The 230,686-nt window shown below is 34.3% G+C and carries 204 protein-coding genes, 1 tRNA gene and 1 pseudogene (1 of these 206 cut by a window edge); 91 read left to right on the top strand and 115 right to left on the bottom strand.

What is annotated here, in order from left to right:
• The 7 genes from LCI24_RS05975 to LCI24_RS05945 all read right to left on the bottom strand — a co-directional run.
• Positions 1–1,975, bottom strand: partial view of a BspA family leucine-rich repeat surface protein gene (locus tag LCI24_RS05975; RefSeq protein ID WP_274639562.1) — the 5' end (the start) only. 5,144 nt of this gene lie to the left of the window's left edge; the window shows 1,975 of its 7,119 coding nt (coding positions 1–1,975); the start codon lies at positions 1,973–1,975; the stop codon falls past the left edge of the window.
• Positions 1,976–2,153: 178 nt separating this feature from the next.
• Positions 2,154–3,704 carry an AraC family transcriptional regulator gene (locus LCI24_RS05970; protein ID WP_274639561.1) on the bottom strand — a complete coding sequence of 517 codons (1,551 nt, stop codon included), beginning with the start codon at positions 3,702–3,704 and terminating at the stop codon, positions 2,154–2,156.
• 151 nt (positions 3,705–3,855) lie between these two features.
• On the bottom strand, positions 3,856–4,425 hold the full coding sequence (locus LCI24_RS05965; RefSeq protein WP_274639560.1) for a TetR/AcrR family transcriptional regulator: 570 nt from the start codon (positions 4,423–4,425) through the stop codon (positions 3,856–3,858).
• Between the two features lie 10 nt (positions 4,426–4,435).
• The gene (locus tag LCI24_RS05960) at positions 4,436–5,836 is read right to left on the bottom strand and encodes an efflux transporter outer membrane subunit (RefSeq protein WP_274639559.1); all 1,401 of its coding nucleotides are present in this window, start codon (positions 5,834–5,836) and stop codon (positions 4,436–4,438) included.
• A 2-nt stretch (positions 5,837–5,838) separates the two neighbouring features.
• A complete protein-coding gene (locus LCI24_RS05955; RefSeq protein WP_274639558.1) occupies positions 5,839–8,976 on the bottom strand; it encodes an efflux RND transporter permease subunit in 3,138 nt (1,045 codons plus the stop codon).
• Positions 8,977–8,987: 11 nt separating this feature from the next.
• On the bottom strand, positions 8,988–10,112 hold the full coding sequence (locus tag LCI24_RS05950; protein ID WP_274639557.1) for an efflux RND transporter periplasmic adaptor subunit: 1,125 nt from the start codon (positions 10,110–10,112) through the stop codon (positions 8,988–8,990).
• A gap of 30 nt (positions 10,113–10,142) precedes the next feature.
• Entirely contained in the window at positions 10,143–10,619 is a 477-nt protein-coding gene (locus LCI24_RS05945; RefSeq protein ID WP_274639556.1) for a GbsR/MarR family transcriptional regulator, read from the bottom strand.
• 770 nt (positions 10,620–11,389) lie between these two features.
• On the opposite strand from LCI24_RS05945, the gene LCI24_RS05940 reads away from it, so the two are divergent.
• From LCI24_RS05940 to LCI24_RS05930, 3 genes are read left to right on the top strand one after another with little or no spacing between them, the layout of a single operon-like run.
• Positions 11,390–17,956 (top strand): DUF7507 domain-containing protein, encoded by a 6,567-nt coding sequence (locus LCI24_RS05940; RefSeq protein WP_274639555.1) that lies wholly within the window; start codon positions 11,390–11,392, stop codon positions 17,954–17,956.
• A 15-nt stretch (positions 17,957–17,971) separates the two neighbouring features.
• The gene (locus tag LCI24_RS05935; RefSeq protein ID WP_274639554.1) at positions 17,972–18,907 is read left to right on the top strand and encodes a PorP/SprF family type IX secretion system membrane protein; all 936 of its coding nucleotides are present in this window, start codon (positions 17,972–17,974) and stop codon (positions 18,905–18,907) included.
• Positions 18,908–18,919: 12 nt separating this feature from the next.
• A complete protein-coding gene (locus tag LCI24_RS05930; protein ID WP_274639553.1) occupies positions 18,920–20,869 on the top strand; it encodes an OmpA family protein in 1,950 nt (649 codons plus the stop codon).
• Positions 20,870–20,958: 89 nt separating this feature from the next.
• On the opposite strand, the gene cls is transcribed toward LCI24_RS05930, so the two are convergent.
• Positions 20,959–22,401 carry a cardiolipin synthase gene (gene cls, locus LCI24_RS05925; protein ID WP_274639552.1) on the bottom strand — a complete coding sequence of 481 codons (1,443 nt, stop codon included), beginning with the start codon at positions 22,399–22,401 and terminating at the stop codon, positions 20,959–20,961.
• 167 nt (positions 22,402–22,568) lie between these two features.
• On the opposite strand from cls, the gene LCI24_RS05920 reads away from it, so the two are divergent.
• Both LCI24_RS05920 and LCI24_RS05915 read left to right on the top strand, forming a co-directional pair.
• The gene (locus LCI24_RS05920; protein WP_274639551.1) at positions 22,569–23,930 is read left to right on the top strand and encodes a TlpA family protein disulfide reductase; all 1,362 of its coding nucleotides are present in this window, start codon (positions 22,569–22,571) and stop codon (positions 23,928–23,930) included.
• Between the two features lie 375 nt (positions 23,931–24,305).
• Positions 24,306–25,520 carry a site-specific integrase gene (locus LCI24_RS05915; protein WP_274639550.1) on the top strand — a complete coding sequence of 405 codons (1,215 nt, stop codon included), beginning with the start codon at positions 24,306–24,308 and terminating at the stop codon, positions 25,518–25,520.
• Between the two features lie 69 nt (positions 25,521–25,589).
• Here the strand turns inward: LCI24_RS05915 and LCI24_RS05910 are convergent, their stop codons facing one another.
• The 38 genes from LCI24_RS05910 to LCI24_RS05730 all read right to left on the bottom strand — a co-directional run bounded on the left by LCI24_RS05910 (position 25,590) and on the right by LCI24_RS05730 (position 65,118).
• On the bottom strand, positions 25,590–27,548 hold the full coding sequence (locus LCI24_RS05910; RefSeq protein ID WP_274639549.1) for a heavy metal translocating P-type ATPase: 1,959 nt from the start codon (positions 27,546–27,548) through the stop codon (positions 25,590–25,592).
• 51 nt (positions 27,549–27,599) lie between these two features.
• Positions 27,600–28,490: a cation diffusion facilitator family transporter gene (locus tag LCI24_RS05905; protein ID WP_274639548.1), complete on the bottom strand. Its 891-nt coding sequence runs from the start codon at positions 28,488–28,490 to the stop codon at positions 27,600–27,602.
• Positions 28,491–28,504: 14 nt separating this feature from the next.
• The gene (locus tag LCI24_RS05900; protein ID WP_274639547.1) at positions 28,505–28,756 is read right to left on the bottom strand and encodes a hypothetical protein; all 252 of its coding nucleotides are present in this window, start codon (positions 28,754–28,756) and stop codon (positions 28,505–28,507) included.
• A gap of 24 nt (positions 28,757–28,780) precedes the next feature.
• Positions 28,781–29,140 carry a SpoIIAA family protein gene (locus tag LCI24_RS05895; RefSeq protein ID WP_045079533.1) on the bottom strand — a complete coding sequence of 120 codons (360 nt, stop codon included), beginning with the start codon at positions 29,138–29,140 and terminating at the stop codon, positions 28,781–28,783.
• Between the two features lie 23 nt (positions 29,141–29,163).
• Positions 29,164–29,340 carry a hypothetical protein gene (locus tag LCI24_RS05890; RefSeq protein ID WP_165586669.1) on the bottom strand — a complete coding sequence of 59 codons (177 nt, stop codon included), beginning with the start codon at positions 29,338–29,340 and terminating at the stop codon, positions 29,164–29,166.
• Positions 29,341–29,350: 10 nt separating this feature from the next.
• The gene (locus LCI24_RS05885) at positions 29,351–30,667 is read right to left on the bottom strand and encodes an APC family permease (protein ID WP_153267952.1); all 1,317 of its coding nucleotides are present in this window, start codon (positions 30,665–30,667) and stop codon (positions 29,351–29,353) included.
• An 81-nt stretch (positions 30,668–30,748) separates the two neighbouring features.
• Positions 30,749–31,186 carry a Fur family transcriptional regulator gene (locus LCI24_RS05880; RefSeq protein ID WP_045079535.1) on the bottom strand — a complete coding sequence of 146 codons (438 nt, stop codon included), beginning with the start codon at positions 31,184–31,186 and terminating at the stop codon, positions 30,749–30,751.
• A gap of 50 nt (positions 31,187–31,236) precedes the next feature.
• Positions 31,237–33,765 carry a heavy metal translocating P-type ATPase gene (locus LCI24_RS05875; protein WP_274639546.1) on the bottom strand — a complete coding sequence of 843 codons (2,529 nt, stop codon included), beginning with the start codon at positions 33,763–33,765 and terminating at the stop codon, positions 31,237–31,239.
• Positions 33,762–34,124 (bottom strand): SpoIIAA family protein, encoded by a 363-nt coding sequence (locus LCI24_RS05870; RefSeq protein ID WP_274639545.1) that lies wholly within the window; start codon positions 34,122–34,124, stop codon positions 33,762–33,764. The genes LCI24_RS05875 and LCI24_RS05870 overlap by 4 nt, the downstream gene beginning before the upstream one ends.
• Before the next feature lie 44 nt (positions 34,125–34,168).
• Positions 34,169–34,591: a Fur family transcriptional regulator gene (locus tag LCI24_RS05865; RefSeq protein ID WP_073217630.1), complete on the bottom strand. Its 423-nt coding sequence runs from the start codon at positions 34,589–34,591 to the stop codon at positions 34,169–34,171.
• A 15-nt stretch (positions 34,592–34,606) separates the two neighbouring features.
• Positions 34,607–34,945 (bottom strand): P-II family nitrogen regulator, encoded by a 339-nt coding sequence (locus LCI24_RS05860; RefSeq protein WP_237602571.1) that lies wholly within the window; start codon positions 34,943–34,945, stop codon positions 34,607–34,609.
• Positions 34,946–35,060: 115 nt separating this feature from the next.
• Positions 35,061–36,314 carry an efflux RND transporter periplasmic adaptor subunit gene (locus tag LCI24_RS05855; RefSeq protein ID WP_110473894.1) on the bottom strand — a complete coding sequence of 418 codons (1,254 nt, stop codon included), beginning with the start codon at positions 36,312–36,314 and terminating at the stop codon, positions 35,061–35,063.
• 17 nt (positions 36,315–36,331) lie between these two features.
• Positions 36,332–40,747 (bottom strand): CusA/CzcA family heavy metal efflux RND transporter, encoded by a 4,416-nt coding sequence (locus LCI24_RS05850; protein WP_274639544.1) that lies wholly within the window; start codon positions 40,745–40,747, stop codon positions 36,332–36,334.
• Between the two features lie 117 nt (positions 40,748–40,864).
• Entirely contained in the window at positions 40,865–41,260 is a 396-nt protein-coding gene (locus LCI24_RS05845; RefSeq protein WP_226789943.1) for a hypothetical protein, read from the bottom strand.
• Positions 41,261–41,335: 75 nt separating this feature from the next.
• Positions 41,336–41,677: a DUF6660 family protein gene (locus LCI24_RS17000; protein ID WP_313813179.1), complete on the bottom strand. Its 342-nt coding sequence runs from the start codon at positions 41,675–41,677 to the stop codon at positions 41,336–41,338.
• Positions 41,678–41,726: 49 nt separating this feature from the next.
• The gene (locus LCI24_RS05840; RefSeq protein WP_274639543.1) at positions 41,727–42,524 is read right to left on the bottom strand and encodes a M90 family metallopeptidase; all 798 of its coding nucleotides are present in this window, start codon (positions 42,522–42,524) and stop codon (positions 41,727–41,729) included.
• A gap of 14 nt (positions 42,525–42,538) precedes the next feature.
• Positions 42,539–42,751: a heavy-metal-associated domain-containing protein gene (locus LCI24_RS05835; RefSeq protein WP_274639542.1), complete on the bottom strand. Its 213-nt coding sequence runs from the start codon at positions 42,749–42,751 to the stop codon at positions 42,539–42,541.
• A 23-nt stretch (positions 42,752–42,774) separates the two neighbouring features.
• Positions 42,775–45,033: a heavy metal translocating P-type ATPase gene (locus LCI24_RS05830; RefSeq protein ID WP_274639541.1), complete on the bottom strand. Its 2,259-nt coding sequence runs from the start codon at positions 45,031–45,033 to the stop codon at positions 42,775–42,777.
• Between the two features lie 158 nt (positions 45,034–45,191).
• Positions 45,192–45,791 carry a mercuric transport protein MerTP gene (gene merTP, locus LCI24_RS05825; protein ID WP_274639540.1) on the bottom strand — a complete coding sequence of 200 codons (600 nt, stop codon included), beginning with the start codon at positions 45,789–45,791 and terminating at the stop codon, positions 45,192–45,194.
• A gap of 17 nt (positions 45,792–45,808) precedes the next feature.
• Positions 45,809–46,078, bottom strand: coding sequence for a thioredoxin family protein (locus LCI24_RS05820; RefSeq protein ID WP_127137393.1), 270 nt, complete (start codon positions 46,076–46,078; stop codon positions 45,809–45,811).
• A 69-nt stretch (positions 46,079–46,147) separates the two neighbouring features.
• Positions 46,148–46,534, bottom strand: a complete 387-nt coding sequence (locus LCI24_RS05815; protein ID WP_127137394.1) for a metal-sensing transcriptional repressor — start codon at positions 46,532–46,534, stop codon at positions 46,148–46,150.
• Positions 46,535–46,543: 9 nt separating this feature from the next.
• Positions 46,544–48,220 carry a mercury(II) reductase gene (gene merA, locus LCI24_RS05810; protein WP_127137430.1) on the bottom strand — a complete coding sequence of 559 codons (1,677 nt, stop codon included), beginning with the start codon at positions 48,218–48,220 and terminating at the stop codon, positions 46,544–46,546.
• 59 nt (positions 48,221–48,279) lie between these two features.
• Entirely contained in the window at positions 48,280–48,621 is a 342-nt protein-coding gene (locus LCI24_RS05805) for a heavy-metal-associated domain-containing protein (RefSeq protein ID WP_099543538.1), read from the bottom strand.
• Positions 48,622–48,638: 17 nt separating this feature from the next.
• Positions 48,639–49,253, bottom strand: a complete 615-nt coding sequence (merTP, locus tag LCI24_RS05800; RefSeq protein WP_127137395.1) for a mercuric transport protein MerTP — start codon at positions 49,251–49,253, stop codon at positions 48,639–48,641.
• On the bottom strand, positions 49,250–49,624 hold the full coding sequence (locus tag LCI24_RS05795) for an ArsR/SmtB family transcription factor (protein ID WP_274639539.1): 375 nt from the start codon (positions 49,622–49,624) through the stop codon (positions 49,250–49,252). Before LCI24_RS05795 ends, merTP (LCI24_RS05800) begins: the two co-directional genes overlap by 4 nt.
• 139 nt (positions 49,625–49,763) lie before the next feature.
• On the bottom strand, positions 49,764–50,378 hold the full coding sequence (locus tag LCI24_RS05790) for a class I SAM-dependent methyltransferase (RefSeq protein WP_274639538.1): 615 nt from the start codon (positions 50,376–50,378) through the stop codon (positions 49,764–49,766).
• Between the two features lie 83 nt (positions 50,379–50,461).
• Positions 50,462–51,028: a helix-turn-helix domain-containing protein gene (locus LCI24_RS05785; RefSeq protein ID WP_274639537.1), complete on the bottom strand. Its 567-nt coding sequence runs from the start codon at positions 51,026–51,028 to the stop codon at positions 50,462–50,464.
• A 244-nt stretch (positions 51,029–51,272) separates the two neighbouring features.
• The gene (locus LCI24_RS05780) at positions 51,273–53,075 is read right to left on the bottom strand and encodes an efflux RND transporter periplasmic adaptor subunit (RefSeq protein ID WP_274639536.1); all 1,803 of its coding nucleotides are present in this window, start codon (positions 53,073–53,075) and stop codon (positions 51,273–51,275) included.
• 4 nt (positions 53,076–53,079) lie between these two features.
• Positions 53,080–53,790, bottom strand: a complete 711-nt coding sequence (locus tag LCI24_RS05775; RefSeq protein ID WP_110473899.1) for a PepSY domain-containing protein — start codon at positions 53,788–53,790, stop codon at positions 53,080–53,082.
• A complete protein-coding gene (locus LCI24_RS05770) occupies positions 53,790–54,347 on the bottom strand; it encodes a DUF2911 domain-containing protein (protein WP_274639535.1) in 558 nt (185 codons plus the stop codon). The genes LCI24_RS05775 and LCI24_RS05770 overlap by 1 nt, the downstream gene beginning before the upstream one ends.
• 36 nt (positions 54,348–54,383) lie before the next feature.
• On the bottom strand, positions 54,384–54,809 hold the full coding sequence (locus LCI24_RS05765) for a nuclear transport factor 2 family protein (protein WP_420802984.1): 426 nt from the start codon (positions 54,807–54,809) through the stop codon (positions 54,384–54,386).
• 659 nt (positions 54,810–55,468) lie between these two features.
• Positions 55,469–56,029, bottom strand: a complete 561-nt coding sequence (locus tag LCI24_RS05760; protein ID WP_110473902.1) for a DUF3347 domain-containing protein — start codon at positions 56,027–56,029, stop codon at positions 55,469–55,471.
• Positions 56,030–56,053: 24 nt separating this feature from the next.
• Positions 56,054–56,506, bottom strand: a complete 453-nt coding sequence (locus tag LCI24_RS05755) for a heme-binding domain-containing protein (RefSeq protein ID WP_110473903.1) — start codon at positions 56,504–56,506, stop codon at positions 56,054–56,056.
• A complete protein-coding gene (locus LCI24_RS05750; protein WP_274639534.1) occupies positions 56,507–57,136 on the bottom strand; it encodes a DUF3347 domain-containing protein in 630 nt (209 codons plus the stop codon).
• Between the two features lie 43 nt (positions 57,137–57,179).
• A complete protein-coding gene (locus LCI24_RS05745) occupies positions 57,180–59,609 on the bottom strand; it encodes a multicopper oxidase domain-containing protein (RefSeq protein WP_274639533.1) in 2,430 nt (809 codons plus the stop codon).
• A 3-nt stretch (positions 59,610–59,612) separates the two neighbouring features.
• Entirely contained in the window at positions 59,613–60,830 is a 1,218-nt protein-coding gene (locus LCI24_RS05740) for a TolC family protein (protein WP_013072792.1), read from the bottom strand.
• Entirely contained in the window at positions 60,827–64,567 is a 3,741-nt protein-coding gene (locus LCI24_RS05735; protein ID WP_274639532.1) for an efflux RND transporter permease subunit, read from the bottom strand. Before LCI24_RS05735 ends, LCI24_RS05740 begins: the two co-directional genes overlap by 4 nt.
• Positions 64,568–64,701: 134 nt before the next feature.
• A complete protein-coding gene (locus LCI24_RS05730) occupies positions 64,702–65,118 on the bottom strand; it encodes an HYC_CC_PP family protein (RefSeq protein WP_274639531.1) in 417 nt (138 codons plus the stop codon).
• A 292-nt stretch (positions 65,119–65,410) separates the two neighbouring features.
• Between LCI24_RS05730 and LCI24_RS05725 the strand changes: the two genes are divergently transcribed.
• From LCI24_RS05725 to LCI24_RS05565, 34 genes and pseudogenes are all read left to right on the top strand, one after another.
• A complete protein-coding gene (locus LCI24_RS05725) occupies positions 65,411–65,833 on the top strand; it encodes an HYC_CC_PP family protein (protein ID WP_420802983.1) in 423 nt (140 codons plus the stop codon).
• A 169-nt stretch (positions 65,834–66,002) separates the two neighbouring features.
• Positions 66,003–66,584 (top strand): helix-turn-helix domain-containing protein, encoded by a 582-nt coding sequence (locus LCI24_RS05720; protein WP_274639529.1) that lies wholly within the window; start codon positions 66,003–66,005, stop codon positions 66,582–66,584.
• Positions 66,585–66,655: 71 nt separating this feature from the next.
• Positions 66,656–67,258 (top strand): WG repeat-containing protein, encoded by a 603-nt coding sequence (locus tag LCI24_RS05715; protein ID WP_129759410.1) that lies wholly within the window; start codon positions 66,656–66,658, stop codon positions 67,256–67,258.
• Positions 67,259–67,309: 51 nt separating this feature from the next.
• Positions 67,310–67,579 (top strand): hypothetical protein, encoded by a 270-nt coding sequence (locus tag LCI24_RS05710; protein ID WP_009778901.1) that lies wholly within the window; start codon positions 67,310–67,312, stop codon positions 67,577–67,579.
• Positions 67,580–67,590: 11 nt separating this feature from the next.
• Positions 67,591–67,806 carry a heavy-metal-associated domain-containing protein gene (locus LCI24_RS05705; protein ID WP_274639528.1) on the top strand — a complete coding sequence of 72 codons (216 nt, stop codon included), beginning with the start codon at positions 67,591–67,593 and terminating at the stop codon, positions 67,804–67,806.
• Positions 67,807–67,828: 22 nt separating this feature from the next.
• Positions 67,829–68,047 (top strand): SHOCT domain-containing protein, encoded by a 219-nt coding sequence (locus LCI24_RS05700; protein WP_274639527.1) that lies wholly within the window; start codon positions 67,829–67,831, stop codon positions 68,045–68,047.
• A 17-nt stretch (positions 68,048–68,064) separates the two neighbouring features.
• Complete coding sequence (locus LCI24_RS05695; protein ID WP_008616426.1) at positions 68,065–68,343, top strand: DUF5676 family membrane protein; 279 nt, start codon at positions 68,065–68,067, stop codon at positions 68,341–68,343.
• Between the two features lie 114 nt (positions 68,344–68,457).
• Positions 68,458–69,072, top strand: coding sequence for a lycopene cyclase domain-containing protein (locus LCI24_RS05690; RefSeq protein WP_274639526.1), 615 nt, complete (start codon positions 68,458–68,460; stop codon positions 69,070–69,072).
• A 12-nt stretch (positions 69,073–69,084) separates the two neighbouring features.
• Positions 69,085–69,357, top strand: a pseudogene (locus LCI24_RS17045) (universal stress protein); the annotation flags it as partial.
• A 34-nt stretch (positions 69,358–69,391) separates the two neighbouring features.
• On the top strand, positions 69,392–69,547 hold the full coding sequence (locus LCI24_RS17040) for a universal stress protein (RefSeq protein ID WP_375600743.1): 156 nt from the start codon (positions 69,392–69,394) through the stop codon (positions 69,545–69,547).
• On the top strand, positions 69,544–69,825 hold the full coding sequence (locus tag LCI24_RS05680) for a hypothetical protein (protein ID WP_274639525.1): 282 nt from the start codon (positions 69,544–69,546) through the stop codon (positions 69,823–69,825). Before LCI24_RS17040 ends, LCI24_RS05680 begins: the two co-directional genes overlap by 4 nt.
• A gap of 19 nt (positions 69,826–69,844) precedes the next feature.
• Entirely contained in the window at positions 69,845–70,858 is a 1,014-nt protein-coding gene (locus LCI24_RS05675; RefSeq protein ID WP_274639524.1) for a type II glyceraldehyde-3-phosphate dehydrogenase, read from the top strand.
• Between the two features lie 11 nt (positions 70,859–70,869).
• Positions 70,870–71,931, top strand: coding sequence for a class I fructose-bisphosphate aldolase (locus LCI24_RS05670; RefSeq protein WP_274639523.1), 1,062 nt, complete (start codon positions 70,870–70,872; stop codon positions 71,929–71,931).
• Between the two features lie 8 nt (positions 71,932–71,939).
• Positions 71,940–73,283, top strand: a complete 1,344-nt coding sequence (locus LCI24_RS05665) for a dicarboxylate/amino acid:cation symporter (protein WP_274639522.1) — start codon at positions 71,940–71,942, stop codon at positions 73,281–73,283.
• Complete coding sequence (locus LCI24_RS05660; protein ID WP_274639521.1) at positions 73,280–74,197, top strand: alpha/beta fold hydrolase; 918 nt, start codon at positions 73,280–73,282, stop codon at positions 74,195–74,197. The genes LCI24_RS05665 and LCI24_RS05660 overlap by 4 nt, the downstream gene beginning before the upstream one ends.
• Positions 74,187–75,161, top strand: coding sequence for an ATP-dependent 6-phosphofructokinase (locus tag LCI24_RS05655; protein ID WP_274639520.1), 975 nt, complete (start codon positions 74,187–74,189; stop codon positions 75,159–75,161). Before LCI24_RS05660 ends, LCI24_RS05655 begins: the two co-directional genes overlap by 11 nt.
• Before the next feature lie 3 nt (positions 75,162–75,164).
• Complete coding sequence (locus LCI24_RS05650) at positions 75,165–76,154, top strand: 2-hydroxyacid dehydrogenase (RefSeq protein WP_274639519.1); 990 nt, start codon at positions 75,165–75,167, stop codon at positions 76,152–76,154.
• 42 nt (positions 76,155–76,196) lie between these two features.
• On the top strand, positions 76,197–76,970 hold the full coding sequence (locus tag LCI24_RS05645; RefSeq protein WP_026813297.1) for an SDR family oxidoreductase: 774 nt from the start codon (positions 76,197–76,199) through the stop codon (positions 76,968–76,970).
• Between the two features lie 22 nt (positions 76,971–76,992).
• The gene (locus tag LCI24_RS05640) at positions 76,993–77,823 is read left to right on the top strand and encodes a universal stress protein (protein ID WP_072316402.1); all 831 of its coding nucleotides are present in this window, start codon (positions 76,993–76,995) and stop codon (positions 77,821–77,823) included.
• A gap of 2 nt (positions 77,824–77,825) precedes the next feature.
• Positions 77,826–78,668: an ATP cone domain-containing protein gene (locus LCI24_RS05635; RefSeq protein ID WP_274639518.1), complete on the top strand. Its 843-nt coding sequence runs from the start codon at positions 77,826–77,828 to the stop codon at positions 78,666–78,668.
• 41 nt (positions 78,669–78,709) lie between these two features.
• Positions 78,710–78,964: a hypothetical protein gene (locus LCI24_RS05630; protein WP_237602577.1), complete on the top strand. Its 255-nt coding sequence runs from the start codon at positions 78,710–78,712 to the stop codon at positions 78,962–78,964.
• Between the two features lie 14 nt (positions 78,965–78,978).
• Entirely contained in the window at positions 78,979–80,355 is a 1,377-nt protein-coding gene (locus tag LCI24_RS05625) for an MBL fold metallo-hydrolase (RefSeq protein ID WP_274639517.1), read from the top strand.
• Between the two features lie 22 nt (positions 80,356–80,377).
• Positions 80,378–81,880, top strand: a complete 1,503-nt coding sequence (locus LCI24_RS05620; protein WP_274639516.1) for a thymidine phosphorylase family protein — start codon at positions 80,378–80,380, stop codon at positions 81,878–81,880.
• Between the two features lie 8 nt (positions 81,881–81,888).
• The gene (locus tag LCI24_RS05615) at positions 81,889–82,782 is read left to right on the top strand and encodes a ribose-phosphate pyrophosphokinase (protein WP_034886808.1); all 894 of its coding nucleotides are present in this window, start codon (positions 81,889–81,891) and stop codon (positions 82,780–82,782) included.
• Positions 82,779–83,423 (top strand): hypothetical protein, encoded by a 645-nt coding sequence (locus tag LCI24_RS05610; RefSeq protein ID WP_008616394.1) that lies wholly within the window; start codon positions 82,779–82,781, stop codon positions 83,421–83,423. The genes LCI24_RS05615 and LCI24_RS05610 overlap by 4 nt, the downstream gene beginning before the upstream one ends.
• Positions 83,424–83,429: 6 nt before the next feature.
• The gene (locus LCI24_RS05605) at positions 83,430–83,723 is read left to right on the top strand and encodes a phosphoribosylpyrophosphate synthetase (protein WP_083645387.1); all 294 of its coding nucleotides are present in this window, start codon (positions 83,430–83,432) and stop codon (positions 83,721–83,723) included.
• 18 nt (positions 83,724–83,741) lie between these two features.
• The gene (locus LCI24_RS05600; RefSeq protein ID WP_274639515.1) at positions 83,742–85,844 is read left to right on the top strand and encodes a copper-translocating P-type ATPase; all 2,103 of its coding nucleotides are present in this window, start codon (positions 83,742–83,744) and stop codon (positions 85,842–85,844) included.
• Positions 85,845–87,059, top strand: a complete 1,215-nt coding sequence (locus tag LCI24_RS05595; protein ID WP_121666319.1) for an MFS transporter — start codon at positions 85,845–85,847, stop codon at positions 87,057–87,059.
• 188 nt (positions 87,060–87,247) lie between these two features.
• On the top strand, positions 87,248–87,970 hold the full coding sequence (locus LCI24_RS05590; protein ID WP_274639514.1) for an RteC domain-containing protein: 723 nt from the start codon (positions 87,248–87,250) through the stop codon (positions 87,968–87,970).
• Between the two features lie 348 nt (positions 87,971–88,318).
• On the top strand, positions 88,319–88,603 hold the full coding sequence (locus LCI24_RS05585) for a helix-turn-helix domain-containing protein (RefSeq protein ID WP_026813287.1): 285 nt from the start codon (positions 88,319–88,321) through the stop codon (positions 88,601–88,603).
• Between the two features lie 3 nt (positions 88,604–88,606).
• Positions 88,607–89,359 (top strand): hypothetical protein, encoded by a 753-nt coding sequence (locus LCI24_RS05580; protein WP_274639717.1) that lies wholly within the window; start codon positions 88,607–88,609, stop codon positions 89,357–89,359.
• Positions 89,343–90,005: a P-loop NTPase family protein gene (locus tag LCI24_RS05575; RefSeq protein ID WP_085767712.1), complete on the top strand. Its 663-nt coding sequence runs from the start codon at positions 89,343–89,345 to the stop codon at positions 90,003–90,005. The genes LCI24_RS05580 and LCI24_RS05575 overlap by 17 nt, the downstream gene beginning before the upstream one ends.
• Positions 89,974–90,804: a DUF6577 family protein gene (locus tag LCI24_RS05570; protein ID WP_274639513.1), complete on the top strand. Its 831-nt coding sequence runs from the start codon at positions 89,974–89,976 to the stop codon at positions 90,802–90,804. The genes LCI24_RS05575 and LCI24_RS05570 overlap by 32 nt, the downstream gene beginning before the upstream one ends.
• A gap of 24 nt (positions 90,805–90,828) precedes the next feature.
• On the top strand, positions 90,829–91,878 hold the full coding sequence (locus LCI24_RS05565) for a nucleotidyl transferase AbiEii/AbiGii toxin family protein (RefSeq protein ID WP_274639512.1): 1,050 nt from the start codon (positions 90,829–90,831) through the stop codon (positions 91,876–91,878).
• A gap of 43 nt (positions 91,879–91,921) precedes the next feature.
• Here the strand turns inward: LCI24_RS05565 and LCI24_RS05560 are convergent, their stop codons facing one another.
• From LCI24_RS05560 to LCI24_RS05550, 3 genes are read right to left on the bottom strand one after another with little or no spacing between them, the layout of a single operon-like run.
• On the bottom strand, positions 91,922–92,710 hold the full coding sequence (locus tag LCI24_RS05560; protein ID WP_255505957.1) for an ImmA/IrrE family metallo-endopeptidase: 789 nt from the start codon (positions 92,708–92,710) through the stop codon (positions 91,922–91,924).
• Positions 92,697–93,041 carry a hypothetical protein gene (locus LCI24_RS05555; protein WP_147865220.1) on the bottom strand — a complete coding sequence of 115 codons (345 nt, stop codon included), beginning with the start codon at positions 93,039–93,041 and terminating at the stop codon, positions 92,697–92,699. The genes LCI24_RS05560 and LCI24_RS05555 overlap by 14 nt, the downstream gene beginning before the upstream one ends.
• Complete coding sequence (locus LCI24_RS05550; protein ID WP_147865221.1) at positions 93,028–93,717, bottom strand: RNA polymerase sigma factor; 690 nt, start codon at positions 93,715–93,717, stop codon at positions 93,028–93,030. The genes LCI24_RS05555 and LCI24_RS05550 overlap by 14 nt, the downstream gene beginning before the upstream one ends.
• A gap of 146 nt (positions 93,718–93,863) precedes the next feature.
• On the opposite strand from LCI24_RS05550, the gene LCI24_RS05545 reads away from it, so the two are divergent.
• From LCI24_RS05545 to LCI24_RS05530, 4 genes are all read left to right on the top strand, one after another.
• On the top strand, positions 93,864–93,989 hold the full coding sequence (locus tag LCI24_RS05545) for a hypothetical protein (RefSeq protein ID WP_255505958.1): 126 nt from the start codon (positions 93,864–93,866) through the stop codon (positions 93,987–93,989).
• 327 nt (positions 93,990–94,316) lie between these two features.
• Positions 94,317–95,555, top strand: coding sequence for a nucleotidyltransferase domain-containing protein (locus LCI24_RS05540; RefSeq protein WP_147865222.1), 1,239 nt, complete (start codon positions 94,317–94,319; stop codon positions 95,553–95,555).
• On the top strand, positions 95,552–96,040 hold the full coding sequence (locus LCI24_RS05535; protein WP_274639511.1) for a type II CBASS E2 protein: 489 nt from the start codon (positions 95,552–95,554) through the stop codon (positions 96,038–96,040). Before LCI24_RS05540 ends, LCI24_RS05535 begins: the two co-directional genes overlap by 4 nt.
• Entirely contained in the window at positions 96,021–97,046 is a 1,026-nt protein-coding gene (locus tag LCI24_RS05530) for a CBASS cGAMP-activated phospholipase (protein WP_274639510.1), read from the top strand. Before LCI24_RS05535 ends, LCI24_RS05530 begins: the two co-directional genes overlap by 20 nt.
• A gap of 97 nt (positions 97,047–97,143) precedes the next feature.
• Here LCI24_RS05530 and LCI24_RS05525 read toward each other — a convergent pair whose 3' ends face one another.
• On the bottom strand, positions 97,144–97,791 hold the full coding sequence (locus LCI24_RS05525; protein WP_153267916.1) for an N-acetylmuramoyl-L-alanine amidase family protein: 648 nt from the start codon (positions 97,789–97,791) through the stop codon (positions 97,144–97,146).
• A gap of 189 nt (positions 97,792–97,980) precedes the next feature.
• Here LCI24_RS05525 and LCI24_RS05520 point away from each other — a divergent pair, with 189 nt between their 5' ends.
• From LCI24_RS05520 to LCI24_RS05480, 8 genes are all read left to right on the top strand, one after another.
• Positions 97,981–98,268 (top strand): hypothetical protein, encoded by a 288-nt coding sequence (locus LCI24_RS05520; protein WP_153267915.1) that lies wholly within the window; start codon positions 97,981–97,983, stop codon positions 98,266–98,268.
• 270 nt (positions 98,269–98,538) lie between these two features.
• Complete coding sequence (locus LCI24_RS05510) at positions 98,539–100,935, top strand: TraG family conjugative transposon ATPase (RefSeq protein ID WP_274639509.1); 2,397 nt, start codon at positions 98,539–98,541, stop codon at positions 100,933–100,935.
• Positions 100,936–100,945: 10 nt separating this feature from the next.
• Positions 100,946–101,527, top strand: coding sequence for a conjugal transfer protein (locus LCI24_RS05505; protein WP_085767703.1), 582 nt, complete (start codon positions 100,946–100,948; stop codon positions 101,525–101,527).
• Between the two features lie 2 nt (positions 101,528–101,529).
• Positions 101,530–102,372 carry a hypothetical protein gene (locus tag LCI24_RS05500; protein ID WP_092205816.1) on the top strand — a complete coding sequence of 281 codons (843 nt, stop codon included), beginning with the start codon at positions 101,530–101,532 and terminating at the stop codon, positions 102,370–102,372.
• An 11-nt stretch (positions 102,373–102,383) separates the two neighbouring features.
• Positions 102,384–102,998: a conjugal transfer protein TraK gene (locus LCI24_RS05495; RefSeq protein ID WP_092205817.1), complete on the top strand. Its 615-nt coding sequence runs from the start codon at positions 102,384–102,386 to the stop codon at positions 102,996–102,998.
• Positions 102,999–103,050: 52 nt separating this feature from the next.
• Positions 103,051–103,980, top strand: coding sequence for a conjugative transposon protein TraM (traM, locus tag LCI24_RS05490; protein ID WP_274639508.1), 930 nt, complete (start codon positions 103,051–103,053; stop codon positions 103,978–103,980).
• Positions 103,977–104,807 carry a DUF4138 domain-containing protein gene (locus LCI24_RS05485; RefSeq protein WP_274639507.1) on the top strand — a complete coding sequence of 277 codons (831 nt, stop codon included), beginning with the start codon at positions 103,977–103,979 and terminating at the stop codon, positions 104,805–104,807. The genes traM and LCI24_RS05485 overlap by 4 nt, the downstream gene beginning before the upstream one ends.
• A 7-nt stretch (positions 104,808–104,814) precedes the next feature.
• Positions 104,815–105,186: a hypothetical protein gene (locus LCI24_RS05480; protein WP_034260987.1), complete on the top strand. Its 372-nt coding sequence runs from the start codon at positions 104,815–104,817 to the stop codon at positions 105,184–105,186.
• Between the two features lie 8 nt (positions 105,187–105,194).
• Here the strand turns inward: LCI24_RS05480 and LCI24_RS05475 are convergent, their stop codons facing one another.
• The 16 genes from LCI24_RS05475 to LCI24_RS05400 form a co-directional block, all read right to left on the bottom strand.
• Positions 105,195–105,434, bottom strand: coding sequence for a LexA family protein (locus LCI24_RS05475; RefSeq protein ID WP_274639506.1), 240 nt, complete (start codon positions 105,432–105,434; stop codon positions 105,195–105,197).
• 75 nt (positions 105,435–105,509) lie between these two features.
• On the bottom strand, positions 105,510–107,594 hold the full coding sequence (locus LCI24_RS05470; protein ID WP_121666344.1) for an ATP-binding protein: 2,085 nt from the start codon (positions 107,592–107,594) through the stop codon (positions 105,510–105,512).
• The gene (locus LCI24_RS05465) at positions 107,594–108,865 is read right to left on the bottom strand and encodes an SIR2 family protein (protein ID WP_121666345.1); all 1,272 of its coding nucleotides are present in this window, start codon (positions 108,863–108,865) and stop codon (positions 107,594–107,596) included. The genes LCI24_RS05470 and LCI24_RS05465 overlap by 1 nt, the downstream gene beginning before the upstream one ends.
• A gap of 57 nt (positions 108,866–108,922) precedes the next feature.
• Positions 108,923–110,533, bottom strand: a complete 1,611-nt coding sequence (locus tag LCI24_RS05460) for a class I SAM-dependent methyltransferase (protein WP_274639505.1) — start codon at positions 110,531–110,533, stop codon at positions 108,923–108,925.
• A complete protein-coding gene (locus tag LCI24_RS05455; RefSeq protein WP_274639504.1) occupies positions 110,520–113,498 on the bottom strand; it encodes an Eco57I restriction-modification methylase domain-containing protein in 2,979 nt (992 codons plus the stop codon). The genes LCI24_RS05460 and LCI24_RS05455 overlap by 14 nt, the downstream gene beginning before the upstream one ends.
• A gap of 2 nt (positions 113,499–113,500) precedes the next feature.
• Positions 113,501–113,836, bottom strand: coding sequence for a helix-turn-helix domain-containing protein (locus LCI24_RS05450; protein ID WP_121666347.1), 336 nt, complete (start codon positions 113,834–113,836; stop codon positions 113,501–113,503).
• Between the two features lie 280 nt (positions 113,837–114,116).
• Complete coding sequence (locus tag LCI24_RS05445; protein WP_121666348.1) at positions 114,117–115,697, bottom strand: type IV secretory system conjugative DNA transfer family protein; 1,581 nt, start codon at positions 115,695–115,697, stop codon at positions 114,117–114,119.
• Between the two features lie 2 nt (positions 115,698–115,699).
• The gene (gene mobB, locus LCI24_RS05440) at positions 115,700–116,731 is read right to left on the bottom strand and encodes a MobB family relaxase (RefSeq protein ID WP_274639503.1); all 1,032 of its coding nucleotides are present in this window, start codon (positions 116,729–116,731) and stop codon (positions 115,700–115,702) included.
• Between the two features lie 11 nt (positions 116,732–116,742).
• Positions 116,743–117,123: a BfmA/BtgA family mobilization protein gene (locus LCI24_RS05435; RefSeq protein ID WP_121666512.1), complete on the bottom strand. Its 381-nt coding sequence runs from the start codon at positions 117,121–117,123 to the stop codon at positions 116,743–116,745.
• A 432-nt stretch (positions 117,124–117,555) separates the two neighbouring features.
• Entirely contained in the window at positions 117,556–117,753 is a 198-nt protein-coding gene (locus LCI24_RS05430; protein ID WP_121666350.1) for a hypothetical protein, read from the bottom strand.
• Between the two features lie 12 nt (positions 117,754–117,765).
• On the bottom strand, positions 117,766–118,146 hold the full coding sequence (locus LCI24_RS05425) for a DUF6876 family protein (RefSeq protein ID WP_121666351.1): 381 nt from the start codon (positions 118,144–118,146) through the stop codon (positions 117,766–117,768).
• Positions 118,147–118,222: 76 nt separating this feature from the next.
• The gene (locus tag LCI24_RS05420) at positions 118,223–118,567 is read right to left on the bottom strand and encodes a single-stranded DNA-binding protein (RefSeq protein WP_121666352.1); all 345 of its coding nucleotides are present in this window, start codon (positions 118,565–118,567) and stop codon (positions 118,223–118,225) included.
• Between the two features lie 973 nt (positions 118,568–119,540).
• Positions 119,541–120,377, bottom strand: a complete 837-nt coding sequence (locus LCI24_RS05415) for a DUF932 domain-containing protein (RefSeq protein WP_274639502.1) — start codon at positions 120,375–120,377, stop codon at positions 119,541–119,543.
• Positions 120,378–120,393: 16 nt separating this feature from the next.
• Positions 120,394–120,555, bottom strand: a complete 162-nt coding sequence (locus LCI24_RS05410) for a hypothetical protein (RefSeq protein WP_153267898.1) — start codon at positions 120,553–120,555, stop codon at positions 120,394–120,396.
• A gap of 261 nt (positions 120,556–120,816) precedes the next feature.
• A complete protein-coding gene (locus tag LCI24_RS05405) occupies positions 120,817–122,604 on the bottom strand; it encodes a ParB/RepB/Spo0J family partition protein (RefSeq protein ID WP_274639501.1) in 1,788 nt (595 codons plus the stop codon).
• Between the two features lie 501 nt (positions 122,605–123,105).
• Positions 123,106–123,187: transfer RNA gene (locus LCI24_RS05400), tRNA-Leu, on the bottom strand.
• Positions 123,188–123,361: 174 nt separating this feature from the next.
• Here LCI24_RS05400 and LCI24_RS05395 point away from each other — a divergent pair.
• From LCI24_RS05395 to LCI24_RS05380, 4 genes are all read left to right on the top strand, one after another.
• On the top strand, positions 123,362–124,750 hold the full coding sequence (locus tag LCI24_RS05395) for a dipeptidase (RefSeq protein ID WP_274639500.1): 1,389 nt from the start codon (positions 123,362–123,364) through the stop codon (positions 124,748–124,750).
• A gap of 134 nt (positions 124,751–124,884) precedes the next feature.
• Positions 124,885–125,253 carry a BlaI/MecI/CopY family transcriptional regulator gene (locus LCI24_RS05390; protein ID WP_274639499.1) on the top strand — a complete coding sequence of 123 codons (369 nt, stop codon included), beginning with the start codon at positions 124,885–124,887 and terminating at the stop codon, positions 125,251–125,253.
• Entirely contained in the window at positions 125,253–127,220 is a 1,968-nt protein-coding gene (locus LCI24_RS05385; protein ID WP_274639498.1) for a M56 family metallopeptidase, read from the top strand. The genes LCI24_RS05390 and LCI24_RS05385 overlap by 1 nt, the downstream gene beginning before the upstream one ends.
• Before the next feature lie 83 nt (positions 127,221–127,303).
• Positions 127,304–128,404, top strand: a complete 1,101-nt coding sequence (locus LCI24_RS05380) for a DUF4407 domain-containing protein (protein WP_274639497.1) — start codon at positions 127,304–127,306, stop codon at positions 128,402–128,404.
• On the opposite strand, the gene LCI24_RS05375 is transcribed toward LCI24_RS05380, so the two are convergent.
• Positions 128,399–128,857 carry an Lrp/AsnC family transcriptional regulator gene (locus tag LCI24_RS05375; RefSeq protein ID WP_274639496.1) on the bottom strand — a complete coding sequence of 153 codons (459 nt, stop codon included), beginning with the start codon at positions 128,855–128,857 and terminating at the stop codon, positions 128,399–128,401. The two genes, LCI24_RS05380 and LCI24_RS05375, sit on opposite strands and share 6 nt — an antisense overlap.
• A 165-nt stretch (positions 128,858–129,022) precedes the next feature.
• On the opposite strand from LCI24_RS05375, the gene LCI24_RS05370 reads away from it, so the two are divergent.
• From LCI24_RS05370 to LCI24_RS05360, 3 genes are all read left to right on the top strand, one after another.
• Complete coding sequence (locus tag LCI24_RS05370; RefSeq protein WP_274639495.1) at positions 129,023–130,222, top strand: aminotransferase class I/II-fold pyridoxal phosphate-dependent enzyme; 1,200 nt, start codon at positions 129,023–129,025, stop codon at positions 130,220–130,222.
• A 194-nt stretch (positions 130,223–130,416) separates the two neighbouring features.
• Positions 130,417–131,901, top strand: coding sequence for a Na+/H+ antiporter NhaC (gene nhaC / locus LCI24_RS05365; RefSeq protein WP_420802981.1), 1,485 nt, complete (start codon positions 130,417–130,419; stop codon positions 131,899–131,901).
• A 41-nt stretch (positions 131,902–131,942) separates the two neighbouring features.
• Positions 131,943–132,401: a GNAT family N-acetyltransferase gene (locus LCI24_RS05360; protein ID WP_274639494.1), complete on the top strand. Its 459-nt coding sequence runs from the start codon at positions 131,943–131,945 to the stop codon at positions 132,399–132,401.
• Here LCI24_RS05360 and LCI24_RS05355 read toward each other — a convergent pair.
• A complete protein-coding gene (locus LCI24_RS05355; protein ID WP_274639493.1) occupies positions 132,378–132,614 on the bottom strand; it encodes a hypothetical protein in 237 nt (78 codons plus the stop codon). The two genes, LCI24_RS05360 and LCI24_RS05355, sit on opposite strands and share 24 nt — an antisense overlap.
• Before the next feature lies 1 nt (position 132,615).
• Positions 132,616–134,574, bottom strand: a complete 1,959-nt coding sequence (locus tag LCI24_RS05350; protein WP_274639492.1) for a putative porin — start codon at positions 134,572–134,574, stop codon at positions 132,616–132,618.
• Between the two features lie 70 nt (positions 134,575–134,644).
• Here LCI24_RS05350 and LCI24_RS05345 point away from each other — a divergent pair, with 70 nt between their 5' ends.
• Together LCI24_RS05345 and LCI24_RS05340 are read left to right on the top strand one after the other, a co-directional pair.
• Positions 134,645–135,244 carry a ribonuclease HII gene (locus LCI24_RS05345; RefSeq protein ID WP_274639491.1) on the top strand — a complete coding sequence of 200 codons (600 nt, stop codon included), beginning with the start codon at positions 134,645–134,647 and terminating at the stop codon, positions 135,242–135,244.
• 33 nt (positions 135,245–135,277) lie between these two features.
• Complete coding sequence (locus tag LCI24_RS05340) at positions 135,278–136,333, top strand: nucleoid-associated protein (RefSeq protein ID WP_274639490.1); 1,056 nt, start codon at positions 135,278–135,280, stop codon at positions 136,331–136,333.
• Between the two features lie 3 nt (positions 136,334–136,336).
• Here the strand turns inward: LCI24_RS05340 and LCI24_RS05335 are convergent, their stop codons facing one another.
• Together LCI24_RS05335 and LCI24_RS05330 are read right to left on the bottom strand one after the other, a co-directional pair.
• On the bottom strand, positions 136,337–136,690 hold the full coding sequence (locus tag LCI24_RS05335) for a hypothetical protein (protein WP_274639489.1): 354 nt from the start codon (positions 136,688–136,690) through the stop codon (positions 136,337–136,339).
• Positions 136,691–136,705: 15 nt separating this feature from the next.
• Entirely contained in the window at positions 136,706–137,296 is a 591-nt protein-coding gene (locus LCI24_RS05330; RefSeq protein ID WP_099215603.1) for a PhnA domain-containing protein, read from the bottom strand.
• 51 nt (positions 137,297–137,347) lie between these two features.
• On the opposite strand from LCI24_RS05330, the gene LCI24_RS05325 reads away from it, so the two are divergent.
• Positions 137,348–137,851 (top strand): GNAT family N-acetyltransferase, encoded by a 504-nt coding sequence (locus tag LCI24_RS05325; RefSeq protein WP_274639488.1) that lies wholly within the window; start codon positions 137,348–137,350, stop codon positions 137,849–137,851.
• Here LCI24_RS05325 and rimM read toward each other — a convergent pair.
• The 3 genes from rimM to LCI24_RS05310 all read right to left on the bottom strand — a co-directional run bounded on the left by rimM (position 137,848) and on the right by LCI24_RS05310 (position 139,258).
• Positions 137,848–138,375 (bottom strand): ribosome maturation factor RimM, encoded by a 528-nt coding sequence (gene rimM / locus LCI24_RS05320; RefSeq protein ID WP_274639715.1) that lies wholly within the window; start codon positions 138,373–138,375, stop codon positions 137,848–137,850. The genes LCI24_RS05325 and rimM overlap by 4 nt on opposite strands.
• Before the next feature lie 16 nt (positions 138,376–138,391).
• Positions 138,392–138,895: a 30S ribosomal protein S16 gene (locus tag LCI24_RS05315; protein ID WP_274639487.1), complete on the bottom strand. Its 504-nt coding sequence runs from the start codon at positions 138,893–138,895 to the stop codon at positions 138,392–138,394.
• A 171-nt stretch (positions 138,896–139,066) separates the two neighbouring features.
• Positions 139,067–139,258 carry a cold-shock protein gene (locus tag LCI24_RS05310; RefSeq protein ID WP_028891302.1) on the bottom strand — a complete coding sequence of 64 codons (192 nt, stop codon included), beginning with the start codon at positions 139,256–139,258 and terminating at the stop codon, positions 139,067–139,069.
• A gap of 241 nt (positions 139,259–139,499) precedes the next feature.
• Between LCI24_RS05310 and dnaE the strand changes: the two genes are divergently transcribed.
• Together dnaE and LCI24_RS05300 are read left to right on the top strand one after the other, a co-directional pair.
• Positions 139,500–143,873 carry a DNA polymerase III subunit alpha gene (dnaE, locus tag LCI24_RS05305; RefSeq protein ID WP_274639486.1) on the top strand — a complete coding sequence of 1,458 codons (4,374 nt, stop codon included), beginning with the start codon at positions 139,500–139,502 and terminating at the stop codon, positions 143,871–143,873.
• 1 nt (position 143,874) lies between these two features.
• Positions 143,875–144,231 (top strand): hypothetical protein, encoded by a 357-nt coding sequence (locus LCI24_RS05300; RefSeq protein WP_274639485.1) that lies wholly within the window; start codon positions 143,875–143,877, stop codon positions 144,229–144,231.
• A gap of 5 nt (positions 144,232–144,236) precedes the next feature.
• On the opposite strand, the gene LCI24_RS05295 is transcribed toward LCI24_RS05300, so the two are convergent.
• The 29 genes from LCI24_RS05295 to LCI24_RS05155 form a co-directional block, all read right to left on the bottom strand.
• Entirely contained in the window at positions 144,237–145,058 is an 822-nt protein-coding gene (locus LCI24_RS05295) for a hypothetical protein (RefSeq protein WP_274639484.1), read from the bottom strand.
• Positions 145,059–145,069: 11 nt separating this feature from the next.
• Positions 145,070–146,422 (bottom strand): ATP-binding protein, encoded by a 1,353-nt coding sequence (locus tag LCI24_RS05290; protein WP_274639483.1) that lies wholly within the window; start codon positions 146,420–146,422, stop codon positions 145,070–145,072.
• Between the two features lie 26 nt (positions 146,423–146,448).
• Positions 146,449–147,675, bottom strand: a complete 1,227-nt coding sequence (locus LCI24_RS05285; protein ID WP_274639482.1) for a hypothetical protein — start codon at positions 147,673–147,675, stop codon at positions 146,449–146,451.
• Positions 147,676–147,732: 57 nt separating this feature from the next.
• Positions 147,733–152,136, bottom strand: coding sequence for an eCIS core domain-containing protein (locus tag LCI24_RS05280; protein ID WP_274639481.1), 4,404 nt, complete (start codon positions 152,134–152,136; stop codon positions 147,733–147,735).
• A 50-nt stretch (positions 152,137–152,186) separates the two neighbouring features.
• Positions 152,187–153,293, bottom strand: coding sequence for an eCIS core domain-containing protein (locus tag LCI24_RS05275; RefSeq protein ID WP_274639480.1), 1,107 nt, complete (start codon positions 153,291–153,293; stop codon positions 152,187–152,189).
• A 24-nt stretch (positions 153,294–153,317) separates the two neighbouring features.
• On the bottom strand, positions 153,318–155,096 hold the full coding sequence (locus LCI24_RS05270) for a contractile injection system tape measure protein (RefSeq protein ID WP_274639479.1): 1,779 nt from the start codon (positions 155,094–155,096) through the stop codon (positions 153,318–153,320).
• Positions 155,096–160,198 (bottom strand): hypothetical protein, encoded by a 5,103-nt coding sequence (locus tag LCI24_RS05265; protein ID WP_274639478.1) that lies wholly within the window; start codon positions 160,196–160,198, stop codon positions 155,096–155,098. The genes LCI24_RS05270 and LCI24_RS05265 overlap by 1 nt, the downstream gene beginning before the upstream one ends.
• 78 nt (positions 160,199–160,276) lie before the next feature.
• Complete coding sequence (locus tag LCI24_RS05260) at positions 160,277–163,444, bottom strand: YegP family protein (RefSeq protein WP_274639477.1); 3,168 nt, start codon at positions 163,442–163,444, stop codon at positions 160,277–160,279.
• On the bottom strand, positions 163,432–166,608 hold the full coding sequence (locus LCI24_RS05255; protein WP_274639476.1) for a baseplate J/gp47 family protein: 3,177 nt from the start codon (positions 166,606–166,608) through the stop codon (positions 163,432–163,434). The genes LCI24_RS05260 and LCI24_RS05255 overlap by 13 nt, the downstream gene beginning before the upstream one ends.
• A gap of 8 nt (positions 166,609–166,616) precedes the next feature.
• Positions 166,617–167,030 (bottom strand): GPW/gp25 family protein, encoded by a 414-nt coding sequence (locus LCI24_RS05250; RefSeq protein ID WP_099215616.1) that lies wholly within the window; start codon positions 167,028–167,030, stop codon positions 166,617–166,619.
• A 2-nt stretch (positions 167,031–167,032) separates the two neighbouring features.
• Complete coding sequence (locus LCI24_RS05245) at positions 167,033–167,323, bottom strand: PAAR domain-containing protein (protein WP_099215617.1); 291 nt, start codon at positions 167,321–167,323, stop codon at positions 167,033–167,035.
• Positions 167,324–167,327: 4 nt separating this feature from the next.
• Positions 167,328–169,073: a type VI secretion system tip protein VgrG gene (gene vgrG / locus LCI24_RS05240; RefSeq protein WP_274639475.1), complete on the bottom strand. Its 1,746-nt coding sequence runs from the start codon at positions 169,071–169,073 to the stop codon at positions 167,328–167,330.
• Complete coding sequence (locus LCI24_RS05235) at positions 169,074–169,760, bottom strand: CIS tube protein (RefSeq protein WP_099215619.1); 687 nt, start codon at positions 169,758–169,760, stop codon at positions 169,074–169,076.
• The gene (locus LCI24_RS05230) at positions 169,760–169,921 is read right to left on the bottom strand and encodes a DUF5908 family protein (RefSeq protein ID WP_274639474.1); all 162 of its coding nucleotides are present in this window, start codon (positions 169,919–169,921) and stop codon (positions 169,760–169,762) included. The genes LCI24_RS05235 and LCI24_RS05230 overlap by 1 nt, the downstream gene beginning before the upstream one ends.
• Before the next feature lies 1 nt (position 169,922).
• Entirely contained in the window at positions 169,923–170,360 is a 438-nt protein-coding gene (locus LCI24_RS05225; protein WP_274639473.1) for a phage tail protein, read from the bottom strand.
• The gene (locus LCI24_RS05220) at positions 170,360–170,806 is read right to left on the bottom strand and encodes a phage tail protein (protein ID WP_047790305.1); all 447 of its coding nucleotides are present in this window, start codon (positions 170,804–170,806) and stop codon (positions 170,360–170,362) included. Before LCI24_RS05220 ends, LCI24_RS05225 begins: the two co-directional genes overlap by 1 nt.
• A 44-nt stretch (positions 170,807–170,850) precedes the next feature.
• Positions 170,851–172,779, bottom strand: a complete 1,929-nt coding sequence (locus tag LCI24_RS05215; protein WP_274639472.1) for a phage tail sheath family protein — start codon at positions 172,777–172,779, stop codon at positions 170,851–170,853.
• A gap of 29 nt (positions 172,780–172,808) precedes the next feature.
• Positions 172,809–173,879: a hypothetical protein gene (locus LCI24_RS05210; RefSeq protein ID WP_274639471.1), complete on the bottom strand. Its 1,071-nt coding sequence runs from the start codon at positions 173,877–173,879 to the stop codon at positions 172,809–172,811.
• Between the two features lie 6 nt (positions 173,880–173,885).
• Positions 173,886–174,461 (bottom strand): Pvc16 family protein, encoded by a 576-nt coding sequence (locus tag LCI24_RS05205; RefSeq protein WP_274639470.1) that lies wholly within the window; start codon positions 174,459–174,461, stop codon positions 173,886–173,888.
• Between the two features lie 275 nt (positions 174,462–174,736).
• The gene (gldA, locus tag LCI24_RS05200) at positions 174,737–175,630 is read right to left on the bottom strand and encodes a gliding motility-associated ABC transporter ATP-binding subunit GldA (RefSeq protein WP_274639469.1); all 894 of its coding nucleotides are present in this window, start codon (positions 175,628–175,630) and stop codon (positions 174,737–174,739) included.
• 7 nt (positions 175,631–175,637) lie between these two features.
• Positions 175,638–176,099, bottom strand: coding sequence for a GNAT family N-acetyltransferase (locus tag LCI24_RS05195; protein ID WP_274639468.1), 462 nt, complete (start codon positions 176,097–176,099; stop codon positions 175,638–175,640).
• Positions 176,099–176,584, bottom strand: coding sequence for a dihydrofolate reductase (locus LCI24_RS05190; protein WP_274639467.1), 486 nt, complete (start codon positions 176,582–176,584; stop codon positions 176,099–176,101). Before LCI24_RS05190 ends, LCI24_RS05195 begins: the two co-directional genes overlap by 1 nt.
• Positions 176,585–176,602: 18 nt before the next feature.
• Positions 176,603–176,788, bottom strand: coding sequence for a hypothetical protein (locus LCI24_RS05185; protein WP_047790311.1), 186 nt, complete (start codon positions 176,786–176,788; stop codon positions 176,603–176,605).
• A 64-nt stretch (positions 176,789–176,852) separates the two neighbouring features.
• Entirely contained in the window at positions 176,853–177,677 is an 825-nt protein-coding gene (locus tag LCI24_RS05180) for a thymidylate synthase (RefSeq protein ID WP_274639466.1), read from the bottom strand.
• 114 nt (positions 177,678–177,791) lie between these two features.
• The gene (locus LCI24_RS05175) at positions 177,792–177,974 is read right to left on the bottom strand and encodes a hypothetical protein (protein ID WP_274639465.1); all 183 of its coding nucleotides are present in this window, start codon (positions 177,972–177,974) and stop codon (positions 177,792–177,794) included.
• A gap of 117 nt (positions 177,975–178,091) precedes the next feature.
• Complete coding sequence (locus LCI24_RS05170; protein ID WP_274639464.1) at positions 178,092–179,837, bottom strand: NupC/NupG family nucleoside CNT transporter; 1,746 nt, start codon at positions 179,835–179,837, stop codon at positions 178,092–178,094.
• Positions 179,838–179,852: 15 nt separating this feature from the next.
• On the bottom strand, positions 179,853–180,467 hold the full coding sequence (locus LCI24_RS05165) for a bifunctional nuclease family protein (RefSeq protein ID WP_274639463.1): 615 nt from the start codon (positions 180,465–180,467) through the stop codon (positions 179,853–179,855).
• Positions 180,468–180,615: 148 nt separating this feature from the next.
• Entirely contained in the window at positions 180,616–181,569 is a 954-nt protein-coding gene (locus LCI24_RS05160; RefSeq protein WP_274639462.1) for an electron transfer flavoprotein subunit alpha/FixB family protein, read from the bottom strand.
• Between the two features lie 103 nt (positions 181,570–181,672).
• The gene (locus LCI24_RS05155) at positions 181,673–182,413 is read right to left on the bottom strand and encodes an electron transfer flavoprotein subunit beta/FixA family protein (RefSeq protein ID WP_274639461.1); all 741 of its coding nucleotides are present in this window, start codon (positions 182,411–182,413) and stop codon (positions 181,673–181,675) included.
• A 215-nt stretch (positions 182,414–182,628) separates the two neighbouring features.
• Between LCI24_RS05155 and LCI24_RS05150 the strand changes: the two genes are divergently transcribed.
• The 20 genes from LCI24_RS05150 to LCI24_RS05055 all read left to right on the top strand — a co-directional run bounded on the left by LCI24_RS05150 (position 182,629) and on the right by LCI24_RS05055 (position 205,078).
• Positions 182,629–183,609: a pyruvate dehydrogenase complex E1 component subunit beta gene (locus tag LCI24_RS05150; RefSeq protein WP_099215632.1), complete on the top strand. Its 981-nt coding sequence runs from the start codon at positions 182,629–182,631 to the stop codon at positions 183,607–183,609.
• Positions 183,610–183,683: 74 nt separating this feature from the next.
• Positions 183,684–186,215 carry a DUF5686 and carboxypeptidase-like regulatory domain-containing protein gene (locus LCI24_RS05145; RefSeq protein ID WP_274639460.1) on the top strand — a complete coding sequence of 844 codons (2,532 nt, stop codon included), beginning with the start codon at positions 183,684–183,686 and terminating at the stop codon, positions 186,213–186,215.
• 103 nt (positions 186,216–186,318) lie between these two features.
• Positions 186,319–186,846 (top strand): inorganic diphosphatase, encoded by a 528-nt coding sequence (locus LCI24_RS05140; RefSeq protein WP_099215634.1) that lies wholly within the window; start codon positions 186,319–186,321, stop codon positions 186,844–186,846.
• Between the two features lie 120 nt (positions 186,847–186,966).
• Positions 186,967–189,405: a sodium-translocating pyrophosphatase gene (locus LCI24_RS05135; RefSeq protein WP_274639459.1), complete on the top strand. Its 2,439-nt coding sequence runs from the start codon at positions 186,967–186,969 to the stop codon at positions 189,403–189,405.
• Positions 189,406–190,092: 687 nt separating this feature from the next.
• Positions 190,093–190,281, top strand: a complete 189-nt coding sequence (locus LCI24_RS05130) for a hypothetical protein (RefSeq protein WP_274639458.1) — start codon at positions 190,093–190,095, stop codon at positions 190,279–190,281.
• A 19-nt stretch (positions 190,282–190,300) separates the two neighbouring features.
• Positions 190,301–190,498, top strand: coding sequence for a hypothetical protein (locus LCI24_RS05125; RefSeq protein WP_274639457.1), 198 nt, complete (start codon positions 190,301–190,303; stop codon positions 190,496–190,498).
• Between the two features lie 241 nt (positions 190,499–190,739).
• Entirely contained in the window at positions 190,740–191,369 is a 630-nt protein-coding gene (locus LCI24_RS05120) for a hypothetical protein (protein WP_274639456.1), read from the top strand.
• 63 nt (positions 191,370–191,432) lie between these two features.
• Positions 191,433–191,945, top strand: coding sequence for a TlpA family protein disulfide reductase (locus LCI24_RS05115; RefSeq protein ID WP_274639455.1), 513 nt, complete (start codon positions 191,433–191,435; stop codon positions 191,943–191,945).
• Between the two features lie 115 nt (positions 191,946–192,060).
• The gene (locus tag LCI24_RS05110) at positions 192,061–194,220 is read left to right on the top strand and encodes a peptidase domain-containing ABC transporter (protein ID WP_274639454.1); all 2,160 of its coding nucleotides are present in this window, start codon (positions 192,061–192,063) and stop codon (positions 194,218–194,220) included.
• A gap of 76 nt (positions 194,221–194,296) precedes the next feature.
• The gene (gene pabB / locus LCI24_RS05105) at positions 194,297–195,613 is read left to right on the top strand and encodes an aminodeoxychorismate synthase component I (RefSeq protein WP_274639453.1); all 1,317 of its coding nucleotides are present in this window, start codon (positions 194,297–194,299) and stop codon (positions 195,611–195,613) included.
• A 65-nt stretch (positions 195,614–195,678) separates the two neighbouring features.
• Positions 195,679–196,191 (top strand): hypothetical protein, encoded by a 513-nt coding sequence (locus LCI24_RS05100; RefSeq protein ID WP_274639452.1) that lies wholly within the window; start codon positions 195,679–195,681, stop codon positions 196,189–196,191.
• Positions 196,192–197,016, top strand: coding sequence for an alpha/beta hydrolase (locus LCI24_RS05095; RefSeq protein WP_274639451.1), 825 nt, complete (start codon positions 196,192–196,194; stop codon positions 197,014–197,016).
• Between the two features lie 12 nt (positions 197,017–197,028).
• Positions 197,029–198,342: a tRNA lysidine(34) synthetase TilS gene (tilS, locus tag LCI24_RS05090; protein WP_274639450.1), complete on the top strand. Its 1,314-nt coding sequence runs from the start codon at positions 197,029–197,031 to the stop codon at positions 198,340–198,342.
• A gap of 24 nt (positions 198,343–198,366) precedes the next feature.
• Positions 198,367–200,328 (top strand): protein-disulfide reductase DsbD family protein, encoded by a 1,962-nt coding sequence (locus LCI24_RS05085; protein WP_274639449.1) that lies wholly within the window; start codon positions 198,367–198,369, stop codon positions 200,326–200,328.
• A 78-nt stretch (positions 200,329–200,406) separates the two neighbouring features.
• Positions 200,407–200,979: a DUF4126 domain-containing protein gene (locus LCI24_RS05080; RefSeq protein ID WP_274639448.1), complete on the top strand. Its 573-nt coding sequence runs from the start codon at positions 200,407–200,409 to the stop codon at positions 200,977–200,979.
• Positions 200,980–201,013: 34 nt separating this feature from the next.
• Positions 201,014–201,376, top strand: a complete 363-nt coding sequence (locus tag LCI24_RS05075) for a hypothetical protein (protein ID WP_274639447.1) — start codon at positions 201,014–201,016, stop codon at positions 201,374–201,376.
• A 40-nt stretch (positions 201,377–201,416) separates the two neighbouring features.
• Positions 201,417–202,952 carry a YifB family Mg chelatase-like AAA ATPase gene (locus LCI24_RS05070; RefSeq protein ID WP_274639446.1) on the top strand — a complete coding sequence of 512 codons (1,536 nt, stop codon included), beginning with the start codon at positions 201,417–201,419 and terminating at the stop codon, positions 202,950–202,952.
• A gap of 133 nt (positions 202,953–203,085) precedes the next feature.
• Positions 203,086–204,093, top strand: coding sequence for a TlpA family protein disulfide reductase (locus LCI24_RS05065; protein ID WP_274639445.1), 1,008 nt, complete (start codon positions 203,086–203,088; stop codon positions 204,091–204,093).
• A 102-nt stretch (positions 204,094–204,195) separates the two neighbouring features.
• A complete protein-coding gene (locus tag LCI24_RS05060) occupies positions 204,196–204,489 on the top strand; it encodes a hypothetical protein (RefSeq protein WP_120185672.1) in 294 nt (97 codons plus the stop codon).
• A gap of 82 nt (positions 204,490–204,571) precedes the next feature.
• Positions 204,572–205,078, top strand: coding sequence for a ferritin (locus LCI24_RS05055; RefSeq protein ID WP_274639444.1), 507 nt, complete (start codon positions 204,572–204,574; stop codon positions 205,076–205,078).
• Between the two features lie 71 nt (positions 205,079–205,149).
• Here LCI24_RS05055 and ahcY read toward each other — a convergent pair whose 3' ends face one another.
• Positions 205,150–206,466, bottom strand: coding sequence for an adenosylhomocysteinase (gene ahcY, locus LCI24_RS05050; protein WP_274639443.1), 1,317 nt, complete (start codon positions 206,464–206,466; stop codon positions 205,150–205,152).
• 62 nt (positions 206,467–206,528) lie between these two features.
• Here ahcY and LCI24_RS05045 point away from each other — a divergent pair, with 62 nt between their 5' ends.
• From LCI24_RS05045 to arfB, 5 genes are all read left to right on the top strand, one after another.
• Positions 206,529–207,155: a 4'-phosphopantetheinyl transferase family protein gene (locus LCI24_RS05045; RefSeq protein ID WP_167712452.1), complete on the top strand. Its 627-nt coding sequence runs from the start codon at positions 206,529–206,531 to the stop codon at positions 207,153–207,155.
• Between the two features lie 287 nt (positions 207,156–207,442).
• Positions 207,443–207,703, top strand: a complete 261-nt coding sequence (locus tag LCI24_RS05040) for a YkoF family thiamine-binding protein (protein WP_121147975.1) — start codon at positions 207,443–207,445, stop codon at positions 207,701–207,703.
• Positions 207,687–208,319, top strand: a complete 633-nt coding sequence (pnuC, locus tag LCI24_RS05035; protein ID WP_274639442.1) for a nicotinamide riboside transporter PnuC — start codon at positions 207,687–207,689, stop codon at positions 208,317–208,319. The genes LCI24_RS05040 and pnuC overlap by 17 nt, the downstream gene beginning before the upstream one ends.
• Entirely contained in the window at positions 208,280–208,933 is a 654-nt protein-coding gene (locus LCI24_RS05030) for an ATP-binding protein (RefSeq protein WP_274639441.1), read from the top strand. The genes pnuC and LCI24_RS05030 overlap by 40 nt, the downstream gene beginning before the upstream one ends.
• 1,007 nt (positions 208,934–209,940) lie before the next feature.
• Positions 209,941–210,342 carry an alternative ribosome rescue aminoacyl-tRNA hydrolase ArfB gene (arfB, locus tag LCI24_RS05025; RefSeq protein WP_274639440.1) on the top strand — a complete coding sequence of 134 codons (402 nt, stop codon included), beginning with the start codon at positions 209,941–209,943 and terminating at the stop codon, positions 210,340–210,342.
• 90 nt (positions 210,343–210,432) lie between these two features.
• Here arfB and LCI24_RS05020 read toward each other — a convergent pair whose 3' ends face one another.
• Positions 210,433–211,458, bottom strand: a complete 1,026-nt coding sequence (locus LCI24_RS05020; protein WP_274639439.1) for an MBL fold metallo-hydrolase — start codon at positions 211,456–211,458, stop codon at positions 210,433–210,435.
• 7 nt (positions 211,459–211,465) lie between these two features.
• Positions 211,466–212,158, bottom strand: coding sequence for a hypothetical protein (locus tag LCI24_RS05015; RefSeq protein ID WP_274639438.1), 693 nt, complete (start codon positions 212,156–212,158; stop codon positions 211,466–211,468).
• 1,653 nt (positions 212,159–213,811) lie between these two features.
• On the opposite strand from LCI24_RS05015, the gene LCI24_RS05010 reads away from it, so the two are divergent.
• Positions 213,812–214,783, top strand: coding sequence for a hypothetical protein (locus LCI24_RS05010; RefSeq protein WP_274639437.1), 972 nt, complete (start codon positions 213,812–213,814; stop codon positions 214,781–214,783).
• Positions 214,784–215,101: 318 nt separating this feature from the next.
• Here LCI24_RS05010 and LCI24_RS05005 read toward each other — a convergent pair whose 3' ends face one another.
• The 4 genes from LCI24_RS05005 to LCI24_RS04990 all read right to left on the bottom strand — a co-directional run bounded on the left by LCI24_RS05005 (position 215,102) and on the right by LCI24_RS04990 (position 220,906).
• Positions 215,102–217,018 (bottom strand): hypothetical protein, encoded by a 1,917-nt coding sequence (locus tag LCI24_RS05005; RefSeq protein ID WP_274639436.1) that lies wholly within the window; start codon positions 217,016–217,018, stop codon positions 215,102–215,104.
• 290 nt (positions 217,019–217,308) lie between these two features.
• Positions 217,309–218,850: an acyl-CoA carboxylase subunit beta gene (locus LCI24_RS05000; protein ID WP_274639435.1), complete on the bottom strand. Its 1,542-nt coding sequence runs from the start codon at positions 218,848–218,850 to the stop codon at positions 217,309–217,311.
• A 132-nt stretch (positions 218,851–218,982) separates the two neighbouring features.
• Entirely contained in the window at positions 218,983–220,419 is a 1,437-nt protein-coding gene (gene accC / locus LCI24_RS04995) for an acetyl-CoA carboxylase biotin carboxylase subunit (protein ID WP_274639434.1), read from the bottom strand.
• A gap of 1 nt (position 220,420) precedes the next feature.
• Positions 220,421–220,906 carry a biotin/lipoyl-containing protein gene (locus tag LCI24_RS04990; RefSeq protein ID WP_274639433.1) on the bottom strand — a complete coding sequence of 162 codons (486 nt, stop codon included), beginning with the start codon at positions 220,904–220,906 and terminating at the stop codon, positions 220,421–220,423.
• Between the two features lie 492 nt (positions 220,907–221,398).
• Between LCI24_RS04990 and LCI24_RS04985 the strand changes: the two genes are divergently transcribed.
• Together LCI24_RS04985 and LCI24_RS04980 are read left to right on the top strand one after the other, a co-directional pair.
• Complete coding sequence (locus LCI24_RS04985) at positions 221,399–223,768, top strand: TonB-dependent receptor (protein WP_274639432.1); 2,370 nt, start codon at positions 221,399–221,401, stop codon at positions 223,766–223,768.
• A 197-nt stretch (positions 223,769–223,965) separates the two neighbouring features.
• A complete protein-coding gene (locus tag LCI24_RS04980; RefSeq protein ID WP_274639431.1) occupies positions 223,966–224,493 on the top strand; it encodes a hypothetical protein in 528 nt (175 codons plus the stop codon).
• A gap of 121 nt (positions 224,494–224,614) precedes the next feature.
• Here LCI24_RS04980 and LCI24_RS04975 read toward each other — a convergent pair whose 3' ends face one another.
• From LCI24_RS04975 to ruvB, 5 genes are read right to left on the bottom strand one after another with little or no spacing between them, the layout of a single operon-like run.
• Complete coding sequence (locus LCI24_RS04975; protein ID WP_274639430.1) at positions 224,615–224,998, bottom strand: rhodanese-like domain-containing protein; 384 nt, start codon at positions 224,996–224,998, stop codon at positions 224,615–224,617.
• A gap of 5 nt (positions 224,999–225,003) precedes the next feature.
• On the bottom strand, positions 225,004–226,413 hold the full coding sequence (locus tag LCI24_RS04970; protein WP_121148008.1) for an MBL fold metallo-hydrolase: 1,410 nt from the start codon (positions 226,411–226,413) through the stop codon (positions 225,004–225,006).
• Between the two features lie 11 nt (positions 226,414–226,424).
• A complete protein-coding gene (locus LCI24_RS04965; RefSeq protein ID WP_274639429.1) occupies positions 226,425–228,155 on the bottom strand; it encodes a SulP family inorganic anion transporter in 1,731 nt (576 codons plus the stop codon).
• A gap of 20 nt (positions 228,156–228,175) precedes the next feature.
• Complete coding sequence (locus tag LCI24_RS04960; RefSeq protein WP_274639428.1) at positions 228,176–229,474, bottom strand: hypothetical protein; 1,299 nt, start codon at positions 229,472–229,474, stop codon at positions 228,176–228,178.
• Between the two features lie 15 nt (positions 229,475–229,489).
• On the bottom strand, positions 229,490–230,512 hold the full coding sequence (ruvB, locus tag LCI24_RS04955) for a Holliday junction branch migration DNA helicase RuvB (protein WP_274639427.1): 1,023 nt from the start codon (positions 230,510–230,512) through the stop codon (positions 229,490–229,492).
• Between the last annotated feature and the right edge of the window lie 174 nt (positions 230,513–230,686).

Below are 230,686 nucleotides of genomic sequence, written 5' to 3'. Positions count from 1 at the left end.
CTATAAATTCATTGGTAAAGTCTACTCCTACTACATTTCCTACATCTTCATTATTATATATAACCTGTGAAGTCGCTCCGTTTTCTCTTCTTACACTAATTCTATACCCTGTAGCATTAGGTGCTGGATTCCAACGAATATCACTGTTTGCAGGTACTTGTGTGTCACCTGCTTGCGGCATTGTTATTTGAGTACATAATACATAAGAACAGTTTACAATATCTCCTGATATAGTCCAACCATTATTATCAATTAGACTTTGTCTTTGGTTTAATGCATCACAGTAATTAAGGTTCGTCGCTCCTAAGTTAATGTTGTTTTGAACTGTTTGAGCACTCCAGGCTATAAGAATATTATCATAATTTTCTTGAGAAATACCACTACTTGACAACATATTTGTCATGTTTGTAACACTAAATATGTTCCAGACTCCTATATTTTGATTAAATGAAGTAGCCTGATTGAACATATAAGACATGTTTCTAACATTTCCGGTTTCCCAACCGGTTATATCTTGATTAAAGGATATAGCTCTATCAAACATATATTGAAAGCTCGTAATATTACTTACATCCCAGCTATTCAAAGGTTGATTAAAAGCTTCTGCTTGTTGAAACATGTTACGCATATTAGTAATATTGCTTACGTCCCAACTATTCAATGGCTGATTGAAAGCTTCTGTTCTTTCAAACATACTTTCTACATCGGTAACCTTACTAATATTCCACAAGCTTATATCCCGATTAAAAGCAATAGCTCCTTCAAACATTCCACTCATAGTAATTACATTACTCACATCCCAATTACCTATGAGCTGATTAAAACCAGAGTTATCTCGAAACATGTAACTCATATCAGTAACATTACTAACATCCCAGTTACCTATAGATTGATTAAAAACTGCTCCCCAAGCCCATCCATCAAACATACCTGACATATTTGTAACATTACTTACATTCCAACTGTTTAAAGGTTGATTAAAGGTTCTGTTTCTAAAAAATAGCTTGGACATATTAATAACATTACTAACATTCCAACTATTTAAGGGTTGATTGAATTTAGATTGACTAAACATTCCCGCCATTGTTGTAACGCTACTTACATCCCAGTTATCTATTGGATTATTAAAGCTAGAACCTTTAAATGTGTTATTCGTATTGGTAACATTACCAACATTCCAATTATTCATTGGTTGATTATATGCACTTGTATCGTAAAAAGCTCCTTCCATATTAACAACATTAGCTACATTCCAGCTATTAATATTTTGATTGAATTTACGAGCCCTATATAAAAAGTTTTCTAAAGTAGTTACTGCTGATGTATTCCAATTATCTAATGGTTCATTGAAATTGCTTGCATCGTAAAAAGTGTAAGACATATCTGTTACATTAGATGTATCCCACTGATCTAAAGGTCTATTGAAAATTTCACAATCCATAAATAATCCTGATATATTAGTTATGGTGCTCATATTCCAATTATTCATAATACCATTAAATAATGAACAATCTCTAAAAGCATTTTGTAAACTAGTAACTTGACTTAAATCTGGTGGAGCAATGGCATCAAAATTCAGGTTTGAACATCCGTAGAACGCATTTTCCATACTTTGCCATTGAATTGTACCCCAAGACAATATTTCAATAATCTTGTCAACGTCTCCAGCATTGTTAAAATAGATTGCAGGAAACGTACCATCTATCTTAATTGTGTAAGTTCCTTGTGTAGCATAGGTATGTGTAATATCTCCCGTTACATTTGAGTCTATATTTCCGTCACCCCAGTCAACGGTATAAGAATAAGTATAAGCTGAATTGGTTGGTATGGTTATTTCATTATCTGCTGAAGAATCAGTACTAACATTTGTAGTATTCCATAAAGATGTAAATGACTGTGAAAACAATTGACTGCTTACAATAAAAAAAAGTACTGTAAAACTATTCTTTAAAAACTTACTAATAAATTTCCTCATTCTTTTTAATCTAATTTTAAACTTCTTCTTAACTAACCATTTTAATTTTACAACATAACACATGATGTAAAACCACCTAAATAATCATAGATGTTTTTTGTTTGATTGTACTATTAAATAATAAGGCGCAAGATATAACCGCTGGTTGTTATAGAAGTATCATTCTATAGAGTGGAACCTATTTTATTAGTTTTTTTCGGTACTCTGTAGGTGTATAACCTGTTTGTTCTTTAAACACACGGTTGAATGTTGTTTTACTTTTAAAACCAGCATCGTAGGCTACAGCAATTATTTTGTAATCTTTATTAGTAGGTTGTTCTAATATTTTTTTAGCTTCTTTTATTCGATATGAATTGATAAGTTGGTAGAAGTTTTTATCAAATTCAAACGAAAATACTTCAGATAAATGATGACTACTTAACGATAGTTTTTTTGCAAAGTTTGCTTGAGTTAAATCGTGATTTAAGTATATCTTTTCTTCTTCTATTGCTTTTAATATTTTTTGCTGGTAAGAAACTCTATCTTCTTTTGACAATGAGGAATTTTTATACTTTTCAGAAGCTTCTTTTATCTTTTCTGTTATTTTATTTGTTTCTTTTATATCACTTTTCTCTTCATTCTTTTTTATGTAAATCCAAAACACACCTCCTAAACCAATTACACAAAACACACCAAACCACAACAAACTTTTTTGTTGTTCTGAAAGTAGCGCTTTTGTGTTTTCTTGTGCTAAAACTGTTTTTTCTCTTGCTCCAATTTCTGCTTTTAGCTCCTCTGTAATAGCTTTCTTTTGATTCTTTAGAAAACTTATTCGGCTTTTGTTATGTTTCTTTTCTGCATTTAAATAAGCTGTTGTTTTGTTTAGCTTTTGATATATTATAGCTAGATTTTTATAACATATCATTTCTATTTCTTCTATATTCCTTTCAGAAGCTATGCTTAATGCTTGTTTTAAATTTTCTTCCGCTTTATTGTAATGTTCTAACTTTAAATTTGCGACTCCTAAATTGACAAAAATCCATGCTTTTACTCTAGTATTTTTTTCAAAAGCCTTATACTTTCTAGCTCTATTAGCTATTTCAACTGATTTTTCATATTCTCCTAACTTATAATACGAACTACTGATATGGTTTAATGATGTTAAAACAATACTTTCATTTCCTGTTTCTTCTCCTATTTTTTTTACTTGCTGCGCATAAAACAGTGATTTTTCCTCATTATTTAAAGCTGAGTAGCTTGTTGATAAACCATTCAACGCAGCCATTTTTATTAAGTTAGGTTTCTTCATATAGGTAGTTTGCTTTAAAACCTTCTTCATGGTTTCTATACTTTTTTCATAAAGCTCAACATTATTATATGTGTTTCCTAAATTAACCAGCACTACAGTTTCAGCTTGTTTACTTTCTTGTATTGTTTTTGCTACGACTAATGCTTCTTTATATAATGCTATACCTTCTACATACTTTGTTTGCATGTTCAAGCTTATTGCTTGATTAACCATTGCTTTTACTTGTAGATCTTTTAGGTTATTCTCTTTAGAAATATTATAAAGAGAATCACTATAAATCTTATGAAGTTTGTAGTTTCCTTCCTTATAGTTTTCTTGTAGTTTTTCTAAATAACTCTCTGCTTTTTTCTGAACTTCAGCAAACTGTGAATCTACTTTATTCTGACTATACAACTGGGTTACAAGACTAAGTAATAGATATATGGTTATTTTTTTTAGCAAATTTTATTTATTTCCCACAAAAATACATCAAAATACTTTCCCTTAATCCTTTTTAATAACTACCTGATCTTCAAACACAAAAAAAGTGTCTTGCAGATATGATAACATACTACATGACACTTCTTATCAAAAACCACAAAAACTTGTGTACTTATTTAGCGGGTTTTAGAGAGTTTAAGTTATTAATAATCATATACTCTAATAGTACTTCTTTTGAGTAATCGTCAAACAAATTATCTGCATCAAACAAACGACTCTCAAGCCCGCTTAAATATAACTTACTAAATAACTCAAGATCTACATCAGATCTTATTTCTCCCTGTGTTTTGGCTTCTTCTAGTAAATTCATTATATCTGTTGAAACAACATCTGTAGTAATCTCTTTATAAGCATCGTAAGCATTAGGGTAGTATTTTTTTAACCCAAAAATAAATGAAGGTTTAAACTTTTCTACGTACTTAAAAATTACTTTATATATCTCTATTACTTTACTTAATGCTGTTTTATCAGATTTTAAAATAGGCTCAGTATCAATTTTGAATTCATTTATTAATTCTTTAATACTTTCAATTATCAATTCCTCTTTTGAAGAAAAGCAAGCATAAATAGTTTTTTTTGAAATTCCGAGTAGCTCAGCTATTTCATCCATTGTGGTATGCTTACTGCCAAATGCTATAAACTTTTCTTTGGCTACCTTAATAAGTTTTGACCTATTACCCATTATAACCTATTTACTTCCAACCGCCTCCAAGTGCTTCATATAAATTAACAACACTTAACAACTGATTTAACTTGTTATTGATAACATTTAACTCAGCATTTAAAGCTCTTTCTCTTGCTGTTAATAAATCTAAATAATTAGCATATCCATTTTTTAACAACTCTTCAGAGTTTACTTCTGCTCTTCGTAAAGCTTCAACTTCATTTTTTCTGTAATCAAACTTTTCGGTTTCTGCTTTATAATCAAAAAGTGCATTTGAAACCTCATTTCCAGCAGTTAACAAAGTCTTTTTAAAAGTTAACAATGCTTGTTCTTGTTGTGCTTTAGCTACCTCATGTTGTGTTTTAATCTTTCTTTGATTAAAAATAGGCTGTGTTAAACCTCCTATAATATTTGCAAACAAAGAGTTTGTGCTTAATAATTCATCTAACTCTAAACTTTGAAATCCTCCACTTGCCGTTACTGTTAACGATGGGTAAAAATTACTTTTGGCAACATTAGTCATTTCAAAAGCGTTTATTAAACCATATTCAGCTGCCATAACATCTGGTCTATTTCTTAATAAAGTTGCTGGAACGCCTACTTTAATAGCGGCATTTAGTTGTTGTTCTGAAAGTTTACTTCTTTCAATAACTACAGATGTTCTTCCTAATAATAGATTTAGTGTATTCTCAATTTTAAAGATAGATGCTTCTAAATCTACTTTTAGTGCTTTTGCATTGTTATACTGTGCAATATTTTGATCTACTGCTACCTGATTTACCTGACCTGCATCTTTAAGAGCTTTGATAGTATTTACACTACTCTCTCTCGTTTCAATAGTTTGTTCAGTAATTTCTAACTGAGCATCTAAAGCTACTAACTGATAATAGGTAGTTGCTATTGCTGAAACTAATTGTGTTTTTACTGCTTGATGAGCTGCTACACTTTGTAAATAACCTGCTTTTCCTGCTCGTTTATTGCTTCGTATTTTACCCCAAATATCGGCTTCCCATGAAAGATTTCCTGTTATATCATACTGGTCGATACTACCGTTAAAAAAAGATCCAAACTGGCTGTTTTTTGCTAATTCTTGGTGAGTAGCTTTTGTTCCTACACTTAAAGTAGGAAAATATCCTGCCTTGCCTTGTTTCATATAAGCCTCAGCAGCTGCCATTTGTTGTATTGCTACACGGATATCTAAGTTATTTTGAAGCCCTTCATCAACATATTGCTTCAAGTGGGCATCAGTAAACATATCTTTCCATGATACATCTGCCATTGAGATACTATCTTTTGGTAAATTATCTGTTCTATACAAATGTTCTGTTTCTTTTAACTCAGGACGTGCATAATCCTTAGCAACAAAACAACTTTGTAAGGTTGTAGCCATTACGGCTACAACCAAGGTTTTATTTAGTATACGTTTCATAATTAATCTTCTTTAGTTTCAATAACAACTGGTTTGCTTGATACTTTTTCTTGCAACCATTGAAATACCACAAATAATACAGGAATAACGAATACCCCTATTAAAGTACCTATTAACAATCCTCCTGCAGCACCAGTTCCGATAGAGTTATTTCCTTCAGCCCCTACTCCTTTTGCTAATACTAACGGCATTAACCCTAGGATAAATGCAAACGAGGTCATTAAAATAGGTCTTAAACGTACTTTTGCTCCTTCAATAGCCGCATCGTATAAGCTTTTTCCTTGTTTACGACGTTGTATTGCAAATTCTACAATAAGAATCGCATTTTTAGCTAACAGACCTAATAACATAATTAAGGCTATTTGGAAATAGATGTTATTTTCTAACCCAGCTAAATATGTTGTGTAATATGCTCCTGCTACACCAATTGGTAATGAGAAAATTACTGATAGTGGTAATAGGTAACTCTCGTATTGTGCTGCTAATAAGAAATAAACAAACAAAATACTAATCATAAAAATAATGGTAGATTGTCCTGATGATGCTATTTCTTCTCTAGTAATTCCTGAATAAGCAACACTATATCCTTCTGGTAAATTATTTTCTGCTAATGTGTTTATTTTAGTAATTGCATCTCCTGTACTAAATCCTGGTGTTACACCTCCGTTTACTGTTACAGAGTTAAACAAGTTGAAACGATTTACCGTTTGAGGACCATATACACGTTTTAAGCTTACAAATTGAGATATTGGTGTCATTTCTCCACTTGGAGTTTTTATAAACATACTATTTAAGCTTTCTTCATTTACTCTGTCTTCAGGTAATGATTGTACAAAAACTCTAAACTGTTTTCCAAATCTACTAAAGTCAGCTGCATAATTACCTCCAATATATCCTTGTAAAGCTGAAAGGATAGCACTTGTTGACACTCCTGCCTCTTTAGCTCTTTCTACATTGATATCTAATTCCAACTGAGGGAAACCAGTATCAAAAGAGTTAGAAGCAAATGCTATTTCTGGTTGTTGATTTAAAAGACCTACAAATTCTTTTGCTGTTGCATCCATTTCTGTTAATGGCTTAGCTGAACGGTCTAATAACCTCATTTCAAAACCATCTGCACTACCAAAACCTGGCACACTTGGTGGGGTAAAGAAAATAATATTCGCATCTGGTATCATCGCTGCTTTACCAAACAATTGACCTACTATGCTTTGAACTGATTCCGCATCACTTTCTCTTTCACTCCAATCTTCTAAAATAATAAAGCCCATAGCATACGAACTTCCTTCTCCAGAGAAAAAGTTTCTTCCACTAATAAATGATGCTCCTTTTATTCCTTCAATTCCTTTAATACTTTCATATAGCTTTTCTGTTACTTTATATGATCTATCTAATGAGGAACCTGCTGGTAATTCAGCATTCATAAATACCACCCCTCTATCTTCTGATGGTACGAAACCTGTAGGTATTGTATTACTTGCCCATACAATAGCTAAAACACTTACCCCTAAAATACCTGCTGTTACCCATTTATGCTTTACTAAAAAGCCTAAAGACTTGGTATATTTATTTGTTACCGCGTTGAACCCTGCGTTAAAAGCATCATAAAATCGCTGTAACAATCCTTTTTTCTTATGATCGTCGTTATGCGGTTTTAATAACAACGCACTTAAGGCAGGTGTTAATGTTAATGCATTTACTGCTGAAATTAAGATGGCAACCATTAATGTTACACCAAATTGCTCATAAAATACTCCTGATGGTCCTTGTATAAAAGTAATTGGCACAAATACTGCCATCATTACTAAAGTAATAGACACAATAGCTCCACTAATTTCACTCATGGCAGAAATTGATGCTTTTTTCGCACTCTCTGCTCCATCTTCCAGTTTAGCATGTACTGCTTCTACTACCACAATGGCATCATCTACCACAATTCCAATTGCTAAGATTAAAGCGAATAATGTTAGCAGGTTGATCGAATATCCAAACAGGTTTAAGAAAAAGAACGTACCAATAATTGATACTGGAACTGCTATGGCTGGTATTAAGGTAGATTTAAAATCTTGCAAGAAAATGAACACTACAATAAATACTAATAAAAAGGCTTCAATCAAGGTACTTTTTACTTTGTCTACAGACGCTGTTAAGAATTTGTTTGTGTCGTAGTTAATGATATAATCTAATCCTTCTGGGAAATCTTTCTTTAAATCTTCCAGCTTTACATAAATATTCTCAATAATTTCCTGTGCATTAGATCCTGGTGTTTGAAAAACTCCAAAGTTAAGTGCTGGATTTCCATTTGTACGTGAAAGTGATGAATAAGAAAATGCATCTAACTCTACTTTTGCTACGTCTTTAACACGTAAAAACTGTCCATTCCCCAAAGCTTTTACAACAACATTTTCATATTCTTTTGCCGTTTTATATCGTCCTTTATATTTGATTACATATTCAAAAGATTCTCCTGTGTTTTGCCCTAAAGATCCAGCTGCTGCTTCTAAACTTTGTTCATTAATTGCAGCTATTACTTCTCTAGGTTCTAACTTATATGATGCCATTTTTGCTGGATCTAACCATACACGCATCGAATAATCTTTTGCTCCAAATACATTTACAGCCCCTACTCCAGAAACACGTTGCAATTCTGGTTTCACATTTATATTCAGATAATTCTGAATAAAAACATCATCATATTCAGGGTTTGTTGAAAATATAGCGGCATACAAAAGTGCCGAGTTTTGTTGTTTTGCTGTAATAACTCCTGCTCTTGTAACCTCAGATGGTAATAAAGCATTAGCTCTAGCAACTCTGTTCTGTACGTTCACCGCAGCAATATCAGGGTCGTAACCTTGTTCAAAGAAAACTTGAATACTTGCTGTACCTGTATTACTTGCTGTAGAAGTCATGTAAGTCATTCCTTCTACCCCGTTTATTTGTTCTTCTATAGGAACAATAACACTTTCTAAAATTGTTTCGGCACTAGCTCCTGGATATGAAGCTGTAACCTGCACCGTTGGTGGTGCTATATCAGGATATTGCGTTACCGGTAATTGTGTTAATGACAGTACTCCTAATATTACTATGATAATAGAAATTACTGTAGAGAGTACCGGACGCTCTATAAATTTTTGTAACATGATTTTCTTTATTATTTAAATACCGTATCGAATGAGTTAACTATACTGTCTAAAGGTGTTGGAACTGGTTTAATTTTTGCTCCAGAACGAACTTTATTTAAGCCTTTAGCTAAAATGGTTTGTTCTATTGTTAATCCTGACTTTACCACATAAAGCTTTCCTACTTGTGCTTCTACTTCAATAGTTTTTTCAGCCAAAGAGTCATTATTTACTGTATAAACATATACCTTACCTTGACGTTCAAATGTAGATTCTGAAGGTATAATTAATGCATCGTTATGTACTTTAGGTATTAAGATTGTACCACTACTTCCGTTACGTAACAAGCCTGCTTTATTATCAAACTTTGCTCTAAAGCTAATAGTTCCTGTTTGCTGGTTAATATCTCCTGCAATGGTTTCAATAATTCCAGTTTGTTCATACTCTTTTCCATTAGCTAACAATAACTTTACTGGTGGTAATTTTTTAATTTTTTCATCCATTGTATCACCCTCTGCTGAAGCAATGAAGTTTAAAAACTCTTTTTCATTCATAGAAAAGTATGCATATACATTTTTTATAGAAGCTACTTTTGTTAGAGGCATTGCACTTTGTGCACTTACTAAAGCTCCTTTTCTATAATTAATTGAACCTACAAATCCGTTCACAGGACTTTTTATATTAGCGTAATTAATATTAGCTACAATACTGTTATAACTACTTTTAGCTTGTGCTAAACTTGCTTTTGCTGTTTCTAATTGAACTGGACTAATAATGTTCTTTTCTACTAATGGTTTTAATTTATTAACTTCAACCTGCGCTGTATTTACAGCTGCTTTTGCTGCCTCAGCATCTTGACTTAATGATTGGGTTTCTAACTTAAACAATAGTTGCCCTTGTTTAACTTTCTGTCCTTCTTTTACCAAAACGTTCTTTACGTATCCAGAAACTTTTGGTCTTATTTCACTATTTACTTCTCCTTCAATAGTTACAGGATAACTTTGGTAATTTGTTATTGTTTTTTTTGCTACTTTAACTACTGGAAAAGGCAGCGCTGTTGGCTTCTGTTGGTTTTGTTGTTGTTGTTTTCCACAGCTTGTAAAAAATAATGCAACAATGCTAAGAATAGCAATACCGTATATATGTTGATATTTCATTTTATGTATATAATAATTAGTGTTTGTGGTTTATAATTTTTCTTTCAGTTTAGTAATAGATTCTATAGCTCCATTTAAAAACTCAATAAAACTATCATGAAAATCAAGATCAAACTTATCTTCTTCTTTCAATGTTTTATTAATACCTTCTTTATATTCTTTAACTTCTATATGTAGCTCCTTTTCTCCTTCCCACTCTTCTACCATATTGCTTATTCCTTGTAGCATAGTATCACTATTTAGGATAAAGTATTTTTTCCTGTCACCTGTTTTTGTAAAATAACTTACCTTCTTTAATCCTTGTAGGTGATTAAGATGTGTTGAAATCGTACTCTTACTAGCACACAGACCAGACACCAAGTCTTCAAAAGTTGTTCCTTGCTTTCCTGTTAAAATAATGTGTGAAAATATCCTTGCCGCCACTGGAGCTAACTGTTCTTTTTTTTCCAAAAAAATACCTAGCTTCTCAACTAATTCACATTTTCTCTTTTCTGCTTGATTCATCATCATTAAAAATTTACACTGCAAAAATAAGTTTAGTTCGGAACAAACCGAACTAAACGAAGTTAAAAAATTGTTAATACATTCTTAACAAACGATATTAAATAACTATCCTTTAACCCCTCAACTCAAATTATAATCTAAAATCAACCCTAACTAAAAGCACCAATCAACACAGACAAAAACACAATAAAAATCAAATTCCATCAATTAATATGTTTTGTTTTAGAATTTTTTTTATTATATTCACAAAGAATTAATGATTTAAATATTGATTTTATCACAATCAATCAATGTTTTTTTTAAAAAAAAGTACCCTTAAAGTTAAAATACTATTTACTGTCAATATTTATTGACTGTTGGAAACTAAGTAATTCCTTATTTGGTTTTACTGGAACACATTTTAAGTTTTTTTAATTTAAGATCTATCATTATGATTACTTATCTCTTACCTTACCAAAAAGGTTAGCTGTAATTAACTATTATTTCTCACGAAAATTTTAAATCGGCCTACTGCTACTTCAACAACAATGCTGTTGCTTTTTAAACTCCCATTTTTTTTTGGAAGTTTTATAACTTATATCTAATACTCAGTAACTAATTATACCCCCGTAAAATGAACTCTGAATTATTGCTTTGTTAAAAAATTAGCTATTACATCTTACTATTTAGAAGCTATTTTCAACATTATTAAACTAATGTAATGACTGTCTGTGTCCGTAAACCACTATCTAGGACTTGACGGGTTCTTTACAATGTCTAACCAATCAACTATTATGAAAAGAATTACCCAAACGTACTTAACGTTGCAAAAAACTTGCATACAGTTCAAATTCACTTCATTATTTTTCTTGTTCTTGATTCTTACATCTTTTTCTGAAAAAAGAAATTTAAATGACAATATTAATTTCTCTCCGCCAATAACTGTGCCCTGTAACACCGATTCTCCTGTTGCTATTATTTCATCTAACTTTACTGATTTAACTGTAAATGAAGATACTGACGGTCTTTGTTTGTTAGGGTGTGGAATTTCTAATCTCAACAATTTAACAGATTCTGACCTTACAAACTATGCTACTGTATCCACATTATTAGGATTGGGAGTAACCCATACAATCACAGTAACCGATGAAACAACCGATGAATATTTTGAAGCTGGAAGTTACGCTGGTTTTTTAATAGAAAACGGTTCTGTAGCTCAAATAGATTTACTAGGCTCAATCACCATAAGAACTTATCTAAATGGTACCGAACAAGAAACAAATTCTGGAAATTCATTAATAACATTAGACAGCTCTCTACTGAATAATGATCAGTTTTATGTGGGGTTTTATACGACTTTAGATTATGATAGTATTGAAATTTCCGCTACTAGTTTAGCTGGTATTGCATCAAGCACTAATATTTATTATCCTGTTACTAACAGTTTTTGCGTTGGTCCTACTTTAGAGTCCAATACTCCTACTATACTAAACAAACCTGATTTTCCTGCTCGTATTGTTGATGAACGTACTGGAATGGGAGGTCTTTTAAATGTTGGTACTGTTACAAACACCAATTCAGCAATTGATTCAAACAGTAACACATACGCTAGTATTGATTTTACCCTAGGAGTTATAGCTACTGGTAGTATTTCAATAAAAGATGAATTAACAAATTATCCTGCACAAACTTATGTAGGTTTTGATATTGAAAATGCATCTGTTTTAAATCTAGAACTACTTGATGGGATTACCATAACAACTTATTTAGATGGTGTTCAACAAGAAGTTAAAACAGGAAGCTCTGAACTACTATCCGTAGACAGCGGTTTGTTATTTACAGGAACCGAACGCTCTCAAGTAGGTTTTGTTACTTCATTACCTTTTGATGAAGTTCAATTATCCATTCAACAGACTCTTTCTTTAGATTTAGGAAGCACTAGAGTTTATGGTCTCATATTAGAAGCTTTTAGTGAGGGTGATTTAAACTGTGACACAGCTACGTTATTAAACAATCCTTCTCAACCTGTAATAATTAATAACACAAACACTGGTGTAAATGGAGTAGCTTGTGTAGCTTGTGAAGTAGATAACGCAACAAATGTTATTAGCGAAAGTGAATCTGACTTTGCTATGATAAATGTAACTGCTGGTGTTGCAAGTACAGCTTCTATTTCAGTTGAAAATGTTCTAAGTAATTTTCCTTCTGGAAGCTCTGCTGGTTTTGTTATTAGGGATACAAATGATCTTTTACAATTAGATTTATTAAATTCTCTAACTATAACAACGTATTTAGATGGTTCAATACAAGAAACACAATCTGGAAATAATTTACTAGCTCTTGAAGCTTTAGGTCTAATAAATATAACTCCATCTACAACTAATGGTTTTTATTTAGTAGGGTTTTCTACTTCACTTCAATGCGATGAAATTCAGCTTACAGTCAGCTCACTCGCTGCTACTATTAATAGTATTGAGGTTTATGGTAGCTACGTAGACAATTCGATTGAAATATCTGGAAGTACAATAAAAGAAACCTCTATAGGAGCTTCAGATGGAAGCATTTCTTTATCTGTATCTGGAGGAGCACCTCCCTACACCTATCTATGGAATCCTGGAGGCCAAACATCTTCTTCTATTTCTGGTTTAACTCAAGGAAGCTACAACGTAACAGTAACAGATGCTAACGGATGTCAATCTACAGCAGAATATATTATTTTTACTGATGGTGTACAATATCCTATTCCTTGTAATACAGAAAATCCTGTAGCTATAACAAATGATAATTTTACAGACTTAACAGTAGCTGAAAATACTTCTGGACTCTGTGTAGTAGGCTGTGGAATTTCAGACGCTAATAATATTATAGATACCGACCCTTCTAGCTTTGCTTCTGTATCAACGCTTGTTGGTCTTGGAGTAACACATACTTTAACAGTAACCGACAATACAGCTGATGAATTTCTTGAGTCAGGTGGTTACGCAGGTTTTTTAATAGAAAATACTTCTGTAATTCAAGCTGACCTTTTAGGTGCAATTACCATAACAACTTACCTTGATGGAGTACAACAGGAAACCAATACAAGTACTTCATTACTAGCTTTAGACAGCCCTATTTTAGGAGATGATCAATTTTATGTTGGCTTTTATACTTCTATGAATTATGATGCTGTTGAAATCTCTATTTCAAGTTTAGCAGGAGTTGCTTCAACAACTAATATTTATGCTGCTGTAACTAATAGATTTTGTGAAGGACCTGAGTTAGCATGTAATACAGCCACCCAACTTACCAAACCAAACTTTCCTGTAAGAGCTGTAGAGGAACACACAGGAAATGGAGGTCTTTTAACACTGGGAAGCGTTAACAACATTAACAATGCTATCGATTCTGACACTTCAAATTATGCTTCTATAAACTTATTAGTAGGTGTAGCAGGCACAGCATCTATAGCCTACAAAAATGAAATTACCGATTATACCGCTAATACTTTTGCTGGTTTTGATATTGAAAACACTACTCTTTTAAACACTCAATTATTTGATGCCATTACCATTACCACATATTTAGACGGAGTACTTGTTGAGTCAAAAACAGGCACAACTGAGTTACTTCCTGTATATTCTGGTTTATTATTAACAGGAAGTGAATCTGTACGATTAGGGTTCATAACCACAGCACCTTTTGACGAAGTACAACTTTCTATAACACAAACTCTTTCTTTAGATTTAGGTAGTACCCGAATTTACGGAATGGTACTTCAATCTTTCTGCCCAGGAATAATTAATTGTGATGAACCTTACGTAATATCAAATCCTAGTAGTTCGGTTATTATTAACAACGAAAATACAGGAACCGACGGTGTTGCTTGTATCGCTTGCGAAGTTGACAATGCCGTAAATGTTATATCTGAGGACAATTCTGATTATGCTCTTATAAACATTGTAGCTGGTGTAGCAGGAAGTGCTTCAATTTCAGTTCAAGACGTACTTGTTGATTACCCTGCTGGTACACAAGCTGGTTTTGTTATTAGAGATACAAATGATTTACTTCAAGCAGACTTATTAAATACACTCACCATCACAACTTATCTTGATGGCGTTCAACAAGAGCAACAAACAGCAAACAACCTACTCGCTCTTGAAGCTCTAGGGTTAGTAAATATTACTCCAACTAGCACAGATAGTTTTTATGTTATAGCTTTTGATACTAGTACTAGTTTTGATGAAATTCAATTAACTGTAAACTCTTTAGTTGCAGCAGTAAACTCAATTGAAGTTTATGGTGGATATATAGATGCTACTAACTCAACTTTTTGTCAACAAGCTGGTATTGCTTTATTAAAAGAAGGTATTTTTAATGACATAGACAGTGATGGATGTGCAAATCCAGGCGAAACAATTACATATACTTATACCGTGACCAATACAGGGAATGTTAGTATTACAAACGTTGAATTAACAGACCCTATTTCTCCTTCTCCTTTAACATTAGACTCTGGTGATACTGATGGTGATAATGAACTAGATGTTGACGAAACATGGATATATTCGCTAGACTATATTATTACTCAAGACGATATTGACAATGGTTCTGTTACTGGTCAAGCTACTGTTACAGGATTGAGTACAGGAGGAACCAATGTGAGTGATTTATCTGATGACAACAGCACACTAGAAGACGATCCAACTGTAGTTAGTTTATGTCAAACCGAAGATATAGCACTGATTAAACAAGGAACAATTAATGATGAAAATGGTGATGGCTGTAGCGATGATGGAGAAACTATAACTTTCATTCTTTCTGTAATAAACACAGGAAACACAACACTAAATTCAGTAGTCGTAATCGATCCTTTAATATCAGTTTCTTACAGCTCGGGAGACACTGACTCAGATAATGAATTAGATGTTGGTGAAGTATGGATATACACAGGATCTTACATTATTACCCCACCTGATATAGCAAATACATCTGTCGAAAACCAAGCTACCGTACAAGCAAGTACTGTTTCAGGAGGTACAGTAACTGATGTATCAGACGATAATAGTGTTCTAGAGGATGACATAACATCTATTGATTTATGTCAAGCACCGGACATCGCAATTGTTAAGACAGCTACTTTTAACGATGAAAATTTAGATGGATGTAGTAATGTTGGCGAAACTATAACATATACAATGACAGTTACCAACCAAGGTAATACCGGTTTAGTAAATGTAACTGTAAATGACCCTCTACTAGGCGGAGCTATTGCTCTAGATTCAGGAGATTTAAACACCAACAATACACTTGATGTAGGTGAAATTTGGATTTATACTGCTGATTACACCTTAACACAAGTAAATATTGATACTGGGTCAATTACTAATCAAGCTACAGCTAGAGGAGAATCATCACTAGGTGTAATTGTTACAGATTTATCTGATGACAATAGTGTACTTGAAGACGACCAAACACAAACCACTCTATGCCAATCCGATAGTATTGCACTTATTAAAACTGCTACTTTTAATGACGAAAATACAGATGGTTGTAGTAACATAGGAGAAACAATAACTTACAATTTTACGCTTACAAACACTGGTAATACCACTATTACGAATGTCGTTCTTACTGACCCAATGCTTGGTGGTACAATTGCTCTTGTATCTGGTGACACTGACAATGACAATCAACTTGACATTAATGAAACTTGGAATTATTCTGCTAGTTATACTATTACACAATCTAACATTGATAATGGTTCTGTAAACAACCAAGCAACTGTTACAGGTACAAGTATTAGCGGGAATAATGTAAGTGACTTATCTGACGACAACAGTATTCTTGAAGACGATCAAACACAAACTACATTGTGTCAATCCGATAATATTGCGCTTATTAAAACTGCTACTTTCAATGATGAAGATACTGATGGTTGTAGTGATGCAGGAGAAACAATAACTTACAGTTTTACGCTTACAAACACTGGTAATACCACTATTACGAATGTCGTTCTTACTGACCCAATGCTTGGTGGTACAATTACTCTTGCATCTGGTGACACTGACAATGACAATCAACTTGATATTAATGAAACTTGGAATTATTCTGCTAGTTACACCATTACTCAATCTAATATTGATAATGGTTCTGTAAACAACCAAGCAACTGCTACAGGTACAAGTATCAGTGGTAATAATGTAAGTGACTTATCTGATAATGATAGTATACTTGAAGACGATCAAACACAAACTACATTGTGCCAATCAGATGGTATTGCTCTTATTAAAACTGCTACTTTCAATGATGAAGATACCGATGGTTGTAGCGACGTAGGAGAAACAATAACTTACAATTTTACGCTTACAAACACTGGTAATACCACTATTACCAATGTTGTTCTTACTGATCCAATGCTAGGTGGTACAATTGTTCTTGCATCTGGTGACACTAACAATGACAATCAACTTGATATTAATGAAACTTGGAATTATTCTGCTAGTTACACCATTACTCAAGCTAACATTGATAACGGTTCTGTAAACAACCAAGCTAGTGCTACAGGTACAAGTGTTGGTGGTAACAATGTAAGTGATTTATCTGACGACAACAGTATTCTTGAAGATGATCAAACCCAAACTACATTGTGTCAACCTAATAATAGTATTTCTCTTGAAAAAGTAAGCACTTTTAATGATGCTAATGGAAATGGATATGCTGATGTTGGAGAAACCATAACATATAGTTTTATCATATACAATACCGGAGATTCAGTTTTATATAATATTACTTTACAAGATAACTTACCTGGAATTACAATTAACGGTAGCACCATCTCTCAACTATTGCCTGGTGAAGTAAATAACACAACCTTTACTGCCATTTATGTTATAACTGAACAAGACTTAACAAACGAATCCGTTACTAATCAAGCGTTGGTTACAGCAGAAGATTCTTCAGGAGGCTCTGTAACTGATACTTCTGACGACCCAAATAATTTAGATGATATTGATATTGACAATGATGGTGATCCTGACGACCCTACAATAACGGATTTACCTGTTGAAGAAATTGCTTTTGAAATTTTTAATGCTGTTTCTCCTGATGATGACGGAGCCAATGATTTCTTCCGTATTAATGGTATTGAAAATTACCCTAACAACAACCTGAAGGTTTTTAATAGATGGGGAGTTTTAGTTTATCAAACTGATGCTTATGGAATTAACGGAAACTTATTTAGAGGAATTTCTGAAGGGCGTGCAACAGTTAGTAAAGACCAAAAACTACCTACAGGTACTTATTTCTATATACTAACACGATGGAACTCTGACCAAGAAGCTATGACTAACAAAGGATATTTATATCTAAAAAGAAACTAAAAACCACTAAACCTAATGAAACATTATTCTATATTACTATTAATAATTATTAGTGTAAATGTGTGTTTTTCTCAGCAAGACCCACAGTACACACAATACATGTATAACACTCAAGTTGTAAACCCAGGTTATATTGGTTCAAAAAATGCTCTTGGTTTAGGTTTACTATACAGAACACAATGGGCTGGATTTGAAGGTGCTCCAAATACAGGGACTTTTACTTTTAATATGCCTTTAGGTACCTTAAAACGAAACGCAATAGGACTTTCTATTATTAATGATGAAATAGGTCCTTCTAACGAAACAGGTATTACAATAGATTATGCCTACTCCTTAATTTTATCAGGCCGCTCAAGAATATCTTTCGGGGTTAAGGGAGGACTAAGCATACTTGATGTAGACTACTCTAAACTAAACATATATGATGATAACGATTGGCAATTTGCAGAAAATATTGATAAAAAAGTGCAACCTCAAATAGGCGCAGGTATTTACTATAATAATAACAGGCTCTACCTAGGATTATCAGTACCTAACTTTTTCAATTCCAAACATTATAATTCAGACAGTGCTAATAACAGTAATGAAGATGCTATAGCTATAGAGCGTTTACACTACTTCTTAATAGCTGGTTATGTTTTTGATATTAGTGAAAACCTAAAACTTAAACCTGCAACTATGTTTAAATGGGTTAATGGATCCCCTTTACAAGCTGATTTATCTGCAAATTTTCTATTCAATAATAAATTTACCCTTGGAGCCTCTTATCGATGGGACGCTGCAATTAGCGCCATGGCAGGATTTCAAATAACTAATCAGTTATTCTTAGGAATGGGTTATGACTTTCAAACTACCGATATTGAAGATCACAGTAATGGTTCATACGAATTCTTCTTAACGTTTGATATTTTCAATAATCCTGAACGCATACTAACACCAAGATTCTTCTAAAATTTTAATATCATGAAAAAGCATTATTTAATTTTTTACTTTTTATTTGCCTTTATAAGCTCTGCTACTTTTGCTCAAATAGCACTGGTTGAAAAGGCAAACACTAAGTATAACACCTACGACTTTATAGACGCTAGAAAAATCTATTTAAAAGTTGTTGAAAAAAACTACGGATCAGCCGAAATTTACAGAAAACTGGGAAACACATACTATTTTAACAGTGATTATTCAAAAGCTGCAAAATGGTATTACAATTTAATAGACAGGTTTCCAAACGAAGCCCTTACTATTGATTATTTTAGAGCTGCACAATGTTTAAAAAGTATTAACCAACCTGAAGAAGCTGAGAAACTCATGGAAATATATAGATTTAAAGGAGGTAAAATTACTTCTTTAGATTCTTATAAAAATGTTGCTGACACTTTATTTAAAAAAGGGGTACATGACAAACTTTTTGAAATAGAAAAAATTCCTGTTAATACAGAATATTCTGATTTTGGACCAGCTTTTTATGGTGACAATATTGTCTTTGCTTCAAGTAGAAAAAATCCATCTTTATCAAAAGAACAAACCGATGAGCTTGCAGGATGGAATGAACAACCTTTCTTAAATTTATATCAGGTATCATTAGATAAAGACATGAATTTTGGAAAAGTAAAAGCTTTTAACAAAAATGTTAACTCTCCTTACCATGAGTCTACTGCTGTTTTTACAAAAGACGGAAATACAATGTATTTTACTAGAAACAACTACTTAAATGGTAAAAAGAAGAGAGATAGAGACCATGTAGTTAGACTCAAAATATACAAAGCTACCAGAAATGGAAATTCTTGGGAAAACATACAGGAACTTCCTTTTAATAGTGATAACTATTCTGTTGGACACCCAACTCTTAGTCCTGACGAAGATAAACTCTACTTTTCTTCTGACATGCCCGGTAGCTTGGGAATGTCTGATATTTGGTATGTAAAAATCTTAGGTGAAGATATTTATACAAGTCCTGTAAATCTTGGGAACAAAATTAATACAGCTGAAAGAGAAACATTCCCTTTTGTAAGTGATGAAAACAACCTATATTTCTCAAGTGATGGGCATTCAGGTATGGGAGGTTTAGACATTTTTGTAACAAAACTAGAAGAAAACTCTCATGGAGAAGTTTCTACTTTTGGAGCCCCCATAAACAGTCCAAAAGACGATTTTGGCTTCATTATAAAAGAAGATAGAATAGGATATTTTACATCTAATCGTGACGGTAAAGAAGGAAGTAAGAGCGACGATATTTATCAAATTTGGGAACGTTGTGAAATTACAATTCAAGGACCTGTAATGGATAAAAATACTGGCGAATTAATTCCAAATGCAGAAGTTACTTTAATTGACAGTAACAATAAAGAAGTAAAAACAGTTACTGTTGGTAATGATGCTACTTTTACTTTTCTATTAGACTGTCAAGAACAGTATACTTTGAGAGCAAAGAAAGAAAAGTATCATCCAAAAGAAAAGGTTATAGAAACTCCTAACAATCCTAAAACTATAAAAATGCCTATTAAGTTAAACATGCCTTTAGCTTTAGAACTCTCTGACCCGTGTCCTCCAAATGATTTAGGTTGTAGATTAACGTTACAACCTATCTATTTTGATTATGACAAATCTAATATTCGTCCTGATGCAGAAATTGAATTAGCTAAAATTCTGGCCGCATTAAAAGAGTATCCTACTTTAAAAATTCATATTGAATCGCATACTGACTCTAGAGGTAATGATTTATACAATTCAAGATTATCTGAAAATAGAGCACAAGCTACTTTAGACTGGTTTCTTGAAAAAGGAATTGATATAACAAGGCTCACTGCAAAAGGATATGGAGAATCGGAACTTATTAACAAATGTAATAACCAAACTACGTGTAGTGAAGACGAACATCAGCTAAATCGTAGATCCATGTTTATAATTAAAGAATAAAATAATTTAAGAAAGCTCTTTTTGTTGGATATACAGCAGTAAAACTTCTCAAGGATAAGAAGTTTTACTGCTATTTTTATTGAGTTTTACTATAAAATAGGAGCTAACAATCGAGCTACTCTTTCTGTAAAACGTATTAAAACAGGTCTATTATTCCATTGATTTAATTCTATTTTTTCACTATCCTTTAAGTCTTCCAAGAAAGCTTTTTTCAACTGACTCGCAAAATCTTTGTCATAAATCAACGCGTTAATTTCAAAGTTTAAATCAAAGCTACGTTCATCTAAATTTGCTGTCCCTACAGAACAAACTAACTCATCAAATACCATAGTTTTTGCGTGTACAAATCCTTTTTTATATCTATACACCTCCACTCCTATATCTAAAACTTCTTTATAAAAAGAATTTGATACTCCGTTTACTAATTTCGAATCTGAAATACTTGGTACCAATAACTTTATAGAAACCCCACTTAAACTAGCTATTTTAAGAGCATCTAAAAAAGAAGCTCTAGGCACAAAGTAAGGAGTAGTAATTAATATTTCTTTTTTTGATAACAATATTGCTTGAATAAGTGCATACATAATATCTGGGTGATCAGAATCAGGTCCGCTTGAAATTACCTGTACCAATTGTTTATCCTCACTTTCTTTTTCTTGGTTTCCTACAGGAAAAAGTTCTTCTTCGACAATAACGTTTTGATCAGCACAAAAATTCCAATCTGCTAAAAAAACTCGTTGTAAGTTTAAAACAGCAAGCCCTTCAATTTTTATATGTGTATCTCTCCAGTAACAATTAAATTTATTAGGATTGATATATCTTTCAGAAACATTAACACCTCCTACAAAACCAACTTTACCATCTATAACAATAATTTTTCTATGATTTCGGTAATTAATTCTATTAGCTAACAACAACCATTTAATTTTGTAAAAAGGATATGCCTCCACTCCACTATCAATCAATGATTTTACAAACGATTTTCGAATATCCTTACTTCCAAAATCGTCGTAAATAAAACGCACTTTAACTCCTTGTTTAGCCTTCTCTTTTAATACCTCTCCAATTTCATTTCCTATAGTATCATTTTGATAAATATAATACTCAATATGAATATGGTTTTTAGCAGCTTTTAAAGCTTCAATAACTTCAGGAAATTTACGTTCTCCATTTAAAAGTAAACTAACTTTATTATTATTTGTTAAAACATTTTCTTTGTGTATAAACTTAGTTAGGTTATAAAAATGCCCTAAATGACTTTTAGAAGTTGACAAGGTTGTTTCAGTATAGTTTTTGAGTTTTTCTTTAAGCTCAAAGAAAATACTCTTATCTACTTCAAGCTTTTTATTGTAAAGTTTATAAGTTCTATGATTTATTCCTATTGTTAAATAAATGATAATCCCCCCTACAGGAAACAGAATCAGCAAAAACAAATAAGCTATCGCTTTAGGTGGTGTTGAAGTATTAATAATAATAACAGCAACTGTAGCAATAATAGTTATATATAAAATTATAAGTAGTGTAGTTATCAAAATAAAAGTATCTTTTTTATGCTAAAGATATTTAAAATATTAACATCCAATACTTAGTCATAAAAAAACTAACATATTAACTATCAAATACCAACCGAAGAGACAATCAAATATTTTTTATACTTTTATTACGAAAAAAAGTTTAAAACTTTAAATAAAATTACACTATGAAAAAACTACTTTTCGGTATTTTAATTACCCTTATTGTATCTTGTAACAAATTAAAACATGTTAACTACACATTGTTTACAGGAACTATTAAAAACGCTAATAGTAAAAGTTTAACAATTAAAAACAGTTCCAATGAAATTGTTCGAGAAATTAAAGTTTCTGAGAATGGAACTTTCTCCGACACTATTTTTAACACCAATGGATATTATAAATTTAGTGACGGAAAAGAATCTTCATCTATGTTTTTAAAAGATGGTTATGACCTTCGTCTAAATATGGACGCAAAAGAGTTTGACGAAAGTATTATATATACTGGTAAAGGTAGTGATGTCAATAATTTTATAGCTCAAAAATTTTTAATTAAAGAAAAAACAGGAACAACTCCAGAACTTTATTCTTTAAATGAAGAGGCTTACTTAGCTAAAATGGACGAACAAAAAAACACCTTAGAAAAATCTTTAGCAAACTTACCTCCTGATTTTGTAGAACAAGAAAAAGCAAATATAAAGTACGAATATATTGACCATGTAATAAAGTACCAACCTGCTCATGGTTATTTTACAAAAAATAAAGATTTTAAAGTTTCTGAATCTTTTCCTAATGTTCTAAAAGGTTTAGACCTCAATAATGAAGAGCATTATAAATTATTCAATACCTACAAAGGTATAGTAGGCTATAACTTTTCCACTTCAGCTAAAGAAAAATCTGAAAAAGAAAACATTTCATTTGAAACCGCAGCTTTACAACTAATTAAAGAATCAAAAAGTAAAATTATTAGCAATAATTTACTTACTAATTTATCTCGTCAAGTATCTGTGAGCAATCCAAATGCAGAAGAACTGTACAATGGAATCATAGAACTTTCTACAGATGAAACTTTAAAAGAACAATTAACAAAACAGTTTAATAAAATTCAAAAATTAACAAAAGGAAAAATATCTCCAATATTTGTAGACTATGAAAACAATACAGGTGGAGCAACCTCCTTAACTGACTTAAAAGGAAAATATGTATATATTGACATATGGGCCACTTGGTGCCAACCATGTAAAGCAGAAATTCCTTTTTTAAAAGAAGTAGAAAAGAAATATCATGATAAGAATATTGAATTTGTGAGTATTTCTATTGATGCAGAAAAAGATCATGATGCATGGAAACAAATGATTAGAGACAAACAATTAACGGGAGTTCAATTAATGGCAGACAATAACTGGAACTCAAAATTTATCACTGAATATGGAGTACAAGGAATTCCTCATTTTATTCTAATCGACCCTTCTGGTAAAATTGTAAGTTCTTACGCTCCTAGACCTTCTGACAAAAAATTAATCGAGTTATTTGATGAGCTAAAAATCTAATTACCAATCAACTAAAAAAAACAAAATTTCAATACCCAAAAAAAACCTTAACTCTTTACGAATTAAGGTTTTGTTTTTTCAGTACGGGCGGAGAGACTCGAACTCTCACACCTCACGGCACTAGATCCTAAGTCTAGCGTACATTTGCCCAAACAACACCAAAGTCATTCATTTTCAATTGATTATAAAAAACATCATTTTCTTTGATATCATCTAATATCAATTGATTTCAGCATTTGTTGTACCTATGTTGTACCTAAAAAGCCCAATAAATTCGTACCTTTATCAAAAGTGTACAACAAAAAATGAGCTCAAAATACAATGTTGTACCTATGTTGTACCTGATTTGACTTTCGTACTCAAAACAGGTCAATTATGTCATCAAATGCAAAAATAGTACTACGCAAAAAACCGAACAGTAAAGGTCTATATCCACTAGCTATTCGTATCACAAAAAATCGTCGCTCAACATATCAATATGTCGGTCATTATATCGACTTAGAGGATTGGGACGAAAAAAACATTCGAGTAAAAAAATCAAATCAAAACGCGGACAGTTTAAACAAGTTGTTGTCACAAGAACTTTCTGATGCCAATAAAGCACTTATTGATTTGCAATCAGAACACAAAGATGCTTCTGCAAACCAAATCAAAAAAGAGCTATACGCATTGGGTAATACTTCTACCTTTTTTGAACTTGCCCAAGAGCATCTCGATGAATTGAAAGCTGCTGAAAAATTAAACCGCCTATCCACAGATAGTGCTTTGGTAAGTTATATCTTAAAATTCAATAAATCCAAACAACTTTCTTTTCAGGAAATCGACGAGCGTTTCCTCAAGAAATTGATGATATATCTAAAAGTTGAACATTCTCTAGCCGAAACGTCAATAATGAATATACTGGTATTTATCCGCTTATTGTTCAATAGGGCAATAAAGCTTAAAATTGTTAGTAGGGAATTGTACCCTTTTGGTGGTGATAAGATTAAAATTAAATTTCCGGAAACAAATAAAATTGGGTTGAGTATTATTGAAGTAAGAGCTATAGAGGCTCTTGATAATTTAACGTTAGCCGAAATGCACACAAGAAACGTTTGGCTTTTCAGCTTCAATTTTGCAGGAATGCGAGTTACTGATGTGCTATGGATAAAGTGGTCAGACATATATGACGACAGATTGCATTATAGAATGAACAAAAACTCAAAGTTACTATCCTTGAAAATTCCCGATAAGGTTTTAAAGATTTTGGATTATTACAGAGAAGATAAGAGATATGCAACGGATTTTGTCTTCCCAGAATTAAAAAAAGCGAATCTTGATGATGCAAAAGACATCTATAACAAAAGAAAGACAGCCACCAAAAAATTCAATGACAACCTAAAATCCATTGCGAAAAAGGCAAAAATAGATAAGAAGGTTACTATGCACATTGCAAGGCATACTTTTGGTAATATCGCTGGTGATTCTATACATCCATTGATGCTTCAAAAACTATACCGTCACAGTGATTTAAAGACAACTCTTAATTATCAAGCTAATTTTATTCATAAAGAAGCTGATGATGCTTTGGACAGCGTTGTGAATTTTTAAGAATTCAATTTTTTTGAAAGAGTTATTAAATTGATTTTAGTCAATACTACAGCAGAATTAGGTTGCGGCTCACTTCCACGTCATTTTCTGTAAACGTACCGCATTGAAAATAGCCAAAAGTGCCACACCCACATCTGCAAAAACCGCTTCCCACATTGTTGCCAGACCACCTGCACCTAAAATTAAAACCACAGCTTTCACGCCAAATGCCAGTCCAATGTTTTGCCAAACGATACTGCGAGTGGAACGACCAATTTTAATAGCTCTTGCAATTTTGCTCGGTTGGTCCGTTTGAATAATGACATCAGCGGTTTCTATGGCGACATCACTACCTAAGCCCCCCATTGCAATACCAACATCACTTGCTGCCAAGACAGGTGCATCGTTGATTCCATCGCCAATAAACGCCACTTTGTTGTCGGTTTCAGACATCAGTTTTTCAACTTCTTCTAATTTATCCTCTGGAAGTAAGCCACCTTTTGCGGTATGTATACCCATTTCTTTGGCGACTTGTTGCGTAATGGAATCCTTGTCGCCGGAAAGCATTATGATTTTGGAAATTCCAGATTCACGAATTTGTTTGATGGCATCGTGGGCATCTTCTTTCAATTCGTCTGCAATGATGACATAGCCAGCGAATTTGTTTTCAATGGAAACCATCACAATGGATTCTACAATGTTGTCGGTTTCAGATGGAACTTCAATATTATTTGAATTCATCAAGGGCTTATTCCCAACTAAAACAGTTTTGCCATTGACCGTTCCCTTTAATCCTTTTCCTGCGACTTCTGTTACTTCTGTTGCCTGAAAATCTTCGCCATCGTCTTTATATTCCATTATGGCCTTGGCAATGGGATGGGTGGATTGTTCTTCCATCGCCATTAGATATTTCATAAATTCGGGTTCTTCCCAACCAATGGCTTTTATTTCCTTGATTTTGAAAACACCTTTGGTCACAGTTCCGGTTTTGTCCATTACCACTGTGGAAATCCTTGTCATTTCGTCCAAAAAGGATGCGCCCTTAAAGAGAATTCCATTTTTTGAAGCTGCTCCCAATCCACCGAAATAACCCAAGGGAATAGAGATAACCAAGGCACAGGGACAGGAAATAACCAAGAATATCAATGCTCTGTATAACCAATCGCTAAAAACATAATCATCCACAAAAAAGTAGGGCAAAAATGTTAATCCAATCGCCAAGAACACCACAATGGGCGTATAGATTCTTGCAAATTTCCGAATGAACAATTCGGTTTTTGATTTACGTGCCGTGGCATTCTGAACCATATCGAGGATTCGAGCAATGGAACTGTCCTTATATTCCTTGGTGGTTTCAATTTCAATAACGCCATCCAAATTGATGCTTCCTGCAAATACTTTTTCGCCTTTTGTGATGGTATCAGGTTTGCTCTCGCCTGTTAATGCTGCCGTGTTGAACGAGCCTTTTTCCGATAGCAATACACCATCGAGCGGAATTTTTTCGCCTACACGAACTTGCACTTTCTCGCCAATTTCAACCGTTTCTGGATTTACGGATATATAATCGTTATTGCGATACACCAAGGCTTCATTTGGTCGTACATCGAGTAAGGCTTTAATATTTCTTTTTGCTCTATTGACAGCTGCGTTCTGGAACAATTCGCCCACAGCATAAAATAGCATTACTGCCACACCTTCGGGATATTCTCCAATGGCGAATGCTCCTATGGTTGCGATGGACATCAATAAAAACTCGGTAAAAAAATCGCCATTTTTGATGCTTTTCCAACCTTCCTTTATTACAGGAAAACCTACTGGAAGGTATGCGACTGCATACCAGACGATACGTATCCAATCTTTAAAAAATGCTACGTCAAAATAATCCATCGCAATACCAATAATCAGCATTACAAAGCTGAAAATTGCTGGTACATAAATTTTAAATTTCCCTATGCTTTCTGGACTGCTATGGTTGTGGCCATCATTGCGCTTGTGAGTATCTGATGAAGTTTTATTCAAATCTCTTAAATTCAGTTTCTTTTTTTTCATTCTTTACTAATCTTTAATTCAAATATGGCGTAAAATACAATGGAAGTGCTATTATTTATCTTCGGCAGGTTCTATGTGGATATGGACATCAATCAATTGTGAAAAGTTTTTAAATAAGTTATTTTTAACCTCGTGAGCAATGGCGTGACCTTCCGTTACTGTCTTATTGCCATCTACCCACATATGCATATCAATATGAAATGCTGTCCCCATTTTTCGAGAATAGCAACGTTCTATTCTTACAACATCTGGAAATGCTTCAGCCACCGCAGTAACTTTTTCGCAAAGTTCTGGCTCTATGGCTTCGTCCAATAATTCGCCTATGGAAGACCTTCCAATTTTATACGCATTATAAAAAATAAATACAGCAGCAATAAGGGCTGCAAAATCATCCGCAATCTCAAAACCTTTTCCACCAATTAGAGCAATGGATATACCAATAAAAGCAGCGATTGAAGTTATGGCATCGCTCCTGTGATGAAAGGCATCTGCCTTTACTGCGGAACTATTTATTTCATCTCCTGTTTTGAGAACGTATCGGTATAAGAGTTCCTTCGTAGCAACCACTACAACCAAAATAATCAATGTATAGGGTGCAGGACTTTTATGTGGCTCAAGAATGTGTATGACGCTATCTCTCACTATAATCCCTCCTGCAATCGTCAAAGCTATCGCAATACCTATCGCTACCAGTGCCTCAATCTTTCCGTGACCGTAAGGATGGTTTTCGTCTGGTGGTTTAGAAGACCATTTTAAACCTGCCCAAAGCATTGCAGAAGTTAATACATCTGAAGCAGATTCAATGGCATCGGCAATCAATGCATAAGAATGGCCAAAAACACCTCCAAGACCTTTTATTATAGCCAAAAATGCGCTGATTATTATACCTACAAGCGTAGTTTTCAATCCTTTTTTCGATATAGCATTTGGGTTTCTTTGCATAAACATTTCTTTAGCTATTTACTTTTCATCCCTACAAAATAAATCAGTGCAACACTGGCACCTAATAATCCAAACAGAATATTCTCAAAAATTTGACTCCCATTGATATTCAATATTTCAATGAAATTATTTATTAAATATTGCCACCAATTAATTTCATAATTCTGGCTGCTAAACGTGAAAATTGTTATCCCAAGAGGTTGAAGGATAAAAACACCTATGGCAAACCCAATTAGTATGGTAATAAGAATATTCTTTTTATTCATCGTCTGTCTTTTACGGAAGTAAGCTTACTGGCTCTCAATCCAACTTTTGGCATCTTCCTTTTGGTCTATATTGAAATACTTAATTTCGGCGTTGGTAAAAGGCTTCATAAATTGGGTTATCCATTCTTGCCATTTTTTATCTCCTACCATTGCTATTTTTTCATAGTCTCTGGCGTGGGCCGTATCCATTTTGAGGTCTTCCCATAAACTAGGCAAGTCCCAACCCGTAAAATTGTCCATCTCAAAATACCAACGAACCTTCATCCCCTTGTCCAGTATAGCGTGGATAAGTGGATGGATTTTTTCGATGTCTTCTTTTCTCAATTTGCCCGAAGCTTTTGTTGCAACAATATTTTTTTCCTTTAACTCAATTATCTGTAACATTTTATATAGTTTTTAATTAATTATTATCCTTCTAAATCGTAAAACCATTCTTCAGCCATTACAATTGCTTTTTTGATGGCCTTTTCTTTTGAAAAGTCTTCCTTTTCGATTAATTCTTTCGCAATTTCAATTGCCTTTTTTCTTACCGATGGATTAAGGGTGTCAAGCTCTGCTCTAAATTCTTCAAATGTCCAGTCCATAAAAAATATATTAGTGGTTAAACAATTCCTTTTCCTTTTCGGGGTCTATATCTTTTTTTTCTCTTTTATCCAAAAAATAATCCAGCAAGATACCTACTACAATCGCTCCCACAAACGCGGCATAAACTTTCCAATCAAATTGTATGACCAAAGAGAGGCTTATGATTATCGCCAAAATTGGCAGTATCGGAACTTTCCCAACAGATAAAGGAACTTTAAAGGGCCTGTCTTTATCTGGTGCTCTGAAACGCAATACGATAAGGGCAATGTTCACGGCGACAAAGACGAGCAACGCACCCAATGACGACATTCCCGCTACGATTTTAATATCGCCCAATAGCATAAAACCCGCAACTGCCGCCATAACCACAATGGTAGTAACCCACGGCACTTTATGTGCATTGGTTTTGGTCATAAATTTCGGAAGTTCGCCCACGCTTGCCATTCCAAACAGCAGCCTGCTGATAGAGATAATACCGCTAAAGGCCGCATTGGCAGTAGCAAAAAGTGCTGCGACCGCCAATGTCACGGGCAACCAACTGTTGAGATTTGATGCCGCAAGTGAAAGTGGCGAATCTACTTTTGCCAGTTCTGACGGGTCGGCAATGTTAAGTACCGTAAAAGCTATGAGCAGATAGATAACGGTTGTAAAAACCATTGTCAGTAGAAAGGCACGAGGAATGGTCTTGCCAGAGTTTTTTACTTCAGAACCCAATGCAGCCATATGCTCAAAACCTGTATAGACAAAAAACAAGGTTGCGGTAGCCGCCAAAGTACCGGAAAAGGATTCAACTTTAAAAAATTCAGCCTTTGGCGGGCCAGTTTCTGCAAGCCCGACCACAATAAGAATGAACAATCCCAAAAGTTGTATGCTAACCATTATAATATTGGCAGGAGATGATTTCTTGATTCCCGTAATGCTTATCAATGAAAGAATTATCAATACGCCATAACTTATCAATAGGGAAGGCACACTAAAAAAAGTGTTGAAATAACCTGAAAAGGCCAGCAATACAGCGGCTATCGTGGCAGAACTGTGAAAGGCAATTGTCCAGCCAGTGAGAAAGGAAGGAATGTCAATTTTCGGAAACGCTTTGCGTACAAAAATGAATTCGGCACCTGCATTGGGATAGGTAGAGGATAACTCTGCATAAGACAATGCCGAAACGCTGGCAGCAATTGCAGCGAAAACAAAACTCAACCAAAGGTCGGTACCTGCTTGTCCAGCTGCTGCGCCTATGACAGTATATATTCCTGCACCCACAATAGTGCCTACTCCATAAAAGGTAAGACGAATTGTTCCCAATGATTTTTTTAATTCTGCCATAATATTTTTTAAGTTAGAGAAGGTGGAAGAAACCTGAACCTGACCATTGGACCCAAGGGTTCAGAATTCTGAAACTTCCATCTAATATTTTTGCCTGCATTTTTCACATATTCCCTTTAATATCAGGTTCACATTTCTCACTTCATAATCGTCTGGCAAGCTTTCTTTCGATATCTTATTCGGTAAACAGATTGTTCTTCTGCAATCGGTACAATGAAAATGCAGATGTAAATCTATACCGTATTTATCTTTGGCGTTTTCATCAGAAATAGCATATTTTGCCACTCCGACCCCATCATTAATCTGATGAATCAGCCCTTTATCCTCGAAAATCTTGAGATTTCGATAAAATGTCGTTCTGTTTGCTGTTTTATTGGTTTCGCTCTTTTGAACAAAAGCCTTTTTCAAATCGGAAAAGGACACGGCACTTTGCTTCCTTTTCAGGAACTTGTATATCTTCAACCTCATTTGAGTAGGTCGAATACCGTGATTTAATAGTATCTTTTCCGTTTTAGTCATTGCAATATTAATTCAAAAGCAAACCCTTTTTTCAAAACATATATTTGATGCTATTTCTTATAAGCCAAAAGCCTTAACGCATTAAAAACCACAAGTAATGTTGAGCCTTCGTGGATGACCACTGCAATACCGATATTGGCCCAACCCATAATGGTCGATGGGATAAGCAATGCCACAATACCGAGGCTTACCCAAAGGTTTTGCTTGATAATTGCCTTTGCCTTCCTGCTCAAGCCTATGGCAAAGGGCAGGGTTTCCAATTTATCGGCCATTAGGGCAATGTCTGCAGTTTCCAAGGCCACATCACTGCCCGCTGCACCCATTGCGATACCTACTGTGCTGTTTGCCATTGCAGGGGCATCGTTCACACCGTCGCCTACCATTGCGACTTTGGATTCCTGTTCTTTTAATTTTTTAATGGCATCTACCTTTTCCTCTGGCAACAGGCTTCCCCAGGCATCGGTCAACCCAATTTCTTTAGCAACGGCATCGGCAACCTTTTGATTATCCCCGGTTAGCATTATCATCCGCTTGATACCGATTTCCTTTAATTTTTTCAGTGTTTCCTTGGCCGCTTCCCGTGGGGTGTCCATCAGGGCGATGATACCTATATATTCTTTGTTCCTTCTTATGAGCATCGTAGTATTTCCACCACCTTCAAGTTCTTTTACTTTATTCGATATATCTTCGGATGGTTTTGCTTCATCGAGGTCTTCGTACAAGTCAAGGTTTCCAATATAGATTTTATCCTTGCCCAAAGAAGCTTTGATACCTTTTCCGAGAACTGCTTCCAAATCTGACGCATCGATAATATCAGTACCTTTCAGACGCTCTTTCCCATCCCTTACGACGGCTTTGGCCAAAGGGTGGTCGCTCAAGTTTTCAACGGCAACGGCTATCTTTAACAGTTCATTTTCTTCAATATCCCCCAATGGTACTACTTCGGTAAGTTTGGGCTTGCCTTCGGTAAGCGTGCCTGTTTTATCAAAAGCCAAAGCGGTTATGACCCCTAAATCCTCAAGTGGTCGCCCACCTTTGATGAGCACGCCGCCACGTGCTGCCCTTGCCACACCGCTCAATACGGCACTTGGTGTTGAAATGGCCAGTGCACAGGGACTTGCAGCTACCAATACCGCCATTGCACGATAAAAGCTGGCACTAAACGGTTCGTCAATGACCAGAAAGGCAAAGAGTAGGATACCAACCAGTATCAGTACGGATGGCACAAAGTATTTTTCGAACTTATCGGTCAGCAGTTGCGTGGGGGACTTCTGGGTCTGTGCCTCGTTGACCAATTTGACCAGTCGGGACAGGGTAGAGTCTTTGGCTTCTTTGATTACCTTTATTTCCAGCGTGTTATTACCGTTGATAGTTCCGGCAAATACCCGATTTTCATCCTTAATATCATCGTCTGCCGAATAGTCCCTGCCTGTATCTTCCACGGGAAGTTTATCCACGGGTACACTTTCCCCAGTAATAGGGGCCTGGTTTACACTGCTTTTTCCGTTGACCACGACGCCATCTGCGGATATTTTACTATTGGGCTTGACCACTATAATATCGCCAATACTCAATTGCTCAATTCCAACTTCTTCGGTCTTGCCATCTTTTTTAAGCAATGCTGTTTTTGGTGCAAGGTCTGCAAGCGCAGCAATGCTTTTTCTTGCTTTGTTCATTGCGTAATGTTCCAAGGCGTGCCCAAGGCTAAATAAAAACAACAACAGTGCACCTTCTGCCCATTCTCCCAGAATGGCGGCACCAATGGCAGCGACCAGCATTAAAAAATCAATTTCAAAACCACCCTTGGCCACAGTTTGAACCGCTTCCTTGGCCGTAAAGAAACCACCGAAAAAGTACGCGCCAATGTACAAAGTAAGACTGACCCAATCTGGGATGGATTCCACATAAGAAAGCCCGAAACCTATCCCGAGAAGTGCCCCACAGATAATGGAAAAAATAAGCTCCGTATTTTTACCGAAAACCCCACCATGGGCGTGCTCTTCTCCTTCCTCGTGGGTCTCGCCCTCCTTGTGCTCGTGGCCCTCTGTGGAAGTTTGCTCTTTAGTATCTTCCTTCTTTGAACGTTCCTGTTTTTTTTTGGATGCTTCGGTGTAATTATTTTCGTTTGAAGAACTCCGCTGAACCTGAAGGTCTTCCTTTTCAATCTGTTTACTTATTTCATCAAAATTTGTTTGCTTTTTATCAAACTCAAGGCGCACCATTCCAGAGGCCGAAACGGAAGCCTCCAAAACCCCATTGATTGCCAAAAGACTTTTCTCTATGGAACGTGCCTGTCTTGTATGTCTGATTCCTTTAACCTCTATGAGCAAATGCCCGTATTTTTCGGTAATCTCGGCACCCGTCTGTTCTGCGAGAGATTGAATGCGGTCTATAGAAATGATATCGGGGTCATAATGAAAACAGAGCTGTGGTGTGTCATCTTCCTTTGTATCGGCAACGTGTACTTTTTCGATGCCCTCTTTAGCCTGTAATTCTTTTATAAGCCGCTCAACACAAGTATCTTTTTCGTTTGGAACTTGCGGAAGGATAACTGGAATTTTTAGTTGTATTTTTTTCATTTTTTACTATTTTTTTTTATCCATTCTTTGGCATCGTCTTTTTCTTCTGGCTTATAAAATTTTATATGAGCTTCTGAAAAAGGAAGCAATGCCTCGGTAAATTGCTCCTGCCATTTAACGCTACCCACTAAAGCAACACGCTTTAAATGCGTTTCATTCGGAAGATTTAACTCAATGCCCTTCCAATATGCGTTTGCCGTCCAGCCTTCAAAATTATGCATTTCGATGTACCAAGAAACTTCCTGATATGCAGTTATATGTTCTATTAAGACCGGTATCAAGTTTTCATAATCCTTGGCATCCAGCTTATTCTCTGCCACCATATATACAGTAGCCTCTTTTTTATAGATTGTTATCATTGCTCACTATTTATAAATGATAATTGAATTTAAAAACCAAACGTTTAATCCAGATTGTCGCTGCATTTTTCGCAAATACCCTTTACCACCAAGTTAATGTCCTCGGTAATGTAGCCATCAGGTAAGTTGATATGAGGGATTTTATGCTCTGTTAAACAGACAGTTTCATTACAATTGTTGCAATGAAAGTGTAAATGAAGGTCGTTGCCAACCTCGCACTCACAATTTTCTTCGCAAAGGGCGTATTTTATAACACCTGTCCCATCCTCAATTTGATGTACAATACCTTTTTCCTCAAACGCTTTCATAGTCCTAAATAGGGTGCTTCTTTCACTGACCTTAAAATCCTTTTCCAAATCGCCAAGACTGATGGCCACCTCTAATTCTGCCAAACGTTTGTAGGTCATTAGGCGCATTGCCGTAGGTCGTATTCCTTTGCTTTCCAGAAGTTGGACTATTTTTTCCATTTGCACTAAAATGTTTTATAGGTCGTACCGTTTTAAGGAATCTCCCGTTTTAATCTGAAAGGCATTCTCTATATTGGCTATGTATATGATACCATCTCCTGGTTCTTCAGTTTTACCATTTTTTAAAATTGTTTCAATGGCTGCTTGGGCTTCCTCATTTTGGCAGACCAGTTCCAGCTTAACCACTGGACTGTCTGTAACGTGAAAATCCAGCGACGGTCTTGCACCTTTTGATTTGAATGCACCAGTGCCTTCAGCTTGTGAAAGGGTCATACTTTTGAACCCATTATCAGATAGTGCTTCAATGACTCTTTGGATTCGGTTCGGTTTTATAAATGCTTTTATTTCCTTCATATTATGAATTTTTTAAATTTTTAATCGATTTTGAACCGAGCCTGTTTTCTAATTTTTAACAAACTAATTAAGACGATAAACAAACTCGGAATCAAAACCTTTGGTTTTTCTTGAATTAATGGTCGTGTTCCAGTTCGCCTTTAACCATTTCAGAAGACAGGTTATAAGCTCCTTTGATGACCACTTTGGCATCCGTTGAAACTTCGGCAGGAAGATTGACTTCAACAAAGCCCAAATCAGTTAGTCCAACCGTTACGGGTACCATTTTAAATTTCATTTTGTTCGCTTCCATTGCTTCATCTTCATCCAAAATAAAAATAAAGGATTGCTCGCCTTCTTTTATAATGGCAGCTTCCGGTACTGCAAAACCTTTTTTCTCGCCCTGCACTATGCGTCCTTCCACGTACATACCCGGCAACAGGTTTTTATCCTTGTTCTCAATATCTGCCAAAACTTCCAATGCTTTTGGGTCAGTATTGAAGGTTTTGCCAACAGACCTAACGGTTGCCTTAAGCAGTTCGTCCGGACGAGAAGCCGTTGAAAAATATATCTGTTGCCCTTTCTTGATTTGCTTTATGTCCTTCTCATATACTTTGAAGTTGACATAAATCTTTGAATTATCGCTTATTGAGAACATTTTGGATTGTTGTGCCACATAATCGCCCAGACTAATCATTACTTCATCCACATAGCCACTTATGGGCGTGATAATGGGAACTGCGGAATATATTTGGCCTTCAGCCACCTTGTCCGGGTTGATGCCCAACAGTCTCAATTGGGAACGCAAACCATTGACGCTGGATGTTGTGGAACGAAATTTTGACTGCGCCATCTGAAATTCCTTGCCAGAAGAAACACCTTTATCATAAAGAGTCTGCTTACGCTCAAAATCCTGTTTCAAAAAGACCAGTTCATCATTTTTTTCCTGATAATCCTGTTGAATTGCAATGATATCTGGATGCTCAATATACGCAAGCACCTGTCCTTTGCTTACGTTATCTCCAGGTACAACTTTTATGGAACTCACATTTCCACCAACAAACGGACTGATGTTCGCCTTGTCCTGTGGGTAAAGTTCCAGCGTACCCGTTACCTTAATGTTGTTCCCTAAATTCCGTTCCTCCAGAGGTTTCATTTCCAAACCGATGGTTTCAGCCTGTTGCTTTGTAAGTTCTACAACGCCTTCTTCCTCACTATGGCCTCCTTCTTCTTCGTCGTGACCTTCTTCGCCGTGTGCATCTTCGCCACCTGCTTCGGTTTTTGATACGCCTTCAGCTTCGTTATGCCCAAGTTCAGATTTTTGGCCATCGTTACAACTCATAAACATAAGTGTAAATAATACGGTACTTACTAATAGTATATTCTTCATTTTTCTTCTTTATTATATTATAGATTACCCAACTGATATTGTACCTCAATAGATTGTTGGTTGTATTGATTGATGTATTCCAAATGTGTTTGCTTTATCCTGATGGCACTGTTAAGGATGGTTATATAGTTGACATAATCTATTTCGCCTTCCTTGGATGCCAATTCTGCGGTGGTTATTTGTTCTTCCGCCAAAAGCAATGCGCCTTCTTCATAATACTGCAATATTTTCCGCGTTTTTTCAAGGGATTTGAACAATTGCGACACCCTACTTTCGGTGGTTGCCTTTTGCTCCAAATATTGATTTTCTGCGACCATTGCATCTGCCTTGGCTGCCTTTACCCTTGATTTCTGCGGAAAAAACCACAACGGAATACTGATACCTGCCTGATAGGTATTAAAGCCTGAAACATCATCCACAACTTGCCGTCCGAACGATAAATTAAATTTCGGTAGGAATTGGGATTTTTCAACGCCCACATTTGCTTTACTTACTTCGGCGTTCTGCAACGCATATTGCAATATTGGGTTGTTTGCTACCGAGGTAGAATCCAAATTTGCCATAAAATCCAATGGCTCGTAAAAATCGTTCACCGTTTCAATGCTTTCATCCGTTCCCAAATACTGTTTTAAAGCACGTTTGGCAATTTCAATATCATCATAGGCTTGTTGTTTTAATACTTGTATTTGCTGATATTCCGAAGATGCTGCAATAAATTCCAATTTCCCGGTTTCCCCTGTTTCATAACGCAATTCAGCAGCCTCCCTAAAATTAATATAAACACTATCCAGCTGTTCTGCAAAACGCAACTGTGCCTTGTAATAATTAATTTGGTCATAGGCTTGCATCACATTGCGCACCAACTGTTGTTCATTGGCCACATAAAACTTTTCTCCCAAGGCAATACGCTCTTTGTAAAACTTCGATTTTGAAAATCCTGAAAGCAAATCAATGTTGCCCTGTTGCACACCAATGGTAGTCTGTACTCCGGGAAGATTATTGCCATATTCTTCCTTTCCCGTAAAAACTTGCGTACTGCCCAAGTCGAAACTTGTGCCTTTCATAGCCTGTTCACGTTCTATAAAGGCTTGACTTTCTTTAAGAGAAGGATAATTCTGTTTTGCCAAAGCGATGGCCTCATCCACGGTCAAGGTTTTTGGAATTGTTCCATCTGCATTGGTGTCTTGGGCAAAAGCAGTTCCAGAAGCCATCAAACCGCCAACCATCAATAATACGGTTACAATGTTAGTTGATTTGTTGACATAGCTTATAGCTCCATCGTTATTGTTTCGTTCTTTTCTCGATTCGAGCCAGTAATAAAGAATAGGAATAACCACCAAGGTCAGAAAGGTTGCCGTAAGCATTCCTCCAATCACTACTGTTGCCAATGGTCGTTGTACTTCGGCACCACCAGAGGTGGAAACCGCCATTGGGATAAAGCCCATAATTGTTGTAATGGCTGTCAATAAAATTGGACGTAAACGTTCGTGCGTAGCTTCGTATATACGTTTTTTTATATCTGTCATTCCACTGTCTTTTAGTTCATTGAATTTGTTTATAAGAATCAAGCCGTTTAATACGGCAACTCCGAAGAGTACGATAAACCCGACTCCCGCCGAAATACTGAAAGGCATTCCACGAATCCACAAAACGAAAACGCCACCTATGGCTGCCAAAGGTACCGCCATATAGATCATCAAGGCTTGTGAAAATGAATTCAAAGCAAAGTAAAGCAGAACAAATATTGTTATTAAAACGATTGGGACTACGATCATCAATCGGTCTGACGCACGTTGCAGGTTTTCAAATGACCCTCCGTAAGTAACATAATATCCCGGTGGCAGTTTCACTTCCGTTTCCAGTTTTTGCTGAATCTCCTCAACCATCGATTTTACATCTCGCCCACGAACATTGACACCAACCGAAATACGCCGCGAGGTATTGTCCCTTGAAATCTGCATTGGTCCTGGTTTGTAACTGATGTCCGCGACTTCCTTTAAAGGCACTTGCGCTCCGTTTGGCAAATCGATATACAAATTCTTAAGGCTGTTGATGTCTTGCCTAAAGTCTTCCGCCAAACGAATGACCACATCAAAGCGTTTTTCGCCCTCAAAAATCACACCTGCGGCTTCTCCTGAAAACGATGCACTCACATAATCATTCAGCTTGTCAACGGTTACTCCGTATTGAGCCATTTTTGCGCGGTTATACACCACGGTCATTTGGGGCAAACCACTTGTAGCCTCTACGTTAAGGTCTGCAGCACCCGGAACTTTCCGTATGACCGCAGCAATTTCCTGAACCTTATCTGCCAACACGTTTAAATCTTCTCCATATAATTTGATGGCTACGTCCTCACGAACGCCAGTCAGCAATTCATTAAATCGAAGTTCAACAGGTTGTGTAAACACAAAGTTTACACCAGGCACTACTGAAATTTTTTCTTGTATTTTTTCTATGAGTTCTTCTTTACTATCTGCGGATGTCCATTTACTCTTGTCCTTTTCAAGAATAATATAACTATCCGCAATATCCATAGGCATTGGGTCTGTTGGTATTTCGGCCACACCAATCCTTGAAACTACCGTTTTTACTTCTGGAAATTCATTGATTAAATTCTGAAGTTTTTTTGAAGCCTCAATAGATTCTGTAAGACTGCTCCCTGGTTTTATCAAGGCTTGAAAGGCAATATCGCCTTCATCAAATTTCGGGACAAATTCTGCTCCCATATTGCTAAATACAAATCCTGCAATTAATAGCAATGAAACCGCTCCTATAACCACACCAGCCCTAAAGCGAAGTGCAAAATTTAATATTGGCAGATAGATACGATTCAGAACCCCCATAATTTTATCACTGAACCTATCAATCTTGTTTTCAAATTTGGCAAACCAACTATTTTGATTTTTAGCAGGTTTTAAAAATAATGATGACATCATTGGTACGTAGGTAAGGCAAAGAATAATTGCCCCTAAAACGGCAAAACCAAATGTAAATGCCATTGGTCGAAACATTTTCCCTTCCACACCGGTCAAAAACAGAATAGGTGTAAAAACTATAAGAACAATTAGTTGACCGAAGAAGGCAGAATTCATCATTTTACTTGAAGAGTCATAGGCGATTTCATCCATTTCAGCTTGGTTAATGGCGGTTGTGGATTTTTTCATCCGTTGATGAATGTGGAAAACCGCTCCTTCCACGATAATCACCGCACCATCTACAATAATCCCAAAATCGATCGCACCCAAGGACATTAAATTTGCCCAAATGCCAAATTGTTTCATCAAAATAAATGCAAATAATAGGCATAAAGGGATTATCGACGCTGCTATCAAGCCACCACGGAAGCTTCCTAAAAGCAAGACCAAAACAAATATGACAATAAGGGCACCTTCTATTAGATTTGTTTTAACGGTACTTGTGGTTGCCTCAATAAGTTCACTTCGACTTAAAAAAGCATCAATATAAACGCCTTCCGGTAAGGATTTTTGGATTTCTACAATGCGCTTTTCAACATTTTCTATAACGTTACTTGGACTTTCGCCTTTCAGCATCAGTATTTGTCCACCAACAGATTCGTGGCCATCTTGGGTAAACGCACCATATCGCACCTGATTCCCATAGCCCACTTTTTCAGCGACATCCCGCACTAAAACAGGGCTTCCGTTTTGTGTGGTTACAACGGTGTTTTCCAAATCTTCAATGCTACGCGCCAAACCTTCTCCGCGAATGAAATTTGCTTGGTGGTTTTTCTCGATATAAGCACCACCTGTATTGGCATTGTTCACTTTCAGGGCTTCAAAAACCTGATTCATTGTAATGCCAAAACTTTTTAATTTATCAGGATTTATGGCCACTTCATATTGTTTCACATACCCTCCAAAAGCATTGACCTCGACCACTCCTGGAACTAATGCCATTTGGCGTTTTACAATCCAATCTTGAATAGTACGAAGCTCCATTGCATCGTATTTATCTTCGTAGCCCTCTTTTAGTTTTAGGGTGTATTGGTAAATTTCGCCCAGACCTGTAGTTATTGGTGCCATAAATGGCGTACCAAAGCCTTCAGGAATTTCTCCAGCAACTTCGGTTAATTTCTCTTGCACCAATTGCCGGGGAAGATAAGTGCCTGCCTCGTCCTTAAAAACAATGGTAACTACAGACAACCCAAAACGAGACACCGAACGCAGTTCGATAACATCAGGAAGATTTGCCATTGCCAATTCTACCGGATAGGTTACAAACTGCTCAATATCTTCAGTACCTAAATTTGGGGCAACTGTAATAACCTGTACTTGGTTGTTGGTAATATCGGGTACAGAACCCAGATTTATAGTGGCCATAGACCAAATGCCCGTACCTACAAGTGCCACTATAAAGAGCCCAATAATAAACTTGTTATTAATGGAAAATGAAATGATTTTGTTAATCATAGAAAAAGTATTAATTCAGTTTAAACATCGCAATGCAAAGAGATGCAATGCGTTTATGATGCGATACTTACTTTGAAAAGCATCACGGTAGGATATAACTATCCTAAAAAAACTGAATTATACTTTAGGGGGTTGGAAAAGCGATTCCAGATATCTGGAAGTGAAGTTTACTTTATGTAAGTTAAACTGTTTTTTCTCTTCAAACTTTAGTCGATTGGTTAAAGCCGAATTGTTGTTCGCAATAATTAATACTAAAGGGTGACAACATTGATGATGGGAATGGACTGGTGTATTCTCCTTATCTGGGTTATTATGATGCCCTTCATTTTTTGCATCATTGTCAATGTAATCTTCAACTACATATTCAAGGAAAGAGTCTCCATAAACTTTATGGTCTTGATAATGGGTAATAATGCTTGAAATTTCTTTAATTGGTCCACAAAAGTCCATATCAATGCTAATTCCCTGAAAAAAGAATAAAATTGACATTGATATGGAAAAGAATATTTTCATAAAGTTTGACAAAGATACAAATTAATCGATGCACAGGTTGTGCAAAGTAATTTTGACAATCCTTGAGTATGTTTATTAAAAATCAAAAAAACCTCTTCTAGGAAACTGAATTATAACCGTTGGCAGTAAAATGGAATGTGGGATATCTTTGCCGAGGTTATCAAAATTGGCGAAAAATTCGTGTAGAATTGCAGGTTGTAATGGCTCGAATACAGCAAGCCCGAAATTTATGGTGTGAACGTGGCAACAATGACATTGGCAGAAAGGCGAACATAATTCGCAGTCTTGGTCGTGGTCACCTTCAAAATCGGTTACCGTAACAACTTGGGAATCGTCATTAATCTTTTCTGCATCGCTACAAGGCACAACATTAAGTGCCAAAAAGTAAAAGGATAATATAACTACCAAGAATTTCACATTGCAAATATAGCTGAATTTTTATGCAACTGGGTTGCAAAAAATAATATCACATTATTTTATTAATTGAAGCACTAGAACTCAAATTCTGATTGAAGCATTTCACCAACATCTCATAAAGCTCAGGATGTTTACTCTTAAGTAAATCGGGTCGCTCAAAAAAATATTCTGAAGCTACTGCAAAAAATTCAGCCTGATTTGTACCTCCGTATTTTCGGATATCAGAATGATTATCATTTATCGCTTCCATCTCCTTATGGATTAAATTCAGCCAAGGTATTGCATATTGATGTTCTAATAATCGTTCTGGAACGCCATCCGTACTATCATCTAGCTTATCAATAAGGTGCACAAACTCGTGTATGCCCGTATTACTTTTATCGGTTGTATTTTTAAAACCGTGGTACAATGCTTTTTTAGATAAAATCATTTGCTTCTCAAAACGTCCATTCCCAACGATACCACCAATATTGCGTGAGTTATCCTTACTGCTAAATTGCATATCTTCATTAAAATTATCTGGATACAATAGAATGCCACTTAAATTAGTGTAATGCCATTCTTTAAAGCCAAAAACAGGAATAACTGCACTTGCCGCAACTAAAATTTTGTCCAATTCTTCCAATTCAAACTGCACACCATCAATATACACCTCACTTAAGAATTGCATCATTTTTTGTTGAAAAACAAGTTGCCTGCCTTTAGAAAGATTTTCATAATAAAGAACATTCTCCATTAATAATTTGTGCCAATGCTCTGGAAATGGCTTCACGCTATGCCGCTTCGCTTTTCGATAAAAATGAATAGCAAACAGAAGAATCACAACCAAAATTAAAATATAAACCATATTATACCGAGGTATTAATCTACTGGTTCCGCTTTAAAGCCTACTTTTTGCAATGTAGCCTTTACATCTTCTTCGGTAGCGCCATCGCTTTCAATGGTTAAAATTTTATCAGGATTAGAGGTATCCACTTCCCAACTTTCAATACCTTCTTGCTTGTTTAAAAAGGGGGTTACTTTAGAGACGCAACCACCACAATTGATATTTGTTTTAAATTTTAAAGTTTTCATTGTAATTGAATTTATTATTAATCTTAAAGTTTTACTCGTTTCAATCTTAGGCTATTCGCGACTACAGAAACGCTACTGAATGCCATTGCCATTCCTGCTATCATTGGGTCCAATAAGAATCCATTTACGGGATACAAAACGCCTGCTGCAATTGGAATACCAATGAGATTATAAATGAATGCCCAAAATAGATTCTGACGTATGCCCAATACGGTTCTTTTTGATAGTTCCAACGCTTTTGGAATAGATTGCAAATCAGACGTTATCAATGTCATTTTCGCAACGTCCATTGCTATGTCCGAACCTTTACCCATTGCGATACTTACATTGGCTTGTGCCAAAGCGTGGGAATCATTGATGCCATCACCAACCATAGCTACTATCTTACCATCAGCTTGCAGTTTTTCCACAAAAGCTGCTTTCTCTGAAGGCATCACTTCGCCTTGGTAATTTGTTATTCCTACTTGTTTTGCGACAGCAGATGCAGTTTTATTATTATCTCCTGTAAGCATATAGACATCAATGCCTCGTTCTTGAAGCGTTGCTATGGCCTTTTTTGAAGTTTGCTTAATCTTGTCTGCAATAGCGAGTATCGCCAGCACTTGTTCATCATTTCCATAGAAAATGACTGTTTTCGCTTGCTCTTCGAGGCTTTCTGCTGTTTGCATCAAGGAAGCATCGATTTGAATATTTCTCTCAAACATTAGTTTATGATTCCCCACATAGTATATCGACCCATTTTTTGCTTGAGCTTTCACACCCATCCCTGTAATACTTTCAAAAGAAGCAATTTCAGCTTGCTCAACTTTTTCATCCTTTAAATGGTTGACTACCGCTTCTGCCAAAGGATGTTCTGATTGTGCTTCTATTGCCAAAAGAATTTGTTTGTATTGGTTTTGATTTTCAAGCTTATCCTTCCAGAATATATCAGTTACTAAAGGTTTTCCCTCTGTAATGGTGCCCGTTTTATCAAGAATGACCGCATTCACTTTATGACCGAGTTCTAAACTTTCGGCATCCTTTATAAGGATATTATTTTCTGCGCCTTTACCAATTCCCACCATAATGGCGGTAGGTGTTGCCAATCCCAAAGCACAAGGACAGGCGATTACCAATACTGCTACAGAGGTCAATAAGGCTTGTGAAAAGGCATTAGCGCCTCCTAAAGACATCCAGACAATGAAGGTTACAATGGAAATACCCAATACCACAGGAACGAAAATACCGGCAATCTTATCGACCAGTTTTTGAACGGGTGCCTTACTCCCTTGCGCTTGCTGAACCATTTTAATGATTTGGGAAAGCAGGGTTTCTCCACCTACTTTTTCAGCGGTAAATTGAAAACTTCCTTTTTGATTAACGGTACCAGCGAATACCTTTTCCCCTTGGGATTTCTGAACTGGAACGGGTTCTCCAGTAATCATACTTTCATCTACATATGAGCTTCCCTTGGAAACTTCTCCATCCACGGGAATCTTTTCTCCGGGACGCACCAAAATGGTCTGACCAACCTGTACGGATGAAATAGGGATTTCCCTCTCTTGCCCATTCTCAATAATTTTAAGGGTTTTAGGCTGAAGCCCCATTAGTTTTTTAATGGCTGAAGATGTATTTGATTTTGCCTTTTCTTCCAATAGTTTCCCCAAGGAAATAAAGGTGATAATCACGGTAGCCGCTTCGTAATATACGTGAGGCTCGATGCCACGACTTAACCAAAATTCAGGAAAAAAGGTATTGAATACACTAAAGAGGAAGGCGATTCCGGTACTCAACGCCACCAAGGTATCCATATTTGCTTTACCGTGTTTGGCCTGCTTGAAGGCATTGATGAAAAAACTGCGCCCAAACCAAAAAAGAATTGGAAAGGCCAATACCAATGAAATCCATTTGCCTGGTTCCCATTGCATATAGAACATTCCCAACACAAAAATGGGTAGCGTAAGTATCGCCGACCAGATGGTTCGGTTTTTTATGTCCTGATAATGCTTTTGCTGAAGTTCTTGCTGTACTTCCGAAGGGTCTTCGGCATCAATTATAATATCGTAACCGACCTCACGAAGCGCGTTTTGAAGTTGATTTGGACTCAACTCCTTGTCATATTCCACAAGAACGGAACTATTGGCAAAATTAACACTTGCATCAAACACACCTTCTGTGTGTTTTAATACAGATTCAACACTCGCTGCACAAGAGGCACAGGTCATTCCCGTAACTGGAAATGATTCTTTCACACCCTGTTTATGATTCTTCTTTTTGGTTTCAAATATGTTGATTGTCTCCATAAATCCGTTCTTATTTGTATGTTACAAATTTCAGGATTAAAAGACTGTAATGTGTTACGTTATATGCTGAATGATTTGTAGAATTTACTCTTCACGAATTATTACATACTACCCAATTGGAATAATTTATGTCTCTTATAATCATAATGGGGACGTGTCTATCGGTCTTTAGTATTTGTAATCAAATACCCTTTTGATTGGATGACCTTTTTTATCTCATCGATATTCGTTTTAGTGGTATCAAATTCAATAATTGAAGTCCCTTCTTCAAAAGACGTAGATACATTTGTAACCCCGTCAATTTTATTTACAGAATGGTTGATATTTTCTTCACAACCAGAGCATACCATCCCTTCAATATTCAACTTTACAGTTTGAATATCGGTATTGTTTGTTGCAACAATTCCTACTTTCTCCGTTGAATGAAATACTTGTGGATAATAAGAAACCAATGTCATTACAACAACAAACACTGTAACCAACCACAAATAGAATTTCGACTTAAAAAATGATGGCTTAGCCATATCACAGTTACCACAATCGTCCACCTTCTTTTTTTTATAAACCTGATAAAAGGCCAGTCCCAATGACAAAAATGCTATAACCAACAGATAAGGTTTCAAGGCAATAAGCCAAGAAAAATACACCGAGCTTCCACCAATACCAGCTACACTTGTAAGTAGCAAAGGACCCCAGCAGCATAGTTTAAGGGAAACTGCTGAAAATACAGCAGTCCCCATAGATGCCTTTTTGTTCAATTTATTAATTGCCATACCTAACAGTTTCCTATTCCAGCATTTACCAAATCATCTTTTGTGATTTCGATGTTGGTGCAGCAATTCAGAAGTTTTCCGTTAACAGCAATGGCAGGAACTCTTGTAACCCCATATTCCTTCATTTTTGAAACACAGATTTTACTTTCGCATTGCTCGGACAGATTATGAAGTGTGATTTCGCAGTCCTTTCCTGCTGTCTCCTTTACTAATTGTACCACAGGCTCGCATACCGGGCAACCTGCTGTAAAAATCTCAATTTGTCGTTTCATCTTATGTTATGTTTAAATTAATAATGGAACAAAGATGAGAACGTTAGGTAGGGGGTCACCAAACTTTTTTTAACCTTTTTTTTCGTTGTAGTTTTTTAATCGAGTTTCAATGGCTTGAATTTCTTTTAACTTGTTAGTTAAATCGGATAATTCTAAGTTTGGGAATTCACTTTTTAAATATTCAATTTTATCTTCATTGCCACAATTGCCTGGGCAAGAGTCCACGGCCTTTACAATTCCAATAGCAAGTGCTTTTCGATAGACTTCATCTAGCAGTAAGTAATGTGCTTTTTGAATCCCCTTATCAATGGATTTGAACTGTATGTTTATTTGTTCGGGGTCCTTTCCTTCATCAAGCATTTTAACAATGCCGTTTAATTGACCACTCAAAGTTTTTAATCTGGATTTAATATCCAAGATTAAATCAGTAGGTAATTTGTACTGTTCTCCTTTCATAACTCAAACTTAACTCGCGCAGCAACTTAATTTGGAAACATCTTTCCCAAAGGTAATCGCTGCCAGTTTAACAGATTCTCCTAAAGTTAAATATGGATAAAAGCTTTCTGCTAAATCTTTTACAGTGATTCCAAATTTAATAGCCATACTCAATTGTTGTATCAGTTCACCACCTTCAGGTGCAACTACTCTTGCGCCTATTAATTTATCGGTTTCAGTGTTGCGTATCAGTTTTATGAACCCTCTGGTATCTTGAGCTGCCAAGGCTCTTGGAACGTGAATTAAATCAAGTTTACTGACTTCAAAAGGAATTTCCTTTTTTTCTGCTTCAATTTCATCTATACCTGCTCCTGCGATTTGAGGATCTGTAAATACTACCCAAGGTAATGATGAATAATCAATACTTGTTTTTGTTGATGAAAACGCATTGTGCACTGCTGTACTACCTTCGGTTGCTGCTGTATAAACAAATGCCGGTGTAATGGTGACATCTCCTGCTGCATAAATATTGGAAATATTGGTTTCCATTTTTTCATTTACAATAATATGGCCGCTTACTGTTAACTTTAGGCCGATATTCTCAAGCCCTAATTTAGAGGTGTTAGGCTTCGTCCCTGTAGCCACCACAATATGTCCTTTTTCAACAATTTGAGTTGTGGAACCATCAGGACAATTACAATGAATAATTGTATCGTTACCTTTCTTTTCAAATTTAAACGCTCTAAAGTTTGGAAGGATTTCAATCCCTTCACTTTTCATTTGTTCTACCAAAACATCTGTAATATCTTTTGTTTGACTGCGTAATGGCCTGTCGGTAAATTCAATGATACGTACTTTTACACCCAATCTGTTGTAAGCCATCGCAATTTCCAAACCAATATAACCAGCTCCCATAATGGTCAAACTTTCAGGTTTTTCCTCTAAATCGAACAAGGTCACATTGGTTAAATAACCAACCTCATTCAGTCCTTCAATATTTGGAATATTGGTAGTTGCTCCTGTTGCCATTAGAATGTTGGTTGCTGTGTAGGTGTCTTTTCCATCCACAAGGATTGTTTTATTATCAACAAGTTCAGCCCAACCTGTACGCATTATCAGGTTTTCAAAATCACTTACCACATCCATATATTTTTGTTGCTGAAGTGAAGCAACCAATGCTTTTTTATCTTTTATGGTTTGTGTAAAATCAATGTCTGCTCCTTTAGGTTTTATACCCTTAAAATTGGAATGCGTAGCGAGACGTACCGTTTCGGCAGCCCGAATAAGGTTTTTAGACGGTACACAACCCACATTTACGCAAGTGCCACCAAAATCTAATCCTGCATTTACCATAAGTGTTGTGAGCCCTAAACCTTCAGCTTTAATGGCTGCTGAAAATGCAGCTGAACCACCACCAATAATTATTAAATCGAATTGATTTTGGCCTTTGGAATTTACAGCGGAAACCTCTTCCTCGTCGACATTATTTACAACCGAATAATCACCAACGCTGTTTATAGCATCTATTACATTTGCCTTACTCATCTTATCAGCATCAAAATTAAATTCGCCTTTTCCGGTTTCGTGGTTAACTGTGGAACTTAAAACTCCTTCAGTTGCGTTCATATCCTTTTCGATATGTGTTGCACAACCTTCACAGGTCATACCCTCAATTTCCAATGTAATGGTTTCTCTATTTTGAGGCATTTTGATTTTCATTTTAGCTGTATTTTTCATTGAAATCGGTACTGTTTACTTATTAAAAATTAGACCTTCCCTTTAATTACTTCGGCCTTAAACCCTTTCTTTTCTATGATAAGTTTTAGGGCTTTGATACTTGTTTTTGAACCATCAAACTCAATAACAGCAATATCTCCAGGGTATTCAACCGAATGTTCCAAAACACCATCTACTTCCTTTAATGCATTATAAATAGCATTGGAACAACCAGCACAAGTAATGCCTGTAATTTTAAATTTCACCGTGGTTGCATTGTGTTTCTTTGAAGCTACTTCCACAACTTGATTTGTAACCTCCTTGCTTTGTGATTTGGCCTGAAAAGAAAACAGCATTAAAGCCAAAATAGGCACTATTGATAGTTTTTTCATAATGGGTAATTTTGCGTTTATTTATCTTTTATAACTTTGTATCCTGTTGAATTAATTGCCTTTTCAATAGCTACTTTAGAGGTTTTAGACTTATCAAACTCTACGATGGCATTTCCCTTTTCATACGAAGGGGTTACATTTATAATACCGTCCAATTCATTTACAGCGTGTTTTATGCTTTCTTCACAGCCAGCACAAGTCATTCCTTGAACATTAAAGTTTACAGTTTGAATATTTGATTGGTTTACAATGACCACTTCTTTTTTATTATCCGGATAAAAAATGGATGAATAATATGGAAATGCCAGCATTATAATTGCAAATGCTGTTACTATTCCCAAAAAGGTTTTTGACTGTATAAATTTTGATTTTCCTTCCTTACCGGCAGGCAGGTCGTCCGTATCGCATTCACAATCGATTTCTTTTTGAGGTTTTAGTTTTTGATACCAAGCAAAGCCGAGCACTAAAATTGTTAGCCCGATTAGATAAGGTCTAAAAGGCTCAAGCCAAGAAAATGTTGAGGCAATTCCACTTGTTCCCGCGATTAAAGCCAAAACGGGTGTAATACAACATAAAGAGGCTGTAATTGCAGTTAACAAACCTGCACCAATTAATTTGTTTTCACTTTTCATATCGTTTCTAAAACTTTGTTTTTATCGAGTATTTCAAAAAACGGATTTAATAATGTTGAATATTCAGGGGTTAGTGAGTAAAAAATCGTTTGAGCATCTCTTTCGGTTTCCAATAAATTTCTGTCCTTCATTTTTCTCAAATGTTGAGAGATAGCAGAAATATTCATTTCGAGAATATCACTTAAGTCGCAAACGCAAAGTCGTTTCTCCTCAAAGAGTAGGTAAAGAATTTTTAGTCGAACACTATTTCCAACCAATGATAGACCGTTCGCCAAATAGTCGAATGATTCGTTTAATTCCGAAACTGTTTCTTTACAACGGTTTATTTGTTCTAAATCGGCTTGTTGCCTTATACACGAATTATTTTCCATAACACAAAGGTAAATTTATTTCTTATTTAAGCAAATACTAAAATAATAAACTTTAAATTGTTAGGAAGATTTTAGCTCTTTATCGTTTTTAAAGGGAATTACTATTGACGAAAACTAAATATGTTGCTGGCTTATATCGTTACAATTGTTTTTTAAAACTACAGAACAAGAAATTTTGTGTGGTGTTGAATGGTGTCAAGTGGTCTTCCGTTACACACTGTATTTTATCAAATCCATTTTTCAATTCCATAGTTAATTCATCTTCGTCGTATTGCTTTATGTCAAGTCCACTACACTTTCTTGGTCCATTTGACGAAAAGGTTCCTATTATTAAATAACCGCTTACACATTTTGTCGCTATTTTAATATATTTTTTTATCTGTTGGTCCGTAGTAAGAAAATGAAAAGTTGCCCTGTCGTGCCAAACATCAAAAGACGAATGAGGCTCAAATTCGGTAATGTCGCTTACAATCCAATTAACTTTGTTTGCTTTCTTTCCAAGCCTGTTTTTTGCTTTAGCAATTGCTCTTTCTGAAATGTCTAGTACAGTAATGTTATTAAATCCTTCTTCAAGTAAATGGTCAACAAGTTTACTGTCGCCACCTCCAACATCGATGATTTTTGCATTTTTATTTAGTCCAAATGAATGAATAAACTCCAGCGAAGTTTTTGGTGTTTCTTGTGTCCAACTTACTTGGTCTGGATTTTTAGTTTCGTAAACTGATTCCCAATGTTTCTTTCTGTCTAATTTCATTTTAATGCCTTTATTCGGCTTTTAAATATATTGATATATAATTTTGATTTTAAATTATCCCAATTAATAGCAGAGAAAACACTTTAAATCTCATCCAAAAATTTACGGTTTTTGTCAATTGCTTTTTTAAACTGTGAAGGTGTCATTCCTGTAACTTTTTTAAATTGGTTACTCAAATAGGCCACACTACTGTAATTCATTTTAAAGGCTATTTCACTCAAAGTTAATTCGTCGTAAACTAAAAGTTCTTTTATATGTTCAATTTTTTGGTTGATAATGTATTGCTCAAAGGTGATACTTTCAACCGATGAAAACAGTGAGCTTAAATATTTATAATCAAGATGAATATTTTCCCCTATATAATCTGCCCATTTAACGTCCAAATCTTCGGAAGAATGATGGATTTTATCCACCACTAAATTTTTCATTTGTTCAATAAGTTGACTTTTACGGTCGTCAATCAAACTAAAACCTGCATTTTGTAGCTTATGTGACAAAGATTCTTTTTTGGATTCATTGAGTATTGAAACCAACTCCACTTCGCCTAACTTAATGGTTTTGTACGTAATGTTCAACTCTACCAAAATTTGGGAAACTGCCAATATACATCTTGGACAGACCATATTTTTTATGTGGATGGTATTATTCATAAATAAAACAGATACTTGATAAATTCAAGATTTAAATAAATAATCAAAATTACAGCAGCAATAAAAAGTCCTATCATCGCTGAAATTCCGATTACCCTATCCTTTTTTGTTATTGGATTTTTCTGCTGATGCGTATTTTTCTTGTTTTTTCTCCTATTTCTTCTACTTTCACTCATCATCTTTCTTCTCCTTAAAATATTAGAGTCTGAAGAATCCGTCATTTACCAATCAATGCTAAACCTGATTATTCTAATGTGTCTCTAACTTCTCCACAGGTTAACATTGCCTCACCATAATATGGATTTCGGATTTCTTCTTCTAAACTTATCCAATAAGCTCCCTTGTTGTTGTCTGCCATTGGACAAAACTGGATATATACGTTTGTATTAACCCCAAAGAGCTGTACACTACTAATCATATGCGCAGACAAATGCTTAAAATGTCCTCTTTGCTTTGAAATATCTGTACTACCAGAAATAGCATTCGCTGAAGCATTTAATTCCTTCTGAATGGTCATCCAATGGTTGTGTGCTTTTTCATCGGACAGCAACTTCATATCAACATTTTTTAAGGATTGGATTATTTGCTTTCCTGCTTGTTGTGCACTTTTAGCATCGTCATTAACCAAAGCATCTTTTACAAGGATATAATCATCAAAAACCTGCTTCAATTGATTTTGAAATTTCTTTGAAACAGCTATCCTTTCTTTCATTTCAGAATGGTCTGTATTCACCACATTATCCCCAGTATTGTTTCCTTGCATACCCAAATGCCCTTCGTGGCCAGTCATTGTCTTACCTCCTGCCGTGTTCATCATACTTTTCTTGCCCTGTAACTGTGCAGCAGCATCTACGGTAAATGTGCCATTGGTAACCACTTCATCTCCATTTTCAAGGCCTTCAAGTATGGTATAGGTGTCTCCATTGGCATTACCAAGTAAGACTTCTCTCATTTCAAAAACAGCCTCGTTAGGATTTGTTTTGACATAAACCACAGAACGTTCACCAGTCCACATCACAGCTGTAGCAGGAACTGTTATTTTATTTGTGGTGTTTTCTTGAGTACCTTCAATTTTACCTTCAACAAACATTCCTGGTTTAAATAGGTCGTTTTTATTATTTAGTACCGCTCGTACCACGATAGTTCGCGTTGCTGAATTTAATAGTGGGTCTATAAAAGAGACTTTTGCATCAAATACTTCGTTACGATATGCGTTGGTAGTTACTTTAATGGTCTGTCCTACTTTCAAGGAAGCAATTTGGTTTTCATAGGCATCAAACTCTGCCCATACCGTATTGAGGTTGGCTATTTTATATAAGGGTTGCCCTTGTTTTACATAGTCCCCTTCTTCAACCATTTTCATTGTTACCGTTCCTGATACAGTTGCAAAAACTGGAAAGTATTCTTGCACTTTTCCAGCTGACTCAATAGCGTTAATTTGCTTTTCGGAAAGCTTCCATAATTTCAGTTTATTCCTTACAGCCTTGTACAATTCGGGTTGCGACTCTTTTAAGGATGATGCGGTAAGCAATTCTTGCTGTGCTGCAACCAAGTCTGGCGAATATATCGTAGCCAAGCGCTGGCCTGCGCCTACACGTTCTCCAGTAGAATTAACATATAATTGTTCTATTCTACCTCCAAAATAGGTTACCTGTACAGCATTAGATTCTTCATTGGCTTTTATCTTTCCAGATAATTTTAGGATATTATTTCCAATCTCTCCCTGACCAACAATGGATGTTTGAATATTGGCCAATGCCATTGCATTATCTGTCATTTTAAACTGGTCTGCCATAAGACCATCTGCTCCTGCTTCAGCAGGTATTAAATCCATTCCGCAAATAGGGCAATCTCCTGGTTCCGGTTGCATAATCTGTGGGTGCATCGAACAAGTCCACATTTGGTTAGTAGCGATTTCCTCTGAGTGGTTGTGACCATCCATAACTGTGTTTGTTGCTGTATCAGCAGAACCTCTACCGAAAATTAGATAGCCACCAAACAGGCCAACAATTACCGCAACACTTATGTAAATAATGTTTTTATTCATAATATTACTTTTTTGTTCTCTTATTTATTTTTCTAATTGTAGGTGATGATGTATACCAAAGTAAAAAACCACTCAATACGGTTATTAATCCCAACAATGAGAATACTCTTAAAACAATGGTATTAAAATTATCTCGCCCTTCATAGTCCATAGTGTGTGTCATCCACAAAAAATCGAACCAACGCCACGCCCTGTGCCTTACAGTTTGGAATTTTGCATCGGTTACTGAAACGTAGGCCTTTAGAGCCTCATCGGTATCATACGATATCACATAGGCAGGCAATAATTTTTCACGATATTCGTGATGGTCGCCCACTTCGTTTATCTTTTGGATATTGGAAACTTTTAAATTCTCCTTCATCTGGTTTTTGGCTATGTACAAGGCTTCTTCTTCAGAAATCGTCTTTTTTGCTTCGCCAGTTCTCGCATTATATAATTGTTCATTGTTTATCCAATAATACGGCTCGTTATTGATATCCCTTATTTCGATTTCACGAATGTCTTCATTACTTTTAATAAGTGAAGGGCTAATAAGGTTGTCAAATGCTTTTGGCACATAGTCCATATTACGGAATTGGTCGCCGTGAATGTCATCAATGTTTGTCCAACTAAAGTACATTCCGCTGATAGTCCACATTAGGAATTGGATTCCCAGAAACAGACCCAAATAGCGATGAACCTTTCTTATTTTTAATGCTGTATGCCTATTTACCATTATTGCTTCACTTTAAAATTGAAACTAATTGACACTTTTTCCCAAGCCAATGCTATAGTGCCTTCGTTTTTACTAACTTGGCTAACTTTATATTCTAAATGCTCCGTAATTTCATCTGAAATAATTGGTGTCACCTCAAATCGTATTACATCATCTTTTTCGTCATACTCATCTTTTCCGTGTTGGTCCCAATTGGAATTGAAAATTATTGTCCATTCATTTTTTGATGGGATAGTAAAGAACCCATATTTCCCAGCGGGAAGTTCTTGACCATCAATTATTAAATCCTTGTCTGTCTCTAGCCACGTTGCCATATGCGCACCTGCTTGCCAGACTTGGTCATATGCCAATAAACCACCAAAAATCATCCTGTCTCTTACTCCAGGTGATGAATAGTCAATATGGATGTGGGCTCCCCCTATCATTGCCATCGTTGAAGTATGTGGACTCAACGGTTTTTTTGGCGACTCCGTTGTGGTGTCAGTTTTTGGGCTTTCAGGAATTGTTTTGGTTTCTTTTATTTCTTGCTTGCAGCTTGTAAAAAGAAGTGCACACAATAAAAGGCCAAAGGAAAAATATTGTCTCATTATGTATTATTTTATATTTCTAGAAGATGAATGCATTTTGATAATTTTCCAATCACCATCCACTTTCTTTAAGATAGATGTTGCCACTCCTTTTTTCTTAATTGTTCTTGCATCGCCTTTTTCATCTGCTTTAAGAACAATAGTATAAATATAGGTCTCGGTGGTAAATGCATAAGGTGTATCTACCTTTACATCAATCTCATAATCTGAAAATTCAAATTTTTCAAAATGCCCCAATTCAGGCCCTAAATGATGTTCTATGTAATTCGCATAGGACCCCTCGACTCCTCCAGATTCAAAGACTTCGGAATCTTTGGTAAACAATTTGAACGTACCTTCCGTGGTTAGGCTTTGTAGGGCATCCTTATAAGTTTTCATTACTTTAAGAACAGCCTCCTTTTCTATCTCTCCATTTACATTTTGGCCGAACATTTGGCTAGTCGTAATTAACAATAGCATTAACATTGTTGTTAGTTTTAGTGTTTTCATAATTTTGGTATTAAAAGGTTTGTTATTAGATTTTTATTTTAGATATCTTTATTCTATTCCCTATCACCATTTTAACTTGTTGTTTTAACTAAATAATTGAAGTATCAATGCACCACCAACTATTAGGATAAGTATTGCATAGACTATATAATTAATCCATTTTTTGACAACTGATTTTTCAGTATTCTGTTTACAGCTGTCTTTGCAACAATCTTTCATTACTTTAGCTAAATTAAATTTCTATTTCATATTTAAATAGTACTTGAAAATGAGAGTCAGCCTCTATCCATCAATCAAAAAATAGGTTCTCCTCTCATAGTCAAGTACCTTTTACTAAACTTTTCTTTTTCAATTTTTAATACCTTTAAGGAAAGAGGTTCTTTTTACCAATCTTTCAAATCTTCTACCTCTTTCCCTATCGGCTGCCATTAATTAGGGGAAAAATTAATTTTGTGCCTGACAAGGGAAGGAATTAACCACTAACCATCAATATTTTTTCCTTCCCGTGACAGGACTTAATGACTATTAATATTTCCTTAAGACAGGAACCATTCTGTTAACTAATAAACCAGAACGATTCCTAATCTTAAAGAAGGGATTATCTAATTAATAGTCTTTTTTACTTTTCCACACTTGAGCATCTTACTGCCATAATATGGGTTTCTCACTTGATCACTTGTACTCAACCAAGAGCTACCACCATCATACATTGGGCAAAACTGCTCGTACAGAGTGCTTTTTGTACCTGTAATTGCTATCAAATCTGAAATATCCTTACTCAAGGTTTTAAAATGCTCTCTTTGATGACTCATTTCACTTTTTGCAATATGTTCGGCGTGCTCAGTGGCATCTTCAATAATATCAGCTAATTCTTTTTGTTCTTCTGCTGTATATTTTGAAGCATCAAATGCTTTTAGTGAGGCAGCCAATTTAGAGCCTTCCTGGGCTGCCTTTTTGGTGTCATCTGCTACTAAGGCATCTTTTAAGTTGAAGTAATCGTTTAATATTGCTTCTACTTTTGCATCATTGTTCATATTCATCATTTTACTATGGTCCATTTTCATAGTTGCGTGATCGTGGTTCATTTTTTCTTTTTCTTGTCCATTGGCAAAAGAAAGGGTTAACAATAGCATTGCTGCTATACTCATTTTTAAATTTTTCATTTTCTTATTTTTAATTATTATTGTTTATATACTATCTTTTAATCGTCCTACCCATTGGATTAGTTCCTGTTTTTCGGCTTCTGAAAAGCTTGCATCTTTGTGAATCAAAGTATAAGAATCCAAAGGCATTTCGTCATTTTCAATCTGTTTGATGATGGATCTTAACTTGCTCTTTTTTCTTCTGTTTGATAACGAATCCCACTCATTGAAATTCAATTCTGCTTTTCCTTCTTTGATATGGTCTTCCAAAAACCAAGCAATGGGTTGTACTTTATTGTACCAAGGATATTGAGTATTGTTACTGTGGCAATCATAGCAGGAAGTTTGCAACTTGCTCTTGATGTGGTCTGGCACAGAGTTGACCAACATAAAATCAGTTTTTGGAACGACATCGCTTTGGTTACGCTCGGTGGGCACAAACTGTATGCCCACAAACGCCACCAATAAAACCACTGCTATGATTTTTACAATTTTCATCTAATTGATTTCTTTTTGTACCTTACCACAGGTCAACATCTTACTTCCGTAGTACGGGTTTTTGATATCTTCACTCATACTCAACCACGCACTTCCACCATCATACATTGGGCAAAACTGTTGGTATAAAGTATTTTCTGTTCCAGTTATGGCAATCATATCGGCAATATCCTTGCTCAATATTTTGAAATGTTCCCGTTGATGGTTCATAGCACTTTCGGCAATGTGTTCGGCGTGCTCAATGGCGTCTTCAATTATATCATTCAGTTCACTTTGCTCATTACCTGAATATTTAGAAGTGTCAAAAGCTTTAAGTGATTTAGCCAATACACCTCCTAAATTTTTCGCTTTTGCGTTGTCATCGGCTACCAAAGCGTCTTTAAGACTGAAATAATCATTTAATACGGCCTGTGAGGTACCGTTGCCATTCATCGTCATTTCCTTTTTATCACCATCGTGATGACCATCGCTATTATCGTGATTCATTTTTGAATGGTCTCCATCTGCATTCATCTCTGAATGATGCTCTGTTGAATTATTCTTGTCTGTTTTAGCGTCTTTACAAGACACTGCTGTTAAGGTTACAAATGCTATTGCAACTATCCCTAATACTAATTTTAATTTGCTCATTTTGTTTTTGATTTAATTATTATTGATATATGTTAATCTTTATTTAAAATCTTGCTAAAAGACCGCCACCCCAACCATATCGGTTGTTATAGTTTCCTTGAATTGAAAAGTTTCTTGACAGGATGTAAGAAAGGCCAACCAACCATTGTGTTTCACTCTCATAAGAGCTATTCCCTATATCATTTACCCATCCAAAGTCTGCTCTATATTCATACTCACCTTCCAGAAAAATTCTTGGGAAAAGCAATAGCTCTCTATCCAAACGTACTCTTGGGCGTAGCTGATTATCCATACTCACATCTACATTAAACCTATAAGGTGTAAAGTATTTTACACCAATAAGACCAACTGTATTGAACTCATCGAAGGAATTTGGTATTTCTGTTTCTGTATTAACACCTACGTAGAGACGTACCCAATCATTTAGGTATCTATCATAGTTTACTTCGGCTTCAAGATTTCTGTCATAATCGAACTCTGCTCGTAAACCAAATCCATTTCGGATATTAGTTGACATCAAAAAGAGTTCGTTAAAGTTTGAGCCTGCACGCAACAATCCCCAGGAATAGTAATGGTCTGTTTCATCAACGAGTTTTTGAGCGGGAAAATCCTTCATCCTTACATCCCTTGGGGTATCATAACTAAATACTCTTGCCATACCACCCATCATATGATATAGGACGTGACAATGAAAAATCCAATCACCATATTCTTCGTTGTAGAACTCTATAACCACTTTTTGCATTGGCGGCACATTAACGGTATGCTTTAATGGTGAACGTTCACCATTTTCGTTAATGACCCTGAAAAAATGTCCGTGAAGGTGCATCGGGTGATGCATCATTGTTAGGTTGTTAAGCGTAATACGGGTTACCTGGCCACCCTTGATTTTAATGTTATCGGTCTCTGAAAGTGGTACGCCATTCATACTCCAAACATAGCGTTGCATATTTCCGGTAAGGTTTAATAGAATATCGTTTACGGGTAAATCAGCCTTGTAGGTGGTATTTTCCTTCGCTTTTAAGAAATCATAGTTAAAATAGGTGTTACGTGTGCTGTAATCAAAGGATGCGGTATCCTTCTGCATCATAGACATATCGTGACCAATATGGCCATCCACCTTATGCGACGGTTGGGTGGATTTCATTGACATTGTATCTTTTTTCATTCCTGCCATAGCGTCCATCTTTTTATCTGTCTCCATATGCATATGATTTTTATTCATATCCATAGGTTTTTGGTCTTCCATTTTCATTTTATCATCCATTTGACCATTATTCATTGACATCTTATCGTGCATTCCCATTTGCATCTGCCCATCCTTCATATTCATCTTCATTCCGTACTTCTGCATCAAATATTCGGGTGTGTTCTTCTTTTTGTTGCCAGTCATTGCAGGTGCCCCCATTTTCATATCCATTTTGGCCATTTGCTTCATCATTGCGACCTTGTCTGGTCTCTCTATTCTTTTTGCAGGATATAGCGTTCCTTGACCCAATCGTAAGGAAGTGCTTCCAGAGCCATCCTGTGTTGTGGCGGTAACTTCTAAAGTACCATCGGGAATGGTTACGATAACATCGTAGGTTTCGGCAATGCCAAAAAGAAATCGGCTTTTGGATACAGGTTCCACATCGATACCATCTCCTGCAACAATCATAGGGTTGCCACCACCAAAGTCCATCCAATAATAGGTAGAGGCAGATGCATTGATAAAGCGAAGTCGTACTTTTTCGCCTGGTTTGAATTCTGGATATTCTGCCAATGATTTTCCATTGGTTAGAAAGGCGGGATAGTAGATATCGCTAATATCAGCCCCTTCCATACGGTCTCTCCAAAATTTCAGTTGAGCACCAAAAGCACCTTCTGAAATGACTCTACTCAATGGTACTGCTGTACCTTTTTTAACTTGATACCACTCGTTACCTCTTTTAAGGTTTCGTAGCACGTTCAATGGTTTCTCGTTTGTCCAATCAGAGAGTAGCACCACCAAATCTTTATCATATTCCAAAGTTTTTTCTTTTGGATGAATGATAATAGACCCATAAACACCTTTCTGTTCTTGTAACATTGTATGGGAATGGTACCAATAGGTACCTGATTGGTTTATAGGGATTCTGTATTGAAAAGTCTCTCCTGGTTCGATTGGGGGTGTATTCAAATAAGGGACACCATCATAGAAATTTGGAAGTATCAACCCGTGCCAATGCACTGAGGTTTCTTCATCCATTTTATTGGTGACGTTGATGATTGCAAGGTCTCCCTCGTTAAACTCTAAAACTGGCCCAGGAATACTGCCATTGATGGTCATCGCTTTTGCGGTTACACCAGCAAGTGTCATTTCATTTTCCTCTATAGTGAGATTATATTCTTTTATTTTCCTTCCTTCTTCATTTCTATCATCTCCATTTGTCCCTACTTGGGCAAAAGTGAATGAGGTAAATAGTAATAATGTGATTATGTTTATTGTTCTCATTTTTTATTGTGTTAAATAATTAATCAAAGCATATTGTATATAATAGCCTTTAATAGATTCTATAAGGTTTATTTGAAATTTTAATTGCAACTCTTGAACATCCAGTACATCGTTAAAATCAATAGTGCCTGTTTCATAATTCTTTATCAAGATTTCTTCAGCATCATTTGCTTGTTTTAGATTGTCCGATTGAATATTGAATTTTATTCTCGCATTTTCTCGGTTGTACTTTGCATCTGCTAATAGGGTTTCCAGTTTATTTAATCTATCTTCTTTTTGGGACTGTATCTGTAACTGCTTTAACTGATTCTGTTTTGTTACTGATTTGTATTTGTTGTTAAAAATTGGAATTGAGATAGACACCATTGGCATTATGATGTCCTTTCCGTTGTCGGTAAAATTCATATCAGGACGCTCAGAAACTGGTACATAATCTAGCCCAAAACCTATATTGGGCGAGCTCTGTTTTTGATTCAACAACTCTGATTGCTCAACGGACTCATAAAGCTTATCATATTTAATGAGTTCAGGATTTAACTGAAGATTTTCCGTCAAGATTAATGCGTCCTCATCTGGAATAAACATATCCTCAACCACGGTTACGGCAATAGTCCCATCACGATTTAATAGATTATTGAAGGTGGCTTGTTCAGCAAGGTAATCCTGCTCTAAAACTTCTTTTTGTTGTACAAGTTCATTTTGCCTAATTTGAAGACGAAGTACATCAACAGCTGATGCCTTATCAACTTCTACCGATGTTAATGCTAAACGTTCATAGGTTTCTAAAAGGTCGATATTTTTCTCAAGAACCAATTGTTTTGCTCTAATAGCATATAGTTTATAATAGGATTGAGAAACTGAAAGTGCCAATTTGCGCTTCATAATGACAATATCTACATATTGAGTTTCCGCTATTGAGCTTGCGTAATTTTCCCTTGCCGAAATAGTTCCAAACCAAGGTAACATTTGCTTGACAGAGAAACGTGCGCGTTGCGCTCCTGTACGGGTTTCGGGTTCACTTATAAAATAGCCAGCACTAATTTGTGTATCTGGCAAGGTATTAGCTTCATTAACTTTTTCTTCTGCTATGTTGTAGCGTAATTCAAAAGCTTGAATCTCGGGATTGTTATCTTGAGCTTCCTGAATGTAAGAGGCTAATTGTTGTGCATTAATCTTCGCGAAAGCGAAAAAGACAATTCCCAATAGAATTATATTTCTCATTTTGTAGCTTTTTTTAATTGAAGTTCGTGTTTCAAACTAAATAATACCGGTACAACAAATAAGGTTATTAGTGCAATTAACATACCTCCGAAACTTGGAATAGCCATTGGTATCATTATATCACTCCCTCGACCTGTTGAAGTGAGTACTGGTAACAAGGCAAGAATGGTTGTTGCCGTCGTCATCAAACAAGGACGGATACGTTTTTCTCCTGCCTCAACTACGGATGCCCTAATGCTTTTTCTATCTTTAGGTTTGTTTTTGTCAAAGGTTTGCGTAAGGTAGGTAGCCATTACCACTCCGTCGTCTGTAGCAATACCAAACAATGCAATAAACCCAACCCAAACGGCAACACTCAAGTTTATAGTGTGCATTTGGAACAGGTCTCGTAGGTTTTCACCAAAGAAGCTAAAGTTCAAAAACCAATCCTGTCCATAAAACCAAATCATTAGAAAGCCTCCTGCAAAAGCCACGGCAATACCTGTAAAAACCATAAGGGATGTTGCAACAGAACGGAACTGGAAATAAAGAATGAGAAATATAATTAGCAATGCGAGTGGCACAACTACACCAAGTGTTTTTTCGGCCCTTAATTGGTTCTCATAGGTTCCTGTAAATTGATAGTTAATTCCTTTTGGCACAACAAGCTGTCCATTATCAATCTTCTCTTGTATGAGTGCTTGGGCGTTTTCTACCACATCTACCTCGGCATAACCATCCAACTTATCAAAGAGCACGTAACCTACTAAAAAAGTATCTTCACTCTTTATAACCTGTGGCCCTTTCTCATATCTAATAGTGGCCAACTCACTTAACGGAACCGGACTTCCTTTTTCTACAGGCACATAAATATCTTTTAAATCGTTTGGATTTGCGCGTAATTCCCTTGGGTAGCGTACACGAATACCATAGCGCTCCCTACCTTCTACTGTTTGTGAAAGCACCATACCACCAACAGAAACCTGTATAACTTGCTGTACTTGCTCTATGGTTATGCCATAGCGCGCAAGTCGTTCTCTGTCAATATCTATAAGTAGGTATGGCTTCCCCACAATACGGTCGGCAAAAACTGCTTCATCCTTTACACCCTCTGCTTGTTTTAAGATATCTTCCAATTGTACCCCAAACGCCTCAATTTCTTTTAAATCCTGTCCTTTCACCTTAATGCCCATAGGTGCTCGCATACCAGTCTGTAGCATCACCAAGCGTGTTTCTATGGGTTGTAGCTTTGGTGCTGAAGTAACTCCGGGAAGTTTAGTTACCTTTACAATCTCTTTCCAAATATCATCGGGCGATTCAATTTCTGGTCGCCAGTTTCTATAATACTCACCATCGTCGTCTGGTATAAGTTGTCTATCAGTAATGTTAAAAGGGTCTTTTAATAAGGTGGCATCATACTTGCCTTCGTCTACTTCCAATTCAACATTTGGATTTGTAACCAAGCTACCATCCTTTAACATAAAGAGACCATCTTCATTAACTTTAAATCGTTGTCTTTCTCTTTTATCATTTAAAATGTATTCAGACTTGTACTGAATTACATTTTCATACATTGACAACGGTGCTGGGTCTAAAGCCGATTCTGTGCGTCCTGATTTACCAACCACCGTTTCAATCTCTGGGATGCTAGCAACGGCCATATCCAATTGTTGTAAAACACGCTTGTTCTCCTCAACCCCAGCGTGAGGCATAGAAGTTGGCATTAAGAGGAAAGAACCTTCATTAAGTGATGGCATAAATTCCTTACCCGTATTCCGCATTATCATAACACCGAAGATGACAATAGCAGTGGGTATGGCTAGAAACAAGAGTTTATTGCGTAACGCCCAATTTAATATGCGCACATAATAGCTCCTAAATAGCGTAAATATACCCAACAGGCCAAAGCATATCAGGCCTACAAATATTAAGTTCCAGAAAATGCTTCTATCTACACCCAATGGTCTCCAATATTCCGCCAACAAGAATACAATGGCAAAGGCTGAAATAAATATGTTGATGATATTAGCTCTATCTGCCGATATTTTTTCTTTAATAGACAGTAAACCAACGATACCATATGCAACCAGTATAAGCCCAAGGGTATGTCCAAAAATTACTGCTAACAGACCAATTATTACTAAAGCAATATTGAGAATGTATCTAAAAGAAATTTTTACATTACGCTTTCTGAAAAAATAGGCTGCAAAAGGTGGTATAAGAAATAATGCCACTATAAGAGATGCTGTGAGTGCCGCTGTTTTTGTGAAGGCCAAAGGTCTAAATAACTTACCTTCAGCTCCTATCATAGTGAATACAGGAATAAAACTTATTATTGTGGTCATAACAGCAGTTAGAATAGCGCCAGAGACCTCGGCTGTGGCATTATATACAACTGTATTCATTGGTAGGTTCTGGTCATTTTCATCTATATGACGCAGTACATTTTCAGATAGAATAACTCCCACATCTACCATTGTACCAATGGCGATGGCAATACCAGATAAGGCGACAATATTGGCATCTACATTAAACAACTTCATTGATATAAAAACCATCAATACCGCCACAGGTAATAGTCCTGAAATCAATACGGAAGCCCTTAAATTGAAGACCATTATGATAATCACAAAAATGGTAATCAATATCTCTAAAGTTAGCGCTTCATCAAGTGTGCCCAAGGTTTCTTGGATTAGTTCTGTTCTGTCATAAAAGGGTACGATGGTTAATTGCGAAGTCCTCCCATCGCTTAATGTTTTTGATGGAAGCCCAGAACTTAACTCGTTTATTTTTTCTTTAACATTGTTGATGACTTCCATAGGATTGGCCCCATAACGAGCCACTACAACACCACCAACAACCTCGGCTCCTTCCTTGTCCAATAAGCCTCTTCTTGTAGCAGGACCGTGTGTTACTTTCGCAATATCCTTTATACGGATGGATGTAAAATCTTTTGAAGTAACTACCGCGTTTTCTAAATCAGATAGTTTCTTAATATAACCCAATCCTCTTATAAGGTATTCAGCTTGGTTGATTTCAAGCGTTTGTGCACCAACATCTTTGTTGCTTTGTTTTACTGCTTTTACAACCTCACTCAAGCCTATGTTGTATTGCCGCATTAATTCGGGATTAACATCCACTTGATATTCCAAAACATATCCGCCGATGGAAGCCACTTCGGAAACACCACTCGCCGAAGACAGTGCGTATTTTACGTAGAAATCCTGAATGCTTCGTAATTCCTGTAAATCCCATCCACCTGTAACATTACCATCTTTATCACGTCCCTCAAGGGTGTACCAATATATTTGCCCTAATCCTGTGGCATCGGGACCTAGAGCTGGATTAACGCCTTCTGGTAGAAGTCCGGCTGGTAATGAGTTTAATTTTTCAAGTATTCGGCTTCTGCTCCAATAAAATTCAATATCTTCTTCGAAAATGATATAAATGCTCGAAAACCCGAACATAGATGAACTACGTATTGTTTTAACCCCTGGAATACCAAGAAGCGATGTGGTTAGAGGATAAGTAATTTGATCCTCAATATCTTGAGGGGAACGACCATCCCATTTAGTAAATACAATTTGTTGGTTTTCGCCAATATCCGGTATGGCATCTACGGCAACAGGGTCTCGAGGAAGTGAGCCTGTATTCCATTCAAACGGGGCATTTACGACTCCCCAAGCAATAAAAAGTGCAAGTAGTAGAACGGCTACTAACTTGTTCTCGATTAAAAATTTGATACTTTTATTCAGCATTACAATGATTATTAAACAGTTATACATCGAATAATATCTCAATATAATCAAAATATTAAACACAAGAAAATGAGCCCAAAATCGTATTGACCATAGGGCTAATTATTCCGATAGTTATCGGAAACTGTTTAAAATCAAATTAAATACGTCTCGTGCAGTTTTTGTATATCCCGTATGAGAAAGGGAACTGCATAATCTCTAAAAGGAACAATGTGCGAATCAAGAGTCTCAAAGAGATTGATATAAGAATGTACAAAAGAGACAACAAAGACTTGTTGCTCAAAATTTAAGGAGTTAAAAGATATCTTAAGGTCATCCTGACCTTCAACAACTAATTGTTTACCTGAACAACAGGAATCATCCTGAACTTCACTTTGACAATCATTTTTGGATAGTTGTTTATCCATTCCGCAAGTTTCAACGTGCCCAAATAAAGAAGAATCCACTAAAGTATCGCCACAATAATGACTATCAATAGTAAAAGAAACTGTTGACAATAACACGATAAGTACCAAACAAACGGATGATATTTTATGAAAAACTTTTTTCATTAATGTTGCGAATTTATAAAAAATTTATCTCATTTTGTTCATTTAACATTTTTTTTTGATTTATCAATGTTTATTTTGCGCATTAAACCGCTTGAATATTATTTACAAATAAAATTCTTTTGCAGTTTCCTTTATATGATATAAATCATAGTTTTGTTGAACTTTTAGAATTATATTCGTATCAATTAATTTTGTTATTTTTTCGTAAAAAACTGATAATAAAATAATTGAACAGTTGAATTTTATTTTCCAAAATCCTTTAATGTTAATCAAAATTTATTAATTTTATAGTGTGAAATCTTTTTTTACTAAAATATTGTCTTTCTTTTTAGCAGTTTTAATACTGTTTTCTACCTCTTCTTTTACGGTAGATATGCATTTTTGCTGTAATAAAATGGTAGATATGGCTTTTTTTAGTAAAGCGGAATCTTGTTCGGAGACTGCACAGAAAAAAGGTAATGATTCCAAGCAATGTACTACAATACAAGAAAAAGACTGTTGCGATAATCAAACCATCGTGAAAGAAGGAGATGACACCTTCAAGAAGGCCAATAAAATTTCAGAGATTGAAACTTTAGTTTTCTTAAACAATTTCGTCTATTCTTATATCAACCTTTTTGAAGATTTAGAGAAAAACACAGTTCCTTTTAAGGCTTATAGGCCACCATTGCTATCCACAGACCTTGTAATTCTCAACGAGTCCTTTTTAATTTGATTTTCTACATCGCAGGTTAAAATTAATCTGCATTGCCTCTATAGCCAATATTTCACTTCTGGCTAACATTTGTTGTACCCTATTCTCAACAACGCTACACAATATTAATCCTGTTAGGCTAAACCTATCAGGCCATTGAGCTAAACTCAATGACAATACATTATATACTATGAACAAACCAAAAGAATTTTGGATTAAGAATATGGTCTGTAACCGCTGCTTAAAAGTAATTAAACAAGAATTACAAGAACTTGAAGTTACTGTGCTTTCATTAGAATTAGGAAGATTATTGGTAGAAGCACCAAAAAAAACCAGCAATGAAATTGTCGAAGCTGTTACAACTGTGCTTCACGCTAATGATTTTGAAATTGTACAAAAAGAAGAAGAAATGCTCACAGAAAGAATCAAGATTATTCTAATAGAACAATTGCAAGAGCTACCGCTACATATTAAGGTAAAAACATCTGAATTATTGTCATCAGGTCTTCATCGTGATTACAAAACATTGAGCAGATTATTTTCAGCCAACCAACAGACAACCATTGAAAAGTACTTTATCAAATTAAAAATTGAAAAAGTCAAGGAACTCATACAGCTTAAACAGCATTCCTTCTCTGATATAGGGTACTTATTGGATTACAGCAGTGTAAATCACTTATCTAGACAATTTAAGGATGTGGTTGGAATGAGTATGACAGATTATAAAAACACAGAAAATTGGAAGCGAAATTATTACGATGAAATTATGTAGATAAGAACGAAAGTTATGCAGATAAAGGCTAATGTCATTCGCTATTTTCATCAAACTAAAATGAATAAAAAATGAAAACAATCTTCCTAACATTATTAATTATCCCAATACTGGGAATTGGACAGACCATAGAAAACATTGACTTTGTGTCCCCTTTTCACGACGGTCTTTCAGCTGTAAAAAAAGGAAATAGCTGGGCATTTATTGACCAAAACGGCTCTATAATCATTGATTTTAGAGAAGACTTGGTAAAGACCAAAACCGACGGGGGCTACTATCCTCTGTTCAGTAATGGAAAATGTATTATAGCCCGCAAAAAAGATGATATACTCTATTATGGGTTCATTGACAAAAAAGGAAACATAAGTATCGAACCACAGTTTCTAAATGTCTTAAACTTTCAAAGTGACAAAGCCTTAGCATTAATAGTACATAAAGAGACCATAGGCTATAATGATATTTTTAAAAAAGATGTTGTTAACTACCATTATTTTGAAGTGGTCATCGATGAGAACGGAAATTCTCTAGACCACCTTACCCAATTGGCTTTACATATTTCCCCAAAATACTCTAAAAGCAAAGAACCACCTGTTATCACATCTAAATTTATTTCTGATAATCTGATAGCAGTAAAAAGCGATGAAAATAAATGGAACTTAAGAAAAATCAAGTAGTAAGATGTATTCACTTAAAGAAAAAATAAAAAAGTAATAAAACTAAAGATTATGAAAAACAATCACTGGATATGGATGATTATAGGCTGTGGTTTACCGCTTCTGTTCATCTTTTTAGCACCTTCTTTTGGTATAGGAGGAGGCTCTTCCCTTTTCATCTTCATATTATTTATGTTCGCCATTCACCTGTTTATGCCTCACGGGTCTCACGGCCACGGAGGACACAGACACAACAATGGAAACCATAATAATCACGAACATAATGAAAAGCAGTCTGATGATGGTTCAACAGAGAAAAGAAAAGGACATCAACATCATTAATAGCAAATGTTATGAAACAAAAATTTCAAATAAGCGGAATCAGTTGTGGCGGATGCGTTGCAAGGGTCAAGAAAACCTTGGAGAATCATCCTAATATCGAAAAAGCAGAGATTTTCTTGGCACCAAAAGGTGCTTCACTTATCACGATGAATGCAGCACTTTCTGTTGCCGAATTACAAAAGCAACTTGATGGGCTCAATGGTTATACAATTACAGAATTAAATTAACAACAACTTAAAACCAAAAATTATGTGTTTTTACGAAGGACATTTTGGAGGTATGCACCTAATATGGTGGATTATATGGATTATTTTATTGGCTTGGATATTCTTTATCCCAGCAGATATCCCTTATCAAAAAACAAAGAAGGACAGCCCACTGGATATTCTTAAAAACCGCTTTGCAAAAGGCGAAATATCCAAGGAAGAATTTGAGGAATCAAAAAAGATATTAAAATCAGACAACTAACTCAAAACTTTAAAATTATGTATCGATTAAACGTAAAAAAACTCGGATTTGCTTTCGGTCTTACGGGGGCACTAATTTACTTAGGCTGTATGATAGTTATGTCAACAGCAGGTCGAGAAGCCACTATCGATTTTTTCAACAGCCTATTGCACGGTTTAGATACCACAAGCATTATCAGGATGGATGTGCCACTATGGGAAGCCGGTTTGGGAATAGTACAGATATTCATTTTAGGATGGCTAATAGGTGCCTGTATTGCGGCTTTTTATAATGCGCAAATAAAAGTCAAAAAATAAGAGAGTAAAATAAAATTTATGCAATATGTCTGGTTCATATGGTCTCTTATAATTCTTGCTCTTTGGGCAATAATCTATTTGTCAAAAAAGGGGTATAGAAAAGAAATGCTCAAAATGAGCCTTATTACTATGCCCTTTGGATTGACCGAACCTTTGTTTGTACCTGAATATTGGTTTCCACCTTCCCTATTTAATTTAGCAGAAAGAACAGGTTTTGATATCGAAAGTCTCATTTTTTCTTTTGCAATCGGTGGTATAGGTGTGGTACTTTATAATCTTATTTTTAAACAAACCTTTCAAGAAATAACACATACAGAGCGAAATCACAGAAGACATCGCTTGCATATATACATCTTATTTGTACCAGCAATCGTGTTTTTAATATTAGCACTATTTACATCATTAAACCATATTTATTGTGGTACTATAGCGATGTTCCTAGGTGGTTTAGCAACATTATACTGTCGCCCAGATTTAAAAAGAAAGATATGGGTTGGGGGTATCTTGTTTACGGTATTATACTTCATATACTTTGGAAGTATCCTTCCATTTTATCCACAATATGTTGAGCTGTACTGGAACCTTGACAGCCTAACCCATATTCTGGTTCTGGGAATCCCCTTTGAAGAATTATTGTTCGCCTTCACCTTTGGAATGTACTGGTCTGGATTATATGAACACTTGTATTGGAGAAAACTTATAAAATCGAAAGAAATGTCAACCAACTAATACATTCAAACTATGAAAATACTATTGGCCATAGATGGTTCAGATTTCAGTAAAGTAGCCATTCACGAACTTATAAAAATGACCCTATCCTCAAATAGTGAAATTCATATTATAAATGTTTATGAAGTTCCGAAAACAACCGGCCTGGGATTGCATACTATGGGCGGCAGGATAGGAAATTACATAGAAGAAATTAGAAGTAACGCTCAAAAATTGGGAAACAAAATCGTTTCAGAAGCTTTCGATAAAATCAAGGCCGAAAACAAGGCACTTACCATAACCACAAGTGTTGTTAGTGGCCTGCCCAAAAGTACTATTTATGAAAAAGCAGAAGATTGGGGGTGCAGATTTAATCGTAGTAGGCTCTCAGGGTCACGGTGCACTTTCACGCTTAGTATTGGGCTCTGTATCCCAATATTTGACCACAAATGCCAAATGTTCAGTACTCATTGCAAGAGATAGAAATAAAAAATGAAAGAAAAGCAAACACATAGCATTCCGTTGGAATCCGCCTGTAAGATAACAGATGAGATATGTCTTCCCGATACTAAATTACCTCGTGTGGTTATCGTTGGTGGAGGATTTGCAGGTTTGGCATTGGTTATAAAATATCTGAACGATCCTTTGGTGCTTATCGTAGCAGCGATTGGGATTGTTCTAATACTTGTTGCAGAACGCCTTTTTATGATTTCACACACAGACGATGAAGGTAATATGCCAATGGGAATGGAAACTACGAACAATAAAACATAATTAATAAAAATCAATTTATATGAAAAATATAGCAGTTATAGGATACGGAGTCATTGGAAAAAGGGTGGCAGATGCCATCAACTTACAAAACGATATGAAGCTTTCGGGAGTATGTGATATCATTAGCGACTGGCGAATTCAAAATGCCGTAAGAAAGGAATACGACATTTATGCAGCAACTAAAGATGCTGCTGATAAAATGAAATCTGAAGGGATTTCGGTAAAAGGCGATATGCAGGAACTTTTAAAGAAATCAGATCTTGTTGTGGACTGTACACCCAAAAAAATTGCCGCTCAGAATGTCGTTATCTACAAGGAGCAAAACATCAAATTTATTCTACACGGTGGCGAAAAACACGAAACCACAGGGCATTCCTTTAGTGCAGAAAATAATTACAAATCAGCTCTAAACTTGAATGCGACAAGAGTAGTTTCCTGTAATACTACGTCTATTTTAAGAACCTTGACCGCTTTAAAAAGAGCCGATTTATTGGATTATGCCAGAGGTACACTTTTAAGAAGAGCTACAGACCCTTGGGAAAGTCATTTAGGTGGTATTATGAATACAATGGTTCCCGAAAAAGATATCCCAAGCCATCAAGGTCCAGATGCTAAAAGTGTTGACCCAGAACTGGATGTCATCACCGCAGCGGTAAAAGTACCCGAAACATTGAGCCATATGCACTACTGGAATGTGAAATTGAAAAAGCAGGCGACAAAGGAAGAAGTGCTAAATGCTTTCAAAACTTCAAGTCGTATTAAATTAATTCAATATGACCAAGGTCTGGTTTCTAACAATACCATTAAGGAAATGTTCTTGGATATGGGAAGGCCTTGGGGCGATATGTACGAAGTAGCACTATGGGAAGATATGCTGAAGGTACAGGGAGACGAACTCTTTTATGCCTACGTGGTCGATAACCAAGCTATTGTAATCCCGGAAACAATTGATGCTATTAGGGCTTTAACTGGAATTGAAACAGATGGTACAAAATCCATAGCCAAAACAAATGAAAGTTTAGGAATCCATTAAATACTATCAAGATGAAAACAGACAAGAATATAGTAGAACTTTTAGGAGAAAAAGCAGACTTCTATTTAGAACACGTTTGTGAAAAAATAACAAAAGATGAGTTACAAACACCAAGCACAAATAGTATAGACAAGGTGTTTGGCAATAGCAACAGAAATTCACAGGTACTTCGTAGCCTTTCCCAATTATACAATCACGGAAATCTGGCAGGAACTGGTTATTTAAGTATCCTTCCTGTTGACCAAGGTATTGAGCATAGCGCGGCCTTTTCATTCTATAAAAACCCAGATTATTTTGACCCAGAGAACATCATAAAACTTGCTATGGAAGCTGGTTGCAATGGTGTGGCATCCACGTTTGGTGTATTGGGATTGAACGCCCGAAAATATGCCCATAAAATCCCTTTTATCGTCAAGATTAACCATAACGAGCTACTTACCTATCCAAATAAATATGACCAAACATTATTTGGTAAGGTAAAAAATGCCTGGGATATGGGAGCAATTGCCGTAGGAGCTACGATTTATTTTGGTTCAGCAGAAAGCAACAGACAGCTAAAAGAAATAGCTGAAGCTTTTGAAGAAGCACACAATCTGGGAATGGCCACCATCTTATGGTGCTATACACGGAACGAGGCATTTAAAACCAACAAGGAAGATTATCACGCAGCTGCCGATGTAACTGGGCAGGCAAACCATTTGGGTGTTACTATTCAAGCAGACATCATCAAACAAAAATTACCTACCAATAATTTTGGTTTCAAAGAGATAGGATTTGGAAAATATGATGATGAAATGTATAAAACCCTTACCACAGACCACCCTATTGACCTTTGCAGGTTGCAAGTAGCCAATTGCTATATGGGTAAAATAGGGCTAATTAATTCAGGCGGTGGTTCCAAAGGCAAATCAGATTTGTCCGAAGCTGTAACAACTGCCGTTATCAATAAAAGGGCTGGTGGTTCTGGGCTGATAATGGGAAGAAAAGCATTTCAAAAACCCTTTAGCGAAGGCGTAAGAGTATTACAATCCGTTCAGGAAGTGTATCTGGATAATAAAATTAATATAGCATAATCAACAGAATGTTTGACACAGAGATAAAATCATTAAAATCACTTAACCACTACCTCCTTAAACTGGTAGAAAGCCGTCTATGGCTTAAAGTAATCATTGCCTTGTTTTTAGGTGTTGGATTTGGTCTGCTATTGAGCCCACAAAATGGATGGATTTCTAAAGAAACAGCAGATATCGCGGGGAATTGGCTGGCATTGCCTGGTGTCCTGTTTCTGAAACTGGTTCAAATGATTATGATTCCGTTGATTGTGGCTTCCATCATTACTGGAATAGCAAGTAATGATAAGGACAGTCTAAAAAAATTAGGTGGTGGGGTTTTGTTATATTTTCTAGGTACTACGATAGTTTCGGTAAGTTTGGGTGTCATACTATCTCAACTTTTTAGACCTGGTCGCTTTTTACATCAACAGGCTCTAGCTGAACATAATGAAATTACAGCTGTTCCAACGGAAAATCCAGAGCTTTCCTTCGGAATTGAAACGATTCCTGATGCCATCTCAAACTTACTTCCCGAAAACCCGTTGGCATCTATGGTAAGTGGTGAAATGTTAAGTATTGTGATTTTCACAATCATTATTGGTGTAGCTGTGCTATCTCTTGAAAATGATTTACTGCGCCCAGTAAAGCTGCTTCTAAGTGCCATTCAGGAAGTCTGTATGACGGTGGTAAAATGGTCTATGTTATTAGTCCCTATTGCTGTTTTCGGACTTATGGCGCAGCTTACCTCTAGTGTTGGTTTAAGTTCTCTTTCCGGTCTCACCTATTATGTTGGCGTCGTCCTGCTCGGTCTATTACTTTTGGTAATTTTCTATTTAGGGCTAATTGTGCTTCTTGGAAAAGCAAACCCTATGCATTTCCTAAAAAAAATAAGGGACGTTCAATTATTGGCCTTTTCAACCACAAGCTCTGCGGCCGTGATGCCACTTTCCCTTCAAACAGCCGGAGAAGAATTGAAGGTGGACAAGACCATTAGCAATTTTATTATTCCCATAGGTGCAACCGTCAATATGGATGGTACTGCACTCTATCAAACGATAACAACCCTTTTTATAGCCCAAGCCTATGGACTGGAAATGAGTTTGCTCAATATTATTGTGGTCATTGTAACTATCGTTGCTGCTTCAATCGGCACACCTGCCATTCCCGGAGGTGGTGTGGTGATACTCGCTTCTGTTTTGGGAAGTGTCGGTATTCCAGCCGAAGGCATCATCATTATTATTGGTGTAGAAAGATTGTTGGGAATGTTCAGGACTGCTGTAAACGTAACGGGTGACCTCACAGCTTGTATGGTTTTTAATAGGTTTTATGGTAAAACCCCAATATTGGTTAATGATAAAACTTTAAAAATATGACATTACTACTCATATCCATATTTTTCATTTTTCCTGTGGTCGCAATAGCAGGATATCAACATTATAAGATTGTTAAGCACCCAGCTTATGATGCTGACAAAACACTCTTAAATTATGAAATTATAGGTGCGGGTGAAAACAAACTCGTTTTGCTGCACGGTTTGACAGGGTCATTGAATTATTGGAAACGCAATTTAGAAAGCATTTCAAAAACACACACTTTGCTATTAATAGACCTTTTGGGTTTTGGTGATTCGCCAAAACCACAAAGTGATTATTCGCTTTCAGTTCAACTTAAAGCTTTAGAATTGGTTTTGCAAAAAGAAGGATTCAATGATGGAAAAACCATAGTTGCCGGTCATTCTATGGGCGCTATAATTTCAATGGCCCTATTGGAAAAACACTCAAATTGGCTCAAAGCAGGCATTTTTATTGGAATACCTGTTTATCAGGATGCAGATGAATTTAAAAAAATTATGTCCTCACATTCCTTTGTGGACAGAATATCAACAAGCAGATTCTCTAAATACATCTGTATGATTCATCCCATTTTTATGTCGCGTGCATTTAAACCAGACAACCTCACGGATGATGTTTATGAAGATGCAAAAAAACACCATTGGCAGAGCTACTATTATTCGCTTACGAGGATAATCCTAAAAACAGATTTATACGGGATTGCAAGAAAGATTAGAAACACAAAAGTGCTTTTCATTCACGGAGCAAAGGACACTACTGCACCGCTCAAAAATGCTATAGACATATCAAGAGAATTTACAAACGTAAAAACTGTTACCTCTACAGGGGGAGACCATCAGTTCTTTCTAAAAGAAGCAGAATTTGTATGGAAGACCATCCAAGATTTTTCTGTTTCAGATAAAAAATCACAAAAAACAATTTTAAATGAATACTAATAAAATTAAACATATAGGTGTATTTACCTCTGGAGGTGATAGTCCAGGGATGAATGCAGCCTTGTACGCCATTACAAAAACGGCTGAAGTAAATGGTATAAACGTAAGCGGCTTTCGAAAAGGATATGAAGGATTGATAGACGGTGACTTGGTTCAATTAAAATCACACGAATTACAAAAACTGACCCAAAAGGGTGGCACAATTCTAAAGACCGCACGAAGCAAACGTTTTCTCGAACTGGAAGGTCGAAAAAAAGCCCTGCAAACCCTAAATGCAAACAAAATAGATGCCCTGATTGCCATTGGTGGCGATGGCACATTTAAAGGACTACTTACTTTTTCAGAAATATGCGACATTCCGTTTATCGGCATTCCTGGTACTATAGATAATGATATTTCAGGAACAGATTATACCCTTGGTTTTGATTCCGCAGTTAACACAGCCATTGAAAACATTGATAAAATAAGGGATACTGCCGAATCCCATAACCGTGTGTTCATTGTTGAAGTAATGGGAAGGGATTCGGGTTACATCGGTATTCATTCTGGATTGATGGTTGGTGCGGACGCCATATTAATTCCGGAGAGCGGTACGGACTTTATTAACCTTTTGGGTAAGGTGAAAAATTACGATAGCGAGGATGCTTTTCTAATCGTAGTTTCTGAAGGTGACGAAATTGGTGCCGAACTTGTTTCTTCAAAAATAAAGGAAGTCAATCCCAATGTCGATTTACGCATAACAAAGCTTGGCCACATACAGCGAGGTGGAAATCCTTCTGCTTTGGATAGAATGTTGGGCATAAGGCTTGGGGTGGAAGCCGTAAAATCGCTTTTACAAAGTAAAAAGAATGTAATGATCGGGATTTTAAACAATCAATTGCACTTAACCCCTTTTAATGAGGTGGTCAAGCAACATCAGGTCAATAAAGAATTGCACGAACTTTTAGAACTATTTGGAACATAAATTATGAAAACAACAATATACAGCACACATAAATTCGATAAGCCTTCCATTGAAAACGCTAATAAAGGAAAACATCAATTGAATTTTCTAGAATTTAGGCTAACAAAGGAAACCGCCTTATTGGCAGAAGGTTCAAAGGCCATAGCACTTTTCTCAAGTGACGATGCCTCTTCGGAAGTTTTGGATATTTTACACAAACTAGGCATAAAATTTATCGCATTACGTTCGGCAGGTTTCAATCACGTCGATTTAGAAAAAGCAGCTGAATTGAATATAAAAGTGGCCCGTGTCCCAGCCTATTCACCTTATGCCATTGCAGAACATACAATGGCTTTGATACTTGCATTAAACCGAAGACTGATTAAAGCCCACAATAGAGTGCGCGAACAAAACTTTTCATTAAACGGTCTCACTGGTTTTGACCTAAATGGGAAAACCGTTGGCGTGATTGGAACAGGAAAAATAGGGTCTGTACTCGTAAAAATACTTCACGGATTCGGCTGCAATATTCTTGCCCAGGATATAGAAGAAAGCAAAGACCTAATTGATAAATATGGCGTAATCTATTCAGATTGTGCGACGCTCTGTAAGCACGCAGATATAATAAGCCTGCACGTGCCATTAAAAGCTTCAACAAAACATTTAATAAATAAAGAGCATATAGCACTAATGAAATCTGGAGTAATGCTCATCAATACAAGTCGTGGTGGGTTGGTGGACACCAAGGCAGTTATCGAAGGATTGAAAACTAAAAAAATAGGGTATTTAGGACTGGATGTTTATGAGGAAGAAGAAGGATTGTTCTTTGAAGACCATTCCGATGACATTTTGCAAGACGATGTCATTGCACGGTTAATGACTTTTAATAATGTTTTAATTACCAGTCATCAGGCCTTTTTAACCGAAACTGCATTGACAAATATTGCTGAAACCACAATATATAATCTGGATTGTTTTGAAAAAGACAAAGTTTCAGGAAACGAAGTTTCTTGATTAAGAAGCAAAAAATAGTAGTAACACTTAAATCTTAAAATTATGAATCGAGTAAAAAATAAAGTAGCCATTGTCACAGGAGGTGCCTCTGGTCTAGGGAAATCAAGTGCTATTTTATTAGCACGTGAAGGAGCAAAAATTGTTGTTACAGATATAGATGAAGAAGATGGAAAAAAGGTAGTCCAACAAATCAAAGCTAACGGTGGGGAGGCTATATTCATTAAACAAGATGTATCCAAAGAAGATGAATGGAAAAATGTCATTGAGACCACGCTCAAAACTTTCGGAAAATTACACATATTAGCTAATTCTGCCGGAATAGGATTAGGTGGAACTGTAGAAGAAGTTACCCTTGAAGATTGGAAAAACCTCATAGATGTAAACCTAAATGGCACTTTTTTAGGTACTCAATATGGTATAAAGGGTATGAAGGAAACTGGAGAAGGTGGTTCCATCATCAACTTCTCTTCCATTGAAGGACTTATCGGTGACCCTAACCTACCTGCTTATAACGCAAGCAAAGGCGGTGTTACCATATTCACGAAATCTGCTGCCCTGCATTGTGCAAGACAAGGCTACGGAATCCGTATCAATTCTATACATCCTGCTTATATCTGGACACCAATGGTAGAAAATTTTCTGAAAGCTCAAGGTAATGTAGAAGAAGGCAAAAAGCAATTAGAAAGTTTGCATCCTGTTGGTCATTTGGGAGAGCCTGATGATATAGGCTATGGAGTCGTCTATCTAGCTTCGGATGAGTCCAAATTTATGACTGGTTCTGAATTGGTAATAGATGGTGGCTATACCGCCCAATAAGAAAAACAATAAAACTAAAATTATGAAAAACATACTCGTACCAACAGACTTTTCAAAAAATTGCAATAAAGCAGAAGAACTCGGAATTGAAATGGCAAAGCTTTACAATTCCGAAATCCATTTTTTCCATTTGATGAAAACCCCTGTTGATTGGGTAAAACTGGATAAACAAAAAGAAAAAAGGTATCCCGAAACTTTAAAGGAAATTGGAGTCGTTAAATCAAAATTGCGGGAACTGGAAAAAAAGGCTGAGCACGAAGGTCTTAAATGTCGAACTTTTCTTCAATTTGATTCGGGACAGAAAGATATTTTAGAACATTCTGGTCATTTCCATCACGATTTTATAGTTACGGGAAGTAGTGGCACCCGAGGCGGTATACGTGAGTTAATGGGAAGCAACGTAGAAAAAATTGTTAGGAAAGCTGATGTACCGGTTGTTGTAGTCAAGGATGAAGAAGTATCCTTTCCTTTTAAGGATATCGTTTTTGTTTCAGATTTTCTTCAAGATGTAAGCGATGCATTTAAGCAGGTTATTTCGATTGCTGAAAAATGCGGTGCACATATCCATTTATTGAGGGTCAATACTCAGACCGATTTTAACAGTATAGAACAAGGGTTGAACCCCATCAATGAGTTCCTGAAAAAATTCCCGGATTTGGATAACTTCTCAATGAACGTATATAACGAACCTGACGTAGAAACAGGGATAAACAATTTTTTACGATATAAAAATGCCGATTTAATTGCAATGTGTACACACGGACGTACAGGCTTTTTAAGCTTATTCTCTAAAAGCATCGCAGAGGGTATTACCAATCACTCCGAACTACCAGTAATGACTATTAAAATGTAACAATGAATAAATCAGTCTTAATAAAAAAATACTCTGGTGAGTACGAAGCCTTTGATGTAAACAAACTCATCAACTCCCTGCGGCGTTCACGGGCAGATGAGGATATTATTCAAGATATAGCCCGGAAAGTACAAGAGCAGATTGAAGAAGGAATGACAACCAAAAAAATCTATCAGTTGGCTTTCAAGATGCTAAAACGAAAATCTAGGGTAAGTGCCTCAAAGTACAAGCTCAAAAAAGCTTTAATGGAACTAGGTCCAACCGGTTTTCCATTTGAAAAGTTAGTAGGCAAACTATTGGCACACGAAGGATTTTCAACACAGGTTGGTGTCATAGTTCAAGGCAATTGCGTTCAGCACGAAGTGGATGTGATAGCGCAAAAAGGAAATAAACATTATATGATTGAATGTAAATACCATAGTGACCAAGGCAGGTTTTGCAATGTAAAAATCCCATTATATATCCATTCACGGTTTTTGGACGTGGAAAAGCAATGGAAACACCAAAAAGGTCACGAGGCTAAACTTCATAAAGGCGGGGTTTACACCAATACGCGTTTCACAACCGATGCCATTCAGTACGGGAAATGTGTTGGAATGCTTATGACCAGTTGGGATTATCCAAGAGGAAATGGTCTCAAGGACAGAATAGATAAATCGGGGCTACATCCCTTAACCGCTTTAACAACACTTACCAAAGCTGAAAAAACAAAATTATTGGATCAAGGCATCATACTCTGCAAGGAGCTACACGAAAATCCAGACTTTTTGGAACAAATGGGTATCAGTAAGCTAAGGCAAAATAAGATACTCGAAGATTCAAGAGAATTATGTAGATCCCATTAATTCAAATAATGAATAATTACTAATTTTTAAAAATAATACAAATGAAAACAGATGAAACCCAAAAACAGAACACAATAGATTTGGAGCCATTTTACCAAGCATTGGAAGATGATCCAAAACTACTTGAAGAAGCCCTTGAAATAGTATTGGGGATGGTAAACTTTGAACCTGAATCCGTTAAGAAATTGGCGCTTTTTATCAAAGAAGATTCCCGTAATCTGTATAATGAGATAGCGGAATTGAGCAAATCAAATCAAGATAAAGGAAACACACCTTCCTGTTGTGGTGGACATTAATAAATACTATAACGATGAAAAACAAAAAAATAAACATCCACTTTTTGGGAGCGGCAGGCACCGTGACTGGCTCAAAATATTTGGTGGATACAGGAGATAGAAAGATACTTATAGACTGTGGCCTCTTCCAAGGGTTAAAGGAATTACGCCTTAAAAACTGGGAGTACCCACCTGTTAATGTAGGTGATATTGATGCTGTTTTGCTTACCCACGGTCATATGGACCATACAGGTTATTTACCCAGATTGGTAAAACAAGGCTTCAATGGTCCCATTTATGGTACGAATCCTACTTTGGACATTGCAAAAATCATTTTGAATGATAGTGCAAAAATACAGGAGCAAGAAGCCGAACGTGCCAATAAGGAAGGCTATTCCAAACATAGTCCCGCAGAACCATTATACGATTTAAAGGATGTAGAAAAAACTATCCCACACTTTAAAGGAATTCCACAATCACAATGGATTCCGTTATTTGATGGTATTAGGTCTCGCTTCCAATACAACGGACATATTCTGGGTGCAACCTATATTGAGTTGGATGTGCACGGAAAACGTTTTGTCTTTTCAGGAGACATTGGTAGAACCAATGATTTATTGCTCTATCCACCCCTTAAACCAAAAAAAGCGGATGTGCTTTTCATTGAATCCACTTATGGTGGAAGGTTTCATCCCGATGAAGTAGAAGCACTTCCACATATTGAAAAATTAGTAAATGATACCATCAACAGAGATGGTAGCTTATTTGTCCCAAGCTTTTCGGTAGAACGCGCCCAATTGATGATGCTTATTTTTTGGAGGTTACTCAAGGAGAACAAAATCCCCAAAGTACAAATGATTATGGATAGTCCAATGGGTGCCAACGTATTGGAACTGTTTCATAGAACTCGGGATTGGCACAGATTGGAAGACAACGAATGTGACGAAATGTGCTCACACTTTACAGTTGTTAGCAGTTATCGGGAAACAATGGAATTACGAACAGATAATAAACCGAAAATCGTGATTGCAGGAAGCGGAATGCTCACAGGCGGAAGAATGCTAAACTATCTTGAAACACAGGCACAAAATCCAAATAACACCTTACTTTTTGTAGGCTATCAAGCTGAAGGCACTCGTGGCAGAAAATTATTGGAAGGTGAAAAAGAATTAAAAGTATATGGAAAATGGGTGCCATTTAAAATGCAAGTAGCAGAAATTGAAGGGCTTTCGGCACACGCAGACCACGCAGAGCTTATGGACTGGATGGACAATATAAAAAACAAACCTAAACGAATTTTTATAGTTCATGGTGAAAAAGAAGGTGCAGAAGCCTTACAAAAAGGCCTTAAAGAAACATACAATTGGGAAAGTGAGATACCCCAATTATATGCCATAAAGGAAATAGAGTAAATGTTAATTAATAAGGAATAAAATGGAAGAAAATTCGAATATTTTAAAATATAAACATCTCGGAATCTATACCCAAAACGAAAATGTAGTGTATATGCGCGAAGATTGCCACGTCTGTATTTCAGAAGGGTTTGAGGCACTTACCCGAATAAGAATATCCAATGCAAATACATCAATCGTAGCAAGTCTTAATGTCCTGAATTCTGATATTCTGTTGCCTAATGAAATCGGACTATCAGATGCTGCTGCGAAAAAACTCAATGTTTCCCCAAACGATACATTATATGTTTCCCATTTAGAGCCTATTGAATCCTTAAGCCACGTCAGGGCAAAAATCTATAACAAAAAACTGGATTATAAGGCCTATAACAACATCATAACCGATATCGTGGAAGGCGATTATTCCAACATCCACCTTTCAGCATTTATCACCGCCTGTGCAGGAGACCGAATGGATATCAATGAAATATCCGACCTCACAAAAGCGATGATTGCTTCAGGAAAGCAATTGAATTGGAACAAGGAAATCGTAGTCGATAAGCATTGTATTGGCGGATTACCTGGCAATAGAACAACGCCATTGGTAGTTGCCATTGTAGCCGCATATGGGCTTACTATGCCAAAAACATCCTCACGGGCAATCACTTCGCCAGCAGGTACAGCAGATACTATGGAAGTCTTGACCAATGTCACCCTTTCTTCCGAAGAAATAAAAGCTGTAGTCGAAAAAGAAGGTGGCTGTTTTGTTTGGGGTGGTACAGCCCAATTAAGTCCTGCGGATGATGTGCTCATAAAAATTGAAAAAGCTTTGGATATTGATAGTGAAGGTCAGCTTATTGCTTCGGTACTATCAAAAAAAGCAGCAGCTGGTTCTACGCACGTGGTTATTGATATTCCCGTGGGAGAAACCGCCAAGGTTCGCAGTACCGAAATGGCAGAAAAACTAAAAAATCATATGGAAACCGTTGGAACTGCTGTTGGGTTGAATGTAAAAGTTGTAGTTACGGATGGCACGCAGCCTGTTGGAAGGGGTATCGGTCCAACTTTAGAAGCCATAGATATATTAAAAGTTTTGAAAAATGAGGCAGATGCCCCAATCGACCTAATGGAAAGAGCGTTGCTTTTGGCTGGAGAACTTATAGAGCTTTCGGGCAAAGTCGAAAAAGGAAAAGGAACGGAAACCGCCAAAGAATTGCTTACATCTGGTCAGGCTTATGAAAAATTCCTTGCCATTTGTAAGGCCCAAGGCCGCTTTTCAAAACCTGTTTTAGCACGTTATAAAATTGAAATCAGAGCAGAAAAATCAGGCAGTCTAAAGCGTATTGATAATCGAAAGATAGCAAAGCTTGCCAAACTTTCAGGCGCACCTCAATCTAAATCTGCTGGAATTTTATTGAATGTGCATTTGAATGATAAAATTGAAAAAGATGACTTACTATTCACGCTTTTTGCAGAATCGCAGGGTGAATTAAATTACGCCTTAGAGTACAAGAACAGTCATAACGACATTATAACTATTAAATAAAAAATAAAATGAAAACAATATTATTCAGTCTTCCCGGAAATGAAGAACTCACAGAACTTATGGCTACAAAAATGGATGCTGAAGTGGGCAAAGCCACTTTGCGCAACTTCCCTGATGGAGAATCCTATACACGTATCTTATCTGATGTTAAAGACAAATGTGTTGTACTGGTATGCACCTTGCACGAACCAGACGAAAAACTATTGCCCCTTTATTTTTTAAGTCATACTGCCAAATCATTAGGGGCAATGTGCACCTGTTTGGTAGCGCCCTATTTGGCATATATGAGGCAGGACAAAGTATTTAATGAAGGCGAAGGGGTAACTTCTGGTTTCTTCGGGAAATTGATTTCTGGTTTCGCCGATAGCATTACCACAGTTGACCCTCACTTGCACAGAATTAGTTCGTTGGGAGAAGTGTATCAAATTCCAAATAAAGTGATTCACGCTGCCGACGCAATTTCAGAATGGATTAAAGAAAATATCGAAAACCCGGTACTTATCGGACCTGATTCTGAAAGTGAACAATGGGTATCAGAAGTCGCCAAAAATGCAGGAGCACCATTTACGGTATTACAAAAGGTGCGTCACGGTGACCGTGATGTAGAAGTCTCTGTTCCCGATGTGGATATATATAAAGATGCTACACCCATTTTGGTAGATGATATTATTTCCACAGCCCGAACAATGATTGAAACCGTACAACATCTTAAAAAAGCAGGAATGAAACCACCTATTTGTGTAGGCATTCACGCCGTTTTTTCAGGAAACGCCTATCAAGATTTATTGGATTCCGGAGTAGAAAAAATAGTGACTTGTAATACCATCCCACACTCTTCAAATGGAATAGATTTAAGTGATATTATGGCAAAAGAGGTAAAAAAATTAATGCACCATATATGAGAAAACAAGGCTTTATAGTACTAATCACTTTATTCAGCATCACAATGACTGGACAAACTGAAATGCTCATTGGGCAGATTTCAGGCAGAGTTGTTATTCGGGAAAACTTTGATGAAAATGGTTCTTTTTTAAATAAACAAACTTTCAAAGCCAGTGAAACAATAAAGAAAAATGGATACTATGAAATTGAGGTAGTTACGGAATTGTTTGATAAAGACAAAAAATTGACCGATAAATACACCACAACCTATCGTTGCAAGCCTGATGAAGCAAGTGTAGTGGTAATGGCTTTCCCGTTTTCCAATCCAAAATCAAAGAAAACAGAAATCAACACCACTTCAAAGAAATTTAAAGAACTATACAATTTGGATAATCTGAAAAATATTGAATTGGAAATGAGTTTTGACTCGGGCTTGTTGAATTTTTTCGGTTCAAAAAGCATCATAAAAATTTACGATCGAAAATTAGAAGCTGGCAAAAACACTATTAAATCAAAAATAAATATTAAGGCCTATGCCTGGGGTATTCGCATCAAGCAATTCAATTATACTGTTATTGAAAAATTAAATGAAAAAGGATTATTGACTTTTCAGAAATTTTCAGAAGCAGATAACAGCTATTTTACAATAAACTATAAATAAAGACAGATGAAAAATTACGATACACTTTCTGAAGCCATAAACGATTTACAGGGAAATGGCTATACATATGATTTTAACCTAAAACCAGAATGTTTGGAGTGTGCCTCACTAAAAATTGAAATACACCCAGAAGATTTTAATGTTGACGAGATGCATCGTTTTGAGGGTATGAGCAGTACCGACGATAATAGCATTTTATATGCTATATCCTCCAATGATGGAATTAAAGGACTTCTGGTAGATGCCTATGGCGTCTATGCCGAAAACATTTCGGAAGCTATGAGAAAAAAATTACGATAACACTTAAACAAGACAATAATGGAAAATCACGAACACCACAATCACGATGAAATGGACCATTCTAAAATGGACCATTCGAAGATGAAACACAAAAAAGAAGACCATTCTAAAATGAACCACAAAGGTGGGGACCATTCGGGTCACAATCCGGGTCACGGTCAAATGGGCCACGACCATCATAAAATGATGATTGCCGATTTTAGAAAACGGTTTTGGGTAACCCTTGTACTTACTATTCCCATACTGTTCTTCTCACCGATGATTCAGGACTTTTTTGGATATGAGTTTTTGCTTCCCGGAAATCCATATATCCTTTTTGCACTTTCCACAATCGTATATTTCTATGGTGGTTGGCCATTTTTAAAAGGATTCTGGTCTGAAATCAAAAAAGGTGCACCAGGGATGATGACCCTTATTTCTATGGCCATTACCGTGGCTTACGTTTATAGTTCGGCAACGGTGTTTGGTTTAGAAGGTGTCGATTTTTTCTGGGAACTGGCTACGCTTATTGCTATTATGCTTGTAGGTCATTGGATAGAGATGAAAAGCGTTCTAGGCGCCTCTAAGGCCTTGCAGCTGTTAGTAAGCATGATGCCTGCCGAGGCACATCGTGTTAAAGGAGACACTATTGAAGATATTCCTCTGGAAGATTTACTGAAAGATGACGTAATACTTGTAAAACCAGGTGAAAAAGTTCCAGCTGATGGAATCATTGTTGAAGGTTCCAGTTACTTGAATGAATCAATGCTAACAGGAGAATCCAAACCTGTAAAAAAAGATGAAAACGATAAGGTTATTGGTGGTTCGGTAAATGGTAACAGTACCTTAAAAGTAAAGGTTGAGCATACTGGAAAAGATAGCTATCTCAACAAGGTCATCAAAATGGTCGAAGAAGCGCAAAAAACCAAATCCAAGATGCAAAATCTTTCAGACAGGGCTGCAAAATGGTTAACCTATATCGCTTTGGCTATTGGTTTTGGAACATTAGCGGTATGGCTGATTTTAGGCTTTCCATTTGTCTATGCTTTAGAAAGAATGGTTACCGTTATGGTCATTGCTTGTCCACACGCATTAGGTCTTGCCATACCACTTGTGGTTGCTATTTCTACTGCTGTTTCAGCTCAAAACGGGTTATTAATTCGAAATAGGACCGCTTTTGAAGAATCCCGAAAAATATCAGCTTTATTGTTTGATAAAACGGGAACATTGACCAAAGGCGATTTTGGCGTTACTCGAATTGAGTCTGTTAGCGAAACTTATTCATCTGAAGAAATTTTAAGGCTTTCGAGTGCATTGGAACAAAGTTCGGAACATCCTATCGCCGTAGGTATTATTAAAAAAGTCAAAGAAGATAATATGACCATCCCAAAGCCTGAAAACTTTAATGCAATTACAGGTAAAGGCGTTGAGGCCAATGTAGAAGGTAAGCAAGTAAAAGTGGTTAGTCCTGGTTTTTTAAGGGATGAAAAAATCACTATTCCCGAAGACGCATACAGTGATGCCGCTGAAACAGTTGTTTTTGTATTGATTGATGGAAAATTAGCTGGTTACATTGCTCTTGCCGATGAAATACGACCAGAATCTGCCGAAGCCATAAAAGTCTTTAAAAAGAATAACATTAAAGTTTTGATGGCAACAGGAGATAACGAAAAAACAGCCAAAGCTGTAAGTGATAAGCTTGGCTTGGATGGTTACTATGCTGAAGTGCTGCCACATCAAAAGGTAGAAATTGTAGAAAAGTTACAAAACAAAGGAGAATTTGTGGCTATGACTGGCGATGGTGTAAACGATGCGCCTGCACTTGCAAAAGCTGATGTTGGTATTGCCGTTGGTTCCGGAACAGATGTGGCTGCTGAAACTGCCGATATTATTTTGGTAAATAGCAATCCACAGGATATTGCCAATCTAATTCTATTCGGAAAAGCGACCTATAACAAAATGATTCAGAATCTAATCTGGGCTACGGGATATAATGTAGTGGCTATTCCTTTAGCAGCTGGCGTACTATATTCTTCAGGCTTTGTTTTAGGACCTGCCGTTGGAGCTGTATTTATGAGTTTGAGCACCATTATAGTGGCCATTAATGCACAATTGTTAAAAAGAAAAATCGGTAAAAAATAAATGGAAAGAAAAGAAAAACTCAACAGGATATTTTTAATCCTGTTGAGTTTATTTGTAGTGATGCTGGGCTATGGTATATTATTGCCAACCCTTCCTTACTATACCGAAAGATTAGCTTTAAAAGACAATCTTGATACCGATTTAATCAACTTCCATATTGGACTGCTAACAAGCATTTATCCATTATTTCAATTAATTTTTGTTGTGGTATGGGGAAAGCTTTCAGATAGATATGGACGTAAACCAATTATATTAATCGGTCTAATTGGGTTTGTTATAATGCAATTGCTTACTGGTCTAGCAACATCTTTGACAATGCTATATATTGCTCGAATATTTGGAGGTATTTTTACGTCTTCAGTTATTCCTGTTAGCAACGCATATTTAAGCGACATTACTTCAGAAAAACGGAGAACCAAAATAATGGCCTGGTCTGGTGTTGCCATTAGCTCTGGTGTTATTTTTGGCCCTGTCATTGGTGGCTTTCTGTCTCAAACTGACCTTCATTTAAAATATACGATAGGTCTGCTGCATTTAGACCGATTTTCAGTACCCTTTTTGTTTGCCGCTCTTCTAGGACTTATAGTCTTATTTGTAGTAGCAAAATGGTTAAAAAACACCACTCGCGTACATACGTTCACAACACAAAAAGCGAGCTTGCGATTCACATTTACCAAATATTTTGTCGTATTACTGGGTCTGTCGTTTGTCATCCAATTTGTAGTAACGCTGTTTGAAACTGTCTTTTCAATATATGGGAAAGATGAATTAGGATTTAACAGTAACCAAATAGGTATTGGTTTTATGCTATGTGGTTCAATAATGGCTGTTTTACAACCTTTGTTCGCTACTTACGGAGAGAAGTTTTTATCCACAAAGAAACAAATTGCATTAGGGTTGTTTATATCTGGATTATCCTTAATTGTCTTTCCCTTTTTTAAGAATGAATACTTGGTATATGTGTTAATCGTTGTTTTCGCTGCTGGAGGTGCTATGGTAACCCCAAATTTACTTTCTGCGGTCTCATTAATATCAAAGCAAAATACTGGCAGGAACATTTCTATTCAGAGCTCTACTAATAGCGTTGGTCAAATTCTAGGGCCTGTTTTAGGGACTTGGTTACTCGCAGGTGGTTTTTACTACCCTTTTATAATTGCTGGCAGCATTGTCTTGGCTGTTATTGGTTTTTTATTCTTTTTCAAAAATCCACCATAAAAAAATAAGCACATAACCATATTTATTGATAATTAACCCAAATCTAAAGCCCCAAATATTTTGCATAAGCTGATTCATAAAATTTTAGATAATTACAAAGAGGAAATAAAAGCAGTAAGGAATCTAATCTTAACGATTTCAATAATGTTGAACAAGGTATTTCCATTTCAAGACAATACTTACAGCAATTGCGAGTTTGTGTAAGAGAAAATGAATTTCAAGACAAACAAAATGAAATCATATTCTTTAAAAAACATAAGCCTTATGTTTATAGCAGATTGAAATTTTATGCCAAACTCTACAATTTTTTAATAAACAGACCTGCTGGCACCATAAAATCTCAACAGGAATTTATCGATTCAGAAATAAATAAACTACAAGAAAGCAATCGGCGAAATATAGATTTTATAAAATATTACAGGGAAGATTCTGAACTTTTGGATGAATTCTATTTTTTACGAGGAAATGATAAAATCAGTCTGGTGTCAAACACATCTCATTTTTATACCGATGCAGAATTTTCCACAAGCCACGATAATGCAATTGCCAAAATTATGGCCTACGATTTATTAATCAGTCATTACGTAGAAGAGTTAAGTTATTTGAGGGATCTGTCAAACGGTGTACAGAATAAACTGAGTACTTTATCAAATGGCGAGCGACTTGGATGGACAGCCTCAAAAACAGACCTAATTGAATTGATTTATGCCTTACAGGCTTCAGGAGCGATAAAAAGTGGTACGGCTGGGATTAAAGAGATGGCTTCGGCTTGTGAAGACATCTTTGAACTCAAACTCGGAAATGTTTATAGAACTTTTCTCGAAATTAGAGAACGGAAAATTGACCAAACCAAGTTTATCGATAGACTGAAAGCAACACTTTTAAGGAGAATGGAGGAAACGGATGGATAAAATTCATTTCGCTTAAATGTTAAATTTCTTCCCAAGTTGGGTACTACTTGGGAAAAAATAAAATTAATTTTCGTTATTATCATTTAGCATATACTATTTTCAGGACAACCGCTAAACAAAACTAATTTAAACCATTGAAAATGAGTATATAAAAACACCCAACTTGGGTATGACTTGGGGTTAATATCCAATAAATCATCCCAAATTTGTAGAACGAAAGTCAAATCGACAGATTCACGAACACTTTTTTATTAAAATACTAAAGCTCGTGAGTTAAATCAGGTCAGGGGCTATCAAATTAGTTGAAAAGCGATAATGATAGCCCCTTTCTTTTAAAACCGTTCTATTATGCCAGCAAATATTATTACCACAGACGATCTTCGGGAATTTAAAATAGAATTGCTCGATGACATTAAAAACCTTCTTTCCAAACAAGCTACTGGAAAACTTAAAAAATATCTCAAATCTTCAGAAGTTATGGACTTGCTTCAAGTCAGTCCAGGAACATTACAGAATCTTCGAATCAATGGTACGCTACCATACACAAAAGTTGGAGGCATAATCTATTACGATGCCGAAGAAATTCAAGATGTAATGACCTCAAACCATGTACAACACAAGACAAATTCTTAAATGATGAACTACATAAAGCTACTTAATGCGGCTTTTGAAAAGTTCTTTCTTGATGACCGCCTCAACCCAACACATATAAGTCTCTATATGGCACTGTTCCAAGAATGGAACAGTAGCCGATTTGCAGATGAATTTTATGTGAACCGTCGAGAATTAATGCGTGTAGCCAAGATTGGCTCAAAATCCACTTACCATAGATGTGTGACAAACCTTGATTCTTGGAACTATCTCACCTATTTCCCTTCCAATAACCCCTACAAAGGAAGCAAAATCAAGATGGCCATTATCGGTACAAGTGATGAACCGGATATGGGACGGTACGATCCCATATTAGAACAGCTTGCGGAACAGTACCATCCCATCCGTGAACCTGTTATGGGACAGCACCGTCCCAAAAATGGACAAGTGGTGGACTCAAACCGTCCCGTGAGTGGACAAGCATTGGTATCTACTATAAACAATACCAAACAAGTAAACAATCTAAAACAACCAAAGGGCTGGCAGGCCGTTATTGATTTTTTTATTGAAAAAGGTTTTAATGCTGATGAAGGAAAAAAATTCTTCGAGTATTATGAAACTCGGAATTGGCAAACGAGCGATGGAAAAGAAATTCGAGATTGGCGAGCCTTGGCCACTAACTGGATGGGCAGGACAGAGTTATATGCCAAAGAAAACAAACCAAACAAAAAACAAGCGTCCCAAATCAAGGACAACTTGCGAACCACTAAAAACAAAGATTATGGACAACCCCTCTAAAATCACCGAAGGTGGCGTGGAATATTCGCTTGGCAAGTTTGACGGCAAGAGTGTTCTCTACGATTTTGACAAAATCCTGATTTACCTGAATGCCAAGGGAAAAATGCTCTTTGGAAAAAATTTCCGAATCTACGATGAGGACACGGCTATCATACGTAACCTCTGCCATTATTTCATCAAGGACAAAGAGAACTGTGAAAAGAACGGAATTGATATCGACAAAGGTATTTTACTTTCTGGACCTGTAGGATGTGGAAAAACCACCTTGATGAAATTGCTGCGCCATATCGTTCCAATGCAACGACCTTATGAAATGATTCCTTGCCGGAATGTAGCGTTTAGTTTTAACCATCTCGGTTTTAAAACCATTGAAGAATATGGTAACTCCAAATTTTTCTGTTTTGATGATTTGGGCGTAGAGCCAGCTGGTCGGTTTTATGGAAAGGATTTAAACGTAATGGGCGAAGTGCTCTTATCTCGATACGAGCTTTACCTACAGACAAAGCGTAAAATAAAAACCCACGCAACCACCAACCTCAATGCCGAAGAATTGGAAGAACGCTACGGAAACCGTGTTCGTAGCAGAATGCGGGAACTTTTTAATTTGATTGCTTTTGATACAAAGGCTACGGATAAACGGAAGTAATTGCTATTCACTATTAAACTTTGGCAAAAAATGTGTATTTTGCCAAAGTTTAACTCAAAATATCATTGTTCTGGAACAAACTATTAAAGATAAAATACCAACATACTTTGTTGACCAGCAAGCTATTTCAAAAACCAGTCTGGTAGAGCTTATTCAGAAAGATTTTCCAAACTTAAAGGAAAGTTCTATCACTGTGTATTTGTCTAAACTTAAAAAAGAAGGTGTGTTAAAAAACCCATCCAGAGGTAAATACACTTTAAGTGGAAAAGATAGATTTATTCCAGTTATTGATACCAAATTAAAACGACTGTACAATAAAATAAAAAAAGATTATCCATTCATTGAATTCTGTGTGTGGAACACTTTATGGTTAAACCAATTTATGCGCCACCAACCCTTTAGATTTTACACCATAATTGAATTGGAAAAAGATGTGGTACAATCCGTTTTTTACAAGTTGAAAGACCAAGGCAAAACCGTTTTTACAGAACCAGATGCTGAAACTTTCGAGCTGTACGTTCATAATAGTGATAATGCAATAATTTTAAAGCAGTTGGTATCCGAAGCACCTTTAGTTCAATCCGAAAATATCATTATTCCATCCCTTGAAAAATTGTTGGTCGATATGCTAATAGACACTAATTTATTTGGTGCACAACAAAGTGAATTGGAATTTATTTACCGATCGGCATTCGAAAAGTTTGAGATAAGCAAAAGTAAAATGAAACGCTATGCCCACAGGCGTAATAGAGAGACGGAAGTTGAACAATTAAGCAATTTAACTTTGGCAAATAATTAATTTTATTGCCAAACATTAATTTTAATGATTAAAGAAACTACATATCAACCAGAGTGGATTTATGAAGTCAAAAAAAGACTAGGTAAAAAGTATGATCCAAAACTTATTGAAAAGGTTATCTATGCCTTACTGTTTTTGGAACAACTTGAAATCAACAAACTCGATTTTATTTTTAAAGGAGGAACTGCATTATTGTTGGCAACAGAAGAGCCTAAAAGGTTTTCAATCGACATCGATATTATTACCGAGCAAAGCCAAAGCGACATAGAAACTGTTCTTGAAGCTATAAGTAAAGAAACTGAAGCGTTTACACATTGGGAAGATGACAATGACAGAAAGCACACGCCTGATGCACCAGTTGGTCATTTCAAGATGTTCTACAAAAGCAATGTAGATAGTCGTGTTGAGCCAATTTTACTGGATATTCTCTACACACCAAACCCTTATCCCGAACTTACAGAAATTCCGATTGCTCACAACTGGCTTCAAACACAAGGGAAAATCACAACAGTAAAAATGCCAACGTTTGATGCCATTTTAGGCGATAAGCTAACTGCGTTTGCACCAAAAACCACAGGGATTTTATACAGCAAAGATAGACCAGTTGAAATTATCAAACAGTTATTCGACGTAGCGTTTTTAATGGATAATATTTCGGACTTAGCAACAGTCCGTAACAGCTTCACAAAAGTAGTTGCAGAGGAAATAGCGTTTAGAAAACTAAACATAACCTCAGAACAGGTTTTGGAAGACACCCAAAAAGCCTGTTTTATACTTTCCGTCCGTGACACAAATTCCGAGGAATTTAAACATCTGCAAACAGGAATAAGCAATTTTACCAATTTTACATTGGTAAGGTTCAATATTGAAGAAGCCATTACAGCTGCTTCAAAAGTTGCATACCTATCTGAACTGATTAAGGCTGGTATTGATAGCGAAATCGAAAGGTTTACAAATCCGCTTGAGGTTAAAGATTGGTTGATTAAGAACCCTCAATTCACCAAGCTAAATAAATTGAAAAAGAGCAACCCTGAAGCGTTTTTTTATTGGTTTAAGGCAATAACTTTAAGTTAAAATTTCACAATTTAATGAGGCTTTACTTGGAAAAAGAAAACTACTATTCTTCCCAAATAATGCTAAGAGCTCTACCCTTAAAAGTAATGCAATGCTCAAAAAACTTTCTTTGAATATTGTCTTCCTTAACGTAGTTGAAAATATCAACTGCCCAAATCTCTTCTTTTTTGAACAGGTTATCAGTAATGTTCTTAAAGTATTCGCCCATTACTGTATTTGGCGCCACCTTGTTTTCATATAACAGGTATTTGTAGGGAAAATGTTCGCTACAATATTTCCAACGTATTTTTCCATTCTCGCCATAGACAATCATAATATCGTGATTTCCTATATCTGCTAACCTGAAAGCACAGGCAGTCCTGCTGACTTTATACTCGTCCTTCAAATAATCTACCAATTCAATACTAAAGGTTTTACGATAAAAATCTTTTGAGAACCTTTCCTCTGGCATCAGCAAACAGGATGCAAAAAAATCTGCTTCTCTTTCTATTTGGTTAAACTGCTTCTGATTAGTTCTTGACGGATGTGGTTCTAACAATCCTTTTTTCAATCCAATCCTATGGGAATCTATATAGTAGTGTCCCAGCTCGTGTGCCAACGTAAACCTTCCTCTTGCAGAATCTGGCCTATTACCCAAATCGGTATTTATGTGAATATAAAACTTTCCATTATCAAAGAAAGTCATTCCATCAAAGGTGTTCTTGCCGTAGCTGTCATAAAATACCGATAGGCCTTCATCATCTAATATTTTGTCAAGAGGCGTAATCTTTTCTTCATATTCCAATGCAATGCTTTCGGCTAATTCCTTTATGTTTGTTTTATTCCGAATCACTAGAATCTTGGTTATGTTTTTTCCGCATTTTATCTATAATGTGTTGAGGCAATTCTTTCTTTCCTTTTCTAGCGACCATTCTTAGGGTTTCAATTTCTTCAACAACATCTTCTTCAAACATTGTTATGACTTTTGGCTTTCTATAAAACGTATTATTGATTACGGCAATTGGGTTAATAGATTTATCATCCAACTTATAGTCATAATCTTCATATAATTTATTGAACCTATCTAGTTCAAGTTCATTACTAGGGAATAAAAACCCTGTTGAACCTAACCAACTGTCCAATTGAGCTGTTTCAATTAGTTCTATTTTCTTAGGCTTGGCCATTATTCATAATGTCTAAATAGTTAGTAACGTGTCTATCCGCATCGCCGTAATAGGTGTTCACGGATTTTTGGGTTAAAGAGAGTTTATCTCTAAGCAGTTTTGTAATTGTTCTTGGCACTTTTTTACCTTCCTTTCGATAAGCTCTATAAGTAAAATAAATGATTCGATGCTTTTCAGATAATCGGGTAAGAGCTCTTTCAATGGTTTTAAGTTTTGCCACAACCACCCTTTTTGCCTCAGCGTCGTCTGGTACGTCAAACTTTGCCAACAACTCATCTGCATTTGTAACCAGGCTTAAATCTTCTTCTTCAGTAGGCTCTGCACAAGTGTTCTTTTCGCCATATTTAATTATTTGGGTGTATAAAATTCGATACATCCAAATAAGTATGCCCTTATCCAAATCTCTCGCTTTGGACTTGTCTTTGTCAAAAGTTGGGTATTTCCAAACTCTGGCAAAAGTACAATGAGCTATTTCCAAAGCCACCACCTCGTTATATCCATACTTATTGCAGTAAATCTCGGACTTACGTTTCAAATCTTTCTCAAATCGATAACAGAATTGCACAAAAGCGGCTCCTGCCTCTTTTGGAAATTCATCTTTAAAAGAAATATAATCCAGCAGGTCAACGCTAGGTAGTTTTTCAAAATCTATGTCCTGATTAGTACTTGTATTCATCTATATACCAAAACGGATATATCTATAATGGTATATGAGTGGACAGCACCCATAAAACCTTTGATTAAACAACAAAATGCTATAAGTAAATAATTAATAATGAAAATCAAATATAAAAAAAGTAAGTTCAACTAAAAATTAAAACTATGGCTAAAGATTCATCTGGTAAAAAGTTCAATAGAATTCCTGAACACAAAAGAAAAGTAGGCGGAAAAACTATTATTATCAAGGAACACATTAGAAGTAACCGGAAAGACAGTAAAGGAAAGTAATGAGCGAAAATCCACAGCTCTGAATGGATATTGTTTAACCTAAAAATTCATTTTTATGAATAGTATTAATTTCTCTAAAGGAGAACTGAGTGTATGTCGTAAGGGCAATTGTGTTAATGTGAGTGGAGATATGGCAAAAGCCGTAGTCTTTCGTATTGCAACACTCGTTGTTATAAATGGCATAGCTTCAATATTAGAGCAATCTAATTAGAAGATTGATTGTGGTGATTTTGTAAGCAGAATTACCACAATCAAAATTTATTAAACGGTCAATCTGTCACAAGATATGAATGGCTTAATAATTGAAATTTTAAAATAAAAATTATTATGACTGAAGAATACAAAAAAGAAGTGATTGAAATTTTGGAAAATCTGGGAAAGCAACTAGATATTTCTGAAACTCAATATAATGAAGCTGTAAAAAGTTACGAAGCAGTTGGTGATTGGCTGTCTAAAGAAGGCTCGCCACTTTATCCATATAACCCAAGGATACTTCCTCAAGGTTCCTTTATGTTGGGCACAATTATAAAGCCTATTAACGATGAAGATGATATTGATATAGACCTCGTTTGTAAACTGAAAGGCAAACCAATTTATTGGACACAAAAACATTTAAAAGATACTGTTGGAAATAGACTCAAAGACCATTCTACCTATAAGGAAATGATTGAGGATAAAGATGGTGGTCGAAGATGTTGGACACTTGATTATTCAGACAATGCTAACTACCATATGGATATTTTGCCATCCATTTCAGATAAAAATTTTACGGTTCTACTTAGCGAATCCTTTAACAATAGCCAACGCATAGATACCAATAAGCTGGCAATTCGCTTAACCGATAAGGAAGAGTATAACTATTCTACCGAAACGGACACAGAATGGTGGTTGAAAAGTAATCCTTTCGGCTATGCCAAATGGTTTTATCAAAGAGCCATATACAGTTCAACAAAAATGTTCGCTCTGAGCGAATCTGTTGATCCTGTGAAGCCATACCAAAAAGAAAAGATGCCCTTGCAACGTGTAATTCAGTTATTAAAACGCCATAGGGATATTATGTTTTGTTCAGATGAACTTGATAGTGAAAACAGGCCCATTTCTATTATAATTACCACTTTAGCTGCCAGAGCTTATGACAGAAGCGAGAACATCGTTGATGCTTATGTTAATATTGTGAGCACAATGCGTGGCTTTATAGATACGAAACTGAATCCGAAGACAGGCCGTTACGAAAGATGGATAAGTAACCCTGTCAATGATGAGGAAAATTTTGCAGACAAGTGGAGCGATGTTCCTCAAAAAGAAGAATATTTCTATAAATGGTTGGATAAATTGGAGGAAGACCTCGAAACAATCAAATACAGCCAAGGAGTCGGCCTACAACGATTGAATGAATCCTTTTCAGTACAATACGGGGACAAGGTCGTAAATAAAGCTTTTGCCGACTATGGCGAAAAAAATAGAGTTCTAAGGGAATCTGGTTTGAGAAAAATGGCAGGAAGAACAGGTCTTTTAGGGTCGGTTGGCACTTCAATACCAAACCATAATTTTGAAGGTAATTTATGAGCAAATTTTTTAAGACAGACAGGAAAAGAAAAGTAAAAGGTATTCTCTCAACTGAACAATTGAAGAGGATAAAAAAAGTATTTCCAGAAATCAAGGTCTTAAAAAGCGGATGGGATAATTTTGAAATCATTGTTCAAATTCAACCCACTGCTATAAGCGAGTTATATGATGTAAAAGTTGTTTATATGGAAAACAAATGGGTAAAAATTTTTGTTGTCAATAAAACATTGGAAATCGCAAAAAGCAGAACAAAACTGCCTCACGTTTATGACAGTCAAAAGCAGCAGCTATGTCTTTATTCGCCATCTAAAAAAGAGTGGAATGCGCACAATTACATTATTGATACAATCATTCCTTGGATAAGTGAGTGGCTATACTACTATGAATTATGGTTGCCCGAAGGCAAATGGTTTGGCGGTGGTCATAATGAATACCCTAATGAGAACAAAACAAATATCTTGATAAATGAAGAATACAAAATTTAAAATATTGTCGATTGATGGCGGTGGCATTAAAGGTGTTTTCCCTGCATTGTTCTTAACACTTTTAGAAGACGAATTGAAAAATCGCTCTGATGGCAAAACTAAAATTTATCAGTATTTCGACTTGATTACAGGAACATCAACTGGTGGCATTATTGCTATTGCATTAGCCTTGGGAATACCTGCAAAAGAAATATATCAACTTTATTTGGATAATGCCAAGAAAATTTTTGGCAGCAAAAAACCTTTTTTCATTGGTCAAATCCTTAATTCAGCACACGAAAGAGAATTTTTGGAAAACCTTATTCGTGAAAAGTTCAGAGATGCAAACAATGGAATTGAACCAAGGCTTAGCGATTGCAAAACAGATGTTTGTATTCCTATCTATGATTTGATACAAGGCAACCCAAGTGTGTTAAAAACCAAATATCATCCAGCTTTTGAGCGAGATTATCACATTCCGGCTTATCAAGCTGCTATGGCCACTTCTGCTGCACCTACATATTTCGACCCATATACCTCAGAATATATTGACCTTAATGGCACACAAAAAGACTTTGTAAACAAAGTTGATGGTGGTATAATGGCAAACAACCCTACATTAGTAGCGGTTCTAGAAGCCTTAAAGGCTTTTATAGTTGAAATGTCTCAGCTCGAAATCCTTTCACTTGGAACTGGATATAAAAAGTTTACCGATGGTAATTCCCGTAAAAAATGGGGTTTGCATTATTGGATGGTAAAGAATAGTAGAAAAAGGCTTATTGATTTATTTATGCAAAGCCAATCACAATTAGTTGCAAATTACATAAGCCTGCTTTACCAAGGGATAGACAGAAGTGAAAGAGATAATCCAAATTTTGTCTATGACCGGATAGATGTTTTGTTGAACGAGGATAATAATATCGAAATGGACGAATCTGACAGAATTAAAATTAAGAATTTTGCAGAATTAGCATCTATTGAATTTCAACACAACAGGACTACTATTCTGAAAAATCACTTTTATTAAATACTATATTACTTTTTCTTTGCTTTAGGTCTAAGTTCTTTAAATAGTATGATGATAATTTGTTTTATAGTAGTAATTATTTTTTCTAAAAATTCTTTCATAATCCAGCATTTAAATAGTTATTCAATTCCATTAAAATAATCAATGCCATAGTTCTGAGCGTTTCAGGTTTTCCTAGATAAAAGCTCTCATCCCAATTACTCAAAAAACCTAATTCCAAAAGCACAGAAGGACAATCGCTAATTGTTTCCCGCACCACCTGAAAATCAGCAGACTTCACACCCCTACTCTCAAAACCCAATTTCTTATTAAGCGCATCTTGCATTCGAAAAGCAAACCAGACGGAATCATCTTGATATTTTGATTGCTTATTGCTCACATACACTTCCACACCTCTTGCATTCGGATTATCCGAATGATTACAATGTAATGAAACAAACAAATCTGCTTTAAGAGCATTGGAGAGCTTCGGTCTATCGGATAACGAAATCAAAGTGTCATTATACCTTGTTAAGTAAATATCTAATGGTTTAGCCAAATTGTTATTTAGCTTCAAAATCGCATTTGCGATTTCCAATACAACATCCTTTTCTTGAATTCCATTTACACCTATCGCACCAGAATCTTTTCCACCGTGTCCAACATCAATTATTATTCGTTTTTGAGTTGCATTTTCCTGCCCAAAAATGATACACATTTTTAAGAGCAAAATCACAAAAGTGACGTTTTTGAGCACTTTTTTCATTTTCAAATTTTGGGTTATTAACAATTCAACTTCCAAAAATCATAGAATTTGATGCCAAATAATATCATCGGAAATCAAACAAAATCAAATAATATTTTATTCACAAATATTTGATTATCAGTTATTTGTAAACAAATATATGTATTTTTCCAATAACAAAAACAACACAAATTTTTAAACTTTTCAGTTATGAAAAAATCAAATTATTTCGCAGTATTTATTTCACTTATCTCAACATCTCTTTTTGCACAAATTGGTGGCATTGAGGATTCTGTAAATGACGTAGGTGATACCATAAGAACAATCTTTCCAATTTTACTCGGTGTTATTTTTTTAGTTGGTTTCCTTTTTAATGCAGGACACTTCTTTGGCGAGAACGCAGATTTAAAAAAAGGTATTACCAGAGTTTTGGTATTCGTCTTAATTGCGGGTGCTGTTGTTGGGATATTTACCTATCTAATTGGAATCGTAGTATAATGAAGCGATTCGAGGTCTATAGAAATATTAGGAAAAAGGCAGTCATTTTTGGGCTGCCCATTTCCCTGTTTGCCTTAATGATGATGTCCATACTTGGATCCTTAATGATTATCATTTTTTCATTCAGTTTCGGAATAATTATAGGCGTCTTAATTTTTAATGCTGCGCTTTACATTGCATTAATCCGAATCACAAACAATCCACAATTATTTCAGATGGCGAAAGCCTTCCCGAAAATTATCAGTAACAAAAGAAATTCAGGCTTCGATTATGAACAAGATTAATCTTTCAGCATATCAACCCATTGCAGATATTCAGGACAATATCGTATTTGCCAATAATGGTAATGTCGTTTTGTGCTATAAAGGTAACTTACCAGAAATTTATTCGTTGTCCGAAAAGGATTTTGAAGATATGCACGGTGCTTGGTTTCAGGCTTTGAAATCTTTACCGATTGGTACTGTAGTTCACAAACAAGATATCTACCTGAAGAAATCCTATTCTTCTGAACAACTTCCGAATAAAACTTTTTTAGAGAAGGCGACACACGAGCATTTTAAAGGTCGTGGACATATTGAACACAAATGTTATTTGTTTTTCATCTTGACCAAAAACAAAGCGCTCAACAATCCAAAATATGTCAATCCGTTCCGAAAGGTTTCAAAGGGAATTGTACAGGAACTGGATGACAACATTAAAAGCTTTGCCAACTCGGTAAGCGATTCCGTTTCTTTTATCAATAATAGCCGAAAAATGGAATTTCTACCACTCAATGCTGAGAAAATTCAGAAACTAACCAACGGTTATTTCAATGGTTTCAACGAAGGCTTTGATACAGATATTATACTTGAAAAGAAAAGCGTCAATATTGGCGAAAACCATTTTGATGCCCTGGCCATCAACAGCGAACTGTGCTTTGGCGAAAGTGTGCAGAGCAGCAAAACCAATGAGAAATTCACTTCAGACGATTTTGTGTTTCATCAAGGGTTTATTGATGGCTTAGGGCTTACGCTTAACGAAAATCATATTGTCAATCAAATTCTATATCTCGATGACAAACAAAAGTGGCGCAAGCTGCTCGATAAAAAAGTTGAAGAATTGAATAAAAGTTCCAACTTCGGTTCGCAGAACAAAGTGATTCTGGGTAAAATCCAACATATTCTTGACCAAATCAATGCCGATGATAATGCACGGATTATTCGTGGTCATCTCAATATTGTCTATTGGGCAAAGGAAGCCAAAAAACTGGACAAAATCACATCCAAAATCAAGACCGAATTTAAGGAACTGGATATCATCCCATATTATCCACGTGGCGAAGAGCGTAAAAACTATATTCTTAATAGTTACTGCTGCTTTTCTTCCAACTTTTCAAATAACGATTTATATGTAACAGATTTAAAGCACGCTCTGTGTCTGTTCATTAACAATACCAATTACAAATCCGATAACACCGGAATCATCTTCAATGATAGAGAACATAACATTCCAGTGCTAAAAGATGTTTGGGATGAAAAAAAGAAACGGATAAAGGCACGGAATTTTGCCATTTTTGCACCAACAGGCGAAGGCAAATCCTTTTTGGCAAACAATATTCTGCGCCAATATTTTGAAAGTGGTGTACGGTTGGTCATTATTGATTTAGGTGGTTCTTACACCAAATTCGCCAAGCTCTATCCTGAAAAATATACGGTTCTCAGATATGAAAGCGGTAAAAACTTAGGCATCAATCCATTTTACATCAGCGATGTTAAAGACTTGACACCTGAACGTTTGGAAGACCTATCTGTTTTCCTTTTTGAACTGTTCGCTTCAGATTTAAAAGTTACAAAAGCACAATCAGTCTCGGTTAAAAAGATATTGCGTCACTATTATAATAACACCTCAGAAAATCATTCGTTAGATGGTTTTTACAGCTTTATAGAAAGGAAACAAAAAGACCTTTTAGATACCCTAAAAATCCATCCCGACTACTTCAACATAACGAGCTTTTTGCACGTAATGTCCGAATATGTCGGCGATGGTCTATACAGCTTCCTTTTTGAAGTAAGCGAAGACCAAACCTATAAAATCGAAGATAAACGATTGATTGTTTTTGAGCTCGATGAAGTCAAGGACAATAAGGAAATCCTGTCCGTAATGTTGAAGCTGATTAAATCTGCCATCCAAAGAACCATTTGGAAAAACCGTGCTGAAAAAGGCATTATCTTATTTGATGAGTTTGCAAAGCAACTGAAGTTTGAAAATGTACTGGAAAGCGTGGAGTTCTACTATCAAGCCATCCGTAAACAAAACGGTGCGATTGGGATTATTCTACAATCCATCAATCAGCTTCCAAACAATTCCACTTCAGCGAGTATTTTGGAAAACACACAGGTTATTTACAGCTTGAATAATGAAAAGGGATATGATGAATTAGTAAAAAGGCTCAATCTATCCAGTCACGATTTAAACCAACTAAAGTCTATTAAAAACAATCTTTCCGGCCCACGGAAATACACCGAAATGTTCATCAAAATCGGTAGGGAAAGCAACATTTTCCGGTTAGAAGTGCCAAAAGAAGTTTATGCGGCTTACTTAACCGATGGACAGGAAAATGAGGAAATTATGAAGCTCTACGACGAGCATTACGATATGGAAAAAGCAATAATTCAATTTACATCTTAAAACAAATATTATGAAGACAAAAATCAAAATTTTAGTAATGACCGTAGCCCTGACTTTATTTATGACAAGCAAAGCTACTGCCCAAGGAATGCCAGTGTATGACAACACCAACTTTATCAGCTTGGTAAAATCCTTGGTAGAATCTGCCAAACAGACGAGCCAACTTATCAAGTCTGTGAAATTTCTGAAAGATGCAAAAGAAGCCATCGAGAAAGTATCGAGTGTGGTACAACAGCTTAATGCTGTCCAAGAAATTGCAGACAACAATCAACGACTCATCAATGTAATGCAAACCGATTTGCAGGATATTTTGAATTCGCCTTACATCAAACCCGATGAAATCAGTAGAGTGGTGGAATCCTTTGATGCCATTGTACAAAACTCATTGGAAACGGTTGATTTTATTGACGAAGTTCTGTCTAGCGACTACCTAAAAATGAGCGATGCCGAACGTGCAAAAGTACTCAAGGAAAAAGAGAAGGAATCAAAGCAAATGGTGTCCAGCATCACAACCAAAACCAAACGCTATCGTGATATTATTTCCTTCCGAAAGATGCAGGATAAAGTCAATAATCGAGAAACAGACTATTAATAATGACCGCAACCATACTTTTAGGGATTGGGTTGGAATACATCGATACGGTGTTCCAGACCATACAGGCAAGCAACTTTTCACAATATACCATTGCAGGAATGAAAACACTTGCTGTCCTGTTCTTTTTGATCAACATCTTAAAAAAGTATAATGAAGGCATTGCCGATAAGGACGGTTATACTTGGGGCTTGAGTCCCGGCGAATTGGCAAAGAATTTTGCCATCGTCCTTTTAGTAATATTTTCAACGCAGGTGTTAGGATTCTTTGATGGGATATTGGTAGCCATCGAGGGACAGTACAGGGGAACAGCACCTGCGTTACTTCCATTGCAAATGCAGGATATTCCTTTAGAGGAAGATGTAAGTCTTTTTGATGCTGCAAGTTCAGCGATGACGCTTTTGTACGAAGCATTGGTAACACCGTTGTATGGCTTTAAAATATTAGCATTTATCTTAAGCACCATTCTTTGGATTCTCGACCTATTTATATACCCTTTATTTTTAGCCGAACGCTTTTTCCTGTTGGGAATAATGCAGGCATTTTTTCCATTGGTTATAAGTTTAGCGGTTTTTGAAAAATTCCGTTCCCTTGCTTATACATTTTTCAAATTATATGCGGCTGTATATATGTTGGTGCCTGCCTTCTTTCTGGTCAATGTATTTATCAATGCTATTTATACGGAAATCAATACCAATTTTTGGACAAACCTTTTCGGAACCGATACAGGTCAAGGCTTTTTTGCACCTGTCGTTCAATTAGGTTCTGTGGCTTTTATCGTGTTCCTAAAATTCAAATTGTATAAACGTGCCACATCTTTTACGCTCAGATTATTTACCAACTAATTCAATTCAGAATGAAAACACCATACAAGAATATCTACAACGTATTAAAATTAAACCGGTTTATCGTTTTGGCAGTTTTGGTCCTAGCATTACTATCCAGCACCTTCGCTTTATGGATGGCATATTCCACAAATCAAAAAGCACTAAATAGCGCTTTTGCCATAAATACCGATGGCAGCATTATTCCGCTGAAGCTCGTAACCCAAAAAGAAAATTTTAGGGTTGAAGCCTTGGCACATTTAGACTTGTTCCACAATTATTTTTACAATATTGATGCGAGTAATTATGAAAGTAATTTAAAAAAGGCACTTTGGTTGGGAAACAGTTCTGTGGACAACCTGTATCGTCAGAAAAAAGCAGATGGTGTTTACAACCGTCTCTTACAATATTCGCTTGTGCAGAAAGTGTTGAGCATCGATTCGCAAATAGAAGAACAAAACGGGACGTATGTTTTTAGGACGGTTACTGTTTTTGAAATCAATAGAGGTTCTATAATTGACACTTACGAATTGGTTTCCACTGGAAACCTTATTATGGTGGATCGAAATTTTCCCAACAATCCACACGGACTTTTAATTACCAATTATTTTGAGAACACCCTTAAAAAACTAAATGATAAAAGTTGAGCCGACCTGCCTGACGGTAGGCTGGTAATCGGCATTTAAAAAATATACTCTTATGAAAGTAGAAAAAAACAAAATAGTATTTGCAGCTGTCTTGGCAGTGATTTTCATATTTCTCATTTCCTATTCTGTAATGGTTATGGGCGATGATGTAAGTGAAACGGAAAGCCTGCAACAAACCTTAGTGCCCGATTTGGATGAAAACCAAAAAGAATATGAATCTAAATTAGATGCCATTAATGATTTGAAGGAAGTGCGCGAAAACAATGCACCCAGCATCTACGATGAAAAACTGATTGATTCTTTGGGTTTTTACGACCCAGACTTGCCGGAACGTGAAAAGGAACGCATCGTCGATAGTATTTATGATGCCGGAAAGATTCAATATTCCGAAAAACGCTATCGGAATTTTGGAAGGAAAAGAGTAGCTCAAACGAAAACTTCAACAATTGATTCCGCTGAAATAAAAAGAGAACAAAAAATCGAAGCCAAAGAATTAGGCTTGGAACATCAATTGTTCTTTGCCGCTTCCCCAAAACCCAATGAAGTTTCAATCATTGGTAATACAGATGAAACTATATACGTGGTAGTAGATGGCGACCAAGTTGTAAAAGCGAATACCAGATTGCGAATGCGCCTGACTAAATCCGCTTCGATTAATGGTAAAAAAATGCCTAAGAATACACCTATTTTCGGCTTCATAAGTTTTCAGCCTAATCGTGCGCTCATTGAAATTGAAAATATTAAGCATCATCCCACGAAGCTCAAAGCATTCGATTTATCTGATGGTAGTGAAGGTATCTATGTACAGAACAATTTTCGAGCAGAAGCCACCACTGAAGTCTTGGACGATATTATTGGCGATATCAACATTCCTACCGTACCACAAGTTGGTGGTATATCCAAAGTACTCAGACGTAACAACCGAAACGTAAAAGTTACGGTATTGAATAATTATAAATTAATTCTAAAACCTAAATTATGAGAGCAACAATTTTAATATTTGCGATACTGATTTCCGCTTTCGCGAAAGCGCAAACAACTACAGTTCTCGATACCCTATATGCCAACGACACCAAAAACGTTGCATTATTCTTCCCTGAACCTATTCGGCAAGGAATAACCGGTTCAGATAATTTTGTATTTACTTACAATCGTGAAAAAGAACAGTATTTTGGACTTCTTCAGGCAAAGCCTGGGAAGGAAAGTAATCTGTTGGTAGTCAATAGAAATGGTTCAATTTTTTCGTATATTGTAAGATATAAAAAACAGCTATCTAAGCTCAATTATTTCATTCCGCTATCAAGTAGTATCGGAAATGAGAAACCAATTAAGGTCGATTCGATTCTTGCTGAATCTTCTGAAGAACGTGTAGATAATAGAGCGTATTACTATCAAAAATTCTGCTCGTATCTTCTTAACAGAAACCAGCGTATCGGTCGGATTAAGAAGCGAACGCAAGGCATTGTCTTGACTGTTGAAAATGTTGTTTTTGATAAGGAAGAACTCTACTTCGTTATCCAGATTGAGAATAATTCTACTTTGGATTACGATTTGAATTTCTTAAACCTTTCGATTGAAACAAGACAAAAAGGGAAAAGAAAATCGTTGCAACGCCTGTATCAAGAACCAACGTACAAACACAATCTGCCTTCAAAAATTGCAGAAAGTGAAACTGTGCGCTTCGTTTATGTATTGCCCAAATTTTCATTATCTAATGACCGTAGGGCGATTTTAGAATTGAATGAAAAGGATGGCGAACGAAACATTGAACTGAAAATATCACATAGATATATCAATAACCCAAATTAAGAATATTATGAAAAAAATTGTCGTTTTCTCGCTCGTACTGCTGTTCCTTTCTTGTGCCGATTCTGATACTAAAATTTCGGGACCAAGTGCCACAGCCCAAATCGTCATCGAAAGCTTTTATGAAAAAGATGAGGAAGCTTTAAAAGCCAACTCAACACCACAGGCATATTCTAATTATATGAATACTATAAATATGTTCAATGCGACGGTAAAGGATGATTCAAACTTTACAGTTTTGCAGGATACGATAATGGGTGATGTGGCTTGGGTAAAATATACTACAGCCTATGATAAGACACCGGGTCTTTTTAAACTGGTTAAGCAAAATGGCAAATGGTTGGCGGATGCGAGAGGCTCAAAGGATAAATCGCCTTTTTAAAAGGATACTTACTGATTTTTTTCGAGATTAATTTCCCAATAACCTTGTGTGCCACCGTGGCGTTTTATAAACCCTTTGGTTTTGAGCGCATTTATATGTTTGCCCACAGGGGATTCATTGATGCCTAAAGCTTCAGCTATTTCAGTATAAGTAATAGTAGTATTGGTTGCAATGAGTTTAAGTACTGCTTTTTGTCTTTTAGTAAGTTCATCTATAGCATCTATTGCACCACCTATTACACCACCCATTGCACCACCTTTTTGACCATCTACTCGACCTCCTTAATTTTATCTGAAAATCGACTTTGATGTAGCGTTGGCTCTTTATTCTTCCTCATCTGACATTTCGACGTTTTCTGTTAATGAAAATCCTTTTTGTCTAAACCAATTTTCACTTATTCTATTATTATCACTTTTCGGTAACGGTTTTGCTTCGTGAACCTTAAAAGTTGTCGGAAGATTTACCGAATGACCAAAAATCAAAGCGTGTTGAGTCGGAATAGATGGCATTCTCCTCAAAATTGTTTCGGAAATATGCGGTGTAATTTGTCGAATATGTGCAAGGTCTTCTGGATTTTGTATTCTGTGGACTATAAAATTACTGCATTGAGATAATACTGTTTTAGATAATTCACTTGGTCTTTGTGATGAAACCAAAAGTAACAGTCCAAATTTTCTCCCTTCTTTAGCAATTGAGTCAAAAATCTTATTTGCTTTAAGGAATGTTCCCATTGGATTACGTGAAATATATCTATGAGCTTCTTCCAAAATTAGATTTACTGGATATGAATTTCGAGGATTTATGTCCTTAACACTTTCATAAATAATACGAGATATAACACAAGATATTACTTCCACAATTTCATCTTCTACTGCACTTATGTCAATAATAGTTATTTGACTAGTTTTTAATTTTTGAGCTTCTACTTCATTTAATCCAATCAAACTGTTTTTATACTCACTTATATTGCCATCATCTTTTTTTAGAAAATTGAAATCCGTTCTGTCCTTGATACTTTTTACCCTTGTAATTAACGAAGAACAATAATCTCTAATATGTCTATTTCCGTGTGCTTCTTCATATAATAGAGCTAAATCGAGAGCATCTTCTATAATGTCAAATGTGAATTTTTGGTACTTTTCATAAGAAGGCATTTGAAATTTTTCTTGAATAAAAAGTGATAAACCATCTCCGTTAGTTTGCTCAAGGAAATAGTGTAATTGTTCAGTACCTACAATTACTCCAAAATGAACATATAAGCAGTTTCTTAAATTAAGTCTAACGTTTTGATTCCCAATACGTACAGAATTATGCTCTGTACCATCTTGGTCTATAAAAGTGAATTCTGTTGTTAATGATATTTCAGCTGTATTGAATTTTTGAAGTATCGATAATATCCTATCGGACTTTGATGGACTGCTAGTTTCATCTCTTAAAATCTCACTTATACACGTTGCTAAAATATGATTTTTGAGTTCATTGACATTTTCTCCAATAGAAAAAACAGATGCTAAACCTAGTGCATTTCTTAATATTGGTATTTGAGTTTTTTCTGTTGCTTGAAGAAGTAAAGCCCATTCATCAATAGTCAAAAACCAATGAGGTAGTGTAAATTCTTTTACATCCTTGTCTGAACTCCCTATACAGAAATTTTGCACTTCAATATCTGTGTTTTCAGATACCTCACTAAAAGCCTGTTTGTATTCGCCATTTACATCAAACACAATGAATGTACTTCCTACAGCACTATGATTTGATAGCTTATAAATAGACTGAAGAATTGAAGAAATTGTACAAGATTTACCACTTCCTGTATTTCCTAAAACAGCAGAATGACCAGCAAAGAATTTATCTATGTCAATTTTAACTTCATAATCTGGGAATATAGTGGAAGTACCAATTGAAAGCGTTTTATATCTTCTCTTTTCACAATCACATTTTTCTTTGTGTTCGCTAGATTTTTCACAAACTATCTCAATTTGTTCCTTAACATTAAAAATGGCATCAAGCTCTTTTTCTTTTATGTAAAGAACGTCTGTATATAATGCAGGATAAACGCTAACTCCAAATTCAAATTTATAATAATCTGGATTTTCATCAACTGGTTTTAGTGTGCCAATAGGAAGTATTTCTAGATATTTACCAGTAGTGCTTTTACTTAAAATTTGTTCTTTAGGATTACTAAAAGGTACATTTAGCTCTTTTTCTCGAACTCCAGATACTTCCGATACTATAAAGTAATTTTGATAGGGTAAAACAACGTAGCTGTTAAGTTGAGCAAAATAATGGATATCATCAAATCCACTAATGTTAAAATTATCAATTCCACTTAATAGTTCAACAGTAAATCTGTCTGAATTTATTGCTACTACTTTACCAATAACTCTTTGTTTATCTTCTCTATTCATTATCTTGGAAATAGAGTTTTTATAGCATTATCGATTTTGTCATCAATTTCGTCATTACTTAAGTCCGGTAATATTTGCTCAATAAAACCTTTGAAATAATGTAGACTTTCTCCGTTTTCTAACTTACCACCTACAATCCAGATTCTTGGGTCATTTAGTGATTTTAGTTTTTTGATTTCTTCACTTTTAGCAAAATCTCCAAACACGATTAATCGGAAAGACGGTATTGTAAATGCTTGATAAATAAGATTGTTTATATGCTCATCACTAAAGCTATATCCAAGAGAAATAAGTATGTTGTTATTTCTCATTAGTCTTTTCTGAAACTCTCTAAACAAATCTGAATATGGACTTCCCATACTTGCATTTTGTTTTAGAGGTGTAGGATGTATCATTATAACATCCTTTTTTTTGAGGTTTTCTAAACTTGTTTCTTGAATTTCTCTTACTCTAAAAAGTTTTGTTTGTTCCTCGTCCTGAACCCAGTTTATAGAACCGTGTATTTTGTATAGGTAAATGAAATTATCAATAACACTCCATTTACCTTGTGATAAATCCATTTTTTCAGCTAGTGCATAATTAAAAATGGTCGGATTAAAATATTTTTTTATGCCACCTGAAAATCCATTTACGTAATGTATTCCCAAACTGTCAAGTGCGATTTCAGAGTATAAATCATAATTTGTTGTAAATATGCTTGGTTTTGGAAGATTTGCATTTCTGTACAACAGTTTGCGATAAAACATTTTATAAAGATTTACTAAATCTATGTCGTCTTCATTACTACGTTTAGTCTCATTCAGACATTGTTCTAAAAGGAAATTTCTTGCTTTATCTATAATCCCTTTGACCTTATTAAATTCGTCCGTTCCATTTTGATTGGTGGTTTCATAAAAATAAATAAGACTGTGAAGCGTACCTAAAAAAGTTTCTAAATTGTTTTGAAATGTGGTTGACGTAATATCAAGTTTTACATCGTTTTTCAACCAATTTCGTTCATCTTCTATCAGAATGTTAGCATAAAAATTTGTAGCAAGAGGTGCCATTGTTGGTATACCTATTTCTTCCCATTCTTCATCTTTATTCTGAATTTGATAAGAGGAACAGCCAGAACCCAGAAGAAAGGACAGGTTTTTTCCATCAAGAACTTTATTGAAAGAATCTTGTATTTTATTTAGAAGAGCCGATTCACTTTTTTCGTCTGATTTGTCTTTTATTTTCTTTAGAACTTCTTCGTTTCCTTTGTAAAAATATAATTCAGATTCTGCCATTAATAATTTTTGTTTTAGTTTTTCAATTCAGTTAAAAAATTTTCAATTTGGCATTGGCTATTTTTTCCCTCTGTTCAATCTTCGGTTAGATAGCTTTTTCCATATACCATCCGCCAATTCAATTTCTTCATTTGTCAAGCCGTAATTTTCCTTTAATATTTTTTCATTCGTAATTTTCAATAATTCCGAAATATCTTTCTTTTCACGAATCATTTTGTCAATAATTGGCAACAATTCCGCATTCTTTTCATTGTAAGGCAAGAGTATTCTTCCCACTTCGTTCGGCATTAACTCCAATACTCCGCCACCGTGACTTCTCCCACAAATCTCAGCAAACGCAAAAGAGAGTGAATTATAATAACTAGCTGTCAAAGCTTTTATGTTCGTTTTCTCTTTTACAGTTACTCTGTGCATTGTATCTGTTGTAAAAGCCTCTGCTTCGTTGATTATGAGTTTTGGATACTTATTATTCCTCCTAATAAACAATGCATCAGATATTCTTTGTGATGGCACAATTTGCCATTCATCACGAATCCTGCATTTATAACCTTTGTGAATTTTCTTTTCTACTCCCCAAGCAATATATTCTCTAGCTCCAACAGAACCATTTAGTTCGTCCATTTTTGGAAATGATAAAAAGTGCGTTCTTGCTTCTGAATTTCTGTTTTTAATCCAGTCTTTTTCTGTGAAAATTGCACTTGGAACCTGAACGCTTCTGCCGACTAATGGTTTTGCATACTTTTCAAGATTGTAAAATTGCACAATAGAAAGCGGAACTGTGAAAAATGGATTTGAACCTGTTGTGATTCCAACTTCTACTTTTGCATATTCTTTAAGTCTTGGAATTATTTTGTCGTTTTGAAGTTTTTCTAAAAAGTCGATTTCGTTTTGTTCCAAGAAGTAAAAAGTCCATTTGTTTGATTTGAAATCAATTTTCTTTTTTGGACTTTTTAGTTTTGATACATCTAGTTTTTCTAGTTCTTCTGCATTTTTCAATTCTAAATGCTCAATCAAATGTGTTTTAGAATTGTTTTTCTCACACAACAATAGGACTACTTCTTGTTGTATGTCTGGAAATACTAACTTTTCAAAAGAAACAATATTTATTTTGTTGTAAAAATGAGCCAAGAACTCTCGTAAGGGTTGAGCATACGAAACTTGAAGTATTTCGGCAGGTAACACGAATCCAATTTTGCCTTCTTCTTTTAAAAGTAGGGAAGAGCCAACAACAAACGAAACCCAAGCATTGGTTAGTTTAGAACACTTTAGTTTGGCTTTGTCAAAAATTTGTGCAGCAAACTCTTGTTGCTCTCTGTCAAAATATTGGTAACGAATGTAAGGCGGATTTCCGACTACCAAATCAAACTTTTGTTTGGTATTAATACAGAAGTCGTGAAAATCCGAATTAATAACGTTGGTCTTGCCCAAGCCAATTTTTTTAGACTTTTCAGCTTCAACTTCATCAAATTCTATTGCAGTTACAGAATTGTATTCGTAACCTCCTTTTTGTATTTCTTCAAGGAATACACCATCTCCACAACTTGGTTCTAAAATATCAAGTTGTTTATTACCATTTAATGCCCATTTTAAAACAAATGATGCAATTGGTTCAGGTGTATAGAATCCACCCCTTAATTTTTCTTTTGATGCTTCTTTAATTAGTTGCATAAATTTCAGAAATTAAAGGGATATTGCTATCAGCTTCTCCCAAGTTATACAAATTTTTTAGTGTCTCGTCTAATTCAGTTTTTAGATTGTCGAATTGTCGTTGTAAAGGAATTAGTAACCTTTTATTTCCGTTGCTTTTATCTATTTTTCCTTGAATATCAATTAAATTTTTTTGAATTTTTGCTATTTTATCGTGAATATCTTTCTCCGATTTATTCTTAAAATCAATAAGCTTGATAGGTAGTTTTTTGAGCACTTTTGTTCCTCGTGCTATATAACCACCTCTGAAGACTTCTCCAATTAGTGCAGAAAACCACTCCAAATATTTAGAGTTCAATAAAGCTTGAATATAGTAGATTGAATAAGGAAAGTAATCAGGTAAAGTAATCATACAATAACCTGCTGTACCACCAGAAGATATTAAAGTTCCAAAGTAGTCAATTGCGTATTTGTTGCCCTGTGCTAAAACTCCAACAATAATTTTCGCAGGTACATCACATTTATCTAGACTTTGATGTCTGCCATATCTGTACCATTCGTTTTTTGTTTCAGGTTCAGGTTTAATGTCTCGTTTATCATTATCAAGTTTGTCCTTGTAATGATTTAAAAAATTATATGTTTCAGGATAGTTTGCCTTTAAGTCATCAATTTCTACAAACTCAATTCCCTTTTTGGTTTTTAGATAAGGATAAATAACAAATGAATTTGGCAAAAATGGGCGATAGGTGTACAGATTATCGTCTCCACTTGAAGTCTTAAAATATGGTCTTGTTAAAGTTTCTTCAACTTTCCATTGAATACCGTCTTTTATGAAATAAAGAAAGTCTTTATCTTTTTTTTCTATCGAATGAATATAAACGTTATTGGCACTTGTTTGAATACCATTGTATATATTTTCAGAACCAATAAGCTCCTCTAATGTATTCGATTGTGAAACAATAGATGTATAAATTGGTTTTAAAATACTTGGATAAAGGACCCAACCATCTGCTTCTAAAGAATCTATATTAAATTCGTCAAAATTTTCTGAACCAATATTTCTTGTTTTCCAATTTTTGAACGAATTTACTTCAAGATATTTGACTTGTTCTAGTTTTTCTTTTTTGAGAATTAAGAGACAAGTATAAGTAGTTTTGTTTTGAAAAACTTGATTTGCCCCAAAGGATATTATTTGCTGTATTGCTTTGTTGTCAACAAGTAATTCTCTCAACTTCTTACCAGCTCCAACCTTCGCAAACTTACTTGGAACTATATAACCAAAATATCCACCTTCCTTTAAGAGTTCTAGACCTCTTTCAATAAAAAGAAAGTATTTGTCAAACTGTTTGTATGATGAATTGAATTTTGATTTGTAAATGGGTAATTCAAGAGGTGTAAACTCTTTCATATGCTCTGTAGCCAAATATGGCGGATTGCCAACAACAACATCGAAACGAGTTTTACCAAAATCAAAAGGGTTTATTTCATTTTGATTTTTTTTATTTGTTTCTGATGTCTCAATTAGGCTGTTTCCAAACTGAATATTTTGGTCAAGAGTTGGTAATGCAGGTGTTGTTATTGTTGCATTGTCTTCATTTTCTAGAAGTTTTAATAGCAAACCAAATTTACAGGCTTGAACAGCATTGTAATCTTTGTCAATACCAAAAATGCAACTTTCTAACACTTTTCTTTTGATGGCAAAAGGCAATTTAAATGTATTTATTGCTGTCTGAATTAATCTTTTGTGGTCGTTTAACAAATAGAAATCGACAAGTGTATCTTGCAATAATTGATAAGTTTCCAGCAAAAATGCACCTGAACCACAAGCAATATCTGCAAATGATGAGCTTAAGATTTCTTTGTCAGTTTTGTTTTTACAATGCTCTACAACTGTTTGCCTTAGAATATCTTGAATGATAAAAGTTGGTGTAGTTACAATATCTCTGTCAACATTTTCAGGTTTCTTTTTTAAGAGAATTTGCCCGTTTTCTATAGCTAGTTGTTCTCCAAGAAATATTTCATAGATGTTTCCTAGAATGTCCGAAGCAAAAACTGAAAAGGAATAAGTACTTTCAGGGAAATATAAATCTTTGATGATTTCCCAAAATGCAGAAGAGCTATCAGAAACTACTTTTTCCGTTAACGGTTGATTAAATAAACCTGCGTTATATTTTTTGTCTGCTTCTTTGAATTTTTTGATGAGCGAAGCGAAATCATTATTTTCTGCAAAGTTTAAAAGCGTTTTATAGGTTTCTAAATTTCGGTCCTCACAAACTCTTAAAAATATGATACTATTGATATAAGATTGAACAATATCGTTTAATTCTTCAATGCTTAGTTCAGGTTTATGCGAGTAAATTTCTTTACCTAAAACGATTCGCCATTCGTTAATATGGGAAAGGAATAAATCATCTACACTTGAAAGTTTTAACTGTTCTTCAATTTCTTTCCAAGTTTCATCAAATTCTCCAGAATAAACAGCTTGGTTGCTTAGTTGTTTTTTGATTTCCTCAAAAGCTGATTCATATTCTGTATAGTGATAAAGATTGATTCTAGATTTCGTTACTGCATCATCTTTTCCAACTTTTTGTGAGCAATCATAGATTGCCAAATATTCAAAATTTGATAGAACTGAAATTTTAAGTTTTGCGGTAAAACCATATCTACGTATTTGCTTTGCAGGTTCGTTATCGTTTTCAATTTTTACATTCGGTTTTTTGGCTTCTAAAAAGAATTTTCGCTCTGAAAATAGTCGAAAAGTATAATCAGGCTTTTTTGTGTTAGAACTAGCATCTGCTTTTAGTCCTTCTTCAACTAAGACTTCACGTTCGTTAGTTGGCTTTCCAGTCGAGTTTTTAATATCCCAACCAAGCATTTCAAATAATGGGTCAAGAAAATCAGTCCTAAGCTGAGTTTCGTTGTAGTCCGCTTTTAGGTATGCGTCTCTATTCGAATGATATTTTTTAATAAGGTCTTTAATGTTCATATTTATTTCAAGTCCAATGAACCTTGTTTAAGATTCTTATTTTTTAAATATTTAATTTTTTCTTCTGCCACTTTCAGGATTTCGTTGGTATTTTCTTCTTCAATAATCTGATAAGCTACTTTGTCGCTAAAAAGAATAAGTCCAAGAGTTTTTTCCTCAATTCCGAACAATTCCGCCAAAACTGGAAGCATTTCTTTATTAGCACTTCTTTCTCCACGTTCAATTTTCCCCAATGTTGATGGGTCAATGTCAAGTTTTGATGCAACTTTTCTTATCGGAAGATTTTGGTCTTCCCTCAATTTCCGCAAGTACTCTCCAAACGATTGTTTCGTATTCATTTCCTTATATTTTTCCTGAAAATATATTCAGGACAATAATTGTCCAAATGTAGTTATTTTTTTTGGGTTCCAGTGAGAAGAGCGGTGGGAAACTTAAGCTCTAATGCTTTTTTGAGCGTTGGATTTAGCGTTGGCTAAAAACAAATGTGCTTGAATATGCGGTTGGCTTTTCAGCTTGCAGGTATAGTTATATCGCAACTAAATATACATATATCACGTAAATTTTTAGGGATAAAGAAGCTTATTAAGATATTCCGCTTTGAAAATTTATACTTCTCCATCACTTAAAAATCGACCTCGCCTCATCATAAACCCTCTCAAAATTAGCTTCTAAATCAACATTTGAATACTGCTTCGTTTCCTGCGGAAGCTCTCTTTTAATATTAGACAGTTTAAACTGTACCTTCTTGTCCTTCCCATCCGCATACGTAATAAACTCGCCTTGCTTTAACCTGAAAAATACATCTGCTCGTATTTTCGGGATTTCCTTTTCGCCTGTGGTAATACGTGTATCAAAATCCAGATTATGACCACGACTTACGCTTTTGGTTGGGTCTTTGATGATTTCAAAAAAGCGTTCGTAGTATTTGGCGGTGTCTGGGTCGTTTACTTTACCAAAAAACTGGTATGATAAATTACTCAAAATTGCCTTGCTTGCCTTATCGCCATACATCATATCGTTTTGTATTTTATCCTGCATTACATAAATCGTAGCAATATTGTAGCTTCTCAATGTTGCCGGAATGCGGTGCATATTTAACAAGCGAATGGTTGGTGCTTCTTCCATTAATAAAAATGAGGGTTTGGAATTACGCACACTCATTTGCTTTGTAATAGTGTGAATAATGGTTGCAATTACTGGCGAATAAGACGTTTCATATTTTGGATTGTTCACTACCGAAATTATGGCAGGATTATCCTCACCATTAATATTCAAAGGTACTTCGTCTGCGGACAATGCCATAAAAATCCGTTGTGTGCTAATTCGTTTCAGCGCATTTGCCAAAGTACTTTTTACACCAGCGGTCTGTCTGTCAGAATCCTTACCACTAATAAAAGCATCTGCCATTGCTCTCGATGTGGTGTTGGTTTCCAAAAACTGCACGAGGCTATCCGTATCAAGGTATTGGTAGATAGCTATTAAATGAGGAAGTGTGCAAAATTGCGGATAGGTAGTTTTTAGTTTCCAGATTAACCCACCAATCAAACCTTCAGCGGCATCGTTAAAGAACTTTGTAGTTCCGGTTGTTCCACTTTCTCTTTGCTCTAAAAGATTTTCAATTAGCACTCTTGAAACCTCGTTTACGCTTTCCTCGCTCTCTAAATAGCGTGGTGCAATGGGATTTACCCGATGGATGATTTTATCGAAGGAAATGACCTTAAACGGCATATCGTTATCCTTAAAAAGTGGATATGCCATTTCGGTCAATTCAAAATCTTTATAGTCGTGAATAATTCCGCAGAAGCGCTCTTTCCGGAAATGCTTCAAAAATCCATAAATCACACTTTCAGTCTTACCACTTCCCGCAGAGCCGATGACGGATGCGCCACGTTTAATATTATCTAATTTGAAGTTCCCTTTGTTTGTAGCAAAATTGACTTGGTACTTGGTATTTCCGTTTTGTACATTTTCAGTTTTATGCAGAAATACATATAGTCCTGTATTAATTAATAGTAGAGGACAAACCAAATAGAGTAATAGCGATACTAATTCGTTTCCCTCTGAAATATAGAACACAAAAATTGAAAGCAATATAAAATTCAAAAGAAACGCATATCTACTTACCCGAAAAAACGCATAGAAAACAGTACTGGCTAAACCAATAATTGAAAGTATCGTTATGAGATTGTTTATTTCCATACTTAGACTCCTATTGAACTTGATTTTATGGCCACCTCTACGCCACGTCTTAATCGCTTAAAAACTCGAAGCGCAATTTGTGCCTGACTTACTGGAATACTTGGTACTATTGGCAATCCAGATTTTGTAATCATTTTAAAAGCCAATGCTTTTTCATTTGCTGGTAATTTCATCAAAGCAGCGAAATATAGATTGGGATTTTTTACAAAATCCTTTCGTGCTTTATAGGTCTCGGCAAAATTGCGTTTGTAGCCAAATTTTGTATCGAAGGTTTTTTCTGCTTTGTCGAAAAATTTGTTTCGGTCAAAACCCCGTTTTACTTTTTTTCCGTGCATTTCAACCTCTGAAGCTTTGTGTTTACTACCAGGTGAAAGACTTACGGAATTGGAAGCATCTTTTCGGCTTACGATGATGTGAATATGACTTTGGTTTCCATCTTTTGGCATTCCCTGTACAATCCGTTTTCCATTTTGTTGATGTGGTGCTTGGCGTTCCAGTTTGGCAATTTCCCTGTTCATCTTTTTAGTACTCCCTTCCGCTCGTCCGTCTTGAATATTTCGTATTTCAGTTTTGAGTTGAAGTATTTTTGTCGCGAAAGGTTGGTTCTCTTTTATCTGAATATCTGTGCCTTTAAAGGTTCGTTGATGTTCAATTTTCGCATAGTATTTTATGTCATCAATAGTTATAGGTCGCCCACTTATTTCCCGATTGAAACTCGACACATAATCCTTCATCAGCTCACGAGTGTAGGTTTTTAAATCTTGGCTATTGTTCTTTAGTTTTCGTAATTCATACTTTGAAGGACTGACCGTAATCGAATAAAACTTGGGTTCTTTCTTTTTTAATTTTGCGGTATTTCCATCAATTTCTTTGACCACTTCTTCAGCGGAAATTTCATCGCCATATTGATTGAAAAAGTGTTCCATATCTCGTTGCTCTAAACCTTCATTTTCTTTTTCTAAATAGCCTACAAAATCCGCTGAACTTTGGCTATAATTACCACCCATTTTTTGAGCTGTGATTGTGATATACATAGTTCAAATATTTATAGCTGATTACTCGGATTTTGCTTTTCGCGAAAGCGGACTTCCTTCTTTTCTTCGGCATATTTCTTTTCAACAATCAAAGGTTTTTTTACAGGTTCTTCCATTTCAAAAAGGGATTGAATCATCGCCACCGTGGGTTTGGTTTGTGTCTTTTCAACATCTCGCATTATTGCAATAACTGCATTGATTCTTTTTAAAAGTTTTGCTTCGATAGTTCGCCCTGTCGGTCCTAGTTTTTCTTTTGGCGAAATTTCGTTGTAGAAGAAAAAATCGAGCATCGTAGCCATTGCCTCGGTGTGCGATTTGAAGTAAGTGCGTGAGAAAGTCTGGAAACGTTTTGCAGTTTCCTTTTTAAATCTAATTCCAATAAATGAGTCCATATTTCGCCGATTTGTCGCAAAATCTTCCCTAAAAATGGGCATTCACAGCCCATTTGTCGCAAATCGCTGATTGTTAGGAAATTAAAATATGTTCAAATCGCTGATAATCAGCAATTTGGAAACGAAAAGGAATCCGAAACATCGCGCAGCGTGTTACCCTCTTGCTATTCCTTTTCGTCACGCGCAAGCGTGACAAAAATCCATACAATCCGGCTAAAAAGCCGATTGCCATTTTCAGGGAAAATGATTTTCCGATATGTTATTTTTCGATGTCTACGGTTATCGGCGAAAGTCGAAAAGTGGATAACCCTACTTAAATTTGAATGCTGAATTTCAGCGAAATAAAGATACGTTTTTTTCTTGACTATATGTTAATTGCATAGAAAAACACCTCTAAAATTTTAGAGGTGTTCGTTGCTCTATATAATAGTGCTAAATGTTGAAAACGAAATTATAGGTGTATAAGTTTTTAATCATTTCCTCGTCAATCAAGTTTTCATAATTTGCACCAGTTTCTTCCACATATTTATTTATGGATTCCCCATAAAGATGTGTTACGTGTTCTCTCGAAACCTGTAAAAGTTCCTCTTGTTTTTCCTCGCTCAAATCTTGAAATTTAATATACATCATAGCTTCAAAATTTTAATATTCGCTTGGTAACATCAGCGTATCATTTACAAAAAATAACCGCAGTTCATCGAGTGGAAAATCGGTTGCTCTATATCCTTGCTTTTCCAAAATATTATCATTGCCATCGCTGTAAATTATCTCGGCTTCATATCCCGAATAATCCTGTTTTTCTTCGGACAATCTTTTAAAGTCGATTGTGATAAATTCGCTTCGGTTCATCAGACTTTTTGCAATTACGGACGTGTCCGTAATGAGCCAAAAACATTCTGCTACTTCGGATAAGTATTTCAATCCGTCCGTAAAACGGGTTCGCAATAATGGGATTTGATAAAACATTTCTGTTCCACTAAAATATTGCAATCGCTCTTTTATTTCGTTAACTTGTGCTTTCATTGTACATATATTTAATGTGTGAATAATGAAAAGAGGGCGAAACTTTCGACAGGTGCGCCCTCTTTAATTTTGAAGATTACTTGTCGCTCTTGCTTCCAAGTAATAGGATTTCATCGGCTATAACTTCGGTAACATAGCGTTGTTCGTTATCATCAGTTGTATAGCTTCGGGTTTTAAGTTTTCCCGATATTCCAACTTCTTTGCCTTTTTCGACAAATTTCTCAACGATTTCAGCAGTCTTGCCCCAAGCTACTACGGTATGCCAGTTGGTGTCCGTTTGCTTTTCGCCTTTACTGTCTTTGTAATACTCGTTTGTAGCAAGTGAGAAGCGGGCTACTTTCTTACCGCTTTCAAGGTTCGTAATGGTTGGTTCTTGTCCAACGTTTCCAATTAACTGTACGTGATTTCTAATGGTACTCATAATAAAAAGATTTGTGTCTGCTTTGTATCAGACTGGTTTATATTTCCCCTATTTGTTTTAAACTGAATTAAATTTTAAGGGGTGTTTGTTCTCTTCTTCTGTGCACTGCACAATGGATAGAGTGGGTTTTGTCAAGACTTTTCGGGCAAAATCAGGTGTGTTTGCGACGTAGTAAAATCCTTAGATTTTCAAGGAAGTAGAAACCTTATTTTTCACTAAAACTTGTATAGTCTTGACAAGTTCCATAAGGGCATTAGCAATTCTTTTAAACGCAGTTGCGTTTGAGCGTACCGACAGTTAAGCGAGATAAGCAGCTGTGTTTATATTAGAATTGGTTATGTCGTGCCTGTTTTTCGACGCCCCGAAAAACAACAAAGGCTTTATCCATTATAAACCCCTTAAAATGTGTAAGGCAGCGGTTCGGTTTTTAAGGATTTTCGATTGAGGGCTCAAGAAGACCGCGCCGAAAATCCTGTTAAGAAAACCGAAGGGATGACTTTCCGATGAAAAACGGACTTAATTCTCAATTTTGGCAAAGGAATGAAGTGTTCCTTCCCAGCATAGCGGGAAGGGTTAGCGGAATGGAAAGCTAAAATTGGGGATTGTGTCCAAGACCTTTGTAATGAAGCTCTTTTCACGAAATGTAGCTTTTCGCGAAATGCAGGGGAATGTGCTGAACGGATTAAGAAAATTATTTATTCTCATTATGCAGGATTTAAAGCGGACTTGACTTTGAAGGTGTAGGTTGGAATGCAGTTTGACCGCTTCCCGACTTTTCTCGGGAATGAACGGGCAAGTGGAATGGAAAACGGAAGCTTTGAAGTTGTGTCCAAGATTATTATAGGAAAGCGCTTTTCCCGGAATGAAGCTTTTCGCGAAATGTAGGGGAATGTGCTGAACGGTATTTCTTTTAAACCTATAAATAGCAAGCACAAAAAAATCCAGTTTAAGGTACTGGATGAACCTTTTGGCTTTATGCCATAGCATAGACTTCATTAAACAGCTTTTTATCCAATCGTTCTTGTTGGCCAAAGCTTTTCTTTAAGACATTATGAAGTACTGAATTAAACGCATTGTAACCTAACCAAAGATTTGGTTCTTCATTGAGCAACAAAGCTTCATAGTTTAAGATTTCGATGACCTCACGAGATTTTTTCGACGGGTCGCTGTTCTTGTCGCTACATTCATACCGGAACAGTTTCGTCCTGTCAAGAATCGCTTTCACAAATTCCTGTGTATCGATGATTTTAAATTCTTTCATCTTGTCGAATTTCTTTGTAATGGTGTAGAATTCATTGTCCAGAAATTTATCGAATAGATTGTTCAACCTTGGCATAATAAGGTGCGTATTGTTCTTACTATGTTTGATGGAAAACTCGATTTCTGCCTGAGAAACGTGTAGTCCGTTTGAACATACTTCTCTATAAAACCCGAAGTGTCCAGAAGTTTTTTCACTTCCGTCATACGAGTTTTTGAACCGAAGCATCGGTAATATCAAGTCCTTATCGTTCTTGACGGTAAACTGGCTTTTGTCGTCGATGATAAAGTCGGTAATGAACGACCTGTCATTTTTGTTGATGGTGCGTTTGTGAAAGTTCAGCTGTGCATCGGTCAGCATTTCTTCAGCTTTCTTGAAGAACAGTTGGTTCGGAATGTGGCCATAGCTGTTCGATACCACGTTGACGATTTTGCCATTTGAGATAATGGCATTTTCAAGTCCTCTTCGGGATTCCATCTGTGTCAGACTTTTTAAGGATTTCATTTCTGATGGAACAAAGATTTCATCCTGTTGCAAATTTTGTAAATACATAGCTTTTGAATTTAGATTAAACATTTTGTGATAATACTCGGTAATAGTTGGGATGCTTATCCCTGTAGTAAGCGAAATGGCTTTCCCCACTATCAATGTCATAATTTTCACTACTCGATTGATAATGCTTTTCAGCTTCTTGTAGCGAAATTTTAGGTTTTTCAGATACTCGTTTCATAATGATATATTTTGATTAAACAATATTTGAGCAGTACTCAAACGGAAGCTAAAATCTCAGCTCAAAAGGAAACGGAATAAATAAGCGGAGGATGTTGCGTTGGCTTTATGCCGTAGTCTTTTGATGGGTGTATTTTACGAGTTTACCTTTGCGCTAACTATTGATTGATAACCCCTTCCTTATCAACCCATCTTTTAAAACACTATCATAAAAAAGAAAAAGGGCCAGCACGAATGCCGACCCTTCTTCAAACAACAAAAGCTAATCGTTGAGTTCCTTAATTTGCTTTTCAAGAACTGTGATACGCTCTTTCAAACGTGCTTCACGCTTGTCTCTCTTTTCGGCATATTCTTTTTCTATGCTGGCAATCTTGGATTTGTAATATCCTTGCATTGCGTTGTAAAATGAAATGTTTGTCAGATTATTGACGTGATTGCTTTCGCCAACATGCACTTGCTTTGTTAGCATATAGCGTATCAACTTGTGAAAGATTTCCTTTTTGAACTTCTTCTTGAAATTATCGACCATTTCAACTTTGGTCATCTTTGAAGTGTCGCCCAAGAACTTTGAGAAATACTTTTGTTGGCTCATATAGTCCACATTATTTTCAAAGAGCGATATCGAGAATGCCGACATTTCATCCGTTGAAAGTGTCTTCTTCGTATCGATATATTTCGTTTCACGAATCATCTGCACAACTTCTTCAAACTGCTTGTTGTTCTCTATTTGCTTCTTACGGATTTCTCTTTCGTTGATTTTAACGATTTGTTCTTCAGGCGTACAATCTGCCATTTTCCTGTTGGCCAATGGTACCGAATATTCCGTAGAATCGTTCTTTGATTTTTCAATAATCGTTACAAAGACCTCTTTGTTCCTGTACGTTTCAGGATGGAAAATAACACCATCTACAAATCCATCTTCTTTTGCTGAATTGAATTTTTCCAATGCTTCTTTATAATTATGCATTGCTTCATCCAATTCTGTCTTTAATTCATCTTCAGAATAATCGTAATGCTGATATTCTATCTTGATACCCTCGATTGTTGGCTCAATCGGATTTTCTAAGATTTCAACATCGTCCAGTAAATAGACTTTCAATCCATTCTTTTCCAATTGTGATATTATGAGCTGATTGTTTTCGTCATCTGCCCAATACTGTCGTATCTCAGGAATTAGCAGGATGTTCTCTTTTTTTGATTTCTTAATCAGGTTTAAGAACGATTTACTTTTCTTAGTTTCAAAACAGGCTGATTTTGTACAGACCATTTTTCCTTCGCCGAACAGATTACCTTGATTTGCAGCATTGAAAGGACATTCTACACAAGACCCTGCTTTTGGGACCAATTTTTTATCGGCTACATCAAAGGATGCTTTTTCCAAATCGTAGGTCTGGTCTTTAATCATCCTGTTTATCTGATGTGCATTAAAATCCTCGCCCATAGTTTCCAACATCATCTGCTGTTCTTCTGGTTCAAAGAGCGCTACACCTACGCCCAAGGATATGGTCATTTCGCCATTTCGTACAAAGTGCTTAAAGCCCTCTATCAATCCTGCTAACTTTAGGCGTTGTCTTATAAAGTTGTCTGTTCTGCCCAATCGCTTTGCAATTTCAGCAGGTGCATACTTTTCACTCAGAAAGGCAATTGCTTCGGCCTCTTCGGTAGGTTCAACATCCTGTCTTTGTAGATTTTCAATGATTTGAATTTCCAGAACATCATCGTCCTTATACGTTCTTACAATACAGCGTATCGTTTTCTTGCCAGCTAACTTACTGGCACGATACCTACGCTCGCCCATTACGATGATATAATCTTTTTTGGATTTCCTTACCGTAATAGGTTGTAGTACGCCGTGCTTCTCAATACTTTCTGAAAGCTGTTCTAGCAACTTTTCATCAAACGTTTTTCTGGGTTGCATCGGGTCGGGTTTGACTTTTGCAATAGGCAGATTCTCAATTTTAAGTGCCTGGACTTTTTTTCCGTTCACTTCTTTTTTGGCAGCTACTTTTGTTCGACTGCGCTTTTTTGTGGTACTCGCTTTTGTTGTCATAATACTCAAATTTTTGATTAAACAATATTTGAGCAGAAACCAAACGGAAGATAAAATCTTGGCTCAAAAGGAAACGGAATAAATGAGTAGTGGAAGAAGCGTTGGCTTTATGCCGTAGTCTTTTGATGGAAGTATTTTATGAGTTTAACTTGCGGTAATATTGTATGATAATAAACTTCACCCTAAAGTATGCTCAATTCTAACTTTTATTCGTTGAAGAATGTAGATGTTTAAATACAAGAATTTGTCCCATATTTATGCTTTTTTTGGGACAAGAGTAAAGTAACTGAAAGAGACTGTTTTTTGAATAGAATGATAAAAAAACGCTAGACTTTATTGAAATAAAGAGTTTTTCATAGCACTTAATGTCAAAAAATTAAAAAGCATATCATTTTATATTAGCACCAAAAAAAAGCAAAATGTTGTACCTATGTTGTACCTGCCCTATTTTTAGCCACTATTTTCAAATGAAAAAAGCCGAAGATTTCTCTTCGGCTTTTGTACGGGCGGGGAGACTCGAACTCCCACACCTCGCGGCATCAGATCCTAAGTCTGACGTGTCTACCAATTCCACCACGCCCGCATTTTAATATTTTAACACTTTTTATTTGGTTTAATCCTAAGTCTAGCGTGTCTACCAATTCCACCACGCCCGCGTACTTTTGAAATTGTGGATGCAAATATAAACAATACTTGTAAACTACAAAGAAGAAGTATACTATTTTTCTTATTTTTGATGCTAATTAATATACAACACATGCAAAACGTAAAAGATTACATAGCTCAACATAAAGATCGTTTTATTAATGAGCTTATCGATTTATTAAAAATTCCTTCAGTAAGTGCTGATCCAGCATACAATCAAGATGTATTAAATACTGCTGATACTATTAAAGAAAGTTTAGAAAAAGCTGGATGTGATAAAGTAGAGATTTGTGAAACTCCTGGATATCCTATCGTATATGGAGAAAAAATAATAAACCCAAACTTACCTACCGTATTAGTTTATGGTCATTACGATGTACAACCTGCTGACCCCATCGATTTATGGACTTCTCCTCCTTTCGAACCAGTTATTAAAAAAACAGATATACACCCTGAAGGAGCTATTTTTGCTCGTGGTGCTTGTGATGACAAAGGTCAAATGTACATGCATGTAAAAGCATTAGAATATATGACACATACAGGAAACTTACCTTGTAATGTGAAGTTTATGATTGAAGGTGAAGAAGAAGTTGGTTCTGAAAGTTTAGCGTGGTTTGTTCCTAGAAACAAAGAAAAACTTGCCAACGATGTAATTTTAATTTCAGATACAGGAATGATTGCTAATGACATTCCTTCTATTACCACTGGTTTACGTGGTTTAAGCTATGTAGAAGTTGAAGTAACTGGACCTAATAGAGATTTACACTCTGGTTTATATGGAGGTGCTGTAGCAAACCCTATTAACATTCTAACACAAATGATTGCTTCATTACACGATGAAAACAATCATATTACCATTCCTGGATTTTATGATAAAGTTGAGGAATTATCTCGTGAAGAGCGTGATGAAATGGCGAAAGCACCTTTCTCATTAGAAGACTATAAAGCTGCTTTAGATATTGATGATGTTCACGGAGAAGCTGGTTATACTACTAACGAACGCAACTCTATCCGTCCTACCTTAGATGTAAACGGAATTTGGGGTGGATACACTGGTGAAGGAGCAAAAACTGTAATTGCTTCTAAAGCATACGCAAAAATTTCAATGCGTTTAGTACCTGGGCAAGAATGGGAAGAAATTACTGAATTGTTCAAAAAACATTTTGAAAGCATTGCTCCAAAATCAGTTAAGGTAGAAGTAAAACCACATCATGGAGGGCAAGGATATGTAACTCCGATTGATAATACTGGATATCAAGCAGCAAGTAAAGCCTACCAAGAAACGTTTGGAGTTACTCCAATTCCACAACGAAGTGGTGGAAGTATTCCTATCGTTGCTTTATTTGAACAAGAATTAAAAAGTAAAACTATTTTAATGGGATTCGGATTAAATTCTGATGCAATTCACTCACCAAACGAGCATTTTGGAGTATGGAATTACCTTAAAGGAATTGAAACCATTCCATATTTCTACCAATATTTTACTGAGTTATCAAAATAATTCTATCTCAATAACATCAATAAAATAGCCTTGAAACTCATTCAAGGCTATTTTTTTGCTTTATTTTTTAACTCTACACTTGTAGAATTAAAATTTATTTCTACATTTGTAGAGTTAATTCTAATTTTGTAGAAATGCAATTATCAAAAACCGAAGAACAAGTAATGCAGTATTTATGGAAATTGAAAAAAGCTTTTATGAAAGATATTTTAGCTGAATTTCCCGAACCGAAACCTGCAACAACTACTGTAGCTACACTGTTGAAAAGAATGAAAGACAAGGGATTTGTAGATTATAAGCTTGATGGAAAAGCAAGAGAGTATTTTCCTTTGGTTAAAAAGTCAGATTACTTTTCGAAACATGTAAACGGATTGATTAAAAACTTCTTTAACAACTCTGCGAGTCAATTTGCTTCTTTCTTTACTGAAAAAACAGATTTATCAGTTTCTGAACTAGAAGATTTAAAAAAGATTATTGATCAGCAAATTAAAAAGCAACAATAATGGTAACTTATTTAATAAAATCAGGACTTTGTTTAGCTTTATTGCTTGCCTTTTATCATTTGATACTAGAGCGAGAAAAAATGCATCAATTCAACCGATTTTATTTGTTAGGAAGCGTACTCTTTTCGTTTCTAGCACCATTGTATACAATATATATAGAAATTGTTCCGCCAACTTCTGAAATATTGACTCCTATGATTATAGATAATAATATAACTATGGAAATTGTTCCCCTAGAAACAGAAGAAATAAATTACACTCAATACTTACTTACTGTCTATGCAATAATTGCTTTGATTCTTTTAGTCCGTTTTACTAAAAACCTAACAACTATATTTTTAAAAATAAAACAGCATCAAAAAATCAAAAAAGAAAAAGCTACACATGTGTTAGTTGACGATACTATTAGTCCTCACACATTTTGGAACTATATTTTTATTAATAAAGAAGAATACTATTCGGACAAAATTGAAACCGAACTCTATACGCACGAATTAACACACGCCTTACAAAAACATACACTTGACATATTACTTATTGAGTTTTTACAAATCATTTTTTGGATTAATCCAACATTTATATTCCTTAAAAAAGCGATTAAGCTAAATCATGAGTTTTTAGCAGATAATGAAGTAATTATTACACATAAAAACACTACCGAGTATCAATATTTACTATTAAATAGAGCTGCTTGGAACAACGAATATTACTTGGCCAGTAATTTGAATTATTTATTAACTAAAAAAAGATTATTAATGATGACAAAACAAAGTTCTCGTACCAAAATCTTACTAAAAAAACTGGCGGTAATACCCCTACTAGCAGGATTTACATTCCTTTTTGCTGAAAAAGTAGAAGCCTATGAAAACAATAATGAGCTTTTAGACTCTGAAATTATACAAGGTGAACTTCCAAAAGAACAAATAGCTAATGACTCTTCTTTATTAGAAAATATTAAAAACAAGCTCAATAATGCGAATTCTCTTAAAATGAGTATTGTAGAAAAAAAAGACACTTTTAATGTAAAATTATCCAATGGAGAGCATTTAAAAGTTTGGGAAACAAATGACTCAATACCTAAACAAAAAAGAATAGTTAATCGTAAAAAAGGAACATTTACCTACACAACAAAAGATGGCACTGTTATTTCTAAAAAATTCTCAGAATTAACTAAGGAAGAAAAGAAAATGATTCCACCACCTCCACCACCAGTTCATATGGTAAAGAAAAAAGTAAGTAGTAGTCTATTAGAAAAATTAAAAGATTCGAAAAAGTATGCTATTTGGATTGATGGAAAAGCTGTAAACAATAATGTTTTAGATCACTACAAGCCTTCAGACTTTTATAATTACATGGAGAGCTTTGTTCACAAAAATGCAAGAAGTAAGCGTTTTCCTCAGGAATACCAATATCAGTTGAACACAAAAAAATACATTAAGAAAAGAAAAAACAAGCTACCACCTCCTCCAACCCAAAGCTATAAAGTAGTTAGAAAAGGGGAAGTATCAAATATACCTCCCTCTCCATCTACGACTATTAGAGTAAAAAAAGGTGATATTTCACGTATTCCTCCACCTACTCCAATGAGCGCTGAAGAATTGGCACTAAAATATCCTAATTCAATATTCTTAGTAAACAATAAAATTGTTACTTATAAAAAAGTATTAGATTTCGTCAAAAAAAATAAAGACGTTATAGTTTCAACTAGTGAAAAAAACGGAAAGAAAATAATTGCATTTAACCTCAATCAAAAAAAACATTCAAAAGAAGAAATAATAAATCTAACCTATAATAAAGTCATCTCTGGACCAGAAATTACAAACTTTGTTTTCAAGTATTATTTAGACAATAAACCAATTACCAAACGTCAGTTAAATAAAATTAGACCAAATAAAATATCTAACATTGAAGTAAAAGCAAACCAGAACAGTAATATAAAAATAATTTATATCACAAGTAAGAAATAAAACTTTGTTAAAAGCCTCTTAAATGAGGCTTTTTTTTGTAACAAAACTATAAATCACTCGTTATTAAACTATAAGCTTATTGTATGTTAAAACGTTTTTTCCTTCTTTGTTCTGGAGCTGATTTAGATTTGCTAGAAAAATGTGCTAATGGAGAGCAAAACAAATATGCAGGTATCGGTGCTACTGTTTTCTTTACTGCTCTGATGGCAACTATTGCTTCTGCTTACGCTTTGTACACTGTTTTTGACAATATATATACATCCGTTTTCTTCGGGATCATTTGGGGACTGCTCATTTTTAATTTAGATCGATTTATTGTTTCAACCATAAAAAAAAGAGAGTCAAAACGAAAAGAAATTATACAAGTACTTCCTAGATTATTACTTGCAATAATTATCGCTGTGGTAATTTCTAAACCTTCAGAGTTAAAGATTTTTGAAAAGGAAATCAACCAAGTATTGTTGACTGAGAAAAATCAGATGACACTTGACAATAAAACACAAATTGCACAACAATACACTCCTGAAATAGAAAAAATCAATTCAGAAATTACCACTTTAAAAAACGAAATTAACACTAAAGAAAATGAAGTGAATACTTTATACGAGACCTACATTGCCGAAGCGGAAGGAAGAAAAGGCACCAAACTCATCGGTAAAGGTCCTGTTTATAAAGAAAAAAGAGAGAAACACGATATTGCTCTTCAAGAATTAACTAAATTAAAAGCTAATAATTCCGAAAAGATAAAAGCAAAAGAAGAGGCTATTGCTAGCTTGATAGAAAATCAGAAATTAAAAGAAACACAAACACAACCCATCATTTCTAATTTTGATGGATTAATGGCTCGAGTAAACGCTTTAAATAAATTACCTTGGCTACCTTCTTTTTTCATCTTCCTGTTATTTTTGGCTATAGAAACCGCTCCTATCTTCGCTAAACTTATTAGCTCAAAAAGTGAGTACGATTACAAATTAGAAAACCATGAATCATTGGTTAAAACTTGGATTCAACAACAAGTACATCAACGAGAAGCTATTTTACAAACCGATAAAGACCTTAACAATAAAATATATTCCGATTTAAAAACGGAAGAAGAGTTGTACAACTACAAACAAAAAATAGCTCGTAATTTAATGAAACTTCAAGCTGATACTTTTTATAAAAATCAACAGGATATATTATAACGCAATAGCTATTGAATTTTTAACTTCACCAATCGTAAAAACACTTCGAGTATTCCCAACATGTTTTAACGCAGTAAGTTTATTTACTATAAAATCTCGATAAGCATCCATATCCTTCACATAAACCTTTAAAATATAATCGTAGTCTCCACTTACATGAAAACATTCTGTTACTTCTTCTAACCTATTAACTTCCTTTTCAAAAACTGCTATATGATCTTTATTATGTTTCTCTAACTGAACATGACAAAAAACTAAAAATGACTTTTCAATTTTGTTTTTATTCACCAAAGCAACATATTGCTTAATAACCTTTTCTTTTTCTAACTTTTTTATGCGCTCATAAACCGCAGTTACAGACAACCCTAACTGTAAAGACAGTTGTTTTGTCGTTTGCTTACTATCTGTTTGAAGTAACCCCAGTAACTTCTTATCTATCTTATCTAATTTCATCTGAAAAAAAATCTACATTTATTACACCTTTCACTACTATCACCAAATAAAAAACCAATTATAGATACAAAATTAGCATAATAATCTATAAAACACACTTCTTATTGATTTTTAAACAATTAAAACTGAATTTAGTAGTCTACTAATAATTAACCTTAATCAATTATGAAATTTAAACCTGCAAACAACATACAAGACCTACAATATTTTGGAGAATTTGGTGGTGTTAACCCATCTATATCAGACTCTTCAACTTATACTTTTTTATCAGCAAAAACAATGTTTGATACTTTTGAAGGAAATACAGATGGTTGTTATTTATACTCTCGCCATTCATCTCCTTCAAACTTATACCTATCTGAGGCTTTAGCTGCAATGGAAGGAACTGAGACTGCTAATGTTTCTGCTACAGGTATGGGAGCTATTACTCCTACCATCTTACAAATTTGTGAAGCTGGAGACCATATTGTTTCAAGCAGAACTATTTATGGAGGAACTTATGCTTTTTTAAAGAACTTCACACCTCGAATGGACATAGAGACTTCTTTTGTTGATATTACAAAAATAAGTGTGGTAGAAGCTGCTATTACACCAAAAACCAAAATGATATACTGTGAAACAGTAAGTAACCCCTTATTAGAGGTTGCTGATATTAAAGCACTATCAATCCTAGCTAAAAAATACAATTTACAATTAGTTGTTGATAACACATTTTCTCCACTATCAATTTCACCTGCTCAATTGGGAGCTGATATTGTTATTCACAGCTTAACAAAGTTCATCAACGGTTCTTCAGACACTATGGGAGGGGTTATTTGTGCTACTACAGATTTTATCAATTCTCAAAAAAGTGTAATTGATGGAGCAAGCATGTTACTAGGAGCCTCTATGGATTCAATGCGAGCTTCATCTATCTTAAAAAACCTGAGAACTTTACATATTCGTGTAAAACAACACAGCAAGAATGCTAATTATTTAGCTAAAAAATTTGAAGCTGACGGATTAAAAACTGTATACCCTGGATTAAAATCGCATCCTTCTCACGAAGTTTTCAAATCGATGATGAATGAAGAATACGGTTTTGGAGGAATGTTAACTATAGATACAGGTTCTTTAGAGAAAGCTAACGCTTTAATGGAGCTAATGCAAGAAAGAAACTTAGGCTACTTAGCTGTAAGTTTAGGTTTTTACAAAACCTTATTCTCTGCTCCAGGCACATCAACTTCTTCTGAGATTCCTTTAGAAGATCAAAAAGAAATGGGGCTAACAGATGGTTTAATTCGTTTTTCTATTGGATTAGACAACGATATAGAACGCACTTATCAAATGATGAATGCTTGCATGAAAGAAATAGGCATATTATAAAGTATACTTACTTTTAATTTCAGTTTGTCATTTCTAAAAAGTCAGAAATCATATCCTACCTTTTACTTTTTAGAAATGACATTTTTGCTTTTCAAGCGCTTCTATTCAATTTTTTCTAAAGAATACAGCAAACTAATTCGATTTGTGTAATTCTCAACAAAGTCGTAACATTACAAGCCGAAAAAAAACCACACATGCAAGACGACAAAAACCTATCTGAAATTGAAATAGAAAATCAAAAAATAATTCAAAATAAAGAATTAAGCATATGGGAAGCTTTGATTCCTGTTTTCGCTCTAATTGGTATGCTTGCATATAATGTATTCGTATTTGGAGACGACGCTTTAAGTGGAAGCAATCAATTTATTTTATTATTAGGAGGAGCTGTTGCAGCTATTGTAGGTTTTAAAAATAAAGTATCCTATGAAAGAATGATTGAAGAGGTAGCCGAAAACATTAAGTCTACCGCTGGTGCTATTTTAATACTTTTAATGGTAGGATCTTTAGCAGGAACTTGGCTAATAAGCGGTATTATACCTTCAATGATTTATTATGGTTTGCAAATCTTAAACCCTACCATATTTTTAGTTGCTTGCTTAATTATTTGCGCTGTAATTTCAATCGCCACTGGTAGCTCTTGGACTACTGCAGCAACAGTTGGTATTGCCTTAATAGGAATTGGTGAAGCATTAGGCATTTCTCTGGGAATGACCGCTGGTGCAGTTTTATCAGGAGCATACTTTGGAGATAAAATGTCTCCAATGTCTGACACCACAAACTTAGCTCCTGCTATGGCTGGTACAGATTTATTTACACATATAAGATACATGGCTTATACTACAGTACCTACTTTTGTTGTAACTATTATATTTTTCATTATTCTTGGTTTTACACAAACAACTACTGGTGAAGCTAACACACAATTAATGTTAAACGATATTAACAAAGCATTTAACATTACTCCTTGGTTATTTGCAGTTCCTATACTTGTAATTATACTTATCATAAAAAAAACGCCTCCTTTAATAGCTCTATTGGCAGGGACCATTTTAGGTGGTGCTTTTGCTTTAATCTTTCAACCTCATGTAGTAGCTCAAATTGCAGGAGTTGGAAAATTAAATTTTGAATCTGCTTATAAAGGAATAATGCAAGCAATAACTGTTGAAACTTCAGTAGCTACAGATAATGAAGTATTAAAAGATTTATTCACCGCTGGAGGAATGAAAAAAATGCTTGGAACAGTTTGGTTAATTTTATTGGCAATGGTTTTTGGTGGAGTTATGGATGCTATAGGAGCTTTAGCTAAGATTAGTAGCTTTATGTTAAGCTTATTTGATTCAGTTTTCGGGTTATTTGCTAGTACAGTTGCAACTTGTATTGGTTTAAACTTTACTGCTTCTGATCAATACTTAGCAATTGTAGTACCAGGGAAAATGTACGCGCAAGCTTATAGGGACAAAGGTTTAGCTCCTGAAAACTTAAGTAGAACTCTAGAGGACTCAGGTACTGTTACTTCTGTTTTAATCCCTTGGAATACTTGCGGAGCTTATCATTCAGGAGTTTTAGGTGTTCCCGTAATAGATTACGCTTTTTATGCTATGTTTAACTGGTTAAGCCCGTTTACTACGTTACTTTTTGCTGCATTTAGAATTAAAATAAAACAATTAGCTTCTAAATAATAACATTTATACCTCACCTCACTATCTGTGAAGTTCTTTTTATGATTGTAAAGGCTCAAATACAAGACGCTAACTTATTAACTGAAATTGCTATAAATTCAAAAGCATACTGGGGATATTCCAAAGAACAAATGGAACTTTGGAAAGACGACCTAACAGTCACCCCTAAAACTTTTGCCGATTGTAATATTTATAAATTTCAAGTTAACGATATTACAGCTGGTTTTTACGTTTTATATAGAGCTAATATTAGAACAAGTTTTTTAGAATTTTTATTTGTTACTCCTAAGTTTATAAACCAAGGTATAGGTTCTAAACTACTAAAACATGCAAAAAAATCTTGTATAAGTGGTTCTAGCGCTGTTTTAAATGTTTTATCAGATCCAAATTCAGATGCTTTTTATTTAAAACATGGTTTTGAAATAATTGGTAAACGAGAGAGCAGTATTAGAGGACGTTTTTTATCTGAAATGGAACTATATTTTCCTGAAAACATGTAAAAAAATTGATACAATTAAAAGTATCCAAGGAGTTCCGTGCAAAAACACATCAAACCAATCCATAAATTGCATAGCATGTTCTCCTGAAAAAGCATTTCCTCCTGCTATCCATTTTAGTTTACCTACAATATGTGGTGGTCTAAAAGGTGCTAAACCTAAGGTTAAACTTGCTATTAAAAACAACTTCCAGTTTTGTCGTAATTTCTCTTTCATATTATATAAACCAGTTCCACACTACCCCAAAACGAATTACAAAATCTCTATATGGATAATTTGGTGCTGAAAAATAATTCTTTTTAAGTACAAAAGAACTAATGTTATCTGCTTTAAAGTAAATTCGAGTTCTACGAACCCTTGCATTAAAAAACAAATCAACTGTTGGGTATCCTATTTCCGTATCGTTTTGTAAAGTAAACTCAGCTAACAAAGGGTTATACGCATTCGCTTTATATTCTGAAAAATACTTAAATGTAGCTCCTATTTGTACTAACAAAGGTTTTCCTTTAAACCATTCATCTGTATAATAAAGTGTGTTACGAGTAACAAATTCGGGAACTCTAAACACACTATTTCCACTTGCTACTTTTTGATACATTATAGTATTATCTAAAGCAAACTTTCCGAAAGTAAACTCTTTAGAGACTTTTGCTTTTAAATAATTAACATCTCCTGAAAATTGTTGTGGCTGTCCATCTTCATCAAAATATGTATAATTACTAATGTTAGTGATATCTACAGATGCATTTCCCCATTTAGAATCTATAACTCCTCCTAAAGAACGTGTTCCTATCTGAGAAAAATTATTCTCCCAATTATAATCATCATAACTACTTTGATGCAATAAAAAATTAAAATTGGGCGATTTGTTACTTATTCCTACCCTACCTTTTACAGTAAGTACACTATCTTTCTTATAAAAAGCTTCTCCAGATAGACTATTTCCAGATAAACGTCCACTTCCAGGTGTAAGATTTCCAGAAGCATTTACATGGAAGTTTCCAATTCTTCCATTCCAATCAGCTCCAAAAGAAATTGCATCTCCCTTCAGCTTATTCTTTGTAATTCCAACCGTATTATTCTGTAAGTTTTCATACCCATATGTATAATTTGATAATTCTGTTTTTACACGAAATTTACCTAATACATATTTTGAGTTAAAATCTAAAAAAAACTGATTGTTATATAACAAATAAATAGTCTTGTTATTTATGTTACTTGAAATATTTGCATTACCAAACATATCTGAAGCTGTACCTTCATTAAATCGATAAAACTTAGAATCTCTAGTAAATGAATGCCCCAATTTTAAATTAGAAAAATCTTTTTGACTTACACTATCTTTTGAAGATAATAGTTTAAAAGTATGTTCAAAATACAATCTTTTAGCATCTAAAGTACTTTCGGCACTATTCAAATTCACATCCATCCTACCTCTATTTCCGCTAAAGTTAGGATCATCTGCTAAAAATGCCTCTAAAGAAGTTTCTGTCAACCCTCCACTTTCTTGATTAAAAAAATCTTGATTTACAGCATGTCCTCTAATTGCATATTGCCCTTTAGGAGTTTCATAACTAAAACTTACTCTAAAATTACCCGTACTTACCAAGGAGCGCCTATAAGTACCTAATGAACGGAGCCCTTTATATGCTATTGCTAAGTTAAAACGTTTGGAAAAATTTGTTGTAAAAAGCGCATCTAGTACCTGTCCTTGCTCTAAACCAGTACGATACATGATTTCTGTTGTAGGTGTGGGTACATGATAATAATTAACATCTTCAATATCAAAATAATTGAACATTTTTGCTCTAAAACCTATATCTGGAAATCGTGAAATATTAGTAAAATCGTATCCTAAGTTATTAAACGTTTGCCCTTGATTATGGAAAGCTAGTAATTCAAAATTATCTTTTCTTAAGAAGTTAAACTTATATTCTTTTTGAATTGTTAATGTGGTATCTACTATAGTAGTATCATTCTTGTGTGATATAATTTTATAATCGGTATACTTAGTTTTTCCACTAAGCTTTACATTAATTTCACTATCAGGTAATGAATCCATATTTTGATTAAGTCCTCCTCTACCTCTTCCAAAGCCTCCGTCAATTGTTCTTATTTGGGCAAAAATCACCTGAACACTTATCAAACAAAAAAATACTAAGAAATTTTTCTTCATAGCAACAAAAGTAAAATAATTTAACGACAAAAATCACGATTAATTTCTTTGAAATCTGTTAATTTGTAGCATGTTGCAATTAAATTATAGTGGACATAAATTTGAAGCAGGAACAGATGAAGCTGGTAGAGGCTGTTTATCAGGACCTGTTGTAGCTGCTGCGGTTATTTTACCTGATGATTTTCAACATGAACTATTAAACGACTCTAAGCAAATTTCAGAAAAAAAACGTCAAAAGCTTAGACCTTATATTGAAGAGCATGCACTTGCATTTGGGGTCTCTTTCATCCATCAAGAAGAAGTTGATGAGCTTAATGTTTTACAAGCTTCTATAACCGGAATGCATCGTTCAATAGAACAATTATCTATTAAACCTGAATTTATTATTGTTGATGGAAACAAGTTTAACCCTTTTGAAAAAACACCTCATCAAACTATTGTAAAAGGCGATGCTAAATTTATGAGTATAGCAGCTGCTTCTGTACTTGCTAAAACCTATCGTGATGAGTATATGGAGAAAATTCATCAAGAATTTCCTCAATATAATTGGCAAAAAAACAAAGGATATCCTACTAAAGAACACCGCGAAGCTATTCGTCAATTTGGTGCAACTCCCTACCACCGAAAATCATTTAAATTGTTACCTGAACAATTAAAATTGAAACTTTAATTTTTCTATTTTTGTCTTCCAATTTTTTAGAAGATGATTAAAAGAACTCGTACCGAAATTAATAAGTGTATTATTCACAAAGTAGCTAACAAATACAATAGCGGACAAAATGCTTTTTCTGAAAGCCTAGTCCGTTTTGATGAAGAAAGCTACGAATTATTACTTCCTTTTTTATTAAAACCTTTCGGAGCTGTTACGCAAAGTTACCGTTTTAGTCATCATGCAGATGTTCGCCTAAACGAAATCAATAAATATTGTTCTGATATTTTTGAAGATGATGGCAATGAGGTTTTTATAGAACATTCTAAAAACATTGTTAACCACCTTTACGAGCAATCAAATTCAGCAAATATTAAAACTGGTGATGTAATTGTTGCCTATTTTGAAGGTATTGAGTATAAAGATGTTTTAACTGAAGCTGTTGGGGTTTTTAAAATTGAAAGTAAAGTAGATTTCTTTCAGACTTATTTAGATGATGATAGTTTTGATGTAGTAGTTCAAAAAGGAATTTCAACAAAAAGATTGGATAAGGGTTGTTTAATTTTAAACTCTACTGACGCAGAAGGAACTGTGGTCTTATCTGTAGACAACAACCAATACGATGCACAATACTGGATAAAAAACTTTTTAAGTGTAAAGTATGCTGATGATCGTAATTTACACACTCAAAACTACTTAGAAATGTGTAAAGAGTTTTCTGAAGAAGTTTTAAAACCTGAATTAGGAAAACAAGAGCAAAGTAACTTCTTAGCTAACACTGTTGATTATTTTAAAGAACATGAAAGCGTAGACTATCACGGTTTCAAAGATGAAGTTTTTGAAGAAGACAAGCATAAAGATCTTTTTGAAGATTATAAACAACACTTTGAGAAGTTGAACGATGTATTAATTCGTAATAATTTTGAAGTATCTGATGTTGTTTTAAAGAAGGAAAAAAGTAAGTTTAAAACAGAAATTAAATTAGATACCAATATTCAAATTAAAATTGATGTTGATGCTCCTGATGCTTCTGCTGAATACTTAGAACAAGGTTATGACGAAGACAAAAAAATGAAATTTTATAAGGTGTATTATAATACAGAGAAATAAAAGTTAGTCTAACTCTGAAATTTCTTTTTCTAATCTTTTTTCTAACTCTTTCAATTCTTTTAGCTTTTTCTTATCCTGATACCTGCTAGAAAAATGATAAAGAATGCAGAAAATCATATAAATAGTTGCGCAAAGCATCACTAACTTTAAATAACTATATTCTGTTTTTTGCAACATTGATTTTTTATTAGAAAAAGAATGCCCCACACCATAAGTTGGAGCCCAAAAGCTAAAAACAATACCAGCAGCAATTACTTTCCATCTGTGTTTTAACAAAAAGTCTTGCTGCCTGATAACGTTTTCTATCTTATATCTTGTTGCTTGTAAATGTTTTTCTTTGTAATATTTAGCAGACATTTTATACTAAAAAAACTATTCTTTTTCAGCCATTTTCTTTACATAATCGGTAATAATCACAATAGTTTGTGCTCCTACTTTACCTTCAATATATTTAGCATTTTCAGGATCTAACGAAATTCTACGCACAGCAGTCCCTTGCTTTGCTACCATACTAGAACCCTTTACCTTTAAGTCTTTAATCAATACTACATTATCACCTGCCTGCAAAATAGCTCCGTTTACATCTCTATGAATTATTTTTTCACTTTCATCTAAATGTTCACCTGTAGCTTCTGCAAAACGTAATTCTTCATCTTCTAAATACATCATATCTAACAAATCTTGTGACCATCCATCTTTTTTAACACGGTGTAACATTCTCCAAGCCACAACTTTCACGGCTCTAAATTCACTCCACATACTATCATTTAAACAACGCCAGTGGTTTGCATCTGTTTTATCAGCATCTTCAATCTGCTCAATACAAGTAGCACAAGCCAATAAACTACCGTCAACTCCTCCTGTTGAAATTGGTGGCACTTCATAAATTGACAAATCGCTTTTTGATGCACATAATTCACATTGATTTCCGCTTCTATCTTGTAATTCTTGTAATAAACTCATTTTATTCTTTTTTTGCTTCGCAAAAGTACATTTTTAATTTATATTTAGGCTATGTTATTAGAAAGCGAACGATTAATTATTAAAGAAGCTCTAGTTAGTGATGCCCCTTTTTATTTTCAATTATTTAACGATCCAGACTGGATTCAATTTATAGGTGATAAAAACTTAAAATCTATTGAAGAAACTCGCGTTTACTTAAAAGATATTTTATTCAAAAACTCGAAATTAGGTGGTTTGGGATTTTTTACTGTAATTCTAAAAGAAACCAATAAACCTATTGGAGCCTCAACTGCGCTACAAAGAGACAGGTTAGATTTTATTGATATTGGGTACGCTTTTTTACCTGAAGGAAGAGGTAAAGGATATGCTACAGAAGCCACAAAACTAATTATTGAATACGTCCGTACTAAATTCAAGCAAGAGAAAGTATTAGCTTTGACTATGCCTAAAAATGAAAAATCTCAAAAACTATTAAAAAATCTAGGTTTTGAGTTTATTGGAATGCAGCAAGTTTTTGAAAATGGAGAAGATTGTGTATTTGAGTATGTGTTTTAACTCAAATACAAATCAATTAATCCTTCTGGGGTTTCAACTTCTATAGTTTTATTATCCCTATCTACTTTTTTAATAAAATCGTCAATCATAGGAATAAAAACTTCTTTTCCCTCTCTATCAATTTCAAATAAAGGTTGCGCAGAAGAGTCATTAATACTTACTATATTCCCTACCTCTCCAAAAGAAGTATCAACAACCTTAAAACCTATTACTTCATGATAATAGAATTTATCTCCTGATAATTTAGGAAGTAAATCTAATGGTAAATAGACTTCAGAACGTAAAATAGCTTCAGCATCTGCTTCAGTATCAACATCCTCAAATTTCACTCTAAACATAGTTCCTTTACTTAGGGAAGATTTTTCAATAAAAAAAGGAATCAGATTATTGCCTAAATCGACAAAAACTGATTCCAAATTTTCGTAAAGATCGGGTTCATCAGTATCTAATTTGATAATTACCTCACCCTTAAAACTATGTTTTTTAACGATTTTGCCAAGATAAAAGCAATCTTCTTTTTGCATCATCGTACTACAGTTTTTATTCTTCGCTATCAGCACCTGATTCAGCAGCAGCATCCTCGCTATCTTCTACAGCAGGAGTTGCAGCAGCTATACGCGCTTCATTAACAGCTTTCTCAGCTTCTAAAGCTTTTGCTTTAGCTTCTGCTTCCGCTTTTGCTAAACCTTCTGTTTTACCAGCTACTTTAGCTGATTTTTCTTCTAACCAAGCATTAAATTTAGCTTCTGCTTGCTCTTCAGTTAAAGCTCCTTTCTTTACTCCTCCAGCTAAGTGATTCTTTAATAAAGCTCCTTTATAAGATAAGATTGCTCTAGCAGTATCAGTTGGTTGAGCACCATTTTGTAACCACTTTACAGCTCCGTCAACATCTAAATCGATAGTTGCAGGGTTAGTGTTAGGGTTGTAAGTTCCGATTTTCTCTAAGAAACGACCGTCTCTTTTAGCTCTGGAATCAGCAGCTACTACCCAATAAAATGGTTTTCCTTTTTTACCGTGTCTTTGTAATCTAATTTTTACAGGCATAATTTTAATTTTTAAGGTTCGCGACCTTGGTTATTAATAAATCTTATTATCTCGTAATAAGTGGGCGCAAAATTATAAAATATTTTTCAAATAACACCTAAAAAGATTTTTTATTAAAATAAAAAAGAGCCTGTTAAACAGGCTCTTAAGAAAAATAAATTGTGAGGTATATTATAATACTCTAACGCTAACTGCGTTTAATCCTTTTTTTCCTTCTTTAAGTTCAAACTCAACAGTATCACCTTCTCTAATCTCATCGATTAAACCTGATACGTGTACAAAATGTTCTGTGTTTGATCCTGACTCTGTAATAAATCCAAAACCTTTAGATTCATTGAAGAACTTTACTGTTCCTTCTTTCATTGTAAAAAATATTATATTAAAGTACAAATGTAATCTTATTAATTGATTATCAATCACTTTTTTTCATTTTTATTTTAAAATTAACCTACACTTAACATCTCTTTACTGATTACAATCAGCTATTCAAGCCTTTACATTAAGTAAAAACACTCGTTAATAACTTCTCTTAATAACAATGTAAATTCTTCGTATTTTTACACTTTGTTTTCATCCAAAACACTTCAATAAGTAATTTTTGCCCATGTATTTAATTTTCGATACCGAAACTACTGGATTACCTAAAAGCTGGAATGCTCCAATAACCGATACGGATAACTGGCCTAGAGCCATACAAATTGCATGGCAATTACATGATGAATTAGGGAATTTAATTGAACATAACGACTTCTTAATACAACCTGATGGATTCAATATTCCGTACGATGCAGAACGTATTCACGGGATTTCTACTGATTTAGCTATCGAACAAGGAATTCTGTTAAGTGAAGGGCTAGAACTATTCAACAACGCATTACAAAAAACGAAGTTTATTGTCGGTCAAAATGTTGGATTTGATGTCAATATTATGGGATGTGAGTTTCATCGTTTAGGAGTTGAAAACAATTTAACAGAATTACCTGTTTTGGATACTTGTACCGAACATACGGCACAACTATGTCAAATTCCTGGTGGTCGTGGAGGTAAATTTAAACTTCCAACCCTTACCGAATTACACAACCACCTTTTCGGAACTGGTTTTGGGGAAGCACACAATGCAACCGCTGACGTGGAAGCTACCACTCGATGTTTCCTAGAGTTAATTCGTTTACGCCAATACACAGAAGAGCAATTAGATGCTTCTTCAGATTATTTTCAGCGTTATACAGAAGCTAATCCAAATCCGATACAAGTAATTGGACTTAAACACTTAAACCTTAAAAAGGAAAGTGAAAAAATTCGCAAGAGAAAGTCTTCTGAAACTGATGAAGCGAATACAATTTCTACCGCTGAAGGATTAGCAGAACTTGAAGGCGTTAAATTTGCTCATTTACACAACCATACTCAATACTCAGTTTTACAATCTACCATTCAAATTGGTAATATTGTAAATGCTGCTGCCAAAGACAATATGTCTGCAGTTGCTATGACTGACACGGGTAACATGATGGCTGCTTTTCATTTCGTACAAGCAGTTATTGGACATAACAAAGCTGCTGAAGCAGCCAATAAAGAAGCTTTAGAAAAAGGAGAAGAACCTACTGAGAGTATTTTAAAGCCTATTGTAGGTTGTGAATTCAATGTTTGTGAAGACCACACCAATAAAAGTCAAAAAGACAATGGGTATCAAGTTGTGTTACTTGCTAAAAATAAAAAAGGATATCACAACCTAGCAAAAATGTCTTCCATTGCTTTTGTAGATGGCTTTTACTACGTTCCGAGAATTGATAAGAAAGTTATCGAACAATACAAAGAAGATGTTATTGTTTTAACAGGAAATTTATATGGTGAAGTTCCTAGTAAAATATTAAATGTTGGTGAAACTCAAGCTGAAGAAGCTCTGCTTTGGTGGAAAGAACAATTCGGAGATGATTTGTATATCGAATTAATGCGTCACGGACAAGAAGACGAAAGAGTTGTTAACGAAACTCTCTTAGAATTTTCAAAAAAGCACGACGTTAAAATTGTCGCTACTAACAATACTTTTTACTTAGGCAAAGAAGACGCCAATGCTCATGATATTTTATTATGCGTAAAAGATGGTGAAAAGCAAGCAACCCCTAAAGGAAGAGGTAGAGGTTATCGCTATGGATTACCTAATGACGAATATTATTTTAAATCTACCGAAGAGATGAAAAAGCTCTTCGCAGATTTACCAGAAGCCATTATTAACATTCAAGAAATCGTAGATAAAATAGAACCTTTTGGGTTAGCTCGTGATGTACTATTACCTGCCTTTGATATTCCAGAAGAGTTTAGAGATGAAAAAGATCTAGAAGATGGTGGAAAAAGAGGTGAAAATAATTTCTTACGTCACTTAACTTATGAAGGTGCCAAAAAACGTTATGGAGAAATCACCGACAAAATCCGAGAACGTTTAGATTTTGAGCTTGATGTAATTGCCAAAACAGGATATCCAGGATATTTCTTGATTGTAGAAGATTTTATTAGAGAAGCCCGTAATATGGATGTATCAGTAGGTCCAGGGCGTGGTTCTGCAGCTGGTTCAGTAGTTGCTTATTGCTTATGGATTACCAATATAGACCCTATTCAATATGATTTACTTTTTGAGCGTTTCTTAAATCCTGAACGTGTATCGATGCCCGATATTGATATTGACTTTGATGATGAAGGTCGAAGTCGTGTAATGGATTACGTAATTGAAAAATATGGTGCTAATCAAGTAGCACAAATTATTACCTATGGTACCATGGCAGCTAAATCATCTGTCCGTGATACCGCTCGTGTACTTGACTTACCTTTATTTGAAGCAGATAGAATTGCTAAGTTAATTCCTGGAATGAAGTTAAAAAAGATCTTTTCTCTAGATGAGAAAGGATTAAAAGAAAAACTTCGTTCTGAAGAAATTGAAATGGTTAATGAGCTAAAAGCTATTGCCAATGGTAATGGACTTGAAGCTGAAACCATTAACAAAGCTCGAATTTTAGAAGGTTCTGTTCGTAATACTGGAATTCATGCCTGTGGAGTAATTATTACTCCTGATGATATTACCAAATTCGTACCCGTATCAGTTGCGAAAGATTCTGATATGTATGTTACCCAATTTGATAACTCAGTAGTAGAAAGTGCTGGATTATTAAAAATGGATTTCCTTGGGTTAAAAACGTTAACCCTAATTAAGGATACCGTAAAAATTGTAAAAGCACGTCATGGTGTAGAGCTCGATCCTGAAAATTTCCCCATTGATGATGAAGAAACTTATGCACTTTTCCAGCGTGGTGAAACCGTAGGGATATTCCAATACGAATCTCCTGGAATGCAAAAATACATGCGTGAGTTAAAACCTACGGTTTTTGCTGACTTAATTGCAATGAACGCCTTGTATCGTCCAGGTCCTTTAGAATATATTCCTTCTTTTATTAGAAGAAAACATGGTGATGAAGAAATTCAATATGACCTTCCTGCCATGGAGGAATACTTAGCCGAAACCTATGGAATTACAGTATATCAGGAGCAAGTAATGTTACTTTCGCAAAAGTTAGCTGATTTTACCAAAGGTGAAGCCGATGTACTTCGTAAAGCAATGGGTAAAAAGCAAGCTGCAGTGCTTGCTAAAATGAAACCTAAGTTTGTAAATCAAGCTAAGGATAATGGTCATGATGAAAAAGCACTAGAAAAGATTTGGAAAGACTGGGAGGCTTTCGCATCCTATGCCTTTAACAAATCTCACTCTACTTGCTATGCTTGGATTGCCTATCAAACTGCTTATTTAAAAGCTCACTACCCTGCCGAATACATGGCGGCAGTACTTTCTAACAACATGAACGATATTAAAACGGTTTCGTTTTTTATGGAAGAATGTAAACGAATGGGGTTAGAAGTATTAGGTCCAGATGTAAATGAATCGTATGCTAAATTCTCTGTAAATAAAGATGGCGCCGTTCGTTTTGGTATGGCGGCTATTAAAGGAGTAGGTGGTTCTGCTGTTAAGGCAATTATTGATGAACGTAAAGAAAATGGACATTTTTCTTCAATTTTTGATGTGGCGAAACGTGTTGATTTACGTGTTGCTAACAAAAAAGCTTTTGAAGGTTTAGTATTAGCTGGTGGATTTGATTCCTTTAACAATACTCACAGAGCTCAGTATTATGTAAAGGATGAGAAAGGGCAAACTTTTCTAGAAAAAGCTATCCGCTTTGGTAACAAGTTTCAAGAAAATCAGAATTCATCTCAGGTATCTTTATTTGGAGAAGCTTCGGATGTTGATTTACCTGAACCTTTAATTCCAGAATGTGAAACTTGGGGAACTATGGAATTGTTAGCTCGCGAAAAGGAAGTAGTGGGAATGTATATTTCTGCACATCCTCTTGATGATTTTAAAAACGAACTAAAGTTTTGCAACGCTTCACTTGCACATTTTAAAAACATTGCTCAATATGAAGGCTTAGGACTTTCTTTTGCTGGAATTGTCACTGATGTACAGCATCGAGTTTCAAAAGCAGGTAAAGGGTGGGCTGCATTTACTATGGAAGACTATAATGATAGTTTTGAGTTCAGAATTTTTGGTGAAGATTACTTAAAATTTAAACACTTTTTAGTTCCTAATTCATTCTTATTTATCAAAACTACTATCAAACCTGGTTGGACTAATAAAGAAGGTGTAAAAGGTGATCCTAGGGTTGGTTTTAATGAGTTTTTATTATTGCATGATATTATGGATAAAATGTGTAAAAAACTTACCATAAAAATTCCGTTAAAAGAAGTAAAAGATAACACCATAAAAGAATTACAACACTTATTTGCCACTAACAAAGGCTCACAAAGTTTATATTTTACCATTTGGGATGCAGAAGAAAAAATAGAATTAAGCTTACCGAGTAGAACGACTAAGATTAAAGTATCTAGTGAATTTTTAAAGGCTTTAGACGAACAGTTTATTAATTACAAGTTGAATTAAAATGCTGCCTAGTTATCAAAATAGTATCGATCTATTAACAAATGTAGCCAATCAAGAGTTATATAAACAGCTCGTAGTTCAACTTAACAAAGATTTTAGTTTAACTGGAATTGATTTAACTTTTTCTGAAAATAACACTCCTTTAGAGTTAAAAGAAGAACTCCAGAAATCAATTAAAGAACTTGTTTTACATGACTTTAGTTCGTATACCAACCTTTTATATCGTATTGATGTTTCTGAAAAAGACTCACAAATTACTGAATCTAACGATATTGATAAATATACCGAAAATGTTACATTCTTAATTCTAAAAAGAATCTGGAAAAAGGTCTGGTTTAAAAATCAGTTTTCCGAATAAAAACTTTAAGCTATTACTTCTTCAATAATAGTATTTAAGTTATGGCTCTCTTCAAAGTCTCCCAACCAATTTACTGTTTCTTCATGATCTAAAAAGCTATTTAATGCCTCTCGCACAGTGATTCTATTTTGTTGTGGTAAACCTTCAATTACTTCTGTTAAATTACTTAATAAGTGTTTTGGAGAAGTATTTTCTTCATATAGTTTAAATGCTATTTTACCTGTTATATCTAAAAACTTTATATAATTTGCTTTCGTTGTTATGGGTGTATTTATTCCTAATCTTTCAAAAACTTCTTTTACTACTCCTGAAGTTTGCCTTCCCCATATACCATCAACCAAAATTTCTTCTTTATAAATATGTTTTAAGACTAATTGTAAATACAATGTTTCCGATTTAGATGTTTCATTATAATCAACAGGAACACTTGTATCAACATGCCAATGATCTTTATGGTTTGGGTAGTAATAATTTAATACAATACCAAAGTGTTTTCTTAAAAAAGATTCCATGCCTAAATACAACTCTTTTTGATGAATAAAATTGGTTGTAACTAGAGTTTCATCACTCCAAAAAACAGCATCCAAATCAAATGCTTTTCCATGACCATGCTGTCCTGGTTTGTCTACAAAAATTCCTGCTGTTGTAATTACTTCAGGAACTCCTAAAGGACAATGTTCAAAAACTTCTTGAAGTGCTTTTTCTAAAATACTTAAAAAACCTTCATCAACTGAAAAATTGCGCTGTTCTCCCCTAGTTCCGTATGGATGATTTGTTAACCTAGCATAATGTAAGGGGATACCATTTATTTGATTGATTGTTTTCATTACTGCTCTTTTTAAAGTTTAATATTAATTGTTTTTCCTTCTTTTGTATACTCTCTTTTTACTCCTTCTAACAAGTATTGTCTTAAAATTTTATTCTCTTTACCCCCAATAGTCTTTAAACACGCATATTGAATTACATTCACGATGTTAGCTCCTGTAAGATTGAATTTTTTCGCCAATTCTTCAACAGTAATTAATTCTTCAACCTCAACCTTATTAGGTAAATTATTTTTCCATAAAGCTAACCTCTCATCATAGTTTGGTGTTTCAAATTCTATAATATTATTAAAGCGACGTGTAAATGCTGTATCAATATTATTCTTAAAATTAGACGCTAAAATTATAAGACCTGGATGTGCTTCTATACGTTGTAATAAATATGACACCTCTTGGTTCGCATATTTATCGTGTGCATCGCGAACGTTTGTTCGTTTTCCGAAAATAGAATCGGCTTCATCAAAAAATAAAATCCAATCTTTATTAATAGATTTATCAAAGAGCTTAGAAAGGTTTTTCTCTGTTTCTCCTATATATTTTGATACAACCATAGATAAATCCACTCGATACACATCCTTCCCTGTATACTTTCCTAGCAGGCCAGCTGTTAATGTCTTTCCTGTTCCTGGGAGCCCACAAAATAACACACGATATCCTGGTTTAATTTTTGAAGCCATACCCCAGTCGTTCATTAATACTTCTTTATAGGCTAGCCAGTTTTCTATCTCTTTAATATCGTTTAATGTTTTTTCTTGTAGCACTAAATCTTCCCATTCTAGGTCTGTAGTAATTAAACTTGCTGGAAAATCTTGACTTAATTGCGGTTTTAATTCTTTACCTGTTAAAAATAAATGCACGTATTCTTGAGCAAGAATTATTTTTCCACTCATTTGTGGTTCTCCATAAGGCATTTTTTCTATTTCTATGATAGAGTTTTTGATTAGTTTACTCTCACATAGTATAAAGCTTATTAGTTTCTTTCGTTCTTCAATATCATTACCCGCCAAAATATATAAAGCCGTCTCAACCGTTGGTATAATACCTCTATGATTTTTCCCTTTTACACCTCCAAACTCAGGAAGTTCTCCTCCATTGGGTAAGAAATCAGAAATAATGGTACTGAAAAAATTTGGTGAAATATTGGGTGTAATTGTCAAAAACAATACTACTTTGTCTACATAATTCAATTCATTCTCTCTAACAAAAGAAGCTAAACAAGAATTATTATTCTCAAAACTCAGATCTAGTTTTAAAAAATCATTTCCATGGAATTCCGAAGACAATCTAGCATAAATTAATTCTCTTAAAAAAGAAACGGCTTCCTGCAAACCTGTTTTTGTATCTATTTTATTTACTAATGTGTCCATACTTGCAATAATTTATGTTACAAAACTTACATGCTTCCGATAAATTTTTTTATATCTATATCTGGAAAACAAATTTTGATATTTTTTAGCAAACTTTTTATCTCAGGGTTTTCTTTAGAATATTGATTGATAAAGAGGTTTTGCCATCCTGATATCCCCCCACATTCATATAACTTATTTATGAATTGATTGAAAGTAAGATTGATTTTTATGGGCTCTAAGTCTTTTATAAAATAAAGTAGCACCTCATCATTCTCTATTTTAAATACAGTGTGTCCAGATTCTTCGAAGATGAAAGGGTAAAAAGAACCGTATTTTTTTTCGTGAGAATCATCTAAACCTAGGTAAGTTGCATAACTGTTTTTCCATTTTTTTAATTCTCCATGGTTCACACCTCCAAAAATTTTCTCAATTCCAATAACTTTAAAATTTGCGAAAGAGCTATCGAAATTCCAGTTTATCTCTAAACCATTAATGTTATATGCCCAATTTACGAATGAACTAGGAAGTTTATTTTGAATGCTCATTTCAGCTTTCCTAACCTCTACATTTGAGCATCCAAAATTTTCTTTTCTCTTTTTAATTTGAGAATTTTCTGGTAAATTTAATTTTATTGATTTTATTTTAGAAAAAGTAAAATCCCTGTTAATAAATTTAGTGTGGAAATAATCTAAAGATTTAACTTCTAATTTATCTGCTATTATTTCCACAAAACCATCGTAACTATATTTCTTAAAATGATTATACGTGTTTTCCGAAATATAATTTTGCCAGTGATATAAACCTCCTGACATAATACCAATTTCAAGATATTTTATAATAGAGATTCCTAATTCAATTTCACTGTGATATATATCTACTCTGATAAGAGTGTATGCGTTTTCTTCTACCTTGATAAAAGTAACATAACCATTGATTGCATCTACATCAAGTGGGATGTATCCTTTTTTAATAAATATTGAAAATGATTTTAAATCTGTTTTAGAAGTATTTATAAAATATTTTTTTAATGACTCTAAATCTGGAATAAACATTCTTCCTGTGCACAATATATCTAGATCCGAAAACCATGTTATAAATAACCCGTTATATGCTAGATAAAACTGAACAAGTTCATCAGGTAAATTATATTCTTTAGATAATGCAATTACTTTTTTTTCTCCTAATGGCTCTCTCTTCTTTATATTAAATATAATTGCATTTTTTATGAATGTTTTTTCTAGTGTTTTTATTTTATCAATTAAATTTATCATCTATTAGTTTTAATAAAATGTTATTTATGAAGGTTTACAACGCTTTATTTTATTGGTTTAAAATTTCAAAGCATTTGCATTTACCATTACTGGGATAATGTCTCTGAATGATTCTAATTTATCAATAGTTTGTTGTCGTCTTCTTTTTGATGATGTAGAAGGGTCTATTTCTAAATCCATTTGCCCTCTAAAATTTACAGAGTTCCCAAAAGATTTCCCTCTAATAAATTCTAATATAGTTGGAGATAGTAAGTTGTCAAAACTTACTGAAGTTACCGAATCTACTCTAAACTTATCTCTTACAGATAAATTATTATAAGCCCTTGTATATTCACTCTTTGTTGCTGCTCCAATTGTTGGTGGACTTACCAAATTCCAATCAGGAAGATCTATCCCTAAATTATCATCGACAAATTTATCTCCTAGTGTCCAGCTATTAGCCCCCTTGTTATAACTGTATTCCCATGCTTCAAATTTTATATTATCCGCATAATTATCTTTCTTAACTCTACCATCATCAGCAAATTGATCAACTCCTCTTCCTTCTTTTGGTGCTTGTTGATTGGTTGGAAACTCTCCTGAATAGTAGGTGACTGTTGCTTTTATTTTTACAACTCCTTGAGCTGATTCATCGTTTGGTCTGCTACCAACTCGTTCTTTTACTGGTCCATCAAATTTTTCATATTCACTATTATCACTTTGTGTGCCAGGTGTTAAATTTTCTGGAACACCAAAACCTCCAAATCCTTGATTAATAAGATGTAAACGCTTCCAGTGACCTCCTCCTGTAGTTAAACCTTGTTGAATAGCTTGCCAACCTGCAACGTAAGAACCTCCTGGAGGAGTACCTCCAGACCTATTAGCAGACAACATATCAGCTTCGGCTATATATGCCATATTATTTTGAGGAGTATAGTTATAAACTGGATTTCTGGGTAAGAATCTTCTAAAGTCTGATCTAATTTCAGACATCATTTCACTTAGCTCTCTCATTTTACTATTTAAATTAGTAACAAGCCCTTCAGTGTCTGCAGCATTATTTGCCATTGTCTTAATTTCTGTAGCAAGTCTTCTAGCATCTTGCACTAATCTATCGGACTGATCGACTTCGTCAGAATTTAAATACTTAAAAATATCCTTTGGAGTACTATGTATCATTAAATCTACAGCCTCTCCTTCTACAGCAAACTTAAGAGTATGATTATCTCCATCAGTTTCAGTAAATGGAACTGCTATCTGTGATAAATTTTCAAGATTATTCTCATCTGTTGCTTCTTCAACCTCAGTTTCTTTCTTAAGATTTCCTCCTTCAGTTTGGTCACGCCCTCCCGTATCAATTAAATAATCCCATGTATTTTGTCCATCTATAACTTGAGCTTCTGAAATTACATCATGACTATTTTTAATAGTATTTAAAACTTCTTCTGCCTCGGCTCTAGATATCTTACCTTCTTCATCTGCTGCTCTTCTAGAATTCCTTTGTAATTCTTCTTTTGCAGCATCAATTAAACGTTGTCTTTCAGCCTCACTCATTAACGGTATTTGTAATAAATGTCTTCCATTATTTTCTTCTCCATGTTCTACATAAATAGCTACTCTTTCAGCTTCTTCGTTTCTGGTTTGAATTTTACGAATTCCATACCTACGCTTTACTAAGCTAATTTTATCTTCCACAACCCCAATAGTAGCTTTCGGATTTGCATTTTCCATTTGAGACAACTCATCTAAAGCACGCATATATTTTTGCTCTTCTGAAAGATTGCTTAAATCTTCTTCTCTTCTCCCTGGTGGTAACCCTTCTGCTTCTCCTGTAATTTCTGGATTCTCATTTTGATTTCCATTAACATTTTCTCCTTGCCACTCTCCATCAGGACTGGACTCGCTATCTCCCATAGTTCTAGGAGGAGGGTCTGCCATCACATCAGCTGTAAACTTATCTGGGTCAAACTCTACAGGAGACATGGTTAATTCTGGTGGCTCTTCTCCTCCTACTAGCCAATCTACATCTGCACCTATTCCTAAACTATCTCCAATTGGGTATTGTACTTCTCCTAACGGAAACTCTTCTCTTCCATCCGGTGCTGGTGACCACCACGGACTGTCTAATTCATAAAATAGCGCTCCTGATAGTTGCAAAAACAACTGAGCAGCTGCTTCAAAGTGTCCTTTTAATCTTGATTCTCCAATTTTTCCTCCTTCTGGTGAGTGTTCTTCTTTATACTCAAAAGTTGGTGTTGCTTCCGCATAGGCTCTTAACCCTGCAACTGCAGTAACATTAACTCCTGCTTTTACATCATGCCCTATTAAAGTAACACCTACTCCTGCTTCGGCTTCTAACCCTAGTACAGCAAAAGCATTAATTCCTAAAGTTCCTGTAATACTAAAATTCTGTAAAACTGATGGGTCTGTAGAATAGGTTCCTGTAAAACCTACATCTTTTAAAACCAAAGGCCCAAAACCTGCGTTGGCAAACATCCCAATACTTGCGAATAAGAATACTTGCCCTACCAATGGAATACCATATCCCGCTCGTATTTCTACTTCAAAAATATTCACCTTTTTCCCTCGTTGCTCCATCAACTCAACATCTTCTGTTACAACGACCTCACCAACAATAGTTACATGACCTAGGTGATCAATTCCTATTTTAGCTGCCCCCTCTAACCAAGGTGTAATGGTAGCCTGTACTTCTCCCCAACCTGCCAATACTTGGTTATCTTTTGTTTTTGGAACGGGTGCTTGTTCTTGAGCAGGAGCTTCAGCTTCTTGATCCATACTTTCTACCCCTAATGCAGCATGCATCATTTGACGAGAACGTGTTGCATCAGTAACTAATAAGGTTATTTCACCAGAGAATTTTTCTGAATTCATTCTACCTGTACCCTGAATAGTCACTGCTCCATCATCGTACTCAACGGTTAACGATGCACTTATATTAGCAATATCAGCAGCAATATTTGCTTGTCCACTTAACTTTCCATCTGCTCCTCTTGCTACATTAAATTCTCCAGAAGCTAAACCAGCAATATCTACTGTAGAATTAAGCTCAAAACTTAAATTAGAATCTGTAATTCCTAAACTACCTGTAGCTTCTATATAGCCATCTATATTTGCTGATAGACTATTAGCTCTAAAATTTAACCCTCCGTTTTCAAACCTATTTTCTAAGCCTTCTGCAACTTCAATAGGACTCAAACCTAAGAAGCTCATTGCCTCAAGGTTTTCATTTATTTTATGAATAATTCCTAGTGCATCTCTAGTAAAAACGTCCTCTCCTGTTCGAATACTTAAAAAACCTGTAGTATTTTGTTCTTCTCCAAAACTATTTAATACTAATACAGGAAATACACCAGCATCTCTCAACGGATTTAAAAATGACATTCCACGGACATCTAAATGTTTATTTCCTCCATTTCTTGAAAGCTCAAATTTTTGAGTTTGCCCTTCTGCTGGTCTTCCTAATTTTCGAATTTTAATTGTTCCTTCGAATTGCGCCCCTATTTTAACATTTACATCAAAGTTAGTTGTTCTTGATTCTTGCTCGATATAAGCTAACCAATCATCAGATAATTGCAATCCGTTTGTGATATCTACTGCTTCGGTTGGAGCTACTAAAGTCACAGTACCTGTTTCTCCTTCTGATTTTTGAACGTTATTAGAAGCTGGTGACGCTCCTTGTTGTACAGTGTGGGTTAACTCATGTGCTAATAAATGTTTTCCTGACTCTGATGTTGGATTGTATTTTCCTTCGTTAAAATAAATATCATTCCCATTGGTAAATGCTTGAGATCCTAGCTCTTTATTCATTTGTACAGCATTGCTATCGTTATGAACACGCACGCCACTAAAATCAGCTCCAAAACCTGATTCCATTTCATTTTTAGTGCCACTTGGTAATGAGTTTCCTCCACCTTTTGAACTACTGAGATTGCTTTCTAATGAAGAATTGTCATCGCCTCCTGACATTTGTAACTGTTGAATTTCTTCCTCCTCTTTTTCCTGAATTTCTTCCTCTTCTTTTTCTTGAATATCTTCTTCTGCTTGTTGCTGAATTACCTCTCCAGCAAATGGTGACTCTGTTGTTTCTTTTTTTGTTTGAACTTCCTCTTCAGTAGATTTTTGCACATCTTCCTCTTCTTTTTGTTGTAATTCTTCTTCTTGCTTTTGAAGATTATCATCTGATTTTAATTGAACTACAGGGCTTATGGAATCAACTAACGGTTTTTGCTGAATTTCTTGCTTTTGAATCTCTTCTTCATTTTTCTTTTGAACTGTTGGTGCGAAAAAAGAGTTTGGAGTTTCTTTTCCCTTGGCTACTATTTGGTCAGCAGCTTTATCTGCCTCGACCTCATATTTATCACCTGGTTTCCCAACATTTAATTTAGGTTGAATAAAGCTTCCTCCTCCATTTGATTTTGAAGAAGTTGGTTTTGTGGTATGTTGAGTTTTTGGTGAAAACATAGATTATTAGCTCTTAAAAAATGAATATAATTTGATATGTCCCTTGAATATTATGTAATGCTAACATTTACAGTAGCACTACACCTAAAATACAGTCTCAAATAAAATTTTTCATAAGTGTTCCACTCTTCTGTAGGTAATGTTATACTGTAGGATATACCTCCTTCTTCTCTAAACATTCTGATATGCTGGCTTTCAATTTTTTCATCACCAAGAATATGACATTGCCACACATTAACTCCATAAGTGTTATCAAAATGACAGTTATCATCATTCGAAGAGGCTTCTACAAAAATATTTACTGTTCCTCCCGAAGGTCTATCAAAAACATCTGTATAATAGGCTCCTCTTCTAACACTTACACCTCTATAATTTAGAGGTACGCTACTAGATGAACTACAACTTGGTGTACTTCTTGAAATGCTTCGCTGTATTTTTTTCTGAACCATTCCTTTTTGTTGAATCGTATGTGTTAACTCATGCGCTAACAAGTGCTTTCCATCTTTGGAGTTTGGATTGTATTTTCCTTCGTTAAAATAGATATCGTTTCCATGCGTAAATGCCTGTGCTCCTATTTCTTGACTCATTTGTGCTGCTTCTGAGTTGTTATGGATATTTACACGGCTAAAATCGGCTCCAAAACCTGACTCCATTTCACTTCGTGTTTGTGCATCCATTTTTTGACCTCCATTTCCTCTTTTTAACTTACTTTCAAAAGAAGGTTTATTTTTTGTTGAAGTAGATTTTTCTGTTTTTGACTGCACAGCTTCCTCTTCTTCTTGTTTTTGTACTTGTTCTTCCTTTTCACAATCATCGCACTTAGATTGTACTGTTTCTTCCTCTTCTTTACTTTGTACCGCTTCTTCTTCCTCCATCTTTTGAACAGGTTGCTCATCTTCAGTAGTTTCCATTTTTTGTACTAAAGGTGTTACTTCAGAAGCCAGTGGTTTTTGCTGAATTTCTTCTTCATTTTCTTTTTTTTGTATTGAATTAACTTCATTTTTATTTCCGACAACTTTATCAGCCATGTTATCTGCTTCAACTTCATATTGATCTTCTTTTTTTCCAAACGCTAGCTTTGGTTGAATAAATAAATCCTTTTTTTTATCCTTTGCTTGAACGTTATTAGCTTCTGGTTTTTTATCTCTTTTAAACATGACTTCTAAAGTTTTAATTATATTTTACCAATTCGTAAAGATTAATTCCTTCCTCCAAGGAAGTTTACATAAGCTTAAATTCCATGGTAATTTGGTATCTAATAAGATATCTTGTGTTTTTCTTTCAACTGTTAGAGTAGGATTGTCTTTAGTTAAATCTAGTTTTCCTTCTCTTTGTAAATACTCATTACGCAATAGGTCATTTGAAGAGTTTTTTAAAATTGACCAATTTTGAAGTACTGCTCTTAACAATTCTTCTGACTTTTCTTTAAGCTCATCACTCAATACTATATTTCTTTCAATAGAACTTTGTATTGGTAGATTGCACAAAAACTTTTCGAAAATTAAATTGTTTTCAAACTGTTGTTCTTTTTTAGTTGCTACATAGTGTAGTAAGTGAACTGCTTCATTAGGTTTGATAATTTTATTCTCTTTATCTAAAAAACCACATGAATTGAAAAACTGCTTTAAAAAGGGGTGTAATAAAATTAATCCAGCGTTTCTTATAAGATGTGATTTAGGCTCACTTGTAACTTCTTTTTTACTTGAAAAAGTGTTTTTTAACGCTTCTTGATGTCTCCTTTTATATTCAGCTCTCTTTTGGTCGTCAGTAATTTTCTCCGTTTTCAAGTTTACTCCTTTATCTTCATAAGGATTCTTACTTTTCGCTTGCATTTTTATTCTTAATTCTTCTTTTACTTCTTTACTTTTTTCTTTTGATGACGTTTTCTTCTTCTTTAAGACTTCTTTTTTGTTTTGATTATCTACTTTTTCAGGAGTTTTTTGTGAATTAGATTTACTTGATTCATTCTTTGAAAGAGTTAATTCTTCTGCTTTATTTTGATTTTTTTTGACTCCTACTTTATCTAGTTTATCAATACTTACATCTGATTTTTTTTCTTCTTTTTTACTTATAAACTCTGTATTGACAACCTCAATGCTACTCCCTTCTTTCTTCTTTTTAAACTCCTTTTGTTCTTTACTATTAAACTGACTTCTAAATATTCTTTCTTGAGAAGTTAGCTCTTGTAAAAATTGAGTTATATTTTTTGAAGAATTAAAAGCCTTTGTTCTTTTGCATATCTCTATTTCTTCTTGAACTTCATTTACTATTCTTGAAAAATTATTATTAATTGTTGCTTTGATGAAAAACTTCCACACTTTATTCCTTATGGCGTAGCTCTTAAAATCAAATTTTTTGATAGTTGATAGAAAAGCCTCATACCCCACTGGTTTATTGAAAACTCCTAGGAATAATATTTGCAACTCTTCAGTCTTAAACTGTTGAATCAATCGATTTTGTTGAACTGGATCTCTTAATGATTTCAAAAAACGTTCTTCAAAAAATTGACTTTCTGTTATTTCAAACAACATTTTTTTTGTAAAATTTTTCTCTTCCTTTTGATTCCACCAAGCTGTTATACCATGTTGCAAAAAATGAAAAAAAGCATCTAATTTAGACTCTGAAGCAGTAACCTTTTTTATAACTATATCGTGTAGTTCTGGGGTTTTGAAAATTGCTTTTAACTTTGTTATAAGTTGTTCTTTTATTTCTCTCTTTGTACTGTTATCGTTTATAGATTTATTATTACTTGAAATTTCTACTTCAATATTTAAGTTCTCTATTTGCTGAATGTATGCTTCATACTCGATTTCTTGAGAGTTGAAGTATTTTTCTATTTCTGGAAATACTTCTTCCTGTAAAAAGTCTTCGATAGTATTTTTATACTCTTCTGCTACTTTTTTACTTTTCGTATTTACCTCTACAAATACTTTTTGGATGGTATGTTCTTTAGCAACCATTATACGGTTTGTATTAAGTTTTCTTTTATAAACTTAGAAATGTATTCGGCTTGAATTTCTACGGAACATTTTCTTAGAAACTCTAATAAAGTTTCTTCTTTTTTTATTTGTCCTTCCGTAAACCCTGTGTTAATTTCAATTAATAAATCTTGAATGTCTTGTTTGATTTCATCTGACTCTAAAACTGTTTGTTTTTGGCAATGAAGAATATTAAAGAATAATCTTACTTGTGCTTTATAATATTTTACAAGTAAAGTTCTGTTATCAGTATCCTGTAAAGAAAGCATCCACGTATTATTTAATAAACCTAAAAACATTTCTCTTAATTGATTGTTGTTTTCTCCTGTCAAATAAGAGTTACTTTCATCGTCTATTATTTTTGCATATACATCATTTGTAGGAACTATTACAGTCATGTTAACATTAGTACCACTTCCCCCATCATTTATACTAAACTTGTTTAACTTATAATAGTTTTCAACTTCTGTTTTTGTTATTTCCTCACAGGTTTTATCTTGTATTTTCCCTATTTCTATAACTTCTGTTGATGTGTTCTCTCCACACTTACTTGTTACCGTTAAAGAGACTTTTACCATGTCTCCATCAAAATTACTCAGGTCTTCTGTTATTGTTGTTCTATTTATTTGAGGTTCTCTTTCAACTCCATTAATCACCCAAACATACTTGTCTCCTTTTTCTGAAGTATTTGTTAATGATAATATTCTAGTTTCTGGATCAAAACTATGAGTAAAGCTTGCTTGTGGTGTTGCTGTTAAATTAATAGTCTGTATAACAAAAGTTCCTACTAGACTTATACTTACAGTACCTGAATCTGTTAATCCTGAGTTTGCTGGTACAAGCTCCCATAATTTTGTTTCTTCATTAAACTTTACATTTCCTCCTGTAAGTTGTACCCCTTCAAATTGTGGTCTTACTACAACAGGATAAGACTCTTTATCACTTAAACAAAAAGTGGTGTTTGGTAAGCTTATTGTAAACTCTGGGAAGGCTATATTCTTTGCAAAATCTGCTTTAGAAAAACATCCGTTACCATCAGTAATCATTAATTTTATTGTGTAAGAGTTTCCTACACCTTCTTTTACTAATAACTGAGGATTAAACAACTCTGTCTCCGACTCAATGCTATTTACACTCCAATTAAACTTTAATCCTTCCGGTTTTACTCCTTCTGGAAGTATTGCTTCAAAAGCTGCTTCGTAAAATAATTGTCCGTCTTTCCATATAAATCTCGATTCGCTTCGTTCTGAAATACTTATTTGTTTAACTTCATGAATGGTAATTCTTGCATTTGTTGTTTGCCCGTCTTCTAAGAACTCAATAACTTGATCATAATTTTCAAAAGTGGCTACATCAATAACTAATTCATTATTCTCAATTGTAACACCTTTTATAGCTCCACCTTCAATAGTTATTGTTCCATTAACATTTGTAAATGGTATTCTTGCTGTTTTTTCTTTAGTAAAATCTAAGCAATATTTTGGTCGTATGGCTAGTTCTGATGGTGTTAGCGTATCAAATTTTATGGGTTTTATAGGAATTTCTTTTGAGCATGGACCCAATGAAATTGTTAATGCCGGGGTTACCTCATTGTTTATATCATCAATTGGCAGTGTATACTTTTGAAAGACTTTATTGTTTATTGGCATACGCTCTACTCTGGTACCGTCTCCCATAAAATCCCAAGAATACTTGATGTTATTAAAGAAATCAGCTTCAACAAAATCAGCATCTTTCCAATGTAATACATAAGTTACCCTAGCTTTAGATTTATCTTCATTGTATTCAATAGGTTGTTCTACTTCAACCAACAACTCTAATGCTGGATATACGATAAGTTCACAATCGGTAGGTTCATCGTTTACTGTAAACTTCATTGGTTTACCTAATAAACTTTTATCAGTTTTAGTAACATCAATTTTCCATTTTTCATCTTCTGGATCTTTAAACACTCCTGATATTACTCCTTCTGGAGCAATTGCTTTTACCTCTCCGTCTATAGGTCTTACTGTAAAAATTAAAGGTTCAATTACAGTCTCTTTTTTCAAACATATAGTACCTACTGGTAAACTTAAAAATGGTGGTTCTTTTGGTATAATAAAGTTCACTGGAGCGCAGTCTGAACAACACATATATGGCAACGAAAAGTCTGCTACTACCGTATTTTTCAATGTTTCATTTTCACGAATCACTTCATTTTCGTCAAAATATAAACGTTTGGTAGTTTCTAAAACAATAGGATTATAGATCTGGAAAAAGTATTCACCTCTAGGTACTAAATGATCTTTGATAGTAATACGCATTCCTACAGAGCCATCTTTATACATTTTAGTTTCTTCTGCACTAAGAATTTTAGATACACCTGCCCTGAACCAAGTTCTGTTTAAGAACGCTGTAAAATTGCTTACTGTTTCGGCTAATGTTTTTCCTACTAAAACAACATCTTGTTCAGAAAAAAATCTGTTTTCTAAGTTAAAGTAACTTCCATCTACAAATGAAAAATTAATACTTGAACTTTTATCCCATAAATTGATAACTCCACCATTTTTATATAATGTTTCTTTACCTAAAAAGATTTCTTTTGAAGCTGAAAATTCATCTTTTATAATCCCTGTATCTGATAATATCGGCTGATTTTTAAATACAACATCTAACACTACATCATCAAATGTATTTTTATCTACTGCATTTTCATTTACATATACCATTACAAAAGTCCCTCCTGGAATAACTCCTGCTTTGTGTTCAAGTCCTGGATGTTGTTTTACAAATTCTGAAAGTTGAATTCTTTCTAAAATTTTTTTCGTCCTTTTATCTATTTCTGCAAGTAGTGTTTCTAACTTTTTTCCTGAGCAACAAACAATTGATAACTGGTTAATTAATAACCCTAAAATTTGTTTGGTTGATAGTTCTAATGAAGTACTGTTATACTTTGCTTGTAGTTTTTTTACTCTTTTACACAGCTCTGCTATCGTTAGTTTATAACTTGTTAGCACAAGACTATCTATATCTCTTATATTTAATGGAATTTTTGTATCTAAAACATAAGTATGAACTAAGGTTTCTGTAAGATCTGTTAAAATAAAATCGCTAAGCGTTGGTTCTTCTTTCCAAACTTCTTTTTCTTTTAAAACTTCAGTTTCTTTATTTAATTCAACGATAATGTCGCTGGCTGATCCGTATTTGTTTTCATCAATTACTCGGTCTATCAAAAAACCTATTGAGTCTTCCTCTTTTGTTAAACTATCTTTTACAATATTTTCTTCCTTTAAAAACTTATTAAATTCCTTGGTTCCGATATCATACTTATACGCAAAATCTTCCTTAACACTTGTCTCTTTAGAAAGTAAATCCATTCTACTGATATACTCTTTTACTAATGGAATTTCTTCTTTTATAGGTTCTTTTTCTAAAACACTTATTTTGTCTTTATAATTAACTACGTTATCTACTACTGTATTAGTTTTTGGATCGGTTAACTTAAATGCCGAAAATGTTCTACTTACTTCTGATAAAATGCAATTCTGTTCTGCTCTCCATGCATTCAACAACATTTTTAAATCTTCAAACTCACACTCATAATTATTTATATTTATTTTTTGTTCAACTGCATTGATGGAAAGTGTTTTCACATCAAAATTCAATCCGTTATCTTTTTTAATTTTTAAGATTTTTGCTAAGGCATCTCTGTACATTTTTCCTTGATGCCCTTCAATTCTATAGAAATCATTTTTATCAATATTGTATGCTAACGGATTCTTTATTGCTGCTGACTTCTTAAGGTTTTCTTTATGATAGCTTAAGTTTTGATTTGCTCTATAATTTTTTGTTTTGTTAAAGTCCCATCTCTTTAAAAACTGTGAAGAAACATTATAATAAAAAGGAACAGCTTTTTCACTTAATGTGGTATGTGCCCGTGATGGGGTTATCACCACATCTTCTGATTTTGTTTTTCCTATATAATTATTCGCAATAGCAATTGCTCTATCAATTAACAGTTGTACTTTTTGAAGGTTTTCATTTTCATGACCTACAATAGGTGACTTATAAAATTGGTGACGTAACTCTGGATATTCTGTTTCTTTTTTCAACTTTCCTAACATTATATGCTTTGGAAAGGCTCCAATATTTGGGCAACAGTTTACATTGATGTGTAATAGTAGTTCTTTAATTTCATTGTACGTATCTATCAAATCTTTGATAACATCATATCGATACTGGAAATCTAGTGGAACAGCTAAAGAACTAAAACTAAATAATGATTTTATTTTAGTGGCTATTGATGGTTTTTGAAATTTTGAGAATATAGCATCTAATCCTTTTATTAAATCTACACTAATACTTTCATCTTTAACAACACTATTAAACTGTGCTTTTAACTCTGTAAATGTTTGCGTGTTATTTTCATTTAACACAACTCTTTTTGCCTCTACAACAGGTAACTCATCATTAATTTTATACCAATTGTGCTTTAAAAATATAGAATCCTTTGTAGCAATGGCTTCTAAATCTTCAACACTTACAAGTAACACGCGTAAATTATTGATTTGCTCAATACCCTGATTATCACATGTCAGTTTTTTACACAACATGTCTTCATTTGGATATTGTTCTAGATACAACAAAACAGCCATTCTTTGTATCTCTGGAAATTCAACTAAATTAGTGTACGACTCATCTGCTTCTGTATGTAATTCCCATAAATTATATTGATTACCCTGAGCATTTTTAAAACGATCATAATTACCATCAGTATCTTCAAACTTTTTATAGAATGAAAATGTTTTTGACTGTAAACTTTCTTTTATTAAATCAAAAAACTGAATTAAATCTCCATCGGTAGTTACTGCTGTTCCTTGAGTAATTTCAATACTCGACACCGCTGTTTTATCTATAGTAAATTTTGGAGTTACCTCAAACCCACAGGCTATTCCAACACCACTTAAACCTAGCCTTGACAAACGGTTTTGGTCTTCAAAATAATCGATAAATGTATTAAGTTGTGTTTCGGTTAATACTTGATTAGCATTAAACTTACTATATTCAGTTGTAATTTCTCTTAGTTTCAGGTTAGTCGTTTCCATACGTATTATGTTTTGGCTGTGTTAATAAATAAACACGTACTATTTTTATGAGTTTTCTTCGTTATTATTTTCTTTTTCTTATTCTATATTTCCTATACTAGATTGGTTTAGTATAATTCTTCCATCTAATGCTTCATCTTCTGTTTTACAATCAGTTAATCTCCCTGAAGGATAAATAGTATTTAATTGCTGTATAGCTTGTATTAAGTCTAACAACTCGTTATTTTCTACAGGTTGTTTTTGTTCTAGGTTTGTTTTTGCAAACAGATACTTTTTATATGTATTTTCGAACTGTAACAAGTCATTTTCATTATCAGAGTCAATTCCTTTTCGTTTTCCTACCCAACAAATTCTTGGTAAAACATGTGCAGGAAGTTCTTGTCGAATAATATTTTCCATATAGCGTCTAAAATCTGGGTTTGAAAAACGATAAGTATATCCTGGCAAAACGATACTTACTCTATAAGAATAAGGATCAATCGTTCCACAGTCTTCACAATCTTTTGCGCAAATAGGTAAGAAGTTTTCTATTTCATTACTCGTATTTTTTGGTCGTAATACCATTTGATCTTCATTATACACCCCTTTTTCTAAAAAATCTTTTTTTAGTAGGAAGAAAAGTTTCTTTAAAGCATTCTTCAATGCGTTCCTATTTTCATATTCACTTGACTTTGCAAGACTTGATTCACCGTTACCTTCAGGCTTTTCATGGTTAACTACATTAAACCAATATTTTACAGAGTTTGATTGTTTTGATAATGTAGCATTATGGATTCTTATGTATCCAACTATCTTTTTATCTATAACATCTTTTTTAAATGCTCTCTCTAAATCAATTTCTTTTGTTTGTAAAACTTGTTGTACAATTAAGTAGAAACCTTCTACTGCAAATTTTTCGCTTGCATAGTTTTCTTGGGCTGATAACAAGATGTTTCCATCATTATCTCGTAACCTCCATCGGTAGATATTGCTTCCTTCTATTTCTTCATATATTTCAACATAAGATTCGGTAACATCTGGACGCAATAACATGTGCTCTACTAAAAACATTCCTTCTTCTGTGAATTCTTTTTTCAAAAAAGAGATTATCTCTAACAATGCTTCTTTTAAATCATTACTATCTGTATAGTATTTGTATTGTTTTGCAATGATGTAATCAGAACTACTCTTCGGTTTTTCTGGATTAATAACATCAAAAGAATACTTTACTGGAATAGAAGGTTTTGAAGGTGTAGATTCATGTATTCTTATAAATCCAATTTGCATATTATTTGTAATACCCTCTTCAAAAGCTTCCTCTATATCTTTTTCTTTGGTTTGTACCATTTGTAAAACTGCAAAATATAATTCTTCAATAGCAAAGGCTTTTTTAGCATAGTTTTCAGTTGCTGACAATAGTATATTTCCATCATTGTCTTTTAACCTCCATCTATAGGTATCACTCCCTTCTGTTACTTCATAAATATCTACATTGGTTTCCGTTAAGTGTCTTCTTTTCTCATTAGCAATCCCCATTAAACGTGCTATACGTTTTTGAAATCCGGATACATTATTTGTATCCCATAGATTTTCTTGTAGTTGTTTGTAATAGTTAAAAGCTACACCTCTTTCACTACTTATTACTTTATAATCTTTTAAAAAGGCTTCTTTATTTGATAGCACAATTTCATCAGTAGCTGTTCCGTACAACGCTTTCATAATAAATGTGTACTCTCCAAATCGTTCTGCAAAACGTGCTAGCAAATGATCTAAAATAGAGTTTCTGCGTTCTACATTATTATCGAACTGATTGAATAAAAGCTTTGTTAATTCATCATCATCTGACTGTGGATATTCACTTACGAGCTCATCAAAATCTTTAATATCTTTTACTGCTTGTGTAAAAAATGTTCGAGTTTCTTGTCCGCTAACAGACAATAATGTTTTTACTTCTGATAAGTGTTTGAAGTAGGTTGCTAAGATTTGATCGAAAAATGTTAAATACGCCTTTAGTTGTTTCGCTTTTGCTTTTCTTTCATTGGTTACATGTATCGCTAAGCCTTCTTGACCAATTCCGTAAGTATCAGGAAAATCATTTTGAATAGTAGTATACTCACCAGCTCCTATTGAGCTGCCTTTTGGTAATGATAAAATCTTTTCATCAGCTGTTATTTGTTGTGAAGCAATTTCATCTTCTTTTAATTGTTTTAAGTACTCATCTACTCTATCATAGTTTAAGTTAAGAGGAAGAAATCCTTTGCTAAAATTAAACGTACTCTTTTTACACAATACTGGTTTTTTATCTGGATCGATACAAACTATCCATTTATTTTCTTGAACAATGTTTTCATCACAAAATCCTACAGAAATGTCTTTAATTAGCTTTACTCCATCAATATTCATGATGATTTTCATCACATCTGAAAGGCGTACTTCTTTTCTTAATTCTGCTTTTTTGAGTTCTTCCGTATCTATAAACCCGTTTGTTAATAACGGACCATCAAACACCTCATCGGTAGTATATCCTTTATCAAACATTTGTTGCGCTGAATAAAACTGTAATGACGGTGATAAGTAATTTTCTATTTGAAATAAAATATTAGCATACACCCACTCCTCATCTGCTTCTGGCATAACATCAACATTCGCACAAATAGCAATAGGCTGTGTATCTACTTCATTTATTGCTATTAAATCTTCACATAAATTTCTATTCTTATGATATGCTGTTTTGATATTTGGAAAAACCTGCTCTTTTGTATAACCTTCTTCTAAATCAACCAATAATGAATACAGTCCCTTTAACTTAAAGTCTTTTTGAAACTCTGGTAAAATACCTTCAAACTTTTTGTAGCTTAATTTGTTATTCTTACAATCAACAAATACTTGTTTTTCATAAATTCGTAACCAACAATTTTTTACTCCTTCTAAATCAATAAACAGTTTTCTATAATCTAATTCATTGACTGGTTTTGTTGGAAAAATTTCTGATGCTTTATAAAACTGTGCTTGTAGTGATAAGTTCGGATCTTTAGATGCTAATAAATCTTCTAGTGGTGTATTGATACGCATTCCTAAATCGGTAATAGCATAACACAACATTTCTAAAATAGTTACTCCAGGATCGTGCGAGTTGAAGTCAGTCCATAACTTACCTCCAAATGTTTCTAAATAAGAAATTCCTTCTTTTCTTAAAAAAGAAAAATCTAAATCGTCTTTGGTAGATATATTCTTCGGAATATTGATATGTTCGTTTATAGCTGACATGTTTGTTCTATGATTTTTTTGGTTCCTTTACAAGTGGTTAACACTGTACTTACGTTATGTTTCTTTGCTGATACTAGTATTGATTTTGGATCACTTGGTTCTATTTTATACACATTAGCATCCTCATTCATCGTTACATTTTGCAAATAATCTACATAGGGTAGTTTTTCTAGGTAATCAATTAAGACACTTTTATGTAGCATAATTCCGAAGGTTACTTCTTTGGTTTCATCAAAAGCCCAAGGAGACAGAAACTTTGTAATGTCTGTTTTTAGTTGTTCGGTATAGAAGTTTTCATCGTATCCATCATAAAAACTTACTTCTAAACCTATGCTAACTTCTTCGTAATTAGGATTGATGACTTCTGCATTTACATGTAGTGTATTTAATGCGTTGATATACTGTGTTACACTATTTAAAATCGCTTTACTTACTCGTGGTTGATAAATATCAAATACATTTTTATTTACAGTATCTGGCACGACTACTAAAGTAACATGACCTGCTGCTGTGAAACTTGTTTCTGAGGTATGGTTTAAGCATTTTACCTTATAAATTTCTGGGAATTCTTGAAGAATTAAATGCTCGTAATCCCACAAGGTTGTTGCTCTGTTTTTGTGACGTAAACGCTCGCTTATTCTTCTGTAAAAATTATCGTCTGATTCTTCTGTACTTCCTCCAAAGGAACTGTAAGGTTGTGATACTGATTTAATTTGTGGTATACGTGTTACCATCTTTTTAATGGTTCCGCTAGGTAGTCCGTTTTTTAAATGACTTACCTCATTATCATTGTTTACAAACGTAGTTTCTACTGCTTGGGCGTGAATACCAATGGCCTTGCATACTGCTTCAAATGATTTACTCATTTGTGCTTTTATCCAAGTATATCCTGATGGTAATAATGTATTATTTGAAGTAGCTTCTTTAGGTATTGAAAATTTAACTATTCCTGATTTTAAGAAGTTGTCTGTGTTATTAGAAATGATATTGTTTTCTAACGTTTTCCACTTATTATTACATAATATCGACCAATTTATCTTTTCGCTTTCTCCAAAGCTTTCCACTAGTGGATTTTCACTTCCTTCTAATACTTGGATTAATAACGAAAGGTTTTGCTGAGGTTCAATGTTTTCTATTCCTAAAAACAAATGACCTCCTAAACAGTATCTTGGTACTAAAGTAGTTTGAATAATATCTTTATCAAAAATATCCACAATTCCTTTTTCTTCTTGTAAATATTTCTTCTCTGCATAATTTTCTTCATGCTGACCGAAAGGATGCTCATGAAACAATTGAATACGATTTTCTTCCAAGTCCATACTTTCCATTAGTATGGTTTCCTCTGCTGTATAATCAACAGAAATAGATTCCACTAAAGGAGTATAAGGTTCATTAGGTAAATTGATATTTTTATTATTCGCACTTACCGCCAACGCATACAACTTGGGATATAATTCATGTAAAAATGATTGTTCTAAACTAAGCTGTAAAGCTTCTGCCTTCTCTATATCATAAGCATTCCCTTGGTTTTTAGTTTCAAATTTTGAAATATAGCTCACCTCTTCACTTTCTTCATCAACTTCTTTTTTGAAGAGATCTTTAACTTTTCCTACAGTTTCTTTAGCCTTTCCTGCTGCATGTAACAATCGTTTTTCTACCTTAAAGTATGTATAATTCTTAACTATTAAGTTTATTGGATTTATGGGTTTACTAAGTTTATTTGCATACGTTAAGATTGAAGAAAAACTTGATGACTTTAAATATGCTTCATACCATTCTTTAAAATCATCTGGTGTATTTTTCCAACGTAGATTTACCGTAAAATCTTTCCATTTTTTTGAGAAAGCTTCGTCGTAACTTACACTAAAATTTGACCCTTCAATAGGACGTGTTGTAAAAGGATGAAATGGTTTTTTAGTTCTTACCGTTCCATTATCATTTTCTACAATTGCCGACTTTACTCCTTTAACATCTGTTTTTATGGTTACTTTTTCAAGTGTATTTCCTGCTAAAAACCTATAAAAATCATATCCTACGGCTGTTGAAACATCAAATTCAAAACGCAATAACGGATGTGAAGTTTTATATTTTGTTAGTAAAAACTCTTCATTATACTCTACTAATGCACCTGAATCATACCCTAAGGTAAATTTGAAACTTATTTGATTCGTAGCAACTAACGCTCCATCATTTACATTGTTAATAGCAACCAGTGTTGGTTCAATCCATTTTTCTTTTCCGCTTCCAAAAATTTGAACGGTTTGAAGTAGTTCGCTTACATCAAAAGAGTTTCCTTCAAAGTTGTTTTTAAAATTAATGGTTATCGTTACTGTTCTATCTCCTTCTTGCAACAATAACATTGGTGATGCGATTGAAAATCCTACTACTGCATCTGGCAATTCAGCAGCATTTTTTCCACTCGCAGGATATCCGAAGGGATACCAATACGGCGCATCTTCAGGAAGTGGTTCTTCAAAACCATCTTTTGTGTTAGCTACTGCACTTGCTTTTATCTTTTTTAAACTTTCTGAATTGTTATTGTAAATGGTTTTTATAGCTCCTACTGAGGCTTTGTTAACTATTAGTTCTTCTGTTGTTTCGTAAACCAACGGATTTCCTAAGCTATCTTTTTTTGCATCAAGTAAGGTTCCTTCTTCAATTCGTTCGTCAGTGATTTTTTTTGCTAATTCAAAAATTATATGCGCTTGATCTGAAACAGGTTCTCGTTTTTGAACTTGTAATATTTCTTTGTAATAAAAATCTAAATGACGTTTGGTTAAATTATTAAATCGTTCTTTTGAAAATTCTAATAACTCTAAGAAGCAAACAAACAAGGTTAAATGCGGACTCAACTTTCCTCCCTCCGTATATCCATTAAGAGTTGAGCTAATGTTTTCTTTTAATTTTTGATATTCTCTAGTTCCCCTAAAAGGAATATCTGCTGTGGTTAATTTTTTAAAAAAATCTTGCCAATCTCCAGATGCTACTTTATGATTTCCTGTAGGAAAGTAATTTAATTTTTCAGCAAAATTATAAGCAAACAAAATCCAATCTTCTATAGTAAAATCGTGAAGTTCGAAATTATCAGGATCTAATGCGTCAATATAACGCAGCTCTTGTCCTGTTCCGTTTCGTTGTAATATGCTAGAAATGATTTTACTCATGGTGTGTCTTAATTTATATCGGTTCCTTCTCCTTTATAGAAAGGGAAAACAACATTCGTTCTACTATTGGTAGCTCTAACTATGTATTCAATTTTTATTATTAACATTCCTTCTAAAGGGTCTGTTTCTGAAACATCAATATGAATCACATCAATTCTTGGTTCGTGATATAAAATTGCTGTTTCAATTAAATCTTTGGCATAGGTTATTAGCGTTCTATCTAACTTTTCAAAAAGAAGCTCTTGTAAGTTGCAACCGTAATTAGGTAGCATTACACGTTCTCCTAATCTGGTAGTTAACAATATTTCCAAGCTACTTTTAATATCTTCTTCTTCTGAAATCATGATAACTTCACTTAGATCTTTTGAAAACTCTGGTGGGAAATCCCAACCTATTCCTAAAAATGCTTTTTTATTTTCCATTGTTATCCTATTAAAACTGTTGCTTCTCCTAGTACAATAGTTCCTCCATGTGAAGTACTATCTCCCATTCTTGCTGCTGGCATCCCTCCAATTAATACGGTTCCTGATCCAGCGACTATGCTATCTGGTGGCCCAGTACAAGTTGCCATGTCACCTACTCTCGCCGCAGGTAATCCTCCAATTAATACGGTAGGTTCTCCCGCTGGTAAAATTGGTCCTCCTACATGAGGTACTGTTCCTGTAACCATTGGACACACATGCATGTCTGTTATTCTTGCTGCTGGGTTTCCCATCTTTTTAATTTATTTGAACTAATGAGCCTTTTAAAACTGCAATAGCACTTGTTGAAACTTCTGCTCCAGCACTACCTTCTGCTTTAAATTCTGCATTAGCTGCTATACTTACATTGCTTCCTTCAATATTTACGTCTCCTGATGCTTTTAATGAAATATCTCCGGCACTTTCCATTGATATTCCATCACCGTTTATAGTTATTACATTAGAATTATCATCTTCAATTGTTATGGCTCCTTCATCTTCATCCAGCGAAATAATTTTTCCTGCGGGTGTTTCAATAGTGATTATTTTTTTATCATCATCAAACAACACTTTCATTTCACTTCTGGTAACAATTCCTTTTTCGTGATTATCATCAGTAGCTGTAATTGGAGAAGGTTTTGCACTACTGTGCAACATTCCTAAAACAATGGCATCATTAGGATCTTCATTGATAAATCCTACAATCACCTCATCTCCTATTTCTGGACGGAAGAAAATACCTCTGTTTTCTCCTGCATCGGGTGAAGCTACTCTACACCAAATACCTTCTTCTTCGTTATTTACGATTGGAATTTGTACTAGAATTCTATCTTCTCCATCAGGGTCTTCTTCTAATTGAGAAACAATTCCCACTTGTAACCCTTGAATGGCAGGCAATAATCCTGAAGCTGGTTTTGCTGAGATTTCAAAAGTTTCAGAAAACCATTCTGTTGATAAACCAAACTGTGCATTGGCTACCCAATTTCCTTCTGAAATTACATGCTGAACTCCTGTTACATATACATTTCCGTTAAATCGGTCTCCAACACCTTCTAGTTTTAAAATGGTGTTTGGTTTCACTGACGGGATTCCTTGAAATTTTACACGCCCTCTTACTTTTGCCAATTGTTGAAATAACCATTTGGCATCTGCCCAGTCTTGTAATTCAGTATCCGTAACAACACCTCCGTGTCGTAACTCCATACTTTCTAAACCTATGGTTTTGTTTAAGTCTGAAACCGATAAGTTTCCGTTTAAACTTACATTTGGATCTTTTCCTTCAATTTCTATTACTTCTTGATCAGCATGATTCCAGCTATAGGCTGCTACCTTTTTTACTTGGTGACGTGCATCTATTTCTGCATCAAAATCTAATAAAGAACCTCCAAAAGTTACCGTTTCAATTTCTGACTGACTTACGTTTGGTTTAGCTATGGTTATCGTTCCGTCATCTACAAAACATAGTTTTCCATTGGCTTGCGCTCTTGAAACGACAAAGTCCCAATCTGATGCATTGTACTGTACTAACTCTGCGTGGTTATAATTTGTAGCCTCTACATCTTTAGATAAACCGTAGTTCCCTATAATTTCTTCAAAAATGTCGCTATCAGTACTTTCATAGAAATACTTACTTTTTCTACCTACAGTCATTTTAACCGCTTCATCTTTACACTCAACTATTAACTGTGCTGAACTTGCTCTTATCCTTAAATTATGTTTGATGACGATTCCTTTAAAAATGGTTTCTTCATCAGAATGATACCCCGCGGTTATCTCTATTTCTTTACCAGGAATCAATAACTCCTCATTACTTAACTTAAAATCTCTTTGAGAAGCATCTCCATCTAATAAAACAATTTGAGCGGTTGGTATTTTGTTTACTTCTTTGGAAACAGTAATGTTTTTTACCTCGTATTGCTTCGAGAGTTCTTCTCCTTCAATCAAGATTTTAAAAGTGACTAAATCGGCACTTTTTGAAGTTTGTATGGTTCCTGTATTATTCATCTAAGCAAATTTTTGTAAGGGTGGGAAAAAGATTTCTTGTCCTGGTTTTAGTTTTCTGAACTGCATTATTTTATTAACACGAGCTACTTCTAAATAATACTTTGAGTCTCCATAAATACGATTACACATAAGTGGTAAAGTGTCTCCTGATCTCACTTTACGATAGTGAGTTAAATCTGGCGACTGATTGTTTTCTCTTGCCACTCGTAAATCATCATCAATAGTACCTTTTACCTTAAGCTTTGCACTGGCACGTAATGGTGTTCCATCTGGTGCAAACAATTTATATTCAATAGAAAGATCTACTAAAGAGCCCTTAAAAAGGAGAGCACCCCATTTAATCATTAAATAGTTAGGTTTGTGCTCTTCTCCTTTGTATTCGAATACAATTTTTTTAAACGCTTCTATTTTATCTATGATTCCATCTTTTAGATCACTTTTTCCGTCAATGGCTCCACTGCTATCAAACAATAGGTCTAAATCTAATTCTTGAGGAGGTATTCTTGTAAACTTAGGTTGAGAGCCACTTGTACCTTGCCCTTGTTCTTCAGTATATTCTGGTTTATAAGCAACCATATACTTTTCTGGGTTTATAAGTGTTGTAAACTCCCCATTGGCTACTTCATTCTTAAACTTATCGTCAGAATACGCCTTTATTACTAATTTTTTTAACTCTCCTTGACTCATTACCGTTGTTTTTGTCTTTCAAGAATATCCATTACTTCCTCCACACATGCCGAAACTATAGATGCTGTATTTCCGTTTTTTGATCCACTTGTTTTTCCTTGTGATTCTGATTTTTCATCCACGTTAATCTTGATATGTAATTCTTTGATAGTAATAGGCATCTTATACTATTTTAAAATAATTATAGGTTAATTCAAGTGTCTCAATAACCAGTTTACTTTCTTCAGCATTAAAGTCTCCTACATTCCATTTTACAGGGTAAGCATGTTTTACACTCCAAGTTTGTATGGCTTGCTCATCTTCACCTAATAACATTACATTGATATTTATAGGTTCTATCTCGAAGTTTACTAAGGCTTTTTTACACCACTTAATTACTTCCGAATCAACAAGCATCCCTCTTTTCAATACTAAATTTGGATATTTGGAACGTACCGGTATTTTATGCTTGAATCTATTTTCTCCTCCTTCGGCTATTTCTTCAGTTTCAAGGTCTACCGAAAGACCTGAAACTGATTGAAATGAATTGTCGCCGCTTGAAGTTGGAATATCCTCAAACTCTACTTTAAAACTAAATCCTACTGGTGGATGATAGCTCATTACGATGACATTTTAAGCTTCTCAATTGCCCACTCAGCAGTTTCAATGGCTATCTCATTACCATCAGCTTTTAAATCTGTAGGCTGTACTTTAGTGATATAAGCATTCTGAGCTTCCCATACTACAGCTGGTTGTCCAGTCTCATCTAATAATTTGATGGTTAAGTCTCCTCTAAACTGCTCTCCTCCTTCTTGGAAATAAACTGTTTTAGCCCATTGCTTGTAAAACTGTTTACTTTCATCTACAAAGGTTCCTCTCTTCATAGTAATGTTACTATATTCGAATAATCCTGGTTGTTTTGATTTGTGGTATTCTTTATCTGCTCCTCCACGATATTCTATTACTTTATTATCAAAACTTAACCCTGATACTTCTGTACAATTAAATTTCGTATCACCAAAGGTTACCTCGAAGGAAAACTTTGGCATTGGATATGATTCTGCCATGATTCTTTATTTTTTATTTATATTTTTTTGGTTAGTTAGTTTACTTATGCTTCTTGCATTTTGTGAGAGAATTTAAGTATGATAAATTCAGCTGGACGTACTACTGCCATACCTATTTCTATGATCATATTTCCTTCTAAAACATCTTGAGCTGTCATGGTTTCTCCTAAACCAACACTTACATAAAATGCTTTTTCTGGTGTAGGACCTGCAAGTGCTCCTGCTCTCCATTGTTGTGTTAAGAAGTTGTCAATCATTGCTTTTACACGCACCCAAGTATTTTTATCATTAGGTTCAAAAACAAATTGTTCTGATGCTTTTTTAATTGACTCTTCTGCCATGTTGAAGAAACGTCTTACAGATACATATCTCCATTCATTATCATTTCCTGCAAGAGTTCTTGCTCCCCATACAAGATTTCCTTTTCCTACAAAAGATCGAATAGCATTGATTGATTTTCCTGCAACTGTGTCTACATTGAGGTCTTTTTGAGCATCGTGCGATATATTTACCGATGGTGCATACACATAATTTAACCCTACATTAGCTGGTGCTTTCCATACACCTCTATCGGCGTCAACTTTAGCATAAATTCCTGCCATTGTCGCACTAGGTGCTAATTTTACTGGTAACAACCCTATTTCTAACTTTATTTTGTTATACAGTGCGTTGTTTTCTGTTTTTAAATCTGCTAATGAAGGTAACGTTACAACTCCTCCTAAAGCATCGATAGCTCCTTTTAAGACAAATAGTTCATCCGTGTTTTTTTGATCTTCCAAAGCGGTATAGATTCCACTGTTTGGAATATCAGCTTCATCAATGTTTAATAACACAAAAACATTGGTAGCATTAGAAGTTAAACTACCTATTAACTTTCCTTCTGTGTCATCTTGTTGTAACTTAAATAACTTTGCGTGTAAATCGGCCAAAGTGGCTTCTAAGTTAGCATCCATCCAAGTTGTCATATCCGCGCTTGGTCCTACTAAAGAAGCTTCCTCTGAGTCTTCTGCCGCAGAAATCAAATTGTTGATTGATGAAGTTATATTCTCTAAATAGCCAATAATATTTTTAACATTGGAAATGGCATCATTTTTAAATGACAATGCTACATCATTACCTGCACCATCAATATTATTTTTTGTATCAACCAATGCTGTTAACAGACTTTCTAACTCTGTTAAGTCAATTCCATCTATTACTTCTTCCGCTTGTACAGATAAACTTTCATCCAATCCTTCTATTTCAATACTATCTTCATCATAAGAGTAGTCAAGAATCGTATTTAAAAAAGGGTAATATGCTGCCCCATATTTCAAGTAATCTTTTCCTAAAGAAATTTTATCTCTTAGTGCTTCTACTGGATCTACATCCCCTCCTCCATCATCATATTCATTATCTGAATAAGTATCAATAATGGTAAAGCGATCTTGTAACTTATTACATTGGGTTAGTGCTGATGCATATAAACTATAAAAATCAGTATCTGACGCTAACGATGTTCCGTCTGGGAATGTAAGTAAGGTTACCTCATCTACATAGGCTACTTTATCTAATCCTTCTTTCAATTCGTCGAAAGAAATACTGTTTTCTTTGTTACTGTTATCTTCATAGGTGTTCACAGATACGATGTAACAAGGGCCTCCTCCATTGGCAAAATACATTTGCATGTGATAATACATCTTAAAAGGAGATGGGGTACTTGGTGCTGTTACAATTACTTCCTCATTAGCTTGATTTGCATTTGTTACATTAACTCCAATACTTGTTTCCTGTCTTGCATAGCCAAAATACGTTTCGTAATCTAACATTGACGTTATTCTTGTTGGTTCTAACAGTAGGTCGTTATTCTCTTTCTTTTTAGCTTTCTCGGTATAACCAATAAAAGCTGGAATTGCTGTTTCTACTTGAGCTACCGATGGGGGAAACTTTACAATTTCCTCTACGTAGACTCCTGGTGTTTTGTACGCTGACATAATTACTTGTTTTAAATTTTAATTTTTGTTTATATAAATACTTCCGAATAATAATCTTGCGATTCTTTCTTAATACTTTCTGGAGTAGGATTTGGGAAATAATAATCTTCTTGTGGTTCTGGTATAACGTCTTGTTTATCTATCTCTACACGCCCATTAAGTGTCAATGGTTTTTCTTCTGACGTAGTCATTACAAGGCCTTCACTTCTTTTCGTGTAACGCCAAAATGTGCTTCTATTTTCAATACAAATAGCAAACTCTGGGGACTCTTCTAACAAACATTGTTTTGAGACATCAAAGACTTCTGTTTCTTCATTCTTAGTTAATACTTCTTCTGTTAAATTGTTGTTATTGTCTCCTGATATCTGAATTTGAACAACTCCTATTACCCCACTATTTTTAATTCTTCTTACAAAAAAATTAATAGTATCTATCACCTTTTGCTCTTCTTCATTTAAAGGAGTAGCATTTGTTATTTTAGATTCTATAACATCTAATTCAGAAGCATTGGTGTTTGCTATGGTTACTAAGTTTGGCGTAGTTGTATCAAACTCCTTTTCACTTTCTAGTTGGTGTAATAGTTTTCTTGTTTCACTATCTGAAATCAAAAATGAACTCCATTTTTTCACCTCAGAAATTGTTTCAAATAAATTGATTACTGAGGAACTTTTGTTTGATAAGTAATATAGTTGCTCCTCTTTCTTTTCAATTATGTTAGAAAAATTTTCAAAATAAGCATGGTGCACTTTTAAGTAAAAAGTTAGCGTTAGTGAATCGGGTAATGTAATTATTGGACTATATCTATTTACTTCTTGATTTCCTTCTTCAGCTGTTACTTTTATAGTTTCTGATAGTACTCGAACTCCTTTTTTGTGGCTTCTAAGTAATAGTCTATGATTTTTTAAACTTTTTTTGGTTTCTTGGGTAGGTTGAATTGATAAAAACTTGCTAATATCATATTGCTCTTCTAAACGTTTTTTTTCTTCATCTGTGAGAGGTGTTACTCCATTATTTCCTCCATTTAATTCAAAAAAAGTTCGTTCTCCTTCGTCTAAAAAGTAAGAGTGGTATATATTGATATTGAACAGTGTTTTGTACATAATCTTTTAATTTTTAATTATTGATTGTTGTTCAATACCAGAAACTACTGTTCCTTCTTTAGTTACAATATCTCTTTCTATTTCTAGTAATGTTATTTTATAAAGTACTGACGGGTATTGTTTACCTCCTAAGGTTCCCCATATATAATTTAACTCCTCAAAAGAAGGTGTATATAGTTGAGTAATAAATTTAAAAGTCTTTAGGTCTCCTAGTCCATCTATACCTTCAAAGTTGGTGTTTTGATGTGTGAATACTTTTTTACCTTGAAAAAAGGCTAATATTTTTGTCAAACTCTTTAAAGATTCAGCATAACTGGATTTATCTACACTGAATAAAACATAAAGGTTTAAATATACTTTTGGATTTCTGTAACTAACTGAAGTTCCTTCTACACGATTGTTAGAAGTATTTTTTAATGCAAACTCTTCTTGTGTATTAATTAATGTTAATGAAATATCTGGAGTGTTTGCTGGGGAATTTCCATCTCCTTCAGCCATAGCTATGTTTGATAAGTCTACGGCTTTTTCGTCGAAATAGTCATTCAATTCTTCGGTAATGATTTGTAATATTTCAAAAATCATTTTAATAGTAAGTTTGGTTAGTTTTGCTTGTAGATTGAAGGGTTAGCAATCAGACATTGTAAAATTAACCTCTCTTGTGAAGAATAACCGCAATGAAAAACTCTTTTAAAAAAGTAGTTTCTCCTAAATATTTTCTAATAGAATTACAGGTAGTAAAAAGGGGGAAATCACCCTTACTTTTTTAATCAAGAATTTTTAAGTTTTACGTGAATCTAATAAAAAAACTCTTTATACACTGTGCATAAAGAGTTTATATCTATTCTTGTTTATTATTTTTATTTAGTCAATTCCCTGAATAAACTTTCTAAGTTTTTGTTTTCGGTATTTAATCCTAGAATTTTTAATCCATTTTCTTGTGCAAAGTCAAAAATTACTGGGCGCATATCTTCAGAAGTATTAAATGTTAACACCCAATTATTCTCTAGTGTATTTTTATACGATACTATATTAGGTAAGCGTTTTATAAATTGTTCTTCTAATTTATAATCAAACGTTACTTTAATTACTTGTTCATTATCTGTTTTAAGTTCTGAAATAGGTTTATTAATTACTATTTCTCCTTTATTTATAATTATAACTCGGTCACACATTGCTTCTACTTCTTGCATAATGTGTGTAGATAGTAATACTGTTTTATCTTTTCCTAACTCTTTTATTAATTGACGTATTTCAACTAACTGATTTGGATCTAATCCTGTAGTAGGTTCATCTAAAATCAATACTTCTGGATTGTGTAAAATAGCGGCCGCTAATCCTACACGCTGGCGATAACCTTTAGATAATTGATTAATCTTCTTATGTGCTTCAATCGTTAAGCCTACTTTTTCAATAGTCTCATTAATTTTGGCCTTTTCTATATTATGTAAAGATGCTTGAAACTGTAAATATTCTCGCACATACATATCCAAGTACAACGGATTATGCTCTGGTAAATAACCTATTTTTTTTTGTGCTTCAATAGGGTTTGAAATTACATCAATACCACTTACCAACACAGTTCCTTCTGAAGGTTTAATAAACCCCGTTAAGATTTTCATTGTTGTAGATTTCCCAGCTCCGTTTGGACCTAAAAAACCAACTATTTCTCCTTTTTTTGCTGAAAAGGAAATATTATTAACAGCCTTTTGTGTTCCGTATGTTTTTACTATTGAGGTAAGTTCTATCGACATTTAGTTCTTATGATTTCAGCTGAATCTTTACAGCATTTAATATTGATGAATTGAGTTTCTCTTTTTCAAAAACAGTGAATCCTAATTTCTTATAAAAACCTATTGGCGATTTATATGTTTGGTTATTTTCTTTTAAATAGTTTTCACCAATAACAACCCAACCATTTAATTTATTGTGTCTTTTTTTTAGCTTTTGAATTAGGTTTCTACCTATTCCTTTTCCTTGGATTTCTGTATCTAAAATCATTGCAAACCAACATTCTCCTTCACGAATAAAATCACAACACCAACCCAATACTCGACTATTTTCTATAACCAAAAGATGATTTTTGTCCTTTAGTAGCCCTAAATACTGATTAAAATCTTCAATACTTTTCTGCTTAATGACATATGGGTATTCACGATTCCATAGTAACCTAACTTGTTCTTTATAAAAAGTGGATAATTTATTTGTTTCTTTAAACTCCATTATCTTCTTTCGTAAGAAACGAAGCTGTAGTCATATTTATTTTTCTCGTCAGCTTTATAATCTTCCCTTGCTACTTCTTTCCATACATTCATATCTATTTTAGGAAAAAAAGCATCTGCTTCAAATTCATGATGCAGCACAGTTATATCTAATCTATCAACTAAACTTTGCTCTAAAGCTTCCTTGTAAATTTGCGCTCCACCTATTATAAACGCATCTTTTCCTTCTACTAACTCTATAGCCTGCTCAATACTATTTGCTATTAAGCATCCATCTATAAAATAGTTCTTATTTCGGGTAATAATTATTGATGTACGGTTAGGTAAAGGTTTACCAATGCTCTCAAAAGTATTCCTCCCCATTAAAATAGGATGCCCTGTAGTAACTTTTTTAAAACGTTTTAAATCGGCAGGCAAATGCCAAATTAAGTCATTATCTTTCCCTAAAGCATTGTTTTTTGCAATTGCAGCTATGAGTGTAATCATAAATTTAGTTTGTGTGGCTTACATGTTTTTCACCCATTCTTTAATATATCCTGTAAGGTCTCTTTTTTCTGTTGTAGCCTCTTCAAAAGTTTCATTTTTCATATTATCAACCAACGTATGAATTGCTTTTAATACATTTTCATCGTTAATTTCGGCTATTTTATCGTAGAGATCTTCTTTTAAAACATCAACGTCTATATTCATTCTTATAACTTTTTTGCTGGTTTCTTACAAAGCTACTAAACAATATATATAAAATAAAGTTAAATTATACTGCTACAACTCCTTTTATGTGAGGGTGTGGGTCATAACCAATCAACTCAAAGTCTTCAAAAGTAAAATCTTCAATATTTTTTATTCCTGAATTAATTTTCATTTTAGGAAGAGATCTAGGCTCACGTGATAATTGTAACTCTAATTGCTCCATATGATTATTATATATATGAGCATCACCAAACGTATGAATAAACTCTCCTGCTTCATAACCACAAACTTGTGCAACCATCATGGTAAACAACGCATAAGACGCAATATTAAAAGGAACTCCTAAAAATATATCTGCACTACGTTGATACAATTGACATGAAAGTTTCCCGTCTGCTACATAAAATTGAAAAAATGCATGACATGGAGGTAATGCCGCTTTACCATTTGCTACGTTTTCTGCAAACGATTTTGAAGTATCGGGTAAAACTGAAGGATTCCATGCAGACACTAACATTCTACGGCTATTAGGATTGCTTTTTAATGTTTCAATTACTTCTTTTAATTGGTCTATTTCATCACTATTCCAATTACGCCATTGATGTCCATAAACTGGCCCCAAATCACCATTTTCATCAGCCCATTCATTCCAAATACGTACACCATTTTCTTGTAAATACTTAATATTGGTATCACCTTTTATAAACCATAATAATTCATAAATAATCGATTTTAGGTGTAGCTTCTTAGTTGTTACCATTGGAAACCCTTCACTCAAATCAAATCTCATTTGATATCCAAAAACACTCTTAGTTCCTGTTCCTGTTCTATCTCCTTTTTCGTTTCCGTTTTCTAAAACATGCTTTACTAAATCGTGATACTGCTTCATCCTTCTACGTTTAATTGTTAAAATTGTTGATTTGTTTAACAACGTAAAAATAAAAAAGCATCTACAAAAAATGTAAATGCTTTTAAAATTATATTAATAAGTTATCAACTATAACTATGCCCAAACACAGTTTCCGTTACTTTGACAGTAACCGTAGTCACAAAACTCAAAACCGTTAGCAAATCTTGTACAACACATGTTGCTTCCTTTACAGTAGGTATAGCCACCTCCGTTAATTTGGTTTTGTTCACTTTTTGATAACGTTTTAATTCCTTTTAAACTTTTCAGTTTTTTCATGATAGATTTAATTTTGGGGGTTAATATTGGTATAAATATATCAAAAAAAGTGAACAAACAAAACTATCAACCTAAAAAACAATAGATTACAAAAAACCTATTATTCTAAAAACCTTATTAACCAATAATCATACCTGCTATTGTTGCTGACATTAACGAAGCAATTGTACCTCCTATTAAAGCTTTCATACCAAATTCAGATAAGTTTTTACGCTGACCTGGTGCTAATGAACCAATTCCTCCAATTTGAATTCCAATAGAAGCAAAATTTGCAAAACCACATAACATATAAGTAGCCATAATTACTGACTTGCTATACGTTAAATGTGTTGCACTTGCAGCATTTTTTAAGTCTGCTAATTGGATATACCCCACAAACTCACTTGCAGCTAATTTAATACCCAATAATTGTCCCATTAATGCCATATCTTCTTTAGCTACTCCTATTAACCACATTAAAGGTGCAAAGGCATATCCTAAAATAAATTCTAACGATAATGCTTCATAAGGTGTAGCTCCTTCAATCAACTCATTCAAAGAAGTAAATTTCCAGCTGAAATATTCAATTCCATCAAAACCTCCAATTCCTCCTAAAATACCATTTATCATGGCTATAAATGCAATAAATACTAATAACATTGCTGCAACATTCATTGCTAGTTGTAAACCTTCTGTTGTTCCATTAGCAATAGCATCTAAAATATTTGAACCAATTTTTTCTGATGAAACTTGTACATCTGTATTTACTTCTTCAGTTTGTGGATATAATATTTTAGAAATAATAATTGCTCCTGGTGCTGCCATTACAGATGCTGCTAATAAATGTTTTGCATATAATAAGCGTAATGCTTCATCATCTCCTCCTAAAAATCCAATATAAGCAGCTAAAACAGCCCCTGCTACGGTTGCCATTCCTCCTATCATTACTAATAAGATTTCAGAACGGTTCATTTTCTCTAAATATGCTTTAATTAACAAAGGTGCTTCTGTTTGTCCTAAGAAAATATTTCCTGCTACCGATAAACTTTCTGCTCCAGAAATCTTTAAAAATTTAGATAACAACCAAGCTAATCCTTTTACTACTTTTTGAATTAACCCTAAATAGAACAACACTGATGTTAGTGCCGAGAAAAATATAATTGTTGGTAATACTTGAAAAGCAAAAATAAATCCAAAAGAATCCATATCAGCAACTAAACCGCTGAATAAAAACTCACTTCCTGCTCTTGTAAAATCTAATACACTAACAAATAAACCTCCTACTAACTCAAATGTTTTTTGCACAAAGGGAACTTTTAAAACTCCTATTGCTATTAATAATTGAAAAGCTAATCCCAGTCCTACTGTTTTCCAATCTATACCTCTTCGGTTTGCACTAAATAAAAAAGCTATAATTAATAATGTTACCATTCCTAAAGCTCCTCTCCATAAACTTTGCATTGAGAAACCTTGACTTGGAATTATTTTACTTGTATTATCTACTACTTCTTCAGAGTCTTTTTCTAAAACTACTTTTGGTTCTGTTGTAAAGTTATAAAGTATGTTTTTTTCTGAAAGTGTTAATACTTCATCTGTTAACTCAACTACATTGTAATAACGAACTGTATCGTTAGGTTGTTTGTAGTTAAAAATTAATAAGTTATTTTGATGAATATAGTTTCCTGAAGCTTGTAAACTATCTTTTGCTACTAAAGAGTATGTAAAATTGCCTTCTGATAAGGTAAAAACATCTGTAGGATCTATAGAAACAATTGAATCTCCTTTGGTTGTTGTAATTGATGAGAAATTCCACTTTTTTTCAATGCTTTGGCTAAAAGTTATCATCGTAACGCAAAGCATTATGAAAGTAAATAGTTTCTTCATTTTTAATATTTTAAATTAAGAACGTTTGCTGATTTCATCACGAATTTTAGCCGCCAATTCGTAGTTTTCATTGGCTACAGCATCGTTAAGTTGTTCGTGTAATTCTTTAAGTGATAAGTGTGAGTAGTTCCCTTGATCTTCTTCTTCCTCTTCAATTGAAAACTCAATCTCATCTTCATCAGAATCCAAATCTTCTTCAATTGTTAATTCTTCATCCATTTTTAGATAAATACCTGCTTTATCTAAAATATTTTCGTAGGTAAAGATTGGTGCTTCAAATCGAACTGCCAAAGCTATTGCATCTGACGTTCTTGTATCAATAACCTCTTCCACTCCTTCTCTTTCGCAGATTAAGCTTGAATAAAACACACCATCAACTAGCTTGTGTATAATTACCTGCTTAACTGTGATAGAAAATCTATCAGAAAATGTTTTAAATAAATCGTGAGTAAGTGGTCTTGGAGGACGGATTTCTTTTTCCAATGCTATTGCTATTGATTGTGCCTCAAATGCTCCTATGATTATAGGAAGTGTTCTGGTTCCTTCCATTTCACTCAGCACTAAAGCATATGCCCCACTTTGTGTTTGGCTATACGAAATCCCTTTTATAGTTAGTTTAATTAAACTCATGTACAATCAATCATCATAAAATACAAAAAAACTGTCTAAATTTAGGCCTTTTGCTTAAAATTTTAGACAGCCTTCTAAAGTGGGCACAATTTACTAAAAATTATGAGTTGTACTCTAATTTATAGAAAAAGAAAAAATTACCACTATTTTATGCTTCTTTAAAAGCTTTTAATTTGTCTACTAACTGAGGTACAACTTCAAAAGCATCACCAACAATACCATAATCAGCAGCTTTAAAGAAAGGAGCTTCAGGATCTGTATTGATAACTACTTTTACTTTAGAAGCATTAATTCCTGCTAAATGCTGAATTGCTCCAGAAATACCAATAGCAATATATAAATTAGAGGCTACTGGCTTACCTGTTTGCCCCACGTGTTCACTGTGTGGACGCCATCCTAAATCAGATACAGGCTTAGAACATGCAGTTGCTGCGCCTAAAACATCAGCTAACTCCTCAACCATTCCCCAGTTTTCAGGTCCTTTTAAACCTCTTCCTGCAGAAACAACAATATCAGCATCAGCAATCGTAACTTTTCCAGTTGCTCTATTAATATTTTCAGATTTCACTCCTAATTCAGGTAATGTAGCATCAAAACTCTCAGCAGAGCCACTTACTGCATTTTCATGTGCTCCGTAAGAATTCTTAGCAACACCTATTACTTTTTTCTCTGTTGAAATTTCAGTATTATTGAATCCTTTATTTGAGAAAGCCTTTCTTTTAACGACAAAAGGACTTGTGCTACTCGGTAATGCTACAGCATTTGAAGCATATCCTGCTTCTAAAGCTACAGCTACTAATGGTGCTACAGTTAATCCATCAACACTAGAGTCGATAATTACTGTGTTAGCTCCTTTTGCTTCTGTTACTTGTTTAATAATTGAAGCATATGCTTTAGCATTGAATGAAGGTAAGTCATTCTTTACTTCTACTACATTCTCTGCTCCGTAAGTATATAATTCAGAAGCATCTCCTCCATTAATAGTTAACACTACTAAGTCGCTTCCTAATTGTTCTGCTACTTTTTTTCCGTATGAAACAACCTCAAAAGCTGTTTTTTTGAATTTTCCTTCCGATGAATCGGCAAAAACTAATACAGACATATTTATTTATTTTTTTAGTCGTTAGTGGTTAGTTTTTTATCATTAAACACTAACAAATATTTTTATTTTTTTCTTTTGAACTCTATTAAAACAGGTTAACTGATTAAATTACTTTCGCTTCGTTATGTAATAAATTAATTAAATCATCAACATTATCAACTAACTTAACCGCTCCTTTTGGTGCTGGTTTTTCAAAGTTTTGAGTTGTTGTCGCTGCTGCTGCACCCGTTGGTTCAACTACACTTAATGGCTTTTTACGCGCCATCATAATACCTCTCATATTAGGAATACGTAAATCTTTTTCTTCTACAATTCCTTTTTGACCTGCAATTACCATTGGTAATGTTGAAGATACTTTTTCTTCTCCTCCGTCAATCTCTCTATCTAAAGTAGCATTTGTTCCATCTACCTCTACACCAACACAACCATTAACAAAGTTAAAATCTAATAAAGAAGCTAACATCCCTGGTACCATTTGCCCATTATAATCAGCAGATTCTTTTCCTGCTAATACCAAATCATATCCTCCATTTTTAACAACTTCAGCTAATTCTTTAGCAACCATAAATCCGTCAGTAGGTTCAGCATTTACACGAATTGCATCATCTGCACCAATGGCTAAAGCTTTACGTAATGTAGGCTCTGTAGAAGCTCCTCCAACATTCACTACAGTTACACTTGCTCCTTGTTTTTCTTTAAACCACATTGCACGAGTTAAACTAAACTCGTCGTATGGATTTATAACATATTGAACCCCGTTAGTATCAAACTTTGTATCGTTATCAGTAAAGTTGATTTTTGAAGTAGTATCAGGTACATGACTGATACAAACTAATATTTTCATATATATCGTTGTTTTAAAGAAACTTAATTTTGTGCGACGAAGTTAAGGATTTTTTTTAATTTACTATGCACGCATAATAAATTTTTTCCTCAACATTAATCAACCTCAAAATTAAGGTATTATTATTACATAATCATTTGTTGATTTTAAAGCTACAATATTACCCCTATTTTTATTATTTTTGCACTCTTGATAAACAACTACTTATAAAACGTATGAAAACAGTACAATTTAGAGAAGCCGTTTGCGAAGCAATGAGCGAGGAAATGCGTAGAGACGAAAGCATTTACTTGATAGGAGAAGAAGTTGCTGAGTATAATGGTGCATATAAAGCCAGCAAAGGGATGTTAGACGAGTTTGGTGCTAAACGCGTTATTGATGCTCCTATTGCAGAATTAGGCTTTGGTGGTATTGCTGTAGGATCAGCAATGAACGGTAACCGCCCTATTGTTGAGTATATGACTTTCAATTTCTCTTTAGTAGGAATTGACCAAATTATTAACAATGCTGCGAAAATCCGTCAAATGAGTGGTGGACAGTTTAACTGCCCTATTGTTTTCCGTGGGCCTACAGCTTCTGCAGGTCAATTAGCAGCAACACACTCACAAGCTTTTGAAAGCTGGTATGCTAACTGTCCTGGATTGAAAGTAATTGTTCCTTCTAATCCATACGACGCAAAAGGTTTATTAAAAGCTGCTATTCGTGATGATGATCCAGTAATTTTTATGGAGTCTGAGCAAATGTATGGTGATAAAATGGAAATTCCTGAAGGAGAATACATCATACCTATTGGAGTTGCTGATATTAAAAGAGAAGGTTCAGACGTAACTGTAGTATCTTTTGGTAAAATTATAAAAGAAGCATATAAAGCTGCTGACGAATTAGCTAAAGAAGGGATTTCAGTTGAAATTATCGATTTACGTACAGTTCGTCCAATGGATCATAAAACTATTTTAGAATCTGTTAAGAAAACTAACAGATTGGTAATCTTAGAAGAAGCATGGCCATTTGGAAGTGTTTCATCAGAAATTACTTTTAGAGTGCAAGACGAAGCTTTTGATTACTTAGATGCTCCTATTAAAAGAATTACAACTGCTGATGCTCCTGCGCCATATTCTCCAGTATTATTGGAAGAATGGTTACCTAATGCAAACGATGTTGTATCAGCCGTAAAAGAGGTAATGTACCGCAAATAATTGAAGAAAAAAGAAATTGAAAAATAAATTAAAATCCTTTTGACTCTGGTCAAAAGGATTTTGTAGTAAAAAAAATGATGAAACATCTTCTTACCTTACTATTACTACTAACTACCAGTGTTTTATGCGCACAATTAACCATACAAGGTAAAGTAGTTGACGAGTTTGACACTCCAATGCCTTTCGTTAATGTAATCCTAAAAAACACCACACACGGAACCACGACTGATGACAACGGAAGGTTCTATCTAAAAACAAATAAATACAGAGGTACACTCGAAATATCTTTTGTAGGATTCCAAACGCAAACAATAAAAGTTAGTCAAAAGACAAAGTTTTTAAGTGTTGTTTTAAAAGAGGAAAGTAATGAGTTAGAAGAAGTTGTTATTGTTACCAAACCTAAAAAACGTTTAAAGAAAAAAGAAAATCCCGCTTATAGAATTTTAAAAGAAATATGGAAGCGTAAGCGAAAAAACGGACTTGACTTAGTTGATCATTATCAATACAAAAAAAACACATCCATAGAAATAGGGCTAAACAACTTAGATACACTATTCTTGAAAAAGATATTTAAAAAAGAATATAAACAAGCTCTTCAAGAAATAAATTATGATAGCGATGGAATAAATTATTACATTCCTATTTACTTAAATGAACAAGTTGCTAATGTATATGGAGACAATAAAAACGACAATATTAGAGAAGATATTGAAGCTGAAAAATCTGAAGGTTTAAGTGCCCAAGGTTTTATTTTTGATAGAATGGCTAATACTTTTCAAAATGTTGATGTTTTTAAAAACAATATCAACTTACTTCAAAAACCCTTTATTAGTCCTTTATCTACTGATGGTTTTTCTACTTACGATTATGTTTTATATGACAGTATTGTAAACAATAATAAAAAACTCTACAACATTTACTTCTTCCCAAGAAGGGATGGTGATTTAGCTTTTCAAGGGAACTTTTGGGTAGCTGACAAAAACTTCTCTATCAAAAAACTAAAAATGAAAGTCCACAAAAGCATCAACTTAAACTTTGTAAGAGGGCTTACTTTTGAAAAAGAATTTGAAGTACGAAACGACAGCATTTACATCCCTACTAAAAATGCTTATGAAGGAGACTTTACTTTTATTGATAAAAACGAAAGTAATAAAGGGTTAACTATTAAAAAAAATATCATTTTTAAGAACTATGTCTTAGACAAAGCACTTCCTAAAAGCTTTTACGAACAGACTATTGAAAAGATTAGGCCTGATCAATACGAAAAAGAAGAATCTTATTGGGCAGATGTTCAATCCAATGAAAGTAAAAACACCTACAAATTAATTGAAAGTGTTAAAGAAAAGAAACAAATAAAAAACCTAACAGGTCTAATTAACACAGTGGCCAGTGGATATATAAACACCAAATTTGGTGTGCAAATTGGACCTTTATGGACTGCTTTTGCTAACAATCAAGTAGAAGGATTCAGAACCAAAATGGGGTTCAGAACCTTTGTTACTAAAGATGATCGTTTTCGCCTAGGAGGTCACATTGCTTATGGCTTTAAAGACAAAAAAGCAAAATATGGCGCAGAAGCACGCTACCTTTTGTCTTACAAACCAAGAATTGCAGTTGGTGTTGCATATCAAAAAGATATTGAACAATTAGGTAGTACCTTATTAAACACAACACAACTTTTAGGAAGAAGTTTTGGTACGGCTGCATTATTTTCAAGAGGAGATAATTTCTTTTTATCTAATATTGAAAAAATAGCTACAAATTTTGATTACCAAGTTCAACAGAACTTACATGTAGGGTTTAATTTTTCTCACTCAAAAATAAGATCAGCTTCCGAGAAAGATTTCTCTATGAATTACATTGATGAAAACGGAAATATTCAATCAAGAGTTACTGATGTAGCTTCCGATATTTATGTTTCTTTCACTCCTGGAAGATTTGTATATGGGTTAGGTGTAGAAAGACGTTTTGGACGAAATGTATTCCCTACTTTCGTATTAAACTACCGAAAAGGTTATAAAGGACCTTTTAATGGAACTCACAGTTACGATAAAATCCAATTCAAATACAGCCAACCTATTCTACTTAGTAAGTTTGGAACTTTAGACGCTAGTATTGAAGCAGGAAAAACATTTGGTACTGTTCCTGTTGCTTTATTAAGTCCTATTCCTGCCAATCAAACATTTTCATTAGTAAAAGATACTTTTGCCTTACTTAATTACTACGATTTTGTTGCTGACGAATATTTAGCAGGACATTTTGAACACCATTTTAATGGTTATATTCTGAATAGAATTCCGCTATTGAAAAAATTAAAACTAAGAAGTTTAGTTTCTTTTAGAGCTGCTTACGGAAATATATCTCAAGAAAATAGAGCTATAAACGATGGCTTATCTAATAGCAGTGGAGCATACAACATTAACTACAACGCTCCAAACAAACTATATTATGAATATAGTGTTGGGCTAGAAAATATTGGGTATGGTAACTTACGTTTTCTGAGAATTGATGCTATTTGGAGAAGTAATTATACACCTCCAGCAGGATCAGTTGTTGCTCCAACACCAAAGTTTGCAATCCGTATAGGTATTAAACCCGGCTTATAATCATACATTTAACCATAAATTACCTTTATTTTTTCTTAAAAAAAACTAATAAATCACTACTTTTGCAAACCGATTTTAGAAAACGAAGAAAAGTTTAGAATATATGACCGCAAAAGAAAGAAAAACAGTTGATGTTTTAATTGAAATACCAAAAGGTAGTAGAAACAAGTACGAATACGATTTTGATTTAGGGAAAATTCGTTTTGACAGAATGTTATTCTCTTCAATGATGTACCCTGGAGACTATGGGTTTATTCCTCAAACTTTAGCATTAGATGGTGATCCATTAGATGTTTTAGTTTTAGGTGCTGAACCAACTTTCCCAATGTGTGTTATGGAGGTAAAACCAATTGGTGTTTTCCATATGGCAGACGAAAAAGGTCCAGACGAAAAGATTGTTTGTGTACCAGTATCTGATCCTATTTGGAACAGATATAATGATATCACAGATCTAAACCCTCACCGTCAAAAAGAAATCACACACTTCTTCCAAGTATACAAAGACTTAGAAAAGAAAAAAGTTGATATCGGAGACTGGGGTAATGCTGATGAAGCTTACGAAATTTTAGACAAGTGTTTAGAGCGTTATGAAAATAGCGAACATAAAGCTAATGGAAATTTCAAGATTTAATCTGTAAAAAATTATCCTATATAAAACAAAAAACCTCTCAGTTGAAGCTGAGAGGTTTTTTGTTTAGTTATTGATTTTGTTATATTTACGAACACTTATAACTAATCAAATAACAATAACATGAAACAAAACATGATATATGTGCCAATACTTTTGGCACTTTTAGGACTCATTTTTATGTACATAAAAATGATCTGGGTTAAAAAACAAGATGCAGGAAATGAAAAAATGCAATCCATTTCAAAAAGTATTAAAGAAGGAGCTCTTGCTTTTTTAGCTGCCGAATATCGATTATTACTAATCTTTGTTATTATCGCTTCATCAGCTTTATTTGGAATCTCTCAATTGGTAGAAACAACCAGTATTATGATTGTTCCTGCATTTATCATAGGAGCTATATTTTCTGCACTAGCAGGAAACATAGGAATGCGTATTGCAACCGATGCTAACGCAAGAACAGCTGAGGCTGCAAAAACCAGTTTACCACAAGCTCTAAAAGTATCTTTTGGTGGAGGAACTGTAATGGGACTTGGTGTTGCTGGTTTAGCTGTTTTAGGATTAAGTCTATTTTTTCTAATATTCGTCGGTCAATTTATTACAGATGATGGAAATTTCTATAATGAAATGACTGTCGTACTAGAAGCTTTAGCTGGTTTTTCTCTAGGAGCTGAATCTATTGCTTTATTTGCTCGTGTTGGTGGAGGTATTTATACCAAGGCTGCTGATGTAGGTGCCGATTTAGTAGGTAAAGTAGAAGCAGGAATCCCAGAAGACGACCCTCGTAATCCTGCTACCATTGCAGATAATGTTGGTGATAACGTTGGTGATGTTGCTGGTATGGGGGCCGATTTATTTGGTTCATACGTAGCAACAGTATTAGCAGCCATGGTTCTTGGAAACTATGTTATTAGAGACATGTCAATAGACTCTACTTTTTCCGATGCATTTAACGGAATGGGACCAATACTACTTCCGTTAGTGATTGCTGGAGTTGGTATTGTAGCTTCCATTATTGGAACTTTTTTGGTAGGAATTAAAGATAACACAGCTAAAGAAGCTCAAGTACAAAAAGCATTAGACACAGGAAACTGGGTTGCTATTATTTTAACCTTAGCGGCAAGTTTTTTCTTAATAAAATGGATGCTTCCTGAAACAATGCAAATGAAATTCTTCGGTGCAGGTTTTAAAGAAGTAGCTTCCATTAATGTATTTTGGGCAGCCTGTATCGGTTTGGCAGTAGGTGCTCTTATTTCTATGGTAACTTCGTATTACACTAGTTTAGGTAAAAAGCCTGTGTTAGCTATTGTACAAAACAGTGCTACAGGAGCTGGTACTAATATTATTGCTGGTTTAGCTGTAGGTATGAAATCTACTTTCTTATCTGTTTTATTATTTGCTGCTGCAATTTATGGTTCATATTATTTTGCAGGATTTTACGGAGTTGCTTTAGCAGCTTCAGCGATGATGGCTACTACAGCAATGCAATTGGCAATTGATGCTTTCGGACCTATTGCTGACAATGCGGGTGGAGTTGCTGAAATGAGTGAATTAGAAGATCATGTCCGTGAGCGTACTGATATTTTAGATTCTGTAGGAAACACAACTGCTGCGGTTGGTAAAGGTTTTGCCATTGCTTCTGCTGCCTTAACAGCTTTGGCATTGTTTGCAGCTTATGTAACTTTTACAGGAATTGACGGAATAAATATTTTTAAGGCAGATGTATTAGCTATGCTATTTGTTGGAGGAATGATTCCTGTAATATTTTCAGCATTAGCAATGCAATCAGTAGGAAAAGCAGCTATGGAAATGGTCCATGAAGTTCGTCGTCAGTTTAGAGAAATTCCAGGAATTATGGAAGGAACTGGTACCCCTGAATATGCAAAATGTGTAGATATTTCAACCAAAGCTGCCTTAAAAGAAATGATTTTACCAGGGTTAATAACCATCATCACCCCAATTATTATCGGATTAGCTTTTGGTCCTGAACCTTTAGGTGGTTATATGGCTGGTGTTTGTGTATCAGGTGTTATGTGGGCTATTTTTCAAAATAATGCTGGTGGTGCATGGGACAACGCTAAGAAATCTTTTGAAGCAGGTGTTGAAATCAACGGAGAGATGACCTACAAAGGTTCTGATGCTCATAAAGCAGCCGTTACGGGTGATACTGTTGGAGACCCTTTTAAAGATACCTCTGGACCATCAATGAATATTTTAATTAAACTTACATGTTTAGTTGGTTTAGTTATTGCTCCAATATTAGGCGGACATACTTCTTCTGATACACATGAAGATGTAAAAAACACTAAAGTTTGGATTGACAAGAATAGTGAAAAACATGAAGTAAAACTTTCTACTGATGCTGAATTTACTACAGAAAACAAATTAGAAAACATCGTTAAAGTAAATATTGAAAAGAGTGACGATGGTACTGCTAAAGCTACTATTACTACTACAATTATTAAAAACGGTGAAGAAACAACTGAAGAAAAAACTTTTGAAGGTACTTTAGAAGAAGTTGAACAAAAAATTAAAGAGTACGAAAACTCAAAAAAAGAATAACCCTCAAAATTATATAAAACCTAAACCCGATAGCAGTATTGCTGTCGGGTTTCTTATTCCCTATTAGTGTCCGATTAAGTTTTTTTAAAAACTTTCTTAAGTTCTACTTTTAAAAGGGTTAAGGTGTGTTTTAGCATATAACACCTTACTTTAAAAAAAGCTAATAGTTTTCAGTTTTTAAGCTACGTTTTATCAAATTTAATTTTTAAAACTACACTATATCAGTTAGTTATAAAAAAGTCTTGTTTCTTTGTTCTAACAGCGAAGCGGTCTTTTATCTTTTATCGGATAATAATGCTTATTTCCCTATAAAAACCACCTACACCACACATTACCCAACAACAAAACTTAAAAAACAAACAAAACACTAACTTAAATGTTAAAAAACAATACAAAATTTAAAAAATGTTTGCTCTATACAAATATGTTTTTAAATTAGCCCCGCTAAAGAAATAAAAAAAAGAATTGCTGATTACCGAAATTGCTGATTACCGAAAATTCTTCATTACTTCTTAATAAAACTAAAAATTATTACCCTAAGGGTGCTAAAAATATTTTTGCGCAAGAATGGTCATAAAGCTATGAGTGACTAAAAAGAAATCATGGAAAAGTTAAATTATTAAATGCTATTCAAATGGTTAAAATTATACTACTCATAATAGCATTTATATTAAAAATTATGTTATTATGAAAACATTAGAATTAAATCAAATGGAAAATCTAGAAGGAGGAATTGAATGTAGCACTCTGTTTGGAGGTGCTGCAGGATTGTTGGTCTCAGGAGTTTTAATTGCCGCTTCTGGACCTGTCGGTGTAGGAGCATCAATATATTTGGGTGGTGCTGCTAGTTTATGGGCAACAGGTGTTTTTTGTTAATAATTAAATCATTTATATTATGAAAACTTTAGAGTTAAACCAAATGGAAGTCATTCAAGGAGCTGGCTTTTGGGAAGGTTTTTGTGGATCAACTAGTATTGTTGGTGGTGCAGCGGGAATTGCAGCTTATGCTGGATTAATAACTATTACAGGTGGTGCTGCTGCAGTAGGCTTGGGCGTTATAGGTATTGGGTGTGGAATTGCAGCTTTCACCTAAAAACAAATAAAACCAATGACTTGGGAAATAATTCCCAAGTTTTTTTAAAATTTAAAAAAATGAAAATATATTTTACGTTTGTTATAGTTGCTATTTTAATTATTATAAATAGGTTTCTAAAAATATTAGATTTACCTAATTATCTTTATAGTTTATCGTACTTCGTTGCTGGGACATGCTTATTTGTTGTTTATTATATAAATAATAAGAAAGTAGATAAATAATAATGTTTTGACCAAAAATGAAAAAGAAACTATTATTTATAATCATCATACTCTACATTTTTGTCTCTTACTTAACTAATAAATTTCTTTCTTTAGAAGATTTAATATATGGCTTTTACTCAGAACAGTTTGCTAAAGAACAAATAGAGCAAATAATTCAAAATCAAGAAAAATGGTCATGGATAAGTTATGCTATAATCCCTGTTTTAATCTTAATAAGAGGAGGTTTAGTTGCCTTATGCTTAAACGTTGGCTTATTTTTCTACGACACAGAAAACAAGATAAAATTTAAACAACTATTTAGAATAGCCCTGTTAGGAGAGTTTGTATTGATATTAGTAGGCTTTGTAAAACTACTATACTTTTTATTTATAAAAACAGACTATACCTTACAAGACATTCAACAATTTTATCCTCTGAGCTACATTAATTTTTTAGATATTAATAAGTTGGAGCCTTGGCTAATTTACCCACTACAAACTATTAATCTATTTGAAATAGCCTACTTTTTTGTACTGGTATATGGAGTACACAAACTACTAAAAAATAACTATTGGAAAAGTTTTGAAATCACCGCAGCTAGTTATGGCACAGGTTTAGTCATTTGGTTAGGGTTAGTAATGTTTTTAACCTTAAACTTAACCTAGGTTATTTAAAAGCGCTCCTTAAGTATAACCGAAATGATAAAAATTTCAGTAAAAAATAGTATAATGAAGAAAAAACTCAAATTAATTATAGGAATTGTATTGGTAGCTATTGTTACTTTTTTAGGCTATAAAATAACTACCAAGCTCAACCATAAAAAAGAAGTTGCTGAGCGTATTAAAACCGTCCCTAACTTTTCCTTTACAACCCTAAACGGAGAAAGCTTTACGCAAAACAACTTACAAAACAAACCCACTATTTTTGTCTATTTTAATTCTGATTGCGAGTATTGCCAATCAGAAACTACCAAAATACAAGAACGGTTACAAGATTTTAAACACACGCAATTGGTGTTTGTTTCTTATGAAAAAAAAGAACAAATATTGCAGTTTGCAAAAAGCTATAAGTTAGATAATCAAAAAAATGTTACTTTCTTAGAAGATACCAAGGCTAAGTTTGCCACTATTTTCGATGTAAACTCTATGCCCTACATTGTCGTTTACGACAAAAACAAACAACTACTACAAAAGTTTAAAGGAGATACTAAAGTAGATGAAATCTTAAAATTTATAGAATAAAGCAAGAGTTTTTTTTCTGAAGAGTTATCTTGAATAAAGTAGAAAAGGTTGTTTTGAAAAAGTGAGGTTAACTAAAGCTAAATTCACTATAAAGTTATTGTAAAGAAAATAAGCTATGAATAAAAAACATATTAAAAAAACTCATGTATTACAGCACGACCAATCTGATTGTGGAGTAGCATGTTTATTGTCGTTAATTCAATATTATGGAGGTGTAAACTCTTTAGAAAAATTAAGAGAATTAAGCGGTGCAACACGCCAAGGAACTACCTTATTAGGGCTATACGAAACTGCCAACCAAATAGGTTTTACAGCACAAGGTAACGAAGCAGACATACAAGCATTGATAGATCATGATGCCCCATTAATACTACACGTACTTCTAGAAAACAAATTACAACACTACGTGGTTTGTTATGGGTTTAAAAACAACCAGTTCATCATAGGCGACCCAGGAAAAGGAATTTCAACCCTTACTAAAGAAGAACTAGAAAAAATATGGGTTTCTAAAACCTGCTTAACCCTAAGCCCTAACGAAAAATTTATAAAAGCAGAAGAAACAAAAAAATCAAAAAAACAATGGTTTTTACAACTATTACAAGAAGACAAACAGTTACTCACCATAAGTATCGTACTAGGAGTAGGAATTGCCGTATTAGGAATGGCAATGTCAGTTTTTTCTCAAAAACTAATCGATGATATTTTACCATCACAAAACACCAAAAAATTAATATCAGGCATTGGGCTTCTAACCTTTTTGTTACTAGTAAGAGTTGGCTTTACTACCTTAAGAGAATTGTTATTAATACGACAATCAAAAGACTTTAACAACCGAATAATTGACTCTTTTTACACCTCTTTACTCCATTTACCAAAACCTTTTTTTGATACCCGTAAAATAGGAGAATTAGTAGCTAGACTAAACGATACAAACAGAGTGCAAAAAGTAATTAAATTCTTAGCCACCAATGTAGTTATTGATGCTTTAGTTGTATTAGTATCATTTGGTTTTTTATTTTTCTACTCATGGAAAGTAGGTATTATCGCCTTGGTTAGTTTGCCTATTTACTTTTTCATAATATACCGATTCAATCATAAAATTATCAAATCACAAAAAGAAGTCATGCAAAGTTATGCTTTAAATGAAAGCAACTACATCAGCTCAATGCAAGGCATAGCTACTATAAAAAACTACAATAGGCAATCATTCTTTCAAAAGATAAATCAATTAGTATTTGGTAACCTACAAAATAAAATTGTTGATTTAGGCAAAATAAATGTACGCTTAGCATTACTCTCAGGTATTGCAGGAGTCTTATTTTTAATGGCTATTCTATCATATACATCCTTTCAAGTGTATAATAAACAAATGCAATTAGGAGAGCTCATGGCAATTTTAGGTATTGCAGGTTCACTATTACCATCAATAACCAATTTGGCATTGATAAGTATTCCTATAAATGAAGCAAAAATAGCCTTTAACCGTATGTTTGAGTTTACTTCTATTGAAAAGGAAAAACAAGGAAATATAAAACTTCAAAAGTTTGAGTCTTTAGAAGTAAGCAACCTATCTTTTCGTTTTGCAGGCAGAAGTCAACTACTAAAAAAAGTAAACCTTACCATAAAAAAAGGAGAACTCTCAGCAATTGTTGGAGAAAGCGGAAGCGGTAAAAGCACCTTGGGACAGATATTACAGAAATTCTACGATTTTGAAAGTGGAACGATAATCGTTAATAAAAAAGGAACTCTTAACGACATTAAGCTAACTAGTTGGAGAAACTTAGTAGGAGTAGTACCACAAGAGATCACTATTTTTAACGGTAATGTATTAGACAATATTTTATTGGGAAAAGAAGAAAAACCAGAAAACGTTATACAATTTTGTCAAGAACACGGTTTTGAAGAATTCATTAAAGAATTTCCGCAAGGGTACGCCACTATACTAGGAGAAGAAGGAGTGAATTTATCAGGAGGACAAAAACAAATCATAGCCCTAGCACGCGTTTTATATAAAAAACCACAGCTACTAATTTTAGACGAGGCCACTGCTGCTATGGACAGAAAAACTGAAAAATTTAGTATCGAATTAGTTGCTAAATTGAAAGAGCAAATCGGCGTGCTGTTTATTTCCCACCGTTTAGAAACTCTAAAAAAATATGCCGACACTATATATGTATTAGAAAAAGGGGAAACCACCATAAAAGGAAATCATGAGCAATTATTAGAAACCTCAAATTTTTATAGTGATTACTGGAAAGAGTTAGCTCTTAATTAATAAGAATAGCCCTCAAATTCGTATAAAACTCAAACCCGATAGCAGTATTTCTATCGGGTTTCTTATTTTTGTGGCGATGTCAAGAACCGTCCGTATTTTTTCTATAGACACCCCTGAGCTCTTCAAACAAAAACTGTTTGTTTGGGCTAAACAATTTGAAACAGCTATTTGGCTAGATTCTAACAATTACGAGCAGCAATATAGCTCTTTTGATTGCGCTTTAGCTGTAGAAGAATTTACTTCTATTAAAACAGATTATCATAATGCTTTTGATAAACTTAAAGAATACCAATCTTTCACAAAAGATTACATATTTGGCTACATTAGTTATGATGTTAAAAATGACACTGAAAGACTAATTTCTAATAATTTTGACGGGCTTCATTTTCCTGATTTATATTTTTTTCAACCTCAAAAATTAATTTTCATCAAAGGAAATACAGTTGAATTTCACTATTTACAAATGATTGATGATGAGTTAGAAGAAGATTTTGAAGACATTATTGAAACCAATCCTATTATTCAAAATCATGAACAAGAGGAAACAGATGAAGTAAAAATAAAACTCCGTATTCATAAAGATGAATACCATCAAAAAGTAGAAAAAGTACTGGAGCATATCCACAGAGGAGATATTTATGAAGCTAACTTTTGTCAAGAATTCTATGCAGAAGACACAATTATAAATCCATATAAAGTATATACACAGTTAAACAAAATATCAGAACCTCCATTTGCTACTTTTTTTAGAAATGACAATCATTACTTGCTTTCTGCTACTCCAGAACGATATATCAGAAAAGAAGCTTCTAAAATTATTTCTCAACCTATAAAAGGAACTGCAAAACGACTTATCAATCCTATTGAAGACGAGAAAATTGCTTTTGATTTAGCTCGTGACGAAAAAGAACGATCAGAAAATATTATGATTGTAGATTTAGTCCGTAACGACTTATCAAGAACAGCCAAAAAAGGAAGTGTTCAGGTAGAAGAACTATGCAAAGTATACTCTTTTAAGCAAGTACACCAAATGATTTCTACTGTAGTTTCAGAAATTGAAAACACTACACACCCAGTTGATGTAATCAAAGACACCTTCCCCATGGGAAGCATGACCGGAGCTCCCAAAATTTCAGCCATGAAAATCATTGAAGAATTAGAAGAAACCAAACGCGGTTTATACTCTGGAACCGTTGGCTATTTTACTCCAAATGGCGACTTCGATTTTAACGTAGTTATCCGAAGTATTTTATACAATGTAGAAAATAAATACGTTTCATACTCAGTTGGTGGTGCTATTACAGCTAAATCTACTCCAGAAAAAGAGTATGAAGAATGCTTACTCAAAGCCAAGGCTATGAAATATGTTTTAACGAATACTAACAAAAGTTAACTATATTTATAACAAATACTCAGAATAAATATTTCTAATCAAAAAACTATTACAAAAATAAAGAGATGAAAAACACATTTAAAATTATACTTTTCGTTGCTGTTATTGCATCAATGACATCTTGTAAAGCAAACAAGTATTCATTTTTAAACGATTATCCTACTAAAAATGTTCCTTTAGTTGATAGCACAAACTTTAGCAATCATGTAGAAGGTAAATTATTAACCAAATCGCAACAAGAACTTTTAAAACTTCCTTCAATTTTTGAAGAGCAATTAAATGGAAAAAATGCTAAGATTGGTGTTTCTTACCTTCCTAAAATATCAGAAAACTTTCAATCTGTAGTATATTATTTCTATCCAAATAATACTGAGTTAATCTCTATGTTAGTAACTTACGATAAGCAATTCAATATAATCAACAGTCAAGTATTGGCTTATGATGAAATAGCGGATGGAATGTTAAAAACCACTTCTACTCTTAATAAAAATAGCATTGAATTAGTAGAATATATTTCTGACTCTCCTTCTACTATTATTTTTAATATTTTAGAAGATGGAAACATTACTAGAGACTAGATGACACACCATACATTTACATTCAATTTTCAAAAAACTGAGTTTTTTGGTCAATACTGGAAACCTGAAAGCCTAAAAGCTGTGGTAGTGATTATCCATGGAATGGGAGAGCACTCTGGTAGATATGAACATGTAGCGAAAAAGCTAACAGATAATAATTTTGGAGTAATTGCTTTTGATCACTTCGGCCACGGTAAGACAACAGGAAAAAGAGGACACAATCCAGGTTACGATTATGTATTAAAAAGCGTTACTAAATTAATTGATAAAGCTAAAGAAGTTTTTGGCGACAAACCTACCTTTTTATATGGACACTCTATGGGTGGTAATACTGTAATTAATTATACTCTTAGAAAAGAACATCATCTAAAAGGAATTATAGCTACAAGTCCTTTTTTACGATTAGCATTTGAACCACCTGCATGGAAATTATCATTAGGAAAGCTTATGCAAAAAATCGCACCTTCAATTACTTTAGGTAATGAATTAGATGCAAGTGATATATCTCGTGATCCTGTTGAAGTTGAAAAATATAGCAATGACCCTTTAGTACATGATAAAGTTAGCCCTAATTTCTCTTTATCTTTTATTGATGCTGGTGAATGGGCTATAAAAAATGCTTCCTCTCTAAAAACACCAATGTTACTTTTACACGGTACAGGAGATAAAATTATTGATTATAAAGGCACGGAAGCTTTTGCTAATAATGCACCTAAAGCCAGTATAAAATTATATGAAGGCGGATATCATGAGTTACAAAATGACTTATGTAAAGAAGAAATGTTACAAGATGTTATAAACTGGTTAAACACTCAATTACAATAATTATTCATCTAAATGCTCCAAAAATTAGCAAAACATATTGACGAACAATTTCCCTTTTTAAAAGAGAAAAAATTACTCGTAGCTATTTCTGGAGGAGTTGATAGTGTTGTACTAACACACCTTTTACATCAACTGCGTTTTAATATTTCATTAGCGCATTGTAATTTCCAATTAAGAGAAAAAGAAAGTGACTTAGACGAAGTATTTGTTAAAGAGTTAGGAGAAAGCTTAAATATCCAAACATTTACAACACACTTTAACACGAATGAATATGCTATTAAGAATAAATTATCAACACAACTAGCAGCAAGAGATTTACGTTACAGCTGGTTTGACACCCTAAGTAAAGAAAACAATTTTGATTATATATTAACAGCCCATCATGCTGACGATAATTTGGAGACTTTTCTAATTAACCTTTCTCGTGGCACGGGATTAGAAGGTTTGACTGGAATACCTTCAATTAATGGAAATATCGTCCGACCTTTACTTCCTTTTTCTCGTGAAGAGATTCTAACATTTGCCGAAAACAACAATATTAAGTGGCGTGAAGATAAAAGCAATGCTGAGATAAAATATTTGAGGAATAAGATTCGTCACCAAATAACACCAATACTAAAAGAGCTGAATCCCAATATCTTAAATAATTTTAATAAAACGATTGGTCATTTAAAAGAATCTCAACAAATTGTTAATGATAAAATAGAAGAAATCACCCATCAAATCGTCTCAAAAGAAGGAGATTTATTAAAAATAAGCATTATAAAACTGTTAAAGTTATCGAACCCGAAAGCATACCTTTACCAGCTGTTAAAGCCTTATAAATTCACGGAATGGGACGATGTTTACAACTTGATTTATGCACAATCAGGTAAACGTATTTTAACAAAATTTTATACTTTGTTGAAAGACAGAGATTTTTTATTACTTTTACGCACTAATGAAAAGACCTCTTTTGAAGAGGAACATTTCATTATAAGGGAGGAAAACAAAGAAATTACAGCACCTATCAAGCTGCTACTAAAAAGGGTTCAAGAAAAAACTAATACTGATAATAAAAGTATTTACGTTGATGACGAACTACTTAGTTTCCCCCTAAAACTTAGACGGTGGAAGTCCGGTGACTTTTTTTATCCTAAAGGAATGTTAGGACGTAAAAAAGTTAGTAAGTATTTTAAAGACGAAAAGATATCAATTGTAAACAAAAATAAAGTTTGGTTACTCTGTTCCAGTAAAAATGAGATTATTTGGATAGTAGGAAAACGGCAAGACAGACGCTTTTTACCGACAGAAAAAACAACCAAACTATTAAAAATTAGTATTTAATTAACCCCATCAAACTACAATAGAATGAAAAAATTCTTTACTCTATTTTTATTATTCATAGGTTTAGCGGTTTATTCTCAATCTGATGATAACCCCGTAGTTGTTACTCCTAAAGTAGAGAAGATCTCTGATACTGAGTACGACTTAATTTTTGACGTGTTAATTGCTGAAGACTGGCATTTATACTCTCAGTATAACCCAGAAGATGCGTCACTACCTATGACAATTACACCAGCAGAAGGACAATCTGGATATACCTTAAATGGTAAAGCCAAGGAAAGTGAAACAGAAACTCAGTTTAGTGAAATCTGGGGAAAAGATGAAATCTTTTTTGTTGAAGAAGGTAAAATAGTACAACGAATTACTGTTTCTGATTCTACATTAACAAAAGTTACATTAAACTTAGACGCACAAGTATGTAAAGAATACTGTTTACCTTTTGATGAAGATTTCACATTTTCATTATCAGGTGAAAAAGTAGAACAAACTGTTGCTGAAGTTGATGATAAAAGTAAAGAGTTATCTCAAACTTTAAACTTAGACTTAAAAAACACAGTTTTATTAAAAAGTTCAACTGAGTCAAGTTCTGGTGAAGAAGAAAATGACACCTTATTAAACATTTTCTTGTTAGGTTTTGTTGGTGGATTATTAGCTTTTTTAACTCCATGTGTATTCCCAATGGTGCCTTTAACTGTATCTTTTTTCACAAAACGTACAGAGAAAAAAGGAAAAGGTGTTGGTAGTGCTGTTTTATATGGTTTCTTTATCGTATTAATTTATGGGTTAATAAGTTTACCTTTCCACTTCTTAGATACATTAGACCCTGAAATATTAAATAGTATTTCAACTAACATTTGGTTAAACTTATTCTTCTTTGTTATTCTAATATTCTTTGCAGGTTCTTTCTTCGGTTTTTACGAATTAACATTACCTAGCTCTTGGAGTAATAAAGCAGATAGCGCTTCTAATATTGGAGGAGTAATCGGAATTTTCTTCATGGCATTAACTTTAGCTATCGTATCATTCTCTTGTACAGGACCAATTTTAGGATCATTATTAGCAGGATCATTAAGCGGTGGTGCTATGCAATTATCAGTAGGTATGGTAGGTTTTGGATTAGCTTTAGCATTACCTTTTGCTTTATTTGCAATGTTCCCTAACTGGTTAAACACATTACCAAAATCTGGTGGATGGTTAAACACTGTTAAAGTTGTTTTAGGATTTATTGAATTAGCTTTTGCTTTCAAATTCTTATCAAATGCTGACTTAGTAGGTCACTGGGGATTATTAAAAAGAGAAATCTTTATCGGTATATGGGCTTTAATTGCATTTTTATTAGCACTTTATCTATTTGGATTTATCGGTAAAAAATATGGAAAAATGACTCTTTTTAGAGTTTTAATAGGAATTGGTGCATTAGGATTAGCTGTGTATTTAGCCCCAGGAGTTATGGAGAAACCAGCTTGGAACCAAAATGAATTATTAAGTGGATTTGCTCCACCTAAATTCCATAGTATCTATCAAAAAGACAATCACTGTCCTCTTAACTTAAACTGTTTTAAAGATTTTGATGAAGGTATTGCTTACGCTAAATCAGTTAATAAGCCAGTGCTATTAGACTTTACAGGATGGGCATGTGTTAACTGTCGTAAAATGGAAGAGAATATTTGGAGTCAACCAAACATCTACTCTTTAATTAATGACGATTATGTATTAATTTCATTATATGTAGATGACCACCAAAGAATGTTACCAGAAGAAGAGCAATTCGACTTTATCAAATCAAATGGAAAAGTAAAAAGAATTAGAACTTATGGTGATAAGTGGGCAACTTTACAAGCTGCTAACTTTAAAACAGCTTCTCAACCATTCTATGTATTAATGAGTCCAGAATTAGAGGTATTAAACTCACCTCAACAATATACAGATCATACGACTTACTACAATTGGTTAAAAACTGGTTTAGACAGATTTAACTCTAACTAATTTTAGTATTAGAACTATATATTTAAAAGCCTCTTTTTTAAAAAAGAGGCTTTTTTTATATCTTTCAATAAAAAATATATGACACCAGAAACTATTATCAGCATATTTTTAGGAATTGGCTTAGCTGCTTCAGTTGGGTTTAGAGTCTTTTTACCTCTGTTTGCATTAAGTTTAGCTGGATATTATAATATAATTCCATTAAACGAAAACTGGATTTGGACAGCAAGTACTCCTGCTATTATAACCTTAGGGGTAGCTACCATATTAGAAATATTTGCTTATTATATTCCTTGGTTTGATAATTTACTTGATACCATAGCAGTTCCACTTGCTGCAATAGCAGGTACAGCAGTTATGGTTTCAACCGTAGCAGATTTATCGCCCGTTATTACTTGGGCTTTAGCAATTATTGCTGGTGGAGGAACAGCATCAGCTATAAAAGGTACTGCCGCTTCTACTCGGCTTACTTCTACAGCAACAACTGGTGGAGTAGCCAATCCAGTTATTTCAACTGTAGAAACAGGCACCTCAGTAGTTATGTCTGCCTTTTCTATTTTTTTACCTGTAGTTGCTATTATTTTAGTCGTTTTAATATTTATTGGTATTCGTAAAATGTACAAGTACATTTTTCCTAAATCAAAAAAGGCATAATTCTTGGTACTATTTTTTTTATAAATCTAACTTTATGAAAAATAGCATTACTACCCTTTTTTTAATAGCTGTGATATTTTCTAGTACAGCCCAAGAAGTTGATAAAAAAGAAAAAGCACCTAAAAGTATTTATACCTTTTCTAAAATAGAGACTACTTTTTTTGATTCATCAACAATAAATAAAAATCTAGATTTAACAGGATTTTCATTCTTTATTGTGAGTCAAGAAGATATTGATAACAATTCTTTTTCTCTTCCATTCAATAAGCTAAGTAAAAAACCAACATCATTAATTTATGATGATTATACCGATTATCAAAACAACAATCTTTTAAAAGGCTTCTTAAAAAAGAATGATCCAACTCGTTGGAATCCACAACAAATGCGATTACAGTAAATTTTATTTTTTTCTCTATCTTTAACGAAAAGAGAAAAATATGCTAGTAAAAGTCTATGGAAGTGCCGTTTTTGGTATTGAAGCAACCACAATCACCGTTGAAGTTAATATTGATAAAGGTATAGGATATCATTTAGTTGGATTACCCGATAAAGCTGTAAGTGAAAGTTCTTATCGAATTTCTGCCGCCTTAGCCAATAACAGTTACAAACTCCCTGGAAAGAAAATCATTATTAACATGGCACCTGCTGATATTCGTAAAGAAGGTGCTGCATATGATTTAACCTTAGCTGTAGGAATTTTAGCTGCCTCAAATCAAATAAAATCAGAATACATTGACGAATACATCATTATGGGAGAACTTTCTCTTGATGGAAGTTTACAACCCATAAAAGGAGCCTTACCTATTGCTATTAAAGCACGTGAAGAAGGTTTTAAACATTTCATCCTTCCTAAGGAAAATGCTAAAGAAGCTGCAATTGTTAACGACTTAAATGTTCTAGGAGTAGACAATATTATGGAAGTTATCAATCATTTTGATGGTAATCAACTAATTGAACCTACAACCGTTGATACTCGTGCTGAATTTTACAAACATATCGATTTTCCAGAGTTTGATTTCGCTGATGTAAAAGGACAAGAATCCATAAAACGTTGTATGGAAATTGCTGCAGCTGGTGGACATAATATTATTCTTATAGGACCTCCAGGAGCGGGTAAAACAATGTTAGCAAAACGTTTGCCTTCCATTCTACCTCCTATGACTTTGCACGAAGCTTTAGAAACCACCAAAATACATTCTGTAGTAGGAAAAGTAAAGAATACTGGTTTAATGTATCAACGTCCCTTTCGTTCTCCTCACCACACAATATCTGATGTTGCACTTGTAGGAGGTGGACAATATCCTCAACCTGGAGAAATCTCTTTAGCGCATAACGGAGTCCTTTTTTTAGATGAACTTCCCGAATTTAAACGTACAGTTTTAGAAGTGATGCGCCAACCACTAGAAGACAGAGAAGTTACGATATCCCGTGCTCGTTTTACAGTAAACTACCCCAGTAGTTTTATGTTAGTAGCAAGTATGAACCCAAGTCCTTCTGGATATTTCAATAATCCCGACTCACCTGTTACCTCCTCACCTGCAGAAATGCAACGTTATTTAAGTAAAATCTCTGGACCTTTATTAGATAGAATTGATATTCACATTGAAGTAACTCCAGTACCGTTTGATAAGCTATCAGATGAACGAAAAGGAGAAAGTAGCGTAGACATTAGAAAACGAGTTACTCTTGCTCGTGAAATACAAACAACTAGATTTAAAGACTTCGAAAACATTCATTATAATGCCCAAATGAATGTAAAGCAAATTCGTGAATTTTGTAAGCTATCAGAAGAAAGTAAAAACTTATTAAAAATAGCCATGGAAAAGTTAAACCTATCAGCTAGAGCTTATGATAGAATTTTAAAGGTATCTCGCACCATTGCTGATTTAGCTTCTTCCGAAAACATACAATCCGAACATATTACTGAAGCTATTCAATATAGAAGCTTGGATCGTGAAGGTTGGTTAGGATAATTATAAAGCTAGAATTCAAGCAAGTATACAACTTTTAAACAGTTAGGGAAATGTTAAAAAATTGCGCTTTCATTTAAAATCACTAATTTAGACGATTATTATAACGCTGGATAGCAAAATTAAACACACCCTAATGAAAAAACTAGTTTACTTATTGGCATTTTCTATTGCCTTAATTTCATGTAAAAAGGAACAAAAAGATTATGTTACTTTTTCTGGAAAAATTACTAACAAAAACTCTGAAACTGTTACTATTTCTAACCCTCAATTTAAATTCAACAAAGTAATTAAAGTTGGTGAGGACGGAACTTTTAAAGATACCATGAATATAAAAGATGGTTTCTACAGACTTTTTGATGGTAAAGAATATGCTACTTTATACTTAAAAAATGGAGCAGACATTAACATGACCCTTGACGCTCAAGAATTTGATGAAACTATAACTTATACGGGTGTTGGTTCTGAAGAAAGTGCTTTCTTAGCTCAATCTTCTTTAAATCAAGAAAAATTATTTGGAGATAAAGAGTTAATGGATTTACCAGAGTTAGACTTTAGATCTAAAGTTTCAAATTTTGTTGATGATTTTAACAAGAGATTTGAAGGAGCTACATTAGATTCTACTTTCGTGGCAAATCAAAAACAAAGTATTGCTGGTTTAGAAAAGTACTTAACTAAAATGTACAACGATAAGCAATATATTGCTAAAAACTTAGCTAAAGGTGCTGATTCTCCTAAGTTTGTTGATTATGAAAATAATGCTGGAGGTACTACTTCTTTAGATGATTTAAAAGGTAAGTATGTTTATATCGACTTATGGGCTACTTGGTGTCAACCATGTAAAAACGAAATTCCTTTCTTAAAGAAAGTTGAAGAAAAATACCACAATAAAAATATTGAGTTTGTAAGTATTTCTGTTGACAGACAAAAAGACTATGAGACTTGGAAAAAAATGATTGTTGATAAAGAATTATCAGGAGTTCAATTATATGCAAAAGAAGATAAAGCTTTTATGGATGCATATAAAGTATCAGGAATTCCAAGATTTATTTTATTAGATCCAGAAGGAAAGATTATAGATTCTAATGCTCCAAGACCTTCTAATCCTAAATTAGTTGAATTATTCGAGTCATTGAATATTTAGTCTTAAAAGACGTTTATAATAAAAAAGCCCACTAATTAGTGGGCTTTTTTATTGCTCAAATTATTCTTCTTTAGATTCATTAAAAATAATTATATTTGCCGAATGAATTTTTTTGTAGAAGAATTATCATTTAAAATTTCTTATGGTGGCAGAAACTGTTACCAACTAGATTTAGGCTATAAAGTAATAGACTTTACTTTCTGCCAACTATTAACCTTCAGAAAAAAAGTACTAGAATACGCTTCTTATGAATCTTTAGAAACGATTATCGACGGTGATAACTTCGTGCTCCTTTTTGCAGCAGACAACAAACACCTATTATTCTTAGATGTACCTCAACTCATAGAGTTACGAGAACTTCTTTTATCAGTATTTAAGCAGAAAAGTCTTTACTAAGACTAGCTTTAAATTAGCCCCTCTATTCTTTTTAGAGCCTTATAATCTGTATCTTTATAGTATTAAAACTAAACAAAATATTATGGAAACAGCAATAAGAAGAGACATGATTTTAGATGTGGAAGTAGTTGATTTGCTAAACCACCAAATAACGATGGAGCAACAAGCTTCTTCTAAATATTTAGCCATGGCATCATGGTGCGACCAAAGAGAACTTAGAAATAGCGCAGCATACTTTTATAAGCAAGCTGAAGAAGAAAGGGAGCACATGATGAAGATTTTCAAATTCGTTAACGATAATGGCGGTAGTGCAATGTCACCTATAGCTACAGAAGTTGCTCACGAATTTGAAAGCTTACGAGCTATTTTTGAAGCTTCTTTAGATGCCGAAATAGAAGTAACTAAATCTATTCACCACGTATTTAAAACTGCAAGAAAAGTAAGTGATTTTACTTCTGAAATCTTTTTACAATGGTTTGTAACAGAACAAGCCGAAGAAGAAGAAAAAGTAAGAGACATTTTAGACTTAATCGATTTAATGGAAGGTATGCCATTAAAAATGATTGATGAGCGTATTCCTACTGAATAAAACTTTTATAAACAGTATAAAAAAATCCCGCAACTAAGTTGCGGGATTTTTTATGTTTTGATTCTAAGAATCTAGTATCTATAGTGTTCTGGTTTGTATGGACCTTCAACAGTTACACCAATATATTTCGCTTGGTCTTCACGTAACTCAGTTAACTCAACACCAATCTTAGCTAAGTGTAATTTTGCTACTTTTTCATCTAAGTGTTTCGGTAACATATACACCTCGTTTTTATATGCATCAGAATTTTTCCATAACTCGATTTGCGCTAACGTTTGGTTTGTAAATGAGTTAGACATTACAAAACTTGGGTGACCAGTAGCACAACCTAAGTTCACTAAACGTCCTTCAGCTAATACAATAATATCATTTCCTTTAACAGTATACTTATCAACCTGAGGTTTAATTTCAACCTTAGTATCACCGTATGTTTCGTTTAACCAACCCATTTGGATTTCGTTATCAAAGTGACCAATATTACAAACGATAGTCTTATCTTTCATTGCTTCGAAGTGCTCAGAACGAACGATATCTTTGTTACCTGTAGTAGTAATTACGATATCCGCCTTTCCAACAACAGTTTCTAATTTCTTCACTTCAAAACCGTCCATTGCCGCTTGTAACGCACAAATAGGGTCAATTTCTGTAACAGTAACGATAGAACCAGCTCCACGGAAAGATGCCGCAGTACCTTTACCAACATCACCATAACCACAAACCACTACTCTTTTACCAGCTAACATTACATCAGTAGCACGACGAATCGCATCAACTGCAGATTCTTTACATCCGTACTTATTGTCAAACTTCGATTTAGTAACCGAGTCATTTACGTTAATCGCAGGCATTGGTAACGTTCCGTTTTTCATACGCTCGTATAAACGGTGAACACCAGTAGTTGTTTCTTCAGATAAACCTTTAATTCCAGAAGCTAATTCAGGATATTTATCTAAAACCATATTCGTTAAATCTCCACCATCATCTAAAATCATGTTTAATGGCTTCTTATCTTCACCAAAGAATAATGTTTGTTCAATACACCAATCAAACTCTTCCTCGTTCATACCTTTCCAAGCATATACTGGAGTTCCAGCAGCAGCAATAGCAGCAGCAGCTTGATCTTGCGTAGAGAAGATATTACAAGAACTCCAAGTAACCTCAGCACCTAAAGCTTGTAACGTTTCAATTAAAACCGCAGTTTGAATCGTCATGTGTAAACATCCTGCAATTCTTGCACCCTTTAAAGGTTGCTCATCTTTATACTCTTCTCGTAAACTCATTAACCCTGGCATTTCAGCTTCTGCCAATTCAATCTCTTTTCTTCCCCAATCAGCTAAAGAAATATCTTTAACTTTGTAAGGAACATATGTTGCGGTTTTTGTGCTCATATTTTTGTATATTTATGTATCTTAAATTTGAGTCGCAAAATTACGAAATAACTTTCTAAAATATGCCTCTTTACAAAACATTAACGGTAAACAACCATGCTAAAGCATTGATTTGGAAGATTGAAGAATCTTTTGAACAACTTTCTAACGGCGTTTCTTTAACAAAAGGAAATCAACAAAGAGTAAACGGCATGAAGTCCGATTTACACCAAAGAGGCTTTATGAGCGTACGTCACTTACTAAAAGAAGTTGGGTATACCGATGATGATTTACTGTACGATGGCTACGGAAAACCACACTTAAAAGACGGCAAATTCATTTCAATCACCCATTCATTTACCTTTTCGGCAATTATTATTTCCGATACACAACCTGTGGGGATAGATATTGAAATGCAGCGCGATAAAATTGTAAAAATTGCACACAAATTTACTCCTATAGAAGAATACAAATCTATTGCCAACCACGATGCGCTAGTTAGCAAACTTACCATTGTTTGGGGCGCCAAAGAAAGTTTGTATAAAATCTACGGAAAGAAAAAATTGCTCTTCTTAGAAAACATTTATATTGAAGATTTCTCTTTTGACACCAATCAAACCACTGGAAAAATTTTATACGAAGGACAAACCTCAGAATACGACATCCACTTTTTAGAAATGGAAGGATTCACCTGCGTATGCGCTTGTTAAAAAACGTATCACACTCTCCTACTCCATAACCTCTACAACCCAAAAACTTTGCTACTATGAAACTTTGAAGCTCTGCATCTTTGAAACTCTGCATCTCTAAAAACTTTGAAACTAAAAAACTCTGTAACTCCACGACTCTGCATCTTTGAAACTCTACCACTCCAAAACTTTGAACTTTGCCACTACAAAACTTTGCATCTTTGAAACTTTGAAAAACTCCCAAAACCTTTCCCATACAACAACAACTTAACTTTAGTAACTTTGCAACTTTCTAATTAGGAACAACCATGAAAATATCCGTAGAACTAACCTTAAGTCCGCTTCAGAACGAATTTGAAGAACCAATTATCAATTTCATCAAAAAATTAAGAGCCTCAGGTTTAACCGTATTAGAAAATCCGTTAAGTACGCAAGTGTATGGTGATTATGATACCGTGATGAGTTTAGTTACTTCTGAATTAAAAAATACTTTTGAATTAATTGACAACGGATTGCTATTTATGAAAATCGTAAAAACCGATCGTAGCGATTATGAGCCAACTTTTTGATTTCCTTTTTGGGCAGTATGCTGATTACAATCCTATCCATGTTTGGCTAGAAATTATCGCTGTTATCTTTGGGTTTTTATCCGTTTGGTATTCAAAACAGAATAAAATTTGGGTATTCCCTACGGGGATGATAAGCACCGCTATTTTTGTATACCTCCTATTAAAATGGGAATTATTGGGCGATATGATGATTAACGGGTACTACTTTATTATGAGTGTATACGGTTGGTATATCTGGACACGAAAAGTAGACGCCACACATGTAACTCCTATCTCTAGAACAACATCTAAAGAAAAAAAACAAAGCATAGCCATATTTGTAGCTACCTTAGTTTTCGTCTATGCTGTTTATACCGTTTTTGATAAATGGACGAGCTGGACAGCTTATGTAGACACCGTTACTACTGCCATTTTCTTTGTAGGAATGTGGCTGATGGCAAAACGAAAAATAGAAAACTGGATTTATTGGATTATTGGCGATATTATCTCCGTTCCACTGTACTTTTACAAAGGATTTACCTTTACTAGTTTTCAATATTTATTATTTACCTTTATAGCAATTGCAGGATATTTAGCATGGAAAAAGCACTTAAACAACAACCCATCAACCTTGTAAAGGTGGTATTATTTGGACCTGAAAGCACAGGAAAAACAACACTTTCTGGTCAGTTAGCACGTCATTACAATACTGTTTGGGCTCCCGAATTTGCGCGTGAATACTTGCAAGACAAGTGGAACAACGAACGTAAAACTTGTGAACAACACGATTTAATTCCGATTGCTGAAGGACAAATGGGCTTGGAAAATGAATTGGCTAAAAAAGCGGATAAAGTACTCATCTGTGATACCGATTTGTTAGAAACCAAAGTATATTCTGAAGAGTATTATGGCGGATTCGTAGATCCGAAATTAGATGAGGCTGCCATTGAAAACACTTACGATATTTATTTTTTAACCTATATCGATACGCCTTGGGAAGCCGATGATTTACGCGACAGACCCGAGCAACGTTTGGAAATGTTTAAAGCCTTTGAAAATGCGTTGAAAAAATACAACCGTCCATATGTATTGTTAAAAGGAGACAAAGAAACCCGTTTAAAAAAAGCAGTAGCAGTTATTGATGAATTACTCACAAAAAAAGAAAACTTATACTCTTTTTCCGACACCCTTACCGATTTAGACATGCATTTTATGCACCAATCACCCGACACACCTAATTACGATATGTAAGCATTGCTAAACGTCATTCCTTATTTCATGTCATTTCGAGCGATAGCGAGAAATCTGCTTAATTTTAGTTACGAATACCCTTTAAAACTCCTAACTCTCAACTAAAAGATTTCTCTCTTCCGTTCCATTACAGTTCGAAATGACGTACGTTTTGTCATTTCGAGTGATAGCGAGAAATCTGCTTAATTCTAGTTACGAATACCCTTTAAAATTCCCAACACTCGACTTTGAGATTTCTCAGTCGCAAACTCCTTCGAAATGACAGCTTTTAATTATTATAATATGAAATAAACAACCTGAACGTCATTCCGAACGACGAAGGAGGAGGAATCCCATCAATAAGAGTAACTACTACCCTTTAAAACTCCCAACACCCAACCATAAAATTTAACTCCGCTGAACCTTGCGGTTTCTCAGTCGCAACCTCCTTCGAAATGACAAGTTCCGTCATTGCGAGTGAAACGAAGCAATCTGCTTGTCGACAAAAAGATAACCACGTCGTTAGCACTCCTCGTTATGACGAAACTCAAAAACATCCCGTCATTACTATTCGTCATTTCGACCAGCGGGAGAAATCTGCTTAATTCTAGTTTCAAACACTCTTGAAAACTCCTAACATTCAACTAAAAGATTTCTCTCTTCCGTTCCACTACAGTTCGAAATGACAGTTATTAATTGTTATGATATGATATAAACAACCTGAACGTCATTCCGAACGACGAAGGAGGAGGAATCTCATTAATAAGAGTAACTATTACCCTTTAAAACTCCCAACACCCAACTAAAAGATTTAGCTTCGCTGAACCTTACGGTTTCTCACTTCCGTTCCACTACAGTTCGAAATGACGTACATTTTGTGATTTCGAGCGATAGCGAGAAATCTGCTTAATTCTAGTTACGAATACCCTTTAAAGTTCCCAACTCTCACCAATAAGAGTTACTTCTATTATTAAGGAACCTTTACAAACAACAATAGATTCCCTATATTTGAGACATTCACAAACACTATGAATAAAGAACAACTTTTAAAAGAACTCAACTTTAAAGCCGTACGAAGCTCTGGTGCGGGCGGACAGCACGTAAACAAAGTATCCTCTAAAGTAGAATTAAGTTTTACTATTGAAGACTCTTTAGGACTCTCGGACAAAGAAAAAGCACTACTCCTTAAAAACTTAGCTAACAGACTCTCTAAAGAAAACACACTCATACTAAGCTCACAAGAAAGCCGCTCACAACACCGCAACAAAGAATTGGTTACCGAACGCTTTTTTAACCTCTTAGCACAAGCCTTGGTAATACCTAAAGTACGCAAAGCTACCAAACCTAAAAAAGCTGCGATTGCCAAACGATTGGATGCCAAAAAACAACAGGCTGAAAAAAAAGAAAACCGAAAAAAGTTTCGGTTTTAGTTTCTATTTAACTTTTATTTATACATTATTTTTTCAATGCAAAGTTGCTTTTATTTTATCCTCTAAATTGTTGTTAATATCAAGGATTTCTTATAAAGCATCTGCTGAAATCCAATTTCTAAAAGGAAAAAGATCTGGTTTAGATTTAATATTTAGCGTTCCTGATTTATGAGTACTATATGTCTTACAATTTGGTAAGTTTTTCTTTATACAACTAATAACTGCCTTTCTAGGATGTTTTTTACTTCCATTTGCAGAAACCCAGAATTGATTAGGGTTAAAATTACCAATCCAATTTGTACTAACATTTCTTCTACTCCCATGATGCGGTAATTGGCAAATATGTAGGTCTCTTATATCATAACCATTACTTTCTGCTGATTCAAAAGAATCAATTCCTGCATCTGCGGTAAACAAGTATTTACGTTTACTCGAATCAACAAATTTTGTTAAAACAGATGTCAAGTTTTCTGCAGAAGCATCATTTTTCTCGTCAACTATATTGCAAGAATTTAAACCTTCTTGAACTTCATTGATTTCACTTTCGGGTTGAATATTAGAACCTGATGTTTTTAGGTTATCAATGTTTGTAAAATAACCAAGTTGTTCTAAATAAAATGCTTTTGAAGGTCCGACAAATTCAAATAAACTGTGGTCTAATTCGCTGTCAGAAAACGCTGGAAGTTTCGATATACCATATTGGTCAAGAACATTACTTAAATCATCAGATTGTTTTAATGATTCGAAAAGCTTTTGGACTCTTTTATTAGAATACCTATAAGATTCATTTAATGTTCTAATCTCATTCCTTTTCGCTTCTTCTATGTAGTCGGTTGGGTCATTATAATAGAACCGTGCAATCTTGTTTTTGAAGTAATGAACTAAATCTATTAATCCTCCAATATGGTCAGAATGAGGGTGAGTGTTGATAATCAATATTGGACTGTCTGACGAGATGTTAGGCATTATATAGGTTTCATAATGCTCAATTATTGTTTTTGCATCTTTTGGATTGCCTCCATCAATTATTGTTACATAGTCAGCGTTTTCTTCTTTTGTCCATATTATATTGCAATCTGCATTTCCAAGCGATAGCATATCTATACTAAAATCCATTTTTCCTTTATTTTTTTAAATATTGTTCGAATAAAATCTTTGCGTAGTATTTACCATATCTTTTAATCAAAAACTTACTCAAAATAATTGGCAAAATGTAGACACTTAGAAATACTAAATTAAGTTTGAATGCAAATGGATTTGGAAAAGTATATTGAAACAAAAAGATATTAATTATTGAAATTACAGAAGCTAAAACACTACCTCCAATCAGATTTCTCACAAAGCCATATTCAATATTATGCTGAAGTAGCATTGTATTATCTCTAGTCACATTTCTAACTTGAGCCACAGCACTTGCAATAGTTTTTCTGGCTTCTTCTTCGTTCTCATTTTCAGAATTTGAATCTAGTAAGTGAATATTAAAGTCAGCAGCAATCTTTTGCACTATTTGAGATTTTATTGATTTCGCCAAAGTGGTATCTGAATTAAGAAGAAAATTAGTAGTTGGCATATTTAATTCTTCTTTAAAGAATAAATTTTGGAATAGTTCTTTTGAAATTAATCGATTGATTTGCACAAGGAAATAGATTATTGCAATCGAAAGAGTTATGTCACTAGCCCACTTATACCCCTCTAAAAAGATCATAAACTCTATTAGTTTATCGCTAAAGCCAAAATAATACAAACTAAGTATTGGAATCGAAGTTAAAATTGTCGAAAACAACCTAGCTTTTATGTAATATTCGTTTATTTTCATTTATCGTCTCTTTTCTCAACTTGCAGGTAACTAGTTATATACCAAACTTTAGTTCTTTTATCCCGATAAAAACATGGGATATCATAAGGTTTAGCGATTTTTATACACTATCAGATATATCAAAACCAATACTTTATCAAAAGTAAAGTTGTTAACGAGTTACTGTTATTTGTTAATTAATTATAAAAGTGAGTTGCTCTCACAATTCTTGCGAACCTAATACAAAGTATCTATACATTCTTACGGAATCCCATAAGCTCAGCTATTTAGGTTATAAAAGTTGTTTTTTAGAGTAGTAACGGTTCTTTATATCGCTGTTTGGGTCGCTGATACTACGGCATGCTCCGTTGACACCACGGCATGGGTCGCTGATATCACGGCATGCTCCGTTAACACCACGGCATGGGTCGCTGATATCACGGCATGCTCCGTTAACACCACGGCATGGGTCGCTGATATCACGGCATGCTCCGTTGACACCACGGCATGGGTCGCTGATATCACGGCACGCTCCGTTAACACCACGGCACGGGTTGCTGATATTACGGCATGCTCCGTTAACACCACGGCACGGGTCGCTGATATCACGGCATGCTCCGTTAACACCACGGCACGGGTCGCTGATATTACGGCACGCTCCGCTAACACGACGGCATGGGTCGCTGATACTACGGCATGCTCCGTTAACACCACGGCGTGGGTCGCTGATATCACGGCATGCTCCGTTAACACCACGGCATGGGTCGCTGATACTACGGCATGCTCCGTTGACACCACGGCATGGGTCGCTGATACTACGGCATGCTCCGTTGACACCACGGCATGGGTCGCTGATATCACGGCACGCTCCGTTGACACCACGGCACGGGTCGCTGATACTACGGCATGCTCCGTTGACACCATGGCATGGGTCGCTGATACTACGGCATGCTCCGTTGACACCATGGCATGGGTCGTTGATACTACGGCTACCCTACCACTCTTAAATCTGTATGGATTCAATCCAACGCTCTCGGTCTACGTATTAACGACTTAGATTTTACATAGAAAAATCTTTTTCTAAGCTATTATTCTTTTTCCATTGATGAAAAAGAAACCGACTTTGGAGGTTCATGAATTCCTTTGAAAACCAATAAAAATTAATGAGCTAAACAAAAAATCTAACCTTAACCATCCTGCACTCAAAAATAATCATCCACAAACCTAAATTAAAATAACTCGCTATCGCTCAAACAGATTTTAATTTTAACGGTTCTTGCGGTGTTATTTTTGGCTTGCCTGCTTATGAAGGGGTGCTTTTTTAGTAGTCTCTTTAATCAAAGTATGCTGTTTCAAACTGACAGTACACAAAAAAAGTATTCGCAACTAGTATAAAAGATATACTTCTGATAGTCTGCCTGTTAAAAAAAAGCAAAAATTGACCATCGCATTTGTTTTTTATACCCCAACACTATAATTTAGAAGTGGTTAAGAAAAAGAAACTAACAAAATGCTATGATTGTATCGCTAAAACCATCTAACTTTTTATGGATTTTTAACTAGTGGCAAGGGGCTCTCCTGCTATTATAATCTTGTTGTTTCTACTAATTACCTTAGGGTAGCGTGTTTTACGCATCCCTAAAAACTCTCGTGTAACTTAAATTAAATATTAATATGGAAACAAGAAGAAAATTCAAAGGATCAGATGCTTTTTTAGCAGAAAGCGCACGTACAATTTACAACCTATTTACGCAAGATTTGGAGCGTTTTACCGCTCTCAATACCCGATTTACGAGCGAATATGCGGCGGCTTTTTTACATCAGATTGATGCGGCAGATACGGTAGTTACCGATGTTAGTACCTTGGCAAAACAAGGGGTGGAAACGCAAAAGGTGTTGATAGAAATGCAAAATGCAAGTCGTGTGTATAATCGTATAAAGAGTCATGCTATGTGGGCTTTTCCTGATAATCCTGCGGTATTAAAGGAGTTTACAACTGGTTATAGAGATGCGAGCAAGAATCAGCCTAAAATGTTGGTGTTTTTAGAAACGTTAGAAAAAGTAGTTACAAATTATTTAGATGATTTAACCGATGTAACGAAAGGCGGAATGCCTGCATCTATTGTGGAAGAGTTGGCAACAATTAAAGACGAATTAAAGAGCGCGAACACGCAACAAGAGGTATATAAAAAACAGCGTTTGGTAATTACCCAAGATCGTATTTCGGCATTGAACGATTGTTATACAACGCTTGTTCAAATTATAAACACGGCTCAGTTAGTATTTGCCAATGAGCCTGCAAAAAGAGCACAGTATAGCTATCGTCCAACTACAGGAAGCAGCTCTATTACTGATTTTGTGGGACAGGTAGCGCCTAATGAAACCAAGGTGATTACTCAGGTATCGTATGACAAGGAGAGTTTTATTGGTTTTGAAAACAGAGGGGAAACCACACTACAATTCGACATTAGTACCGACGAGGTGACCTTAAACGGTAATATGGTTGAATTGGAAAGTGGCGCTATTAATAATCAGCCAATGGAATGGTTACTAGCGGATGTTACCAACGGTACCAAAGTGAATATTTTGGCGTACAATCCGTCTACTACCTCAACGGGAAGTTATTGGGTGAGTACGGATGTGTAGGGATATTTTTATATAAAAACAACAAACGTCATTACGAAGGAGGTACGACTGAAGTAATCTGTTTATTTTGAACTATAAACATAAAGATTACTGCGTTATCACTCGTAATGACGTTTTTTTGTGTGGTTGTGGATATTCTATTTCTTTGCTTGTCCAAAGAAAACGAACCAAAAGAAAGGGCACTTTTACAAGGAATTTTTAAACCTTATTTAAAAACATCTGAAAAACGATGCGAGGAAAATCCTCTAATTCTCATCACTTTGAAAGACTATTCTGCGTAAAAGAGCTTAGAAAAACTTCGCTATTACCCACAGTTATTTATTCTCTTATATGTATGAAATCAATTGATTTCTCACTCCAATAAATGTCAGCTTTCATATCAGTTCCGCTATTAATTTTAAATTTTATTGGCTTAATTTTGGATTCAATTTTATCAAGTTGATGCTGACCATTTACTTTGCCCATAAGTATAAGCTCTGCTTCAGGGGATAACTTTATAAAGTCAAATACATTAGCAATTGCAGCTGTTCCTGAAGCCCATCCAAGAAAACCATAAAACACAGAGCAACTTCCAAAAAACTTTGGGTCTTTAAACATTTCATGTAAAGGACTAGGATTAATTATTGCCTTAAATTTTACAGGTTCAATTTTGGTTGTGATTATTAAATTATCATCTTCTTTCTTTGTTGTTAATTTTAATGCTGTAGTTTGCTGTTTTAATTCAGCAGATATTTTACTACTTGTAGATTTAAAATAATTTAGTTGACAAAGAAATACATAACCTAAATCCATAGGCTGGATGTTTAATTTTGAATTTAATTTGTAGTTAACTTTTCCTGAGTAGGAAATATCTAAACTAGATAGATCGTTACTGAAATGAAATCTATTAAAATCTATATTTACTTCTCCAATTCCTGAAGTATGTCCGCTTAATTTACCTAAAGCTAAGAAATTATTTGCCTCTCTTACAACATCACAAGCAGCTACTTTTGTTTCTTGAATAACATTATGAGCTGCCCTTTCAGTTTCATATTTTAAGTTGTCTGCTGCTACTTTTGTTTCTTCTTTAGCATTACAAGCTGTTCTAGTCGTTACACAAACGGGATCTTCTACTTTCACTTTTTTACATAGTGGACAAATTCCTACAGTAGCTGTCTTCATACAAGACCAATCACATTTATCTCTTTTGTAACGCTTATATTTAAAAGGTTCTCTAACTTTTTGGCAATTAATTTTGCTTTTTTCAACTTCAACTTTTGAACTAAATTTTTCTTTTTTATTTTTTAGTTTACTTGAAACTTGAAAGTTTTTAGAGAATGCCTTATTAAAAATACTGGATAAAACTGATTTGTTGATTGATAAAGAAATTTCCGTATTTCTATTGAGTTCCTCAAAAGAACTATTCCATATAATTTTGAACTCATTTTTATATTTTTTAAATAACTTATTTACTCCAATTGTATTAGTACTATTAGTAACTTTATCAACATTATACGGTTCTTTTTTATCACTAATTTCTAGGATTATAGATATTCCTTCTTCATCTACTAAAATTAAACTATGTTTTAAGTATCTATTAATAATTTGGATTGATGATGTTACTTGGGTTGTCTGTCCTTTAAATATATTTTTTGGATCAAACTTTAACGCTTCTTTCCATCCTAAATAGACTACAGAAGGTTTTTTTAACATTTCGCCATTGATGTTGGTTATAAAATTATCAAAAATTGGTTTTATTAGTTTAGCTAGTACTATTTCTTTTAAGGTTGGTTTATTTTTAAATTCTATTTTTTTTATACTCAATGTTTTGAAAGCATTTCTAACATATAGAGAGTCCCTATTTGTAGAAAGTGAGGAAAAACCTAACAACTTTCCTTGAATAGAAACCTCATATTCTGATAAGTAAAAAACAAAATCAGCTTTTATCTGTATAGCTTGTTTTTCGAAATATAATTTCGGTTCAAATTTTCTTATTTCTATAGTTTTATCAGAAGCATTTTCTGCTAACTTCTTAATCTCAATTGGTAAGTACTCGTCTAAAACATTCTTATTTATATGCACTCCAACATTAGGATTAATACTATCTATTAATGCTAAATTTTGTTCAATTGATATTATTTGCTGGTCTGTTGTAGATAAAGGTGGATAATACCTGTTTATTATCTTGATTAGTGTTTTACAGCTAGTAAATGAAAGGAATAAACAAAGTATTAATAATTGAAATGTTTTTTTCATAATATTTTTCTTAATAGTGAATTACTCATTATACACGAACAACTATGTGTTTTATCTGGTTACTATTACTAGATAATTAGACATGTTAGTTACTTTAATAATTTCTTATAAATCTAAAAAAACATATATTTAAAACCCACACAAACCCTTAAAACCAGCTATTTAAGTCATAAAAGCTATTTTATTCATCATTAATGTAGTGTTAAACAAAGTACAACCAAGACCTTATATAAAAAAAAGACGCTTCTAAAAAGAAGCGCCTCTTAAAAATATTGATATTTCTTTATTTCTTACAACGGAATATTCCCGTGTTTTCTATTCGGTCTTTCTACCTTTTTACCTTCTAACATCGCAAAAGCTTTGATTAGTTTTCTACGGGTGTCTTGTGGTAAAATAACCTCATCTACAAATCCGCGTTCTGCTGCTCGATACGGATTCGCAAATTTATCGGCATACTCCGCTTCCTTTTCAGCTAATTTGGCTTCGTGGTCGTCGGCTTCTGCAATTTCCTTTTTAAAGATAATTTCACTCGCTCCTTTTGCTCCCATTACCGCAATTTCTGCACTAGGCCATGCAAAGTTCATATCGGCACCAATGTGTTTAGAGTTCATTACGTCATACGCCCCACCATAGGCTTTACGGGTAATTACACTGACTCTTGGCACGGTAGCTTCACTCAACGCATACAATAATTTTGCTCCGTTGGTAATAATCGCATTCCATTCTTGGTCGGTTCCTGGTAAGAATCCTGGTACATCTACCAATACCAATAACGGAATATTAAAGCAATCACAAAAACGGGTGAATCGTGCTGCTTTTTTAGAACTGTTTACATCCAAACATCCTGCTAAACTCATCGGTTGGTTGGCTACAATCCCAACACTTCTTCCTCCTAAACGCGCAAATCCGACCACGATATTATCAGCATAATCTTTATGGATTTCAAAAAATGAATCAGCATCAGCAATACCGTCAATTACAGCACGCATATCGTACGGCTTGTTTGCGTTATCTGGAACTATATTGGCTAGTTCTTCTCTAGTTTCATCTCCTAATTCAAATGGTAATTTTGCAGTGGTTTCTTGATTGTTCTGTGGCATATAACTCAACAATGTTTTGATATCTTCCAAACATTGTACATCGTTCGCTGCCGTTAAATGCGTTACTCCCGATTTGGTTGCGTGAGTACTTGCTCCTCCTAACTCTTCTGAAGTTACTTCTTCATTGGTTACTGTTTTTACTACGTTAGGTCCCGTAACAAACATATAACTTGAGTTTTCTACCATAACGGTAAAATCAGTCATGGCTGGTGAATACACTGCTCCACCTGCACAAGGTCCCATAATCGCTGATATTTGTGGAATGACTCCCGAAGCTTGTACGTTTCTATAAAAAATATCGGCATATCCACCTAACGAACGTACTCCTTCTTGAATACGCGCTCCACCAGAATCATTCAATCCGATTAATGGCGCGCCTACTTTTACGGCTAAATCCATAATCTTACAGATTTTTTCGGCATGTGTTTCCGATAACGAACCTCCAAATACCGTAAAATCTTGTGCAAATACGTACACCAAACGTCCGTTTACAGTTCCGTATCCAGTTACCACTCCGTCACCATAAAACTTCTGATTTTCCATTCCGAAATCAGTCGTTCGGTGTGTTACCAAAATACCGACTTCTTCAAAAGAACCTTCATCTAAGAAATAATCGATTCGCTCACGTGCGGTTAATTTTCCTTTTTGATGATGACGGTCGATACGTTGTTGTCCACCTCCTAATTTTGCTTCGGTTACTTTATGTTGTAATTCTTCTATTTTAGATTTCATCTATATTCTTTTTTGGGCGTTCCCCAAGGGTCGGGCTTTCCGCTATATCTTTTGTTGGTTCTCGATACTTGCTTCGCAAACTCGAACTGACAACAAAAGGATGCCGCTTTAATCCCTAACGCACATTATGTATTAACAAGTTTTTAAAATACGTTGCTCTTTTAAATACTGCTGTAAGGCTACTTGTGCAGCAATCTTTGCTTCCTTTTCGTATCCTGCTTCTAACAACTCAGGTGTATAATATTTCTTTACAAAATGAGTATCGAAATTACCTGAGGTGAAAGCTTCGTGTTCACATACGAACTTTCCAAACGGCAACGTAGTTTCTATTCCTTTTACTTTATAATTACTAATGGCTTGCTTCATTAGCTCGATAGCTTCTTCTCGCGTATTTCCGTAGGTAATTAATTTAGAAATCATCGGATCGTAATAAATAGGAATTTCCATTCCTTCTTCAAAACCATCATCTACACGAATATTTTCTCCTTTCGGATGTTGATACACTTCCAACACTCCAATACTCGGTGCAAAATTATCTAACGGATCTTCAGCGTACACTCTTAATTCTAGCGCGTGTCCGTTAATTTGTAAATCGTCTTGGGTGAATGATAGCTCCTCTCCTCTTGCTATTTTTATTTGCTGTTCTACTAAGTCTACTCCTGTAATAAGTTCGGTAACTGGATGCTCTACTTGTAAACGTGTATTCATTTCTAGGAAATAGAAGTTCTTGTTTTCATCTAATAAAAACTCTACGGTTCCTGCTCCTAAATAATCACAGGCTTTCGCAACTCTTACTGCTGCGGCTCCCATGGCTTCTCTAATTTCTGGAGTTAATACACTTGATGGTGCTTCTTCAACTACTTTTTGGTGGCGACGTTGTACCGAACATTCGCGTTCAAATAAGTATACTACGTTTCCGTGAGCATCTGCCAATACTTGGATTTCAATATGGCGTGGCGACCCTACATATTTTTCTATAAACACCGAACCGTCTCCAAAAGCTGATTCTGCTTCTGAAATTGCACGCTGCATTTGTTCTTTAATATCGGCTTCTTTTTCAACAACACGCATTCCTTTTCCTCCTCCACCTGCTGAAGCTTTGATTAAAATCGGATACCCAATTTCATTCGCTACTTTCGTGGCATATTCTACATCAGTTACTGCTTCATCAATCCCCGGAACCATGGGAATATCGTAAGCTTTTACTGCATCTTTTGCTGCCAATTTGCTTCCCATTACTTCAATAGCATGGGTTTTCGGTCCTATAAATACAATTCCTGATTTTGCTACGGCTTCTTCAAAGGCTGCATTTTCACTTAAAAATCCGTATCCCGGGTGAATTCCGTCTACATCTAACTCTTTCGCTACTTCAATAATTTTATCTCCTAATAAATATGATTGATTGGAAGGTGCAGGACCAATACATACTGCTTCGTCTGCAAAAGTTACGTGTGGTGAATTTCTGTCTGCTTCCGAATAAACAGCTACCGTTTTAATACCCATCTTTTTTGCCGTACGCATAACACGTAAGGCAATTTCTCCTCTGTTTGCTACTAATATCTTTTTCATATTACTCCATTTCTATTAAAACCGTATTCTTTTCTACTTTATCACCTGCTTGTATCGCTACCGATTTTACGACTCCGTCTCTCGGTGCTTGTAAGGTATTTTCCATTTTCATAGCTTCTAACACCAAGATTCTATCTCCTTCTTTTACTTCTTGACCAATTTCAACATCAACAGAAACAATTAACCCAGGCATTGGTGCCTTGATATCATTTTCTTTTTTCTCTGCAGCTACTTCTAAACCTAACTCATCAATTAACATATCTAATTCATCAGCAATACTTACCTCGTAAGTATTTCCGTTGATTTGAATGGTATATGTTTTTTTGTTGAAATTTGTTTGAAGTATGGTAGCTTGATACGATTGGTTACCCTCAAGTACATGGTAGTTATTTTTTGATTTTTCTACTATATCTAGCGTCTCAATTTGCGCTTCAGTAAAGTCAAAATCATGCGTTTTATTAACGCTCGTTTTAAAAGATTTACTCATAAATATCTGATATTTTCACCACTAAAATATTAAATTTACGATGGAATGCATGAGTTAAATCTATAAATTGATTAGAATGTTTTTTTACTTACTTAATAACTCCTTATTCTTTTATAAACAAGCCTAGAAAAACCCGCTATTTATCTCGCTTAATTCATATTTCATATTTACCTTTGCATCGTTCTCATAAAGGGGTGCCTTTTTGAGTTATTAGTGTTTAATGAATAGTTGTTCGTTAACTTAAAATTCAACATTTATAACTCATAGTTAAAAATAGGCTGAGATCATACCCAACGAACCTGGAACAGGTAATGCTGTTTAGGGAGGCGATAATCGCCATTTGGAAACCAATTGTTACGAGAAACCTGTTTATTGATGAAAAGATTACTTCGTCCTAAACTCCTCGTAATGACAAATTTTAATTATTCAATGTTTAACTAAAGAATAATTACCTCTTTTTATTCGATTTTGTTTTTTTATAAAATGAGACCGATGTCTTTCAAACAACCACCACAAGTAAAACTAATAGCTTTTTTACTCGTATTATTTGTAACCTTAACAGCAAACGCACAAACGGTTACTTTCTCTGGAAAAGTAGTTGATGGTAACCAAAATCCTTTGGTGGGTGCTACTGTTACTGTTGCCTCTCTTAACAAAGGAATTGCTACCGACTTTAAGGGGAACTTTACATTAAATCTTTCAAAAGGAACTTATGTATTTAAGGTTTCTCATGTTGGTTTCAAACCTCTTTTGCAAGAGGTTGTTATTACCAAAAATCAACAGTTTACATTTCAGTTAATTTCTGATGAAGCTATTTTAGACGAAGTGTTGGTTTCTGCTGTTCGTGTAAAAGCAGATGCACCTGTAACACACTCTAACCTTAGCAAACAAGAAATTGAAAAACGTAATTTAGGGCAGGATATTCCTGTATTATTAAACTATTTACCGTCAGTAACTTCATCATCTGATGCGGGTGCTGGTATTGGATACACTTATATTCGTGTACGTGGTTCGGATGCTACTCGTGTAAATGTTACGATTAACGGAATTCCGTATAACGATGCCGAAAGTCAGGGTACTTTTTGGGTTAATATGGGAGATTTTGCTTCGTCTACCCAAAGTTTACAATTACAACGTGGTGTAGGTACTTCTACAAACGGTTCTGGAGCTTTTGGAGCTAGTTTAAACATCTTAACCGATGCCGTTTCGGAAGAAGCTGGTGGAGAGATTTCAAATGCTTTTGGTTCGTACGGAACAAGAAAGCATACCGTAAAATTTACTACTGGAAAATTAAATAATGGATTTGAGTTCGCAGGACGTTTGTCTAACATTTATTCTGACGGATATGTTGACCGTGCTTTCACCGATTTAAAATCGTATTTCTTACAAGGTAGCTATACCGATGATAACACCTTGATTAAAGCTTTAGTTTTTGGTGGAAAGGAAAGAACCTACCAAGCTTGGTATGGTTTAACTCCTGAAGAACTAAAAGAAGATCGTCGTCAAAACCCGTATACCTACGATAATGAAACCGATAATTATTGGCAAGATCACTACCAACTACACTGGAATGAAAAATTATCTGAGAATTGGTCTACCAACATAGGTTTAAACTATACGCGTGGTAAAGGATATTACGAGCAGTTTAAAGAAGGAAGTGATGCTGAAGACTACGATGGTTTAATTGTAGATGGTAGTGATGTGATTGTTAGAAGATGGTTAGACAATCATTTTTATGTTGCTAATGCGAATGCTACTTACAAAAATGATAAACTAGAAATTATTTCTGGAGCTTCTTATAGTACCTTTAATAACGACCATTATGGAGAAGTAATATGGGGAAGCGATTTGGCTCCAAATACCAATATTAATGACCATTACTACGATAGTACTTCTGAAAAAACAGATTTGAGTGTTTTCTCTAAAGCTACGTTTAGTCTTTCAGAACAATTTAAAGCGTTTGTTGATGTACAAGGAAGGTTTGTAAATTATCAAACGAAAGGATTGACATCTGATAGAGTTCCTATTGATGTTGATAAAGATTATAACTTCTTTAATCCTAAGTTTGGACTTACCTATATCATAAATGACGAACATAGTTTATATGCTTCGTACGCTAAAGCGAACAGAGAACCTAATAGAAATGATTTTGAAGGTGGCAATTCTCAACACGAAAGCTTAGATGATTATGAGTTAGGTTGGCGTTTGGCTAATAAAACAGTTCGATTAAATACAAACGTATACTATATGGATTATCAGAATCAGTTAATTCTTACCGGTGCTATTGACCCAAATACTGGAGAACCTTTACGTGCTTCTAGTGGTAGTAGTTATCGTTTAGGACTGGAAATTGATGCAGATATTACCTTATCTGAACAAGTATCTATGCGTCCTAACATTGCTTTTAGTAAAAATATTAATAGAGATTACAATGCTGAAATTAATGGGGAATTACAAAATTTAGGAGATACTCCTATTACTTTTTCTCCAGATATTATTTTTGGAAATGCATTGATTTATCGACCAGTTAACAATATACAAATTGCTTTCTTATCTAAATATGTTGGAAAACAATTTATGAGTAACCTAGATAGTAGAGTATCTGATTTAGATGTTTTAAAAGGATTCTTTACGAGTGATTTAAATATTGTGTACGAGATTAAAACCAACAAAATTTTTAAATCGATTGTACTTACTGGGTTAGTAAACAACATTTTTAACAAAGAATATGTTGATAGAGGATATTATTATACATACGACGATACGTGGACTACTCCAGGAACAACTACTACTGTTGATGGTGCAGGTTACTATCCGCAAGCTACTAGAAACTTTTTAGTAGGTGCAACGTTAAAATTTTAAGAGGGAAAATGCTAGAAAAACAAAAAACCGAGACAAATTGTCTCGGTTTTTTTATGCTCTTGAAAATTAAATTATAAAAGACTAACTTCGCTATCGATGGATATAAGTCGTTAAAACGAACTTATATTCTTAATCACTTTGTGTGTAAACTGAAAAACACTCAATAATAATTTATAAAATTGATTAAATAAAATATTATGTCTAAAAAAATTCTTTTGATTTTAGGGTTAATCCTGACTTTTGGAACATCTTTTGCTCAAACAAATCCATTTGAAAAAATCGACTTCATAATTGGAGATTGGACTGGAACTGGAACTGGTTTCGGGAATGATAAATCAAAAATTGAATCCAGTTTTCATTTAGTAATGAACGGAAATTACATAGAAGTAATTAATGAGTCTAACTTTGAGCCTACTGAGAAAAAACCAAAGGGAGAACATCATCTTGATAAAGGATTTATTAGTTATGATAAAAGTAGAAAAACAATAGTTTTCAGACAATTTAATAATGAGGGATACTATAATCAGTACTTTTTAAATAACGACGATTCTGACGAGAACACATTAGTTTTTGAAACTGAACATATTGAGAACTTTGTACCTAATGGAAAGGCAAAATGGACAGTAAAAAAAATAAGTGAAAATGAAATTGAAACCGTTTTTGATGTTTCATTTGGTAAAGATTACAAATGTTTTGGGATCAATAAATTAAAAAGAAAACAATAAAAGCCTACTTACGAAAATCCTTGTGGATTTGCTAAATTAGGTAGTTAAACAACATAACTAACCTTATACAAGGTCGATAGCGAAACATAAAAAATCCCGAGTATACTACCCGGGATTTTCTTTATTCTTTATTTTTCTCTGTCCATTCTAAATAGCCTCCTAAAACATTATAGGCTTCATAACCTTTTTCAGCTAAAAGTTCGGTAGCTTTTTTACTTCTACCTCCTGAGCGACAGTAAATATATACAGGCTTGGTTTTGTCTAACTTTTCTAAAACCTTTCCTTCAAAGTCATCTCCTGTAATATCTATTTTTATCGGATCCTTAATTACTCCTTCTGCCCATTCTTGTGGAGTTCTGACGTCTAATAACTGTACGTTATCTTCGTTTTCTAAAACTACCTGCAAGTTTTCAACCGTGATATCTTTTGCCTCATTGGTTTGTGGCTTACACGACAATACCACTATTAAAAATAAACCTACTAAAAATATACCTCTCTTCATCATTATTCTTATTTTAAAGTTGATGGACATACCGTTGCTGTTCTTGGAATATCAGTTTCTTTAATAGCCTTATATCCTCCAGCAACATCAATTATATTATGGAATCCTCTTGCTTTTAAAATAGACGCTGCAATTACTGAACGGTATCCACCAGCACAGTGTACATAAAAATCTTCTTTTGTTGGAAATTCTTCAACATGTTCGTTTAAGAAATCTAACGGTGTACTTGGTACATCTACAATATGTTCATTTGCATATTCTCCTGGCTTTCTAACATCAAAAACAGGTGCTTTTTTCGTAATTGCTTCTGCTAAAACATCTGCAGAAACAGAACGTAACGTATCTATTTCTTTTCCTGCTTCTTTCCATGAATTAAAGCTTCCATCTAAATACCCTAATACATTATCAAAACCAACTCGTGATAAGCGTGTTATAGTTGTTTCTTCTTCTCCTTCAGGAGTAACTAATAAAATTGGCTGTGTAACATCTTTAATCAATGCACCTACCCATGGAGCAAATGTTCCTCCTAAACCAATAAAAATTGATTGTGGTATAAATCCTTTAATAAACTCTGATTGATGACGTACATCTAAAATCAACGCATCTGTTTCGTTTGCTATTTTTTCAAAATCTGCTACCGATAATGCTCTTGCTCCACTCTTGATAACTTCATCAATAGATTGATATCCTTCCTTATTCATTTTTACATTTAAAGGAAAATATTCTGGTGGAGGTAATAATCCATCGGTTACTTCTTTTACAAACTCTTCTTTAGTCATATCTGCACGTAATGCATAATTGGTTTTCTTTTGATCTCCAATAGTACCCACTGTTTCTTTGCTTAAGTTCTTACCACAAGCTGAACCTGCTCCGTGTGCTGGATATACAATTACATCATCTTCAAGGGTCATAATTTTTGTGCGCAAACTATCATATAACAATCCTGCTAATTCTTCTTGTGTTAAGTTTGCTGCTTTTTGTGCTAAATCTGGGCGCCCTACATCACCTAAAAATAAGGTATCTCCACTAAAAACTGCATGGTTTTTTCCATTCTTATCTTTTAATAAATAAGAAGTACTCTCCATTGTGTGTCCTGGAGTATGCAATACGGTAAGAGTAATATCTCCTAATGTGAACACTTCCCCATCTGTAGCTATATGAGCCTCATAATTTGTTTTTGCTGTTGGTCCGTATACAATTGTTGCTCCTGTTTTCTCAGCAAGCGTAACATGACCACTTACAAAATCTGCATGGAAGTGAGTTTCAAAAATATATTTGATCTTAGCGCCATCTTTTTCAGCTCTGTTTATATAAGGATCAACTTCACGTAACGGATCTATAATTGCTACTTCTCCATTACTTTCAATATAATAGGCTCCTTGTGCTAAACAACCTGTATAAATTTGCTCTATTTTCATGATATTATATATTATTTATACGCTTGGTGTATATACTGCGCGTATTTTTTCTGATTTTGATTATCTCCTGTTTTATAAAAATTTACGGCTCCATTGGCTCGCATAAAAAAGTGATCTAAACTTACAACGTCTAATAAACCTCCTCTAAAAAAGGCATCTCTTACAGGGCCTTTTACTCCTGCAAAATAAAATTGAATGTTATGTTTGTTAAAATAAACGATACGTTCTTTTAACATCTCTATTCCTGTACTATCAACTCTGTTAATACTCTCTGCATCTAATACAATCAATTTTAATGCCTTCCCTTTTTCTCCTGTCATTTCGTCCAATTTATCTCTAAAATAGTTAGAGTTGGCATAAAATAATTGTGCATCAAAACGGAAAACTAAAATTTCATCGTCTAAAATAACTTCTTTAAACCTGTTTTTATTACGATAGAAATCTGAATTTGGTACTTTTCCTAACTCAGCTACATAGGGTCTTGAGGTTCTAAAAATTAAAACAATTAATGATAAAACTACTCCGATTAAAATTCCGTATTCAATTCCGAAGAAAATAGTGGCTAAAAAAGTAGCTAAGAGTAACCAAAAATCTAGGTTATTAGCTTTCCATAGCCTTCTTGCTTCTTTTACATTTATTAAGTTAAAAACTGCAACTATAATAATTGCTGATAAAATAGTTTTTGGTAAGTGATAAAAAACAGGTGTTAGAAAAAGTAATGTAAACACTACTAAAATTGCTGAAACTATTGCTGAAACTCCTGTAGTTCCACCTGATTCTGCATTAATTGCCGAACGAGAAAAACTTGATGCTGATGGATACGACTGAAATAATGATCCTACCATATTACTCAAACCTAAAGCTACTAACTCCTGATTTGGTCTTACTCTATACTCGTCTTGTTTGGCTTCCAACGTTTTTCCGATAGAAATGGTTTCTAAATACCCTACCATAACTAAAGTTGCTGCTATAGGCATCAATTCACGTATTAGAGCTACATCAATTACTGGCATTGAAAATTTTGGTAAACCTGAAGGAATGTCTTTTACAATGGCAACATCGGAGAGCTGTGTTCCAAAAAAACGTATGCTTAGTATACCGAGTATAACTACGATTAAAGCATTTGGTATTTTTTTATTGACTCTTCTAAATACTATAATAATAGCACATGCTATTAAGCCTATAATTGTTGTATTTGTTTTAAAATATTTAAGTCTAAAAAGAATATCTTCTAATAGTACATGAATTTGATCGCTCTGTACAAACTCAACTCCTAATAGATTTCTAAATTGGTTCAGTCCAATAATTAAAGCTACGGCAGAAGTAAATCCTGTTATTACAGGTCTTGATAAAAAGTTAACGATAAACCCTAAACGGAAAATCCCCATTAAAAATTGAATTGTTCCTACTACCAGTGCGAGTAATATTGCAATGGCGATGTAACTTTCTGAACCTGTAAGTGCTAAGGTAGAAACTCCTGTTGCTACTATTAATGAATCCATTGCTACAGGACCAATTGCTACTTGACGAGATGTTCCAAAAACAGCATACATTAACTGAGGCATTAAAGCTGCATACAATCCATAAATTGGCGGTAATCCAGCAATTAATGCGTAAGCAATACCTTGTGGAATTAGGACAATAGCAACTGTTATACCTGCAACTACATCACCTCTTAACTGCGATTTTTTATAGTTAGGCAACCATTCTAATATTGGTATGAGTTTTTTTAGTAAATTCATTTACTCTATAAAAACGTTCTTTAATTGTTTATCTTATAAAAAGGAATTGTCCATTCTAAAAAGTTTTTTTTCATACTTTTTTTCTCTATTTTAATAGTATGAACTCCTTCTGATAAATTTTCAATATTTATATATCCTAGTAATCCAACCTGTTTCGTTCTAGGATGATTGTTATATCTTATAAAATCAATAGGTATAATTTCTCCGTCTATTGACACTTTATTATATTCTTTATAGCAGGCTAGTAAAAATTTAGCTTGATTTTGATCTTCTATTATTTTTGATACATCAGTCTTTTCTTCAAATTCACCGCAAATCTCTTCTCTTATCGTTCTTTCGTATTTAAATATGGGTATGAATACTTCTACAACTTTTGACTCTATTTTACTTGACTCTATTTCAGGAGCTAGCAAAAATGTATTAGATTTATTACTGTCTTTATAGTAATCTGAATACGTTTTGTACTTATTGAAAAAGTTCTGCTTGTTTGAAATAACTAGATAAAATATGTTTGTTTTCGGGATTTGTATACTTGCTAGAACCACTCCCGAAAAAAAGAAAAACAACATTAAATAAACTATTGATTTTTTCTTCTTAAAATTTGAACCAAATATCATTGATACTTGTAAAATACTTTTATATAGTGGTCCAAAAGATATCATTGACACAAATTTTACCACTTTGAAATTTAAGACTTGTAGTTTTTCTTTTTCTTTATTCTTCTTTAAATTAGAGAACATAGTAATTATTGATTGTAACATCAAGCTTATTGCAATTAAAAAAGCTGGTATTAAAAGAATATAGGTATTTACATACGCTGAAAGTAGGTTGAACAATAACAGGTAAATACTTGAAAAAAATGCCATGTAACCGTACATTAATAAAAAGGTAAACGCTACAGAAAAAATTACACTACATAACTCGTCTACTTTTTGTATTGAGTCTTTTAGTTTTGGTAATATTGAAAGTATTTTTTCTGTGTAAATTTTTGAATATGCGCTATCTTCTATACTATAGTCAGGAAAAACTGAATTAAGGCCTACCAAGCCCACCCAATAAGCTCTTAAGAAGAAATGTATTACAAACATTGAAGCTAAGATACTTACTGCTATTAGCCCAAAAAAAGTAATGAAATACCCTATATAATATTGGTTAGGATTTAAAAAATCTATAAAAAAATTTGCAAGCCAACCAATGATATCAAAGAGCTTGAAAGAACCAAAAATTGCAATTGCAGAAACCAATAATTCCGCTTCCCAACTTTCATCTTTTAATCGTTGCAACCATCCTTTCGTTTCTGTATTAGACTTATTTTCCATAGCTTATTCTAAACTTTAAAAGAGTTCTCCTTGGCTAGTTCCTTTAATTCTTCCTAAGTGTTTATAGGCCAAATCGGTTACTTCTCTTCCTCTTGGCGTTCGCATAATAAATCCTTGTTGAATTAAAAAAGGCTCATAAACCTCTTCTATAGTTTCAGCGTTTTCAGCTACAGCCGTAGCTAAAGTGGTTATTCCAACCGGACCTCCTTTAAACTTATCAATAATAGTAGATAAAATTTTATTATCCATTTCATCTAAACCATGTGCATCTACATTTAATGCTTTTAAGGCATATTTAGCAATCTCTATAGTAATAGTGCCATCTCCCTTAATTTGAGCAAAATCACGTACTCTACGCAATAATGCATTGGCAATACGTGGGGTTCCTCTACTTCTACCAGCAATTTCAATTGCTGCCTCCATAGAAATTGGCACTTTTAAAATATAAGCGCTTCGTTGAATAATTGTTGTTAGTAATTCTGTTGAGTAATAATGTAATCGACTACTAATACCAAAACGAGCTCGCATAGGCGCTGTAAGCAATCCTGAACGAGTAGTAGCTCCTACCAAAGTGAATGGTTCAAGATTAATTTGAACTGTACGTGCATTTGGACCAGATTCAATCATAATATCGATTTTATAGTCTTCCATGGCTGAATACAAATATTCTTCAACTATAGGACTTAATCGATGGATCTCATCAATAAACAGAACATCGCGTTCATCTAAGTTGGTTAATAAGCCTGCTAAGTCTCCAGGTTTATCTAGCACAGGTCCTGAGGTTACTTTTATACCAACTCCTAACTCATTAGCTAAGATATGAGCCAAAGTCGTCTTACCTAATCCAGGAGGTCCGTGAAATAAGGCATGATCTAATGCTTCGTCTCGTTGATTCGCTGCCTCTACAAAAACTTTTAAGTTATCTATTGCCTGATCTTGACCAGAGAAATCATCAAATGAGAGCGGACGTAACTTTTTTTCTACATCTAATTCTTCATTTGAGTAGTTTGTGCTTTCAGGGTTTAGGTTATCATTCATATTGTTGCAAATATACTTGAAATATGATGCTTGCTTTGTAATATAAGTTACTTAGCTAATATTTTTATGCTAAGATACATATTATAAAATGTTGTGGTAGTTATTGTGAATAATAAATGAACTCCATATATAACCTCCATACCTTAGTAATAAGAGATCTATACAATATTACTA

The organism is Tenacibaculum larymnensis, from assembly GCF_028829235.1.
Classification (GTDB): Bacteria; Bacteroidota; Bacteroidia; order Flavobacteriales; family Flavobacteriaceae; genus Polaribacter; species Polaribacter larymnensis.
This window is presented reverse-complemented; position numbering and strand designations above follow the sequence as displayed.

Excerpts from the sequence above, each read along its gene's own strand:
- LCI24_RS05470 (WP_121666344.1), bottom strand. The coding sequence starts at position 107,594 with ATGAATAGAGAAGATAAACAAAGAGTTATTGGTAAAGTAGTAGCAATA.
- LCI24_RS04975 (WP_274639430.1), bottom strand. The coding sequence starts at position 224,998 with ATGATGAAGAGAGGTATATTTTTAGTAGGTTTATTTTTAATAGTGGTA.
- LCI24_RS04985 (WP_274639432.1), top strand. The coding sequence starts at position 221,399 with ATGTCTTTCAAACAACCACCACAAGTAAAACTAATAGCTTTTTTACTC.
- LCI24_RS05835 (WP_274639542.1), bottom strand. The coding sequence starts at position 42,751 with ATGAAAACTTTAAAATTTAAAACAAATATCAATTGTGGTGGTTGCGTC.
- LCI24_RS05230 (WP_274639474.1), bottom strand. The coding sequence starts at position 169,921 with ATGCCTATTACTATCAAAGAATTACATATCAAGATTAACGTGGATGAA.
- LCI24_RS05930 (WP_274639553.1), top strand. The coding sequence starts at position 18,920 with ATGAAAAAGCATTATTTAATTTTTTACTTTTTATTTGCCTTTATAAGC.
- LCI24_RS05040 (WP_121147975.1), top strand. The coding sequence starts at position 207,443 with ATGAAAATATCCGTAGAACTAACCTTAAGTCCGCTTCAGAACGAATTT.
- LCI24_RS05215 (WP_274639472.1), bottom strand. The coding sequence starts at position 172,779 with ATGTCAGCGTACAAAACACCAGGAGTCTACGTAGAGGAAATTGTAAAG.
- LCI24_RS05085 (WP_274639449.1), top strand. The coding sequence starts at position 198,367 with ATGAAAAAATTCTTTACTCTATTTTTATTATTCATAGGTTTAGCGGTT.
- LCI24_RS05140 (WP_099215634.1), top strand. The coding sequence starts at position 186,319 with ATGACCGCAAAAGAAAGAAAAACAGTTGATGTTTTAATTGAAATACCA.
- LCI24_RS05245 (WP_099215617.1), bottom strand. The coding sequence starts at position 167,323 with ATGGGAAACCCAGCAGCAAGAATAACAGACATGCATGTGTGTCCAATG.
- LCI24_RS05115 (WP_274639455.1), top strand. The coding sequence starts at position 191,433 with ATGAAGAAAAAACTCAAATTAATTATAGGAATTGTATTGGTAGCTATT.
- LCI24_RS05880 (WP_045079535.1), bottom strand. The coding sequence starts at position 31,186 with ATGACTAAAACGGAAAAGATACTATTAAATCACGGTATTCGACCTACT.
- LCI24_RS05555 (WP_147865220.1), bottom strand. The coding sequence starts at position 93,041 with ATGGCCAAGCCTAAGAAAATAGAACTAATTGAAACAGCTCAATTGGAC.
- nhaC (WP_420802981.1), top strand. The coding sequence starts at position 130,417 with ATGCAAGACGACAAAAACCTATCTGAAATTGAAATAGAAAATCAAAAA.
- LCI24_RS05335 (WP_274639489.1), bottom strand. The coding sequence starts at position 136,690 with ATGTCTGCTAAATATTACAAAGAAAAACATTTACAAGCAACAAGATAT.
- LCI24_RS05450 (WP_121666347.1), bottom strand. The coding sequence starts at position 113,836 with ATGAATACGAAACAATCGTTTGGAGAGTACTTGCGGAAATTGAGGGAA.
- LCI24_RS05195 (WP_274639468.1), bottom strand. The coding sequence starts at position 176,099 with ATGGAGTTTAAAGAAACAAATAAATTATCCACTTTTTATAAAGAACAA.
- LCI24_RS05475 (WP_274639506.1), bottom strand. The coding sequence starts at position 105,434 with ATGGGTGGTGTAATAGGTGGTGCAATAGATGCTATAGATGAACTTACT.
- LCI24_RS05660 (WP_274639521.1), top strand. The coding sequence starts at position 73,280 with ATGACATTACTACTCATATCCATATTTTTCATTTTTCCTGTGGTCGCA.
- LCI24_RS05840 (WP_274639543.1), bottom strand. The coding sequence starts at position 42,524 with ATGGTTTATATTTTAATTTTGGTTGTGATTCTTCTGTTTGCTATTCAT.
- LCI24_RS05820 (WP_127137393.1), bottom strand. The coding sequence starts at position 46,078 with ATGAAACGACAAATTGAGATTTTTACAGCAGGTTGCCCGGTATGCGAG.
- LCI24_RS05160 (WP_274639462.1), bottom strand. The coding sequence starts at position 181,569 with ATGTCTGTATTAGTTTTTGCCGATTCATCGGAAGGAAAATTCAAAAAA.
- LCI24_RS05580 (WP_274639717.1), top strand. The coding sequence starts at position 88,607 with ATGAACTACATAAAGCTACTTAATGCGGCTTTTGAAAAGTTCTTTCTT.
- LCI24_RS05345 (WP_274639491.1), top strand. The coding sequence starts at position 134,645 with ATGTTGCAATTAAATTATAGTGGACATAAATTTGAAGCAGGAACAGAT.
- LCI24_RS05395 (WP_274639500.1), top strand. The coding sequence starts at position 123,362 with ATGCAAAACGTAAAAGATTACATAGCTCAACATAAAGATCGTTTTATT.
- LCI24_RS04970 (WP_121148008.1), bottom strand. The coding sequence starts at position 226,413 with ATGAAAATAGAGCAAATTTATACAGGTTGTTTAGCACAAGGAGCCTAT.
- ahcY (WP_274639443.1), bottom strand. The coding sequence starts at position 206,466 with ATGAGCACAAAAACCGCAACATATGTTCCTTACAAAGTTAAAGATATT.
- gldA (WP_274639469.1), bottom strand. The coding sequence starts at position 175,630 with ATGTCGATAGAACTTACCTCAATAGTAAAAACATACGGAACACAAAAG.
- LCI24_RS04965 (WP_274639429.1), bottom strand. The coding sequence starts at position 228,155 with ATGAATTTACTAAAAAAACTCATACCAATATTAGAATGGTTGCCTAAC.
- merA (WP_127137430.1), bottom strand. The coding sequence starts at position 48,220 with ATGCCTCAAAATAGAGAAACCATTACATTGGAAATTGAGGGTATGACC.
- LCI24_RS05340 (WP_274639490.1), top strand. The coding sequence starts at position 135,278 with ATGATTAAAAGAACTCGTACCGAAATTAATAAGTGTATTATTCACAAA.
- LCI24_RS05110 (WP_274639454.1), top strand. The coding sequence starts at position 192,061 with ATGAATAAAAAACATATTAAAAAAACTCATGTATTACAGCACGACCAA.
- LCI24_RS05900 (WP_274639547.1), bottom strand. The coding sequence starts at position 28,756 with ATGAATAAAAAGAATATTCTTATTACCATACTAATTGGGTTTGCCATA.
- LCI24_RS05950 (WP_274639557.1), bottom strand. The coding sequence starts at position 10,112 with ATGAAATATCAACATATATACGGTATTGCTATTCTTAGCATTGTTGCA.
- LCI24_RS05070 (WP_274639446.1), top strand. The coding sequence starts at position 201,417 with ATGCTAGTAAAAGTCTATGGAAGTGCCGTTTTTGGTATTGAAGCAACC.
- LCI24_RS05680 (WP_274639525.1), top strand. The coding sequence starts at position 69,544 with ATGAAAGAAAAGCAAACACATAGCATTCCGTTGGAATCCGCCTGTAAG.
- LCI24_RS05765 (WP_420802984.1), bottom strand. The coding sequence starts at position 54,809 with ATGTTCGGCCAAAATGTAAATGGAGAGATAGAAAAGGAGGCTGTTCTT.
- LCI24_RS05185 (WP_047790311.1), bottom strand. The coding sequence starts at position 176,788 with ATGAATATAGACGTTGATGTTTTAAAAGAAGATCTCTACGATAAAATA.
- LCI24_RS05095 (WP_274639451.1), top strand. The coding sequence starts at position 196,192 with ATGACACACCATACATTTACATTCAATTTTCAAAAAACTGAGTTTTTT.
- LCI24_RS05380 (WP_274639497.1), top strand. The coding sequence starts at position 127,304 with ATGTTAAAACGTTTTTTCCTTCTTTGTTCTGGAGCTGATTTAGATTTG.
- LCI24_RS05860 (WP_237602571.1), bottom strand. The coding sequence starts at position 34,945 with ATGAAGGAAATAAAAGCATTTATAAAACCGAACCGAATCCAAAGAGTC.
- LCI24_RS05920 (WP_274639551.1), top strand. The coding sequence starts at position 22,569 with ATGAAAAAACTACTTTTCGGTATTTTAATTACCCTTATTGTATCTTGT.
- LCI24_RS05250 (WP_099215616.1), bottom strand. The coding sequence starts at position 167,030 with ATGGAAAATAAAAAAGCATTTTTAGGAATAGGTTGGGATTTCCCACCA.
- LCI24_RS05390 (WP_274639499.1), top strand. The coding sequence starts at position 124,885 with ATGCAATTATCAAAAACCGAAGAACAAGTAATGCAGTATTTATGGAAA.
- LCI24_RS05000 (WP_274639435.1), bottom strand. The coding sequence starts at position 218,850 with ATGAAATCTAAAATAGAAGAATTACAACATAAAGTAACCGAAGCAAAA.
- LCI24_RS05750 (WP_274639534.1), bottom strand. The coding sequence starts at position 57,136 with ATGAGCAAATTAAAATTAGTATTAGGGATAGTTGCAATAGCATTTGTA.
- LCI24_RS05945 (WP_274639556.1), bottom strand. The coding sequence starts at position 10,619 with ATGATGAATCAAGCAGAAAAGAGAAAATGTGAATTAGTTGAGAAGCTA.
- LCI24_RS05595 (WP_121666319.1), top strand. The coding sequence starts at position 85,845 with ATGGAAAGAAAAGAAAAACTCAACAGGATATTTTTAATCCTGTTGAGT.
- LCI24_RS05145 (WP_274639460.1), top strand. The coding sequence starts at position 183,684 with ATGATGAAACATCTTCTTACCTTACTATTACTACTAACTACCAGTGTT.
- LCI24_RS05795 (WP_274639539.1), bottom strand. The coding sequence starts at position 49,624 with ATGGAAAATAATTCGTGTATAAGGCAACAAGCCGATTTAGAACAAATA.
- LCI24_RS05010 (WP_274639437.1), top strand. The coding sequence starts at position 213,812 with ATGGAAACAAGAAGAAAATTCAAAGGATCAGATGCTTTTTTAGCAGAA.
- LCI24_RS05180 (WP_274639466.1), bottom strand. The coding sequence starts at position 177,677 with ATGAAGCAGTATCACGATTTAGTAAAGCATGTTTTAGAAAACGGAAAC.
- LCI24_RS05060 (WP_120185672.1), top strand. The coding sequence starts at position 204,196 with ATGAATTTTTTTGTAGAAGAATTATCATTTAAAATTTCTTATGGTGGC.
- LCI24_RS05620 (WP_274639516.1), top strand. The coding sequence starts at position 80,378 with ATGGAAGAAAATTCGAATATTTTAAAATATAAACATCTCGGAATCTAT.
- LCI24_RS05165 (WP_274639463.1), bottom strand. The coding sequence starts at position 180,467 with ATGAGTTTAATTAAACTAACTATAAAAGGGATTTCGTATAGCCAAACA.
- LCI24_RS05935 (WP_274639554.1), top strand. The coding sequence starts at position 17,972 with ATGAAACATTATTCTATATTACTATTAATAATTATTAGTGTAAATGTG.
- LCI24_RS05300 (WP_274639485.1), top strand. The coding sequence starts at position 143,875 with ATGCTGCCTAGTTATCAAAATAGTATCGATCTATTAACAAATGTAGCC.
- LCI24_RS05845 (WP_226789943.1), bottom strand. The coding sequence starts at position 41,260 with ATGAAAATATTCTTTTCCATATCAATGTCAATTTTATTCTTTTTTCAG.
- LCI24_RS05210 (WP_274639471.1), bottom strand. The coding sequence starts at position 173,879 with ATGTACAAAACACTGTTCAATATCAATATATACCACTCTTACTTTTTA.
- LCI24_RS05500 (WP_092205816.1), top strand. The coding sequence starts at position 101,530 with ATGACCGCAACCATACTTTTAGGGATTGGGTTGGAATACATCGATACG.
- LCI24_RS05370 (WP_274639495.1), top strand. The coding sequence starts at position 129,023 with ATGAAATTTAAACCTGCAAACAACATACAAGACCTACAATATTTTGGA.
- arfB (WP_274639440.1), top strand. The coding sequence starts at position 209,941 with ATGAATAAAGAACAACTTTTAAAAGAACTCAACTTTAAAGCCGTACGA.
- LCI24_RS05505 (WP_085767703.1), top strand. The coding sequence starts at position 100,946 with ATGAAGACAAAAATCAAAATTTTAGTAATGACCGTAGCCCTGACTTTA.
- LCI24_RS05700 (WP_274639527.1), top strand. The coding sequence starts at position 67,829 with ATGTGTTTTTACGAAGGACATTTTGGAGGTATGCACCTAATATGGTGG.
- LCI24_RS05130 (WP_274639458.1), top strand. The coding sequence starts at position 190,093 with ATGAAAACATTAGAATTAAATCAAATGGAAAATCTAGAAGGAGGAATT.
- tilS (WP_274639450.1), top strand. The coding sequence starts at position 197,029 with ATGCTCCAAAAATTAGCAAAACATATTGACGAACAATTTCCCTTTTTA.
- LCI24_RS05780 (WP_274639536.1), bottom strand. The coding sequence starts at position 53,075 with ATGAATAAAAACATTATTTACATAAGTGTTGCGGTAATTGTTGGCCTG.
- LCI24_RS05045 (WP_167712452.1), top strand. The coding sequence starts at position 206,529 with ATGCCTCTTTACAAAACATTAACGGTAAACAACCATGCTAAAGCATTG.
- LCI24_RS05355 (WP_274639493.1), bottom strand. The coding sequence starts at position 132,614 with ATGAAAGAGAAATTACGACAAAACTGGAAGTTGTTTTTAATAGCAAGT.
- LCI24_RS05540 (WP_147865222.1), top strand. The coding sequence starts at position 94,317 with ATGACTGAAGAATACAAAAAAGAAGTGATTGAAATTTTGGAAAATCTG.
- LCI24_RS05630 (WP_237602577.1), top strand. The coding sequence starts at position 78,710 with ATGAAAACAGATGAAACCCAAAAACAGAACACAATAGATTTGGAGCCA.
- LCI24_RS05955 (WP_274639558.1), bottom strand. The coding sequence starts at position 8,976 with ATGTTACAAAAATTTATAGAGCGTCCGGTACTCTCTACAGTAATTTCT.
- LCI24_RS05285 (WP_274639482.1), bottom strand. The coding sequence starts at position 147,675 with ATGATAAATTTAATTGATAAAATAAAAACACTAGAAAAAACATTCATA.
- LCI24_RS05940 (WP_274639555.1), top strand. The coding sequence starts at position 11,390 with ATGAAAAGAATTACCCAAACGTACTTAACGTTGCAAAAAACTTGCATA.
- LCI24_RS05785 (WP_274639537.1), bottom strand. The coding sequence starts at position 51,028 with ATGAATAATACCATCCACATAAAAAATATGGTCTGTCCAAGATGTATA.
- LCI24_RS05420 (WP_121666352.1), bottom strand. The coding sequence starts at position 118,567 with ATGAGTACCATTAGAAATCACGTACAGTTAATTGGAAACGTTGGACAA.
- LCI24_RS05670 (WP_274639523.1), top strand. The coding sequence starts at position 70,870 with ATGAAAACAGACAAGAATATAGTAGAACTTTTAGGAGAAAAAGCAGAC.
- mobB (WP_274639503.1), bottom strand. The coding sequence starts at position 116,731 with ATGTATATCACAATCACAGCTCAAAAAATGGGTGGTAATTATAGCCAA.
- LCI24_RS05790 (WP_274639538.1), bottom strand. The coding sequence starts at position 50,378 with ATGAAATTAGACAGAAAGAAACATTGGGAATCAGTTTACGAAACTAAA.
- LCI24_RS05545 (WP_255505958.1), top strand. The coding sequence starts at position 93,864 with ATGGCTAAAGATTCATCTGGTAAAAAGTTCAATAGAATTCCTGAACAC.
- LCI24_RS05645 (WP_026813297.1), top strand. The coding sequence starts at position 76,197 with ATGAATCGAGTAAAAAATAAAGTAGCCATTGTCACAGGAGGTGCCTCT.
- LCI24_RS05425 (WP_121666351.1), bottom strand. The coding sequence starts at position 118,146 with ATGAAAGCACAAGTTAACGAAATAAAAGAGCGATTGCAATATTTTAGT.
- LCI24_RS05465 (WP_121666345.1), bottom strand. The coding sequence starts at position 108,865 with ATGGCAGAATCTGAATTATATTTTTACAAAGGAAACGAAGAAGTTCTA.
- LCI24_RS17040 (WP_375600743.1), top strand. The coding sequence starts at position 69,392 with ATGAAAAAGCAGAAGATTGGGGGTGCAGATTTAATCGTAGTAGGCTCT.
- LCI24_RS05265 (WP_274639478.1), bottom strand. The coding sequence starts at position 160,198 with ATGGAAACGACTAACCTGAAACTAAGAGAAATTACAACTGAATATAGT.
- LCI24_RS05730 (WP_274639531.1), bottom strand. The coding sequence starts at position 65,118 with ATGAAAAAAGTTTTTCATAAAATATCATCCGTTTGTTTGGTACTTATC.
- LCI24_RS05735 (WP_274639532.1), bottom strand. The coding sequence starts at position 64,567 with ATGCTGAATAAAAGTATCAAATTTTTAATCGAGAACAAGTTAGTAGCC.
- LCI24_RS05175 (WP_274639465.1), bottom strand. The coding sequence starts at position 177,974 with ATGAAAAAACTGAAAAGTTTAAAAGGAATTAAAACGTTATCAAAAAGT.
- LCI24_RS04980 (WP_274639431.1), top strand. The coding sequence starts at position 223,966 with ATGTCTAAAAAAATTCTTTTGATTTTAGGGTTAATCCTGACTTTTGGA.
- LCI24_RS05310 (WP_028891302.1), bottom strand. The coding sequence starts at position 139,258 with ATGAAAGAAGGAACAGTAAAGTTCTTCAATGAATCTAAAGGTTTTGGA.
- LCI24_RS05865 (WP_073217630.1), bottom strand. The coding sequence starts at position 34,591 with ATGGAAAAAATAGTCCAACTTCTGGAAAGCAAAGGAATACGACCTACG.
- LCI24_RS05480 (WP_034260987.1), top strand. The coding sequence starts at position 104,815 with ATGAAAAAAATTGTCGTTTTCTCGCTCGTACTGCTGTTCCTTTCTTGT.
- LCI24_RS05155 (WP_274639461.1), bottom strand. The coding sequence starts at position 182,413 with ATGAAAATATTAGTTTGTATCAGTCATGTACCTGATACTACTTCAAAA.
- LCI24_RS05960 (WP_274639559.1), bottom strand. The coding sequence starts at position 5,836 with ATGAAACGTATACTAAATAAAACCTTGGTTGTAGCCGTAATGGCTACA.
- LCI24_RS05760 (WP_110473902.1), bottom strand. The coding sequence starts at position 56,029 with ATGAAAAATTTAAAAATGAGTATAGCAGCAATGCTATTGTTAACCCTT.
- rimM (WP_274639715.1), bottom strand. The coding sequence starts at position 138,375 with ATGCAAAAAGAAGATTGCTTTTATCTTGGCAAAATCGTTAAAAAACAT.
- LCI24_RS05020 (WP_274639439.1), bottom strand. The coding sequence starts at position 211,458 with ATGGATTTTAGTATAGATATGCTATCGCTTGGAAATGCAGATTGCAAT.
- LCI24_RS05715 (WP_129759410.1), top strand. The coding sequence starts at position 66,656 with ATGAAAACAATCTTCCTAACATTATTAATTATCCCAATACTGGGAATT.
- LCI24_RS05495 (WP_092205817.1), top strand. The coding sequence starts at position 102,384 with ATGAAAACACCATACAAGAATATCTACAACGTATTAAAATTAAACCGG.
- LCI24_RS05565 (WP_274639512.1), top strand. The coding sequence starts at position 90,829 with ATGATTAAAGAAACTACATATCAACCAGAGTGGATTTATGAAGTCAAA.
- LCI24_RS05720 (WP_274639529.1), top strand. The coding sequence starts at position 66,003 with ATGAACAAACCAAAAGAATTTTGGATTAAGAATATGGTCTGTAACCGC.
- LCI24_RS05325 (WP_274639488.1), top strand. The coding sequence starts at position 137,348 with ATGTTATTAGAAAGCGAACGATTAATTATTAAAGAAGCTCTAGTTAGT.
- LCI24_RS05520 (WP_153267915.1), top strand. The coding sequence starts at position 97,981 with ATGAAAAAATCAAATTATTTCGCAGTATTTATTTCACTTATCTCAACA.
- LCI24_RS05695 (WP_008616426.1), top strand. The coding sequence starts at position 68,065 with ATGTATCGATTAAACGTAAAAAAACTCGGATTTGCTTTCGGTCTTACG.
- LCI24_RS05895 (WP_045079533.1), bottom strand. The coding sequence starts at position 29,140 with ATGTTACAGATAATTGAGTTAAAGGAAAAAAATATTGTTGCAACAAAA.
- LCI24_RS05605 (WP_083645387.1), top strand. The coding sequence starts at position 83,430 with ATGAAAAATTACGATACACTTTCTGAAGCCATAAACGATTTACAGGGA.
- LCI24_RS05280 (WP_274639481.1), bottom strand. The coding sequence starts at position 152,136 with ATGTTTTCACCAAAAACTCAACATACCACAAAACCAACTTCTTCAAAA.
- LCI24_RS05905 (WP_274639548.1), bottom strand. The coding sequence starts at position 28,490 with ATGCAAAGAAACCCAAATGCTATATCGAAAAAAGGATTGAAAACTACG.
- LCI24_RS05635 (WP_274639518.1), top strand. The coding sequence starts at position 77,826 with ATGAATAAATCAGTCTTAATAAAAAAATACTCTGGTGAGTACGAAGCC.
- LCI24_RS05815 (WP_127137394.1), bottom strand. The coding sequence starts at position 46,534 with ATGAAAGGAGAACAGTACAAATTACCTACTGATTTAATCTTGGATATT.
- LCI24_RS05485 (WP_274639507.1), top strand. The coding sequence starts at position 103,977 with ATGAGAGCAACAATTTTAATATTTGCGATACTGATTTCCGCTTTCGCG.
- LCI24_RS05625 (WP_274639517.1), top strand. The coding sequence starts at position 78,979 with ATGAAAAACAAAAAAATAAACATCCACTTTTTGGGAGCGGCAGGCACC.
- LCI24_RS05455 (WP_274639504.1), bottom strand. The coding sequence starts at position 113,498 with ATGAACATTAAAGACCTTATTAAAAAATATCATTCGAATAGAGACGCA.
- LCI24_RS05875 (WP_274639546.1), bottom strand. The coding sequence starts at position 33,765 with ATGAAAAAAATACAACTAAAAATTCCAGTTATCCTTCCGCAAGTTCCA.
- LCI24_RS05015 (WP_274639438.1), bottom strand. The coding sequence starts at position 212,158 with ATGAAAATAAACGAATATTACATAAAAGCTAGGTTGTTTTCGACAATT.
- LCI24_RS05290 (WP_274639483.1), bottom strand. The coding sequence starts at position 146,422 with ATGGACACATTAGTAAATAAAATAGATACAAAAACAGGTTTGCAGGAA.
- LCI24_RS05745 (WP_274639533.1), bottom strand. The coding sequence starts at position 59,609 with ATGAGAACAATAAACATAATCACATTATTACTATTTACCTCATTCACT.
- LCI24_RS05690 (WP_274639526.1), top strand. The coding sequence starts at position 68,458 with ATGAGCCTTATTACTATGCCCTTTGGATTGACCGAACCTTTGTTTGTA.
- LCI24_RS05315 (WP_274639487.1), bottom strand. The coding sequence starts at position 138,895 with ATGCCTGTAAAAATTAGATTACAAAGACACGGTAAAAAAGGAAAACCA.
- LCI24_RS05350 (WP_274639492.1), bottom strand. The coding sequence starts at position 134,574 with ATGAAGAAAAATTTCTTAGTATTTTTTTGTTTGATAAGTGTTCAGGTG.
- LCI24_RS05150 (WP_099215632.1), top strand. The coding sequence starts at position 182,629 with ATGAAAACAGTACAATTTAGAGAAGCCGTTTGCGAAGCAATGAGCGAG.
- pnuC (WP_274639442.1), top strand. The coding sequence starts at position 207,687 with ATGAGCCAACTTTTTGATTTCCTTTTTGGGCAGTATGCTGATTACAAT.
- LCI24_RS04960 (WP_274639428.1), bottom strand. The coding sequence starts at position 229,474 with ATGGAAAATAAGTCTAATACAGAAACGAAAGGATGGTTGCAACGATTA.
- dnaE (WP_274639486.1), top strand. The coding sequence starts at position 139,500 with ATGTATTTAATTTTCGATACCGAAACTACTGGATTACCTAAAAGCTGG.
- LCI24_RS05415 (WP_274639502.1), bottom strand. The coding sequence starts at position 120,377 with ATGTATTTACAAAATTTGCAACAGGATGAAATCTTTGTTCCATCAGAA.
- traM (WP_274639508.1), top strand. The coding sequence starts at position 103,051 with ATGAAAGTAGAAAAAAACAAAATAGTATTTGCAGCTGTCTTGGCAGTG.
- LCI24_RS05655 (WP_274639520.1), top strand. The coding sequence starts at position 74,187 with ATGAATACTAATAAAATTAAACATATAGGTGTATTTACCTCTGGAGGT.
- LCI24_RS05030 (WP_274639441.1), top strand. The coding sequence starts at position 208,280 with ATGGAAAAAGCACTTAAACAACAACCCATCAACCTTGTAAAGGTGGTA.
- LCI24_RS05135 (WP_274639459.1), top strand. The coding sequence starts at position 186,967 with ATGAAACAAAACATGATATATGTGCCAATACTTTTGGCACTTTTAGGA.
- LCI24_RS05710 (WP_009778901.1), top strand. The coding sequence starts at position 67,310 with ATGAAAAACAATCACTGGATATGGATGATTATAGGCTGTGGTTTACCG.
- LCI24_RS05550 (WP_147865221.1), bottom strand. The coding sequence starts at position 93,717 with ATGAATACAAGTACTAATCAGGACATAGATTTTGAAAAACTACCTAGC.
- LCI24_RS05385 (WP_274639498.1), top strand. The coding sequence starts at position 125,253 with ATGGTAACTTATTTAATAAAATCAGGACTTTGTTTAGCTTTATTGCTT.
- LCI24_RS05510 (WP_274639509.1), top strand. The coding sequence starts at position 98,539 with ATGAACAAGATTAATCTTTCAGCATATCAACCCATTGCAGATATTCAG.
- LCI24_RS05430 (WP_121666350.1), bottom strand. The coding sequence starts at position 117,753 with ATGATGTATATTAAATTTCAAGATTTGAGCGAGGAAAAACAAGAGGAA.
- LCI24_RS05575 (WP_085767712.1), top strand. The coding sequence starts at position 89,343 with ATGGACAACCCCTCTAAAATCACCGAAGGTGGCGTGGAATATTCGCTT.
- LCI24_RS05275 (WP_274639480.1), bottom strand. The coding sequence starts at position 153,293 with ATGTTTAAAAGAGATAAAAAACCAGAAGCTAATAACGTTCAAGCAAAG.
- LCI24_RS05675 (WP_274639524.1), top strand. The coding sequence starts at position 69,845 with ATGAAAAATATAGCAGTTATAGGATACGGAGTCATTGGAAAAAGGGTG.
- LCI24_RS05600 (WP_274639515.1), top strand. The coding sequence starts at position 83,742 with ATGGAAAATCACGAACACCACAATCACGATGAAATGGACCATTCTAAA.
- LCI24_RS05405 (WP_274639501.1), bottom strand. The coding sequence starts at position 122,604 with ATGACAACAAAAGCGAGTACCACAAAAAAGCGCAGTCGAACAAAAGTA.
- LCI24_RS05225 (WP_274639473.1), bottom strand. The coding sequence starts at position 170,360 with ATGAGCTATCATCCACCAGTAGGATTTAGTTTTAAAGTAGAGTTTGAG.
- LCI24_RS05260 (WP_274639477.1), bottom strand. The coding sequence starts at position 163,444 with ATGTCAGCTATAAACGAACATATCAATATTCCGAAGAATATATCTACC.
- LCI24_RS05890 (WP_165586669.1), bottom strand. The coding sequence starts at position 29,340 with ATGGACTGGACATTTGAAGAATTTAGAGCAGAGCTTGACACCCTTAAT.
- LCI24_RS05005 (WP_274639436.1), bottom strand. The coding sequence starts at position 217,018 with ATGAAAAAAACATTTCAATTATTAATACTTTGTTTATTCCTTTCATTT.
- LCI24_RS05870 (WP_274639545.1), bottom strand. The coding sequence starts at position 34,124 with ATGATAACAATCTATAAAAAAGAGGCTACTGTATATATGGTGGCAGAG.
- LCI24_RS05100 (WP_274639452.1), top strand. The coding sequence starts at position 195,679 with ATGAAAAACACATTTAAAATTATACTTTTCGTTGCTGTTATTGCATCA.
- pabB (WP_274639453.1), top strand. The coding sequence starts at position 194,297 with ATGTCAAGAACCGTCCGTATTTTTTCTATAGACACCCCTGAGCTCTTC.
- LCI24_RS05615 (WP_034886808.1), top strand. The coding sequence starts at position 81,889 with ATGAAAACAATATTATTCAGTCTTCCCGGAAATGAAGAACTCACAGAA.
- LCI24_RS05435 (WP_121666512.1), bottom strand. The coding sequence starts at position 117,123 with ATGGACTCATTTATTGGAATTAGATTTAAAAAGGAAACTGCAAAACGT.
- LCI24_RS05220 (WP_047790305.1), bottom strand. The coding sequence starts at position 170,806 with ATGGCAGAATCATATCCAATGCCAAAGTTTTCCTTCGAGGTAACCTTT.
- LCI24_RS05755 (WP_110473903.1), bottom strand. The coding sequence starts at position 56,506 with ATGAAAATTGTAAAAATCATAGCAGTGGTTTTATTGGTGGCGTTTGTG.
- LCI24_RS05535 (WP_274639511.1), top strand. The coding sequence starts at position 95,552 with ATGAGCAAATTTTTTAAGACAGACAGGAAAAGAAAAGTAAAAGGTATT.
- LCI24_RS05120 (WP_274639456.1), top strand. The coding sequence starts at position 190,740 with ATGAAAAAGAAACTATTATTTATAATCATCATACTCTACATTTTTGTC.
- LCI24_RS05665 (WP_274639522.1), top strand. The coding sequence starts at position 71,940 with ATGTTTGACACAGAGATAAAATCATTAAAATCACTTAACCACTACCTC.
- LCI24_RS04990 (WP_274639433.1), bottom strand. The coding sequence starts at position 220,906 with ATGAGTAAATCTTTTAAAACGAGCGTTAATAAAACGCATGATTTTGAC.
- LCI24_RS05080 (WP_274639448.1), top strand. The coding sequence starts at position 200,407 with ATGACACCAGAAACTATTATCAGCATATTTTTAGGAATTGGCTTAGCT.
- accC (WP_274639434.1), bottom strand. The coding sequence starts at position 220,419 with ATGAAAAAGATATTAGTAGCAAACAGAGGAGAAATTGCCTTACGTGTT.
- LCI24_RS05530 (WP_274639510.1), top strand. The coding sequence starts at position 96,021 with ATGAAGAATACAAAATTTAAAATATTGTCGATTGATGGCGGTGGCATT.
- merTP (WP_127137395.1), bottom strand. The coding sequence starts at position 49,253 with ATGAAAAGTGAAAACAAATTAATTGGTGCAGGTTTGTTAACTGCAATT.
- LCI24_RS05190 (WP_274639467.1), bottom strand. The coding sequence starts at position 176,584 with ATGATTACACTCATAGCTGCAATTGCAAAAAACAATGCTTTAGGGAAA.
- LCI24_RS05705 (WP_274639528.1), top strand. The coding sequence starts at position 67,591 with ATGAAACAAAAATTTCAAATAAGCGGAATCAGTTGTGGCGGATGCGTT.
- ruvB (WP_274639427.1), bottom strand. The coding sequence starts at position 230,512 with ATGAATGATAACCTAAACCCTGAAAGCACAAACTACTCAAATGAAGAA.
- LCI24_RS05295 (WP_274639484.1), bottom strand. The coding sequence starts at position 145,058 with ATGAAAACAATCAATCAAATAAATGGTATCCCCTTACATTATGCTAGG.
- LCI24_RS05055 (WP_274639444.1), top strand. The coding sequence starts at position 204,572 with ATGGAAACAGCAATAAGAAGAGACATGATTTTAGATGTGGAAGTAGTT.
- LCI24_RS05640 (WP_072316402.1), top strand. The coding sequence starts at position 76,993 with ATGAAAAACATACTCGTACCAACAGACTTTTCAAAAAATTGCAATAAA.
- LCI24_RS05460 (WP_274639505.1), bottom strand. The coding sequence starts at position 110,533 with ATGCAACTAATTAAAGAAGCATCAAAAGAAAAATTAAGGGGTGGATTC.
- LCI24_RS05855 (WP_110473894.1), bottom strand. The coding sequence starts at position 36,314 with ATGAAGAATATACTATTAGTAAGTACCGTATTATTTACACTTATGTTT.
- LCI24_RS05255 (WP_274639476.1), bottom strand. The coding sequence starts at position 166,608 with ATGAGTAAAATCATTTCTAGCATATTACAACGAAACGGAACAGGACAA.
- LCI24_RS05205 (WP_274639470.1), bottom strand. The coding sequence starts at position 174,461 with ATGATTTTTGAAATATTACAAATCATTACCGAAGAATTGAATGACTAT.
- LCI24_RS05125 (WP_274639457.1), top strand. The coding sequence starts at position 190,301 with ATGAAAACTTTAGAGTTAAACCAAATGGAAGTCATTCAAGGAGCTGGC.
- LCI24_RS05065 (WP_274639445.1), top strand. The coding sequence starts at position 203,086 with ATGAAAAAACTAGTTTACTTATTGGCATTTTCTATTGCCTTAATTTCA.
- LCI24_RS05610 (WP_008616394.1), top strand. The coding sequence starts at position 82,779 with ATGAGAAAACAAGGCTTTATAGTACTAATCACTTTATTCAGCATCACA.
- LCI24_RS05910 (WP_274639549.1), bottom strand. The coding sequence starts at position 27,548 with ATGAAAAAAAAGAAACTGAATTTAAGAGATTTGAATAAAACTTCATCA.
- LCI24_RS05965 (WP_274639560.1), bottom strand. The coding sequence starts at position 4,425 with ATGGGTAATAGGTCAAAACTTATTAAGGTAGCCAAAGAAAAGTTTATA.
- LCI24_RS05360 (WP_274639494.1), top strand. The coding sequence starts at position 131,943 with ATGATTGTAAAGGCTCAAATACAAGACGCTAACTTATTAACTGAAATT.
- LCI24_RS05830 (WP_274639541.1), bottom strand. The coding sequence starts at position 45,033 with ATGGAGACAATCAACATATTTGAAACCAAAAAGAAGAATCATAAACAG.
- vgrG (WP_274639475.1), bottom strand. The coding sequence starts at position 169,073 with ATGAATAATACAGGAACCATACAAACTTCAAAAAGTGCCGATTTAGTC.
- LCI24_RS05270 (WP_274639479.1), bottom strand. The coding sequence starts at position 155,096 with ATGGTTGCTAAAGAACATACCATCCAAAAAGTATTTGTAGAGGTAAAT.
- LCI24_RS05885 (WP_153267952.1), bottom strand. The coding sequence starts at position 30,667 with ATGGCAGAATTAAAAAAATCATTGGGAACAATTCGTCTTACCTTTTAT.
- LCI24_RS05170 (WP_274639464.1), bottom strand. The coding sequence starts at position 179,837 with ATGAAGAAACTATTTACTTTCATAATGCTTTGCGTTACGATGATAACT.
- LCI24_RS05740 (WP_013072792.1), bottom strand. The coding sequence starts at position 60,830 with ATGAGAAATATAATTCTATTGGGAATTGTCTTTTTCGCTTTCGCGAAG.
- LCI24_RS05375 (WP_274639496.1), bottom strand. The coding sequence starts at position 128,857 with ATGAAATTAGATAAGATAGATAAGAAGTTACTGGGGTTACTTCAAACA.
- LCI24_RS05850 (WP_274639544.1), bottom strand. The coding sequence starts at position 40,747 with ATGATTAACAAAATCATTTCATTTTCCATTAATAACAAGTTTATTATT.
- LCI24_RS05445 (WP_121666348.1), bottom strand. The coding sequence starts at position 115,697 with ATGGAAATAAACAATCTCATAACGATACTTTCAATTATTGGTTTAGCC.
- LCI24_RS05410 (WP_153267898.1), bottom strand. The coding sequence starts at position 120,555 with ATGAAACGAGTATCTGAAAAACCTAAAATTTCGCTACAAGAAGCTGAA.
- LCI24_RS05775 (WP_110473899.1), bottom strand. The coding sequence starts at position 53,790 with ATGGTAAATAGGCATACAGCATTAAAAATAAGAAAGGTTCATCGCTAT.
- LCI24_RS05805 (WP_099543538.1), bottom strand. The coding sequence starts at position 48,621 with ATGAAAAAACTATCAATAGTGCCTATTTTGGCTTTAATGCTGTTTTCT.
- LCI24_RS05330 (WP_099215603.1), bottom strand. The coding sequence starts at position 137,296 with ATGAGTTTATTACAAGAATTACAAGATAGAAGCGGAAATCAATGTGAA.
- LCI24_RS05915 (WP_274639550.1), top strand. The coding sequence starts at position 24,306 with ATGTCATCAAATGCAAAAATAGTACTACGCAAAAAACCGAACAGTAAA.
- LCI24_RS05525 (WP_153267916.1), bottom strand. The coding sequence starts at position 97,791 with ATGAAAAAAGTGCTCAAAAACGTCACTTTTGTGATTTTGCTCTTAAAA.
- LCI24_RS05075 (WP_274639447.1), top strand. The coding sequence starts at position 201,014 with ATGAAAAATAGCATTACTACCCTTTTTTTAATAGCTGTGATATTTTCT.
- LCI24_RS05235 (WP_099215619.1), bottom strand. The coding sequence starts at position 169,760 with ATGAGTCAAGGAGAGTTAAAAAAATTAGTAATAAAGGCGTATTCTGAC.
- LCI24_RS05650 (WP_274639519.1), top strand. The coding sequence starts at position 75,165 with ATGAAAACAACAATATACAGCACACATAAATTCGATAAGCCTTCCATT.
- LCI24_RS05585 (WP_026813287.1), top strand. The coding sequence starts at position 88,319 with ATGCCAGCAAATATTATTACCACAGACGATCTTCGGGAATTTAAAATA.